This window comes from Nocardioides sp. NBC_00850, assembly GCF_045207335.1.
Classification (GTDB): Bacteria; Actinomycetota; Actinomycetes; order Propionibacteriales; family Nocardioidaceae; genus Nocardioides.
The window spans coordinates 1178072-1404833 of the sequence record NZ_CP108845.1; the positions used below are offsets into that span (position 1 = coordinate 1178072).

222 protein-coding genes, 1 tRNA gene, 1 pseudogene and 1 riboswitch (2 of these 225 cut by a window edge) are annotated in these 226762 nt (G+C 69.1%); of the genes and pseudogenes, 140 read left to right on the top strand and 84 right to left on the bottom strand.

Annotation, left to right across the window (positions count from 1 at the left end):
• Both OH802_RS05780 and OH802_RS05785 read right to left on the bottom strand, forming a co-directional pair.
• Positions 1 to 446 carry the 5' portion of a DUF2064 domain-containing protein gene (locus tag OH802_RS05780; RefSeq protein WP_406025963.1) on the bottom strand. 214 nt of this gene lie to the left of the window's left edge, so 446 of the gene's 660 nt are visible here — the first part of the coding sequence; its start codon is at positions 444 to 446; its stop codon lies off the left edge, out of view.
• Complete coding sequence (locus OH802_RS05785) at positions 443 to 1111, bottom strand: glycosyltransferase family 2 protein (RefSeq protein ID WP_406025965.1); 669 nt, start codon at positions 1109 to 1111, stop codon at positions 443 to 445. Before OH802_RS05785 ends, OH802_RS05780 begins: the two co-directional genes overlap by 4 nt.
• Before the next feature lie 113 nt (positions 1112 to 1224).
• Here OH802_RS05785 and OH802_RS05790 point away from each other — a divergent pair, with 113 nt between their 5' ends.
• Entirely contained in the window at positions 1225 to 2556 is a 1332-nt protein-coding gene (locus OH802_RS05790) for a hypothetical protein (protein ID WP_406025967.1), read from the top strand.
• A 74-nt stretch (positions 2557 to 2630) separates the two neighbouring features.
• Here the strand turns inward: OH802_RS05790 and OH802_RS05795 are convergent, their stop codons facing one another.
• The 3 genes from OH802_RS05795 to OH802_RS05805 all read right to left on the bottom strand — a co-directional run bounded on the left by OH802_RS05795 (position 2631) and on the right by OH802_RS05805 (position 4961).
• Positions 2631 to 3134, bottom strand: a complete 504-nt coding sequence (locus OH802_RS05795; protein WP_406025969.1) for a hypothetical protein — start codon at positions 3132 to 3134, stop codon at positions 2631 to 2633.
• 136 nt (positions 3135 to 3270) lie between these two features.
• The gene (locus OH802_RS05800) at positions 3271 to 3645 is read right to left on the bottom strand and encodes a hypothetical protein (RefSeq protein ID WP_406025971.1); all 375 of its coding nucleotides are present in this window, start codon (positions 3643 to 3645) and stop codon (positions 3271 to 3273) included.
• Between the two features lie 5 nt (positions 3646 to 3650).
• A complete protein-coding gene (locus OH802_RS05805) occupies positions 3651 to 4961 on the bottom strand; it encodes a helix-turn-helix domain-containing protein (protein WP_406025973.1) in 1311 nt (436 codons plus the stop codon).
• Between the two features lie 365 nt (positions 4962 to 5326).
• Between OH802_RS05805 and OH802_RS05810 the strand changes: the two genes are divergently transcribed.
• Positions 5327 to 5920, top strand: a complete 594-nt coding sequence (locus tag OH802_RS05810; RefSeq protein ID WP_406025975.1) for a TetR/AcrR family transcriptional regulator — start codon at positions 5327 to 5329, stop codon at positions 5918 to 5920.
• Between the two features lie 14 nt (positions 5921 to 5934).
• Here OH802_RS05810 and OH802_RS05815 read toward each other — a convergent pair whose 3' ends face one another.
• On the bottom strand, positions 5935 to 6687 hold the full coding sequence (locus tag OH802_RS05815) for a hypothetical protein (protein ID WP_406025977.1): 753 nt from the start codon (positions 6685 to 6687) through the stop codon (positions 5935 to 5937).
• A 124-nt stretch (positions 6688 to 6811) separates the two neighbouring features.
• Here OH802_RS05815 and OH802_RS05820 point away from each other — a divergent pair, with 124 nt between their 5' ends.
• The gene (locus OH802_RS05820) at positions 6812 to 7069 is read left to right on the top strand and encodes a hypothetical protein (RefSeq protein ID WP_406025979.1); all 258 of its coding nucleotides are present in this window, start codon (positions 6812 to 6814) and stop codon (positions 7067 to 7069) included.
• Between the two features lie 119 nt (positions 7070 to 7188).
• Here OH802_RS05820 and OH802_RS05825 read toward each other — a convergent pair whose 3' ends face one another.
• A complete protein-coding gene (locus tag OH802_RS05825) occupies positions 7189 to 8235 on the bottom strand; it encodes an NAD-dependent epimerase/dehydratase family protein (protein ID WP_406025981.1) in 1047 nt (348 codons plus the stop codon).
• Positions 8232 to 9047: an S-methyl-5'-thioadenosine phosphorylase gene (locus tag OH802_RS05830; RefSeq protein ID WP_406025984.1), complete on the bottom strand. Its 816-nt coding sequence runs from the start codon at positions 9045 to 9047 to the stop codon at positions 8232 to 8234. The genes OH802_RS05825 and OH802_RS05830 overlap by 4 nt, the downstream gene beginning before the upstream one ends.
• 117 nt (positions 9048 to 9164) lie before the next feature.
• Between OH802_RS05830 and OH802_RS05835 the strand changes: the two genes are divergently transcribed.
• Positions 9165 to 9878, top strand: coding sequence for an HNH endonuclease family protein (locus OH802_RS05835; RefSeq protein ID WP_406025986.1), 714 nt, complete (start codon positions 9165 to 9167; stop codon positions 9876 to 9878).
• 12 nt (positions 9879 to 9890) lie between these two features.
• Here the strand turns inward: OH802_RS05835 and OH802_RS05840 are convergent, their stop codons facing one another.
• On the bottom strand, positions 9891 to 10919 hold the full coding sequence (locus tag OH802_RS05840) for a hypothetical protein (RefSeq protein ID WP_406025988.1): 1029 nt from the start codon (positions 10917 to 10919) through the stop codon (positions 9891 to 9893).
• A gap of 171 nt (positions 10920 to 11090) precedes the next feature.
• Here OH802_RS05840 and OH802_RS05845 point away from each other — a divergent pair, with 171 nt between their 5' ends.
• Complete coding sequence (locus OH802_RS05845; protein WP_355017436.1) at positions 11091 to 11468, top strand: hypothetical protein; 378 nt, start codon at positions 11091 to 11093, stop codon at positions 11466 to 11468.
• On the opposite strand, the gene OH802_RS05850 is transcribed toward OH802_RS05845, so the two are convergent.
• The gene (locus OH802_RS05850; RefSeq protein ID WP_406025991.1) at positions 11465 to 12073 is read right to left on the bottom strand and encodes a TetR/AcrR family transcriptional regulator; all 609 of its coding nucleotides are present in this window, start codon (positions 12071 to 12073) and stop codon (positions 11465 to 11467) included. The two genes, OH802_RS05845 and OH802_RS05850, sit on opposite strands and share 4 nt — an antisense overlap.
• Positions 12074 to 12409: 336 nt before the next feature.
• Here OH802_RS05850 and OH802_RS05855 point away from each other — a divergent pair, with 336 nt between their 5' ends.
• From OH802_RS05855 to OH802_RS05865, 3 genes are all read left to right on the top strand, one after another.
• The gene (locus OH802_RS05855; protein ID WP_406025993.1) at positions 12410 to 13066 is read left to right on the top strand and encodes a helix-turn-helix transcriptional regulator; all 657 of its coding nucleotides are present in this window, start codon (positions 12410 to 12412) and stop codon (positions 13064 to 13066) included.
• 102 nt (positions 13067 to 13168) lie between these two features.
• A complete protein-coding gene (locus OH802_RS05860) occupies positions 13169 to 13573 on the top strand; it encodes a hypothetical protein (protein WP_406025995.1) in 405 nt (134 codons plus the stop codon).
• 251 nt (positions 13574 to 13824) lie between these two features.
• The gene (locus OH802_RS05865; RefSeq protein ID WP_406025997.1) at positions 13825 to 14091 is read left to right on the top strand and encodes a hypothetical protein; all 267 of its coding nucleotides are present in this window, start codon (positions 13825 to 13827) and stop codon (positions 14089 to 14091) included.
• A gap of 18 nt (positions 14092 to 14109) precedes the next feature.
• Here the strand turns inward: OH802_RS05865 and OH802_RS05870 are convergent, their stop codons facing one another.
• Entirely contained in the window at positions 14110 to 15372 is a 1263-nt protein-coding gene (locus tag OH802_RS05870) for an MFS transporter (RefSeq protein ID WP_406025999.1), read from the bottom strand.
• Between the two features lie 3 nt (positions 15373 to 15375).
• Complete coding sequence (locus OH802_RS05875) at positions 15376 to 15948, bottom strand: ArsR/SmtB family transcription factor (RefSeq protein ID WP_406026002.1); 573 nt, start codon at positions 15946 to 15948, stop codon at positions 15376 to 15378.
• Positions 15949 to 16057: 109 nt separating this feature from the next.
• Here OH802_RS05875 and OH802_RS05880 point away from each other — a divergent pair, with 109 nt between their 5' ends.
• Complete coding sequence (locus tag OH802_RS05880; protein WP_406026004.1) at positions 16058 to 17410, top strand: FAD/NAD(P)-binding protein; 1353 nt, start codon at positions 16058 to 16060, stop codon at positions 17408 to 17410.
• Between the two features lie 80 nt (positions 17411 to 17490).
• On the opposite strand, the gene mqo is transcribed toward OH802_RS05880, so the two are convergent.
• Entirely contained in the window at positions 17491 to 18954 is a 1464-nt protein-coding gene (gene mqo, locus OH802_RS05885; protein WP_406026006.1) for a malate dehydrogenase (quinone), read from the bottom strand.
• A gap of 162 nt (positions 18955 to 19116) precedes the next feature.
• Here mqo and OH802_RS05890 point away from each other — a divergent pair, with 162 nt between their 5' ends.
• Positions 19117 to 20217 carry a PLP-dependent cysteine synthase family protein gene (locus OH802_RS05890; protein WP_406026008.1) on the top strand — a complete coding sequence of 367 codons (1101 nt, stop codon included), beginning with the start codon at positions 19117 to 19119 and terminating at the stop codon, positions 20215 to 20217.
• Here OH802_RS05890 and OH802_RS05895 read toward each other — a convergent pair.
• Positions 20181 to 20879: a TIGR02206 family membrane protein gene (locus OH802_RS05895; RefSeq protein ID WP_406026010.1), complete on the bottom strand. Its 699-nt coding sequence runs from the start codon at positions 20877 to 20879 to the stop codon at positions 20181 to 20183. The two genes, OH802_RS05890 and OH802_RS05895, sit on opposite strands and share 37 nt — an antisense overlap.
• 189 nt (positions 20880 to 21068) lie before the next feature.
• Positions 21069 to 21857, bottom strand: a complete 789-nt coding sequence (locus tag OH802_RS05900; protein ID WP_406026013.1) for a putative protein N(5)-glutamine methyltransferase — start codon at positions 21855 to 21857, stop codon at positions 21069 to 21071.
• 16 nt (positions 21858 to 21873) lie between these two features.
• Between OH802_RS05900 and OH802_RS05905 the strand changes: the two genes are divergently transcribed.
• Genes OH802_RS05905 through OH802_RS05915 form a run of 3 tightly spaced genes read left to right on the top strand, consistent with a single transcriptional unit; the run spans position 21874 to position 23701 of the window.
• Complete coding sequence (locus OH802_RS05905; RefSeq protein WP_357354587.1) at positions 21874 to 22230, top strand: hypothetical protein; 357 nt, start codon at positions 21874 to 21876, stop codon at positions 22228 to 22230.
• Positions 22227 to 22652 (top strand): hypothetical protein, encoded by a 426-nt coding sequence (locus tag OH802_RS05910; RefSeq protein ID WP_406026015.1) that lies wholly within the window; start codon positions 22227 to 22229, stop codon positions 22650 to 22652. The genes OH802_RS05905 and OH802_RS05910 overlap by 4 nt, the downstream gene beginning before the upstream one ends.
• Complete coding sequence (locus tag OH802_RS05915) at positions 22649 to 23701, top strand: MBL fold metallo-hydrolase (RefSeq protein WP_406026017.1); 1053 nt, start codon at positions 22649 to 22651, stop codon at positions 23699 to 23701. The genes OH802_RS05910 and OH802_RS05915 overlap by 4 nt, the downstream gene beginning before the upstream one ends.
• On the opposite strand, the gene OH802_RS05920 is transcribed toward OH802_RS05915, so the two are convergent.
• Positions 23691 to 24122 (bottom strand): GNAT family N-acetyltransferase, encoded by a 432-nt coding sequence (locus OH802_RS05920; protein ID WP_406026019.1) that lies wholly within the window; start codon positions 24120 to 24122, stop codon positions 23691 to 23693. The genes OH802_RS05915 and OH802_RS05920 overlap by 11 nt on opposite strands.
• Positions 24123 to 24152: 30 nt before the next feature.
• Positions 24153 to 24261: riboswitch (TPP riboswitch) on the top strand.
• Here OH802_RS05920 and OH802_RS05925 point away from each other — a divergent pair.
• From OH802_RS05925 to OH802_RS05955, 7 genes are all read left to right on the top strand, one after another.
• The gene (locus OH802_RS05925) at positions 24258 to 25319 is read left to right on the top strand and encodes a thiamine ABC transporter substrate binding subunit (protein ID WP_406026022.1); all 1062 of its coding nucleotides are present in this window, start codon (positions 24258 to 24260) and stop codon (positions 25317 to 25319) included. Its footprint overlaps the riboswitch before it by 4 nt.
• On the top strand, positions 25316 to 26974 hold the full coding sequence (locus OH802_RS05930) for an ABC transporter permease (RefSeq protein WP_406026024.1): 1659 nt from the start codon (positions 25316 to 25318) through the stop codon (positions 26972 to 26974). Before OH802_RS05925 ends, OH802_RS05930 begins: the two co-directional genes overlap by 4 nt.
• 18 nt (positions 26975 to 26992) lie before the next feature.
• Positions 26993 to 28021, top strand: coding sequence for an ABC transporter ATP-binding protein (locus OH802_RS05935; protein ID WP_406026026.1), 1029 nt, complete (start codon positions 26993 to 26995; stop codon positions 28019 to 28021).
• 11 nt (positions 28022 to 28032) lie between these two features.
• The gene (locus OH802_RS05940) at positions 28033 to 29100 is read left to right on the top strand and encodes a phosphatase PAP2 family protein (RefSeq protein ID WP_406026028.1); all 1068 of its coding nucleotides are present in this window, start codon (positions 28033 to 28035) and stop codon (positions 29098 to 29100) included.
• Between the two features lie 31 nt (positions 29101 to 29131).
• Positions 29132 to 31045 (top strand): acyl-CoA dehydrogenase, encoded by a 1914-nt coding sequence (locus OH802_RS05945; protein WP_406026030.1) that lies wholly within the window; start codon positions 29132 to 29134, stop codon positions 31043 to 31045.
• 220 nt (positions 31046 to 31265) lie between these two features.
• Positions 31266 to 32207: a type IV toxin-antitoxin system AbiEi family antitoxin domain-containing protein gene (locus OH802_RS05950; protein ID WP_406026032.1), complete on the top strand. Its 942-nt coding sequence runs from the start codon at positions 31266 to 31268 to the stop codon at positions 32205 to 32207.
• Between the two features lie 26 nt (positions 32208 to 32233).
• Positions 32234 to 32785: an AAA family ATPase gene (locus tag OH802_RS05955; RefSeq protein ID WP_406026034.1), complete on the top strand. Its 552-nt coding sequence runs from the start codon at positions 32234 to 32236 to the stop codon at positions 32783 to 32785.
• Between the two features lie 92 nt (positions 32786 to 32877).
• Here the strand turns inward: OH802_RS05955 and OH802_RS05960 are convergent, their stop codons facing one another.
• Positions 32878 to 33369 carry an inorganic diphosphatase gene (locus tag OH802_RS05960; RefSeq protein ID WP_350660226.1) on the bottom strand — a complete coding sequence of 164 codons (492 nt, stop codon included), beginning with the start codon at positions 33367 to 33369 and terminating at the stop codon, positions 32878 to 32880.
• 86 nt (positions 33370 to 33455) lie between these two features.
• Between OH802_RS05960 and dacB the strand changes: the two genes are divergently transcribed.
• From dacB to folE, 6 genes are all read left to right on the top strand, one after another.
• Positions 33456 to 34835, top strand: coding sequence for a D-alanyl-D-alanine carboxypeptidase/D-alanyl-D-alanine-endopeptidase (gene dacB, locus OH802_RS05965; protein ID WP_406026036.1), 1380 nt, complete (start codon positions 33456 to 33458; stop codon positions 34833 to 34835).
• 24 nt (positions 34836 to 34859) lie between these two features.
• Positions 34860 to 35909, top strand: coding sequence for a zinc-dependent metalloprotease (locus tag OH802_RS05970; protein WP_406026038.1), 1050 nt, complete (start codon positions 34860 to 34862; stop codon positions 35907 to 35909).
• Positions 35906 to 36883 (top strand): tRNA lysidine(34) synthetase TilS, encoded by a 978-nt coding sequence (gene tilS / locus OH802_RS05975; RefSeq protein ID WP_406026040.1) that lies wholly within the window; start codon positions 35906 to 35908, stop codon positions 36881 to 36883. The genes OH802_RS05970 and tilS overlap by 4 nt, the downstream gene beginning before the upstream one ends.
• Before the next feature lie 118 nt (positions 36884 to 37001).
• Complete coding sequence (hpt, locus tag OH802_RS05980) at positions 37002 to 37553, top strand: hypoxanthine phosphoribosyltransferase (RefSeq protein WP_141801736.1); 552 nt, start codon at positions 37002 to 37004, stop codon at positions 37551 to 37553.
• Between the two features lie 151 nt (positions 37554 to 37704).
• The gene (ftsH, locus tag OH802_RS05985) at positions 37705 to 39768 is read left to right on the top strand and encodes an ATP-dependent zinc metalloprotease FtsH (RefSeq protein WP_406026043.1); all 2064 of its coding nucleotides are present in this window, start codon (positions 37705 to 37707) and stop codon (positions 39766 to 39768) included.
• Between the two features lie 10 nt (positions 39769 to 39778).
• Positions 39779 to 40417, top strand: coding sequence for a GTP cyclohydrolase I FolE (gene folE / locus OH802_RS05990; RefSeq protein WP_378817749.1), 639 nt, complete (start codon positions 39779 to 39781; stop codon positions 40415 to 40417).
• Here the strand turns inward: folE and OH802_RS05995 are convergent.
• Positions 40414 to 41934 carry a polysaccharide pyruvyl transferase family protein gene (locus tag OH802_RS05995; protein WP_406026046.1) on the bottom strand — a complete coding sequence of 507 codons (1521 nt, stop codon included), beginning with the start codon at positions 41932 to 41934 and terminating at the stop codon, positions 40414 to 40416. The genes folE and OH802_RS05995 overlap by 4 nt on opposite strands.
• 105 nt (positions 41935 to 42039) lie before the next feature.
• On the opposite strand from OH802_RS05995, the gene folP reads away from it, so the two are divergent.
• From folP to OH802_RS06035, 8 genes are all read left to right on the top strand, one after another.
• Positions 42040 to 42846 carry a dihydropteroate synthase gene (gene folP, locus OH802_RS06000; protein ID WP_406029237.1) on the top strand — a complete coding sequence of 269 codons (807 nt, stop codon included), beginning with the start codon at positions 42040 to 42042 and terminating at the stop codon, positions 42844 to 42846.
• Positions 42847 to 42919: 73 nt separating this feature from the next.
• Positions 42920 to 43312: a dihydroneopterin aldolase gene (gene folB / locus OH802_RS06005; RefSeq protein ID WP_406026048.1), complete on the top strand. Its 393-nt coding sequence runs from the start codon at positions 42920 to 42922 to the stop codon at positions 43310 to 43312.
• Complete coding sequence (gene folK, locus OH802_RS06010) at positions 43309 to 43875, top strand: 2-amino-4-hydroxy-6-hydroxymethyldihydropteridine diphosphokinase (RefSeq protein WP_378817758.1); 567 nt, start codon at positions 43309 to 43311, stop codon at positions 43873 to 43875. Before folB ends, folK begins: the two co-directional genes overlap by 4 nt.
• 82 nt (positions 43876 to 43957) lie before the next feature.
• Complete coding sequence (locus tag OH802_RS06015) at positions 43958 to 44395, top strand: DUF3180 domain-containing protein (protein ID WP_355223826.1); 438 nt, start codon at positions 43958 to 43960, stop codon at positions 44393 to 44395.
• A 15-nt stretch (positions 44396 to 44410) separates the two neighbouring features.
• Positions 44411 to 45004, top strand: coding sequence for a hypothetical protein (locus OH802_RS06020; RefSeq protein WP_357354552.1), 594 nt, complete (start codon positions 44411 to 44413; stop codon positions 45002 to 45004).
• Between the two features lie 225 nt (positions 45005 to 45229).
• Entirely contained in the window at positions 45230 to 45910 is a 681-nt protein-coding gene (locus tag OH802_RS06025) for a hypothetical protein (protein ID WP_406026051.1), read from the top strand.
• Positions 45901 to 46269: a hypothetical protein gene (locus OH802_RS06030; RefSeq protein WP_406026053.1), complete on the top strand. Its 369-nt coding sequence runs from the start codon at positions 45901 to 45903 to the stop codon at positions 46267 to 46269. The genes OH802_RS06025 and OH802_RS06030 overlap by 10 nt, the downstream gene beginning before the upstream one ends.
• Before the next feature lie 9 nt (positions 46270 to 46278).
• Entirely contained in the window at positions 46279 to 48573 is a 2295-nt protein-coding gene (locus OH802_RS06035) for a glycosyltransferase (RefSeq protein ID WP_406026055.1), read from the top strand.
• A gap of 14 nt (positions 48574 to 48587) precedes the next feature.
• Here the strand turns inward: OH802_RS06035 and OH802_RS06040 are convergent, their stop codons facing one another.
• The 5 genes from OH802_RS06040 to OH802_RS06060 are packed head-to-tail and all read right to left on the bottom strand — an operon-like array spanning position 48588 to position 53951.
• Positions 48588 to 50300, bottom strand: coding sequence for a hypothetical protein (locus OH802_RS06040; protein ID WP_406026057.1), 1713 nt, complete (start codon positions 50298 to 50300; stop codon positions 48588 to 48590).
• Positions 50297 to 51136 carry a hypothetical protein gene (locus tag OH802_RS06045; protein WP_406026060.1) on the bottom strand — a complete coding sequence of 280 codons (840 nt, stop codon included), beginning with the start codon at positions 51134 to 51136 and terminating at the stop codon, positions 50297 to 50299. The genes OH802_RS06040 and OH802_RS06045 overlap by 4 nt, the downstream gene beginning before the upstream one ends.
• A gap of 60 nt (positions 51137 to 51196) precedes the next feature.
• On the bottom strand, positions 51197 to 51955 hold the full coding sequence (locus tag OH802_RS06050; RefSeq protein ID WP_406026062.1) for a class I SAM-dependent methyltransferase: 759 nt from the start codon (positions 51953 to 51955) through the stop codon (positions 51197 to 51199).
• Positions 51952 to 52956, bottom strand: coding sequence for an NAD-dependent epimerase/dehydratase family protein (locus OH802_RS06055; RefSeq protein WP_406026064.1), 1005 nt, complete (start codon positions 52954 to 52956; stop codon positions 51952 to 51954). The genes OH802_RS06050 and OH802_RS06055 overlap by 4 nt, the downstream gene beginning before the upstream one ends.
• Positions 52953 to 53951, bottom strand: coding sequence for a glycosyltransferase (locus OH802_RS06060; protein WP_406026066.1), 999 nt, complete (start codon positions 53949 to 53951; stop codon positions 52953 to 52955). The genes OH802_RS06055 and OH802_RS06060 overlap by 4 nt, the downstream gene beginning before the upstream one ends.
• 172 nt (positions 53952 to 54123) lie before the next feature.
• Here OH802_RS06060 and OH802_RS06065 point away from each other — a divergent pair, with 172 nt between their 5' ends.
• Complete coding sequence (locus OH802_RS06065) at positions 54124 to 56322, top strand: hypothetical protein (RefSeq protein ID WP_406026068.1); 2199 nt, start codon at positions 54124 to 54126, stop codon at positions 56320 to 56322.
• 24 nt (positions 56323 to 56346) lie between these two features.
• Here the strand turns inward: OH802_RS06065 and OH802_RS06070 are convergent, their stop codons facing one another.
• The 4 genes from OH802_RS06070 to pseB form a co-directional block, all read right to left on the bottom strand.
• Positions 56347 to 57492 (bottom strand): hypothetical protein, encoded by a 1146-nt coding sequence (locus OH802_RS06070; protein WP_406026070.1) that lies wholly within the window; start codon positions 57490 to 57492, stop codon positions 56347 to 56349.
• 76 nt (positions 57493 to 57568) lie between these two features.
• The gene (locus OH802_RS06075) at positions 57569 to 58261 is read right to left on the bottom strand and encodes a cytidylyltransferase domain-containing protein (protein WP_406026072.1); all 693 of its coding nucleotides are present in this window, start codon (positions 58259 to 58261) and stop codon (positions 57569 to 57571) included.
• A gap of 26 nt (positions 58262 to 58287) precedes the next feature.
• Positions 58288 to 59409, bottom strand: a complete 1122-nt coding sequence (locus tag OH802_RS06080; protein ID WP_406026074.1) for a DegT/DnrJ/EryC1/StrS family aminotransferase — start codon at positions 59407 to 59409, stop codon at positions 58288 to 58290.
• 2 nt (positions 59410 to 59411) lie between these two features.
• Positions 59412 to 60446, bottom strand: coding sequence for a UDP-N-acetylglucosamine 4,6-dehydratase (inverting) (gene pseB, locus OH802_RS06085; RefSeq protein ID WP_406026076.1), 1035 nt, complete (start codon positions 60444 to 60446; stop codon positions 59412 to 59414).
• A 111-nt stretch (positions 60447 to 60557) separates the two neighbouring features.
• Between pseB and OH802_RS06090 the strand changes: the two genes are divergently transcribed.
• Positions 60558 to 61613 (top strand): PseG/SpsG family protein, encoded by a 1056-nt coding sequence (locus tag OH802_RS06090; RefSeq protein WP_406026078.1) that lies wholly within the window; start codon positions 60558 to 60560, stop codon positions 61611 to 61613.
• Here the strand turns inward: OH802_RS06090 and pseI are convergent.
• Complete coding sequence (pseI, locus tag OH802_RS06095; protein ID WP_406026080.1) at positions 61610 to 62665, bottom strand: pseudaminic acid synthase; 1056 nt, start codon at positions 62663 to 62665, stop codon at positions 61610 to 61612. The genes OH802_RS06090 and pseI overlap by 4 nt on opposite strands.
• On the bottom strand, positions 62662 to 63201 hold the full coding sequence (locus tag OH802_RS06100; RefSeq protein WP_406026082.1) for a GNAT family N-acetyltransferase: 540 nt from the start codon (positions 63199 to 63201) through the stop codon (positions 62662 to 62664). Before OH802_RS06100 ends, pseI begins: the two co-directional genes overlap by 4 nt.
• Before the next feature lie 52 nt (positions 63202 to 63253).
• Here OH802_RS06100 and OH802_RS06105 point away from each other — a divergent pair, with 52 nt between their 5' ends.
• Genes OH802_RS06105 through OH802_RS06125 form a run of 5 tightly spaced genes read left to right on the top strand, consistent with a single transcriptional unit; the run spans position 63254 to position 69521 of the window.
• Positions 63254 to 63505: a phosphopantetheine-binding protein gene (locus OH802_RS06105; protein ID WP_406026084.1), complete on the top strand. Its 252-nt coding sequence runs from the start codon at positions 63254 to 63256 to the stop codon at positions 63503 to 63505.
• Entirely contained in the window at positions 63502 to 64728 is a 1227-nt protein-coding gene (locus OH802_RS06110) for an AMP-binding protein (protein ID WP_406026086.1), read from the top strand. Before OH802_RS06105 ends, OH802_RS06110 begins: the two co-directional genes overlap by 4 nt.
• Entirely contained in the window at positions 64721 to 65467 is a 747-nt protein-coding gene (locus OH802_RS06115) for an SDR family NAD(P)-dependent oxidoreductase (protein WP_406026089.1), read from the top strand. The genes OH802_RS06110 and OH802_RS06115 overlap by 8 nt, the downstream gene beginning before the upstream one ends.
• Positions 65467 to 65892, top strand: coding sequence for a hypothetical protein (locus OH802_RS06120; protein ID WP_406026091.1), 426 nt, complete (start codon positions 65467 to 65469; stop codon positions 65890 to 65892). Before OH802_RS06115 ends, OH802_RS06120 begins: the two co-directional genes overlap by 1 nt.
• A 59-nt stretch (positions 65893 to 65951) precedes the next feature.
• The gene (locus OH802_RS06125) at positions 65952 to 69521 is read left to right on the top strand and encodes a CDP-glycerol glycerophosphotransferase family protein (RefSeq protein ID WP_406026093.1); all 3570 of its coding nucleotides are present in this window, start codon (positions 65952 to 65954) and stop codon (positions 69519 to 69521) included.
• Between the two features lie 73 nt (positions 69522 to 69594).
• Here OH802_RS06125 and OH802_RS06130 read toward each other — a convergent pair whose 3' ends face one another.
• Positions 69595 to 71940, bottom strand: coding sequence for a hypothetical protein (locus tag OH802_RS06130; RefSeq protein ID WP_406026095.1), 2346 nt, complete (start codon positions 71938 to 71940; stop codon positions 69595 to 69597).
• 147 nt (positions 71941 to 72087) lie between these two features.
• Between OH802_RS06130 and OH802_RS06135 the strand changes: the two genes are divergently transcribed.
• Positions 72088 to 74025: a glycosyltransferase gene (locus tag OH802_RS06135; RefSeq protein ID WP_406026097.1), complete on the top strand. Its 1938-nt coding sequence runs from the start codon at positions 72088 to 72090 to the stop codon at positions 74023 to 74025.
• 10 nt (positions 74026 to 74035) lie between these two features.
• Here OH802_RS06135 and OH802_RS06140 read toward each other — a convergent pair whose 3' ends face one another.
• The 3 genes from OH802_RS06140 to OH802_RS06150 all read right to left on the bottom strand — a co-directional run bounded on the left by OH802_RS06140 (position 74036) and on the right by OH802_RS06150 (position 78170).
• Positions 74036 to 75523 (bottom strand): class I SAM-dependent methyltransferase, encoded by a 1488-nt coding sequence (locus tag OH802_RS06140; protein WP_406026099.1) that lies wholly within the window; start codon positions 75521 to 75523, stop codon positions 74036 to 74038.
• Positions 75524 to 75616: 93 nt separating this feature from the next.
• Entirely contained in the window at positions 75617 to 76750 is a 1134-nt protein-coding gene (locus OH802_RS06145) for an acyltransferase family protein (RefSeq protein ID WP_406026101.1), read from the bottom strand.
• 4 nt (positions 76751 to 76754) lie between these two features.
• Positions 76755 to 78170, bottom strand: a complete 1416-nt coding sequence (locus OH802_RS06150) for an SDR family NAD(P)-dependent oxidoreductase (protein WP_406026103.1) — start codon at positions 78168 to 78170, stop codon at positions 76755 to 76757.
• 301 nt (positions 78171 to 78471) lie between these two features.
• On the opposite strand from OH802_RS06150, the gene OH802_RS06155 reads away from it, so the two are divergent.
• The 8 genes from OH802_RS06155 to OH802_RS06190 all read left to right on the top strand — a co-directional run bounded on the left by OH802_RS06155 (position 78472) and on the right by OH802_RS06190 (position 87451).
• Complete coding sequence (locus OH802_RS06155; protein WP_406026105.1) at positions 78472 to 79392, top strand: Rossmann-like and DUF2520 domain-containing protein; 921 nt, start codon at positions 78472 to 78474, stop codon at positions 79390 to 79392.
• Positions 79392 to 80273 carry a pantoate--beta-alanine ligase gene (gene panC, locus OH802_RS06160; protein ID WP_406026107.1) on the top strand — a complete coding sequence of 294 codons (882 nt, stop codon included), beginning with the start codon at positions 79392 to 79394 and terminating at the stop codon, positions 80271 to 80273. The genes OH802_RS06155 and panC overlap by 1 nt, the downstream gene beginning before the upstream one ends.
• Positions 80270 to 80695, top strand: coding sequence for an aspartate 1-decarboxylase (gene panD / locus OH802_RS06165; RefSeq protein WP_292650997.1), 426 nt, complete (start codon positions 80270 to 80272; stop codon positions 80693 to 80695). Before panC ends, panD begins: the two co-directional genes overlap by 4 nt.
• A gap of 92 nt (positions 80696 to 80787) precedes the next feature.
• On the top strand, positions 80788 to 82479 hold the full coding sequence (locus OH802_RS06170; protein ID WP_406026110.1) for an L-aspartate oxidase: 1692 nt from the start codon (positions 80788 to 80790) through the stop codon (positions 82477 to 82479).
• The gene (gene nadC, locus OH802_RS06175) at positions 82479 to 83408 is read left to right on the top strand and encodes a carboxylating nicotinate-nucleotide diphosphorylase (RefSeq protein ID WP_406026112.1); all 930 of its coding nucleotides are present in this window, start codon (positions 82479 to 82481) and stop codon (positions 83406 to 83408) included. The genes OH802_RS06170 and nadC overlap by 1 nt, the downstream gene beginning before the upstream one ends.
• Positions 83409 to 83419: 11 nt before the next feature.
• Positions 83420 to 84202, top strand: a complete 783-nt coding sequence (locus OH802_RS06180) for a type III pantothenate kinase (RefSeq protein ID WP_406026114.1) — start codon at positions 83420 to 83422, stop codon at positions 84200 to 84202.
• 123 nt (positions 84203 to 84325) lie between these two features.
• Positions 84326 to 84649 carry an Lsr2 family protein gene (locus tag OH802_RS06185; RefSeq protein ID WP_141801691.1) on the top strand — a complete coding sequence of 108 codons (324 nt, stop codon included), beginning with the start codon at positions 84326 to 84328 and terminating at the stop codon, positions 84647 to 84649.
• Positions 84650 to 84865: 216 nt separating this feature from the next.
• A complete protein-coding gene (locus OH802_RS06190) occupies positions 84866 to 87451 on the top strand; it encodes an ATP-dependent Clp protease ATP-binding subunit (RefSeq protein ID WP_406026117.1) in 2586 nt (861 codons plus the stop codon).
• Positions 87452 to 87590: 139 nt separating this feature from the next.
• On the opposite strand, the gene OH802_RS06195 is transcribed toward OH802_RS06190, so the two are convergent.
• Positions 87591 to 88463, bottom strand: a complete 873-nt coding sequence (locus OH802_RS06195) for an A/G-specific adenine glycosylase (protein ID WP_406029239.1) — start codon at positions 88461 to 88463, stop codon at positions 87591 to 87593.
• A 74-nt stretch (positions 88464 to 88537) separates the two neighbouring features.
• Here OH802_RS06195 and OH802_RS06200 point away from each other — a divergent pair, with 74 nt between their 5' ends.
• Entirely contained in the window at positions 88538 to 89257 is a 720-nt protein-coding gene (locus tag OH802_RS06200; RefSeq protein ID WP_406026119.1) for a hypothetical protein, read from the top strand.
• 105 nt (positions 89258 to 89362) lie between these two features.
• Here the strand turns inward: OH802_RS06200 and disA are convergent, their stop codons facing one another.
• Entirely contained in the window at positions 89363 to 90445 is a 1083-nt protein-coding gene (gene disA, locus OH802_RS06205) for a DNA integrity scanning diadenylate cyclase DisA (RefSeq protein WP_141801687.1), read from the bottom strand.
• An 88-nt stretch (positions 90446 to 90533) separates the two neighbouring features.
• Positions 90534 to 91919, bottom strand: coding sequence for a DNA repair protein RadA (gene radA / locus OH802_RS06210; RefSeq protein ID WP_406026121.1), 1386 nt, complete (start codon positions 91917 to 91919; stop codon positions 90534 to 90536).
• A 122-nt stretch (positions 91920 to 92041) separates the two neighbouring features.
• Here radA and OH802_RS06215 point away from each other — a divergent pair, with 122 nt between their 5' ends.
• Both OH802_RS06215 and OH802_RS06220 read left to right on the top strand, forming a co-directional pair.
• Positions 92042 to 93079 carry a LacI family DNA-binding transcriptional regulator gene (locus OH802_RS06215; protein WP_084100324.1) on the top strand — a complete coding sequence of 346 codons (1038 nt, stop codon included), beginning with the start codon at positions 92042 to 92044 and terminating at the stop codon, positions 93077 to 93079.
• Between the two features lie 28 nt (positions 93080 to 93107).
• A complete protein-coding gene (locus OH802_RS06220; protein ID WP_406026124.1) occupies positions 93108 to 94268 on the top strand; it encodes an NAD(P)/FAD-dependent oxidoreductase in 1161 nt (386 codons plus the stop codon).
• Between the two features lie 5 nt (positions 94269 to 94273).
• Here the strand turns inward: OH802_RS06220 and OH802_RS06225 are convergent, their stop codons facing one another.
• Both OH802_RS06225 and OH802_RS06230 read right to left on the bottom strand, forming a co-directional pair.
• The gene (locus tag OH802_RS06225) at positions 94274 to 95029 is read right to left on the bottom strand and encodes a D-Ala-D-Ala carboxypeptidase family metallohydrolase (protein WP_406026126.1); all 756 of its coding nucleotides are present in this window, start codon (positions 95027 to 95029) and stop codon (positions 94274 to 94276) included.
• Between the two features lie 100 nt (positions 95030 to 95129).
• Positions 95130 to 95858, bottom strand: coding sequence for an SDR family oxidoreductase (locus OH802_RS06230; RefSeq protein ID WP_406026128.1), 729 nt, complete (start codon positions 95856 to 95858; stop codon positions 95130 to 95132).
• A 100-nt stretch (positions 95859 to 95958) separates the two neighbouring features.
• Between OH802_RS06230 and OH802_RS06235 the strand changes: the two genes are divergently transcribed.
• Positions 95959 to 96804, top strand: a complete 846-nt coding sequence (locus tag OH802_RS06235) for a LysR family transcriptional regulator (RefSeq protein WP_406026130.1) — start codon at positions 95959 to 95961, stop codon at positions 96802 to 96804.
• A gap of 9 nt (positions 96805 to 96813) precedes the next feature.
• Here the strand turns inward: OH802_RS06235 and OH802_RS06240 are convergent, their stop codons facing one another.
• The 4 genes from OH802_RS06240 to sigJ all read right to left on the bottom strand — a co-directional run bounded on the left by OH802_RS06240 (position 96814) and on the right by sigJ (position 99957).
• Entirely contained in the window at positions 96814 to 97404 is a 591-nt protein-coding gene (locus tag OH802_RS06240; protein ID WP_406026133.1) for a class I SAM-dependent methyltransferase, read from the bottom strand.
• A gap of 119 nt (positions 97405 to 97523) precedes the next feature.
• Positions 97524 to 98180: a VOC family protein gene (locus OH802_RS06245; RefSeq protein ID WP_160026421.1), complete on the bottom strand. Its 657-nt coding sequence runs from the start codon at positions 98178 to 98180 to the stop codon at positions 97524 to 97526.
• Positions 98181 to 98268: 88 nt separating this feature from the next.
• Positions 98269 to 99030 carry a hypothetical protein gene (locus OH802_RS06250; protein WP_406026135.1) on the bottom strand — a complete coding sequence of 254 codons (762 nt, stop codon included), beginning with the start codon at positions 99028 to 99030 and terminating at the stop codon, positions 98269 to 98271.
• 36 nt (positions 99031 to 99066) lie between these two features.
• On the bottom strand, positions 99067 to 99957 hold the full coding sequence (gene sigJ / locus OH802_RS06255) for an RNA polymerase sigma factor SigJ (protein WP_406026137.1): 891 nt from the start codon (positions 99955 to 99957) through the stop codon (positions 99067 to 99069).
• Positions 99958 to 100091: 134 nt separating this feature from the next.
• On the opposite strand from sigJ, the gene OH802_RS06260 reads away from it, so the two are divergent.
• The 5 genes from OH802_RS06260 (at position 100092) to OH802_RS06280 (ending at position 104332) form a co-directional block, all read left to right on the top strand.
• Positions 100092 to 100682, top strand: coding sequence for an NADPH-dependent FMN reductase (locus OH802_RS06260; protein WP_406026139.1), 591 nt, complete (start codon positions 100092 to 100094; stop codon positions 100680 to 100682).
• Positions 100679 to 101110 (top strand): YybH family protein, encoded by a 432-nt coding sequence (locus OH802_RS06265; protein WP_406026141.1) that lies wholly within the window; start codon positions 100679 to 100681, stop codon positions 101108 to 101110. Before OH802_RS06260 ends, OH802_RS06265 begins: the two co-directional genes overlap by 4 nt.
• Before the next feature lie 162 nt (positions 101111 to 101272).
• On the top strand, positions 101273 to 102535 hold the full coding sequence (locus tag OH802_RS06270) for an MFS transporter (RefSeq protein ID WP_406026143.1): 1263 nt from the start codon (positions 101273 to 101275) through the stop codon (positions 102533 to 102535).
• A gap of 59 nt (positions 102536 to 102594) precedes the next feature.
• Entirely contained in the window at positions 102595 to 103551 is a 957-nt protein-coding gene (locus OH802_RS06275; protein WP_406026145.1) for a Ppx/GppA family phosphatase, read from the top strand.
• Between the two features lie 10 nt (positions 103552 to 103561).
• Positions 103562 to 104332, top strand: a complete 771-nt coding sequence (locus tag OH802_RS06280) for a sugar phosphate isomerase/epimerase family protein (protein ID WP_406026147.1) — start codon at positions 103562 to 103564, stop codon at positions 104330 to 104332.
• Between the two features lie 21 nt (positions 104333 to 104353).
• Here OH802_RS06280 and OH802_RS06285 read toward each other — a convergent pair whose 3' ends face one another.
• Positions 104354 to 105559, bottom strand: a complete 1206-nt coding sequence (locus OH802_RS06285) for an MFS transporter (RefSeq protein ID WP_406026149.1) — start codon at positions 105557 to 105559, stop codon at positions 104354 to 104356.
• Between the two features lie 74 nt (positions 105560 to 105633).
• Between OH802_RS06285 and OH802_RS06290 the strand changes: the two genes are divergently transcribed.
• From OH802_RS06290 to OH802_RS06335, 10 genes are all read left to right on the top strand, one after another.
• Entirely contained in the window at positions 105634 to 106836 is a 1203-nt protein-coding gene (locus OH802_RS06290; protein WP_406026151.1) for a heparan-alpha-glucosaminide N-acetyltransferase domain-containing protein, read from the top strand.
• A 9-nt stretch (positions 106837 to 106845) separates the two neighbouring features.
• Positions 106846 to 107442, top strand: a complete 597-nt coding sequence (locus tag OH802_RS06295) for a TetR family transcriptional regulator (protein ID WP_406026153.1) — start codon at positions 106846 to 106848, stop codon at positions 107440 to 107442.
• A 43-nt stretch (positions 107443 to 107485) separates the two neighbouring features.
• Positions 107486 to 108199, top strand: a complete 714-nt coding sequence (gene ccmA / locus OH802_RS06300) for a heme ABC exporter ATP-binding protein CcmA (RefSeq protein ID WP_406026155.1) — start codon at positions 107486 to 107488, stop codon at positions 108197 to 108199.
• Positions 108196 to 108933: an ABC transporter permease gene (locus OH802_RS06305; RefSeq protein ID WP_406026157.1), complete on the top strand. Its 738-nt coding sequence runs from the start codon at positions 108196 to 108198 to the stop codon at positions 108931 to 108933. The genes ccmA and OH802_RS06305 overlap by 4 nt, the downstream gene beginning before the upstream one ends.
• 213 nt (positions 108934 to 109146) lie before the next feature.
• Positions 109147 to 111186 carry a molybdopterin oxidoreductase family protein gene (locus tag OH802_RS06310; protein WP_406026159.1) on the top strand — a complete coding sequence of 680 codons (2040 nt, stop codon included), beginning with the start codon at positions 109147 to 109149 and terminating at the stop codon, positions 111184 to 111186.
• Between the two features lie 8 nt (positions 111187 to 111194).
• Complete coding sequence (locus OH802_RS06315; RefSeq protein ID WP_406026161.1) at positions 111195 to 112655, top strand: FAD-dependent oxidoreductase; 1461 nt, start codon at positions 111195 to 111197, stop codon at positions 112653 to 112655.
• The gene (gene nirB, locus OH802_RS06320; RefSeq protein WP_406026163.1) at positions 112652 to 115279 is read left to right on the top strand and encodes a nitrite reductase large subunit NirB; all 2628 of its coding nucleotides are present in this window, start codon (positions 112652 to 112654) and stop codon (positions 115277 to 115279) included. Before OH802_RS06315 ends, nirB begins: the two co-directional genes overlap by 4 nt.
• A complete protein-coding gene (gene nirD / locus OH802_RS06325) occupies positions 115276 to 115632 on the top strand; it encodes a nitrite reductase small subunit NirD (RefSeq protein WP_406026165.1) in 357 nt (118 codons plus the stop codon). The genes nirB and nirD overlap by 4 nt, the downstream gene beginning before the upstream one ends.
• A 56-nt stretch (positions 115633 to 115688) precedes the next feature.
• Positions 115689 to 116789, top strand: a complete 1101-nt coding sequence (locus OH802_RS06330; protein WP_406026167.1) for a uroporphyrinogen-III synthase — start codon at positions 115689 to 115691, stop codon at positions 116787 to 116789.
• Entirely contained in the window at positions 116786 to 117466 is a 681-nt protein-coding gene (locus tag OH802_RS06335) for a sirohydrochlorin chelatase (protein WP_406026169.1), read from the top strand. Before OH802_RS06330 ends, OH802_RS06335 begins: the two co-directional genes overlap by 4 nt.
• Positions 117467 to 117603: 137 nt before the next feature.
• Here OH802_RS06335 and argJ read toward each other — a convergent pair whose 3' ends face one another.
• Together argJ and OH802_RS06345 are read right to left on the bottom strand one after the other, a co-directional pair.
• The gene (argJ, locus tag OH802_RS06340; protein ID WP_406026171.1) at positions 117604 to 118752 is read right to left on the bottom strand and encodes a bifunctional glutamate N-acetyltransferase/amino-acid acetyltransferase ArgJ; all 1149 of its coding nucleotides are present in this window, start codon (positions 118750 to 118752) and stop codon (positions 117604 to 117606) included.
• A 49-nt stretch (positions 118753 to 118801) separates the two neighbouring features.
• Positions 118802 to 119263 (bottom strand): hypothetical protein, encoded by a 462-nt coding sequence (locus tag OH802_RS06345; RefSeq protein ID WP_378822099.1) that lies wholly within the window; start codon positions 119261 to 119263, stop codon positions 118802 to 118804.
• A gap of 332 nt (positions 119264 to 119595) precedes the next feature.
• Here OH802_RS06345 and OH802_RS06350 point away from each other — a divergent pair, with 332 nt between their 5' ends.
• The 3 genes from OH802_RS06350 (at position 119596) to OH802_RS06360 (ending at position 122533) form a co-directional block, all read left to right on the top strand.
• On the top strand, positions 119596 to 121437 hold the full coding sequence (locus OH802_RS06350) for a phosphoenolpyruvate carboxykinase (GTP) (protein ID WP_406026174.1): 1842 nt from the start codon (positions 119596 to 119598) through the stop codon (positions 121435 to 121437).
• Between the two features lie 167 nt (positions 121438 to 121604).
• Entirely contained in the window at positions 121605 to 121979 is a 375-nt protein-coding gene (locus tag OH802_RS06355) for a DUF805 domain-containing protein (RefSeq protein WP_160026448.1), read from the top strand.
• 56 nt (positions 121980 to 122035) lie between these two features.
• Entirely contained in the window at positions 122036 to 122533 is a 498-nt protein-coding gene (locus OH802_RS06360) for a PGPGW domain-containing protein (protein WP_406026176.1), read from the top strand.
• Positions 122534 to 122539: 6 nt separating this feature from the next.
• Here OH802_RS06360 and OH802_RS06365 read toward each other — a convergent pair whose 3' ends face one another.
• The 4 genes from OH802_RS06365 to OH802_RS06380 form a co-directional block, all read right to left on the bottom strand.
• On the bottom strand, positions 122540 to 124438 hold the full coding sequence (locus OH802_RS06365; RefSeq protein ID WP_406026178.1) for a DUF5107 domain-containing protein: 1899 nt from the start codon (positions 124436 to 124438) through the stop codon (positions 122540 to 122542).
• Between the two features lie 132 nt (positions 124439 to 124570).
• Positions 124571 to 125530, bottom strand: coding sequence for an IS481 family transposase (locus OH802_RS06370; protein WP_406020345.1), 960 nt, complete (start codon positions 125528 to 125530; stop codon positions 124571 to 124573).
• A 104-nt stretch (positions 125531 to 125634) separates the two neighbouring features.
• On the bottom strand, positions 125635 to 127026 hold the full coding sequence (locus tag OH802_RS06375; protein WP_406026180.1) for a hypothetical protein: 1392 nt from the start codon (positions 127024 to 127026) through the stop codon (positions 125635 to 125637).
• The gene (locus tag OH802_RS06380) at positions 127023 to 127490 is read right to left on the bottom strand and encodes a hypothetical protein (RefSeq protein WP_406026182.1); all 468 of its coding nucleotides are present in this window, start codon (positions 127488 to 127490) and stop codon (positions 127023 to 127025) included. The genes OH802_RS06375 and OH802_RS06380 overlap by 4 nt, the downstream gene beginning before the upstream one ends.
• Before the next feature lie 161 nt (positions 127491 to 127651).
• Between OH802_RS06380 and OH802_RS06385 the strand changes: the two genes are divergently transcribed.
• The 4 genes from OH802_RS06385 (at position 127652) to recD (ending at position 136735) form a co-directional block, all read left to right on the top strand.
• A complete protein-coding gene (locus OH802_RS06385) occupies positions 127652 to 128200 on the top strand; it encodes a hypothetical protein (RefSeq protein WP_406026184.1) in 549 nt (182 codons plus the stop codon).
• An 89-nt stretch (positions 128201 to 128289) separates the two neighbouring features.
• On the top strand, positions 128290 to 131697 hold the full coding sequence (gene recC / locus OH802_RS06390; RefSeq protein WP_406026186.1) for an exodeoxyribonuclease V subunit gamma: 3408 nt from the start codon (positions 128290 to 128292) through the stop codon (positions 131695 to 131697).
• Positions 131697 to 134984 carry a UvrD-helicase domain-containing protein gene (locus OH802_RS06395; protein ID WP_406026188.1) on the top strand — a complete coding sequence of 1096 codons (3288 nt, stop codon included), beginning with the start codon at positions 131697 to 131699 and terminating at the stop codon, positions 134982 to 134984. The genes recC and OH802_RS06395 overlap by 1 nt, the downstream gene beginning before the upstream one ends.
• Positions 134981 to 136735, top strand: coding sequence for an exodeoxyribonuclease V subunit alpha (recD, locus tag OH802_RS06400; RefSeq protein WP_406026190.1), 1755 nt, complete (start codon positions 134981 to 134983; stop codon positions 136733 to 136735). The genes OH802_RS06395 and recD overlap by 4 nt, the downstream gene beginning before the upstream one ends.
• 6 nt (positions 136736 to 136741) lie before the next feature.
• Here the strand turns inward: recD and OH802_RS06405 are convergent, their stop codons facing one another.
• Both OH802_RS06405 and OH802_RS06410 read right to left on the bottom strand, forming a co-directional pair.
• On the bottom strand, positions 136742 to 137344 hold the full coding sequence (locus OH802_RS06405) for an amino acid-binding protein (RefSeq protein ID WP_406029240.1): 603 nt from the start codon (positions 137342 to 137344) through the stop codon (positions 136742 to 136744).
• Between the two features lie 90 nt (positions 137345 to 137434).
• Positions 137435 to 137884: a nitroreductase family deazaflavin-dependent oxidoreductase gene (locus OH802_RS06410; protein WP_406026193.1), complete on the bottom strand. Its 450-nt coding sequence runs from the start codon at positions 137882 to 137884 to the stop codon at positions 137435 to 137437.
• Between the two features lie 56 nt (positions 137885 to 137940).
• Here OH802_RS06410 and OH802_RS06415 point away from each other — a divergent pair, with 56 nt between their 5' ends.
• The 4 genes from OH802_RS06415 to OH802_RS06430 all read left to right on the top strand — a co-directional run bounded on the left by OH802_RS06415 (position 137941) and on the right by OH802_RS06430 (position 140605).
• A complete protein-coding gene (locus tag OH802_RS06415; RefSeq protein WP_406026195.1) occupies positions 137941 to 138888 on the top strand; it encodes a 1,4-dihydroxy-2-naphthoyl-CoA synthase in 948 nt (315 codons plus the stop codon).
• A 126-nt stretch (positions 138889 to 139014) separates the two neighbouring features.
• Positions 139015 to 139569: a hypothetical protein gene (locus OH802_RS06420; RefSeq protein ID WP_406026197.1), complete on the top strand. Its 555-nt coding sequence runs from the start codon at positions 139015 to 139017 to the stop codon at positions 139567 to 139569.
• 54 nt (positions 139570 to 139623) lie between these two features.
• On the top strand, positions 139624 to 140085 hold the full coding sequence (locus OH802_RS06425; protein ID WP_406026199.1) for a hypothetical protein: 462 nt from the start codon (positions 139624 to 139626) through the stop codon (positions 140083 to 140085).
• 91 nt (positions 140086 to 140176) lie between these two features.
• Positions 140177 to 140605, top strand: coding sequence for a hypothetical protein (locus tag OH802_RS06430; protein WP_406026201.1), 429 nt, complete (start codon positions 140177 to 140179; stop codon positions 140603 to 140605).
• Between the two features lie 53 nt (positions 140606 to 140658).
• Here OH802_RS06430 and OH802_RS06435 read toward each other — a convergent pair whose 3' ends face one another.
• Positions 140659 to 141027, bottom strand: a complete 369-nt coding sequence (locus OH802_RS06435; RefSeq protein ID WP_406026203.1) for a tyrosine-type recombinase/integrase — start codon at positions 141025 to 141027, stop codon at positions 140659 to 140661.
• Positions 141028 to 141197: 170 nt separating this feature from the next.
• Here OH802_RS06435 and OH802_RS06440 point away from each other — a divergent pair, with 170 nt between their 5' ends.
• On the top strand, positions 141198 to 142964 hold the full coding sequence (locus OH802_RS06440; protein WP_406026205.1) for an ATP-binding protein: 1767 nt from the start codon (positions 141198 to 141200) through the stop codon (positions 142962 to 142964).
• Positions 142965 to 143208: 244 nt separating this feature from the next.
• Here the strand turns inward: OH802_RS06440 and OH802_RS06445 are convergent, their stop codons facing one another.
• From OH802_RS06445 to OH802_RS06460, 4 genes are read right to left on the bottom strand one after another with little or no spacing between them, the layout of a single operon-like run.
• Positions 143209 to 143613 carry a hypothetical protein gene (locus OH802_RS06445; protein ID WP_406026208.1) on the bottom strand — a complete coding sequence of 135 codons (405 nt, stop codon included), beginning with the start codon at positions 143611 to 143613 and terminating at the stop codon, positions 143209 to 143211.
• Between the two features lie 35 nt (positions 143614 to 143648).
• Positions 143649 to 143831 carry a hypothetical protein gene (locus OH802_RS06450; RefSeq protein WP_406026210.1) on the bottom strand — a complete coding sequence of 61 codons (183 nt, stop codon included), beginning with the start codon at positions 143829 to 143831 and terminating at the stop codon, positions 143649 to 143651.
• A 28-nt stretch (positions 143832 to 143859) separates the two neighbouring features.
• Entirely contained in the window at positions 143860 to 144399 is a 540-nt protein-coding gene (locus tag OH802_RS06455) for a hypothetical protein (protein ID WP_406026212.1), read from the bottom strand.
• 4 nt (positions 144400 to 144403) lie between these two features.
• The gene (locus OH802_RS06460) at positions 144404 to 144916 is read right to left on the bottom strand and encodes a hypothetical protein (protein WP_406026214.1); all 513 of its coding nucleotides are present in this window, start codon (positions 144914 to 144916) and stop codon (positions 144404 to 144406) included.
• 257 nt (positions 144917 to 145173) lie between these two features.
• On the opposite strand from OH802_RS06460, the gene OH802_RS06465 reads away from it, so the two are divergent.
• From OH802_RS06465 to OH802_RS06475, 3 genes are all read left to right on the top strand, one after another.
• Complete coding sequence (locus tag OH802_RS06465; RefSeq protein WP_406026216.1) at positions 145174 to 145959, top strand: hypothetical protein; 786 nt, start codon at positions 145174 to 145176, stop codon at positions 145957 to 145959.
• A 261-nt stretch (positions 145960 to 146220) separates the two neighbouring features.
• A complete protein-coding gene (locus OH802_RS06470; RefSeq protein WP_406026218.1) occupies positions 146221 to 146385 on the top strand; it encodes a hypothetical protein in 165 nt (54 codons plus the stop codon).
• Positions 146385 to 147314, top strand: a complete 930-nt coding sequence (locus OH802_RS06475) for an SDH family Clp fold serine proteinase (RefSeq protein WP_406026221.1) — start codon at positions 146385 to 146387, stop codon at positions 147312 to 147314. The genes OH802_RS06470 and OH802_RS06475 overlap by 1 nt, the downstream gene beginning before the upstream one ends.
• Before the next feature lie 161 nt (positions 147315 to 147475).
• Here OH802_RS06475 and OH802_RS06480 read toward each other — a convergent pair whose 3' ends face one another.
• Positions 147476 to 148162 (bottom strand): TetR/AcrR family transcriptional regulator, encoded by a 687-nt coding sequence (locus tag OH802_RS06480; protein WP_406026223.1) that lies wholly within the window; start codon positions 148160 to 148162, stop codon positions 147476 to 147478.
• Positions 148163 to 148262: 100 nt separating this feature from the next.
• Here OH802_RS06480 and OH802_RS06485 point away from each other — a divergent pair, with 100 nt between their 5' ends.
• Positions 148263 to 148793, top strand: coding sequence for a hypothetical protein (locus tag OH802_RS06485; protein WP_406026225.1), 531 nt, complete (start codon positions 148263 to 148265; stop codon positions 148791 to 148793).
• Positions 148794 to 148878: 85 nt separating this feature from the next.
• A complete protein-coding gene (locus tag OH802_RS06490; protein WP_406026227.1) occupies positions 148879 to 150297 on the top strand; it encodes a DUF2252 domain-containing protein in 1419 nt (472 codons plus the stop codon).
• A gap of 8 nt (positions 150298 to 150305) precedes the next feature.
• Here OH802_RS06490 and OH802_RS06495 read toward each other — a convergent pair whose 3' ends face one another.
• Genes OH802_RS06495 through OH802_RS06505 form a run of 3 tightly spaced genes read right to left on the bottom strand, consistent with a single transcriptional unit; the run spans position 150306 to position 152677 of the window.
• Entirely contained in the window at positions 150306 to 151217 is a 912-nt protein-coding gene (locus OH802_RS06495) for a YihY/virulence factor BrkB family protein (protein ID WP_406026229.1), read from the bottom strand.
• Positions 151218 to 151224: 7 nt separating this feature from the next.
• Entirely contained in the window at positions 151225 to 152346 is a 1122-nt protein-coding gene (locus OH802_RS06500) for an AI-2E family transporter (protein ID WP_406026231.1), read from the bottom strand.
• Positions 152318 to 152677 (bottom strand): carboxymuconolactone decarboxylase family protein, encoded by a 360-nt coding sequence (locus OH802_RS06505; protein ID WP_406026234.1) that lies wholly within the window; start codon positions 152675 to 152677, stop codon positions 152318 to 152320. The genes OH802_RS06500 and OH802_RS06505 overlap by 29 nt, the downstream gene beginning before the upstream one ends.
• Before the next feature lie 290 nt (positions 152678 to 152967).
• On the opposite strand from OH802_RS06505, the gene OH802_RS06510 reads away from it, so the two are divergent.
• Positions 152968 to 153366, top strand: coding sequence for a hypothetical protein (locus OH802_RS06510; protein ID WP_406026236.1), 399 nt, complete (start codon positions 152968 to 152970; stop codon positions 153364 to 153366).
• Positions 153367 to 153451: 85 nt separating this feature from the next.
• Entirely contained in the window at positions 153452 to 154885 is a 1434-nt protein-coding gene (cls, locus tag OH802_RS06515; protein WP_406026238.1) for a cardiolipin synthase, read from the top strand.
• A 41-nt stretch (positions 154886 to 154926) separates the two neighbouring features.
• Here cls and OH802_RS06520 read toward each other — a convergent pair whose 3' ends face one another.
• From OH802_RS06520 to OH802_RS06530, 3 genes are all read right to left on the bottom strand, one after another.
• Positions 154927 to 155145 (bottom strand): amphi-Trp domain-containing protein, encoded by a 219-nt coding sequence (locus OH802_RS06520; protein ID WP_406026240.1) that lies wholly within the window; start codon positions 155143 to 155145, stop codon positions 154927 to 154929.
• Between the two features lie 181 nt (positions 155146 to 155326).
• On the bottom strand, positions 155327 to 155950 hold the full coding sequence (locus OH802_RS06525) for an NAD(P)H-binding protein (RefSeq protein ID WP_406026242.1): 624 nt from the start codon (positions 155948 to 155950) through the stop codon (positions 155327 to 155329).
• Positions 155947 to 156750: an MBL fold metallo-hydrolase gene (locus OH802_RS06530; protein ID WP_406026244.1), complete on the bottom strand. Its 804-nt coding sequence runs from the start codon at positions 156748 to 156750 to the stop codon at positions 155947 to 155949. Before OH802_RS06530 ends, OH802_RS06525 begins: the two co-directional genes overlap by 4 nt.
• 88 nt (positions 156751 to 156838) lie before the next feature.
• Between OH802_RS06530 and OH802_RS06535 the strand changes: the two genes are divergently transcribed.
• Positions 156839 to 157978, top strand: coding sequence for a LuxR C-terminal-related transcriptional regulator (locus tag OH802_RS06535; protein WP_406026247.1), 1140 nt, complete (start codon positions 156839 to 156841; stop codon positions 157976 to 157978).
• A gap of 10 nt (positions 157979 to 157988) precedes the next feature.
• Here the strand turns inward: OH802_RS06535 and OH802_RS06540 are convergent, their stop codons facing one another.
• Positions 157989 to 158714, bottom strand: coding sequence for a PaaX domain-containing protein, C- domain protein (locus tag OH802_RS06540; RefSeq protein WP_406026249.1), 726 nt, complete (start codon positions 158712 to 158714; stop codon positions 157989 to 157991).
• 63 nt (positions 158715 to 158777) lie between these two features.
• On the opposite strand from OH802_RS06540, the gene OH802_RS06545 reads away from it, so the two are divergent.
• Together OH802_RS06545 and OH802_RS06550 are read left to right on the top strand one after the other, a co-directional pair.
• Positions 158778 to 160421: an acyl-CoA dehydrogenase family protein gene (locus OH802_RS06545; RefSeq protein ID WP_406026251.1), complete on the top strand. Its 1644-nt coding sequence runs from the start codon at positions 158778 to 158780 to the stop codon at positions 160419 to 160421.
• The gene (locus tag OH802_RS06550) at positions 160418 to 161185 is read left to right on the top strand and encodes a crotonase/enoyl-CoA hydratase family protein (RefSeq protein ID WP_406026253.1); all 768 of its coding nucleotides are present in this window, start codon (positions 160418 to 160420) and stop codon (positions 161183 to 161185) included. The genes OH802_RS06545 and OH802_RS06550 overlap by 4 nt, the downstream gene beginning before the upstream one ends.
• On the opposite strand, the gene OH802_RS06555 is transcribed toward OH802_RS06550, so the two are convergent.
• Complete coding sequence (locus tag OH802_RS06555; RefSeq protein ID WP_406026255.1) at positions 161161 to 161823, bottom strand: TetR/AcrR family transcriptional regulator; 663 nt, start codon at positions 161821 to 161823, stop codon at positions 161161 to 161163. The genes OH802_RS06550 and OH802_RS06555 overlap by 25 nt on opposite strands.
• A 140-nt stretch (positions 161824 to 161963) precedes the next feature.
• Here OH802_RS06555 and OH802_RS06560 point away from each other — a divergent pair, with 140 nt between their 5' ends.
• Positions 161964 to 162371 (top strand): hypothetical protein, encoded by a 408-nt coding sequence (locus tag OH802_RS06560; RefSeq protein WP_406026257.1) that lies wholly within the window; start codon positions 161964 to 161966, stop codon positions 162369 to 162371.
• A gap of 10 nt (positions 162372 to 162381) precedes the next feature.
• On the opposite strand, the gene OH802_RS06565 is transcribed toward OH802_RS06560, so the two are convergent.
• Positions 162382 to 162846, bottom strand: coding sequence for an Lrp/AsnC family transcriptional regulator (locus OH802_RS06565; protein ID WP_406026259.1), 465 nt, complete (start codon positions 162844 to 162846; stop codon positions 162382 to 162384).
• Positions 162847 to 163305: 459 nt separating this feature from the next.
• Here OH802_RS06565 and OH802_RS06570 point away from each other — a divergent pair.
• Positions 163306 to 163743 (top strand): annotated as a pseudogene (locus OH802_RS06570) (EamA/RhaT family transporter); the annotation flags it as partial.
• Positions 163744 to 163833: 90 nt separating this feature from the next.
• Here the strand turns inward: OH802_RS06570 and OH802_RS06575 are convergent.
• Genes OH802_RS06575 through OH802_RS06595 form a run of 5 tightly spaced genes read right to left on the bottom strand, consistent with a single transcriptional unit; the run spans position 163834 to position 168231 of the window.
• Entirely contained in the window at positions 163834 to 164652 is an 819-nt protein-coding gene (locus OH802_RS06575) for an ABC transporter ATP-binding protein (RefSeq protein ID WP_406026261.1), read from the bottom strand.
• Positions 164649 to 165683 (bottom strand): FecCD family ABC transporter permease, encoded by a 1035-nt coding sequence (locus OH802_RS06580; protein ID WP_406026263.1) that lies wholly within the window; start codon positions 165681 to 165683, stop codon positions 164649 to 164651. The genes OH802_RS06575 and OH802_RS06580 overlap by 4 nt, the downstream gene beginning before the upstream one ends.
• Before the next feature lie 5 nt (positions 165684 to 165688).
• Positions 165689 to 166735 (bottom strand): FecCD family ABC transporter permease, encoded by a 1047-nt coding sequence (locus tag OH802_RS06585; protein WP_406026265.1) that lies wholly within the window; start codon positions 166733 to 166735, stop codon positions 165689 to 165691.
• Between the two features lie 8 nt (positions 166736 to 166743).
• Complete coding sequence (locus tag OH802_RS06590; RefSeq protein WP_406026267.1) at positions 166744 to 167763, bottom strand: ABC transporter substrate-binding protein; 1020 nt, start codon at positions 167761 to 167763, stop codon at positions 166744 to 166746.
• A 48-nt stretch (positions 167764 to 167811) separates the two neighbouring features.
• Positions 167812 to 168231 (bottom strand): MarR family transcriptional regulator, encoded by a 420-nt coding sequence (locus tag OH802_RS06595; RefSeq protein ID WP_350660113.1) that lies wholly within the window; start codon positions 168229 to 168231, stop codon positions 167812 to 167814.
• Between the two features lie 84 nt (positions 168232 to 168315).
• On the opposite strand from OH802_RS06595, the gene OH802_RS06600 reads away from it, so the two are divergent.
• The 8 genes from OH802_RS06600 (at position 168316) to OH802_RS06635 (ending at position 178657) form a co-directional block, all read left to right on the top strand.
• Positions 168316 to 169101, top strand: a complete 786-nt coding sequence (locus OH802_RS06600) for a crotonase/enoyl-CoA hydratase family protein (protein ID WP_406026270.1) — start codon at positions 168316 to 168318, stop codon at positions 169099 to 169101.
• The gene (locus OH802_RS06605; RefSeq protein WP_406026272.1) at positions 169098 to 171092 is read left to right on the top strand and encodes an acetoacetate--CoA ligase; all 1995 of its coding nucleotides are present in this window, start codon (positions 169098 to 169100) and stop codon (positions 171090 to 171092) included. The genes OH802_RS06600 and OH802_RS06605 overlap by 4 nt, the downstream gene beginning before the upstream one ends.
• Complete coding sequence (locus OH802_RS06610; RefSeq protein WP_406026274.1) at positions 171089 to 172003, top strand: 3-hydroxyacyl-CoA dehydrogenase NAD-binding domain-containing protein; 915 nt, start codon at positions 171089 to 171091, stop codon at positions 172001 to 172003. The genes OH802_RS06605 and OH802_RS06610 overlap by 4 nt, the downstream gene beginning before the upstream one ends.
• Positions 172004 to 172028: 25 nt before the next feature.
• Entirely contained in the window at positions 172029 to 173555 is a 1527-nt protein-coding gene (locus tag OH802_RS06615) for an acyl-CoA synthetase (protein ID WP_406026277.1), read from the top strand.
• Positions 173552 to 174439, top strand: a complete 888-nt coding sequence (gene couO, locus OH802_RS06620) for a 4-hydroxyphenyl-beta-ketoacyl-CoA hydrolase (protein WP_406026279.1) — start codon at positions 173552 to 173554, stop codon at positions 174437 to 174439. Before OH802_RS06615 ends, couO begins: the two co-directional genes overlap by 4 nt.
• A 238-nt stretch (positions 174440 to 174677) precedes the next feature.
• Entirely contained in the window at positions 174678 to 176162 is a 1485-nt protein-coding gene (locus OH802_RS06625) for an aldehyde dehydrogenase family protein (protein WP_406026281.1), read from the top strand.
• Positions 176159 to 177265, top strand: a complete 1107-nt coding sequence (locus OH802_RS06630) for an NAD(P)-dependent alcohol dehydrogenase (RefSeq protein WP_406026284.1) — start codon at positions 176159 to 176161, stop codon at positions 177263 to 177265. The genes OH802_RS06625 and OH802_RS06630 overlap by 4 nt, the downstream gene beginning before the upstream one ends.
• 90 nt (positions 177266 to 177355) lie before the next feature.
• Positions 177356 to 178657 carry an MFS transporter gene (locus tag OH802_RS06635; protein WP_406026286.1) on the top strand — a complete coding sequence of 434 codons (1302 nt, stop codon included), beginning with the start codon at positions 177356 to 177358 and terminating at the stop codon, positions 178655 to 178657.
• 70 nt (positions 178658 to 178727) lie between these two features.
• Here OH802_RS06635 and OH802_RS06640 read toward each other — a convergent pair whose 3' ends face one another.
• Entirely contained in the window at positions 178728 to 179198 is a 471-nt protein-coding gene (locus OH802_RS06640) for a winged helix-turn-helix transcriptional regulator (RefSeq protein WP_406026288.1), read from the bottom strand.
• 96 nt (positions 179199 to 179294) lie between these two features.
• On the opposite strand from OH802_RS06640, the gene OH802_RS06645 reads away from it, so the two are divergent.
• Complete coding sequence (locus OH802_RS06645) at positions 179295 to 179759, top strand: SRPBCC domain-containing protein (protein WP_406026290.1); 465 nt, start codon at positions 179295 to 179297, stop codon at positions 179757 to 179759.
• A gap of 8 nt (positions 179760 to 179767) precedes the next feature.
• On the opposite strand, the gene OH802_RS06650 is transcribed toward OH802_RS06645, so the two are convergent.
• The gene (locus tag OH802_RS06650; protein WP_406026292.1) at positions 179768 to 180214 is read right to left on the bottom strand and encodes a hypothetical protein; all 447 of its coding nucleotides are present in this window, start codon (positions 180212 to 180214) and stop codon (positions 179768 to 179770) included.
• 140 nt (positions 180215 to 180354) lie between these two features.
• Here OH802_RS06650 and OH802_RS06655 point away from each other — a divergent pair, with 140 nt between their 5' ends.
• The 7 genes from OH802_RS06655 to OH802_RS06685 all read left to right on the top strand — a co-directional run bounded on the left by OH802_RS06655 (position 180355) and on the right by OH802_RS06685 (position 187082).
• A complete protein-coding gene (locus OH802_RS06655; RefSeq protein WP_406026294.1) occupies positions 180355 to 181554 on the top strand; it encodes a sensor histidine kinase in 1200 nt (399 codons plus the stop codon).
• Positions 181551 to 182213 carry a response regulator gene (locus OH802_RS06660; RefSeq protein ID WP_406026297.1) on the top strand — a complete coding sequence of 221 codons (663 nt, stop codon included), beginning with the start codon at positions 181551 to 181553 and terminating at the stop codon, positions 182211 to 182213. The genes OH802_RS06655 and OH802_RS06660 overlap by 4 nt, the downstream gene beginning before the upstream one ends.
• Before the next feature lie 86 nt (positions 182214 to 182299).
• Positions 182300 to 183121, top strand: a complete 822-nt coding sequence (locus OH802_RS06665) for an alpha/beta hydrolase (protein ID WP_406026299.1) — start codon at positions 182300 to 182302, stop codon at positions 183119 to 183121.
• The gene (locus OH802_RS06670; RefSeq protein ID WP_355017586.1) at positions 183118 to 183858 is read left to right on the top strand and encodes an ATP-binding cassette domain-containing protein; all 741 of its coding nucleotides are present in this window, start codon (positions 183118 to 183120) and stop codon (positions 183856 to 183858) included. The genes OH802_RS06665 and OH802_RS06670 overlap by 4 nt, the downstream gene beginning before the upstream one ends.
• A gap of 1 nt (position 183859) precedes the next feature.
• Positions 183860 to 184693 carry an ABC transporter permease gene (locus OH802_RS06675; protein ID WP_406026301.1) on the top strand — a complete coding sequence of 278 codons (834 nt, stop codon included), beginning with the start codon at positions 183860 to 183862 and terminating at the stop codon, positions 184691 to 184693.
• Between the two features lie 5 nt (positions 184694 to 184698).
• Positions 184699 to 185760 carry a fatty acid desaturase family protein gene (locus tag OH802_RS06680; RefSeq protein ID WP_406026303.1) on the top strand — a complete coding sequence of 354 codons (1062 nt, stop codon included), beginning with the start codon at positions 184699 to 184701 and terminating at the stop codon, positions 185758 to 185760.
• A 149-nt stretch (positions 185761 to 185909) separates the two neighbouring features.
• Positions 185910 to 187082: a cation:proton antiporter gene (locus OH802_RS06685; RefSeq protein ID WP_406026306.1), complete on the top strand. Its 1173-nt coding sequence runs from the start codon at positions 185910 to 185912 to the stop codon at positions 187080 to 187082.
• 42 nt (positions 187083 to 187124) lie between these two features.
• On the opposite strand, the gene OH802_RS06690 is transcribed toward OH802_RS06685, so the two are convergent.
• The 3 genes from OH802_RS06690 to OH802_RS06700 form a co-directional block, all read right to left on the bottom strand.
• Positions 187125 to 187682, bottom strand: coding sequence for a hypothetical protein (locus OH802_RS06690; RefSeq protein WP_406026308.1), 558 nt, complete (start codon positions 187680 to 187682; stop codon positions 187125 to 187127).
• 45 nt (positions 187683 to 187727) lie between these two features.
• Complete coding sequence (locus OH802_RS06695; RefSeq protein WP_406026310.1) at positions 187728 to 188138, bottom strand: hypothetical protein; 411 nt, start codon at positions 188136 to 188138, stop codon at positions 187728 to 187730.
• Between the two features lie 86 nt (positions 188139 to 188224).
• Entirely contained in the window at positions 188225 to 189388 is a 1164-nt protein-coding gene (locus OH802_RS06700; RefSeq protein ID WP_406026312.1) for a beta-1,3-glucanase family protein, read from the bottom strand.
• Positions 189389 to 189572: 184 nt separating this feature from the next.
• On the opposite strand from OH802_RS06700, the gene OH802_RS06705 reads away from it, so the two are divergent.
• The 13 genes from OH802_RS06705 (at position 189573) to OH802_RS06765 (ending at position 202406) form a co-directional block, all read left to right on the top strand.
• Positions 189573 to 190268: an NAD-dependent deacylase gene (locus OH802_RS06705; RefSeq protein ID WP_406026314.1), complete on the top strand. Its 696-nt coding sequence runs from the start codon at positions 189573 to 189575 to the stop codon at positions 190266 to 190268.
• A gap of 31 nt (positions 190269 to 190299) precedes the next feature.
• Positions 190300 to 191016 carry a hypothetical protein gene (locus tag OH802_RS06710; RefSeq protein ID WP_406026316.1) on the top strand — a complete coding sequence of 239 codons (717 nt, stop codon included), beginning with the start codon at positions 190300 to 190302 and terminating at the stop codon, positions 191014 to 191016.
• 63 nt (positions 191017 to 191079) lie between these two features.
• The gene (locus OH802_RS06715; RefSeq protein ID WP_406026318.1) at positions 191080 to 192273 is read left to right on the top strand and encodes a Fic family protein; all 1194 of its coding nucleotides are present in this window, start codon (positions 191080 to 191082) and stop codon (positions 192271 to 192273) included.
• A gap of 132 nt (positions 192274 to 192405) precedes the next feature.
• On the top strand, positions 192406 to 193773 hold the full coding sequence (locus OH802_RS06720; RefSeq protein ID WP_406029242.1) for an MDR family MFS transporter: 1368 nt from the start codon (positions 192406 to 192408) through the stop codon (positions 193771 to 193773).
• Positions 193774 to 193833: 60 nt separating this feature from the next.
• Positions 193834 to 194982 (top strand): acyl-CoA dehydrogenase family protein, encoded by a 1149-nt coding sequence (locus OH802_RS06725; protein WP_406026319.1) that lies wholly within the window; start codon positions 193834 to 193836, stop codon positions 194980 to 194982.
• A gap of 170 nt (positions 194983 to 195152) precedes the next feature.
• Positions 195153 to 196334, top strand: coding sequence for a M24 family metallopeptidase (locus tag OH802_RS06730; protein WP_406026321.1), 1182 nt, complete (start codon positions 195153 to 195155; stop codon positions 196332 to 196334).
• Positions 196335 to 196356: 22 nt separating this feature from the next.
• Complete coding sequence (locus tag OH802_RS06735) at positions 196357 to 197565, top strand: PLP-dependent aminotransferase family protein (RefSeq protein ID WP_406026323.1); 1209 nt, start codon at positions 196357 to 196359, stop codon at positions 197563 to 197565.
• Positions 197562 to 198722 (top strand): M20 family metallopeptidase, encoded by a 1161-nt coding sequence (locus OH802_RS06740; protein WP_406026325.1) that lies wholly within the window; start codon positions 197562 to 197564, stop codon positions 198720 to 198722. The genes OH802_RS06735 and OH802_RS06740 overlap by 4 nt, the downstream gene beginning before the upstream one ends.
• 8 nt (positions 198723 to 198730) lie before the next feature.
• Positions 198731 to 199969, top strand: a complete 1239-nt coding sequence (locus OH802_RS06745) for an amidohydrolase (protein ID WP_406026327.1) — start codon at positions 198731 to 198733, stop codon at positions 199967 to 199969.
• Positions 199970 to 200010: 41 nt separating this feature from the next.
• Positions 200011 to 200478 (top strand): hypothetical protein, encoded by a 468-nt coding sequence (locus tag OH802_RS06750; protein ID WP_406026329.1) that lies wholly within the window; start codon positions 200011 to 200013, stop codon positions 200476 to 200478.
• Positions 200462 to 201196, top strand: a complete 735-nt coding sequence (locus tag OH802_RS06755; RefSeq protein WP_406026331.1) for a VIT family protein — start codon at positions 200462 to 200464, stop codon at positions 201194 to 201196. Before OH802_RS06750 ends, OH802_RS06755 begins: the two co-directional genes overlap by 17 nt.
• 33 nt (positions 201197 to 201229) lie before the next feature.
• The gene (thpR, locus tag OH802_RS06760) at positions 201230 to 201790 is read left to right on the top strand and encodes an RNA 2',3'-cyclic phosphodiesterase (protein ID WP_406026333.1); all 561 of its coding nucleotides are present in this window, start codon (positions 201230 to 201232) and stop codon (positions 201788 to 201790) included.
• 85 nt (positions 201791 to 201875) lie between these two features.
• On the top strand, positions 201876 to 202406 hold the full coding sequence (locus OH802_RS06765; RefSeq protein ID WP_406026335.1) for a DoxX family protein: 531 nt from the start codon (positions 201876 to 201878) through the stop codon (positions 202404 to 202406).
• Between the two features lie 96 nt (positions 202407 to 202502).
• On the opposite strand, the gene upp is transcribed toward OH802_RS06765, so the two are convergent.
• The gene (gene upp, locus OH802_RS06770; RefSeq protein ID WP_355017600.1) at positions 202503 to 203144 is read right to left on the bottom strand and encodes a uracil phosphoribosyltransferase; all 642 of its coding nucleotides are present in this window, start codon (positions 203142 to 203144) and stop codon (positions 202503 to 202505) included.
• 81 nt (positions 203145 to 203225) lie between these two features.
• On the opposite strand from upp, the gene OH802_RS06775 reads away from it, so the two are divergent.
• From OH802_RS06775 to OH802_RS06785, 3 genes are all read left to right on the top strand, one after another.
• Positions 203226 to 203738 carry a tRNA adenosine deaminase-associated protein gene (locus OH802_RS06775; protein ID WP_160026513.1) on the top strand — a complete coding sequence of 171 codons (513 nt, stop codon included), beginning with the start codon at positions 203226 to 203228 and terminating at the stop codon, positions 203736 to 203738.
• A 26-nt stretch (positions 203739 to 203764) separates the two neighbouring features.
• The gene (locus OH802_RS06780) at positions 203765 to 204232 is read left to right on the top strand and encodes a nucleoside deaminase (protein ID WP_406029244.1); all 468 of its coding nucleotides are present in this window, start codon (positions 203765 to 203767) and stop codon (positions 204230 to 204232) included.
• A gap of 10 nt (positions 204233 to 204242) precedes the next feature.
• Positions 204243 to 204330, top strand: a tRNA-Ser gene (locus OH802_RS06785).
• 46 nt (positions 204331 to 204376) lie between these two features.
• Here OH802_RS06785 and OH802_RS06790 read toward each other — a convergent pair.
• The 4 genes from OH802_RS06790 to OH802_RS06805 all read right to left on the bottom strand — a co-directional run bounded on the left by OH802_RS06790 (position 204377) and on the right by OH802_RS06805 (position 206887).
• Complete coding sequence (locus OH802_RS06790) at positions 204377 to 205234, bottom strand: fructosamine kinase family protein (protein ID WP_406026338.1); 858 nt, start codon at positions 205232 to 205234, stop codon at positions 204377 to 204379.
• On the bottom strand, positions 205231 to 205692 hold the full coding sequence (locus OH802_RS06795) for a low molecular weight protein-tyrosine-phosphatase (protein ID WP_406026340.1): 462 nt from the start codon (positions 205690 to 205692) through the stop codon (positions 205231 to 205233). The genes OH802_RS06790 and OH802_RS06795 overlap by 4 nt, the downstream gene beginning before the upstream one ends.
• A 54-nt stretch (positions 205693 to 205746) precedes the next feature.
• The gene (locus tag OH802_RS06800; protein WP_355224044.1) at positions 205747 to 206139 is read right to left on the bottom strand and encodes a phage holin family protein; all 393 of its coding nucleotides are present in this window, start codon (positions 206137 to 206139) and stop codon (positions 205747 to 205749) included.
• 76 nt (positions 206140 to 206215) lie between these two features.
• Entirely contained in the window at positions 206216 to 206887 is a 672-nt protein-coding gene (locus OH802_RS06805; protein ID WP_406026343.1) for a GntR family transcriptional regulator, read from the bottom strand.
• A 219-nt stretch (positions 206888 to 207106) separates the two neighbouring features.
• Here OH802_RS06805 and OH802_RS06810 point away from each other — a divergent pair, with 219 nt between their 5' ends.
• Together OH802_RS06810 and hisC are read left to right on the top strand one after the other, a co-directional pair.
• Entirely contained in the window at positions 207107 to 207997 is an 891-nt protein-coding gene (locus tag OH802_RS06810) for a dimethylarginine dimethylaminohydrolase family protein (RefSeq protein WP_406026345.1), read from the top strand.
• Between the two features lie 11 nt (positions 207998 to 208008).
• Positions 208009 to 209088 (top strand): histidinol-phosphate transaminase, encoded by a 1080-nt coding sequence (gene hisC, locus OH802_RS06815; RefSeq protein WP_406026347.1) that lies wholly within the window; start codon positions 208009 to 208011, stop codon positions 209086 to 209088.
• An 87-nt stretch (positions 209089 to 209175) separates the two neighbouring features.
• Here hisC and OH802_RS06820 read toward each other — a convergent pair whose 3' ends face one another.
• A complete protein-coding gene (locus OH802_RS06820) occupies positions 209176 to 209877 on the bottom strand; it encodes a hypothetical protein (protein ID WP_406026349.1) in 702 nt (233 codons plus the stop codon).
• A 440-nt stretch (positions 209878 to 210317) separates the two neighbouring features.
• Here OH802_RS06820 and OH802_RS06825 point away from each other — a divergent pair, with 440 nt between their 5' ends.
• The 10 genes from OH802_RS06825 to OH802_RS06870 all read left to right on the top strand — a co-directional run bounded on the left by OH802_RS06825 (position 210318) and on the right by OH802_RS06870 (position 221940).
• Positions 210318 to 213572, top strand: a complete 3255-nt coding sequence (locus tag OH802_RS06825) for a DUF2126 domain-containing protein (RefSeq protein ID WP_406026351.1) — start codon at positions 210318 to 210320, stop codon at positions 213570 to 213572.
• Complete coding sequence (locus tag OH802_RS06830) at positions 213569 to 216037, top strand: circularly permuted type 2 ATP-grasp protein (RefSeq protein ID WP_406026353.1); 2469 nt, start codon at positions 213569 to 213571, stop codon at positions 216035 to 216037. Before OH802_RS06825 ends, OH802_RS06830 begins: the two co-directional genes overlap by 4 nt.
• Positions 216038 to 216570: 533 nt before the next feature.
• A complete protein-coding gene (locus OH802_RS06835; protein WP_406026355.1) occupies positions 216571 to 216795 on the top strand; it encodes a hypothetical protein in 225 nt (74 codons plus the stop codon).
• A gap of 135 nt (positions 216796 to 216930) precedes the next feature.
• Positions 216931 to 217380 carry a hypothetical protein gene (locus OH802_RS06840; protein WP_406026357.1) on the top strand — a complete coding sequence of 150 codons (450 nt, stop codon included), beginning with the start codon at positions 216931 to 216933 and terminating at the stop codon, positions 217378 to 217380.
• Between the two features lie 10 nt (positions 217381 to 217390).
• Entirely contained in the window at positions 217391 to 218302 is a 912-nt protein-coding gene (locus OH802_RS06845; protein ID WP_406026359.1) for a transglutaminase N-terminal domain-containing protein, read from the top strand.
• 16 nt (positions 218303 to 218318) lie between these two features.
• The gene (locus tag OH802_RS06850; protein WP_355224059.1) at positions 218319 to 218789 is read left to right on the top strand and encodes a hypothetical protein; all 471 of its coding nucleotides are present in this window, start codon (positions 218319 to 218321) and stop codon (positions 218787 to 218789) included.
• A 20-nt stretch (positions 218790 to 218809) separates the two neighbouring features.
• Positions 218810 to 219811: a putative zinc-binding metallopeptidase gene (locus tag OH802_RS06855; protein WP_406026361.1), complete on the top strand. Its 1002-nt coding sequence runs from the start codon at positions 218810 to 218812 to the stop codon at positions 219809 to 219811.
• Between the two features lie 55 nt (positions 219812 to 219866).
• A complete protein-coding gene (locus OH802_RS06860) occupies positions 219867 to 220478 on the top strand; it encodes a CDP-alcohol phosphatidyltransferase family protein (protein ID WP_406026363.1) in 612 nt (203 codons plus the stop codon).
• Positions 220475 to 220936, top strand: coding sequence for a hypothetical protein (locus OH802_RS06865; protein WP_406026365.1), 462 nt, complete (start codon positions 220475 to 220477; stop codon positions 220934 to 220936). Before OH802_RS06860 ends, OH802_RS06865 begins: the two co-directional genes overlap by 4 nt.
• Positions 220937 to 220974: 38 nt before the next feature.
• Positions 220975 to 221940, top strand: a complete 966-nt coding sequence (locus OH802_RS06870) for a glutathione S-transferase family protein (protein WP_406026367.1) — start codon at positions 220975 to 220977, stop codon at positions 221938 to 221940.
• Between the two features lie 14 nt (positions 221941 to 221954).
• On the opposite strand, the gene OH802_RS06875 is transcribed toward OH802_RS06870, so the two are convergent.
• Together OH802_RS06875 and OH802_RS06880 are read right to left on the bottom strand one after the other, a co-directional pair.
• Positions 221955 to 222527: a hypothetical protein gene (locus OH802_RS06875; protein ID WP_406026369.1), complete on the bottom strand. Its 573-nt coding sequence runs from the start codon at positions 222525 to 222527 to the stop codon at positions 221955 to 221957.
• Positions 222528 to 222597: 70 nt separating this feature from the next.
• The gene (locus tag OH802_RS06880) at positions 222598 to 223692 is read right to left on the bottom strand and encodes a DUF2855 family protein (protein WP_406026371.1); all 1095 of its coding nucleotides are present in this window, start codon (positions 223690 to 223692) and stop codon (positions 222598 to 222600) included.
• A gap of 203 nt (positions 223693 to 223895) precedes the next feature.
• Between OH802_RS06880 and pdhA the strand changes: the two genes are divergently transcribed.
• The 3 genes in view from pdhA to OH802_RS06895 are tightly spaced (each overlapping or abutting the next) and all read left to right on the top strand, a layout consistent with a single transcriptional unit that may run on beyond the window.
• Positions 223896 to 225032: a pyruvate dehydrogenase (acetyl-transferring) E1 component subunit alpha gene (gene pdhA, locus OH802_RS06885; protein WP_406026373.1), complete on the top strand. Its 1137-nt coding sequence runs from the start codon at positions 223896 to 223898 to the stop codon at positions 225030 to 225032.
• Positions 225029 to 226006, top strand: a complete 978-nt coding sequence (locus OH802_RS06890; RefSeq protein WP_406026375.1) for an alpha-ketoacid dehydrogenase subunit beta — start codon at positions 225029 to 225031, stop codon at positions 226004 to 226006. The genes pdhA and OH802_RS06890 overlap by 4 nt, the downstream gene beginning before the upstream one ends.
• Positions 226000 to 226762, top strand: the 5' portion of a protein-coding gene (locus OH802_RS06895) for a dihydrolipoamide acetyltransferase family protein (protein WP_406026377.1). It continues 524 nt past the right edge of the window; 763 of the gene's 1287 nt are visible here — the first part of the coding sequence; it begins with the start codon at positions 226000 to 226002; the stop codon falls past the right edge of the window. The genes OH802_RS06890 and OH802_RS06895 overlap by 7 nt, the downstream gene beginning before the upstream one ends.

Consider the following 226762-nt stretch of genomic DNA (forward strand, 5'->3'; position numbering starts at 1 on the left):
GGGTCGTGGAGCGCCAGGGCCCACCAGCCGCCGTCCTCGGCCGGAGCGAGCACGGCATCGGCCGCATCCACGCCGTCGGCCACGGCCAGCAGCCCGGCCGGGGTCACCTGCGGGGTGTCCATGCCGATCTGCACGACCGGTCCGGTGACCTCGGCGTGGGCGTTCGCGAGCCGCTCGCCGAGTCCGTTCCCGCGCTGCGGGGCGATGGTCCACCCGGTGAGCGCGGTCCGGATCTCGTCCGCCCGGACCCCGTCGGCGAGGTCACCGGAGAGGGCGAGTCGGCACCTGTCCGGCCCCACCGCGAGTGTGCACGTCTCGATCGTGTCGAGCAGCGCGGCCGCCGCGACAGCCGTGGCGGTCGCCTCCCCGACGTCGGCCGCCAGCCGGGTCTTCACCAGACCAGGCACCGGTGCCTTGGCGACGAGCAGGAGCGTCGGCCCCGTCACGAAAGCACCCGCCAGAAGTCGTACGCCGCCCGCAGACTGCCCCGCACGGAGCCGGAGACCTTCGAGCGGGTCCCTGCGGTCCGAGGGTGGTAGTCGACGTCGATCTCGTGGACCCGCCAGCCGGCGCGGGCCGCGCGATCGAGGAGCTCGACCGGATAGCCCGAGCGACGGTCCTCCACGCCGATGCTGAGCAGCGCCTCCCGGCGGGCCGCGCGTAGCGGGGCGATGTCACGTACCCGCAGACCGGTTCGACGCCGCAGCGCGGCCAGGACCAGCCGGTTGCCGACTCTGGCGTGCCAGGGCTGGGCGCCGGGGGTCACTGGCCTGCGGCAGCCCAGGGCCAGGTCGGCCTCGTCACGCCTGATCGTCTCGACCAGAGGCAGCGCGGCCGCGGGATCGAAGGAGCCGTCGCCGTCCATCACCACGACATAGGGCGCGGTCGCAGCCAGCAGCCCGGCGTGCACCGCCGCGCCGTATCCCGGTCGCGACTCCGACACCACCCGCGCCCCCTGCGCGCGGGCGACGTCGGCAGTGCCGTCGGTCGAGCCGTTGTCGACGACGATCACGGAGAGTCCCGCCGGTACGCGCGGCAGCAACTCGCGCAGAGCTGCAGCCTCGTCGCGGCAGGGCAGCACAAGGTCTATATCTGGACTGGTCTCGGCCATGCGATCGACTCTAGGAACGCGCCACCGCCGATGGGGCCCGCAGATCTTACGGTCCGGTGACGGGGCCCGTGCGTCGGCGACCATCGAGTCGTCGCGGACCTACGCTCGCAGTCGTGAACTCCTCAGCTCACCGCGCCGCCATGGTGGGGCTCGTCATCACGGTCGTGCTCATCGTGACGGCCGTCGTCGTGCCGCCGCTGCTCGACTGGCGGGTGTGGCCGCGCGTGCACCTCGATGACGGCACGTTCCCTCCGCTCCACGGATATCCGCAGGTCAAGGTGGGTATCGGCACGCTCCCCGCGGTCCTGCTCGCGCTCGCGTCGCTGCGCTGGGCAGACCCGATGGCGAGGCGGCTGCCCTGGCGGCGCCTGCTCCTGGTCGCTTACGCCGCGGGCCTGGTGTGGCTGCTGGCGCTGGCGCTGGTGGACGGTCCCGAGGGCATCTCGCGGGTGCTGGGGAACCCGACGGAGTACCTCGAGACGGCCAGGGCGGTCGACGACGTCCCGGGGCTGCTGCGCGAGTACGTCTCCCGGATCCCCTACGACGCCCCGGAGGGGAACTGGCCGGTGCACATCGCCGGCCACCCGCCCGGGATGGTGCTCTTCTTCGTGCTCCTGGTGAAGGTCGGTCTCGGTGGAGACCTCGCCGCGGGCCTGGTCGTCATCGCGCTCGCCGCGACCTTGCCGCTGGCGGTCATGACGACGGTCCGGGTCCTCGGCGCCGAGGATGCGGCTCGGGCGGCGGCGCCGTACCTGGTCCTGTCTCCGAGCGCGGTGTTCCTGGCGATCTCGGCCGATGCGGTGATGGCGGTCGCGGTCGCCTGGGGGATGTGCTGCCTGGCCCTCGCCTGCCGGGCCGGGGTCGGCCGGGGCTGGCCGTGGGCGGTCCTGGCCGGCCTGCTCCTGGGCTACGTCGTGATGATGTCGTACGGCCTCCCGCTCACCGGCGTGCTCGCCCTGGCGGTGCTCTGGCTCGGGAGAGGCTGGTGGGTGCTGCCGGTCGCGGCGGCATCGGCGCTCGCGGTGGTGCTCACCTTCGCCGCCGGCGGTTTCGCCTGGTGGGAGGCGTATCCGGTGCTGGTCGATCGCTACTGGGACGGGTTGGCCGACAAGCGTCCGGGCGCCTACTGGACCTGGGGGAACCTGGCGGCGCTCGCGATCAGCGCCGGGCCGCTCGTCGGCGCCGGGCTCGGTGCCACCTGGGCCGCCCGCCGCGAACAGGTCGACCGGGTGGTCGTCGTCCTGGTCGCGGCCGCGGTGGTCATGGTCGCCCTCGCCGACGCCTCCCAGATGAGCCGGGCTGAGGTGGAACGGATCTGGCTGCCGTTCATGCCCTGGCTCACCCTCGGCTGCGCCCTGCTGCCGGAGCGCTGGCGACGGCCTGGCCTGGCCCTGCAGCTCCTCACCGCGCTGCTCGTCCAGCACCTGCTCTACACGAGCTGGTGAGACCCCGCCGAGTCGGCTCGTCATAACGAGCCGAGGATCAGGACTGGGACGGCGGGCCTGAACCGGCACTCGACCTAGATCTTGGACAGCTCGTAGGAATCCTTCGTCATGACCGCTCGCCCATGAGCGGTGATGATTCTCATCCGTACCCGGGTCACGGTTGGGACGGTGGTGGAGGTCTGATCACGAACCTGTTCTAGTGGCACCCACCAGGTTGCAGAGTCACCTGCGTTGATCGCATGTGGAAGGTCGGGCCCGTATCGCCAGCCACTCCACCCCATCTTGAACTTGAATCGCTTAAGCAGGCTTCGCTCGGGCGGAAACTCGGGAACCACGCCGTAGTACCTCACCACCAACGGCGCGCGGCCGATGTTGTGAACCTCGACGCCGATGAACGACGAGTGCCCCTCTGGGTCGACCCCGAGCACCCCTGGTAAGACCTCCTCGGTGCCGAAAGCGCGAACCAGAAAACACCGCGCACGCCCCACGGCCAAGAACCATTGAGCGACCTGCCAGATGAGGCTGACCGTGGCCAAGGCGAACCCGAGGACTCCGATGATGTCGGCGGTGTCATCCACGCCCGGCAGGCTGCCAGGGACCTTTGCCTCGGGCGGGCCACCCAACGGCGAGCGTCATCAATTTCAAGGACGGACGATCCAACCCAAGAGCCCCGAGATCAGATGACCTCGGGGCTCTCCTACGTGCTGCGTACGGCTACCCCGCTTGCTCGATGTGCTCGAAGATGTCCGCGTCGGTCTCACGCTGCCACTCCGACATGTCCGCCCAGTCGGCGACGTAGGACGGCTTGGGGTCGGGGAAGTGCTTGAAGATCTGAGCGATCCAGCACAGAGCGACGAAGCGGCCCTTCTGCTCACGGGTGAGCTTGGCCGTCGCGCCGTCTGAGGTCTGGACGAAGGCCCGAACCTGCTCGTACACCGCCGCCGCGCTCGCGCGCTCCCAGTCAGGCGTCTCCTCCCACGGGGCTACGTAGCCCGCTTTGGGCTCTCCTGGGTAGTGCTTCCGTACTCCGGCAATCCATGCCTCACGAAAGACACGTCCCTGGTCGACCGACAAAGTCTTCTCCTTCATTGTTGTCATGGTGCCGCTGTGAACGACGCCAACTTCTGGCTGAGCTGGTTCACTCTCGGCTCACCCATCAGCGGGATGAGCTGCTTGTTCAGGCCGGTGAGTTTGCGTTCCACCCATCCTGAGCCTGTGTTTTGGGCGACCTCGACCGCGGCGTCTGCGTGAACGATGAGTTGATCGATGTCGCCTTGCTGAAGCCCGAGAGACGCGAGGTCGGTCAGAACGCCGCCGCGTCTACGGGCCGAGATGTCCATGCTCAGGGCTGTGTCGAGGGCCTGTTCGGCGAGGTCGGCACGCTGCAGCGTGACGTAGCAGGCGCCCCGCTCTTCTGGGAGGCGTGAGCCGTCGAACCGCAACCATCCATCGGTGTGGATCTGGCCGGTCAGGTGGTGAACGTCGGCGGCATGGTCGAGGGCGCGCTGACATGCGCCGAGGTCACCGAGCCCGGCATGAACCTGCGCCTGAACGGTGCTCACCCAGAAGCGCGTCGACAGCCCGGGGTCACCCTTGGAGGCGACTCCGGCGGCCAGGTCAAGCATGGGCCGGGCCTCGGCGTGCTGGTGCTCGTAGACCCCGATGAAGGCATGGCGGGTCAGCGCGGTCGCCCACAGGTCATTTGCGCCGGCTTCCTTCCCTGCCGAGGCGGCCAGGGTGTAGCAGTGCGCAGCGTCGGTGTAGCGGTTGCTGTCGAAGAAAATTTCCCCGGCCAACTGGAAGAGGTCAGCGATCAAGGCGCACACCTCCCGATGAACCTCTTCGCTGTGCGTGCGCTGCAGAGCCGCGACAAGCACGCCGAGGTGCTCGCGCACGATCGGATAGGTGTGGCGTTTCGTTTTCGCCAGGGCGAAGACTCGCCACAAGTGGCCGTTGAGAGCGGCGTACTCGCTGATGGTCTCGGGATCGACTCGGCCAATGTGCTCGACGCGGTCCCAGTCGATGCCGTCTTCGAGTCCGGTCATCGCGATGAGCGTTCCGGCCATCGTCATCAGCCGCAGCAACTCGCGCCGGCTCATGTCGTCAAACTCCAGACCCCGGGCCTGATCCAGGACGACGTCCACCGCGGGCGCAGGGTGTACGAGTGCGACCTGACGCTCTGCAATGGCTGCCTCGAACCGGATCCGGGCAGCAGGGTCGGCGCGTTCTAGAACAGTGTCGAGCATGGCTTGCATATGCGGCCGTGGCACGCGGGACGCACCGCCCTGCTCCCACTTCGAGACCGTGCGCGACGGGATGCCCAGGTGGTCGGCGAAGTCACGCAGGCTCAGACGCAGCGCCACCTTACGCAGCAGCCGCGCTTCTGCCCCCGTCCACGTCTCCACCCCCGGCATTGAATCAGGTTTGAGCACCGAAGGGCAGGCCAAGGGCAGCGGAAGGGCAGCATTCGAACGTTCCGACGGTCCCGCAGCCTGAGCAGGCTTGAGAACGACACCCGGCACCGACCGAACGACGAACCCCGAGGCAGGCGATCGAGTCTCCCGCGAGATCCTCCCCAACGGATTCTGACGAGTCACCGGTGCCGGGGGTCAGCAAACCAGCAGCCGTCCCCACCCTGACAGCACGGAGCACCGGCGTGAGTTCAGCATCAGCCAGCGGTAAACGAGGCGGAGGGCCCGGACGGCCTCGCCTCCTGCCCCAAAAGCACACAGGCACACCGCGTGAGCAGATCCTCGACGCGGCGGCACAGTTGTTCACCAGCAGGGGCTACGCCGCCACCTCGACGCGAGAGATCGCCGAGGCGGTCGGGATTCGGCAGGCCTCCCTCTACTACCACTTCGCCGGCAAGGACGAGATCCTCTCCGAGCTTCTGAGCCAGACCATCCGGCCAACGGTGGACAGCCTGGCCCGGATCGAGTCGCTCACCGACGACCCCGACACGGTTTTCTATCTCGTGGCGCTGACCGACGTACGTACGCTGGCCGGGGCCCCTCACAACATCGGCTACCTCGCCCCCGACGTCGCCCAGGTCGAGGGCTTCGAAGAGTTCACCGCCGCCCGCGACCATCTAGCCGCGACCTATGCCCGCCTGGCCGAGCCGATCACCTCACCCGACGTACTAGGCCGACTCGGCACAGCACGGCTCGGAGAGCAGTTGGTCCACACCGTCGAGGAGGTCATCGGCCTCCGCAACGCCGGCCGCCGCATCGGCCTCGACGACGCCGTCTGGATCGCGTCATCATGCCTGCGTCTGTGCGGCGTAGCGCCGGCCCGCATAGAGCTGGCCCAGAAGACCGCGGAGACCCTCCTGGACCTGCTGGACGTCCCAGAGGGCGGAGACTGAGTCAGCACTAGCGCCTATTCAACGGTGAGGTTCTGGCGATGGTCGCGGAGTTCCTCGGCGATCGTCTTCCACGCCGCGGCGGCATCACGCAGGACCCGGCCATGACGCTGGCGTGGGATCGTGCTCAGCGCCAGCACCGTCCTCAGGGCCCCATCAACAGTCTCGGTCGCGTTTTCCAGCCGATAGACGTGCACCGGGCGTGGCACGCCTGCCCGAAGTGCCGGATGCGGAAGCGGGTCGTGGAAGCCGGCGTCGGAGTGGACCGCCTCGTTACGCGCACGAAAGAGACCCTTGATGCCGGCCCGCCAATTGTTGAACTCGCTCTGAGGTATGGCGAAGCACTGCTTGAGGACCTCAGCGACGCGAGCTCCGGTGCCCGAGTTGCTGCCGATGCCAGCAGTCGACAGCCCCGCCTTGGATGCGGCCGACAGAGCAAGCGCTTCAAAAGTGAACGCACCTGCCGTGACAGCCACCATGCCTGCTCGTGTCTCCTCCCCGACAAGGAGTGGGCGGCGCCGGTCATTCTCGGGCCCGTCCGCAGTCAGCAGCTCGGCTCGAAACCGACGAGCAGCCGCCTCGTGATCAATCGCGACTCGAAGCCAAAGCGGCCAGATGTCCCACGAGAGCATCGGGCGCATGGACCCACCGGCAGGGCTTCCGTCAACGCTCAGCGTGAGCACCAGATCTCGGATCTGAAACGACGCCCCGCGAATGACGAGAATGCCCTCAGGACCAACAGGCGACGGCGGCGGGAGCGAGTCAGTCACCCGCCGAGTCTGCTTAGACGACGGCGCTCGCCAAGCCCTGCGTCGACCTTCGATACCAGATCTGCGGTATCCCACCCACGGCGAGAAGCCACGCGCCGACATCACCCAACGGCACGCTCAGGGCATGTCGCAATCGTTCATGACGTTCGGAATCATGCCGGGGCCCACGCGAGCCACGCTCACCGCCTCGCTCACCGCCGCCGGATTCAAGGTCACCAACTCCCCACGGATGGTGCCCAGCATCCAGGTTCGCGTTCGAGAGGGAACCGGCGACGAGGCCGAGGTCAACAGGCTGGTAGCCCTCCACGCGCCCAACGCCGAGGTGATGCCCCCTGGCGCGCCAGTCATGCACATCGAGGGCTACCGTGAGGGGCGGCCGTAGTCGGAACCGCTGGAGGGTCAGTCGAGGACATTGCGACCCACAGCGCTTCCGGCGGCGAAGTCATCTACGTTCAAGAGCACAGCGCTCAGGCGGCCGTAATGCGCGACTCGACGCTGCGTCTAGGTCCGCAGCGGCGCGGTGGCGAAGGCCGGAAGACCGACCTCCGGCAGGACCTCGGCACGGAAGCCGAGCTCCTTCTCCGCGAGCTCCGGGGAGGCGACGACATGGCGTACGTCGCCGATCCGGTAGCGCCCGGTGACCACCGGCTCCACCTCCGTCCGAGTCCCGCGTGCGACCAGCGAGGCCACCTCGCTGATCGTGACCGGGTGCCCGGACGCGATGTTGTAGGCCGCCAGCTCGCCACGTGACCGCTCGGCGGTCGCCTCCAGCGCCGCCAGGTTGGCGCGGGCCACGTCGTCGACGTGGACGAAGTCGCGCTGCTGGCCGCCGTCCTCGAACACCTGCGGCGCCTCGCCCCGCTCCAGGGAGGACCGGAAGATGGCGGCGACCCCGGAGTAGGGCGTGTCCGCGGGCATGTGCGGCCCGTAGACGTTGTGGTAGCGCAGCGCGATCGCCGTCGCGTCGGCCTGACGGGCCCAGGCGGAGGCGTAGTGCTCCTGGGCGACCTTGCTGGCTGCGTACGAGCTGCGCGGGTCGAGCCGGGCCGACTCGGCCACCGCCGCCCAGGTCAGTGCGCCGCCGCAGAGGTCGCAGTGGTTCTCGAAGTCGCCGGAGTCGAGCGCGGCCCGCGAGCGTGGCGGCGGGACCCGGTCGCCGTGGGTCGCGCAGACGTAGCGGCCCTCGCCGTAGACGACCATCGAGGAGGCGAGCACCAGCCGGGAGACCCCGTGTGCGCTCATCGCGGCCAGGAGCGCGGCGGTGCCGAGGTCGTTGTGCGCGGCGTACAGCGGGAGATCGGCCACGGTCACCCCGGCACCGACGACCGCGGCCTGGTGGCACACCGCGTCGATGCCGTCCAGCAGGTCGCCCCAGCCACCGGCGTCGCGGACATCGAGGAGGTTCGTCCCGGGCGGCGCCTCGGCCGCCTCGCCGTGAGCCATCGGCAACAGCACGTCGACGCGTACGACCTCGTGGCCGGCATCCTCCAGCACCCGGCCGATCGCGGTGCCGATGAACCCGGCGGACCCGGTCAGCAGAACCCTCATGGGATCTCGTAGGCCAGGGTCTTGCCCTCGGCCCAGGTCGAGCAGGAGCAGCCGGCCGGGTCGGGCAGGCCCTCGATCGTGTCGGCCAGGATGGTCCGCATCCGCTCCAGGTTGGCCGCGAAGAGCGCGTAGACGTCGTCCTCGTCGACGCCCTCGCCCTCGGCCGCGCCCGCGTCCATGTCGGTGACCAGGCACAACGGCGCGTAACACATCCGCAGCTCGCGGGCGAGCGCCGCCTCCGGGGCGCCGGTCATCCCGACCAGCGTCCAGCCCTGAGCGGCATGGTGGATCGACTCCGCGCGGGTCGAGAACCGCGGACCCTCGATCACGATGAGCGTGCCGCCGACCTTCACCGTCGGATCGGCGGCCATGTACGCCTTGGCGATCCGCGCGCAATAGGGGTCGGCGAGAGGTACGTGGGTGGCGCCGCTCTCGACATAGCTGGGGATCCGGCGCCAGGTGCGGTCGACGAGTTGGTCGGGGGTGACCAGGTCACCGGTCGCGACGGCATCGGCCCGGAGGCCGCCGACGGCGCTCGGGGAGAGCACCTGGGTCACGCCGAGCGACCTCAGTGCCCAGAGGTTGGCGCGGTAGGGGATCGCGTGCGGCGGGTACTCGTGCGAACGGCCGTGGCGAGGCACGAAGGCCACCGACCGGCCGGCGACGGTGCCCACCGTGACCGGCGCGGAGGGATCGCCGTAGGGGGTCTCGACCGCCACCTCCTCGGCATCGGTCAAGAACTCGTAGAGCCCGGTCCCGCCGATGACCCCGACCTCGGCGCGGGGTGCCTGTCCCATGTCCAGCCCAGTCATGCCTTCACTGTGCCAGCGCTGACCCCTCGGTGACAGGGTTCGGCACATCCGTCATCGTTCGGTAATACCTGCCGGAAGGCGGATCGATGTCGGTGGTCGCGGGCACAATGCGACGGCGTGGGGAGACGTACGTCGCTGGGAGTGCTGGTCGTCCTGCTGGCGATCGCCGGCTGGGCGGTCTCGTTGTGGCTTCCCGAGGACGCGCCGGCGACGCGACGTACGCCGCCGGTGGCGACCGCGGAGCCTTCATCGGGGCCGGTCGACGTGCCCGCGGCTCGCGGTGATCTCGCGGATCTGGCGACGGTCGCGAGGCGACCCGGCGGGCTGGTCGCCTACGCACGCTCGTCGTTCGGCGGGGATTGGGCGGACAGCGACGGCAACGGGTGCGACCAGCGCGACGACGTGCTCCTGCGCGACGCCGTCGAGGTGAGGACCCGGCCGCAGGGGCGATGCGACCACGACGTGCTCGCCGGGACGTGGGTCGATCCCTACACCGGCAGACGTCTGGTCTTCACCGACCTGAAGGAGACCCGGCAGGCCCAGGCGATCCAGATCGACCACGTCGTGCCGCTCTCGGAGGCCTGGCGCTCCGGCGCGAGCGGCTGGTCCCCGGACCGGCGCCGAGCCTTCGCCAACGACCTGGGCAACCTGCTCGCCGTCGACGGCCCGACCAACATGAGCAAGAGCGACGACGACCCGGCGGGCTGGCGTCCGCGGAAGGGGTTCCAGTGTGCGTACGCAGCCCGCTGGATCGAGACCAAGACCCGCTGGTCGCTGGCCGCCGACGACAGCGAGCGGCGGGCGCTCGGGGAGATGCTCGGCTACTGCTGAGCAGCCTGAGACTCAGACCGCCCGGCGATAGATGGCCATCGCGCGGTCGTACGCTTCCCACGCCCGCCAGGACTCCAGCGCCCGCTCGCCTTGCGGCTTGAGGCCGTCGACCTTGTGATAGGACTCGCCGCTCTCGTACTGCGACTCCCGGCCCGTCACCAGCGAGAGCAGCATCGGCAGCACGCTCTCGTCGGTGACCGTGATCGTGCCGACCTGGAAGGTCTGCCGCACCCACTCGACCCGCCGGTCCGAGCCCAGGACGAGCACCACGGGCAGCTGCGACGCCCGGACGATCGCGTCGAGGATCGGCCCGAGCCCGTCGGGGACCCAGCGCTCACCGGTCGGTGGGGTGGGCGCTTTCGGGATGCTCATGGTCGAAGGGGAGGCCGGGACGATGTAGCTGGTGGTGTACGCCGGGATCTGGCCGGTCAAAGGGCCGGCGATCTTCTCGACGGTCGGTGCCGTCGCGTCCGGAGCTATACCCGGTGCGATGTCCGGGGTGATCTGGTCGGCTGGCTTCTCCGCTGCCCTCCGGCGCGGCCTGATCGCGGGGATCTTCGAGGTGAAGTTGAAGCTGCCGGTGCGGGTGGAGTCGATGTGTCGGCCGGGGGCCGGCTCGGGCGCCCGGCCGAGGCTCGAGGTCGGGGCCGGTGCCGTGGCGGTGGTGACCAGCTCGGCCGCGTGCTTGCCGTGCGTCCGGATCGAGCCGTCGGCGGCGAACTCGAACAGCGCGACCCGGACCCGGTCGGCCCACTCGACCGCGTCCACGGTGTAGCCCGCGCGGCTGAACAGTGCGACCGTCCGGGCGTCGTAGGCGTAGCCCGCGCCGCGTACGGCACAGACGCTGCGCGCCTGTGTCGGTGAGCGGGTGAGCACCACCTGGGCGACGACGACGTTGTCCGGTCGGCCGCCGATGATGTCGATGTCGGCGGCCGCGGTGCTGCCTGACGGGGCAGCGTCGGGCCAGCCGAGGGTGTGCAGATGCTCCGCGGCGTACTTCTCGGCTTCTTCGCCCGTTCTGGGCTGCCTCGGGGGTGCCAACGTAGGGTCCTTCCTCGATCCTCCACTCGGGCCTCCCTGCCCGATCGAGATTGGGAGGGATGATAGGCCCGCTGCGTACGTCTTGTCCGGCGGGGTGGCGAATCGGGTTGCGCTGTTCGCTCCTGGCGGATCCAGCCACGTTTGTCGGTGCTCGCCGCTAGCGTGATGTTCATGAGGCGCCCGCATGAGAACGTCGCTACGGTCCTGGTGGACCCGCGCGTTCTGGGCGACATCGAGATCGAGCTGATGTCGCTCGACATGCCGTTGTGGCGGGTGTGCGCTGCGCCGATCGTGAAGGACGGGCAGCGGCTCGCGTTCCAGGTCCGCCACCGGCTGCTGATGTCCAAGCGGGGCGAGTGGGACTGCGCCAAGGACTGGGTCCCGGTCTGGATCGGCTTCGGTTCGAGCTGGGCGTTCCCCGGCGAGGCCATCCCGTGGCCGGCCCACAAGGCGCTGTGGACGCTCCTCGAGGGCTACTCCGACAACGTCCGCTACAACAAGCGGCTCGGCGGCATCCCTAGGATTCCGCGGCTGCGGGAAGCCTGCTAGACCTCGCCGTTGGACACGTCTTCGTAGTGGAACTCCTCGAGGAGGTTGGCTGCCGTCGAGACTGCGGTGGCGACGGCCTCATTGGGCACGTCACACATCCTCAGCGCCGCTGCCGCGATGCGGTCTGCCCGCTGAGGGGTCACTGCCGCCCCAGCGTTGCGGATGTCGGTGACGACCTCGATCGAGTGCATCAGCATCTCGCCGAGTTCCCGAGCGTCGGTATCGGCAGCGACGCTGGGTGACGCAGACTGGAGGCCGAAGCGGCCGTAGGCGTCGACCAGTTCTTGGCGGGCGTGGTGGAACTCGGCGTAGACCTCGCTGCTGGTCACGTCGGATTGTCCGTAGAGAATGCCGACGTTGTGGGGTGCCTCGGTCAGGGTACGGATGTCGATGAGCGCGAGGAGGTAGAGCGCGGTCGCACGGGTCTGGGGTGGGACCAAGGCCTCGATCTTGGCGACCTTGTCCACGGTGGGACGTACGGAACGCTGCAAGAGTTCGGCGAGGATCTCGTCCTTCCCTGCGAAGTGATAGTAGAGACTCGCTTGGCGGATGCCGACCCGCTCCGCGATCTCCCGGGTCGAGGTGGCCGCAAACCCACGAGTCACGAACAGTTCTGCCGCCGCGTTGAGCACCTGGTCACGCGGTGATGCGGCGCTGCTGCTGGGGACGTGCCGTGGGCGTCCTGGGCTCGGTCGCCGGGTTGTCATCGGCTGGCCCCTGAGGTAATCGCCTGCTGGGTCACGTCCACGTCCTCATCCTCCGATCACGACCATCACTTGGATCGGCCAAGGCGGCGGGGCATGAGAGTCGCACCTACCCGGTGCACACTCAAGGGCTCCCGCCGCCTCGGCCGTGCTCCCAACCTGCCGCCCTGATGAAGCAGGCACTAGATGCCTGGTGTCGCCCCACGTGTAGGCCACGTGTAGGCCACAATCAAGGACATGGAGATCGGGGAACGGATTCGCCAGCACAGGCAGGAACTCGGCTGGAGCCAGGACAGGTTGGCTGCCGAGGCATGTCGTGCGGCCGGAGTCACCGTCGGCACATTGGGTCGTCAGGAGATCTATCGCTGGGAAAAGGGCAAGCGCACGCCGCGTGAGTGGCTCTCGTTCATCGCCAAGGCTCTCGGCACAACCCAGGACGTGCTGACGTCACCGGAGCCGGACATAGCGTACGGACCCTCCCTCGGCGGCATATGGCACAGTCACTACGCCTACGAGAGCACCGCGCGGGGCACCATCTCGCGCCACCACCATGTAGTCATTCTCCAAAGCGGCAACCGGCTGTCGGCTGAGAGCCTTCCGAACTCCAACGATTCGCCGGTGTCATTGGCGCTGACCATGCGAGGCCCTATCGGAACAGGCACGTGGACCGAGCAGACAGCCGTCGACGGCTACTACCAAGGAGCGGTGTATCACGGGGCGATCCAGGTGATCGTGGATCCCACTGGACGCAGCATGGCAGGCCGGTGGGTCGGGTTCGACAAGGAGTTCCGCGTGGACTCCGGGCCTTGGAACCTCGACCTGGTCGACACCGCCACTGATGCCGCGACACGTCAGCGATACGACATCAGCCCAACGGGGTCAAGGGTCGATTGACGGACACGGCGCACGTCGTACGCTGCCGAAGCGGCCACCGTGTGCGGCGCAGTCGGATAGCGTGCAACGGTCCGGGAACGCCCTGCGTTGAAGGAGTCGGCGATGGCATCGAGCGAAGGCGTACGCAGCTTTGAAGGGATCTGGCTTTCGCGGTATGTGATTCACCGCTCTGGCCACTCCATGGACGAGGTCTACGAACACTCGATCGTAGTTCGCGAGCAGGGTGATCACCTGTTCGCCACCAGTCTCCCGCACCCGTCGGGCTCGACCGTGAGCCTGGATCTCGCAATTGAGCCGCCGACGGCCACCGGTACTTGGCGCGAGGCTACTGCCTCGGACGGCCCCTACGAAGGGGCCACCTACCATGGCGCGCTTCAGTTGATCATCGCCCCAGACGGGCTCAGCATGAACGGCCTATGGATCGGCTTCGGGCGTCGCCTGGACATGAATACGGGCGAATGGACACTGACCCTGCAAAGTAGGTCGACACACACGGATGCTCGGTAGGTCGTGCGATCGAGATACGTCAGTTGCATACTCCGCGAGACCGCGAACCGAAGCGACGGGTTCAACGGCAGATGCTCCTCGCCTCGGATCACCCCGACCGATCCGAACCCGAAGTAGGCCCCCACTGCGGCAGTCGCCCTGATGTGATTCGAATACGCCCCACCAAACGTCAGCAGATTCTCGAACCCCAACTCCCGGGCAGTCGCAATGTTGTACTTCAACTTGCGCCACTTGTTCCCAGGAACCTCCGGATGAATCAGATCATCCCGTTTCAGCAGGACCCGCACGCCCGCCGCCGCGCATCGGTCATCGTCGATCTCGACAACCGGCGACGGCAACTGAAGCTCCGTAACCAGCCCATCCTCCACCCGGCCAGCATGACAGGTCAGCACGCGACAACCTCTCCGTGCGCGAACGAAAATTCGTTCGCCCGGCAATCAGTTCCAACTGCTGAGCACGTCGTGGCGTGCCATGCCGATGGCGTACGTGCCATCGCTGGTCATGACTGGGTCACCTAGTGGCGGCTGAGCTTCGAGTCACCGCAGAACGTGTTCGCGGGCTGCCGGATCGGGCCGCCGCTCGATCTGCTTCCAGGTCGGGTCGATCACGGGGAACATCGTGACCACGAAGTACGCGATCCCGCAGGCCACCAGCGCGGTGGTGAGGCCGAACGCCGAGACCAGGCTGCCGCCGAGCAGCCCGCCGAGCGGCATCAGCCCCCAGGCGAAGGCCGATATCAGCGACATCACCCGGCCGAGCACGTGGGCCGGGATCCGCTCGAACTGGATCGCTCCGAGGATCGGGTTGATGAACCCGCTGCTGGTCCCGCCGATCGCGAACACCACGAACACCACCCACAGCGGCGCCCCGAAGGCGATCACCAGGAACCGTGGGATGCCGGTGATGAGGAAGCAGGCCAGGTACGTCGGGTAGCGGCGCATCCGGTCGCCGAGCGCCGCGGCCACGGCCGACCCCACCGCGGAGAAGCCGGAGAAGGTGGCGAACAGCAGGCCGATCGTCTCGGGGCCGGCGTGCTGCTGGCCCCATACCGGCATCAGCACGCTGCTCCAGGCCAGGTCGATCAGGTTGGTCAGCGCGACCATGAACGCGATCCCGAGGAGCACCCGGTCGCGGCGGAGGAAGTGCCAGCCCTCGGCGAGCTGAGCCCGGTAGGGGGTGGGCCGTGCGGGGAGCTCCGCGGCGGGCTCCTCGGGCTCCGGGCCTCGGGCCCTCGTCAGCCCGGCGGTCGTCACGGCGAGCACCAGAGCGCCGAGGGCGAACGAGGCGGCGTCGATGATGATCGCGTCGGTCGCGCCGACCAGGCCGATCAGCAGCCCCGCCGCGGCGGCGCCGAGCATCGAGGCGGTGCGCTCGACGAACGAGTGGAGCCCGGTGGCCCGCTCCGTCGGCACACCGGCCGCTTCGACCAGCTGCGGGATCATCGACGACTTCGCGGAGTCACCGGGGCCGCGCAGCGCGCCGGCAAGGGCGACGAGCGCGAGCAGGATCGGGAAGTGCAGCAGGCCGGCTACGTACAGCAGTGGGATGAGGCCGACCACGACGGCCGAGCCGAGGTCGCAGGCGATCGCGACGCGGCGTGGGCCGATCCGGTCGATGATCGGGCCGCCGAAGATCTTGCTGAGCACCAGCGGTGTCATCTCGAAGAGCGCGATCAGGCCGGCCTTGGCGGGACTGCCGGTCGTCTCGAGCACGAACCAGGGCAGCGCCAGCATCGAGATGCGGGTGCCGACCAGCGAGATGGTCTCGGCGGCGAGCCAGCCGTAGAGGGGGAGCTTCATGGCCTATCTCTCCTGGTCTGTTCCGACGTGACCCGGCAGCGGGAAGACGTGGAACTGGAACATCACTGCCTCGCCGTCGGGCTCCTCCTCGAGGTCGTCGATGATCTTGTTGACCTGCTCCTCCACCCGGGATGCCTGGCTCGGGGTGAGGCGTACGACCCGGTCGTTGAGGCCGAAGGCCTCGCGCCACTCCTGGGGGAGGAGCGCCCGCTCCTCGATCGCCTCCTGGAGGCGCTGGGCGTAGATGGTGACGACCGTCTGCAGGTAGGCGTCGAGGGTCTCGCGGCCCTCGGGGGTGTCCGGTACGTCGCTGTCGCCGGTCACGGTCGCCTGGTGGGCGGCCCTCCACCAGCGCTCCCGGGCGTTGCCGCGGGTCTCGTCGTCCTCGATGAACCCGTGCTGCGCGAGCTGCCGGAGGTGGTAGGACGTCGCGCCGGAGTTGATGCCGAGCCGGGCGGCCAACGTGGTCGCCGTCGCCGGGCCGTCGACACGGAGGATCCCGAGCATGCGTACGCGCACGGGGTGGGTGAGGGCCTTGAGCTGGTCGACTCCGGGGACGATCTCGCGTGCTGCCATGGGACCACGGTAGACCGCAAAGAGATCTTTGCAAATAGATTTATGCGGTTCGGCTGAAAATCGAGTAACCAGGTGAACAAAGCCTGGATAGCGCGGTTACCCTGTCCGGGTGACGACAGACGCCGCGCCGCCCACGCCGACCTCCACCCCGACGGTGGCGATCATCGGAGGAGGAGCAAGCGGCACGTTGACCGCGATCAACCTGCTCCGCCGCGGTGCTTCGGTGACGTTGTTCGAGTCGCGCGGAGAGGCGGGCTACGGAGTGGCCTACTCGACCACCGACGGCCGCCATCTCCTCAACGTCCGGGCCAACAACATGTCGGGCTTCCCCGACGACCGTGACGACCTGCTCGACTGGGCGGCCGAGGCCGGCATCGAGCTCGGCCCGATCGACTTCCTGCCCCGGCGCGACTACGCGCGCTACCTGCGCGACCGGCTCGCGCACGCGGCCGCGGCTGGTGCCGGAACGCTGGAGACGGTCGGCGAGACGGTCATCGATGTCGAGCCGGTCGGTGCTGGCTTCCGGGTGCTGACCGGCGACGACGAAGGGCATGTCGCGGACGCCGTCGTCCTCGCCTACGGCAACCCGCCGCCCCAGCCCCTGGCCGGCCTCCCCGAGGCGCCGTGGAACCTATCGGACCCCTGGGACGTCGCCCGGATCAGCGCGCTGCCCGTCGATGCGACCGTGCTCGTTGTCGGCACCGGCCTGACCGCCGTCGACACGACCGTCACGCTCCTCGACGACTCCCCGGAGCGCAGGGTGATCATGGTGAGCCGTCACGGCCTGGTCCCCAACCCCCATGTCGATGACCAGTTCACCTCCTGGGTGACCCCGATCCCCGACGGCCCGCTGACCGCCGACGGCATCGCCGGCCTCGTACGCGACCAGATCGAGCACGCGGCCGGCCTCGGCGTCGACTGGCGTGCCGTCATCGACGGCCTCCGTGGCCCGACCCAGTCGATCTGGCGCCGCCTGCCCGAGCCGGAGCGCCGTCGCTTCCGCGAGGTCTACGCCCGCGAGTGGGAGGTACGCCGCCACCGCATGGCTCCACGCATCGCCGCCCTCCTCGACGCCTACCGGGCCGAGGGACGCCTGGAGATCTTCGGCGGCGGAGTGCTCGGCTGCCGGGTGGACGCTGCCGACCAGCCGGTCGTCTCCCTGGCCGACGGCGACCGCGAGGTCACCGCGGTGATCAACTGCACCGGCCCCTCACCCGACATCGCCCGCACCGACAACCCGCTCCTGCTCGCGCTCCAGAAGCGCGGCCTGATCGCCCCCGACCCCCTCCGCCTCGGCATCGACGTCACCGAGGACGGCCACGTCATCGGAGCAGACGGCAGCGTCGTACCCAATCTTCTGACCGTCGGCCCGCCCTGCAAGGGCGCGCTCTACGAGGCCACCGCCATCCCCGAGATCCGGGGCCAAGCGGCAGCAGTCGCAGCCCACCTCACCGCCGAATAGGCAGTTCTGGCGGCCGAGAAATCAGTTGTGGGCGACGAAACTGTCGTCTCGTCGCCCACAACTGCAGATTCGGCTGGCGCTCAGCCCAGGTGGAGCTGGCGGTCGGTGCGCGCGAAGGTCTCGGCGGCGAGCTCGGGGTCGGCGCTGAGCTCGGCACCGGTGGCCGGGATCATCGTCTTGAGCTGGGGCTGCCAGCCGTCCCAGCGGTCGGGGAAGCAGCGGCGCAGGACGTTGAGCATGATCGCCGGTGCGGTCGAGGCACCGGGGGAGGCGCCGAGCAGGCCGGCGATGGTGCCGTCCTCGGCGGTGATGACCTCGGTGCCGAACTGGAGTACGCCGTCGGGGCGGATGACCTGCACCCGCTGGCCGGCGATGACCCGGTCCCAGTCCTTGCGGTCGGCGGCGGGGAAGAAGTCGAGAAGGTCGTCGAACTTCTTGCGCGGCGAGCGCAGCAGCTCCTTGACCAGGTAGACGGTGAGATCCATGTTGGTCAGCCCGGCCCGCAGCATCGGCACCAGGTTGTGGGGCCGCACCGAGAGGAACAGGTCGGTGAGCGAGCCGGTCTTGAGGAAGCGCGGGCTCCAGCCGGCGTACGGCCCGAACATCAGGTGCGTCTTGCCCTCGACATAACGCGTGTCGAGGTGGGGCACCGACATCGGCGGAGCGCCGACGGCGGCCTTGCCGTAGGCCTTGGCGCGGTGCTCGGTGACGAGCTCCGGCTTGGACGTACGCAGGAACTCACCCGAGACGGGGAAGCCGCCGAAGCCGCGGATCTCCCGGATGGCGGCCTTCTGCAGCAGCGGCAGCGCGTAGCCGCCGGCGCCGACGAAGACGAAGCGGGAACGCAGGTGGTACTTCCCGGTCTCGTTGCGGCCGTAGATGTGCCAGAAGCCGTCCATGGTCTGGTGCAGGTCGGTGACCTCGGAGCCCGTCTCCAGGTCGGCGCCCTTGTCCACCAGGGTGCGGGTCAGGATCGAGGTGAGCGAACCGAAGTCGACGTCGGTGCCGGCGTTGGTCCAGGTGGCCGCGATCGGCTCGTCGGCGAGCGACTTGGCCGAGCGGCCCTCGAGCAGCAGCGGCGCCCAGCCCTTGATGATCTCGGGGTCCTCGCTGAACTCCATCCCGCTGAAGAGCGGGTGGACCGAGAGTGCCTCGTAGCGCTTGCGCAGGTAGTCGACGTTCTCGGCGCCCCACACGAAGGACATGTGCGGCACGGTGTGGATGAACTTGTCCGGGTCCGGGATGCGGCCGTTCTCGACCAGGAAGGACCACAGCTGACGGGAGAGCTGGAACTGCTCGTTGACGTTGATCGCCTTGGAGATGTCGACCGAGCCGTCGGCGTTCTGCGGGCTGTAGTTGAGCTCGCACAGCGCGGAGTGACCGGTGCCGGCGTTGTTCCACGGGCCGGAGGACTCGGCGGCGGGTGAGTCGAGCCGCTCGATCAGCTTGATGGACCAGCTGGGCTCGAGCTCCTGGAGGAGCACGCCCAGGGTGGCGCTCATGATGCCGCCGCCGATCAGCACTACGTCAAGAGGTTCGTCCACAGGTCTTTTGTCTCGCTTTTGGGGCCGCAATGGTTAATCGGGGTCCTTAGATCGGTCTAACTTGTGGGCAACTTCACTGCCCGGACCCGATCGTGTTTCAGTCTGTCATTGTGGCTCACCGCACATGCCGGGGACAGATCAGGGTGGAGTTACGCTCGGCCGGTGCCCCGCCTCTCTGACTCTCATCGCGCCTGGATCGACGAAGCCGTACGCCGCGTCGAGGCCGACGCGCAGCGCTCGGCCGACACCCATCTGCACGTCGTTCCGCTCCCCGTCCGCGGCGGTACGAGCGGCGGTGTCGACCTCTATCTGAAGGACGAGTCGGTTCATCCCACCGGCTCGTTGAAGCACCGTCTGGCCCGGTCGCTGTTCCTCTACGCGGTCTGCAACGGCTGGCTCCACGAGGGCTCGACGGTCGTCGAGGCCTCCTCCGGATCCACCGCGGTCTCGGAGGCCTACTTCGCCGGCCTCCTCGGGCTGCCGTTCGTCGCGGTCATGCCGCGTTCGACCTCGGAGGAGAAGGTGCGCCTGATCGAGTGGCACGGCGGTCGCTGCCACTTCGTCGACCGCGCACCCGACATGTACGCAGAGGCCGAGCGCCTCGCCCGCGAGTGCGGCGGCCACTACATGGACCAGTTCACCTACGCCGAGCGGGCGACCGACTGGCGCGGCAACAACAACATCGCCGAATCGATCTTCGACCAGATGTCGCAGGAGCGACACCCGGTGCCGACCTGGATCGTCGTCTCGGCCGGCACCGGCGGCACCTCGGCGACGATCGGCCGCTACCTCCACTACCGCCGCCACCCCACCAGGCTGATGGTCGCCGACCCGGAGAACTCCGCCTTCTACGGCGGCTGGGAGACGGACACCTCCGACTACGCCACCGGGATGCCGTCGCGTATCGAGGGGATCGGCCGGCCGCGGGTCGAGCCGTCCTTCGTCGGCGGGGTCGTCGACGACATGGTCCAGGTCCCCGACGCGGCGTCGATCGCGACGATGCGCTGGCTCTCGGCCCGGATGGGCCGCTCGGTCGGCCCCTCGACGGGCACCAACGTGTGGGCATCGCTGGGTGTCGTACGCGAGATGTCCGAGGCCGGCACCGAGGGCAGCGTCGTCTCGCTGCTGTGCGACTCCGGGGAGCGCTACCGCTCGTCCTACTACGACGACGGCTGGGTGAGCGAGAAGGGCATCGACCTGGCTCCGTACGCCTCGGCCCTCGCCGACTACGAGCGCACCGGCGTCCTCGTCGACCCGTCCTGACGCGCCCAGATCCGCAGTCCCAGCGTGATCAGCGCCCACACCCCGGCGACGATCAGGATCTCGTTGAGGACGTAGACCGGCCACGGCCCGAGCAGGTCGAGCATCGAGCCCGACTCCGGCTTGTAGCGCAGGTAGCCGTAGTTGGCGTCGAGGACGAGGTTGAGGACGTACGCCACGGCGGCCCACGCCGCCGTGGTCGCGACCGTCCAGCCGTAGTCGCGCCACCGGGGTAGCAGCTTGAGCCCGAAGACCAGGTAGACCGCGGCGGTCACGATCATCAGATGCTGGCCCCAGAAGGTGAAGTAGCTGACGTCCGGGAAGTCCATCACGTCCGGGGTGAAGACGCCCTGCGTGGTCAGCGTGAGACCCCAGAAGCAGGTCAGCGCGGTCGGGTAGGGATGGTGGGTCCACAGCGCGACCGCCGCCGCGACCCACGCCAGGTCGCACAGGTGCATCGGCAGATCGATGAAGAGATCGAAGTCGGTGACCCACTCGTGGGCCTGCAGCGGGATCGTCGTCAGCGGGATCGCGAGCGCGAATCCTCGTGAGAATCTCGACGGCTTCGTGTCGGCCCGCTGCTGTCTGCCCAGCCAGACGACAGCCACTATCCCTGCCGTGAGCAGGGACAACGGCACCAGGTGGGACAGACCGTAAGCCTGCATGACGGAAGTCTGACCGGAATCTCGAAAAAATTCTTCCCAACTCGCGTCATGGGTCCGCGGGTGGCCCGTTTCATCGGCGAGAAGGTCGCCCACCGGTGGGGGGTGGACGAACTTCCAGGTGGCGGTCCCTCTGAATGCGCACTGCGGGGGTGGTGTGCAATCAGAGGGACGCCTCGCTTTTAGGTGCTCTCAGCGGGCCGTGCCGGTCACCGCAGTCGCGTAGAGGTCCTCGTCGTGATGGATCTCCGCGACGAGCCCCTGCTCTCGCATCAGGCTCGCGGTGATCGGTGCCTGCTCCTGGCCGGCCTCGATCACGAGTACGCCGCCGGGGGCCAGGTGCTTCGGCGCCTGCTCGATCACCCGGCGCTGGACGTCGAGCCCGTCCGCGCCGCCGTCGAGAGCGACGTGGTGCTCGTGGTCGCGCGCCTCGGGCGGCATGTTCCGGATCTGGTCGCTCGGCACATAGGGAGCGTTGGCCACGATCACGTCGAGCTCGAGGTCGTGGGGGAGCGGGTCGTACAGGTCGCCGAGGAGCACCCGCCGGGTCCGGTGATCGAGCTTGTCGAGATTCCACCGAGCGCACTCGGCCGCCGCCGGGTCGATGTCGGTGGCCCAGACCTCCGCCTCTGGAAGACGTGCCGCGATGGCGGCACCCAGCGCTCCGGTCCCGCAGCCGAGATCGAGCACCTTCCGGGCCGTGCCTCGCTCGGCCGTCCGGCAGGCGAGCTCGACCATCAGCGCCGAGCGCTGCCGGGGCACGAACACGCCTGGCGCGACCCGGATCCGGAGCCCGCAGAACTCGGCCCAGCCCAGGATGAGCTCCAGCGGCTCGCCGGCCACGCGGCGTACGACCATCTCCTCCCGCTCCGGGGCGGAGACCGGGGCGGACTCGAGCAGGGCCGCCTCGTCCTCGGCGAAGACACAGCCGGCGGCGCGGAGCCGGGCGACGAGCCCCGGATCGGGAGATGTGGAGGTCATTGGAGAAGATTGGCACGTGGACGCCGTGACCCTGATCGGATTTATCGTGGCCGGATATGCCGCGTTCGTGACGATCGCGGCCGTGCTCGGCGTGGTGCTGAAGGCGCCCCGGCCGAAGTGGCTCGACCAGGTCGCGTGGATGCTGGAGATCCTGGCGGTCGTGCTGGCTATCGGGGCGCTGGCGGCCTGGTCGGGCGGACGCAAGCCGGAGTCGCTGTCGACCTTCCTGGGCTACCTCGGCGCGCTGGTGTGCCTGATGCCGCTGGCGCTGCAGACGATGCGTACGGACCGCTCGACCTGGTCCTCGGGCGTGATCGCGGCGGCGGCCCTGGCGACAGGTGTCGTGGCCGTACGCGTCATGATGGTCCGGTGACCGTGACCTCGCCCAGCAAGACTCGTTCCGGTCCGCACCTGGTGCTGCTGACCGTCTACGCGATCTTCGTGCTCGCCGCGGGCGCACGGTCGCTGGTGCAGGTCTTCACCGACTTCGACGAGGCCCCGATCGCCTACTCGCTCTCGGTCGTCGCCGCGGCGACGTACGTCGCGGGCTGGTTCGCGATCCGCCGGGCGGCCGCCGGGTCGGCGGGCTTCGCGAAGATCATGCTGTGGATCGAGCTGGCCGGCGTGATCGTCGTCGGTGTCCTGTCCCTGGCCGTGCCGTCATGGTTCCCGGATGACTCGGTATGGTCGAAGTTCGGGAGCGGATATGGATTCGTTCCTGCCCTGTTGCCGATCCTGGGTCTGCTCTGGCTCTGGCAGCGCCCGATTTTGGGTCAACCCGAAGGAGACCGATGAGTCAGTCGACAGCCACCGCCATCTCGCCTGACTCGGGGGAGCACTGGTCCGCTCCGGGAGCGTGGACGGTCGCCGAGGGCGTACACCGGATCCCGCTGCCGCTGCCGATGGACGGGCTCAAGGCGGTCAACATCTACGTTCTCGAGGGCGACGACGGGCTCTCGCTGGTCGATGGTGGCTGGGCGATCACCGAGGGACGTACGGCGCTCGAGTCCGGCCTGAAGAAGCTCGGTTTCGAGTTCGGCGACATCCGCCGGTTCCTGGTCACCCACGTACATCGCGACCACTACACGCTCGCCTCGGTGCTCGGTCAGGAGTTCGGTGCCGACGTGCTGCTCGGCGCCGGTGACCGGCCCACCCTCGAGCTCACCAACGGCGACCTCGACGGCTGGGTCTCGACCGACCGGCTGCTCGCCCACGCCGGTGCGCACGAGCTGGCCGAGCTCTGGGCTGCCAACCCGCCGCCCGCACCCGAGCTGTCCCACTGGCGGATGCCCGACCGGTGGCTCGAGGGAGACGTACGCCTCGACGTTGCCGGCCGCGACCTCGATGCCGTGCACACCCCCGGACACACCCAGGGCCACTACGTCTATGCCGATCTGGCCGGCTCGGTCCTGTTCGCCGGCGACCACGTGCTGCCCACGATCACGCCGTCGATCGGCTTCGAGCCGGTGCCGGTCATCGACCCGCTAGGCGACTTCATGGCGTCGCTGACCAAGGTCAGGACCCTGCCCGACCTGCGCCTTCTCCCCGCTCACGGCCCGGTCGCCCCGTCCTCGCACGCCCGCGTCGACGAGCTCCTGGCCCATCACGAGTCGCGGCTCGCCCAGTCGCTCGCGTCGCTGAAGGCCGGTCGGCGCTCCGCGCTCGAGGTCGCCAACGACCTCGGCTGGACCCGCCACGAGCGCGCCTTCGCCGAGCTGGACTACTTCAACGCCGGCCTCGCGGTCATGGAGACCAAGGCCCACCTCGAGCTGTTGGCCGCCCGCGGTCAGGCCACCCGCGAGGAGACCGAGACCAGCGTCCTGTTCGCCCCCGTCAGCGAGTGAGCCGCATGGGGGTGTGCGGGATGCCGTCCTCGAGGAACTCCTCGCCGTCCTTCACGAACCCGAACTTGGCGTACCAGCCGGCCAGCGGCGTCTGAGCGTCGAGGACGACGTCGCGGTCGGTGACGGCCTCGACGGCGGCCGTCATGATCGCGTCGGCCAGGCCCTTGCCGCGGTGCGTGGGGGCGAGGACGACGCGGCCGATCCGCCACACGTCGCCGTCGTCGAGGATGCGGGCGGTGCCGGCGAGCTGGTCGCCGTCGCTCAGCACCACGTGACGCGTCCCGGGCTCGAGGTCGCGGCCGTCCAGATCGAGGTAGGGGCAGTCCTGCTCGACGATGAAGACGTCCTGGCGCAGCCGCCACAGGGCGTACGCGGTCTTCGGGGAAAGGTCGTCGAAGGACGAGATGGCGACGTCGGTCATGGGTGGATTCTCGCAACCAGTAGTGTTGGCGGGAACAGACAGGGGAGGCCGGAAGGCCTGAGAGTGCGGCGAACAGCGCCGCAGACCCTCCGAACCTGCTCCGGTTGATACCGGCGAAGGGAGTCAGAAATGCGCATGCGTACGCCTGCCATCGCTGCCACTGCTATCTCGGCGCTCCTCCTGTCCGCGTGCGGGGGCAATTCCGCCGAGCCGAACGCCGAGCCGTCGAGCGGTTCCGACGACAAGTCGGTCGTGCTGCTGACCCACGACAGCTTCACGCTGCCGAAGGAGGTGCTGGCCGAGTTCACCGAGAAGACGGGCTACACCGCCGAGATCCGGCACGCGGGCGACGGTGGCGAGCTGACCACGAAGATCGCCATGGACACCGGCAACCCCGACGGTGACGCGGTCTTCGGCGTCGACAACACCTTCGCCAGCCGCGCGATCGACCAGGGCGCGCTGGAGGCCTACACGCCGGAGACGGTCCCGGCCGGCGTCGACGAGTTCAACCTCCCGGGCGACGAGAAGCACTTCCTCACCCCGGTCGACAACGGCAGCGTGTGCGTCAACATCGACACCGAGTGGTTCGCGGCCAAGAAGCTGGCGCCGCCGGAGTCGCTCGACGACCTGGCCGAGCCTGCGTACAAGGATCTCTTCGTGACCCCCGGCGCGGCCACGTCGACGCCGGGGATGGCGTTCCTGCTGGCGACCGTCGCCGAGTACGGCGAGGACGGCTGGGCCGACTACTGGGGCAAGCTGATGGACAACGGCACCAAGGTCGTCGACGGCTGGGACCAGGCCTACTACTCCGACTTCACCCAGGGCGGCGGCAAGGGGACGCGACCGATCGTCGTGTCGTACGACTCCTCGCCGGCCTTCACCGTCAAGGACGGCAAGACGACGACCAAGGCGCTGCTGGACACCTGCTTCCGACAGGTCGAGTACGCCGGCGTGCTCGAGGGCGCCGACCACCCCGAGGGCGCCAAGGCGCTGATCGACTTCATGCTCTCCGACAGCGTGCAGGGGGCGCTGCCGGAGAGCATGTACGTGTTCCCCGTCTCCTCCGGCGTCGAGCTGCCCGCCGACTGGGCGAAGTTCGCGCAGCAGCCGACCTCGCCGCTCTCGGTGGAGCCGGAGGAGATCGACGAGAACCGGGAAGCGTGGCTGGCGACCTGGAGTGACACGATCGCGCAGTGAGCTCCACCCGTCGTGCTGTGACCCGGCGAATCGGGACCCTGGTCGCGCTCGCCGCCCTCCCGGTGGCCGTGCTGGCGGTCTTCTTCGTCCTGCCGGTCATCGGGATGGTGCAGCGCGGCCTGTTCTTCGAGGGATCCTTCGATCCGTCGGTCGTGACCAGGATCCTGGGGCGCCCGGAGATCCAGCGGGCGCTCTGGTTCACGCTGTGGTCCTCTGGGCTGGCGACGGTGCTGAGCGTCGCGCTCGGGCTGCCGGCCGCGTTCGCGCTCCATCGGCTGAGCTTTCCGATGCAGCGGGTCATCCGGGCGGGACTGCTGGTGCCGTTCGTGCTCCCCACCGTCGTCGTCGGGGTCGCCTTCCGCGAGCTCATCGGCGAGGCCGGGCTGCTGGCAGGGTTGGGGCTCGACGGGACGCCGACCGCGATCATCCTCGGGCTGGTGTTCTTCAACGCCTCGGTGGTGATCCGCGCGGTCGGCGCGGCCTGGGAGTCGCTCGACCCGCGTCCCGGGGAGGCCGCTGCCGCGCTGGGCGCCTCGCCGGCGCGGGTCCTCCTGACGATCACGCTGCCGGCGCTGCGTCCCGCGATCGTCTCCGCGGCGTCGGTGGTCTTCCTCTTCTGCGCGACCGCGTTCGGGATCGTGCTCACCCTCGGCGGGGTGCGCTACAACAGCATCGAGACCGAGATCTACAAGCTGACCTTCACCCTGTTCGACCTTCCCGGTGCCGCGGTGCTGTCGGTGCTCCAGCTGGTGGTCGTCATCGGGCTGCTGGTCGTGGCCGGCCGGCTGCGCTCGGTGCCGGATCCCGCGCAGTCCCGGGTCGTCGTACGCCGCCGGCGGGTCTCGCTGCGAGACATCCCGGCCCTGTTGTCGACGTCGGTGCTGGTCCTGCTGGTCGCCGGGCCGCTGCTCGCCCTGCTGCTCGGATCGCTGCGAGACGATGACCGGTGGAGTCTCGGGAACTACACGGCCCTGCAGACTCCCGGATTCGACCCGCCGCTTCCGGTTCCGGCCACGACCGCGCTGATGACCTCGTTGGCGGTCGCGGTGCAGGCCACGTTGGTCGCGCTGACCCTCGGTCTGCTGGTGGCGTTCGCGGTGACGCGCCGGTCCCGTTCGGTGACCGAGCGGCGGGTACGTTCCGTCCTGGACGGGCTGTTCATGGTGCCGCTCGGGGTCAGCGCCGTCACCCTGGGGCTCGGGCTCTACCTGACCCTCGGGTCGGCGCCCCTCGACTTCCGCGACGAGCCGTGGCTGGTGCCGCTGGCGCAGGCTCTGGTGGCGTTGCCCCTGGTCGTACGCACCCTGGTGCCCGTCCTGGGATCGGTCGACGACCGTCTCCGTCAGGCCGCCGCCGGGCTCGGGGCCGGGCCGTTGCGCGCGGTCATGACCGTGGACGTACCTGCCATCTGGAAGCCCCTCCTCGCGTCCTCCGGGTTCGCCTTCGCGGCGTCGCTGGGGGAGTTCGGCGCGACGTCCTTCCTCGTCCGCGAGGAGCGCCCCACCCTCCCCGTCGTCATCCTGCGGTTGCTGTCCCGCCCGGGGTCCGACAACTACGGCATGGCCCTCGCCGCCGCCTGTGTCCTCGCCGCCGCCACCGCCGTCGTGATGCTCCTCGTCGAGCGTCTCCGCGTACCTTCGATCGGAGCACTGTGAACCAGGATCGAGGTTGCGATGCTGTCGCTGAGTGAGGTGTCGGTGGCGTACGACGGGAAGGCGGCCGTCTCGGACGTCAGCCTGGAGCTGGCGGACGGCGAGGTGCTCGCGCTGCTCGGGCCGTCGGGGTCGGGGAAGTCGACGCTGCTGCGGGCCGTGGCCGGGCTGGAGCCGGCGACGGGCGAGATCAGCTGGGACGGGCGGGAGCTGCGCGGGGTGCCGACGCACAAGCGTGGCTTCGCGCTGATGTTCCAGGACGGGCAGCTGTTCTCGCACCTCAGCGTCGCGAACAACGTCGCGTACGCGATGCGGTTGCGCCGGATCCCGGCCGCCGACCGTACGAGGAAGGTCGCCGACCTGCTGGAGCTCGTCGGCCTGGGCGGCTACCAGGACCGCCTCCCGGGCACGCTGAGCGGTGGCGAGCGGCAGCGGGTCGCACTGGCGCGGGCGCTCGCGGTCGAGCCGAGGCTGCTGCTCCTCGACGAGCCGCTCTCCGCGCTCGACGCCGGGCTGCGGGAAAGGCTCGCGGGCGACCTGCGACGGATCCTGCACGAGGCGGGCACCACCGCACTGATGGTCACCCACGACCAGGAGGAGGCCTTCGCGGTCGCCGACCGGATCGCGCTCCTGCGCGACGGTCACCTGGTGCAGGCGGGGACCCTGCGGGAGGTGTGGGCGAGGCCGACGGACACCTGGGCTGCCCTGTTCCTGGGCTACGCCCGCGTGCTCGAGGGGCCGGCGGCGTACACGGTCCTGAAGGCCGCCGGGATGGCACCGGCCGGCGCGGTCGCGCTCCGCCGCTCGGCCTTCGTCGCCGACCCGGCCGGCCCGCTCACCGGCACCGTGGTCTCGGCCAGGGCCACGCCGGAGCAGCACCGGCTCGTCGTACGTCTCGACGATGTCGGTGAGGTCGACGCCGTCGCCGACTCGGCGCCGGCCCCGGGGGAGTCGGTCGCGCTGAGGGTCGAGCCGAATCGGCTGGCGATCCCCGCATCGGCCCAGGGATCAGGCACCCAGGAATCGGCAGAGCAACCACCGGCCACTTAGAATTAGCGGCTATGTATCGCCGCGCTCAGATCTTCCTCGTCAGCAGCGCGCTGATCTTCGGCCTGATCGCAGTCGTGACCGCGCAGATCGTCGACAAGCGCATGCTCGACCCGGAGGGCTTCCTCGGACCGTCCTGGCTCCGCCTTCCCCTCCTCGTCGGAGCTGCGCTCCTCGTCGACCTCGTGCCACGCACGCTGTGGTTGGCGAAGTTCAAGTGGAAGGACATGGGCCCGATCTTCAAGGAGCGGCTCCGCACCCACTGGACCCGTGAGCGGCTGACGCTGGTGGCGTTGGGCATCGTCTGCTTCTACCTGGTCTACGTCTGCTACCGGAACCTCAAGTCGTTCCTGCCGTTCGTGGTGCCGGAGACCTATGAGTTCGACCACGAGCTGCACCTGATCGACAAGGCGGTGCTCTTCGGCGCCGACCCGGCGATCCTGCTCCACGACGTCCTCGGCACCGGCTGGGTCGCCTGGTTCCTCTCCTACATCTACATGTGGTTCTTGCCGCTGGTGCCGTTCGCCGTCGCCGGCTGGCTGGTGTGGTCGCGCAACCTCGCCTACGGCTACTGGTTCGTGAGCTCGCAGTGCATCGCCTGGATCCTCGGCACGGTCTCCTACTACTGCCTGCCGACGGTCGGGCCGGGCCTGCAGTACCCCTACCTCTACGCGGACCTGCCCGAGACGCCGGCGAGCACACTGATGGAATCGCTGGTCTTCACCCGACAACACGTCCTCTTCGACGTGGACGCCAACGTCGTGCAGTCGGTCGGTGGCTTCGCCTCGCTGCACTGCGGCATCACCCTGCTGGTGGCGCTGATGATCCACGCCACGATCAACAACAAGATCGCCCGCTGGGCCGGCTGGATCAACTTCGGGATCACCGTCGTGGCGACCGTCTACTTCGGCTGGCACTACCTCGCCGACGACATCGCGGGCTGCATGATCGCGCTCGTCGCCTACTACTTCGGTGGCCTCGCGGCCGGCCAGAAGTTCCGGCGCAAGGGCGTGCGGCGACTCGTCGCGGAGTCCGACGAGATCGCCGACCGCGAGTCGAAGGTCGCCCACGAGCTGACCTGATCCGGGACCCGTCTCGGCTTAAGGTGGCGGTGTGACCGCCATCGATGCAGCCTCACTGACCGCACTTCTCGACGGGCGATACGCGGGAGTCCGGGAGGACGTACGCAAGTCCCTGATCGAGCGCGCCGACTTCCTCGACGAGGTCGAGGAACTGCCCCGGCCGGAGTATCGCGAACGCGTACGGGAGGTGCTCCTCGACGTCTCCGCGACCGGTCTGACCGGGCTCGGGTTCCCGAAGGAGTACGGCGGGGGCGGTGACGTCGGCGCCTCCATCGCCGCCTTCGAGGAGATGGCCGGTGGTGACCTGTCGCTGCTGGTGAAGTCGGGCGTGCAGTTCGGGCTCTTCGGCGGCGCGATCCTGCAGCTCGGGACCGCGCGTCACCACGATCGGTATCTCGCCGACATCGTCTCCGGGCGCCTGCTCGGCTGCTTCGCGATGACCGAGCACGGCCACGGGTCCAACGTGGCTGCCGTGGGGACCGTGGCCACCTACGACCCGGGTGCGCGGGAGTTCGTCATCGAGACGACCCGGGAGGATGCGTACAAGGACTACATCGGCAACGCCGCGGCCCACGGTGAGCTCGCGGTCGTCTTCGCCCAGCTCGTGGTCGGCGGCGAGGAGCGCGGCGTCCATGCTCTCGTGGTGCCGATCCGGGTGGACGGTGCGCCCGCTCCCGGTGTCCGGATCGAGGACGACGGACCCAAGATGGGGCTCAACGGCGTCGACAACGGACGACTGTGGTTCACGGGCGTGCGGGTGCCGCGTACGTCTCTCCTGAACCGCTTCGCCGACGTCACCTCGTCCGGTGAGTATGTGTCCGAGATCGAGTCCGCCGGGCGGCGCTTCTTCACCATGCTCGGCACGCTCGTGCAGGGACGCGTCTCGGTCGGCGGCGCCGGGATCCGGGCATCGGAGGTCGCGCTGACGATCGCGGTCCGCTACGCGCTGCGGCGCCGGCAGTTCGAGGCGTCGTCGGACGCCGAGGAGTCGCTGCTCCTCGACTACGGCCAGCACCAGCGGCGGCTGCTGCCGCTGGTCGCGCGGACCTATGCGCTGCGCTTCGCGCAGGAGGTCGTACGCGACGACCTGCACGACGTCTTCTCCGGCGTCGCGACCTCCGAGCACGCCCGGCGCGAGCTCGAGTCCCGAGCGGCCGGCACCAAGGCCCTGGCGACCTGGCACGCGACCCGGACGATCCAGGAGTGCCGCGAGGCGTGCGGCGGGGCCGGCTACCTGGCCGCCAACCGGTTCGCGGCCCTGAAGGCCGACACCGACGTCTTCACGACCTTCGAGGGCGACAACACGGTGCTGCTGCAGCTGGTCGCCAAGGGGCTGCTCACCGGCTACTCCAGCGAGTTCGAGGAGATGGACCAGCTGGACCTGGTGCGGTTCGTGGCCGGTCTCGCCGTCGAGACGGTCTTGGAGCGGACCGCCGTGCACAAGCTGCTCGAGCGGGTCCGCGACGTGGTCCCGGTCGCCGGGGAGCGGGAGCCTGACATCCTCGACTCCGACTACCACCTGGCGATGCTGCGCTTCCGCGAGGAGCACATGCTCGCCGGCGTCGCCCGGCGCCTCCAGTCGGGGGTCAAGGCCGGGCGCGAGCCGGGCGCGGTCTTCTCGACCGTGCAGGACCACGTCATCGGGGTCGCTCACGCGCACGTCGAGCGGCTGATCCACGAGGCGTTCCGGGAGAAGGTCCGCGTGCTCCCCGAGGGTCCCGTACGCGACCTGATGGACCTCCTCTGCGACCTCAGCGCCCTCTCTGTCATCGAGGCCGACCGCGCCTGGTTCATGGAGCACGGCCGCCTCTCCTCCGAGCGTTCCAAGGCCATCACCGCCGAGGTCAACCGCCTATGCCGCCAGCTGCGCCCGGACGCGCGGCTGCTCGTCGACGGCTTCGGTGTGCCGGAGGAGCTGCTGCGGTCGAAGGACCTGCTCGGCTGAGGGGGCGGATGTTCACCGAGGTAACTCGGTCGGCTGTCACTTACTTCGTGGAGTTCCACGAGGTAAGCGAGCGGCTACTGAGTTACCTCGGTGAGCATCCACCGGCGCATCGTGCGATAACGGGCCGCTGACTATCCACAGGTGACGTTCGGGCCCGGGTTATCCACAGCCAGCCGATATCTGGTCGGAAACATCGGCGTCGGGACGAACCCTGGATCGCATGGACCCACTACGAATCATCACCGACACCGAAGGCTTCTTCACCCGCCGTGAAGCCAAGAACGCAGGCTACGCAGATCGCGAGATCACCGGGGTCGTCCGTCAAGGCGCATGGCATCGGATCAGGCGCGGGGCATACGTGTTCGCCGACGAATGGGCAGCGCTCGACCCGGTTGGACGCCACCGAGTGCGTGCCCGGGCCGTGCAGCGTTCGCTGGGCAGCAAGATCGTGTTGAGTCATGCGTCCGGCATGGTCGCTCACGGGATCGACCTCTGGGGTGTGGACCTCGCCAAGGTGCATGTGACCAGGCTCGATGGTGCAGGAAGACCGCTCGAGGGAGACGTCGTCCATCACCTGGGCGCTGTCAGGGAGGACGAGATCGAGATGCGCGACGGGCTGCGTACGCTGCCTGCGGTGCGATGCGCCTTGGAGACGAGTCTCCAGGCCAACGACGAGGTGACTCAGTGCCTGCTCGATGCCGGCCTTCGAGCGAAGGCATTCACGAAGGAGGAGCTGATCGCCGAATACAAGCGGATGAACCAGTGGCCCTTCAGCCATCCGCTCGGAGCCGCTGTCGCACACGCCGATCCACTGTCGGGATCGATCGGGGAGTCGCGATGCCTGTGGCTCTTCCGCGTCGGAGGTCTGCCGCGCCCGGAGCTGCAGGTGCCGGTCTACCGCGCTGACGGTTCGCTGGTGGGCATCGTCGACTGGGCCTGGCCCCAGTTCCGGTTGTTCGGCGAGTTCGACGGCAAGGTCAAGTACGGAAAGCTGCTCAGGCCCGGCCAGTCACCCAGCGACGCGCTGTTCGAGGAGAAGCGGCGCGAGGACGAGATCCGAGAGATCACCGACTACCGTTTCGTGCGCTTCACCTGGGACGACCTGGACAGTCCCCGGCAAACGTTGGCTCGGGTCGAGTCCCGGATGCGGGTCGCCAGCTGAACAACGACGGGTGGTTGACTTGCCATGTGGCCAGGCTGATCCTCATCAACGGAATGCCCGGGGTAGGGAAGTCGACGCTCGCCAGGCGCTTCGCGGCCGACCATCCCGGCACGCTGGTGTGTGACATCGATCTGCTGCGCACGTTCATCAGCGGGTGGAGAGACGACTTCATCGGCGCCGGCGCACGGATCCGGCCCGCGGCGCTGGGGCTGATCCGCGGCTACCTCAGCGAGTCCGGCGACGTCGTGCTTCCACAGCTGTTCGCCAGAGTCAGCGAGCTCCGACGTTTCGAGAGGGCGGCGCACGACGTCGGCGCCGAGTTCGTCGAGGTCATGCTCGAGACCGTCGAGGACGACGCGCTACGCCGTTTCCACGGACGCGATGACGGCAGCGACCCCTGGCATCCGATCGTGAGGGAGATCGTGGCGGAGTCCGGTGGCGACGAGCACCTCCGTGCGTACGCCGCCAAGCTCGCCGACCTGGTGGCCCAACGCCCCGCGACCAAGGTCGTCCCGACCGTCGCGGGCGAGGTGGACGCGACCTACGACTCCTTGCGCGCCGCGCTGGGTGAATGCTGACCGAGTTACCTCGGTAAACGAACACTTCCCTCGTGGAACTCCACGAAGGAAGTGCGACTCGACCGAGTTACCTCGGTCAACATCCAACCGTCTCAGTGAGCGGTGTTCTTGAACCGGTCGATGGACGCAGCGATCTCCGACTCCGCGGCGGCCTTGCCGACCCAGTCGGAGCCCTTGACGGACTTGCCGGGCTCGAGGTCCTTGTAGTGCTCGAAGAAGTGCTTGATCTCGTTGAGCGTCCACTCGTCGACATCCGCGAGGTCCTGGATGTGGTCGAAGCGGGGGTCGCAGGGGACGCAGAGGACCTTCTCGTCCTGGCCCTGCTCGTCCTCCATGACGTACATCGCAACCGGGCGGGCCTCGACCAGCACACCCGGGAAGAGCGGGTAGGGGGTGAGCACCAGCGCGTCGAGCGGGTCACCATCCCCACCGAGGGTGTCCTCGATGTAGCCGTAGTCTGCGGGGTACATCATGGAGGTGAACAGCACGCGGTCGAGTCGAAGCCGGTTCGACTCGTGGTCCACCTCGTACTTGTTGCGGGATCCCTTGGGGACCTCGATCAGTACGTCGAACTCCTGCGTCACTTCTCTGCCTCCAGACAAACCCAAAAACGGAATGCCGGACAGTCTGACACCGATCAGCGTCAGATCCGGCATCGAGGAGGATATCCGTGGAGCCCCAAAGCGCGCCGAAGTGGCCTTCCGAGGAGCCGGAGGAGGGCCGCGGAAAGCTCGTGGTCGTGCTGCCGCTGGTGCTCGCGCTGCTGGTGGGAGTCGCGGCTGCTGCGTACGCCTTGGGGTGGGTCCGCTATGCCCGCGGCAACGTCGCGCCGACCCCTCCGCCGGCCCCGCTGAGCATCGCCGCCGTCAGCCCCGCGGCGGTCGCGGGCGAGCAGACCAGAGCCCCGGGAAAGCCTGATCAGGCCGCGCTGGAGCAGGTGATGCGGGAGATGGTCGGTGACAAGCGGCTCGGCAAGCACCTCAAGGCGGCGATCGCGCCGCTCGAGGGCGCTCCGCTGGTGAGCCACGGCACCGGGGCCGCGACCCCGGCGAGCGTCACGAAGGTGCTGACCAGCGTGGCGGTACTGGAGGCGTACGGCCCGGAGCGCCGGTTCGAGACCAGCACCACGCTCCAGGGGAGCACCGTCACCCTCGTCGGAGGAGGTGACGCATCTCTCAGCACCAGCGACCTCGACGACCTCGCCGCGGAGACGGCCCGGGAGCTCGGCAACACCAAGTCGGTGACTCTCGCCTACGACGACAGTCTCTTCGCCGGCCCGACGCTGAGTCCGACCTGGCGACGTACCTACCTGGGTGAGGAGGTCGGCGGGATCACCGCGCTGCTGGTCGACCACGGCGGCTCCCAGTCGTCGGGCTACAGCCGGGACCCGTCGATGCAGGCCGCCGAGCAGTTCAAGAAGGCCCTGGTCAAGCACGGGATCAAGGTCAACGGGAAGCCCGCGAGGGGGACGAAGGCAGGCACCCAGCTCGCCGTACGCCAGGGCGACACCCTGCGCGAGATCGTCGAATACACCCTGCAGCACAGCGACAACCAGCTCGCCGAGGTGCTCGCTCGCCAGGTCGGGCTCGCGGCGGGCACGCCGACGTTCGACGGGTCCACCGCGGCGATCACGGCCACCCTGAAGGACCTCGGCATCGACACCACCGGCCTGGTCCTCCTCGACGGCTCCGGCCTCTCCCGGCAGAACCGGATCCCGCCGACGCTGCTGGTGAGCACGCTCCAGACCGCCGCCAGCCCCAACCGCCCCGAGCTCGCGCCGGCGATGACGGGCCTCCCGGTCGCCGGCTGGGTCGGATCGCTCTCGCGGCGGTTCAACTTCGACGCCGAGCCGGGTCGCGGCCGCGTCCGGGCGAAGACCGGCACCCTCACCGGCGTCTCCGGGCTCTCCGGAATCGCGATCGACACCCGCGGCACGCCGTTCGTCGTCGTACTCATGGCCGACGGGTTCAAACCCGAGCAGACCCTGGACGTACGAGACGCCCTCGATGACGCGATCACGGCGGTCGCGACGTGTCGATGCTCGGCATAGGTCCGGTCGGCTACGGTCGTACGCATGACCCATCGTGCTGAGGACCCCGCCCCGTCCGGAGCGACCATGGTCGACTGGGACCTGGCCGTACGCCTCGGTGCGACGGTCGGCGGAGATGGCCCGATCGTCTCGCGCAGCGAGGCCCAGCACGCCGTCGAGGAGCTGCGCGCGGACGCCGCCAAGGCGACCGAGTTCGTACGCGCCTTCACCGGTCTGGACGCGCCCCGCGACACCGCGCCGGTCCTGGTGGTGGACAGAAGGGGCTGGATCCAGGCCAACGCCGACACCTTCGCCCACGTGATCTCGCCGGTGGTCGACCGGATCACCGCGAAGCGCACCCCGGGAGCCCTCACCCAGGCGGTCGGCTCCAAGATCAGCGCGGCCGAGGTCGGCGGCCTGCTCGGCTTCATGTCCTCGAAGATCCTCGGCCAGTTCGACCCGTTCTACGGGCCGTCGGGGCGGCTGCTGCTGGTAGCACCCAACGCCGTCCACGTCGAACGTGAGCTCGGCCTGGACCCGACCGACTTCCGGCTGTGGGTCTGCCTCCACGAGGAGACCCACCGGGTCCAGTTCACCGCCAGCCCGTGGATGCGCGACCACCTCTTCGCCCAGATCGAGGGCCTCTCCGAAGCGATGGACCCGGCCTCGATCTTCGACGGTGGACTGCAGCGCGTCACCGAGGCGCTCAAGGGCAACGGCAGCATCGTGGACGCGTTCGCCAAGCCCGAGCAGAAGGAGATCATCGACCGGGTCACCGGGATGATGTCGCTGCTCGAGGGCCACGCCGACGTGGTCATGGATGATGTCGGCCCCGGCGTGATCCCGAGCGTCACCACGATCCGCAAGGCCTTCAACAAGCGCCGCCAGGGCATCGGCGTACTCGACCGCCTGCTGCGCCGCCTGCTCGGGCTGGAGGCCAAGATGGCGCAGTACCGCGACGGCGCGAAGTTCGTGCGCCACGTGGTCGACCGGGTCGGCATGGAGGAGTTCAACGCCGTCTTCGCCGGCCCCGAGAACCTCCCGACCAAGGCCGAGATCGTCGAGCCGGACGCCTGGGTGACCCGGGTCCTGTGAGTCTGCACCCCTCCATCGCAGCCGTACGCCGCCCCGTCCGCGCGACGCTCGAGCGCCTCGAGCCGGGCGAGAAGGTGATCGTGGCCTGCTCCGGGGGAGCGGACTCCCTGGCGCTCGCGTCCGCCGCGATCTTCGAGGGCCACAAGCTCGGGCTGCACATCATCGGCGCGACCGTCGACCACGGGCTGCAGGACGGCAGCCAGGCACAGGCGGCGAAGGTCGTCGGACAGCTCGCCCAGATGGGCGTCGACGAGACCGTGACCGCGACGGTGGAGGTCAAGGCCGACGGTGAGGGGCCCGAGGCCGCGGCGCGCCAGGCCCGTTACGCGGTCCTCGACCAGCTCGCCGAGCGCCTCGACGCGAGCGTGATCCTGCTCGGCCACACCCGCGACGACCAGGCCGAGACCGTGCTGCTCGGCCTGACCAGGGGCTCGGGCGCGCGCAGCCTCTCCGGGATGCGAGCCGGCTTCGACCGCTATCGCCGTCCGCTCCTGGCTACGACCAGGATCGACACCGAGACCGCCTGTCAGGTCGAGGGCCTCGACGTCTGGCAGGACCCGCACAACCGCGACTTCGCCTACACCCGCGCGCGCATCCGCCACCGCGTCCTGCCCACGCTCGAGGAGGACCTCGGCCCAGGGGTCGCCGACGCGCTGGCCCGCACCGCCGAGCAGCTCCGCGAGGACGCGGACTTCATCGACGACATCGCCGAGGCGATGCACCGCGAGCTCGGCGGATCCCTCCCGGTCGAGACCCTCGCCGGGTATCCGTCCGCCGTCCGCACCCGGGTCCTCCGGATCGCTGCGATCGAAGCCGGCTGCCCACCGGCGGAGCTCACCCGTGAGCACGTGTTGGCGATCGACGGGTTGGTCACTGGCTGGCGCGGCCAGCGCTGGATCGACCTTCCCGGACACCGTCAGGCCGTACGTCGCGACGGCTCGATCCACATCCGACCTGCGTCGAGCGGGTCGTAAGCCGGACTTCTCAGGGTATTCCTGCACTTCTCTGGCATTGCAACGCCTGAGAAGTGCAGGGATACCCGGTGAACCGGGTATTCCGCCGCATGCGTCACCACCATCTAGAGTGACGGACATGGACACCGAGTACGTCGGCGACGACCTCGTGAAGACCCTGTTCACCCACGACGAGATCCAGGCGAAGGTCGAAGAGCTGGCCCGCCGGATCGAGAAGGACTACGAGGGTCAGGAGCTGCTGATCGTCGGCGTCCTGCGCGGCGCGGTGATGATCATGGCCGACCTCGCGCGCGCCCTGAACCGCCATGTCGAGATGGACTGGATGGCCGTCTCCTCCTACGGCTCCGGCACCAAGTCGTCCGGTGTGGTGAGGATCCTGAAGGACCTCGACACCGACGTCACCGGCAAGCACGTGCTGGTCGTGGACGAGATCATCGACTCCGGCCTGACCCTGACCTGGCTGACCTCCAACCTCACCAGCCGCGGCCCGGCGAGCATCGAGATCGCCACCCTGCTCCGCAAGCCCGAGGCAGTCAGCATGCCGGTCGACGTGAAGTACGTCGGGTGGGACATCCCCGACGAGTTCGTGGTCGGCTACGGCCTCGACTTCAACGAGAAGTACCGCAACCTGCGCGACATCTCGACCCTCGCGCCGCACATCTACAGCTGAGGCTGGAACTGAGTCGGCGAGCGCCTGCTGTTACGCCAACAGCGGAACCGCACAGATGGGGCGGGCACGATTTGGCGTGTACCGTCGTTCTAAATGACGTGCGCGCTGCCCTGCGTGCGTGTCTGACCCCGTAAACGGTTGAAAGAAGCCTGTGAAGCGCATATTCAAAGGTCCCTGGCTGTGGATCATCGTGGCAGTGCTCGGTGTGATCCTGGCGCTGCAGTATCTGGCCCCCCGCAACGGCGGCGACGAGATCACCACCAGCGAGCTGACCGAATACATCCAGGACGACAAGGTCAAGGAGATCACGTTCGTCGACGGCGACCAGGAGATCAAGGCGACCTTGGTCAAGGGCACCCGTGATGGCGGCTCCGAGGTCACGACCTCCTGGGTCGACGGTGACCAGGAAGCGCTCATCCAGATGGTGCGCAAGACCCAGGCCGAGGGCGACAACCTCAAGGAGTTCAACTCCGAGGTGGCCAAGCCCTCCGTGCTCGGCTCGATCCTGAGCTTCCTGCTTCCGTTCGTGCTGATCATCGTGCTGTTCCTGTTCCTGATGAACTCGGTCCAGGGCGGTGGGGGTCGCGGGGTCATGCAGTTCGCCAAGTCCAAGGCGAAGCTGATCACCAAGGACATGCCGAAGACGACGTTCGCCGACGTCGCCGGTGCTGACGAGGCGGTCGAGGAGCTCCAGGAGATCAAGGAGTTCCTGCAGGAGCCCGCGAAGTTCCAGGCCGTCGGCGCCAAGATCCCCAAGGGCGTGCTGCTCTACGGCCAGCCAGGCACCGGTAAGACCCTGCTCGCGCGCGCCGTCGCGGGCGAGGCCGGTGTGCCGTTCTACTCGATCTCCGGTTCGGACTTCGTCGAGATGTTCGTCGGTGTCGGTGCGAGCCGTGTCCGCGACCTGTTCGAGCAGGCCAAGGAGAACGCTCCCGCCATCGTCTTCATCGACGAGATCGACGCGGTCGGCCGTCACCGTGGTGCAGGCATGGGCGGTGGCCACGACGAGCGTGAGCAGACGCTCAACCAGCTCCTCGTGGAGATGGACGGCTTCGACGTACGCGGCGGGGTCATCCTGATCGCGGCGACCAACCGTCCCGACGTGCTCGACCCGGCGCTGCTGCGCCCGGGCCGCTTCGACCGCCAGATCCAGGTGGACGCTCCCGACCTCGCCGGTCGCGAGAAGATCCTGCAGGTCCACGCCCGCGGCAAGCCGCTCGCCGGCGACATCGACCTCGACTCGGTCGCCCGCCGGACCCCCGGGTTCTCCGGTGCCGACCTGGCCAACGTGCTCAACGAGGCCGCGCTGCTGACCGCCCGCGGCGACCAGAAGCTGATCACCAACAAGGCGCTCGACGAGGCCATCGACCGGGTCATCGCCGGCCCGCAGAAGCGCACGCGTCTGATGAGCGAGCAGGAGAAGCTCATCACGGCCTACCACGAGGGTGGCCACGCGCTGGTCGCCGCGGCCCTTCCGGGCCCGGACGTGGTCCAGAAGATCACGATCCTGCCGCGCGGCAAGGCGCTGGGCTACAACCTGGTCATGCCCGACGACGACCAGTACTCGCAGACCCGGTCCTCGATGCTCAACAAGCTCTCCTACATGCTCGGTGGCCGTGCCGCGGAGGAGCTCATCTTCCACGACCCGACCACGGGTGCCGGCAACGACATCGAGAAGGCGACCAACCTCGCCCGCGCGATGGTCACCCAGTTCGGTATGACCGAGCGCCTCGGTGCGATCAAGCTGGGTGAGTCCAACGGGGAGCCGTTCCTGGGCCGCGACATCGGTCACCAGCGCAACTACTCCGAAGAGGTCGCCGCCGTCGTCGACGACGAGACCAAGAAGCTCCTCGCCACCGCCCACCAGGAGGCCTTCGACATCCTCGAGGAGAACCGGGACGTCCTCGACAACCTGGTGCTGCAGCTCCTCGAGAAGGAGACGCTCTCCAAGCACGAGGTCGCCGAGATCTTCGAGCCGCTGCGTCGCCGCGACCCGCGTCCGGCCTGGACCGGCTCCGACACCCGCCGCCCCTCCGACCGCCCGGCGGTCGAGATCCCGAGGTGGATCGTCGAGCGCGACAAGGAGAACCTCGCCAAGGCGATCCGCGCGGCTGGGAAGCAGTCCGGCGTCCAGTCCGGCACCCAGTCCGCCAACGGTGTCGACGTCGCCAAGCCGACCGAGGCCGGCTCGCCCGAGGGCACCCCGCCCGCCTGATACTGAAGACATGTCCGACAACTTCGATGACGTAGCGCCCGTCCATGTCCCCGAGCGGGACGTGGCGGACGTACCGGTGTTCGACCAGAAGCGGGCCGAGGCGGCCGTGCGCGAGCTGCTCTACGCGATCGGGGAGGATCCCGATCGCGAAGGGCTGCTCGAGACTCCGGCCCGGGTCGCCCGGGCCTACCAGGAGGTGACCCGCGGGCTGCACCAGACGCCCGAGGAAGTGCTCACCACGACGTTCGACCTCGGCCACGACGAGATGGTCCTGGTCCGTGACATCGAGCTGTGGTCGATGTGCGAGCACCACCTGGTGCCGTTCACAGGTGTCGCCCATGTCGGCTACATCCCGGCGTCCTCCGGCAAGATCACCGGCCTGTCCAAGCTCGCCCGGCTGGTCGACGTCTACGCCAAGCGACCGCAGGTGCAGGAGCGGCTCACCACCCAGGTGGCCGACGCGCTCATGGCGCTCCTCGAGGCGCGCGGCGTCATCGTGGTGGTCGAGGCCGAGCACCTGTGCATGACGATGCGCGGCGTCAAGAAGGCCGGCGCCCGCACGATCACCAGTGCCGTACGCGGCACGATGCGCTCCAACGCCACCACCCGGGCCGAGGCGATGGCCCTGATCCGGGGCGGAACCCGCTAGCTCGCGGAGCGACGCAGCCGGCGGCGAACCCGTCGGACGAAGCCGCGCAGGCCCGCTCGTTCCTGGTGACGAGCGAGGTCTGTGCGCAGCTCGTCGATCAGGGCTCGCTGGCGGTCCAGGCGGCCGGCCTGCCGTTCGATCCGGGTCTGCTGCTTGCGCGTGGTCGCCTCGAGACCTGCGATCCGCTTGGCCTGGCTCTTCACCGACGCCGTGAGCTTCTTCTCGAGCTCCCGCTCGCGACGTTTGGCGGCGGTGTCGGCGTGCTCGGAGGCGAGCTTGAGCGCGTGGATCCGGTCCTCGATGCGCCGGAGGGCGTCATCGCCCGATCCGCGGAGCGTGGCGACAGGTGCCGCGGGCTCCAGCGCGGTGAGCTCGGCGTCGTACGCCGCACTCGTCTGGCCGGGCTGCGCGACGTTCGCCAGACCGGCGTCGTCCAGGAACGCGGTCAGCCGCTTCCAGCCGTCGGCGAGGCGGTTGTGGAAGCTGGTGAATTCGGCTGCCTGGTACAGCTCGTCGACCGTGGTCTCGAGCGTGATCGAGTCGAGCATCGTGTAGGGCAGGCCGTGGTAGTCGCACAGCTCCAGCACGCGTGAGTCGTGAGCGACGACCATGGCTGGGGTCCCGGCGAGCACCGCGGCCACGTTGCCGTGGATGCGCGTGCCGAAGGCGAACCGCTGGGTTGCCAGGAACCGCATCCATGAGCCGGCGTCGAGGAACATCCGGGTCCGGTCCTCGGCGTAGAGCCGGTGGTCGCGGTCGATACCGATCTCGGGCTGACGGTGTCGTCCCCACTGGAGCATCGCGAAGTCGTGGTGGGTCTGGCCGACGTACGTCATGCGCGGGTGTCGGTCGGCGAAGGCGTCGACGTACGTCTCGAACCAGGGCGCGGTCAGCGGGCTCATCGAGACGGCGATCGGGTCATCGTCGGCGATCGGGGTGGAGCGCTCGTCGCGGACGGTGAGGTCGGGGCCGTTGAGGTAGATCGACGGACAGCCGATGATCTCGACGTGCTCGTCGCCGTAGCCGAGCCGCCGCAGGTAGGCGGCGGTGATCTCGCCGCGTACGCCGACCTTCGAGGACCGTTCGAGGACGCTGTTCACGAATCGGCGATGGAGGGCGGCGAGCTCGTCGTCGGGAGCGGTGTCGAGGTCGTCGAGGGAGAGCTGTGCGCCGATGCCGACGATGGTGGTCGGGATCGTGAGCTGTTCGATGAAGGCGGTCAGCCGGGTCAACGGGCGGGTGAACTCCGGCCGGAGGGCGTTGGCCAGCGGTACCACGAAGTGGTCGTACTCGTCGTTGGTCGCCGCGACTTCGTCGGCGGTGAACGCGCGCCGCTCATGGACGAAGCGGTTCGCCACGATCTCAGTTCCGGGCACGCTGAGGAGCCGGTGTGTCGAGTCGGCGAAGAGGAGGTTGCCGACGTTCGTGCCGTAGAACCCGATGCCCCACGCTCGCGGGTCGCCCGCCTCGATCACCTCGAACGGGTCCCTCGCTGAGCGGAGCAGGATCTTGGCCACGATGCCTCCCTGGGTAAATGAGATGCCGGGCAGCCTGGCTGAGCGGGCCCGCCTGGTCAAGTCTGCCCTTCCGGCGTCGCCGGATAGGGTCGTGGCGTGCAGGTCATGGGAATCGTCAACGTCACGCCCGACTCGTTCAGCGACGGCGGACGTTTCTTGGCGACCGATGACGCGGTGGCTCACGGTCACGCGCTCCTGGAGCAGGGGGCCGACCTGCTCGACATCGGCGGTGAGTCGACCCGCCCAGGGGCGACCAGGCCGCTGGTGGCCGACGAGCTGGCCCGGGTGGTGCCGGTCATCGAGACGCTGGCCGAGGAGGGCGCGACCCTCTCGGTCGACACGATGCGTCCCGAGGTCGCCGAGGCGGCCCTGAAGGCCGGAGCGAAGATCATCAACGACGTCTCGGGCGGCCTGGCTGACCCGGGGATCCTCGAGGTCGCGGCCGACCACGGTGCGACGTACGTCGTGATGCACTGGCGCGCCCACGGCGCGGAGATGCAGCACCAGGACCATCTCGTCTACGCCGACGGCGTGGTCGCCACGGTCAAGGAGGAGCTGGAGCAGCGGATCGAGGCGGCGCGAGCCGCCGGGATCCAGGACGACAACATCGTGGTCGACCCCGGGCTCGGCTTCTCCAAGACGGCCGACGACAACTGGCGGCTCCTGGCGGGCGTGGAGGAGTTCCACAAGCTCGGCTTCCCCGTGCTCATCGGGGCCAGCCGCAAGACCTTCCTCGGCCGCCTGCTGGCCGCCCCCGACGGCACGCTGCGTCCGGTGACCGAGCGTGAGAATGCCCACGATGCGATCACCGTCTTTCTCGCGCAACGCGGCGTGTGGGCCACACGTGTTCATGACGTACGTGCCGCCAGGGACACCCTCGCGGCGGCAGCGAAACTGGAGACGACCGAGTGAGGTCGAGCGGCGAGCTTGCTCGTCCGCTCGCGCCGAGCGAGGGAGTAACCGAGCGCAGCGAGGAGACAATCGGATGAACCACTCGATGAACATTGTGGAACCCGCGGACGAAATCCAGATCCTCGGTCTGGAGTGCTACGGCCATCACGGAGTGTTCGACTTCGAGCGCCGTGAGGGGCAGAAGTTCATCATCGACCTGGTCATCGGCACCGACTCCCGCAAGGCCGCTGAAACGGACGACTTGCATGACACCGTCGATTACGGAAGTCTCGCAATGGCGGTCAAAACCAATGTTGAGCGCGACCCGGTGGACCTCATCGAAACGCTTGCCCAGCGGATCGCGGACATTTGCCTTGCAGACATCCGCGCACTTTGGGTACGTGTTACGGTTCACAAACCGGGGGCGCCTATCGAAGCGACGTTCAAAGACGTCACCCTGACGATCACCCGGAGGCAGAGCACGTGACAGAGGTACCCAACCCGTACATCATCGACGCCGACACGCTCACTGGGGAGATGCGGCCGATCCGGCGGGCGGTGCTGTCGTTGGGCTCCAATCTCGGGGACCGGTTGGCAAATCTGCAGGACGCGTTGAACACACTCGCCGAGACCCCGGATGTCTGGGTGACCACGATCTCGCCGGTCTACGAGACCGAGCCGGTCGACTCGCCCGAGGATTCCGAGCTCTACCTCAACGCGATCGTCCTTGCCGACACGACGCTCACCCCGACGCGACTGCTCGAGCGTGCGCTCACCATCGAGGATGCCTACGGACGCTCGCGCAGCGGCATCTTCAACGAGCCGCGCACGCTCGACATCGACGTCATCTCGGTCGGCGACAAGATCCTCGAGGAGGAGTCGCTGACGCTGCCGCACCCGCGTGCGCACCAGCGCGCCTTCGTGCTCAAGCCGTGGCTCGACCTGGAGCCGAGCGCCGATCTTCCCGGCGTGGGTCCGATCGCCGAGCTGCTGGAGCAGTCCGACCAGTCCGGCATCACCCGCCGCGACGACCTCACCCTCGAGCTCTGAGCCGGATCTGAGCACAGAACCCGAGGACCCCGACCAGGGTCCTGAGAAGGATCCCGCCGACGACGAGCGCCGGCTCCACCCGATGTCGGGCGGAGCAATCACGGCGTGGGCCGTCATCGGGATCGTCGGTGGCTGGCTGGCCCACCCCGTGCTGGAGTCCTGGCGCGGGGTGGCCCCGGTGGTCACCTGGGCGCAGCCGGTGGTGCTGCTGCTGATCGCGGCGGCACTGGGTGTGACCGCCTGGATCACCCACCGCCAGCTGCAGGTACGCGGCGAGCGCATCGAGGCTCATCAGGCGGTCAACCGGCTGGTGCTCGCCCGCGCCTGCACCCTGGTCGGCGCGCTCCTCGCCGGCGGCTATCTGGGTTACGCGGTGAGCTGGCTGGGCTATGACGCCAACACCGCGGCAGGGGAGCGGCTGGTCCGTTCGGCCCTCGCGGCCGTGGCCGGAACCGCGATCCTCATCGCCGCTCGACTCCTCGAACACGCGTGCCGGGTCCGCAAACGCGATGAAAACTAGCCGTACCGTGGAAGCATGCCTTCCCCATCCGCAACTCCAGTCACACGCAGGCGTCAGCGCAGCACACGCCTGACGGTTGCTGTAGGCCTGCTGGCGCTGGCCGCCATCACGATCACCGCCGCGGTGGCCTCCGGGTCCTGGCTGGTTGTCGTGCTCGCAGCCGTTCTCGGGCTCGCCTGTGGCGCTGCCGCAACCAAGATCACTCACTCCGAGCTTCTCCAGACCCGCCGCGACTGGGCGCGTGACCGGGCCGAGCAGGCCCAGGCCTACCGCGTCGAGTCCGAGAAGCGGGCCGAGGAGAACGCCGAGTTCCGCGAGCACATGGATGCCAAGCTCGCCGAACGCGTCCAGGCCGTCGAGGAGCTCGAGTCCGCTCTGGCCGCCGCTCACCAGCGTGCCGCCGAGGCCGTCCGCCGCCGTGGCGAGGAGGCCCGCCGGGCCGCCCAGGCCGAGATGCGCGGCGAGCAGCTCGAGGCGAGGCTCCAGGCTGTCGAAGCCGACGCCGCCGAGGCGGCCATCCGGGTCGCCGAGCTGGAGTCCGAGCTGGACGCCGTACGTGCCGAGCTCGAGGCCGAGCGTACGAGCTGGACCGGGGCTCAGTCCGCCTGACCAGCGGACGACGCACAGATGTATGGATGGTGACGGGGCGCCAACAGCGTCATGGCACTTTGCGTCGGCACGCGTGAAAACGCGCCGCAACGCTCAAATCGATACTCGGGTGGGTAACTGTCGGAGGTCTGGCTCGTTATGATTTTTCCGAACGGGTAACGCGCCTGCCGCGTCCCTGCGATCTGTGACGACGCTGCGACAAGGGTCGTTGGAAAGGGGAAGCCGGTGACGTTGATCGCCGAACGGGCAGTCACGATCACTGAAGGCTTCGCCTACCTACGCGACCTGATGACCACGTACGCCAGAAGGGCGCCGGTGAGGTCGGTCGCGGTGCTCGGGAATGCTCCGCTGGGGCCCAGCGACGATCGAGCGCAGGCCATCGACGACTCGGATCTGGTGATCCGGGTCAACAGCTTCGTGCTGGATGTCCCGGGTGAGCCCCGCGCCCAGGGATCACGGGCCGACGTGGTGATCTGGAACCGGATCACCCGCCCGACGCGGTTCACCTTCGACCGCTACCGCGAGCGCCTCTACCTCCTCGCCGAACCGATGCGCTTCCATGGCCGCCTCGAGGTGTGGCCGATGTCCTGGCCGCCCGACCTGGGCTTCGTACCCATCCCGAACGGGGAACTGCTCACCGGCACCGGGAACGACCTCGACATCCCCTGGCGCGCCGAGAAGCTGGCGCCGACGACGGGCTTCACCGCCGCGTGGCTGGCGGTCAACCTGTTCCCGGAGTCCGACATCCTGCTGTCCGGCTTCTCGTTCGTCGACAACCCCGGGCAGACGGAGTGGACCTATCAGGCCGGCGGATCCTCGCCCGTGGCGCCGGAGCATCGGATCGAGGCGGAGGCACGCGTCATGACCGACTGGCTCGAGGAGGAGCGCGTAACCCTATGGCGATGAACCGACTGCGCGGCAAGGTCATCAGAAAGGCCGGCTCCGCAGCCGACCTGGACGAGGCTCGAGCCACCATCGAGGAGCTGCGTGCCATCACGGACCGGCAGCGCGTCCGTATCGGCGACCTCGAGCGCGAGCTCGCTCGGGTCAGCCCGCAGGTCGCCGCCCTCGAGGCGCGTCTGGAGACCCTGCGTGACACCGTCGAGCGCGGCAACCTCGCAGCCGGAGCGCCGTCGGACGGCCACGTCGACGCCTCCTCGATCTGGGCCGAGATCCAGCGTCAGCAGGAGCAGGTGCGCGCTCGCATCACCGCGGCCACGCGTTTCGAGGAGCGGTTGCGAAGGCTCGAGGACGGAGCGACTTAAGGTGAGAATGTGCCGCATCCCGCTCTGAGCATCGTCATCCCGTTTCACAACGTGGAGCCCTTCCTGCAGACGTGCCTGGAGTCGCTTCGCGCCCAGACCTTCTCGGATTTCGAGGTGGTCATGGTCGACGACGCGTCCACCGACGGGTCCGCGAGCGTCGCCGACCGGTTCGCGTCGAGCGACTCGCGATTCCGGGTGGTCTCCTCGGAGAAGGTCGGTGTCGGGGTGGCCCGAAACATCGGGATCGAAGCGAGCAGGGGTGACCTGCTCGCGTTCGTCGACGCCGACGACTACGTCCCGGAGTACGCCTACCAGCTCATGACGGACACGTTGGCGCGCTCGGGCTCCGACTTCGTGGCCGGCAACGCCCGCCGTTTCGACTCGGTGTCGGTCTGGCAGTCGTGGTCCCACCGGCGCCCGTTCGTCACCACCCGCATCGCCACGCACTGCAGCCGGACCCACATCCTGGGCATCGATCGCTACATCTGGAACAAGGTCTACCGGCGCGACTTCTGGGACTCCGCCGGCCTCAGCTACCCGGACATGCTTTACGAGGACTACCCGGTCGCCCTTGCCGCGCACATCCGCGCCCGCCAGGTCGACGTTCTCGCCGAGCCGATCTACTACTGGCGGCACCGCGACGGTGGCGAGGCCTCGATCACGCAGAGCCACTGGAATCTCGACAACCTCAGCGACCGCGTACGTTCGGCCGAGATGCTGTTCGACATGGTCGAGGAGCAGGCTCCCTACCTGTCCGACCTGGTCAAGTCCCATCTCGCGGCGACGGACGTCCAGGTGCTCGCCCGGTCGATCGAGGACCATCCGGCCGAAGAGTCGGGACGCATCTTCGATCTGGCGGAGCGCTACCTGGCGCGCGTCGACGACGCGATCCTCAACCGTCAGGGACCGTTCGAGCGACTTGTGTTCGATCTGCTGAAGCGTCGTAAGCATGACGCGCTCACGACGCTGACCCGCTATCGGGCCGAATACGGGACCCAGGCGCCGCTGGCCCATCGAAGGGACGGCTGGTACGCCAAGCTCCCCTCCTTCGAGGACGCCGCGGTCGGCGTCCCCGACTCGGTGTTTCGCCTGGCCCCGGCGTACATGAAGGCCAAGGCAGTGGCGACAGAGGCCTGGTGGGACGGATCCCGGGTCGCGGTCCGGGTCAACATCGGCATCAACACCCTCGCGCTGGCGCCACGGACACGCTTCAAGGTGTGGCTGGAGAGCCCCGCCGGCGGCAGGGTTCCGGTGGATCATGTCGCTCGTCCGCGGGCGATCCCGTTCGGCCAGGTGGACAGGTCCACGCTCGAGCTGAGCATCGACCCGTCGCGACTGGCGGGCGATCGCCAATGGCGCCTCATGATCAGCATCCGCAACCGCGATGTGCGCGACGTGATCCAGGTGACGACGTCGGGAGACGGACGCGAGCGGTGGCAGGGCTGGCGCCGCATCGGAAACCGCTGGTGCCGCCCAGGACGCCTCCCCGGGGGCTTCGGGGTCACCGTCCGCGACCTTCCGGACGCCTGGGTGGATCACACCACCGACCTCGGCGACGAGATCGAGATCCGGGGCGCGTTCCGGGGCGCTCCTCCCGAGCATGCGGAGCTGACGCTCACCGACCGCAGCGGTTCGGTCGTGACTCACCCGTTGACGATCGGCGAGCGGGGCGAGCGAGGCATCACCCCGTGGCGGTTGACGGTGCCGGTCGAGGCTGTCCTCGAGAAGTCCGGCCTGGACATGCCCATGGAGGAGATCGTGCCGACCCGGGTGAAGCTGTCCCGGAAGGGACGTACGTCTCCGCTGCCGGTGCACCCGGACTTTCTCGGGTCTCGATCGCTGATGAAGGGGCGCGCGGTGAACGCCACCCGCGACCCGAACGGTTCCTTCGTCATCACCGCGACGCCCGACCGTCCCGTCGTTCACGACGCCTGGTGGCAGGGTGAGGACCTGATCCTGCGTGGTCCGGACGGTCCCCGGCTGGAGTCCACGGGAGCGGTGCTCCGGACCTGGCCGACCCCGGAGAAGCCCCTCGACGTCTCCCTGGACGTGGCCGACCGTGACGGGGTCTTCCTGATCACCGTGCCTGTGGGTGCGCTGCGCAGCACCGCGATCGAGCACGATGCCTGTGAGACGTCGCAGTGGTCGTTGCTGGACGGCCGCGAGCACAAGCCGATCGTCGTGGCTCGCGAGCTCTCTGAACGGGTGCCTCAGCCGACCGCTGCCGAGGCGGCGAAGCTCGAGTTCGGCTGGTCTGACGAGATCCACCTGCGGCTCGCGCCGGCCACGCCCACCGACGCGTGACCGGCTGAAGCTCGCTAGCGCCTGGCCACGCGTCGGAGCGCGCGGAGAACCCTTCTGAGCAGGCGGGCCGCGCGCCGGGCCCCGGGTACGCGTCCGAAGCCGGAACGCGCCCGCCCGGGGACGGATGACGCCCGTTTGGCGACTCGGTTGACGGTCGGGGCCTGCCGAGCGCTCAGCTGGTCCTCCAGCTCCTTGATGCGATCGTTCAGTGCCGCAACGTCGCGTCGGGCCGCCGTGCGTACCTCGTGGGTCATCGTCTGACGCTGACGCATCTGCTGCTTGAACCAGGTCACCTGGCCGCGCAGCGCCTCGTTCTCGTCCATCAGCTTCCGGAGCTCGCTCGGATCGGCCTCCTGCGGCGCCTGCCGTCCTGCGACCACGGGTGTCATGCCGGTCGAGGAGAGCGCGGACTCGCGCCGTCGGCGTACCTGGAATACGTCCGCGGGAGTGACCGCGACGTCGATGGTCGCCGCGAGCAGGACGGTGAGCTCGTCCCTGCCCCGACCGGCGGGCCAGGGGTGGCGCCACCCCGCCGCGCAGAGGTACGCGGCGAGCTCGTCCAGCAGCCCGAGGAGGATCTCGTCCGCGGACTCGCCGAGCTTCACTGTCGACTCGTGGACAGGGACGACCAGGCCGGCGTCGAGGCCGATCTCGTCGACCTGGAGACCGCACCACCGTTCAGGAGCGTCAGCGATCGCGTCGCGCAGCCGGCGTACGTGGTGGCGAAGGCCCGAGGCGTCGCGGCGTGCCGAGTCGTGCATGGCTTCGATCAGCCAGGACCGCTCGGCAGCGGTCCAGGACGTCTCGTCACCGGTCCGATCGACACCGACGACCGACGAGATCGGGTCCGCGCTTCGCGCGGTTGCTCCCTCGCTCGGCGCGAGCGGACGAGCAAGCTCGCCGCTCGACCTCGCTCCGGTCGCCTCGAGGCCTCGGGTGACCAGCCAACCGCCGGCGGCTCCCGCGGCTCCCAACGTGTCCAGCGCCTGGCCCAGCGCAGGCTGGACCTCGCGCAGCGTGGGGGTGTCGGTGGGGCGACCGTGAGCGACCGCGAGCGCCACCGAGCAGGCTTCGGGAGCTGCGGCCAGGGTCGGAGAGCCGACGTCGGGCCACAGCGTGTAGCCGCGACCGCCGAACCGTGCGCTCGCCTCCGCGAGGCTTCGCGGGTTCGCACGATCATGGACGGGGAACGACCAGTCAGCGTTCTCGTTGGATGCTTCCGGGTTGACGGCCCTGAGCTGTGCGAGCGGGGATCCCGGGTTGGGAACGACCAGCGCGAGCCGAGTGTCGCCGCTCGCGAGGCCGGCGAGGTGCTCGGCGATCGCGTGCCAGTCCGCCGGGTCCGCGTCGATCGATGCGACCCGTCCGAACCCGTCCAGCGCGAGCACGGCGTCGGCCGGCCGATCGGGGGTCCAGGCACGCAGATCGCCGCAGACGACGTCGACAGCCCTGTGGGCGTACCGCTCGGAGACGAGCTCGGCGTCGGAGTGGGTGCGGAGGACGATGGTCGTCGTCGCGGCGCGGTCGACGACCGCATCGAGCAGGTCGAGGTCGTGCGGACCGACGACGATCAGGTGGGAGGCACCGGTTGCCGCCGCAACGGCGAATCGGGTCAGGACCTGGCCGCCAGGGAGCGCCCGGCCGTCGGCCATGTCGGACCAGTCGTACATGTCGCCCGGGACGACGCTGTAGGCGGCGACCTTCGAAGGCGTGTCGGTGTCGTTCATGCGGTGATCTCCCATCCGAAGAGCGCGCGCAGCTCAGCAGGCGACGCCATGGCATCCAGCCCGAGCTCGCGCACGGTCGTGGCGCGTACTTCCTCTGCGTCGGTCTCCACCCCGTGGAACTCGGGGAACAACCGTTTGGCCTGCTCGTTCCCGTCCCTCACGCTGGCGTCCCTGACGTCGGCGAAGGTCATCGGGTCGCCGTAGACCGCGACCTCGGAGCCGACCGAGGCGCCGTAGAAGATCGCCGTGGTCAGCCGGTTCGAGGCGACCCGACGGTGGCGGATCTGCTCCGCGTACTGCTTGTGGAGGAAGCGGATGTCGGTGCCCTGGCGCAAGGTGCCTCGCTTGCCGTGGCAGATGACCCGGAAGCCGGCGTCCTCATAGCGGCGACGGACCTCCGGCATGTCGTACTCGATCCAGTAGAGGCAGACGGTCACCGGACCCTCCTCGGTGTCCCGGATCTCCGCGATCAGCCGGTCGTGATCGCCACTGACCTCGCCGTGGTCCCAGGTGTGGAACGGGTAGAAGATCGTTCCCTCGCGCTCATCAGCCGGGGGTACGGGCTCGACGTCCTTCTTGAGCTCGAGCAGGTAGTTCCACGGAGCGCCGATCACGGCATAGTCGCGCCAGCCGACCGCCTGGCCGCGGCGCAGGTTCGCGTGGGACCAGACGAACTTGGGGAAGCCGTACGGCGGCTCGTGGCCCGGGCCGAAACCGTGAAGAAGGTTCCAGCCGTGCTGGAGCACGCCCCAGATCGGGCGCGGCTGCTCGAACGGGAGTCCGCAATACTCCGAGAGGATGTGGGCGTGTCCGTACCAGTGATTGCTCGTGTCCAAGTCTTTAGTCTCCACGGTCTGGTGAACGGCGACCGTCCCGCCATTGAAGTGTAAGCATTTTTAGCTGGTCTTGACCGCGGCGACCAGCACCGAGGACCCGAACGGCAGATCGAGTCGGGTCAGCAGCCGCTCGTCGATGCGGGTGGCGCCGAGCAGTATCTTCTCGATCGCAGGCGAGACCTCGGGGAGCGGTGCGACGCCGCCGTCGGGAAGCTGCTGCGCACGCGCCGGACCGCGCTCCTTGACCCGGGTGACCAGGCGCTGAGCGGCGAACATCGGAAACGTCCCCGTGAAGCCGTACGTCGCTCGCACGGGCGAGAGCCCGGCTGCCCTGATCGACTCCACCGCCCGCCGAAGGGTGTAGCGCCGGTAGTGGTGGTTGTGGTCGTCGTGGCGGGTCCAGGCCCAGTTGTACGCCGGAACCGACATGAGGAAGCGGCCGCCGGGGGCGAGGACGCGCTCGATCTCGGCGAGGGCAGCGGCCTCGGGCTCGCAGTGCTCGATGACGTCGAAGGCCGCGACAACGTCGAAGGAGCCGTCGGCGAACGGAAGCCTGATCGCGGAGCCGCACACGCCGCCGTCGGCGAGGCCACGCGGGTCGACGTCCAGCGAGACGTGATGCTCGGCGGTGCCCTCGAGCCAGGTGACGCTGGGGCCGTCGGCGCTGCCGACGTCGAGGAGGCGGCGTGGCGTCCCGACGTACGGCTTCATGACGGTCTCGAGGATCCGGGTGCGCGCTCGGTACCACCAGTAGTCGCTCTGGGCGATCGAGGGAGAGCCGCCCGTCGTGGTGCCCAGCAGCATGCCCGTTTCGGTCATCGGATGGAGATCTCGCTCACGTGCGTCGGAAGTGCGGAGGTACCAGCAGCGTAGGCCAGTGCGATCTCATCGGCGATGCGACGCACGCCAACGGAGAAAGGCGTTTGTGTCCGTTTGTCGAGCTCCGGCCAGACGACGCTGCGGACCCGCAGGTCGCGTGCCTGGCCGGGCGTGCCGGCTCCCGGGATGCGCAGCCTGGTCCGCCGCCTGAAGACGCGGTTGGTCTCTCCGATGACGGCCGAGAGGGTCGCCCCGGTGCCGGTGGCCAGGATCTTGACGACGGCGTTCGATCCGGCACCGCGGACGTGCTCGTGGAGCCCGTCGAGGGCGTCGACGACCATCTCGGCGCAGTCGCCGACGTAGAGATAGTCCCGGATGGTGTCGAAGGAGACCCAGACCGGCAGCGGCGTGCCGCGCAGCTGGGCCAGACACAGCTGAGAGACGAGGCCCTGGGGCTTGGAGAGCTTCTGGCCGGGCCCGTAGAGATTGGTGATGCGGCCGATGAGCGCCACGGATCCGGTCTCGGAGCAGAATGCGGTGACCGCTTCCTCCATGGCCAGCTTGGCCCTGCCGTACGCCACCAGCGGACGAGGCTCGGAGCGCTCGGTGAACGGGGGATCGGCCGAACCGGCGTAGACGCCACCGACGGAGGATGCGAAGAAGAACGCGAGCCGGGTGGTGGGCCGCAGTGCTGCACGCAGCTCATCGAGTACGTCGCGGAAGAGCGACACCTCGGTCTCGAGCTCGTCTGCCGGGGTGGAGACCACGCCCGCGCCGGCGCACCAGGCGATGTTGACGCGGCCGTCCGGCGACGAGTCGACGAAGGAGGTGAGCTCGGACCTCAGGACGGAGCGGGCGGCGACCGGGTCGTGCCAGGGCACGCTCACTCTCCGCACTGAGGCCCCGGAGCGCTCGAACGCGCTGCTCACATGGCGGCCGAGCAGACCGCCACTACCGACGACGAAGGTGGGCGGTCGGGATGGGCGCTGCGCGCCGGTCACTCGGGATGACCCGGCGGGGGTGCCTCGCGAAGCGGGCCGTTCGCGGGGTCGCTGACGATGACGTAGAGCGGCTTGCCCATGGCCATGTTGACGGAGACGCCGAGGTATTCGGCGATCACTCCGAGGGTGAGCATGATGGAGCCGGAGCAGACCAGCACGGCCGCCATCAACGAGGTCCAGCCCTGGACCGGGACCCCGCCGGCGAGACGGGCGACGACCAGCACGACCGCGAGGACTATGCCGGAAGCGGCGAGCAGGGCTCCGCAGATGCTGACCGCACGCAGCAGGCGGGTGCCGCCGGTGAGCACCATGCGCCAGAAGTGCGACATCAAGGAGCGGTAGTTGTAGCCGGAGGGCCGCTCCCCCTCCTCACGCAGCTCCACCGGGCACGTCGCCACATCCGAGATCACCCAGCTCAGCGCGACGTCGAGGTAGACGCCGTTGGCGGCGTAGGCGGACACGCTCCGGCCGTACTCACCCAGGATCAGGCGGAAGCTGTTGAACTGCCGGGCGCTGCCACCGGGCATGAGGCGGTCGATGACGACCTTCGAACCGCGCGACGTCAGGTTGCGCAGCGGACCGTGCGGCGCCGCGTTGGTGGGGCGGGCGTAGACGAGGGCGGCCCGCTCCCTGAGTGCGGTGTCGAGCATCGGCAGGATGTACGCCGGGTCGTGCTGGCCGTCCTCGTCCATCGTGACGATCCAGTCCGACCCCGACGAGGCCAGGCCGGCAAGGGTCGCGGCGTGCTGGCCGAAGTTGCGGCTCAGCCAGATCGGGCGAACGATGTCGTACTTCTCGGCGAGTTGTCGCATGGCGACATCAGAGGTGTCCGGGCCGTGGTCGTGGACCAGAAGGATCTCGGTGACACGTCCCTGGTGCCCGTTCGGGGTGGCGAACGGTTCGGCGAGGTCGACGACCTCGCTCACCACGTCCGGAAGCGTCTCGGCACCGCGGTAGACCGGGATGACGACGGAGACGGTGTGGGTGGGGGACATTGCTAGGAAAATAGCGCATTCGGAGGGGCTTCGGAGTACTCCGTGTAGGCGTTTTGTTGGCATGATCTCCCGGGTGACTGCAGACCCGGCAACCGTGGGCGTCGCACCCGACGCGAAGCCTTCCTCGGACCGCATGGGTTCGGGAAGGTCGTGGTCCGGACCTCTACCGGGTGTGCTGGTTGTCGTCACGACGCTCGTTCTCGCGATGCGCGTCGCCGGAGTCGGCCTCGGCGACGCGCTGCTCTTCACCGGGTACGTCCTGGCGTTCCTCACCTTTCCGGGCACCGTGGTGTGGCGAGCGGTCGCCAAGCCGGGACCGAGTCTCGGCAACGACCTGATCCTCGGCACCATCCTCGGGCTCGTCCTCGAGGCCCCGCTCTACGTGCTGCTGCGGCTGTTCGATCTCACCGAGCTGATCTACGGCTATCCGGTCGCTGTGCTCGCCGTCGCGCTGGTCGTCATCTGGCGCCGACGACGGGTCGGTCCGGTGGTGATCGGTCGAGCGAGCCTGTGGTCGTGGGCAGGTGCGGCGGTGGCGCTCGTACAGATTCTTCTGGTCACGAACCAGATGTGGTCATACCGACCGATCGACGCCTTGCGGGCGCCGTACGTCGACGAGCCCTTCCACCTCGCGATCGCCGGCGATCTGCTGCACCACTTTCCCGCCCAGATGCCCTGGGTGGACGGCACCCCGCTCTTCTACCACTGGCTGGTCTACGCCCACCTGGCGTCGGCAGCGACGGTCACTCACATCGAGCTCATCGTGCTGATGCGCAGCCTGTCGATCGCGCTGCTCGTCCTGCTCGCGGTCGGCGGGGCGTACGCGGCGACCACACGTCTCACCGGACGGAAGTGGCCAGGGTTCGTCGCCGCTCTCGTCTTCGCCATGGGTGCCACTCCGGACTTCTTCGGCTGGACGAGCCTGGTCAGCCCTGCGCAGCTGGCCTTCGACTCCGTCACCCGTGCGTTCTACAGCCCGACGCACGCTTTCGTGATGCCGCTCCAGATGGTCCTGATGGTGCTGGTCGTCGAGATGATCCGGCGGGAGCGGTGGCAGTGGCGACCGTGGTTGCTGACAGTGGTCGTCATGGTCGCCGTGGCCGGTGCGAAGTCTTCCGCCCTGCCGACGATCATCGCCGGCCTGTTCCTCGCGCTCGTGGTCGCGGCCGTGCTGCGCCGCAAGCGGATGGCCGGCATCCTCGGCGCCCTGCTCGGTTCGGCTGTCGCGGTCTTTCTGGTCGCGCAGCAGCTGTTCTACGGCGGTGGCACCCGGGCGACTGGGATCGACCTCAACGGGAGCACGGTCCAACGGCTCGGGATCCTGATGCTGCCGGAGGGGGAGACCCTTCCCGGTTCCGCGCCGTTGTCGATCTGGGTCACCTTCACGGTTGGGTTCGTCCTCGTCGCCGTGCCGGTGATCATCGGCTTGGTGCGTGGCGGCTGGCGACGACCCGAGCTGCTGTTCTTGGCGGGCACCGGGGCTGCCGGTGCCGGCGCGATGATGGTCCTGAGCCATCCGGCCCTGAGCCAGGCGTACTTCCTCCTGGGCGCCAGCGGGTTCATCGCCGTCGTCATGGCTGTCTCGCTGTCGGACCTCATCCCCGTCGACCTGTCGTGGCGCGACGGCCTCCGGATCGCCGGCTGCGCCGCTCTCGGCTGCCTCGCCCTCGTGGCCGTGAGGTTGTTGGTGGGCGACGACATGCCGGAAGACGGCTCGGCGTTCACGCCGACGTTGCTGACCCAGCTCGTCATCGGGCTGCTGGTGCTCGCTGTCGCACTCGCCGTCGTGCTCGTGTACGCCAAGCGCTCGACGATCGCGGCGCTTCCGGCTGTCGTGGCGCTGATGCTGGGGGTCGTGCTCGCCGGGGCGCCGCAGACCATCGCTCTGGCGACGGTCGGCCCCGCGCTTCCCCGGGCTCCTGACACAGACATCATCGGCCCAGGTGGGGTCGCCGCCGCACGGTTCGTCCGCGAGCACTCACAGACCGATGATCGGATCGCGACCAACGCCCATTGCATCGGGCTGCCCGTGCCCGACTGCGATCGGCGGAACTTCTGGATCGCGGCGTACGCCGAGCGCCGGGTCCTGGTCGAAGGATGGGCCTACATCGACCCGCTCGTGGTCGGGCTGCCGTCCACGGATCTCAACAACTCGGCCTACCTGCCCTTCTGGGATCCAGAGCTGCTCGAGGCCAACGATGCGGCGATCACGCGCCCGTCTCCGGCGACGATCGCCACGCTGCGCGACGAGCACGGAGTCGACTGGCTCGTCGTCGACCGTCGCTATCGCGCCGACCTCCGCGGCCTGCGCCGCGAGCTCGGCCAGCCGCGCTTCAAGCAGGGGATGTACTCCGTGTTCGACCTGCGCTGACCCCGCCGACCGATCACGCTCCGGTCAACGGCGCAGGAGACGACGGAGCCGGCCCCGCTGTGAGGCCTCCGCTTCCCTTCGACGGGCGCGGGCGTCCTCGACCTCTTGCTGGATCTCCTCCGGAATCGTGTGCAGGCCCTGCATGACCAGCTTCACGACCGCCATCACCTCGTCGCCGGGGATCGTGGCGTAGTCGCCGATGTTGTATTCGGGGAAGCTGCTCTGCTCGATCATGTCGGTGAACGAGAAGCCGCCGAGCTTGCCGATGAGGAGGTTGTCGTCGCGATAGTCGTCGAGCAGCTCCTGGCGGAACTCGGAGGTCATGTAGACCGCGCTGGAGTCGTTCCAGCCGAGCTGGGTGGCCTTGGTGACGAGCTCGCCGCGGAGGATCTGGATCCACTTCAGCCGAGTGGCCTTCCAGGAGTCGACGCCTCGGAGCCGACCACGCATCGGTGCGGCGGCCACGATCGGAGCCAGGTGTCGCGCGGTCTCGACGGTCCGCCAGCCGGATCCGACGTTGCTCGATGCCGCCCCCTCGCCCTGGATCGGGAGCTCGCACGTGCTGAGGAAGTCCGCGACGGCGTTCCCGTGGCGCAGCTCCTTGCGGATGAAGGGGCGAAGCCGCAGGTCGACGTCGGGGATGGCAGTGGTGATCGTGTCTGCGAACTCTCCGTAGCGCAGGAAGCTCATGTCGAGCGGTGACCACTCGCGGAACTCCTCGAAGGGGAGATCGACAAGCTCGGCGTGCTCGGGCCGCATCACCATCAGCCGCTCGACGTAGAAGGCGTTGTAGAACGTGGCTTGATCGCGAACGTAATGGACCCAGCGGACCTTCGCGCCTGCCTGGCGCGCGTAGTCGCCGATCGCGCTGATGTGCTCGGGCTTGAGCAACGAGAACGACTCGCACGAGATCACCGTGGTCTCGGCGCTGCCCGAGGCGATCGACTCGACGAGCTGCTCCCAGGTGCCGAGGGCGGGCGTGAAGAGCACCTCGCCGAGGAGCTGGGAGTAGAGGTTCTGGTGCTGGACGCTGTGCGTGCCTCGGCCGATCGTCGGGTAGGCGACCTCGGGAGGGAGGTTTCCCTCGCGGCTTGCGCGGGCAAGGAAGGTCTGGATCGCCGTGCTCCCGGTCTTGAAAGTGCCGGAATGGACGATCAGAGTCTTCTGCATGCAACGCTCCAAGTGTCGCTGCTGGGATGGGGTGCGGCGCGACGTCCCGCGTGGCACGGATCTTACCCGCCGGGGCTTATTGGCCGAGCTTCTTCTGCTCGATCTGAGCGTTGATCTCGACCAGCTCGGGGTGGGTCTCCAGGAGTGACACGAGGCCACTGGTGTCGAGACGGTGGGCGTCGTGGTCCTCGATGAGGATCTGCAGGAGCCGCATGTCCTCCGGGGTGTCGAGCGTGATCCGGTACGCCGATGCGTCCCGCTCCCACGGCAGATTGAGCTTGGGTCGGGTCTCGTCGGTGTAGAGCCACGGGGTGACGTGCTCGCGGTGGGGCGCCTCGGTGGCGAGCCGGTCGGCCTCCAGCAGCGCCGCCGCGGAGAAGACCTCGAAGTCGAGCCCTCGCGGGTAGGTGCGCTCCAGGGCGTTGCTGGCATAGAGCGCCGGATCACCGGCGGCTGCCCAGGCGTCGATGCCGCGGCGTACGACCTCCCCGTCGATCAGGGGGCAGTCGCTGGTCACCCGGACGACGACGTCGGGCTCGAACTCCCGCACCGCCAGCGCGAAGCGCGACAGTACGTCGGGCTCGCTGCCACGGACCACCCCGGCGCCGAGCTTGTCGGCCAGGACGGCGACCGGATCGTCGTCGACGTTGGTGGTCGTCGCCACGATCACCGGGAGCCCGGCAGCGGTGAGTCGGGAGAGGTGGTGCTCGAGCATGGTTATGCCCGCCGCCTCCCGAAGCACCTTGCCGGGGAGGCGGGTGCTGGTCATGCGCGCCTGGGTGATGACCGCGGTCTTCACAGGGTTCCGATCAGCGTCTCGACGACCTGGTCGACCTGGTCGTCGGTCAGGTCGGGGTACAGCGGCAGGGAGAGCTCCTCGGCGTAGAACGCCTCTGCGTTCGGGCACATCCCGCGCTGGTAGCCCAGGTCCGCGTAGACCGGGTGCCAGTAGACCGGGATGTAGTTGACCTGTACGCCGATGCCGGCCGCCCGCATCTTCTCGAACACCTCGCGCCGACGGTCCTCGAGGATGCGCACCGGATAGAGGTGCCACGCCGGGTCGACGCCCTCGCGCTGGACCGGCAGCCGCAGCCCGTCGACGCCGGCGAGCGCGGCGTTGTAGCGGGCGGTGATCTCCGCGCGCCGCTGCTTGAACCCGGCCAGCCGGGCGAGCTGGGAGAGCCCGAAGGCGCACTGCAGGTCGGTGAGCCGGTAGTTGAGCCCGAACTCATGGACCTCCTGGTGCCACGGCCCCTCGTCCTTGATCCGGAACCGGTCGGCGTCACGCATCAGCCCCACGAAGTGGAACTCGTGGGCCCGCTGCGCGATGGCGGCGTCCTTGGCGACGACAGCGCCGCCCTCGGCGGTGGTGAGGTTCTTGGTCGGGAAGAACGAGAGCGTGGTCAGGTCGGCGAGGTCTCCGACCGGGCGCCCGCCGGAGAAACCACCGATCGAATGGGCGGCGTCCCCGAGGGTGAGCGCGCCGACCCGGTCGGCGATGGACTGCAGCGCGGCGTAGTCGGCCGGATGGCCCGCGTAGTCGACGGCGGCGATCACCTTGGTGCGGTCGGTGACGAGGGCGTCGACGGCGGCCGGGTCGAGGAGCGCGGTGTCCTCCTCGACGTCGGCGAAGACGACCTTCGCGCCGAGCAGCGATGCTCCAGACGCGGTCGCGACGAACGTCATCGGCGTGGTGATGACCTCGTCGCCGGCACCCACACCGGCGGCGGCGTAGGCGATGTGGAGGGCAGCGGTGCCGGAGGTGCACGAGACCGCCCGGTGCCCGCCGACCAGGTCGGAGAGCGCCTGCTCGAACGCGGCGACGGTCGGCCCGGTGGTGAGCCAGTCGCCTCGCAGGATCGCCGTGACTGCCTCGATGTCCTGCTCGGAGACCGACTGGCGGCCGTAGGGCAGCATGCTCAGATCCCCGACTCCAGAACCTTGCGGAGGTCCTCGGCGTCGTACCAGATGTCGTTCTTGTCCGAGGCGCAGTGGAAGCCGTCGGGGACCGGCACGGCGTCCATGATCGGCTTGTAGCCCCACTGCGGGTTCTCGGGCTCGATCACGTAGTACTTCCCGTCGCGGATGCTCACCGCGCGGCGGCCCTCCTCCGGGCTGATCATCTCTTCGTGGAGCTTCTCGCCGGGGCGGAGCCCGATGTCGACGAACTTCGCCCCCGGTGCGACCGCCTCCGCCAGATCGACGACCTTGTGGGAGGGGATGTGCGGGACGAGCAGCTCGCCGCCCTGCATGATCTCGAAGGTGTCGAGCACCATCTGCACCGCCTGCGGCAGCGTGATCAGGAACCGGGTGCAGCGCATGTCGGTGATACCGAGCGCCTCGCCGCGCTCGGCCATCGCCTTCCACTTCGGGATGATCGAACCGCGCGAGCCGGTCACGTTGCCGTAGCGCACCACGGAGAACCGGGTCTCGTAGGAGGAGGCGTAGTTGTTGCCGAGGATGAAGATCTTGTCGGCCGTCAGCTTGGTCGCGCCGTAGAGGTTGATCGGCGAGGAGGCCTTGTCCGTCGAGAGGGCGACGACCTTCTTGACGCCGGCGTCGATGGAGGCCTCGACGACGTTCTGCGAACCCAGGACGTTGGTCTTGATGAACTCGAAGGGGTTGTACTCCCCGGTGTCGACCTGCTTGAGCGCGGCGGCGTGGACGACGTAGTCGACGCCGTGGAGGGCCCGGTGGAGCCGGTCGCGATCGCGGATGTCGCCGATGAACCAGCGGAGCCGTGGGTCGTTGCCGAACAGCTGGCGGCACTCGTACTGCTTCAGCTCGTCGCGCGAGAAGACGATCACGCGCCTCGGGTTGAGGTTGTCCAGTACGTGGCGGATGAACGCCTTGCCGAACGACCCCGTCCCACCGGTGACCAGGATGCTGGCGCCATCAAGAGGATGATCGATCGGGGCGGCGGACTCACGAACGTCCGAATTGGGCACGGTCACAGGGATGCTCTCTACTCTGGGCCTCACTGGTGCGCCAACGACACGGCGCTCAAAAGGTGACACATGCCGTGCCGTCCGCCGAAACGGACGAATCCGAGAGGTTGCGCATACATGTCCGTGGGATCGGTCGAGGCCGAAGGTCTTTGCGTGGCGATGGTGTGCGATGCCGGTCCCGATGTCGGGATCGGGCACGTCATGCGCTGCCTGGCCCTCGGGGAGGAGCTCGCCGCCCGAGGCGTACGTGTCGTGATGGTCGCGGACCTGGAGCGGGTGCAGTGGGCAGCGGAGCAGGTGCGGCGCCGGGGGATCGAGATCGCGTCGCCGGGACCGGGCGACGTCCGCGACGTCCTCACCCGTCTCGAGCCGACGTCGGTGGTCGTGGACTCCTATCTCCTCCCGGCCCCGGTCTACGCCGACCTGAGGGAGCGCTGGCCGCTGCTGGCGCTCACCGACGGCGACCCGCGCGAACGGGACGCCGACCTCTACCTGGACCAGAACCTCGGCGCGGAGGCCTCAACCTGGGCACTCCCCGAGGGATCCAGGCATCTCGGTGGTCTCGACTACGCCCAGCAGCGACGTGAGATCGTCCGGCAGCGCCCGAGCGCGCCCAAGGCCGCGGCCGACGAGCACACGCCCCTGCGAGTGCTGGCGTTCTTCGGCGGAACCGACGCCTTCGGGGTCTCGCCACGGGTCGCGCGCCTGGTCGCGCGGGCGGGGATCGCCGTGGAGCTGACCGCCATCGCCGCCACCCCGGAGCTGGCCGAGGAGATCGCCGGCATCGAGCCGGCGCCGGGCCAGGCCATCCACGTGATCGGGCCGACCGACACCCTGGCCGAGCTCGTCGCCGACGCGGACGTGGTGCTCAGCGCCGCCGGCACCTCGGCCTGGGAGCTCTTCTGCCTCGGCGCCGCGGTCGGGTTCGTCTGCGTCGCCGACAACCAGCAGGACGCGTACGTCCGGATGGACCGGGACCGGCTGGCCGTCGGGATCGCCACCCTGGCCGAGCTCGACGGCGACTCCGCGGACGCTGTGGCCAGAATGCGTGAGCTCCTGGGTGACGTACGTCTGCGGGAGAGGCTGCGCGCCGCCTGCTGGGCCATGGTCGACGGCCGAGGGCCGGCGCGCGTCGCCGACGCGCTCCTCGCCCTCGACCGCGATCAGGTCTAAACCAGGTCCCAGCTGAGCGGTGTGCCGGCCGGGGCGTCCTTGGTGAAGGTACGGCCGAAGACGATGTCGACGTCGCCCGGCGGCAGCCCGTCGGCGGGGCGGACGGAGCGTACGTTGTCCGGCCCGACCTTCTCCCCGGCACGTACGTCGCGGGTGACGAAGAGCGAACGACGGAACCGCAGGCCCTCGCGCTCGGCCGACTTCGGGCCGATCCGGGCCTCGCCGAGCGCCTGCCAGGCGATCCTCGTCTCGCTGACCAGCGAGGCGAACTCGTGCGGCTCCAGGGAGAAGTCGGAGTCGACGGCGCCGTCCTCACGCGAGAGCGTGATGTGTTTCTCGATCACGCAGGCGCCGAGGGCGACGGCCGCGACCGAGGCGCCGATGCCGAGCGTGTGGTCGGAGAGACCCACGGCGACGTCGAGGCCGTCGCGCAGCACCGGGATCCCGCGGAGGTTGGAGGCCTCCGGGGGAGCCGGGTAGGACGCGGTGCAGGCCAGCACGACGAGGTCGTCGTTGCCGGTCGCTCGTGCCGTACGCACCGCCGCGTCGATCTCGGCGAGCGTCGCGGTGCCGGTGGAGATGATCGTCGGCAAGCCGGTCTCGGCGATCGCGCGGACCAGCGGTAGGTCGGTGATCTCGGAGGAAGCCGACTTCAGCATCGGGACCCCGAGCCCGACCAGGAAGTCGACCGCGGTCGGGTCGAACGCGGCGCTGAACGGCACCATCCCGAGCTCGCTGGCCAGGGAGAAGATCGGCTCGTGCCACTCCCACGGCGTGTGCGCCTCCTCGTAGAGCTCGTGGAGGCGGCGGTTGGGCCACAGCGGGTGGTCCGCGGAGAGCCGGAAGGCGGGGGTGTCGACGTCGAGGGTGATGGTGTCGGCGGTGTAGGTCTGGATCTTGAGAGCGTGCGCACCGGCCTCGCCCGCGGCGCGCACGATGTCGAGCGCCCGCTCCAGGTCACCAGCGTGGTTGCCGGACATCTCCGCGATCACGAACGGCTCGTGGCCGGGACCGATCGTGCGGTCCCCGACGGTGATCTCGTGGTGGGTCATCTCTGCTCCTTGGCGGAACGTCGGGTCGGTCGGTCGTCGCGGTGCAGGCTGACCGGGATGGCGGTCACCACGCCGTCGTCAGTGGTCTGCTCGTAGGGCTCGCCCTCGGTGAATCCGAGCCGGCGGTTCATGGCGCGTACGGATTCGTTGTGGGGGAGCACCTCGCCCTCGAGGAGGTCGATGTCGAGTCCGTCGGGCTCGGGGGCGAAGGCGTACGCCACGGCCTCGCGCATCACCTTGGTCCACGCCAGCAGAGCGGTGCCGTCGGCGGTGGTGCCGTCGTGGTCGAGATAGAACCCCCAGGAGGCCGACCTGGCGACGGGATCATGGTCGAAGAAGCTCACCACGCCGAGCGGGCGGCCGGCGTACTCGAACATGAGCACCCGGCGGGTCGGGTCCTGGCTGACCCGGGACCACCAGGCGGCGTGCTCCTCGGCGGTGATCACATGCTGGTTGATGCTCACCGAGCGGTTTGCCTCTTGGTTGCGCCACGCCAGCATGCTCGGCAGGTCGGCGTCGGTCGCCCGTCGTAACATCGGTCTCCTCAGACATCAGGGGATGCGCCGTCACGTTATATGGTCCGAGGCCATGGAGACTCTTGACCGACCGGCGGTCCGCAAGCTCATGGGCGAGGTGCTGGCCGTGCAGGGGAAGACCCTGCCTGCTGACGACACCGCGAAGCTGACTGACATCGGCTTCCGTTCCCTCGACTTCTCCGAGCTCGCGCTCCGGGTCGAGGACGAGATCGGCGACGAGCTCAACTTCGAGGCGGCGGGACTTCGCTCGATCGAGACGATCGGAGACGTGCTCGACCTGCTCGTGGAGATCCAGGGGCAGTGATCGCCGACAACCTCGTCGTCGACGCCCGGACGGGGAGGCGAGCGACCTGGGGTGAGCTCGTCCAGCAGCATGTCGCCTCGCGGCCGGCGCCGACGGCCCACGTGGTGGAGCACAGCGTCGATGCGCTGCCGGCGGTCGCCGGCCTGAAGGACGGCGGCGAGCTGCTCGTCGTCGCCGCCGGACGGCTCGACGGGGCCCTTGCGACCGAGCTGCGCGGAGCCGGGTTCGACCTCGTCGAGCCGTCCGGCGGCGTGCAGGAGACCACCAACCCCCGTGCGGCCGAGGACGGCCGGGTCTGGTTGCTCACCTCCGGGTCGACAGGCCGGCCCAAGCGGGTCGGCCACACCCTGGCGTCGCTCTCGACCGTGACCGGGGTGGCGCCACACACCTGGCTGTGCCCCTACTCGCCCGGCACCTACGCGTGGTGGCAGGTGATCACCCTCGGGCTGGGCGTGCCCGGTCAGGACCTGGTCCTCGTCGACCCGGCCGACCTGGACGACTGGGTGGCGCCCGCCCTGGAGCACGGCGTGACCGCCGTGTCCGGGACCCCGACGTTCTGGCGGCGTACGTTGATGCGCCACGGCGCCGAGCTGCAGAAGCTGCCGCTCGAGCAGGTCACGCTCGGCGGTGAACCGGTCGACCAGGCCGTGCTGACGCAGCTCGGCGAGGCCTTCCCGGACGCACGCGTCTCCTGGATCTACGCCTCCTCCGAGGTCGGCGCCTCGATCGTCGTCCACGACGGTCGCGCGGGATTCCCGATCGAGTGGCTGGACCGCGACCTCCCCGGTCGCCCGCGGCTGTCGGTGGTCGACGGCGAGCTGGTGATCACCTCGCCGCACCACGGCACCGACGCCTCGGGCGCGGAGCTGGCCGGGGCGGTACGCACCGGCGATGCCGCCCACATCGAGGACGGCCGGGTCCTGGTCACCGGTCGCCTGGACCGCGACGAGCTCAACGTCGGCGGCTCGAAGGTGTCGGCCGGTGCCGTACGCGACCTGCTGCAGTCCCACCCGGCGGTCGCCTGGGCGGCCGTGCGCGGCCGGAAGGCGCCGCTGGTCGGCACCATGGTCGTCGCCGACGTGGTCGCAGACCAGGACTCGGGCGTGACCGCCGACGACCTGACCCGTTGGGCTGCCGAACGCCTGCCCGAGTACGCCGTGCCGCGGCGCATCAAGATGCTTGCCGAGATCCCGGCCAAGGAGACACTGAAGAGCGATGTCTGACTTTCAACCCTTCCCGCCCGCTTCTGTCGTGCTGGTCTCCGGCGCCTCGCGCGGCCTCGGTCTCGCCATCGTCACCGACCTGCTCGAGCGTGGCGTGAAGGTCGCCGCCTTCGCGCGCACGGTGACCCCCGAGCTCGAGTCGCTGGCCTCGAAGTACCCCGAGGACACCCACTTCGGCTCGGTCGACGTGACCGACGAGAAGGCGGCCCAGGCGTTCGTCAAGGAGGTCGAGGCGAGCCTCGGCGTCATCGACGGCCTGGTCAACAACGCCGCGATCGGCCAGGACTCGCTGCACGTGCACACCTCGTCGGACCGGATCGCGCAGATCATCGAGACCAACCTGACCGCGCCCCTGGTGCTGACCCGGTTCGTGCTGCGGCGCCTGATCGGCAAGGGTCTGAAGGGCCGGGTCGTCAACGTGACCTCGATCTGTGGCCAGCGCGGCTACCAAGGCCTGGTGGCCTACTCGGCCACCAAGGGAGGTCTCGACGCGGCGACCCGCTCGCTGGCCCGGGAGCTCGGTGGCCGGGTGCTGGTCAACTCTGTCGCTCCCGGGTTCTTCGCCTCGGAGATGTCCGCGGTGCTGGGTGCGAACCAGCTCGAGTCGATCGCGCGGCGTACGCCCTCAGGTGCGATGACCACGCCCGAGGACGTCGTGCCGACCGTGCGGATGCTGCTGCTCGAGCAGACCAACATCAACGGTCAGTCGATCGTCATCGACGGCGGCGGCTCGATCTGATGTCCCCTGGCCGGCTCCGCGTCGGCAGCGATGCCGAGCTCGCCGGCTACCGCGCCCGCAGCCACCTCCACGACGGCCGGGTGGTCGCCTGGGCGGGCTCCTACGATGTCCCGGTGGCGGTCGACGCCGAGGTGGAGCGTACGGTCCCGGCGGCCCTCGCCAGGCGGTTCGGCACCGACGGGTTCTGGGAACGATGGACCCGGGCGGAATGCGTCGTGAAGCTCACCGGACGCGGCGTCGCCGACATCGTGGGCCTGATGGCCGACGACTCTGCTGGGGGCGACGGACCTGGCGCGGCGGTTTCCCTGAGCACCGTACGTCTGCCGGGCGACATCGTGGTGTCGATCGGCACACTCCACCGCGAAGGTTCCCCGAGGGGTATCGGCCGGAGTGCGGGAGACCGTTCGTTCGCCTGTAACCTCTGAGTTCGATCAGATTCGCGGGCGCGTCATCCGAGACGCCCTCGGACCGAGAGGGAATGTGCATGGGTCAGGGAATCGTCGACGTCTTGCGTCGCGCCGAACGAAGGATGCCTCAGGGTGTCCGTCGACTGGCTCGTGACGCCGGGCATCGCGTTCTCGGCCACGAGCGCGGCCCGCTCGTCTCGGTCGTGGTGACGGTGACCGACCAGGACAAGCAGTATCTGGCCGAGTCGCTGCTCTCCGTGCGCGAGCAGACCCACACCACCCTCGAGATCCTGATCGCGCCCTATGGCGAGGCCAGCGTGGTGAGCGACCAGATCCTCGCCGACCTCCCCGACGACTACCGCCTGCGGCTGCTGGACAGCTCCGCGACCCAGGCCGAGGCCCGCGACCGTGGTGGTCGCGCGGCGCGCGGATCCTACGTCTGCTTCCTGCTCGCCGCCGACCTCCTCACCCAGAACGCGATGCGTACGCTGGTGACCTCCCTGGAGGAGAGCGGGTCCGATCTCGCGGTCGGTCGCATCGAGAGCCGCCAGCGGCTGTCCCCGCCGGTGGTGCCGACCTACGACCTCGTGCACGCCGAGAACCGTTCCGGCCTCACCCTCGACGAGTTCCCGGTGGCGCTGAGCGATGTCGGGGTGAGCAACCGGCTCTTCCGCACCTCGTTCTGGCGTCGGCACGGCTTCAGCTTCGGCGGCCGCGGCGGTTCCGACGCGGTCGGCTTCGACGGCTACCTGAAGGCCAACCGCTTCGACGTGGTCACGGCGCCGGTGTGCGTCGACATGGACCGCGCCGACGGCACCCCGGTCGAGCAACTCCACGACCAGACCCTCGGGATGGAGGAGTGGATCGCGCAGACCCGCTCGACCTGGGTCGCGATCGGCGAGCTGGCCTCCGACCTGCGCGACCACTGGGCGCTCGGCGGGCTCGCCGGTCGCGCCAACACCATCCTCGGTGACGTCGAGCGGATGAGCGCCGAGCAGTGGACCGCCCTGCGCGACCTCGTCGTCGAGATCGAGCGCGACGTCTCTCCGGAGGTGTGGCTCAAGCTCCCGGTCGAGGTGCGGGCCCGGCTGACCTACCTCATCGCCGGTCAGCGCGAGGAGCTGACCGCGTTCGTCGCGTCGCGCTGGTTCGAGCGCGGCAACCTGCGCACCCGGGTCGTCGGTGGCCAGGTGCGCGGGATCTTCCCCGACGCGGACCTGCCCGAGGCCGTGACCACGCTCAACGAGCACGAGACGCCGGCGCGGGTGCTCGTGCGGGACGTACGTCCGCTCGACTCCGACCGGGTCGTGGTCGACCTGGTGGCACGGATCGAGCTCGTCGACCTCGCCGAGACGACCCCGTTCTTCACCGCGCGCCTGGTGCCTGACTTCGTCAGCGTCGACGACGAGGACGGCGTCGCGAGCGATCCTGACACGGCGCTGCCCGACCCGATCGACCTCACCGTGACGCCGCGGCGCGACGCGCAGGCCAACATGACCATCGGCCACAAGTACCAGGACTACCGCGCCGGCGGGTGCCGCACCGAGATCGACCTCACCCGGCTCACCGCCGGGCGCTGGCACCTCGAGGTCACCATCGGCGTCGACGGCGTCGTCCGCACCACCAGCGAGGTCCAGATCGACACCCGCGGCCCGGCGGGCAACCTGGCGACGCGCTACCGGCCGCGGGTCCACACCTCCACCGGCCTGTCGGTGGCCTGTGACCGCTACCTCGACCAGCTCAGCTTCCGCGCTGTCCCGACGACGGCGACCTCCCTGGAGAAGGCGGAGGTCGACGGCCGCACCGTCTCCCTGACCCTCGCCGGCGAGCTGCCGCAGGCCGTGCGGGCGATCGGTGGCGGCGTACGCATCGAGGCGCCCGTCAAGGACGGCAAGGTCACCCTCAGCCTCCCCGCCCACGGTGCCGTCGAGCCCGGGGCACCGGCCGCCTGGCGGCTGGACACTCTCCAGGACGGGACCTCTGGCCGGATCGTCTGGACCGACCCGATCGGTTCGCCGTGGACCGGCGAACGCGGAGGCAGCGTGCTGGCTTCGCGAGACGGCCGGGGCTACGCCCAGATCATCGAGGTGGCCGACACCGTCGCGATCGACCGCGTCGAGCTCGGCGACGGGCAGATCACGGTGCGGGGCGAGTGGCTCAGCTCGATCCCGAAGCACGCCCGACTCACCCTCTCCGGATCCCGCCACAGCGAGACCGTCAAGATCGACACCGCTGCCGCCGAGTTCGAGGTCGTCTTCACGCTGCGCTGGGACGAGTGGGGCCTGGGCGATTCCGTCCTGCCCAGCGGCGTCTACCAGTTCCAGCTCACCTGCGGAGCCAAGCGCAGCGGCAACGTACGCCACACCACCGCGTTCCTCGAGCACCAGGCCGAGTTCCAGACCAGTGACGAGGTCCGGCTGCGTCCGGTCAACGGCAACGGCCCGGGAGTCACCCTGCAGCCGCCGATCCCCGTCGACCACGCCGGCAGCTACGCCCACAACCTCGCCCGCGAGCGCGTGCTTGCGGCCGAGGAGCCGCTCGACGAGTCCGCGGTCTATCTCTCGACCTACGCCGGCTCGACCGCCACCGACTCCCAGCTCGCGATCCACGAGCACCTGCGTCGCACGCGGCCCGACCTCACCCTCTACTGGGGCGTCGCCGACCACGCCTCCCGGGTCCCCGAGGGCGGCATCCCGGTCGTGCTGCAGAGCCCGGAGTGGTACCGGGTCATCGGCACCGCGAAGTACCTCGTCCAGAACATCGACTTCGACCGCTGGTGGCGCAAGCGGGAGGGGCAGCGGTTCCTGCAGACCTTCCACGGCTACCCCGCCAAGTCGATGGGCCTGCGGATGTGGCGCGCGAAGATGTTCTCGCCGCTGCGCTGCGAGGCCGAGCTCGACCGTACGACCGCCGGGTGGGATCTGATCCTGACCCCGACGCCGGAGATGGACCGCTACTACCGCGAGGAGTACGCCTACGACGGCCCGATCCACAGCGAGGGCTACCCGCGCGACGACGCGCTGGTCCTCCCGTCGGCGGCGGAGGACCGCGAGCGTACGCGCAACCTGCTCGGCATCGGCTCCCACCAGAAGGTGGTCCTCTACGCCCCGACCTGGCGCGACCACCTGGCGCTCAACTACCGCTCGGCGAAGATGGTCGAGCACCTCGACGTGGTCGCGGCCAGCGAGGCCCTCGGTGACGAGTACGTCATCCTGCTGCGCGGTCACCGGTTCAACTCCAAGGGGAGCGAACGCAGCGAGCGCACCGCCCGGATCATCGACGTCACCGACTACCCGGAGATCAACGACCTGATCCTGGCCTCCGACGCGGCGGTGCTCGACTACTCCAGCCTGCGCTTCGACTTCGCCCTCACCGGGCGGCCGATGGTGTTCCTGGTGCCCGACCTGTCCGACTACACCGGCGGCATCCGCGGCTTCCTCTACGACTACGCCGACACCGCCCCCGGCCCGATGCTCGACACCGCCGAGGAGGTCGTCGCGGCCCTGTCCGACCTGGAGCGGCTCGAGGCCGAGCACCGCAACCAGATCGCCGCGTTCAACGCCAAGTACCAGTACACCCAGGACGGCAAGGCGACCGAGCGGGTCGTCGAGGCCTTCTTCGACAAGCCCAGCTTCGACAAGCCCTGACGGTCACAAAAGCAGCGATGGCGCGTCCCGTTGCGGGGCGCGCCATCGCTGCTTTTCGGGGGTCAGCCCAGGATCACGGCAGCCGGGCGAGAGCCGGCTTGGCCACCGAGGTCTTGCCGGGGATCGCGTTCCAGCGCTCCGGCAGGACCGCGCGGTGCGGGCCGACCTCGAGGAGGAGCACGTTGCGGTAGGTCATCCCGTACGTCTCGACATAGGGCGCCAGCGAGGTGAGCAGGTCCTGAGTGCGCCACTGGGCGGCGTCGAGCACGAGCACGTCGATGTCGAAGGCGTCGAAGTCGAAGGCGTGCCGCTGGTGGCCGTCCCGACGCAGCTCGGCCGCCTCGGTGGTGCGCTCGGCCTGCTTGTTGGCGGCGGCGTGGATCTGCTGGAAACCGCTGACCGCGCGCGTGCCGACGACGTCGGCGGCAGCCACCAGGTTGCCCTCCAGGTCGGTGTCGGCGAGCCCGGCGATGTCCTCGGTCAGCACGGCGGAGACCGGGAGGATGACGAGCTTGTCGACGTCGGGGAGCAGGTCGGCGACCACGAGCCGCTCGACCTGGCCGATCGGGAGCGTGCTGCCGTCGGGCTGCTTGATGCCGTCGAAGCCGGACACGTCCAGCGCACTGAGCGTGATCCCCGGCCGGGCGAGCTCGTCGAGCCGCAGGTCGGTGCCACCGGTCTGGACCCACAGGTGGACCGGACGGGACGAGTGGGCGGCGATGGACTTGATCAGCCGGCGCAGCTTCGGGCGCTGCTTCGGACGGGCCGAGACGGCGACGTGGATCGCGTCGGCCGGGACCTGTTCCGGGGTGCTGACCGAGTTGCTGCGTACGTCCTCGGCGATCGAGCTGACCAGCTCGCCCACCTTGCGGGCGCCGGCCCGGCGCTCACGAGCGATCTCGACCTCGGCGGCGTTCATCTCGCGCCACTGCGTGTAGACCTCCTCGACGCTGGCGCCGGAGAAGATCTTGGTGAGGATCGTCTCGAGCCGGTCGTTCATGCTCTCCCGGATGCCGTCGAACTCGGCGGGGGTGAGCGGGTTGAGGCCGGCGAAGCGCGGGTCGGAGAGGTTCTTCGGGCGGAAGTCGATGTCGATGCCGATGCTGCGACCGGGCAGGTAGCAGTGCAGGCGGCTGGTGACCAGCTTGCGGTGGTCGCGACGGTAGCCCTCGAGCATCGTGATCGCGTCGTCGATGTTGCGCACGAACGGGCGGAAGCGGACCTCGTCGAGGCCGCCCTGGGCGTAGGTCGGGGCACCCTCGGGGATGCTGCCGTCGAAGACGTCGACGTAGCCGACCGGCGCGTCCGGGCCGGGCAGCTCGGTGGCGTCGGGGAAGACGGTCGAGACCGTGGTGGTGAGGCAGCCGGAGAAGAAGGCGGGCACACCGACGGAGAGCAGGATGTCGACGGTCGTCCAGTCGCGGCAGCCGATCGGGGCATACTTCCTCAGGTACTCGATCGTCTCGTCGGTCATCATGGCGCGGGTGCTGCAGTGGAACGAGACGAAGATCGGGCGCAGGTTCTTGTGGAACGGCATCCCGTAGCGCATCTCGAAGATCGGGTGCATGTACCACCCGAAGCCGAGCATCCAGGTGTCCTTCGGGACGGGCTGGTACATCGACGCGTCACGCTGGAGGGTCATCAGCTGGACCTTGGCGGACAGGCCCTCACGGACGCGCTCGGGGCGGACCCGCTCGCGCAGCCGGTTGGCCAGCTCGTCGAGCTCGGACTCGCCGGTGAACTCGAGGTCGCGGTGGCGCACCACGTGACCGAGCGAGGCGACGGTCTGGACGTGGTCGCCGATGTTGGCCGAGGCGCGGGAGCGGCCGGGGTGGCCGTAGTCGACGACGGCGTAGGAGACGGTGCCCTCCGGCGCGGCCGGGGCGTCGGGCTCGTCGTTGTCTGCGGCGACCCACGGGCGCAGCCAGTCACGGCTCTCGACGACCCACTTGGTGTCGCCGTTGGTGCCGTCGCCGACGGCCTCGTCGAGGCGGGCGTAGAGGCTGCGGGCCAGCTCCTGGTCGCCGAAGCCGAAGACGCGGCTGGTCATCGCGAGCCACGCGCGCCCCGGGACGTACGAAGCGCCGGACTCGGCGAGCTCGCGCAGCGTCGCGCGGGTCGCGTCGGGGTCGACGTGGAGGCCGGACATGACGTACTCGTCGGCGGCCTTGGCGGCCCACTCCTCGACCGGGATGCCCTGGAAGAGGGCCCAGGCGCGCTCGTAGAAGCCGCCGCCGGCGGCGTTGACCGCACCGTCGAGATCAGCGGCGACGACGAGCGGCTCGACCTCGATGGAGATCGGCGCCGGCTTGGAGTCCTGCGGCGCACCCTCCGAGATGGACGGGACGCGAGCGGTCAGGCTCTGACGCAGGCGCTCGGGAAGCAGCTGGCGAGCGAGTCGTCGAGCTGGGCTGGCCATGGGACTCCTTCATTGATGGTTCGACGCAGTGTCGTCGGGCGGGGCCGCGATGTTCGCGGTCCGTTCACACGTTTCCCCCTATGATCCAGGCCGGATATCCTGCCCGAAGAATCGGCAATCCCCAAAGACGCCGACTAATCTCTGCGCATGCCGATCCCCAACCCCCACGAGCAGGTCGCGTTCCCCGAGGGCCGCTACCTCACGATGTGCAACGAGATCGCGACCAAGTTCGGCGGACAGACGCGGGCGATGATCATGCGCAACCGCCTGATCACGCAGCACACCGGGATCCCGACCACGCTGCTGACGACCGAGTCGAAGCCCGTCTACGACGAGGTGCGCGAGGTGCTGCGCGACTCCGGCCAGCTGGTCGAGGGCATGGACCTCCTCAATCTCTACGAGTGGTACCGGCTGAACACCCCGACCGACGCGCCGGACGAGTCCGTGGCCGCGCTCGGTGGCCAGCTGGGTGAGGTGGCCGGCACGACCACCTCGGACGTACTGCACCCCGACGGCACGGTCTACTACACCGCCCACTCGCAGTCGGGGAAGGACCTGGCGCGTGACTACCGTCGCGCCGACGGGTCGATCTACCTGCGGGCGCCGGGTCCGGGTGCCCCGGCCGCGTCCCGGGTGCCCTACATCCTCACCGACGCCGAGGGGCGTCCGATCCGGTCGTGGGAGACCGTCGGCGGCTGGCTGTGGCACTGGCTCGAGCTGCTCGCCGGTGACGCCGAGCGGGTCTTCTTCGTGACCGACTCCCGGTTCGCGCTGCGTGATGTCATGCCCCGCCAGGACGACCGCTTCTACTTCCTCCACCTCATGCACAACAACCATGTCGTGAAGGAGCGCCGCTGGAACTCCCAGCTCTCGGGCAAGTACGCCCCGCTGCTCGACAACATCCACGAGTACGACGCGCTGGTGAACCTGACCCATCGTCAGTCCGAGCACCTCGCGATGCGCTACGGCTCGACCTCGCACCGGTTCGTCGTGCCCAACCCGGTCGAGCTGCCGGAGCTGCCCGAGACGATGCCTCAGCGGGAGCCGGCGACGTTCGTCACCGTCGCTCGGCTCGAGCCGCAGAAGCGCCTCGAGCACGCCATCAAGGCCTTCGCGAAGGTGATCGAGAAGCGGCCGGAGGCCAAGTTCCAGATCTACGGTGACGGCAAGCTCTACAAGCCGCTCGCCGACCTGATCGAGACCCTCGACGTCGGCAAGAACGTCCAGCTCATGGGCCACGACCCGCGAGCCAAGGAGGCGCTGCTGCACGCCACCGGCTTCATCATGACCAGCGTCAACGAGGGCTACCCGCTGGCGACCCTCGAGTCGCTCTCCTTCGGCTGCCCGGTGATCAGCTACGACATCAACTACGGTCCGCGCGAGCAGATCAGCGACGGTGTCGACGGCTACATCGTCGAGGCCGAGGACATGGACGCGGTCGCCGAGCGCTGCATCCAGATGATCGACGACCCCGAGAAGGTCGCCGAGATGTCCCGCAAGGCCCTGGAGAAGGCGAGCAAGCACGACTGGCGCGCCTTCCTCGAGGACTGGCGGGTCGCCTTCGAGGGCGCCGTCGCGCAGCGACCGGGCCGGATCGAGAAGGCACGCGCCCGGCTCGACGTCCACGCCCTCGGCTGGGCGCGCCCGATGCCCGAGGGCGTCGCGACCCGGCTGCCGGGTCCGGCCAGCCGGCTGGGTCGCACTCAGGCCAGCTCGGCCGCCTTCCGCGACTCTCGTACGCTCCGCTTCGACGCCATGCTCACCGTGATGGGCGAGTGGCCGAAGGGCGTGATGGCGGACCGCATCGTCACCCTCGACGCGGTCTGCAACGAGACCGGCGAGGTGGCCGCGCTGCCGCTCGAGGTCTCGCCCGAGGGCCGCGGCGAGTTCCGGCTCGCCTCCAGGTTCGACCTCGCGGAGGTCTTCGAGGAGTTCTCGGAGAAGGCGCGCAACCTCGACCTACGGCTCCGGTTCACGGTCCACAACTGGAACTGGGAGACCAAGCTCGGCCGGCCCCGCGAGGTGCGCCCGAACTTCGAGGTGTCGTTCGGTCCGAACGACGTCCTTCACCTGCAGCGACGCTGACCGGCGGGCGTCAGGCTCCGGCCGTGCGTACGACGTGCAGCTTCGTACGCCGCTCCAGCCGGAAGCCGGGACGGTCCTTGAAGTACTCGTCGACAGCGTCGCGGCACCCGCTGTAGTGGAAGTAGTCGTCGAGCACGATCCGTCCCCCCACGACCAGGTGGGGGACGATCCGCTCCAGGCACGTCATCGTCGACTCGTACCAGTCACCGTCGAGGTGGGCGAAGGCGACCGGCTCGTCGACCTTCAGCGTGTCCTGGAACAGGCCCTGCACCAGCTCGACGTTGTGCTGCGCCGGATCGATCCCGTGCCTGGTGAATGAGTCGCCCACCTCGTCGTAGAGGTTGTCGCGATAGCCGTAGTAGGTCTCCCCGCCGATCCCCTTCGACGTGCCGCTGACGATCTTCTGGTAGCGCTTGTGCACGTCGTCGCCGTCGCGCTCGGACGGCTCCGGGATCATCCCGAAGACGTCGTAGACCCTCATCGGCCGCTTCGGGTCCTTCGCCGCAGCCATCACGATCGCGGAGCCACCGAGCGCCGCCCCGGTCTCGATGATCAGGCCGGGCCGGTCCTGGATATCGGCGTCCAGCACCTGGCGGGCGAGCACCTGCAGGTTCTCGGGCTTGAGGTAGGTCAGGTGCTCGGCGCGGACCCCGTCGAGGACGGTGCGGACCTCGGCCGGAAGCGCGAGGTCGGCCAGCGGGTCGCGTACGGACTCCCGGGTGCGTACGGTCTCCGTCCTCAGCCTCTCGACCTCGGCCTGGAGCTCGGCCATGGTCGGGGCGGCCTTCGTCTGGGTCTTCGTCTCGACCTCGGGCTGCTTCGATGCGGATGGCGTCCCCTCGACGGGCCTGCGCGCGACGACGACGTAGTTCTTCGGCATCCCGCGCTCGAAGCGGCGACCGGAGACCTCCAGCCGCGCGTAGAGACGGCTGAGCCGGACCGCGAGCTTCCGGTTGAGGAGCACGATCGGGGCGACGTAGGCGAGCTTCCAGCGCAGACCGCGCCCGCGGAGCTCGCCGACGCTCGCGGGGAGGTTCTTCGCCATCATCTGATAGCTGTAGGCGACCGTCCCGAAATACCCCTCGAGCCAGTTCATCCTGGCGATCTCGAAGCCTGCCTCCTCGAACATCTTCCGCAGCGAGAACTGGGTGTAGCGGAAGAAGTCGTAGGGCTTCTGGTGCTCGGCGAAGAAGAGGGGCGCGGAGAGGAAGATCCGCCCGCCCGGCTTGAGCACGCGGAAGAGCTCCGCGATGGCCTTCTCCGGCTCGGGCACGTGCTCGAGGACCTGGTTGCAGATCACCCGGTCGAAGCGCCCGTCATCGACCGGGATGTCGGTGATGTCGCAGACGTAGTCCAGCGGTGCGTACGCCGAGCTCAGCTGAGCGAAGTCAGCAGCCTCGTACTGGGCGTGCTTGAACAGCTTCCGGTAGGGCGAGCGGCCCGCCCCGGCGTCCAGGACACGCATGCCACGCTTGGTGCCTTTGGCGAAGCGTGCCATCTCCTGGCGGAGACGCACTCGGGAGGGATTGATGTGTCGGGGCTGAACCGCAGCGCCGCGATTCTGCCGGCCTCGGGTCAGCATGGAGCGACATTAGCGCTGTTGCTGCGGAGTCTCCCGTAAACCACGCAAGACGGCGTCGCGGACCGGATCGTGGAGGCGGCGCTCGATGAGGTAGTGGAGCGCGATGGCCAGGACGAGGGCGGTCGAGACGGCAGCGGCCAGGACGACGTACTCGTCGTAGCGGCCGTGGAACTCGTCGATGATCCAGAACGCGAACTGCGCGTGGATCAGGTAGAGCGGGTAGGTCAGCGCCCCGAGCGTTGTCAGGAAGCGCGCCTCGACCCGGCCCAGTGGGCCGGCCGAGACCAGCCAGACGAGCGCCGCGAACCCCACGATCGCCCAACCGGTGACCACGGGCGAGACGGTGGCACCGACGAGCTCGGTGGCCCGATCGGCGTACTCCGTCGCCTGACGGATGCCCAGGATCACGTTGTAGGCCACCGCGAGCCAGGCGATGAACGAGTTGCCGAACCGGTAGATGAGGAACAGCGCCATGCCCATCGCGAAGAACGGGGCGTACTCGGCGAACAGGAGTGAGTTGAGCATGCCGGAGTCGGTCGCGCGGGCGATCTGGGCCAGCAGCGGCCACAGGAACACGACCGCGATCACCCGCTGCTTGGTGATCCCGACGATCAGGAAGACGCCGATCAGCAGGTAGAACTTGAGCTCGATCCAGAGCGTCCAGAAGGCACCCTGGGCACTGAGTACGTCCCAGGCGTCCTGGGTCATCGTCATGTTGATCAGGCCGCCGACGAACCCCTGGTCGCGGCCGCCCTTCCAGTAGGCCTGGAGGATCAGCGTGATGATGACGGCGACCCAGTAGGCCGGGAACAGCCGGGCGACGCGGGAGGAGACGAACCGGGGCAGGTCACGACCCCACGCGGTCATCAGGATCACGAAGCCGCTGATGATGAAGAAGAGCTCCACGCCGAGGTAGCCGTAGCGAGTGACGTGGTTGAGGGTCGGGAAGACCTCCCGGGGGTCGACACCCCAGTAAGGGGTCGCGATGCCGGTGAGGTGGTAGCCGACGACGACGGCCGCCGCGATGAACCGGAGCGCGTCGAGCGCGCCGAGCCGGGAGCGGCGTACGGCCTTCTTCTTGGGCTCGGGGGCGGGTGCGGAGGCCGGGGCCGTGTCCGCGGGCGCGGTCGGGGTGCTGGTCATCGGGTCAGTTCCCCGCCGCAGCGTCCAGGGCCTCCTGGATCGGGTCGATGCGGCGCAGGTCGATGACGTGGCCGGTGCTCGACGCGATCAGGGTGTCCAGCGACGCCCGGGCGACGGCCTTCGACTCCAGGAGCGTGTGGGACGGCTCCTGGCCGAACGCCTTGGTGCGCATCGGGGTGCCGGTGCGCTCGGGGTTGATCGCGTTGACGCGTACGCCCTGGTCGGCCCATTCGTCGGCGAGGGCCTGGGTCAGGTTGACCGTGGCTGCCTTCGCGGAGGAGTAGAGCGCGTAGCCGCGGCGACCGCGGGTGTAGGAGCTCGAGGTGAAGAAGAGGAGCGAGCCCTTCGCCCGGGCGAGGTAGGGGAAGAACTCCTGCGCGATCAGGACCGGCGCGATGTAGTTGATCTCGGTCGCGTTGTAGATCGTCTCCTCCGAGACGGTGGCGAGCTCGCCGCGCGGCAGCACACCGGCGGTGTTGACCACGAAGTCGATCGAGCCGAAGCGCTTGCCGGCGTCAGCGGCCGCGGCGACGATGTCGGCGCGCTTGGCGACGTCGGTGCTGGTGGCCGAGCGGCTGTAGGAGGCGACGTTGGCGCCGTAGGACTCGGCCAGCTCCGCGATGTCGGCGCCGATGCCGTAGCTGCCACCGAAGACGACCATGTTCTTGCCCTCGAGGGCCCCCCGGTAGTCGGCCTCGTCCTTCTGCGGGAACTGCTGGTGAGCGGTGAGCTGGAAGAGCTTGTCGGCGATGTAGACGTCGATCGGCTCGGTGACCTTCATGTTCTGCTCGTGACCGTCGACCACCCAGATCTTGGTGTCGGGCAGGTACTTCAGCACGACGCTGCAGTCGTCGGTCGCCCGGAACTCAGGGTCCTGGTCGGCGATCTCGTAGGCCCGTTTCAGCGTCGAGGCGAGGAAGGCCTGCGGGGTCTGGCCGCGGCGCAGCCGCGAGCGGTCCGGGATCTGCGAGATGGTGTTGTCGTCGTTGAGCTCGATGATCGTGTCCGCGGACGGGATGGCGACGTCGACGGCCTGGTAGGTCACCAGCGCCTTGAAGCAGTCGGTGATCACGTCCTCGCTGAGCAGCGGGCGCACGGCGTCGTGGAGGAGTACGTTGCAGTCCTCGCCCTCAGGGAGGGCGGCCAGGGCGAGCTTGGTCGTCTCGTTGCGGGTGTCGGCGCCCTCGAGGATCTTGGAGACCTTCGGGTAGCGGCCGTCGCGGGTCATCGCGTGCACGGCGTCGAGGTGGCCGGGGGCCATCAGGATGATGATCTCGTCGATCTGCGGGTGGCGGTCGAGCACGCCGAGGGTGTGCTCCATGATCGGCATGCCTGCGATCTTGATGAGCTGCTTCGGGATGTCGAGACCCACGCGGGAGCCCACACCGCCGGCAAGCAGCACGGCAACGTTACGAAGCACTGAACTCTGACCCTTTGGTAGATGACGAGGAGCCGTGGATTCTTCCACGATGCCCGCGAATGACTCCAATGCTGGGGGAGAGGTGATACCCAGCCGTTGGTTCACCGTGTGATCCGCGGCGGCCGTACGCCGGTGTGATGGCAGTCACGGCATCGTGGTGTTTCGGATGAGTGTCGGGCGGCGTACCTTTGTTTCGTCTCGGTCACGGTGGCCGAGGAGGCAGGCACAACGTCTGGTACCCATCCCGGCTCCGCTCACAAGGGGGAGTGGTCGGAGGGACTGGAACGAAAGGTCTACAACCATGAACCCACTCAGGGTGGGCGTCGTCGGCGCGGGTCGCGTCGGGGCCGTCCTAGCAGCCGCGCTGCAGTCCGCAGGTCACGAGATCGTGGCGGTGGCCGGAGAGTCCGATGCCTCCCGTGCGCGGATCGCCGCTCTTCTCCCGGGGGTCCCGGTCGAGAAGCCGACCGCTGTCGCTCGCGCGTGCGACCTCCTACTTCTCACCGTCCCCGACGACATGCTCGGCAACGTCGTCAAGACGATGACGGATGCCGGTGCCATCCGGCCCGGGATGTACGTCGCGCACACCTCCGGCCGCCACGGCCTGGCGATCCTCGAGCCGGCCGCCGCGATCGGCGCCCACGTGATGGCCGTCCACCCGGCGATGACCTTCTCCGGCACCTCGGTCGACCTCGCCCGCCTCACCGGCTGCGTCTTCGGCCTGACCGCTGCCACTCCCGCCGACCGGGCCTTCGCCGAGGCACTGGTCCAGGACCTCGGCGGCAAGCCGATGTGGGTGCCCGAGGAGATGCGGACGCTCTACCACGCCGGGCTCGCCCACGGCGCGAACCACCTGGTCACCCTGGTCACCGAGGCGATGGAGATCCTCGCCGCCGCCGGCGCCACCGACCCCGCGGGTACGCTGCGGCCGCTGCTGACGGCGGCCCTCGACAACGCCCTGGACCACGGCGACGCCGCGCTGACCGGCCCGATCGTCCGCGGCGACGCCGGCACGGTGGCAGCCCACCTCGACGACATCCGCACCAACGCTCCGCAGACCCTGGCGTCGTACGTCTCCATGGCGCGGGCCACGCTCGACCGGGCCGTCTCCGACGGGCGGCTGCTGCCCATCCGGGCGCTCAAGATCAAGAACCTGCTCGACGAGGCGGATCGTGCAGCCGTGCAGCCCCTGCCGCGTCCGATCCACACCTGGAACCAGTGATGAGCGAGATCGCATCCACCCGCGAGGAGCTCGCGAAGCTCCTCGACCCCGCCCGCCGCGAGGGCACTCTCGTGGGGTTCGTGCCCACCATGGGCGCCCTCCACGAGGGCCATGCGTCGCTGATGCGCGTCGCCCGCGAGCGGGTCGGCGGCGGCCCCGTCGTCGTGTCGATCTTCGTCAACCCGCTGCAGTTCGGTGCGGGGGAGGACCTCGACCGCTACCCCCGCACGCTCGAGGCCGACCTCGAGGTCTGCGAGCGTGAGGGCGTCGACGTCGTCTTCGCGCCGTCGGTGGACGACGTCTATCCCGGAGGGCTGCCGCAGGTGACCGTGGCCCCCGGTGAGCTCGGTGACGTGCTCGAGGGCAAGACCCGGCCGGGTCACTTCGGCGGTGTGCTCACCGTCGTCGCGAAGCTGTTCGGGCTGGTGAAGCCCGATGTCGCCGTCTTCGGTCAGAAGGACTACCAGCAGCTCGCGCTGATCCGCCGGATGTCGGCCGACCTCTGCCTCGGCGTCGACGTCGTCGGCGCGCCGACACAGCGCGAGCCCGACGGCCTGGCCCTCTCCTCGCGCAACCGCTACCTCTCGCCCGAGCAGCGGGAGGAGGCGACGACGCTGTCGCGGGCGCTCTACGCCGCGCAGCGCGAGGCCGCCCACGGAGTCGAGGCCGCGCTCCAGGCGGCCCGTGCCGAGCTGCGCCGGGCGAAGGGGGTCGACCTGGACTACCTCGTGGTCACCGACCCCGCGCTCGCGCCGCTACCCGACAACCCAGCGCCCGCCAACCCGGAGCCGGCCACCGAAGCCCGGATCCTCGTCGCCGCCCGCGTCGGCACCACTCGACTCATCGACAACATGAGCCTCACGATCGGAGCATCCCGATGACTCGTCTGCGCACCATGATGACCGGCAAGATCCACCGCGCCACGGTCACCCAGGCAGACCTCCACTACGTCGGCTCGGTCACCGTCGACGCCGACCTCCTCGACGCCGCGGACATCCTCCCCGGCGAGCTGGTCTCCATCGTCGACATCACCAACGGTGCCCGCCTCGAGACCTACACGATCGCGGGCGAGCGCGGCAGCGGCGTACTCGGTATCAACGGCGCCGCCGCCCACCTGGTCCACCCCGGCGACCTGGTCATCCTCATCGCGTACGCACAGATGACCACCGAGGAGGCAAAGGCTTTCGAGCCGCACGTCGTCCACGTCGACGAGGCCAACCACATCATCGCGCTCGGCTCCGACAGGAGCGAGCCGGTTCCAGGGACCGACCAGATGCGTGGGCCGCTCGTTCTCACGCAGTAGCGTGCGGCTATGAGCGAGCGCCAGCGAGCGACAGACGAGATCATCATGCTGTCGCCTCCGTATGCTTTCCCCTCCTCGACGGAGGGGGCAGCATGAACATTGAGCTGCTCTCCGCCCGCGACCCGGGCTGGACCGAGTGGGCAGACGTGATCGTGGTGGGCTCGGGGATCGCCGGGCTGACCGCGGCGCTGCGGCTCAAGGACCAGGTCGAGCGGGTCGCCGTCGTCACCAAGGACGAGCTCAAAGCCGGCTCGACGCAGTGGGCCCAGGGCGGCATCGCGGCGGCTCTCGGCGAGGGCGACACCCCTGCTCAGCACGAGGTCGACACACTCGTGGCAGGCGCCGGGGCGTGCGACCTGGAGGCCGTACGCGTCCTGGTCGGTGAGGGCGCCGAAGCGGTCCGTGAGCTGATCGAGTGGGGCGCCGAGTTCGACAAGGACCCCTCCGGCAACCTCTCGCTCACCCGTGAGGGCGGTCATCGGCGGGACCGGATCGCGCACGCCGACGGCGACGCGACCGGTGCCGAGATCCAGCGTGCGCTGATGGAGGCCGTCCGCCGCGCTCCCGAGATCCTGGTCTTCGAGCACGCGATGGTCGTCGACCTGCTGACGGCCGCCGACGGCGGAGTCGCCGGCCTGACCATCCACGTGATGGGCGAGGGCGACGCCGACGGCGTCGGGATCGTGCGTACCCGGGCCGTCGTGCTCGCCTCCGGCGGCCTCGGCCAGGTCTTCTCGCAGACGACCAACCCGGCCGTCGCCACCGCGGACGGGATGGCGATCGCGCTGCGGGCCGGTGCGACCCTGCGCGACCTCGAGTTCGTCCAGTTCCACCCCACGGTGATGTACCTGGGTGAGGACTCCCGCGGTCAGCAGCCGCTGATCTCCGAGGCCGTACGCGGCGAGGGCGCCTTCCTGGTCGACTGGGACGGCAACCGGCTGATGGAGGGGGTTCACGAGCTCGGCGACCTGGCTCCGCGCGACATCGTCTCCAAGGCGATCATGAAGCGGATGCTCGAGACCGGACACCCCAACATGTGGCTCGACGCCCGTCACCTCGGTCGTGAGTTCTGGGAGAGGCGGTTCCCCAACATCCTCGCCTCGTGTGAGCAGCACGGCGTCGACCCGTCCGTCGACCTGATCCCCGTCGCTCCGGCGTGCCACTACGCCTCGGGCGGCGTACGCACCGACCTGTGGGGGCGTTCGGACGTGCCCGGGCTCTACGCCACCGGCGAGGTCGCCTGCAGCGGTGTCCACGGTGCCAACCGGCTCGCCTCCAACTCGCTGCTCGAGGGGCTGGTCTTCTCGCGCCGGATCGCCGAGGTCCTGCCCGGCGAGCTGCGGCAGCTGGAGGATCCGGCCCCGGGTGCCGGCACCGGGCGCGCGCTCGTTCCCGGCACCGCGCTCAAGCAGCTGCAGGAGACGATGACGACCAAGGTCGGAGTCCTCCGCAACGCGACCGGCCTCGCCGAGGCGATCGACGAGCTCGAGCAGCTCGGGAGCACCCCGGCCACCGAGATCGACCCGGCCGCCTGGGAGGCGACCAACCTGCTGACCGTCTCGCGCGCGCTGGCGACGTCCGCGCTGCTGCGCGAGGAGACCCGCGGGTCCCACTGGCGCGAGGACTTCGCCGAGCGCGACGACGCCCAGTTCGCCGGCCACTTCGACCTGAGACTCCGGGACGGCGAGACTGTCGCCATCTTCACCCCGGCCCCAGCGACCGACCCGTCCCAGACCCCGTCCCAAACAACCCAGTCAACCCAGTCAAACCTGGCAGGAGCCTGATGACCATCCGACGCGTGCCCTTCGACGAGATCCCGCAGTCGCTGCGCGACGAGCTGACCAACGCCGGCCTGGACGCCGGCGAGGTCTACGACGCCGTAGAGCTGGCTCTCGACGAGGACCTGCCCACGTCTGCTCCCGGTGAGATGCCCAGCGAGGACGTCACCTCGGTGGCCACCATCGCCCCCGACTCGACCGGGATCGGCGTCTTCGCCGCTCGTGAGGAGGGCGTCGTGGCCGGCCTCGGCGTGGCCGAGCTGGTCTTCGCGTACGTCATGGGTGACTCGGTCACGGTCACCGACCGCGTCAAGGACGGCTCCAAGGTGAAGGCCGGAGACGTCATCATGCGGATCGCAGGGCCGACCCGCGGACTGCTGACCGCGGAGCGTACGGCGCTCAACTACGCCTCCCACCTCTCCGGCGTCGCCACCGGCGTCGCCGCCTGGACCGAGGCGCTGGAAGGGACCGGCGCGCAGGTCCTCGACACCCGCAAGACGCTGCCGGGCTTCCGGGCGCTGGAGAAATACGCCGTACGTTGTGGCGGCGGCGCCAACCACCGGATGTCGCTCTCCGACATGGCGCTGGTCAAGGACAACCACATCGTCGCCGCGGGTGGCGCGGTGCAGGCCTACGAGGCCGTGAAGTTCGCCTACCCGGACGTGCCGATCGAGGTCGAGGTGACCACGCTCGAGGAGCTCGAGGCGCTCCTCGACGCCGGTTGCGGCCGGATCATGCTCGACAACATGTCGACCGCGACGATGAAGGAAGCCGTCGAGATCACCGCCGGGCGTGCGGTGCTCGAGGCCTCCGGCGGGCTGACCCTGGACCGGGCCCGCGAGGTCGCCGAGACCGGTGTCGACTATCTCTCCGTCGGTGCGTTGACCCACTCGGTGAAGGTCTTCGACATCGGCTTCGACCTGTCCGAGGGCTGAGGCGTCCCGCCATGTCTTTGCTCGCCGTCAACATAGGCAACAGCCACACGGTCATCGGGCTGATCGCCGACGGCGTCGTGTCCGCGGACTGGCGGGTCTCCACGCTCGAGCACCGCACCGCCGACGAGTGGTGGGCGCTGTTGCGGGGAATTCTCGGCGATGCGTTGGTGGCGAGCGTGGACGGCGTGGTCGTGTGCGCGACGGTTCCCTCGGTCCTGCACGAGTGGCGCGAGATGATCGCCCGCCATCTCGCCTCGGTCGAGAGCGTGGTGGTCGAGCCCGGCGTACGCTCCGGCATCCCGATCCTGATGGACAACCCGCGCGAGGTCGGCACCGACCGGATCGCCAACGCGGTCGCGGCGGTCGCTCTCCACGGCGGCCCCGCGATCGTGGTCGACTTCCGCGGCACGGCGACGACCTTCGACGTGGTAAACGCCGCGGGACAGTACGTCGGAGGCGCGATCCTGCCCGGGATCGAGCTGTCGCTGGAGGCGCTGGGGCGGCGCGGTGCGCAGCTGCGCAAGGTCGAGCTCGCCCGCCCGCGGTCGGTGATCGCCAAGAACACGGTCGAGGCGCTGCAGTCCGGAATGGTCTTCGGGGTCGCCGCGCAGGTCGAAGGTCTGGTCGCTCGGATCATCGCCGAGCTGGGTGTCTCCGCCGAGGAAGTGACCGTGATTGCGACCGGCTATCTGGCGGAGTTCGTTCTCGACGAGAGTAAATGCTTCTCGTTGCATTCTCCGTGGCTGACGATGCAAGGACTGGAACTCATATTCCAGCGAAATGCCGTTCGTTAGTCTTTTCAGTATGCCGACCTGTTGATTCATCCGGATCGTATGTAATGCTATGGGCATCTCGCTTAACGGCGATGGCGATATTCGGCCCGTTTCCGGGTGAAGAAGAGCAGTGAAGGTAGGAACATGGCTAAGAAGGTTCAGATCATCCTCGAGGATGACATCGATGGCTCGGAAGCTGCAGAGACGGTGTCTTTCGCCCTGGACGGCACGTCCTACGAGATTGATCTCAGCGATGCCAATGCGGCAAAGCTTCGTGATTCTCTCGCGCTCTTCGTCGGCCACGCCCAGAAGGTGAGCGGCCGTCGCGGCAGCGCCAAGAAGGCGCCCGCCGCTGGTGGCTCGACCCCGAAGGTCATGCGCGAGTGGGGGAAGGCCAACGGTTACACCGTTCCCGACCGTGGTCGCATTCCGGCCGACGTCCGAGCGGCTTTCGAAGCGGCTCACTGACAAACTGGTCTCACCGCACCGAACGTCCGGCTGTCGCGCCCTCCGGGGCGCGGCAGCCGCCTTTGTGTGAGGTCGGCTGTGACCCGGCGTCTGTCCGGCGTACGGAACGCGTGTTCGCTCTCAGCGCACGGATCGCGTTGTGTTGTCGGGAACGCGTAGGCTGTCTGCGGGGTTGAATCTTGGTGACGCCCCAGAATTCTTAGGAGAGATGCGTACATGTTCGAGCGGTTCACTGACCGAGCCCGCCGGGTGGTCGTGCTGGCCCAGGAAGAGGCCCGCATGCTCTCCCACAACTACATCGGGACCGAGCACATCCTGCTCGGCCTGATCCACGAGGGAGAAGGCGTCGCTGCCAAGGCCCTCGAGTCCCTCGACATCTCGCTCGAGGCGGTGCGCAACCAGGTCGAGGAGATCATCGGCCAGGGCCAGCAGGCACCGTCCGGGCACATCCCGTTCACGCCGCGTGCCAAGAAGGTGCTCGAGCTGTCCCTGCGCGAGGCGCTGCAGCTCGGCCACTCCTACATCGGCACCGAGCACATCCTGCTCGGCCTCATCCGTGAGGGCGAGGGCGTCGCTGCCCAGGTGCTGCAGAAGCTCGGCGCCGACCTCAACCGGGTCCGCCAGCAGGTCATCCAGCTGCTCTCGGGCTTCCAGGGCAAGGAGGGCCAGGCCGGCACCTCCGGCGCGACCGCGTCGACCGGCACCACCTCGACCGAGGCGCCTTCCTCCAGCCTCGTGCTCGACCAGTTCGGCCGCAACCTGACCCAGGACGCCCGCGAGGGCAAGCTCGACCCGATCATCGGTCGCGAAGGCCAGATCGAGCGCGTGATGCAGGTGCTGTCGCGGCGTACGAAGAACAACCCGGTCCTCATCGGCGAGCCCGGCGTCGGCAAGACGTCGATCGTCGAGGGCCTTGCCCAGGACATCGTCAAGGGCAACGTTCCCGAGACGCTCAAGGACAAGCAGATCTACACGCTCGACCTGGGCGCGCTCGTGGCCGGTTCGCGTTACCGCGGTGACTTCGAGGAGCGCCTCAAGAAGGTGCTCAAGGAGATCAAGACCCGCGGCGACATCGTGCTGTTCATCGACGAGATCCACACGCTCGTCGGTGCCGGTGCGGCCGAGGGCGCGATCGACGCGGCGAGCATCCTGAAGCCGATGCTGGCTCGTGGTGAGCTGCAGACCATCGGTGCGACGACGCTGGACGAATACCGGAAGTACCTGGAGAAGGACGCCGCTCTCGAGCGTCGTTTCCAGCCGATCCAGGTGCCGGAGCCGACGATCGCGGTCGCGATCGAGATGCTCAAGGGCATCCGCGACCGCTACGAGGCCCACCACCGCGTCACGATCACCGACGAGGCCCTGGTCGCTGCGGTCACCATGGCCGACCGCTACATCTCCGACCGGTTCCTGCCGGACAAGGCGATCGACCTGATCGACGAGGCCGGCTCGCGCCTGCGCATCCGCCGGATGACGGCCCCCGCCGACCTGCGGGAGTACGACGACAAGATCGCCGACGTGCGCCAGCGCAAGGAAGCCGCGATCGACGGCCAGGACTTCGAGGCCGCGGCCCGTCTGCGCGATGAGGAGAAGCAGCTCATCGCCAAGAAGGCCGAGCGTGAGAAGGCCTGGCGTGCTGGCGACATGGACGAGGTCGCCGAGGTGGATGAGGAGCTCATCGCCGAGGTTCTCGCCGTCGCGACCGGCATCCCGATCGTGCAGGTCAACGAGGAGGAGTCCGCGCGACTGCTGCGCATGGAGGACGAGCTCCACAAGCGCGTCATCGGCCAGGACGAGGCGGTCAAGGCCCTGTCCCGTGCCATCCGACGCACCCGTGCCGGTCTGAAGGACCCGAAGCGCCCCGGCGGTTCGTTCATCTTCGCCGGTCCGTCCGGTGTCGGTAAGACCTGGCTGTCCAAGACGCTCGCCGAGTTCCTCTTCGGCGACGAGGACGCGCTGATCCAGCTCGACATGTCGGAGTTCGGCGAGAAGCACACCGTCTCGCGGCTCTTCGGTTCGCCTCCGGGCTACGTCGGCTACGAGGAGGGCGGCCAGCTCACCGAGAAGGTGCGCCGCAAGCCGTTCTCCGTGGTCCTCTTCGACGAGGTCGAGAAGGCTCACCCGGACATCTTCAACTCGCTGCTGCAGATCCTGGAGGAAGGTCGCCTGACCGACTCCCAGGGCCGCGTGGTCGACTTCAAGAACACCGTCATCATCATGACGACCAACCTCGGCACGAGGGACATCGCGAAGTCGGTCAACCTGGGCTTCTCCCAGGCCAGCGACGTCGCGGGCTCCTACGACCGGATGAAGTCCAAGGTCAAGGACGAGCTCAAGCAGCACTTCCGTCCCGAGTTCCTCAACCGTGTCGACGAGGTCATCGTGTTCCCGCCGCTGTCGCAGGAGCAGATCATCGCGATGGTCGACAACATGATCGCGGCCGTCGAGATCCGTCTCAAGGACCGCGACATGGGCATCGAGCTCACCACGGCCGCGAAGAAGGTGCTCGCCGAGCGCGGCTTCGACCCGGTCCTGGGTGCTCGACCGCTGCGCCGCACGGTCCAGCGCGAGCTCGAGGACGTGCTCGCCGAGAAGATGCTCTACGGCGACATCGGCCCCGGCGAGATCGTACTGGTCGACGTCGACGGTGAGGGTCCTGCCGCGCAGTTCACCTTCAAGGGCCAGAAGCGCTCCGTCGTCCCGGACGTACCGCCGCTGGAGGGTGCGACCGTCTCCGATATCGAGCTCCCCGACCAGGACGAGCCGACGAACATCGAGAAGCCCAAGCCGGATTCCGAGTAGTCCGACAAAAGGCAACGCCCCGGCCGCTATGGCCGGGGCGTTGCCTTTTCTCCGAGTAGGGGGAAATGGCGGCCGAGTCGTTAGTTGTGGCGGACGAAAGTAGAGTTTCGTCCGCCATTTCTGCGGTTTCGGCGGTTGGTTAGGGGAGAGCGAAGAAGTCTGGTTCCACCTCGGTGGCCAGGTTGTCTTTCAGGAGGCCTTCCAGAGCCCGTTGCCGTTGGGTTTCGTCGGACCAGACGACATCGAGACGGCTGCGGTGGACGGGGGAGTCGGCGTCGCGGAGAACGGCCATCAGGCGGCCGCGGCACTGGCGGTCGGTGCCGGCCCAGGTCTGGACCTTGCGAGGCGGTCCGTCGTACGCCGGGTGGCCTGCCGCGCGCCAGGCGCACTGGTCGGCGATGGGGCAGCGGGCGCAGGACGGGTTGGCCGCTGTGCAGACGAGGGCGCCGAGCTCCATGACCGCGACCGACCAGGTGGCGGCGGTCGGCTCGTCCTGCGGGAGCACACCGGCGGCGAGCTCGCGCTCGGCCTTGTTGACCGACTGCGCGGGAAACTCGACGCCGCTCAGGGTCCGGGCGAAGACGCGGCGTACGTTCGTGTCGAGGACCACGTGGCGCTTGCCGTAGGCGAAGGTGGCGATCGCCGCCGCGGTGTAGTCGCCGACGCCCGGGAGCGCGATCAGCTCGTCGTACGTGGCCGGCACCTCACCGCCGTGCTGCTCGACGATCGCGGTGGCGGCCGCGTGCAGCCGCAGCGCCCGACGGGGGTAGCCGAGGCGGCCCCAGGCGCGTACCGCCTCACCGGTCGGTTCTGCGGCCAGGTCGGCCGGGGTCGGCCAGCGATCCATCCAGGCTTCGTGGACCGGGAGCACCCGGGAGACCGGGGTCTGCTGGAGCATGAACTCGCTGACCATCACCGACCACGGTGTCGCGGTCGCGGAGCGCCACGGGAGATCGCGGGCGTTGGCGTCGTACCAGTCCAGGACGGCGTCGTGGAGAACTGTCACACCCAGATTGTGCCGTGCGACAGGTATTGCCACGGAGTGGCACCCCGAAACCCGGGCACGGGATCATTACGGTGTCGCCTATGGCCCGCTCGAGAAGGACTGGAGGACGGCTGCCGGCCTCGGTCTATTGGCGCCGGCGGCTGGCGGTGCTCAGCATCGTCCTGCTCCTGATCGTCGGGATCTCGCGGTTCTTCCTCAGCGGTTCCGACGGCGCGGACGACACCGCGACCCCGGTGGCCGACGAGCCCACGGCGACCGTGACGGTCACGCCGACGCCCAGCGCGAAGCCGTCGAAGGAGGCGGGCAACGCGGGCGGCAACAACAAGCCCAAGAAGCCGAAGAGCAGCGCGCCGCCGGAGCCGACCGGCGAGTGCTCGCCCTCCGACATCGTCGTCGAGCCGGCCGTCACCGACGCCTACTCCTACGACAACGTCACGATCCCGCTGCAGCTGCGCACCGTGAAGGCGTCTGCGTGCACCTGGAAGCTGTCCGCGGACGCGCTCCAGGTGCGGATCTCGCAGAAGGGCGGCGACCTGGTCTGGTCGACGGTCGACTGCGCCAAGGCGGTGCCGACCAAGGAGATCGTCGTACGTCGCGACGTCGTCACCACGCTGCCCCTGACCTGGACCGGCCGCCGTGTCGTCGCTGGCGAGTGCACCGGCCACGGCCCGTGGGTCAAGCCGAACTTCTTCGTGATCGTCGCCTCCGCCCTCGGTGGCGAGCCGTCATCGGCCACCTTCGGCCTCTACAAGCCGGGCACCGCCCTGTCGCGTACGGAACCCGACTCCCCGGTCCACTGACCGCCGAGGCGTCACTCCCGTCGGCCGAGATGGCACGGGCGTGCCGACTCGGCCGACGTAGCTGACGCTTCGGCCGACGCGGGTGACGCCTCGGCGAAGGCTTCGTCAGACGTAGCGCTCGAGGATGGTGGACTCGGCGAGGCGGGAGAGGCCCTCGCGTACGGAGCGGGCGCGGAGCTCGCCGACGCCCTCGACGGCCTGGAGGTCGTCGACGCTGGCGGAGAGGAGCTTCTGCAGGGTGCCGAAGTGGTCGACGAGGCGGTCGACGACGGCGGGTGGGAGGCGCGGGACCTTCGCGAGGAGGCGGTAGCCGCGCGGGGCGACGGCGCCGTCGAGAGCGTCGGAGGTGGTGAGGCCCAGGACCCGGGCGGTGGCGGCGGGGTCGACGAGCTCGGCGGAGTTGAGCGCCTCGAGCTCGGCCAGCAGCTCCTCGGGGCTGCGGGCGCGGCGGCCGCGGGGGAGGTAGTCACGGATGACCATCTCGCGCTCAGCGTCGACGCCGGTGATGAGCTCCTCCAGCTGGAGAGACAGCAGCCGGCCGTCGGTGCCGAGCTCGAGCACGTAGTCCTCGATCTCGCGGGCGATGCGGGTGACCATCTCCAGGCGCTGGGCCACGACGGCCACGTCGCGCACCGTCACCAGGTCCTCGATCTCGAGCGCCGACAGGGTGGAGGCCACCTCGTCGAGGCGCAGCTTGTAGCGCTCCAGGGTCGCCAGTGCCTGGTTGGCGCGGGAGAGGATCTGGCCGGAGTCCTCCAGGACGTGGCGGGTCTCCCCGACGTACGCAGCGATGATCTGCATCGACTGGGACACCGAGATCACCGGGTGACCGGTCTGCTTCGCGACCCGGTCGGCGGTGCGGTGCCGGGTGCCGGTCTCGGTCGAGGGGATGGTGTGGTCGGGCATCAGGTGGACTGCGGCCTGCACGATGCGGCTCAGCGAGTCGTCGACGATGATCGCCCCATCCATCTTGGCGAGCTCACGCAGGCCGGTGGAGGTGAACGGAACGTCGAGCGTGAAGCCACCGGTCGATATCCCATCGACCATCTTGTCGTAGCCGAGCACGATCAGTGCGCCGGTGCGGCCGCGGAGGATGCGCTCGAGCCCGTCACGCAGCGGTGTCCCGGGCGCGATCAGAGCAAGCGTCTCGCGCAGTCGGATGGAGTCCGCGGTGCGGTCGGCGGGCACGAGATTCCTTTCGGAGTGGGATGGGGTGATTCTAACCGTGGATCCAACCGTAATGCCGAGAACGTTCGGCCACGAGTCACCAAGCCGATCACACCAAGCGGAGGAATTCCAGCGCAGCACCGATGCTGTGCACCTCAAAGACACGCATCCCGTCGACTTCGCGCTCATTGGGACGGTTGGGCACCGGGGTTCCAGGATCGGCTGGAACGACGGCCACGGTGAACCCGAGTCGTGCCGCTTCCGAGAGCCGCTGGTCGAGATCGCGCACCCGGCGCAGCTCGCCGGCGAGGCCGATCTCGCCGAGCGCGACCACCCCACGCGGCGTCGGCGTGCCGGTATGGCTCGACGCGACCGCGAGCGCCAGCGCCAGGTCGGCGGCCGGGTCACTGATCCGGGCCCCGCCGACGGTCGAGGCGAACACGTCGCGACCGGAGAGACCGACCCGCGCGTGGCGCTGCAGCACGGCGAGGATCATCGCGAGCCGAGAGCCGTCCAGCCCCGAGGTCGTACGCTTCGCCCGCTCCTCCGCGCCCAGCACGGTCAGCGCCTGGATCTCGGCGAGCAGCGGCCGGCGACCCTCCATCGTCACGGTGACGCACGTGCCGGGGACCGAGACGTGATGGGTCTCCACGAAGAGACCCGACGGGTCGGTGACCGCGACGATGCCCTCCGCGGACAGATCGAAGCAACCCACCTCGTCGACCGGGCCGAAGCGGTTCTTCATCGCCCGCACCATCCGGAACCGGGAGTCGCGCGCGCCCTCGAAGTGGAGGACGACGTCCACCAGGTGCTCCAGCACCCTCGGCCCGGCGATCGCTCCGTCCTTCGTCACGTGGCCGACCACGACGGTCGTGATGTTGCGGGTCTTGGCCACCCGGATCAGGGCCGCCGCCACCTCGCGCACCTGGGTCACCCCACCGGGAACGCCCTCGACCCCGGAGGCGCCGATGGTCTGCACCGAGTCGACCACGATCAGCTCGGGCCGGCTCTCCTCGATGTGGGTCAGCACGGCGCCGAGATCGGTCTCGGCGGCGAGATAGAGCTCGTCCTGGATCGCGTTGGTCCGGTCGGCCCGCAGCCGCACCTGCGAGGCGGACTCCTCACCCGTCACGTACAGCGCCCGGCGTCCGTAGCGCGCCGTCTGCGCCGCCACCTCGAGCAGCAGCGTCGACTTCCCGACGCCCGGCTCGCCGGCCAGCAGGATCGCGGCTCCCGGCACCAGCCCGCCGCCGAGGACCCGGTCGAGCTCCGGCACTCCCGACGTACGCCGCTCCGACTCGGTCACCGACACGGTCCCGATCGGCACCGCCGCGGTGGAGACCGGAGCCGCCTGCGTACGTCCGATCGGGGCCGCCGCCTCGGCGACCGACCCCCACGCCTGGCACTCGCCGCAGCGGCCGACCCACTTCGCGGTCTCCCAGCCGCACTCGGAGCAGCGGTAGGTGGCGCGTTTGGACGAGCGAGCGGTAGCCATGCCCAGCAACTTAGAGCACGGCACCGACAGTTCTGGGGCCGAAGGCATCGTGGGGGGCCCGCCTTCGTTACCATGGCTTGGAACGATCCAGAGTTCCACATCGGCATCAAGGGAGGCAGAGCGTGGCGGTGCCGCGTTCCGGCGGTCATATCTCGGCCGCTCCGCCGACCCTGGCGGACGTCGCGGAGCTGGCTGGCGTGTCCCGGCAGACGGTCTCGAACGCGGTCAACAACCCCGATCTGCTGCGTGCCGACACGCTGGCCAGGGTGCAGGACGCGATCGACAAGCTCGGCTACCAGCCCAACCGCGCCGCGCGCAGCCTGCGGACGCGAGCGAGCCACCTGATCGGACTCAGGATGCCCGCCCTCCAGGAGGGCACGGCCAACGCGATGATGGACCGGTTCGTGCACTCCTTCGTCGAGGCCGCGGCCGAGACCGGCTACCACGTGCTCCTCTTCTACGGTGACCCCGCCGACCCGCTCGACGGCTACGACGAGCTGCTCAGGTCGACCGCGGTCGACGCGTTCGTCGTCACCGACACCCACCTCGGCGGGCAGCAGACGACCTGGCTGCAGTCGCGGCGGGCGCGGTTCGTCTCCTTCGGGCGGCCGTGGACCCAGCCCGACGCCAAGCACCCCTGGGTCGACGTCGACCTCGCCTACGGTGCCGAGATCGCCACCGAGCACCTGATCGAGCGCGGTCACTCCAAGATCGCCTGGATCGGCTGGCACAAGGACTCGCTCCTGGGTGAGGAGAGACGAAGCGGCTGGATCCACGCGATGCACACCCACGGCCTCTCGACGACCGGCCTGGCCTCGCGCACCGAGGACTCGATCAGCTCGGGCAAGGCCGCCGCCGACGCGATCCTCGACGAGACCGAGCCCACCGCGCTCGTCTGTGCCTCCGACACGCTCGCGATGGGTGTGCTCCACGCGCTCTTCGAGCGGCGGCTGCGGCTCGGTGAGGACATCGCGGTCGTCGGCTTCGACGACTCCCAGGTCGCCCAGACGGTGCCGCCGGGCATCACCTCCGTACGCCCTCCGCTGGAGGAGGCCGCGCGCGAGCTGGTCAAGGCGCTCGAGGAACTGCTCGCCACCCCGTCCTACGCCGCGCCCGGCGTGATGCTGAAACCCGCCCTGACCGTTCGAGGGTCTTCTTAGTTCACGGCTTCCGAGCGACGATGGCGTCATGGGAACTGAGCAGATCGTCGTCATCGGTGCTGGTCTCGCCGCGGTCAGCGCCATCGAAACCCTTCGCGACGAGGGGTACGCCGGCCGTCTGACCCTGGTCGGGAAGGAACCGGAGCTGCCCTACGAGCGACCGCAGCTCTCCAAGGACTTCCTGGCCGGCGCCAAGGAGTTCAAGCTCTCCCACGACGAGGCGTGGTACGCCGAGAAGGACGTCACCGTCCTCACCGGCACCACCGCGACCGCCGTCAATCTGGACAACGGGACCGTCACGCTCGACAGCGGCGACGAGCTGCCGTTCGGCACTCTGCTCCTGGCCACCGGCGCCGAGCCGAAGACGCCGCCGATCCCCGGCATCGAGCACGCGACGACCCTCCGCACCGTCGAGGACGCCCGCCGCCTCAAGGCCGCGATCAAGCCCGGCACCCGGGTCGTCACGGTCGGCGGCGGCTGGATCGGGCTCGAGGTCGCGGCGTCGGTGACCGCGCTCGGAGGGAAGGCGGTCGTGCTCGAGGCGGCCGCGCAGCCGCTCCTCAACGTCCTCGGCCCGGTGCTCGCCGAGCATGTCGCCGACCTCCACACCCGCCACGGCGTCGAGATCCACACCGGGACGACCGTCGAGGCGATCGAGCCGGGAGCCGTACGCACCAGCGCGGGCACGATCCCCGCCGACATCGTCCTCGTCGCCGTCGGTGCGGCACCGGCCACGGCGCTGGCCGCCGACGCCGGCCTCGAGGTCGGCGACGGCATCGTGGTCGACGAGGGGCTGCGTACGTCTGATCCGAGGGTCTTCGCCGCAGGCGATGCCGCGCTCGCGAAGCACACCGTGCACGGCCCATTGCGGGTCGAGCACTGGGACAACGCGATCCGGCAGGGCCGGCTGGCGGCCCGGTCGATGCTGGGCAAGGGCGGCGCCTACGACTGGCAGCCCTACTTCTTCACCGACCAGTTCGAGTTCTCGATGGAGTACGTCGGCCGCTCCGCGCCCGAGGACGAGGTGCTGCTCCGCGGCGACACCGACGGTGACGAGTTCATCGCCTACTGGCGGCGCGGTACGACGGTCACCGCCGGGATGAACGTCGGGATCTGGGATGTCAACGACAAGCTCCGCGAGCTGGTCGGGACCGATGCCGATCCCGACCAGCTCACCGAGTCACCCTGAGAGGGTCAGAAGCACTGCGAGGCGCTGTGGAAGACGCTCGACTGGATGCCGAGGTGGATGTGGTCGCTGTGGTCGGGGTAGCCCGGCCCGAGCACCTGCGGGAACGACTGGCGTGAGGCTCGCGCAATGCCGCACATGGTCGTCGCGCTGCTGCCGGGCACCAGATCCATGGCCCGGCCGTAGAGGTGGTTGCTGTTGGAGGCGCCGCCGACGGCGTCGTTGCACGCCTTCGAGCGGTAGGCCGAGGTCACCCGCAGCGGGTTGTCGCCGAGCCGGTGCCGGATCGCCTCGGCGCGCCACATCGCCTGCATCAGGTTGGCCTTGACCTGCGCGACCGTCACTCCGGAGATCGGCGTCGGCCAGCCTCCGTAGCAGACGTCGTCGACCTCGCTCCAGGCGAAGTGGACCGGGGTGCAGTCGTCGTCCTGGAGCGCGTAGATCTTGTTGAACGTGTTGGACCCGGCGACGCCGTCGGCGGAGAGCCCGTAGGCGGCCTGGAAGTTGCGGACCGCGGTCGTCGTCGCCGGGCCGTAGGACCCATCGATCGAGAAGACCGTGCCGGAGGCTGCCCATCCGGCGACCCGGATCTGCAGCTGGGTGACCGCGCTGCCCGAGGACCCCTGCTGCAGGGTGCCGCTCCAGGTGTAGCAGGCATCGGCGTGGGCGGGGGCAGCCGTGGAGGTGATGGCGACCAGGCTGGTCGCCAACGTGACGAGGAGAGAACCGATGACCGTGCCGAGGCGGCGTGGAATGAGGCGCATCTGTGGAGCTCCTATCTTGCCGAGAGGTCCGAGAGGACCCGAGTCGCTCCCTAGAGTGACGGCATTCCGCGTCGTGTACTTGGATTTCGGGTGAATGTAATCACCAGGGAATGACGCCGGCGTCCTCGAAGTAACCGCCGGTCGGCCCGTCGTCGGGCAAGCTCGCCAGACTGATCGCGATCCGGGCGCCCTCCTCGGGCGTGCGTACGCCACTGAAGCCGTTCAGGTCGGTGGCCACGTATCCGGGGCAGCCAAGGTTGATCAGGATGTTCGTGTCGCGCAGCTCCTTGGCGAACTGGATCGTGACGGCGTTGAGGTAGGTCTTCGTCGGGCTGTACGCCACCGAGATCGGCCCCACGGCCAGCGGGTCGTCCGTTGCGGTCTGCCGGGCGAGGGAGCCCACGCTGCTGGACATGTTGACGATCCGCGGTGCGGCGGAGCGTCGCAGCAGCGGCAGCATCGCGTTGGTGACCCGGACGACGCCGAAGACGTTGGTCTCGACCGCGACTCGCATCTGGTCGATCGAGACCTCGGTCGGGTTCTGCGGCATGCCGCCGGTGACGCCGGCGTTGTTGACGAGTACGTCCAGTCCGCCCTGCTCCTCCAGGAGCTGGGTCGCGGCGGCGACGCTGGCGTCGTCAGTCACGTCCAGCGGCACCCCGAAGGCGTCGACCCCGTTCGCGCGCAGCTTCTCCACCGCGGTCTCCCGGCGGGCGTCGTCGCGGGCGCCGACACCGACCTTCCAGCCGCGCGCACCGAGGCCCGCGGCGATCTCGTAGCCGATTCCCTTGTTTGCGCCGGTGACCAGCGCGATCGTGTTCTCGCTCATGTCATCCAGCCTGGTCAGGGGCCGGGAAACACTCCAATATCACCTCGGTCGCCACCTATACCGCTCAGGTATGTTCCCAGGTCGGAGTAGGGTTGAGTCCATGGAGACCCGGGAGCTTCGCTACTTCGTCGCGGTCGCCGAGGAGCTTCACTTCAGCCGCGCGGCCGTTCGCCTCGGGATCGCCCAGCCGCCGTTGTCGCGTGCGATCAGCCGGCTCGAGCGGCGGCTGGGTGGCGCGCTGCTCGAGCGCAACAGCCGGGGTGTCTCGCTGACCGACGCCGGCCGGGTCCTCCTCGCCGAGGCCCGTGCCGCTCTCGACGCGATCGAAGCCGCCGAGCGCCGCACCCGCCGCGCGACCGGCGACGGCGCCGAGCCGGCCCTGGTCCTGGTCGCCAAGGCCGGGGCCTCGACGGAGCTCCTGACCAAGCTGCTCGACGCCTACGCCGCGGAGCCGGGGTCGGTGAGGATCGAGGTCGACCTGTGCGGCATCGGGGAGCAGGGGCCTAGGCTGCGCGACGGCCGGGCCGACGTTGCGCTGCTGCACCTTCCGTTCGACTCCGTCGACGGGCTCGACTCGGAGGCCCTGCTCACCGAGGGCCAGGTCGCGGTCGTGCCCTCCAGCCACCCGTGGTCCACCCGGTCAGAGCTGAGGGTGGCCGACCTCGACGACATCCCCGGTCTCCCGCCGATGCGCTGGCCGTCGGCCGGCGGTGCCTTCCGCGACGGTCCCGGACCGGAGATCCGCGACTCGGCGCAGCTCTATCAGCTGATCGGGCTCGGCCGGGCGTACGCGCTCCTTCCGGAGTCCGCGCGCGCCGAGCAGTATCACGGCGTCGCCACCATCCCGGTCCTGGACGCCCCCGAGGTCACCACGGTCATCGCCTGGCCGCAGCACAGCCGTTCCCTCGCCCTGGCCACGCTGGTGCAGACCGCGACCCGCCTCTAGCTCTGCTGATCAGAAGCGCTTCCACCAGAGGTTCACCGCGTAGTCGACATACGTCCCCTGGTGTTCGTCCAGGATCGCGGCCGCGGTGGCGGCGTCGAACTCGATGCGTACGACCGCCTCCAGGTCGGCGCGTGAGCCGAAGGACCAGTCCATGTCGACGGGGAGGCGCGTCCAGCCATGCATGGACCAGAACCGCTCCTGCTCCTCGGGCGGCGCAACCTTCGGGTAGCCACGACGGAACCACTCACCGAAGCTCGACCGGGAGCCGTCGTTGTCGATCACCATCGCCACGCCGCCGCGGCGCATCACCCGGTCGAGCTCGCCGAGCCCCGGCTCCGAGCCCGGGCCGAAGAAGTAGGCCCAGCGGGCGTGCATGACGTCGACGGATGCCGGAGGAAGTGGCAGCCGTTGCGCGATCCCGTTGTGGACGGTGACGTTCGGGAGTCGTTTCGTACGCCGCCGGGCCAAGGTCACGAGATCCGCATGGGGCTCGATGCCGGTGACGGTGCGGGCGGTCTCGGCGAACTTGGGCAGGTAGAACCCGGTCCCGCAGCCCAGGTCGAGGACGTCGCGCCCGGCCCAGGGTCCGGTCTCGGCCATGGCGGCCCAGAGCCGTCCGTGCGGGTCGAGCGCACGGTTCTCGATCTCGTACGTCGCGGTGTGGTTCCAGATGTTCGGGCTCGGGATCGCTCCCGTCGCCCCCGGCAGGTCGAGCCTCGTCAGATCCGGACCTCGCCGCGGGGCGTGACGAACTGTGCGGCCAGGAGACCGGGGGTGCCGTGCTCGGCGACCCAGTCGATGTGGACGTTCTCGGCGGGCTTGCCGGTCCAGGGATCGACGCGTTCCTTCAGCTCGTCGCCGAGATAGTCCTTGACCCGCTCGGGGTCGCCGGAGATCTCCAGGCACGTGAGGGTGATGTCGGAACCGGCGTTGCCGGGGTGGAGGTCGGGGGTCTCCCACTTGATGAAGTACGGCAGCTGCGGGTCGGCGATCAGGCCGTTGATGCCGATCTGCTGCCAGTGGAGCTCGCGGCCGTCGGGCAGGTGACGGTTGCCGGGGACCGCCTTGCGGCCGAGCCGCTCCTCGATCGGGGTCATGTCGTCGACGCCGATCACGAAGCCGATCCAGCCGCCACCGAGGGCGGAGCGGGCCTTGACGGCCTGCCCGAACGGGGCCTTGTCGCTGGCCGGGTGCTCGAGTGCCTCGACGACCTCGAGGTACAGGCCGCCGCGCATCGGGAGGATGTAGTTGCGGGTGCCGAAGCGGGGGTGGACGCCGCCGTCGACGAACTCCTGGCCGAGCAGCTCACCGAGCTGCTTGGCGGTCTGTACCAAGCCATCGGGTCCTGCAGCGTACGAAACATGGTCCAGGCGCATGTAACGATTCTGAACTCTCGCTGAGAGAGAGACCAATCCAGGGTCACTATCTCTTGATGTCGAGATACACCCGGGGGTTCAGTGCCGGTCAGCGCGGGCTGGCGGGATGGAGCGCCAGCGCGGACCTCGACCGGACGTGCGCCTCGCAGTGACGGACGAGCTCGGCGTACGCCGCCTTGCCCATCAGCTCGGTCAGCTCGGCCTGGTTGGTGAGGTAGACGGGCTCGACGGCGACGTGTGCCTCGGTGTTGCCGGAGCAGTACCAGTCGAGGTCGTGGCCGCCCGGACCCCAGCCGCGCCGGTCGTACTCGGTGATCGTCACCTCGGTGTAGGTGGTCCCGTCGGTCAGCTCGACGTCGCGGAACGTACGCCGGATCGGCAGCTGCCAGCACACGTCCGGCTTCGTCTCGAAGTGCTCCCGACCCTCGGCCGCGGCCAGGATGTGGAGCGCGCACCCCGATCCGCCGGCGAAGTCCGGCCGGTTGGCCAGGACGCACGACTCCTGGCCGCGAAACTCCGTTACGCGGGTCTTCCGCTCACCTTCGTCATCGAGCTCGACCCAGTCGTCGGTCGCCACCTCGCGCCCCGGGTGCTGCTCCCACAGCTCAGGGGTCAGCTTCTGTACGAACCCCGCCGTCCGGGCCTCGTCCTCCTCGTCGGCGAAGTGCGCGCCCAGCGTGCAGCACCCCACGTCCGGCGAGCTCTTGAACATCCCCGGGCAGCCGTTGCCGAAGATGCAGGAGTACGCCGACGTCAACCAGGTCAGGTCGCAGCGCATCCGCTCGTCCGGGTCGTCGGGGTTCACGAACTCCACCCACGCACGCGGGAAATCCAGGGGTACCTCAGGCACCTGCCAAGCCTACGCGGTCGATCGACGTCCGACGGTTCACCGAGCGCTCCACGGACGCAGCTTCTCGGGGTTGCGTACGGCCCAGATGCGGCTGATGCGGCCGTCGGCGACGTCGAAGGCGTAGACGGAGACGATGGCGCCGTCCAGCTCTCCGACCAGGCCGGGCTGGCCGTTGACCGAGCATTCGCGTAGGGTCACCGCCGGGCCGCGGGCGGCGATCTCCATCCAGGCACCGGCGATATCCTCGGCGCCGCTGATCGGTTCGAGGAAGGCCAGGGCCAGGCCGCCGCCGTCGGCGGTGGCGATCGCTTGGGGGTCGAGGAGCCCGACGAGGGCCTCGATGTCGCGGGACTCCCAGGCCTGCTTGAAGCCCCGGACGAGGTCGGCGCGCTCGGCGATCGACGGGTCCCGGGACGTGTCGATGCGGCGGCGGGCGCTGGAGGCGAGCTGGCGGCAGGCCGCTGGGGTGCGGCCGACGACGTCGGCGATCTCGGCGAAGGTGTAGCGGAAGATGTCGTGCAGGACGAAGGAGACCCGCTCGGCGGGGGTCATCGAGTCCAGCACCACCAGGAAGGCCATGCTGATCGACTCGTCGAGGGTGACCCGGTCGGCGGGGTCGGCCGGGGCAGATCCGGTGCCGTCGAGCCAGCCGCCGGGCACCGGCTCCGGGATCCAGTCGCCGACATAGTGCTCCCGCCTGGCCCGTGCGGAGCCGAGCAGATCCAGACAGATCCGGCTGGCGACCGTCGTCATCCAGGCGCCGGGAGAGGCGATCGCCTCCCGTTGCTGCTCGGACAGGGCGTACCAGCGGGTGTAGGTCTCCTGTGCCACGTCCTCGGCCTCGGCGAGCGAGCCGAGCAGGCGGTAGGCGAGATTGATCAGCTGGCGGCGCTCGCTGATCACCTCGGCGAGGTGTGGGTCGGTCATGGCGGCTCCTTCGTCTGCAGGTCTACAACCGATCCGACGAAACAGCGACCCGATCTGTGAGACCGCCTGACATTCCGGACGTCTCCTTCGTCGGAGGAGCAGCACACCCACCACGAAACACAAGGAGTCCGGACGTGATCAGCATCGGCATCATCCTCGGCAGCACCCGCCCCAACCGCAACGGCCCACAGGTCGCCCGGTGGGTCCACGACCTGGCGTCGCATCGCGACGACGCGACCTTCGAGCTGGTGGACCTGGTCGACCACCCGCTCCCGCACCTGGACGAGCCCGTGCCACCGATGTTCGGCCCGTCGGCCAACCAGCACACCCGCGACTGGGCCGCGCGGATCGCCCCGTTCGACGGGTTCGTGATCGTGACGCCGGAGTACAACGGCGGTATGCCCGGGGTCTTGAAGAACGCCATCGACCACGCCTGTGCGGAGTGGACGAACAAGGCGGTCGGATTCGTCTCGTACGGAGTCAGCGGAGGCGCTCGGGCGGTCGCCCAGCTGCGTACGGTCTGCGGCGCGTTGGGGATGGCCGACGTGAGCCGGCCGGTGGAGCTCTCGCTCTTCACCGACTTCGAGAACCACGCCACCTTCGTGCCGGCGGACCGTCACGCGGCCGCGCTGGCCAGCATGCTGGATCAGGTCGTCTCGTGGAGCACCGCGCTCGCGCCGCTGCGCGAGGGCAGCCTGGTCGGGGCCGAGGCAGGTCGGTCTTGAGTGCGCACGAGGAGGCCGCGATTCGCGGCCAGATCGAGAAGGTCATCGACGGGCTTCGAGCCAAGGACCTCGACACCCTACGAGAGCCGTACGCCCCCGATGTCGTCTCCTTCGACGTCGAACCGCCGCTCCAGCACGTCGGGATCGAGGCGAAGCTCGCGAACTGGGAGCGGGTGTTCCAGGTCTTCGAGACCGTGGACTACGAGCTGCGGGACCTGACGCTCAGCGTCGGCGACGACGTGGCGTTCGGGTACGCCTTCGGCCGGCTCAGCGGGACGATGAAGAACGGGATCGCCAACGACGGTATGTGGGTCCGGGTCACCTACGGGCTGCGCAAGATCGGCGGCACGTGGGTTATCGCTCACGACCAGGTGTCGGTGCCGCTCGACATCCTCAGCGGCAACGGGATGGTCGATCTCGAGCCCTGACCGGAGCCCACCTCGGCGATTCCGGGTGGCCGGGGTGGGCGGCGTATTCTTGTAGGGACGGAGCGACTGCTCCGTATCCATTGTGTGTATCACCTCGCGCTGGCCCCGCCGGCGGACCAAGGCGGCACAGAGCCGCGGTTCGCAGCGGGAGGTTCGAAAGAGATGTCAGTGCAGGGCGAGCAGAGTCTGGTGCGCGCCGTCGGAGGGACGTACTTCCCACTCGCGCTGGTCGCGCGGATGCCGTACGCGATGATGGTCGTCGGTGTGCTGACGTTGGTCGTCGCCGGCCGCGACTCGCTGGCGCTCGGTGGTCTGAACTCTGCGATGGTGGGGATCGGAGCCGCGTCGTGCGGTCCGCTCCTCGGCGCCGCGGTCGACCGGTTCGGTCAGCGGCGCGTGCTGCTGGTGGTCGGCGCCGCGAGCAGCGCGATGCTGGCCGCGATGGCCTGGGTCGTCTACAGCCCGCTGCCCGACGCGGCCGTGCTGGCGGTGGCGTTCCTGGTAGGTGCGACCGCCCCGCAGATCGCACCGTTGTCGCGGTCGCGGCTGATGGCGATCATCTCCGCATGCATCGTCCCGGGACGTCGCGTGCGGGTGATCAACTCGACCATGGCCTACGAGTCGGCGGCCGACGAGATCGTCTTCATCGTCGGCCCCGTCGTCGCGGGCGTCCTCGCCGTCACGATCGACCCGTGGGCGCCGGTCGTCGCCGCCGCGGTGCTCACCCTGATCTTCGTCTCCGCCTTCGCCCTCCACCCGAGCGCCGCGACCGCACAGGCCTCGTCCGGCCGTACGCCGGCTGCCGGCTCCGTGCGTGAGCTCGCCCGTCCGCGCGTGGTTGTCATCGTGGTCGGCATCCTCGGCGTCGGGCTCTTCTTCGGATCGATGCTCACCTCGCTGACCGCGTTCATGGCCGACCATGGGCGCCCCGAGGAGGCCGGCCTGGTCTACGCCGCGATGGGCGTCGGCTCGGCCGCGCTGGCGCTGGGTGTCGCCGTCTTCCCGGTCGGCTTCACCTCGGCCGCGCGCTGGCTGGTCTTCGGCGGGCTGATGCTCGCCGGCGCCCTCGCGCTGCCGGGGGTGTCGTCGGTGACCGGGATGGTCGTCGCTCTGCTCGTCATCGGTCTCGGGATCGGGCCGACGCTGGTCACCCAGTACGGCCTCGGTGCCCGCCGCAGCCCGGTCGGCCGGTCGGCCACCGTGATGACCATGCTCGGCTCCGCGGTGATCCTCGGACAGTCCCTCGCCTCCGCCGTCACCGGCGGCGTCGCCGAACGCTGGGGCACCGAGGCGGCCCTGGCCCTGCCTGCCGCCGCCGCGCTCGTGGTCGTCCTCGCCGGGCTGGTCAACGCCCGGATCGGGGAGCAGGCTGTGCCCGCTGCGGCTCCCAGCCCCGAGCGCGCGGTGGCCACCGCCGACCGCTGATTTCGGTCGGAGGGCAACCTTTGGAACACCGCGTGGGCGCGGCGAAGTAGCGTAGACCCATGCGTCTGGGCGTACTCGACATCGGATCGAACACGGGACACCTGCTCGTGGTCGACGCCCACGGCGGGGCGGCCCCGTCACCGGCGTACTCGTTCAAGCAGCCGTTGCGGCTGGCCGAGCACCTCGACGAGGCCGGTGATGTGACCGAGGACGGGATCGAGGCGCTGACCGCCTTCACCCGTGAGTCGGTGGCGGTGGGGGAGGAGAAGGGCGTCTCGGAGATGCTGGCGTTCGCGACCTCGGCGGTGCGCGATGCGGGCAACTCGCAGCAGGTGCTCGACCGCGTACATGCCGAGACCGGGGTCGAGATCGAGGTCCTTCCCGGCGACGACGAGGCGCGGCTGACCTTCCTGGCTGTACGCCGCTGGTTCGGCTGGTCGGCCGGCCGGCTCGCCGTCTTCGACATCGGCGGCGGTTCGCTGGAGATCGCGGCTGGACTGGACGAGCAGCCGAACGTCGCCTGGTCGCTGCCGCTGGGTGCCGGCCGGCTCGCGCGCAGCTACTTCGGTGACCGCCCGACGGAGGAGGAGCTGCGGGAGCTGCGCCGGTCGATCCGCGCCTCGATCGCCGACGACGCGGGCAAGATACTGCGCGACGGCCACCCGGACATGGCGGTGGCGACCTCGAAGACGTTCCGCTCGCTGGCACGCATCTGCGGTGCCGCGCCGAGCGGTGAGGGGCTGCGCGTGCGCCGCGAGCTGCGGCTGGCCGAGCTGCGCGACTGGATCCCGAAGCTGTTGGAGATGTCGCTCGAGGAGCTCTCCGAGCTGCCCGGGGTCAGCCCGTCGCGGGCCCACCAGATCGTGCCTGGCGCGCTGGTCGCCGAGGCGTGCCTCGACATCTTCGACGTGCCCGCCTTCGAGATCTGTCCGTGGGCTCTCCGGGAGGGTCTGATCCTCGACCGTCTCGACCACCTGTCCTTCATCGGAAGTTCCGATTCTGGAAGGTCCGACTAGGAGGCCCGCGATGATCTCGTTGTCGACGTCCTCGACCTACCCCGAGTCGACCGCCCGCGGCTTCGCCTATGCGGCCGAGGTGGGATACGACGGGGTCGAAGTGATGGTCGGCATCGACGCGCTCTCCCAGCAGACCCATGCGGTCAAGCAGCTCGCCGAGCACCACGGCCTACCCATCGTCGCGATCCACGCGCCGACCCTGCTGTTCACCCAGCAGGTCTGGGGCTTCGAGCCCTGGGGCAAGCTCGAGCGGTCGGCCGAGATGGCCGTCGAGGTCGGTGCGGGAGTGGTGGTCGTACATCCGCCGTTCCGCTGGCAGCGCGAGTACGCGGCCGGGTTCGTGGACGGGATCGCCACGTTGGAGCGCTCGACCGGGCTGCGGTTCGCGGTGGAGAACATGTACCCGTGGCGGGCGGCCAAGCGCGCCACGCAGATGTACCTGCCCCACTGGGACCCCTCGACCGAGGACTACGCCAACACCACCATCGATCTCTCCCACGCCGCGATCGCCGGCGACGACGTGATCGAGATGGCGAAGCGGCTCGGGTCGCGGCTGCGGCACATCCACCTCACCGACGGCACCGGCTCGGCGAAGGACGAGCATCTCGTGCCCGGGCGGGGCCACATGGGCGCCGACCGCTTCCTGCACCATCTGGCTGCCACGGGGTTCGACGGCGAGATCGTCCTCGAGATCAGCACCCGACGCGCCCACTCCCGCGCCGAGCGTGTCGCCGCCCTCCGCGAGTCGCTCGAGTTCGCGCGCAAGCACTTCCAGGTCTGACCTCGCCGGTCGAGCCACCCGTCAGTCGTGGGCGGCGAACCAGGACCAGGTGAGCGAGGTCAGGGCGAGGAGGAGGACGGCGGTGGCGACGCCCCACCAGCCGACGACGTACGCATAGCCGAGCAGCCAGCCGAAGAGGCTCGAGCCGCCGTAGTAGAAGAGGTTGTAGAGGGCGCTGGCCTGGGCCTTTCCGACCCGCGCGCGGGCGCCGACCCAGCCCGAAGCGACGCCGTGGGCGCCGAAGAAGCCGGTGGTGAGGACGAACAGGCCGGTCAGGACCATCGCGAGGTTGTCGGGGAAGGTCATCACGACGCCGACGATCGTGATGACGACGCAGGTCAGCATGACCTTTCGCCGCCCGTGGGTGGCGGCCAGGCGGCCCGCGACCGACGAGGAGACGGTGCCGCCGAGATAGGCGAAGAAGATCTGGCTCGAGATCGCCACCGGCAGCCCGAAGGGCTCGCGCTCGAGACGGAAACCCAGATAGTTGTACGTCGCCACGAACCCGCCCATCAGCAGCGCTGCCTGCCCATAGAGGACGAGCATGCCCGGGTCGCGGAGGTTGGCGAGCACCCCTTCGCGTACGGACGTGGTCGGCCTGCCGACCGGGCGGACCCAGCCCTGGGCGCGTGGGATCAGGGTGATCGCGATGATCGCGGCGATCGCCGAGAGGACGCCGCCGGCGGTGACGCCCAGGCGCCAGCCGCCGAGGTCGGCGAACGGCCCGGTGATGACCCGGCCGAGGAGGCCGCCGACGGTGGTGCCTGAGATGTAGATGGCCGCGGCGAGGCTGACGTGGCGTACGTGGATCTCCTCGGCCAGATAGGCGACCGCGAGGGCGGGTACGCCGCCGAGCGCGAGACCCTCGAGGCTGCGCAGGACGAGGAGCGTGGTGAAGCCGGGCGCGAGCGGGGTGAGCAGGCCGAGGACGAGCGAGATCGAGAGCGCGATCTTCATCGCCGGTGCCCGGCCGATGCGGTCGGCGACCCACGACCAGCCGAGCACGCTGACCGCGAGGCCGAGGGTCGCGGTGGAGACGGTGAGCGCCGCCGAGGCCTCGTTGACCTCGAGCGCGTGCGCGACGGTGGGGAGGATGCCCTGGGTGGAGTACATCTGCCCGAAGGTCGCGATCCCGGCGGCGAAGAGGCCGATCAGGATCCGGCGGTAGCCGCTGCTGCCGGCATCGTGCCCGACCCATGGGCGGGTCAGGGAGGCATCGACGGACATCGTTCTCACGGTAAAGCAGGTGTTGTGGGTGGGTGAAGCCGCGGCGTACGTGAGATATCTCTACTCTGGGGGCGATGTCAGTGCTGACGGATCGGCTCTCCGATCGACTCTCGACGCGTCTCGTCGGTGTCGACGTGGCGCGGTGCCTGGCGTTGCTGGGGATGATGGCGACGCACGTGCTCGACCCGGTCGATGCCTCCGGGGAGCTGACCAGGATCCAGGCCGTCGCCGGTGGCCGGTCCGCGGCGCTCTTCGCGGTGCTCGCCGGGGTCAGCCTGGCGCTGATGACCGGACGTCAGGAGCCGGTGCGGGGTCAGGTGCTCGCGTCCCGGTCGCTGGGGCTGGTCGCGCGGGCCGTGCTGATCGCCGCGCTCGGGCTGGTGCTCGGGTCGCTCGGCACCAACATCGCGATCATCCTGACCTACTACGGGGTGCTGTTCCTGCTCGCCATCCCGTTCCTCGGGCTGCGGGCACGGTGGCTGTGGCTGCTCGGTGTGCTCTGGATCGTCGTCGGTCCGCTGTTGTCGCAGGTCATCCGGCCGATGCTGCCGCCGCGGCAGTTCTCCAGCCCGGATCCGAGCCAGCTGCTGGAGCCGGGCCGGCTGCTCGCCGAGCTGCTCTTCACCGGCTACTACCCGGCCGTCCCGTGGCTGGCCTACGTGCTGATCGGGATGGCCATCGGCCGCCTCGACCTGCGCAACCGGCTCGTGGTCGACATGATCTGGACCGGCGGCATCATCATCTCGGTCTCGGCCACCTGGCTGTCGGGGCGGCTGACCCGGCTGCCGTCGGTGGCCGAGGTGCTGCTGCGTACCTATCCGGAGCTGGACATCGACGGGGCGCTGACCGCGATGAGCCACGGCCTCTACGGGCAGACGCCGGTCGACGGTGGCTGGCAGTGGCTGCTGGTCGTCGCGCCGCACTCGTCCACGCCGTTCGACCTGGCGCAGACGATCGGCACCTCGATGTTCGTCATCGGCGCCTGCCAGATGATCGCGCTGCGGCTGCCGGACCGGTGGCGCGCCGGGATGGCGGTGCTGTTCGGCGCCGGCACGATGACCCTCACCCTCTACACGCTGCACGTGGTGATGAAGACCGGTGCCGTCTGGCCGCCGGAGACGCCCGACACGTACGTCTTCCACGTGCTCGTCGTGATGACGATCGGCGCGCTCGTCACCGCGTGGGGTCGCCCGGGTCCGCTCGAATGGCTCGTCGGCCGTCCCGCGGCCTGGTTGCGCCGAACAGAGCCTCGCCCCGAGCTGCCGTCGTCGGGTTAGCGTGCTCCCATGAGCTCCACGGCACCGCGGCGAGGGCGCAGGCCCGGTTCGCCGGACACACGGGCGGCGATCCTGACGGCGGCTCGGCAGCGCTTCGCGCAGCAGGGGTACGCCGCGACCTCCGTCCGTGGGATCGCGACCGCCGCCGGAGTCGACTCCGCGCTGGTGCACCACTACTTCGGCACCAAGGAGGACCTCTTCGTCGCCTCGTTGGAGCTGCGGGTCGATCCACGAGATGTCGTGCCCGTGGTCGCCGCCGGGGGCCGCGACGGTGTGGGGGAGCGGCTCGTACGTCTCCTCCTGAGCGTCTGGGACGACGAGGAGTCCCGGCTCCCGCTGATGGCGTTGATGCGCAGCGCGTTCGAGCCGGAGGGAAAGGCTCTGGTGCCGGATGCCTTCGGCCGGCTGATCCTGGCTCCGGTCAGCGAGGCACTCGAGCTCGATGAACCCGAGCGGCGGATCACGTTGGTGGCCTCGCAGCTGGTCGGGCTCGTCGCGCTGCGCTACATCGCCCGGATCGAGCCGCTCGCGTCGGCTCCGGTGGACACGCTGGTGGCGACGTACGCGCCGGTGGTCCAGGGCTATCTGACCGGGCCTTTGCCGTAGCCCCTTGCGCGGGGGCCGTGCTCGTGCCACATTTCATCATGTGATGAATAACGTGGTGGAGGCATCCGGTCTCCGAGTCGTGCGCGGGAAGCGTGAGGTCCTCCATGGCCTCGACTTCTCCATCCGGTCAGGTGAGGTCACCGGGCTGCTCGGGCCGTCGGGGTGCGGCAAGACGACCCTGATGCGGGCCCTGGTCGGTGTGCAGGCGAAGGTCACCGGGACCCTCACCGTCCTCGGCCGTCCGGCCGGATCGGCCGCGCTGCGCCCGCGGATCGGGTACGTCACGCAGGCGTCCAGCGTCTACGAGGACCTGACGGTCACGGAGAACCTGAGGTTCTTCACCCGGGTGCTCGGTGCGCCGATGTCGTCGGTCTCCGAAGCCATCGAGACGGTCGACCTCGTCGACCACAAGGACCAGGTCGTACGCGATCTCTCCGGTGGTCAGCGCTCGCGGGTCGGGCTCGCCGCCGCACTGCTCGGATCGCCGGACCTGCTGGTGCTCGACGAGCCGACCGTCGGGCTCGACCCGGTGCTCCGCGAGCAGCTGTGGGGCACCTTCCGGGACCTGGCCGCCGCAGGTGCGGCGGTCATCGTCTCCAGCCACGTGATGGACGAGGCCGATCGCTGCGACCGGCTGCTGCTGATGCGCGACGGTGCCTTCCTCGCCGACGGCAGCCCTGCCGAGATCAAGCAGAAGGCGAGCGCCGACGACATCGAGCACGCCTTCTTGACCCTCGTGAAGGGAGCGGCACGATGAGCCTTCGACGAACCCTGGCGGTGACCGGGCGGGTCCTCGCCCAGATCCGGCGCGATCACCGCACCCTGGTGATGCTGGTGATCCTCCCGACCCTGCTGATGACCCTGCTGTGGTGGATGTACGAGGACTCGCCCGCGCCCATCTTCGACCGGATCGGTCCGGCGTTGCTGGCGATCTTCCCGTTCATCGTGATGTTCCTGGTCACCTCGGTGACCACGCTGCGCGAACGCTCCTCGGGGACGCTCGAACGACTGCTGGCGATGCCGCTGGGCAAGGGCGACTTCCTGCTCGGCTATGCGTTCGCGTTCGGGCTGCTCGCCGCCGTCCAGTCGGGTGTCGCTGTCGGGGTCAGCGTGGGTCTGCTCGGGCTGGAGATCAGCGGCTCGGTCGCTCTGCTCGTGGTCGTCGCGATCGTCGACGCCGTACTCGGCACCGCGCTCGGGCTGCTCGTCTCGGCCTTCGCCACCACCGAGTTCCAGGCCGTGCAGTTCATGCCGGCGATCGTGGTCCCGCAGATCCTGCTCTGCGGCCTGCTCGTGCCGCGCGAGTCGTTGCCGGCGGTCCTGGAGGCCATCTCCGACGTCCTCCCGCTCTCCTACGCCGTCGACGCGATGACCCACCTCGTCACCTCCAGCGAGACCGGTGACGTCTGGACCGATCTGGCTGTCGTCGCCGGGTTCGTCGTCGCCGGCCTCGCCCTCGGCTCGGCGACGCTTCGGCGGCGTACCCCCTGACCGCCGAGACGTCACTTCTGCACACCGAGACGTCACTTCCGTCGGTCGAATTGGCACCGAGATGCCAGCTCGGGCGACGCGGGTGACGCCTCGGCGGTTTGTGAGGTGGTGAGCGGAAGTTGACGGAAGGGGTACGGAGGGCGGATCGGCGCGAAACCTTGACACCGGAGAGTAGAGGTCGCCAGTCCCCGACCCGAAACGGTGTGAGTACGCGTGACCGACACCCACTGTCCTTACTGCAGCTTGCAGTGCGGGATGACCCTTTCACGCAAGGGGCCCCGTCTGGAGGTCAGTGAGAGATCGTTCCCGGTGAACGAGGGTGCACTGTGCCGCAAGGGGTGGACGGCGGCGGGGCTGCGCGGGAGCCGTGAGCGGCTCACCACGCCGATGGTGCGCGACCGGGCGACGGGGGAGTGGAGCGCGGCGACCTGGGACGAGGCCCTCGACCTGGTCGCCTCGAAGCTCGCCGACCTGCGGAAGACCCACGGCGCCGACGCCAACGCCGTCTTCGGTGGCGGCGGGCTGACCAACGAGAAGGCGTACCAGCTCGGGAAGTTCGCCCGGGTCGCCCTCGGCACCTCCCAGATCGACTACAACGGCCGCTGGTGCATGTCCTCGGCGGCCTCGGCCGGCAACCAGGCCTTCGGTGTCGACCGCGGCCTGCCGTTCCCGCTGGCCGACATCGAGAAGACCGACGTCTGTGTGCTCGTCGGCTCCAACCTCGCCGAGACGATGCCGCCGGCGGCCCGCCACCTCGACCGGCTCCGCGAGAACGGCGGCAAGGTCGTCGTCATCGACCCGCGGCTGACCCCGACCGGTGAGCGCGCCGACCTCTTCCTCCAGCCGGTCCCCGGCACCGACCTGCCCCTCGCGCTCGGCGTCCTGCACCTCCTCGACGCCGTCGGCGCGGTGGACGAGGACTACATCGCCGAGCGGACCACGGGCTTCGAGGACGTACGCCGCTCCGTGGCCGCCTGGTGGCCGGAGATGGTCGAGCGGGTCAGTGGGGTCGAGGCCGCGCAGCTGCGCGAGCTCGCCGACCTGCTTGCCGGCGCCGGGAAGGTGATGGTCCTGACCGCGCGCGGCGCCGAGCAGCACGCCCAGGGCACCGCCACCGTTCTGGCCTGGCTCAACGTGGCACTCGCGCTCGGCATGCCCGGAAAGGCGTACGCCGGCTACGGCTGCCTGACCGGACAGGGCAACGGCCAGGGTGGCCGCGAGCACGGCCAGAAGGCCGACCAGCTTCCCGGCTACCGGATGATCGACGACCCCGCCGCCCGGGCGCACGTCGCCGCGGTCTGGGGCGTCGACCCCGAGACCATCCCCGGCAAGGGCCGCTCCGCCTACGAGCTCCTCGACGCGCTCGGCACCCCCGAGGGCCCCAAGAGCCTGCTCGTCTTCGGCTCCAACATCGTCGTCTCCGCCCCCAACGCCACCCGCATCACGTCGCGACTGGCAGACCTGGACCTGCTGGTCGTCGCCGACATGGTGATGAGCGAGACCGCCGCGCTGGCGGACGTGGTCCTGCCGGTGACCCAGTGGGCCGAGGAGACCGGCACCATGACCAACCTCGAGGGCCGGGTGATCCTGCGCAACCAGGCGATCAGCGCCCCCGACGGGGTCAAGAACGACCTCGACATCATCACCGGCCTCGCCACCCGCCTCGGTGCCGCCTCGACCTGGTCGACCGATCCCGAGGAGATCTTCACCGAGCTCCGCGCGGCCTCGAAGGGCGGCAAGGCCGACTACAGCGGCATCACCTACGACCGCATCCGCGAGGAGGACGGCGTCTTCTGGCCGTGCCCGGAGAAGAGCGAGGGCACCCCGCGCCTCTTCGCCGACTCCTTCTTTCACGCCGACGGTCGTGCCCGGTTCATCGACGTCGCCCACCGTGGCCCGGCCGAGCAGCCGAGCGCCGACTACCCGCTCCACCTGACCACCGGTCGGGTGCTCGCGCAGTACCAGTCCGGTGCCCAGACCCGGCGGATCAAGGACCTTCCCGACGAGGGCGCCTTCGTCGAGCTCCACCCGCTGCTGGCCGACCGGGTCGGCGCCCACGACGGCGACCCGGTCCTCGTACGCACTCCGCGCGGCGAGATGAAGGCGCCCGCGAGGGTCGTGACCACGATCCGCCCGGACACGGTCTTCGTACCGTTCCACTGGGTCGGCGCCAACAAGCTCACCAACGACGCCCTCGACCCCTCGAGCCGGATGCCGGAGTTCAAGGTCTGCGCCGCGGCGGTGACGGCATGAGCGAGCCCATGAGTGAGCCCGTGAGCGAGAAGCGGATCGTCGTCATCGGTGGCGGCATGGCCGCGGCGCGGCTGGTCGAGGGACTGGTCACGCGCGGCCTGGGCCCGCAGACGACCGTGCTCGCGGAGGAGCAGCACGCTCCGTACAACCGGATCCTTCTCTCCGCTGTGCTCGAGGGCACCCACCGTCCCGGGGCGCTCGCGCTGCGCGAGAAGCAGTGGTACGCCGACAGGGGAGTCGACCTCCGCCTGAACAGCCTCGTCGTGGACATCCACCGTGACCGCCACGAGGTCGAGCTCGCCGACCGGACGACGGTTCCCTACGACGCCGTCGTGCTGGCCACCGGGGCCATCCCGACCCTGCCGCCGATCCGCGGCGTGGTGCGGATGGACGGCTCGCTGGACCCGCGGGTGCAGGCGTTCCGCAGCCTCGACGACTGCGCGCGGCTGCTGGACACTCTCCACGACCACCCGCGCAGCGCGGTGATCGTCGGGGGCGGCCTGCTCGGTCTCCAGGTCGCCCGCGCCCTCGCGGTCCGCGGCATCGAGACCGAGATCGTCGAGGGCCGCGACCACCTGCTCAGCAGCCAGGTCGACGCTTCGGCGGGCAAGGTGCTCAAGCGGTCGATGGCCAAGCTCGGCACCCAGGTCTATCTCGGCGCCCGCGCGACCAGGCTGACGGATGAGGGGCTCAAGCTCGACAACGGCTACACCCTCGAGACCGACCTGGTGGTGCTCACCGCCGGCGGCCGGCCGCGCGCCAACCTCGCCCGCCGCGCCGAGCTCACGGTCAACCGGGGCATCGTCGTCGACGACCAGCTGCGCAGCGTCGACGACCCGGACGTGTACGCGATCGGCGACTGTGCCGAGCACAACGAGACCGTGACCGGCTTCGTCTCGCCGGCGTGGGAGCAGGCCGGGGTCCTCGCCGACGTCCTGGCCGGCGGCCCCGCGACCTATCAGGGACACCGCGTCGTCGCCCGGCTGCGCGCCACCGACCTCGACGTCTGCGTCCTCGGCGAGCCCGAGAACGAGACGGGCGAGGTCGTCGAGATCGCCAACCCGGTCAAGGGCACCCACCGCAAGCTGGTCGTACGCGACGGCCGCATCGTCGCGGGAGCCCTCGTCGGTGACCTGAGCCGGGTCGGCCTGATCACCCAGGCATTCGACCGGCAGACGGTGCTCGGCGAGCACGAGGCCGGCCAGCTGCTGCTGCCCGAGCCCTCCAACAGTCCGCGTCCGGAGCTCCCCGACGACGCGGAGGTGTGCGCCTGCGCTGGTGTCAGCGCCGGCCGGATCCGGGCGTGCCGGTCCCTCGAGGACGTACGCGACACCACCCGCGCCACCACCGGATGCGGTGGCTGCGCGCCGACCGTACGTCAGCTCCTGGCCACTCGGCCCAGCGGCACTCAGCTCAGCGCTAGCCCGATCAACAACGGGAAGCTCAGTATGGAAGGAACTACGTCATGAGCCCTCACCTCCGCAAGAAGGTCGTCGTCGTCGGCCACGGCATGGTCGGTCACCGCTTCGTGACCGCCGCGATCGAGCGCGGTCTCACCGAGACCCACGACATCGTGGTCTTCGGTGAGGAGCCGCGTCCGGCGTACGACCGGGTCGCCCTCACCAGCTTCTTCGAGGTCGGCGCCGAGGCACTCTCCTTCCTGCCCTCCGGCGTCTACGAGGACCCGCGGGTCACCCTGCGCACCAGCACGAGCGTCGTCGAGATCGACACCGCCGCCCAGACGGTGATGCTCGCCGACGGCGAGGAGATGGCGTACGACGAGCTGGTGCTCGCCACCGGAGCGGCGCCGTTCGTGCCGCCGGTGCCGGGTTCGGAGCTCGGGAACGTCTTCGTCTACCGCACGATCGAGGACCTCGAGGCGATCCGCGAGGCCGCGAAGACCGCGAAGACCGGGGCCGTGATCGGCGGGGGCCTGCTCGGGCTCGAGGCCGCCAACGCGCTGCACCAGCTCGGGGTCGAGACCCACGTGGTCGAGCTGGCGCCGCGGCTGATGGCTGTGCAGGTCGACGACGCCGGCGGCAACACGCTCAAGCGTCACATCCAGAAGCTCGGCCTCACTGTGCACACCGGCGTGATGACGGAGTCGATCTCGCCGGACTCCGCGGCCGAGATCTCGGTCGTGGACGAGGACGAGAGCGGCGTGCTCGACGGCAAGGTCAGCGCCCTGAAGTTCAAGGACGTCGACGAGCCGCTGCCGATCGACATGCTCGTCTTCTCGGCCGGCATCCGGCCGCGCGACGCGCTCGCCCGCGGCGCCGGCCTGGACCTGGCCGAGCGCGGCGGCGTACTGGTCGACGAGCAGTGCCGCTCCTCCGACCCGCACGTGTGGGCGGTCGGCGAGTGCGCCGCGCCCGGCGGCAGGATGTACGGCCTGGTGGCTCCCGGCTACGACATGGCCGAGGTCGTCGCCGACGCGCTGCTCGGTGGTGCCGGCACGTTCACCGGTGCCGACATGTCGACCAAGCTCAAGCTGCTCGGTGTCGACGTCGCTAGCTTCGGTGACGCGCACGGCACCACCGACGAGTGCCTCGAGCTGACCTACTCCGACGCCGTGGCCGGTGTCTACAAGAAGCTGGTGATCAGCGAGGACGGCACCCGCCTGCTCGGCGGTGTGCTGGTCGGCGACGCCTCCGCGTACGGCCTGCTGCGGCCCATGGTCGCGTCAGGCATGGTCCTTCCGGAGAACCCGGAAGAGCTGATCCTCCCCCAGTCCAGTGGCGGTGGGGGAGGAATTCAGCTTCCTCCCGAGGCGCAGATCTGTTCTTGCAACAACGTCACCCGCGGTGAGATCGAGGCGGCCGTCGACAACGGCTGCGAGAGCGCGGCGGACGTCACCAAGGAGACCAAGGCCGGCTCGACCTGTGGATCCTGCAAGGTGCAGGTGAAGAAGATCGTCGAGGACTACTTCACCGCCCAGGGCAAGACCGTCGACACGAGCCTGTGCGAGCACTTCAAGATGACCCGCGCCGAGCTCTTCGACGTGGTCCTGATCCACGGCTACAAGACCTTCGACCAGATCATCGAGGCCCACGGCACCGGCCGCGGCTGCGACCTGTGCAAGCCCGCCGTCGCGAGCATCCTGGCGAGCCAGCTCAACGGGCACGTGCTGGCCAAGGAGAACCGCAAGCTCCAGGACACCAACGACGCCTACCTGGCCAACCTCCAGAAGAACGGCTCCTACTCGGTCGTCCCGCGCATCCCCGGCGGCGAGATCACGCCCGAGGGCCTGATCGTGATCGGCGAGGTGGCCAAGGACTTCGGGCTCTACACCAAGATCACGGGCGGCCAGCGCATCGACATGTTCGGCGCCCGGATGGAGGACCTTCCCGCCATCTGGAAGCGCCTGGTCGACGCCGGGTTCGAGTCGGGCCACGCGTACGGGAAGTCCCTGCGGACCGTGAAGTCCTGCGTCGGCTCGACCTGGTGCCGCTACGGCGTCCAGGACTCGGTCGGCCTCGCGATCATGCTGGAGACCCGCTACCGCGGGCTGCGCTCGCCGCACAAGCTCAAGGGTGGCGTCTCCGGGTGCGCCCGCGAGTGCGCCGAGGCCCGCGGCAAGGACTTCGGTGTCATCGCCACCGAGAAGGGCTGGAACCTGTACGTCGGGGGCAACGGTGGCGCCATCCCGGCCCATGCCCAGCTGCTCGCCGGTGACCTGAGCACCGAGGAGCTGGTCAGCTACCTCGACCGCTTCCTCATGTACTACGTACGCACCGCCGACCGCCTCCAGCGCACCTCGACCTGGATCGACTCCCTCGACGGCGGTCTGGACCGGGTCCGCGAGGTCGTGGTCGACGACGTCCTCGGCCTGGGCACCGAGCTCGAGGCGGCGATGGCCGCGCACGTCGACGGCTACTTCGACGAGTGGAAGGCGACGATCGAGGACCCGGAGAAGCTGAAGCGGTTCGTCTCCTTCGTCAACGCCCCGGACATCCCGGACCCCAACATCTCCTTCGGATCCACGCGCGGCCAGATCGTCCCGGAGGTCGGCGAGGAGCCGGCCGCTGTCGGCCCTGTCTCGCTCGGTTCCTCGATCCCTGTCGGAATGCCCACCCTGGAGGAGACGCGATGACCGAGACCCAGACTCAGACCCACCCCGTGACGTACATCGCCGTCTGTCGCCTCGACGACATCGACCCGGAGACGGGCATCGCCGCGCTGGTGCGTGGAGAGGCCGTCGCCGTCTTCCGGACCCTCGACGACCGGGTCTTCGCGCTGTCGAACTTCGACCCGTACGGTCACGCCTCGGTGCTCGCTCGCGGGATCGTCGGGACGCGTGGTGAGGTGCCGTTCGTGGCCTCGCCGCTGCTCAAGCAGCCGTTCTCGCTGGAGAGCGGTCAGTGCCTCGACGATCCGTCGGTGTCGGTCGCGACCTACGAGGTCGACGTCGTCGACGGAGAGATCCGGGTCGGCGCCCGGCGATGACGAACGCGGCACAAATGATCCAGGGGACCTACGATTCCGATGTGGACAGTGGCGCGTTGAGCGGCTTCCGCGTCGGCGTGACCGCGGCGCGGAAGGCCGAGGAGCAGATCAACCTGCTCGAGAGGCGGGGAGCACACGTGGTGTGGGCCCCCGCGCTCTCCGTCGACCCCAACCGGGTCGACGCCGGCGCGCTGCGTGCCGTGACCGAGCAGATCATCGGCCAGAAGATCGACATGTTCCTGGCGACGACCGGTATCGGGACCCGCACGTGGTTCGACGCCGCGGAGGATTGGGGACTGCTCGACCGGCTCCTCGAGACGCTCGGCGGCGCCGAGATCCTGGCCCGCGGACCGAAGTCGGTCGGTGCGATCCGGCGGCGCGGGCTGCGGGAGCTGTGGGCGCCGGAGTCGGAGGAGTTCGATGACGTACTGGAGCACCTGCGCGGCCGCGACCTGACCGGCAAGCGGATCGTGGTGCAGGAGCACGGGCAGTCGCTGTCGATGGTCGTGCACGCGCTGACCCGGCAGGGCGCCGAGGTCATCAACGTGGTCGTCTACCGGGTCGAGTCGGCCGCCGACCCCGAGCCGATGTTCCGGCTGGTCGAGGCGTTGGGCGACGGCGAGCTGGACGCGGTCACCTTCACCTCCGCTCCCGCCGTGGCCGCGTTCATGCAGGCAGCCGGGTCGGTGGGCCTGCGCGACGAGGTCGTGGCGGCGTTCCAGGCCGATGTGGTCGCGGCCTGCGTCGGTCCGGTGACCGCCGCAGCCTTCGAGATGTGGGGCGTACCCACCATGATCCCCGACCGCTCCCGCACCGCGGCCATGGTCAAGATGCTCGAGACCGAGCTGCCGCTGCGGCGCGAGGGCCTGCTCATCGAGCTCGCCGGCGGTCATCAGCTGCTGCTCCACGGCGACGCGGTGATCCTCGACGGCGCCGAGGTGAAGCTCTCGCCGGCGCCCGCCGCCGTCCTGGGCGCTCTCGTCGCCAACCCCGGCATAGTCGTCTCCCGGCAAGCCCTGCTCGCCATGCTCCCCTCCGGCACCGCCGGCTCCGAGCATGCGGTCGAGATGGCGGTCGCCCGGCTCCGCTCGGCGCTCGGCACCAAGACCATCCAGACCGTCGTGAAGCGCGGCTACCGGCTGGCGGTGGGCTCATGAGGCTCGTCGTCGTCGCCCACGGCACCCGGCAGCTGCTCGGCAACGCGGTCGCCTCGATCATCGCCAAGCGCGCCGGTCGCGTGCTGGGGATGGAGTCGAAGGCTGCGTACGTCGAGCTCTGCGAGCCGCTGCTCACCGACGTCCTGGCCGACGGCCAGCCGTCGGTCGTGGTCCCGCTGCTGCTCTCGACCGGCTACCACATCAAGGTCGACCTGCCGCAGGCCGCCGAAGGGCTGCCGGTGGCGATGGGCCGTGCGCTCGGACCGGACCCACTGCTCGCCTCCGCGCAGGTCTCCCGGCTGGTCGCCGCCGGCGCGGTTCCCGGCCAGCCAGTTGTCCTGGTCGCCGCCGGCTCCAACGACCCCTCGGCCCGCGCCGACATCGCGGCGGCCGGCCTCCTCCTGGCGAAGGCCTGGGGTGGCCAGGTCAGGGTCGCCACCGTCTCCGGCTCCGGCGCTCCGCCCATCGACCAGGTCGTACGCCCCGGCGACGCCGTCTCGCCCTACCTTCTCGCTCCCGGTTTCTTCTCCGACCTGGTCCGCTCGCGCTCCGAAGCCGCCGGCGCCGAGGTCGTCGCCGACGTCATCGGTCCGCATCCCGACGTGATCGAGCTGGTCGTACGCCGCGCCGCGGTGCTCCTCGCGGCCGACGGTCGCGCCGATGCCCAGGTCGGGTAGCCGTCGTCACCCGCTGGTCGAGCCGCCGGAGCCGCTAGGCGGAGGCGTGTCGAGACCAACACGGTCACATCGGCGCTCGAGGGGACCGTGTTGGTCTCGACATGCTCGCTGGCGCTCGCAGCTCGACCGACGAAGGCTCAGGTGGTGTAGTCGGCGTTGATGCGGATGTAACCGTCGGTGAGATCGCAGCCGTAGACCGTGAACTCACCGCCGGCGATGCCGAGGTCGACTTCGATGGAGACTTCATCGCCAGACAGATAAGTCGACAAATCTGCCAATAGATTTGCAGAGACCTGAGCTGGGTAGGTCTCGGTGCCGCCGAAGGCGATGCGTACGTTCTCGGGGGAGATGTCGGTCTCCTCGCGGAGCTTGCCGATGGCCATCGCGACGCGGCCCCAGTTGGGGTCGGCGCCGTGGACGGCGGTCTTGACCAGCGGTGAGTTGACGATGGCCTTGCCGACCCGCTTGGCCTGGGCGTCGTCGCGGGCGCCGCTGACCGAGACCGTGATCAGCTTGGAGGCACCCTCCCCGTCGGAGGCGATCTTCTTCACCAGCGCGAGCGCGGCGTCGTAGAGCGCGGCCTCGAACTCACCCAGGTCGACCGCCCCGGCCGTGCCGGAGGCGAAGATCGCGGCCGTGTCGGAGGTCGAGGTGTCGGTGTCGATCGAGACGGCGTTGTAGGTGCGGTCGACGACCCGGCGGAAGGCCGCGTCGAGCTCGGCGGCGGGCACCGCGGCGTCGGTGAAGAAGTAGGTCAGCATCGTGGCCATGTCGGGCTCGAGCATCCCGACGCCCTTCGCGATCCCGGTGATCGTCGCGTCGCCGACGGTCCGGGTCTCGATCTTGGCGATCGTGTCGGTCGTCATGATCGCCGCCGCGGCGGCGTCGAAGTCGGCGTCGCCGGCGGTCCCGGCGAGCTTCTCGAGTGCGGGCGTGAGGACGTCCATCGGGTACTGCACGCCGATCACGCCAGTCGAGGCGACCAGCAGCTCCTCGGGGCGGACGCCGACGACCTCGGCCGCCAGGCGGCGTACCTCCAGGGCGTTGGCCTCGCCCGTCGGCCCGGTCGCGACGTTGGCGTTCTTCGAGATGGTGACCATCCCGCGGAACGCGGAGAGGTCGGAGGCTCGGGAGAGCAGCACCGAGGCGCCTGCGAAGCGGGATCGGGTGAAGACCGCTGCGCTCGTGACCGGGCCCGAGGGGGCGGCGACGACGGCGAAGTCGTCAGCGCCCTCCTTGAGACCGAGGTTGGCGGTGACTCCGACGAATCCGGCTGGTTGAGGCATGCGGACAGCCTAGGCTCTGCCCGATCTCCGGGTCAGCGCGTCTCGGGTCCTATGTCCGCAACCACGCGAACGCGGCGGCTTCCAGGATCATCCAGGACCGAAGTACGCGGCCCACGAACGTGATCGCGACGAAGAGCATCAGGTTGGCCTTGAGCGTGCCGTAGACCACCGCCAGGATCGCCAGCGGCGGAAGCCCGCTGAGTGCGGCCACCGCGAGCAGCCCGCCGGCGTAGGCGGGCCTGCCCTGCGTACGCCGCTCCCACTTCTCCATCCGCTTCTGCCACTTCTCGCACGACATCTTCTTGCGGACGAAGGGGAGAGCGGTGGTGCCGTGGCCGGCGTAGTACCAGACGACCTTGGAGCTGGTCTGGCCGATTCCCGCCACCAGGGCGAGCACCAGGGCGGAGAAGGTCAGGTTCGAGGCGGCCACCGCGAGGTAGGTCTCGAAGTTGATGACGGGGAAGAGTCCTCCGGCGAAGGAGGCGGCGAAGGTCCCGAGAATGAGGTCCATCAGGCGACCTCTGGACCGCTCAGGAATTGAAACAATTCAACGTCTTTGTGTTGGGGGATCACTCGCGAAACCTTAGATGTAATCCGTGTCACCATGCGACATCGGCGTCACATCCACATTACGGACCGCTCGCCGAAATGAGGCGTTTCTCACTTAAACATGGGGGTCGCAAGGGTCTCAGGACCGGCTATCGGAACATCGCCTGCAGTTGGATCGATCAATTGTCCAGGCCCGTGATCGATGACCCACTCTGGTGCACGGTACCCCGGTTGGAGGCCTCTTCAACTGGGGTAACGTGCCTGCAATCGGCGAAACTTTTGAAGGGTGTCGGAATGGTTGACGTGGACAAGGTCCTCGATGAGGCGGGGCTGACGAATCCTCATGTGCGGGAGTATGTCTCCTACTGGGCAGGGGTGACCGGAGCCGAGCAGATCGAGGTTGTCAGCGCAGCCGACGACGAGCGGCTCCTCCAGGAGTCCCTGGCAGCGGGCGAGCTTCTCCCGGTGACGGGCGGCCGCTACTACAGCCGTTCCTACAGCAAGGACACCGCGCGTTCCGAGGAGCGCACCGTGGTCGCCACCTCCAACCCGGAGGACAAGGGCGTCTACAACAACTGGAAGCCGGCTGACGAGACCGTCAAGACGCTCACCGAGCGGATGACCGGCGCCTCGGCGGGCAAGACGATGTACGTCATCCCCTACCTGATGGCTCCGGCCGGCTCGCCGCTCGAGGCGTACGCCGCGGGTGTCGAGCTCACCGACAGCCGCCCGGTCGTGCAGCAGATGATCCGGATGGCCCGCGTCGGCATCGACTACATCAACAACCTCGCGGACCCGAACTCCTTCGTCCGTGCGGTGCACGTGACCGGCGACCTGCCCAACCTCGGGCAGGGGACCGACAAGGACCAGCGCCTCTTCGCGACGGTCGCCGACCAGCGTACGATCCTCCACTTCGGCTCCTCCTACGGCGGCAACGCGCTGCTGGGCAAGATCGCCCACGGCCTGCGCCAGGCCTGCTACGACGGCCGCGCCTCCGGCAAGTTCCTGGCCGAGCAGTTCCTGCTGCTGGGCATCAAGGACAAGGAGACCGGCGAGGAGTTCCACGTCGTCGGTGGCTTCCCGTCCGCCTCCGGCAAGACCAACCTCTCGATGACGCTCTCGCCCGACGCCCTCGGTGAGCGTTACGAGGTCACCTTCTACGGCGACGACATCGCCTGGATCTGGGTCGGCGAGGACGGCAAGCTCTACGCCTTCAACCCGGAGAACGGCGTCTTCGGCGTCGCCAAGGACACCAACGAGAAGACCAACCCGGGCGCCGTCCAGGCGGTCCTGCCGGGCTCGGGCGCGATCTTCACCAACGTCGCCTACAACGAGAAGACCCAGGAGGTCTGGTGGGAGGGGCTCACCAAGCACCACCCGGACGACCTCGACGGCTGGATCGACTGGAAGGGCGAGCGCATCGCCAACCGGATCGACGACGAGCTGGGCGAGCCCTGGGCCCACCCCAACTCCCGCTTCACCACGCCGATCTCGCAGGTGCCCAACGCGGCCCCCGACTTCGACAGCCCGGCCGGCGTGCCGGTCGACGCGATCATCTTCGGTGGCCGCACCCGTGACCGCGAGCCGCTGATCCGCGCGATCACCGACGTCGCCGAGGGCGTCTACGACGGCCTCACCCTCGGTGCCGAGGCGACCGCCGCGGCCGACGGCCTCGAGGGCGTGCTGCGCTACGACCCGATGTCGATGCGTCCGTTCCTCGCCTACGAGGAGGGCGACTACGCCCGCCACTGGCTGAAGATCATCGGCGAGGCCACCGACAAGCCGGTCTTCGCCCACGTCAACTGGTTCCAGCGTGACTCCGAGGACGGTCACTTCCTGTGGCCCGGCTACCGCGAGAACGTGCGCGCGCTGCTGTGGCTGCTGCAGTTCAAGAAGGGTGAGGTCAAGGGCCAGCAGAGCCCCGTCGGCGTCATCCCGACCGAGGACGAGCTCGACCTGCGCGGCCTCGACCTGCCGCAGAAGGACCTCGACCGGATCCTCTCCCTCGACCTGAACCGCTGGAAGCAGGAGATGGGATTCCGCGAGGAGCACCTCAAGCAGTTCAAGCTGCCGGAGGAGATCTGGGAGGCGCACAAGCGCGTCGCTGCTGCCATCGACGAGGCCGCTCAGGCCTGATCGAGACCACAGCCGGGGGCGGCGTACGGAATTCTCTTTCCGTACGCCGCCCCTGTTGTTTCTGTCTGCGTTCGTTTCCTACGGGAAGATGAACTTTGTTCGTATCTGGAACAGATGCCCGGCCAGACATTTACGTAGCCGATGTCCCCCACCTAAGGTTCCTGCCCGTGACGATCCCCTTGAGCCAGCCGCTTCGTGCGGCCTCGATCACCGAGGCGTACGCGCGGTTCTGGAAGAAGTACGCGACATTCTCGGGTCGCGCCAGCCGCACCGAGCTGCTCTGGCCGATGCTCGTGAACCTTCTGATGCTCATCGTCCTCGTACTGGCGCGAGACGAGGTGGTGAGCCTCGTGATCGGTCTCTACGGGCTGGTGGCGTTCGTGCCGACCATCGCGCTCGGTGCGCGGCGGCTGCACGACATCAACCGCTCCGGGTGGTGGCAGCTGATCCTGGTCGTACCTGTGATCGGTGACATCGTCCTCGCAGTGCTCTGGTTGACCTTCCCGAGCCCCGAGGGTGTCAAGTACGACCTGGCCGCATGAGGCGTAAAATTCCCTTAGTGGTTCTCGGGGTTGTCCCGGAATGGCAGGCTATTGGCATGAAGTCCCTCGCAGGAGCCGCAGCGAAGCGGCTCGCCTACGAGACCGTTGGGTGGCTGCTCGTGGTCGCCGGTATCGCCGCGATGGTGTTGCCGGGTCCAGGGCTGCTGATGCTCTTCGGTGGGCTGGCTGTGCTCTCCCGCCAGTACGCCTGGGCTCGTCGCTATGTCGAGCCGGTGCGCCTCCGCGCCATGCGTGGTGTCGCCGAGGGCGTCGAGACCTGGCCGCGCATCGTGGCCTCGACCCTCGGGGCGCTCTCCATCGGTGCCGTCGGCGTCATCTTCCTGATCAACCCACCTGCGCCCCACTGGTGGCCCCTCGAGGCGTCCTTCTGGCTCCTCGGCGGCGACTGGACCGGTGTCACGCTGTTGGGGTCGTGCATCATCGCCCTCGTCATCCTGGGCTACTCCTACCACCGCTTCCACGGCCACCCCGATGCTCGTCACCAGCTCGACGAGGACATCGAGCACACCGGTGAGATGAACAAGGTCGCCTGACGGTCGTCAGTCGGAACTCATCCGGAAGTCGTACGCAGGCGGCACCGGCTCGCCGGGATGGACGGCGAGCCAGAGCGTGTCCAGGGCGGTCTCGCCCTCGCGGAGGTTGTCGACCGTGATGCCCGCGTCGAGGAGCCGGCGGACCCGGTCGAGGTCGCCCACGGCGAGCGCGGCTTGCGCGGTGCACAGTCGGATCCGACCGTGGTCACGCTCCCGATCGGCAAGGGCGGCGATCACCTCGAGCGCTTCGGAGGGGCGGTCGGAGGCGATCAGCGCCTGGAGCAGCTCGATGGTGAGCTCGCGCAGGTCGGGACGGAGGCGGTGGGCCTCGAGCAGGAGATCCGCAGCAGGCGAGTCCGCGAGGTCTGCTGAGTCTGCGAGATGCGCGAGCGCGTGCAGTGCCCATGGGTTGGGGTGGTCGGCGATCGACCGCTCCAGGACTCTGTGCGCTCCGAGGCGGTCGTCGTCGGCCAGCAGGAGCAGCCCGAGGTGATACCACGCGTGCCAGTCGTCGGCCGAGGCCTCCAGCAGCTCTCGCCAGTGTGCACCAAGGACCGGAACTGCGGGCGGGTCGCTGATCGGCAGCCGGCCGTGCTGCAACAGATCGAGCCAGGGCTTCTGGTCCTCGCTGCACGCTCCGAACGGTCGCAGCGGGTCCGCCGGCACGGCGCCGGCCGCGACCTCGAGCGCGCCCCACCCGGACCCGCGGGCGAGCAGGTCTGCAGGCCCCGCGAATTGTCCCGCCACGCTGAGCGCGTCTTCCAGCTCGGCCCGTGGCACGAGCATCTCGAGCCCCTCGTCCACGGCCGCCCGGGCCGAGTCCCACGAGCCGTGGACCCGCTCGGGGTCGACTTCGAGCAGACCGAACGCCTCGGCCCACTCCCAGGTCTCGCCTGCGGGCAGCGCGAGGTGCTCGAACTGCGTACGCGCCAAGCCCGCCTGGATCTCGATGTACGCAGCGCCCGGTCCGGACAGCCACTCCTGCCACCGCTGTCCGCCCGCACCGGTGCCCCACTGGAAGAGCTTGCGGCCGACGAGTCGGTCGGTGGATGCCTGGACGAGCCCACGGCCGTCGCCGTCGAGCGCGGCGATCCAACGGCGCTCGCCGTCGGGGATGTCCATGAAGAAGTCGGCCGCCCGGGCGAACCTCGTCGGATAGCTCTGGTCGCCGCCCGACGTATCCGGAAAGTCGATCAGTCTCAGCTGCTCCGCGTAGTCGAAGTGGAAGGCCCGCTCGGCCGGCGCGACGACGCGTACGTCCGGGCCCTGGGGCACCGCGATGTTCGTCCACCAGTAGACCGGCGTCGGCTTCGGTGCAGGGTTCTGGAGCGACACATGCACCAGCAGCACCGGGGATCCGGCGGGCAACCAGGCGTCGATCGTGACAACGACCCGCCGCATCCGCTCCAGCTCGTACATCCGCAGGACCGGTGTCCCGTCCTGCGCGGTCAGCCTCACCGCGTGCAGCGGGGAGCAGGTGAGTGGCCAGTGCCCCGTGGCACCGAGGTTCCACTCCACCCCGCCGGCCACCCAGGCGTCGCGCAGCGCCAGGTTGGCGGGCTGCAGGACGGGGTTGCGGTGCAGCAGCTCCCGGCCCGACGGCCGGTGCACCAACGACCACAGCCGCCCACCGTAGCCGGGCAGGAACGTGGCGGAGAGCAGTTCGTTCTCCAGCACCAGGCTCGGCAGATCGCGCACCTCGCGTCGGCGCGTGTAGGAGTCCTGAGCCGTGTACGGCAGCAGCGTGCTCGGCCGGCCGTACTCGAGGTTGGCCGCCATGTCCGGATAGGGCGCGGCTCCGGACTCAAACGCCGGCCGCGGCACGTCGTGCAGCAACGGCAGCGGCCCATCAATCGGGTCCTCAGCGCCCTCGATCGAGAGCCGGTCCATCCTCAGCGTGCTCATCGCGACCATCAAACCAGGCTGAGGACGCTGCCACCCGGACAATGCGAACCGCCGACCTCATCCACGGTTGTGGGCGCGGATGAGGCCGGCGATTCAAGTGCGAGCGCTGGTCCTACTAGGTGTATCCGGCCATCAGGTTGGTAGCAGGCGGCTGATCGGTGGTTTTCCTCCGAGTGCGCTGTGGCGGCGTTCAGTGTTGTAGTGCTGGATCCAGGGTGCAAGGGCGGCGGCTCGGGCGTCGTTGCTGGTGAAGGCCTGGCGGTAGGCCCACTCGGTTTGCAGGGTGCGGTTGAGGCGTTCGACCTTGCCGTTCTGCCAGGGGCAGTGGGGGCGGATGAACTTGTGTTTGGCGCCGAGTGCCGTGATGGCGTCGGCGACGTCGCGGGATCGTCGGTAGCTGAGGTGGTTGTCGGTGATGACCCGTTCGATCCGGCCGATCCCGTGTTCGGCGAAGTAGGCGGCTGCTCGGATCAGGAACGCTGCGCAGGTGGGGCCCTTCTCATCGGGAAGGATCTCGGAGTAGGCCAGCCGGGAGTGGTCATCGACTAGTGAGTGGATGTAGTCGTAGCCGTTGCCCCGGCCGCGGACCTCTTCGCTGCGGCCGTGGGCGCGCCAGCCGCCACCGTTGGGGATCTTGCCGAGTTTCTTGACGTCCATGTGGACCAGCTCGCCCGGCTTGTCACGTTCGTAACGCCTGCTGGTTGCTTGTGAGGCGCGGATGACCTTGCCGGTGATCGGGTCGCACTGGGCCAGGTAGGGCACCTGATTGCGGCGCAGGATCCGCGACACCGTGCGGGGTGGGATGCCGAGCTCAGGTCCGATCCAGTCCTGCCCGCGACGCTGGCGACGGCGTAGCTCCAGCACCTGCTGCTCGACCTCGTGGCTGGTCCGAGTCGGGCTGGTACGGGGACGCGAGGACCTGGTTTGAAGGCCCCGATCGCCTTCGGTGGCGTAGCGGTCGATCCAGGTCTTCACGCACTTGCGTGAGACACCCATCGCGGCAGCGATGTGGGCCTGTTTCCAGCCTGCCTGATGACGCTGGACGATGAGTCGCCGACCATGAACGGTCAGCCGGGCACTACCGTGGAACACGAGAACCTCCGGGTGGAAGTGGGCCTTAGACAAGCCACATCCCAACCGGAGGTTCTCCTTGGTTCAACCAGGCACGCCGCTACCAACGTCCTGGCCGAATACAACTAGGGCTTGCGGCCGTTCTTGTCGGCGCCGGAGGCGTCGTCCTGTGGCGCGTTCGGGGTCCAGCCGCGGGCCGCGTCGGGATCCAGGACGTCGCTTGCGGTCTCGGTCCAGTCGTCGGTGTAGTCGGCCTGCCAGTCCTGGTCCTGGCCGTTCCTCTTGTCGTCCTTCTTGCCGCCGCGGCCACCGGCACCGCCGGCTCCGCCGCGTCCGCCCCGGCTGCCCGCTCCGGTCGGACCGCCTCGGGCGCCGCGTCCACCAGCGCCGCGGGCACCTGCCCCGGCGCCGGCGCCACGTGCGCCGGCTCCAGCTCCGCGAGCGCCAGCTCCGCCACCCGCGCGGGCACCGGCAGCGCCCGCCCTCGCGGCTGCAGACCTAGACGTGGCACTGGCCGTCGCTGCCTTCGCAGACGCTCCGGACGCGAACTTGTTGGCAAGCGCCTTGGCCACACCAGCACCGAGCAGAGCCCCGCCGCCGCCGATCGCGAGCGCGGTCATGCCGCTCGTGCCGCCGCCAAGCGGTGCCAGCCCGTCAGCCGTCTCGACCATCGCGTACGACGTCGAGGGCGCCGGAGTGCCGTCGGCGTTGACCCACTGGGTGCCGTTCCACTCAGGCTTGTTCTCCGCCTGGTGCGCCTCGATGTTCGCCTTCTCCTGGGCGATCAGCTCGTGCCCCCAGCCGTCGGGGTAGAGGGTGCCGGAGTTGTACTTCGCCATACGGGCTCGAGATGCTGCGATCTCGCTGTAGGAACCGGGGGACGACGGAGCTGACGGAGCCTTACTGGGGCCGTCGGGGTCTGGTGCGTCGGTGATCTCGCGGACCGGAGGTTGGGCCGAGTAGTTGCTTTCGTCGATCTGTTGGATGAGTTTGGCGGCGGCCTCTTCTGCTGCGGCGATCTTCGCCTCCTCGGCTGCCCACGCTGCCTGGTCCGATTTCAATTGGTTGGCATTCGACTTGGCGGTCGCGGTGTCTACGCCAGAGCCGGACTGCGCGTACTGCGCGGCTGAAGCATCCGGCCGGGGTCCGTGGTTCGTCGGGAGGTTGCCCTCCAACTGGTCGTGGGCACTCTTTGCCGATTTCGTTGCGTCCTGTGCCGTTGTCAGGGCCTTCATCGCGGCGTCTAGCTGATCGACCTTGGTATTCAACTTGTCGGCTGCCTCACGGAACGCGCGCGTGGCGGCGTCGGTGGTGAGGGATGTCTCTTCAAAGGCTTTGGGCAATTGGCCGCTGGCCAACTCCAAGTTCCTCGCTACCGTCGCCAGCGCTTCGCGCGCTTGCTTCCAGTCGTCGAGCCGTGCCTTGACGTCGTCGGGCTTTGCGGCGGCGACATACTGCTTGAGGATCACCATCATGCCGCCCTTGCTGACCCCGCCGCCTGCGGCGAGCGCGTTCACTTGTTCGCCTCCTGATCTTGGCCGAGCTCAGCGCGTGATGCCGCCGTCTCTAGCGCCTCCGAGGACGGGAAGAACGGGATCGGGACGTCTGGCAGGTTCAGCCGACCGTCCTTGCCCAGGTTCTCGAAGAAGGGTCTGTTGATCTGGTCGACGGCCGATGTCAACTGCGTGCGGAATGCGGCCTCAGCCTCTTCGTCGGCGTTCTTGACCGCACGCACGGCATTGTCCAGGCCATCGATGAAGTCGATCAGCGCAGTGTTCGTCTGCGAGAGTGTTGAGTTGATGCGCTCGGTGGCCAGGTTCATGAGCTTTTCGAGCGCTCCAGCAGTCGCGCTGCCGCCGAGGTCCCCTGACCCTGGCTTGTCGACATGAGCTTTGTATACGTCGTCCTTGGCCTCCGTGAGAACCTGCTTGATCTTGTTGACCAGGGCCTCATCGACTCCGGATGAGTGTGAACCTGCCACGTCGGCCTCCCCGAGTATGTGCTTACGGTAAGCAAAGTCTAAGCATGAGACCGTCGGATCGTCACTGCCAATGTGATCGAGGGCGACGCACTATTCTCTCCAGCATGACTGGACCTCGGACTCTCCCGTCCCGACGCTTCGCCATAACCATCGTGGCGACCATGACTTCGTTCGCGCTGTGCTCTTGTGGTGGAGGAAGTGATGAGCCATCAGGGCCTGAGTCCACTGCCACCGCGTCGAGCGGGTCCTCGGCTGGTACAGAGTCCCCAAGCGCTCCGGCTGCCGAGGGCGAGACGGCAGAACTCGACGGGGCGCAGTTCACGGCGCCGAACGGCTGGTACGTCAAACCCGAGGATGGGAGCTACGTCATCGGTGCGCCAGACGATGCAGATGGCTTCTCGCCTGGGTCCGGGATCTTTAATGTTGGGACCACCCTTGCTTCTGACGTCGACGAGCTTGCAGAGGCGGCGCTTTCGCGCGTCGAGACGGCCTACCCGGATGGCAAGCGTCTTCCCGACGTGAAGTACGGCGGCAGCACTTTCTTTCACCTCCGCGGCACAAACGACACTGAAAGATTCGATCACTACGGCACTGTGGTGGGCGGATCAGAGGTTCTGGTTGCTTGGTCGTTCAACCCCGAGTGGGTCACGAGAGACGAAACTGACGAGCTCATCAACCAGGTGATGCCGTCGTTCGAGTTCGAGGGCTGATCGATAGCAGCCCTCGAAGCGACGGCGTCAAGGCGGGCGACTGAACGGCCTCGGTAGGTAGCGCCGAGTCCAAGGATCTGATGTCGGCGGTGACCGATAGGTTGCGGTCTGTGGTCGTACATCTGCACCGCGCGCCGCGGACCGATCTGCTCGCCGACTCGCTCGGTGAGCTGTTGTCGGTGCCGTTGGGGGATCCGTTCGCGACGGAGGTCGTGGTGGTGCCGGCGCGGGGGGTGGAGCGGTGGTTGTCGCAGCGGCTCTCGCATCGCCTGGGGGCTGCTGACGGGCGTGCGGACGGGATCTGTGCGGGGGTCGACTTCCGGTCTCCCTGGTCGCTGTTCGCTGAGGTTGCGGGCACGGGGGATGAGGATCCCTGGGCGCCGGAGTCGCTGACCTGGCCGGTGCTGGCGGCGATCGACGCATCGCTGGACGAGCCCTGGGCCAGGCCGCTCGCGCAGCACCTTGGGCACGGGGATACGACGGAGGAAGGTGTACGCCGGCGGGGGCGGCGGCTGGCGCTGGCCCGTCGGTTGGCGCGGTTGTTCGCTGCGTACGCGGACCAGCGGCCGGCGGTGGTCGCCGACTGGAGTGCGGGGCTGGACACGGACGGGCTCGGGGCGAAGATCGCCGAGGATCTGGCGTGGCAGCCGCCGTTGTGGCGAGCCGTTGCCGCGCTGGTCGGTGGGCCGACGCCGGTGGAGCGGCAGGCGGCGACGGTCGCTCGGCTGAAGGAGAAGCCCCGGGAGTTCGAGCTGCCGGAGCGGGTCTCGTTGTTCGGGCACACCCGGCTCTCGGCGACCGACATCGAGCTCGTCGCGGCGCTGGGGGAGCACCGGGAGGTGCACCTGTGGCTGCCGCACCCCTCCGAAGCCCTGTGGCAGGCGCTCGCCGGGCTGGACGGGACGGTCGCGCGGACGGCGGACCGGTCGCACGACGAGGTCGGGCATCCGTTGCTGGCGACGCTGGGGCGGGATACGCGGGAGCTGCAGCGGGGGCTCGTTGAGCTGGCCGCGGTTGACGACTGTGTTGGTTTCGACACGCTCGCTGGCGCTCACGGCTCAACCAGCGGGGGGCTGCTCACGTGGCTTCAGGAGGACATCCGAGGCAACACGGTCGGGGAGAGTGCCGACCGGGTGCTCGAGCCCGGGGACCGTTCGATCCAGGTGCATGCCTGCCACGGCGAGGCGCGGCAGGTGGAGGTGCTGCGCGAGGTGCTGCTGGGGCTGCTCGAGGACGACCCGACGCTGGAGCCGCGGGACGTCCTGGTGATGTGCCCCGACATCGAGACCTTCGCGCCGCTGATCGAGGCCGGGTTCGGGCTGGGGGAGATGACCGGCGAGACCGGACACCCCGCTCACCGGCTGCGAGTGAAGCTGGCGGACCGGTCGTTGACGCGTACGAACCCGCTTCTGGACGTGGCCACCAGGCTGCTCGACCTGGCCGGCGGCCGGGCGGGGGTGAGCGACGTACTCGATCTTGCTCATCTCGATCCGGTGCGACGCCGGTTCGGGCTCAACGACGATGCTCTGGAGCAGCTCGAGGACTGGGCCAAGGACGCCGGGATCAGATGGGGCTTCGACGCGGAGCACCGCGAGCCCTTCGGCCTGGAGACGTACGTCGCCAACACCTGGCGCTTCGGGATGGACCGGATCCTCACCGGGGTCGCGATGTCCGAGGACTCGGCGACCTGGCTGGATACGACCCTGCCGCTCGACGATGTCGGGAGCGGGTCGGTCGAGCTGGCCGGGAAGTTCGCCGAGCTCGTCGATCGACTGCAAGACGTGACCGACGAGCTGGCCGGGGTGCACCCGCTGAAGCACTGGCTGAAGGTGATCGAGGAGGGCGTCGCGGCGCTGACGTCGGTCTCGACCAACGACGAATGGCAATCGGGCCAGGTGACACGGGAGCTGTCCCGGGTGCGGGACGCCGCCGCGGGGCAGGAGGTCGACGAGCTGCGACTGCCTGATGTGCGGGCGCTGTTGGGGGCGCGGCTGGCCGGTCGGGCGACGCGCGCCAACTTCCGCACCGGCACGCTGACCGTCTCCACGCTGGTGCCGATGCGGTCGGTGCCCCATCGCGTCGTCTGTCTGCTCGGCATGGACGACGGGGTGTTCCCGAGGGTCGGGATCACCGATGGCGACGACCTGCTGGCCCGCGACCCGCAGACCGGGGAGCGCGACCTGCGCAGCGAGGACCGGCAGCTGTTCCTCGACGCGCTGCTGGCGGCGACCGAGACGTTGGTGGTGACCTACACGGGCGCCAACGAGTACTCGGGCCAGCCACGGCCACCCGCGGTGCCGCTGGGGGAGCTGCTGGACACTCTGGACGCGACCGCCGTCTCCGCGGACGGCAGGCCGGTCAAGGAGGTCGTGACGACCAGGCACCCGCTGCAGCCGTTCGACCCGCGCAACCTGACGCCCGGGGCGCTGGTGGCCGGACACTCCTTCTCATTCGACAAGGCAGCCGAGGCCGGCGCTCTCGCCGCGGTGGCCGACCGCGTCGCGCCGCCGGAGTTCCTGCCCGCCCCGCTGGCGCCGACCGCTGCCGGAGACCTGACGCTCGAGGAGCTGCTGGCCTTCTACCGCGCTCCGGTGCGCGCGTTCTTCCGCGACCGGCTGGACCTCGCGCTGCCGCGTGATGACGATCCGCTCTCCGACGGTCTGCCGGTCGAGCTCGACGGCCTGGGGCAGTGGTCGGTGGGCGACCGGCTGCTCCACGACCTGCTCTCCGGGATGTCGGAGGAGCAGGCGACCCAGCAGGAGTGGCGCCGCGGCGTACTGCCTCCGAAGTGGCTGGGCTGGCGCATCCTCACCGACGTGATCACCAAGGCGAAGCCGATCGCGGCCGAGGCGCTGCGGGTGCGGCAGGCGGGCATCTCCACCGGGCAGGCGCGGGCAGTCGACGTCGAGGTCGACCTCGGTGACGGTCGGCGCCTGACCGGCACCGTCCCACAGGTCTACGGCGACCGGCTCGCTCCGGTGACGTACTCGCGCCTGGGCGCCAGGCAGCGGATCGAGTCGTGGGTGCAGCTGGTCGCGCTGGCCGCCTCCGACGAGGACCGGGCCTGGAGCGCTTGGACGCTGGGCCGGCCGGGCAACTCCCGTTCGCGTACGCCGTTCGGGCTCTCCCAGCTCGGGCCGCTCGACCACACCGCGGTCGATGTGCTGCGTGACCTGGTGCGGTTGCGCGACCGGGGGCTCTCCGCGCCGGTGCCGCTGCCGCTGAAGACCTCGCTCACCTACGCGCGCCAGCGGCGGACCCAGGCCGGGATCGACGACGCGCTCTACAAGGCCGGCTGGGACTGGAACGACGGACGGTTCGAGGGCGAGGAGTCCGATGTGGAGCAGGTGAGGGCCTGGGGCAAGGGGTCCGGGATCCCTGGTCTGGGTGACCCGCCGGAGGCCGGCGAGGAGTTCGACGGGGAGACGACCCGCTTCGGCACGCTCGCGATGCGAGTCTGGTCGCCGTTGCTCACCGCCGAGCAGGGGAGCTGGTGATGGACGGATTCAAACTGACCGGTCCCCTCCCGACCGGCACCACCCTGATCGAGGCCTCGGCCGGCACCGGGAAGACCTTCACCATCGGCGCCCTGGTCACCCGCTATGTCGTCGAGGGCGAGGCGACCCTCGACGAGATCCTGGCGATCACCTTCGGCCGCGCCGCCTCCCAGGAGCTGCGTGACCGGGTGCGCTCCCACCTGGTCGAGGCCGAGCGAGCCTTCGCGGCCGCGGCCGCCGGGCAGCGTCCGACCCCGCTCGACGCCCACCTCGAGCTGCTGCTGGACGTGTCAGACGAAGAGATCCGGGTACGCCACGAGCGCGTGCGCGACGCGCTCGCCTCCTTCGACGGGGCGACGATCGCGACGACCCACCAGTTCTGCCAGCTAGTGCTGCGCTCGCTGGGGGTGGCCGGTGACACCGACGCTGGTGCCGAGCTGGTCGAGTCGCTCGACGAACTGGTCGTCGAGGTCGTCGACGACCTCTACCTGAAGTGGTTCGGCGAGGCCAAGGAGCGGCCACCGTTCGACCGCGACGACGCGCTCGGACTGGCCCGCACCGCGGTCGAGGACCCGCAGTCGGTGCTGGCCCCGGCACCGGCCGAGGACCCGGTCGCGGGTGCGCGGGTGCGGTTCGCCGAAGCGGTCCGGGACGAGGTCGACCGGCGCAAGCAGATGCGCGGCGTCCTGTCCTACGACGACCTGCTCTCCCGGCTCGCGGTCGCGCTCGAGGACCCGTCGGCGCCGGCGCGGGCGCGGATGCGACAGCGGTGGCGGATCGTCCTGGTCGACGAGTTCCAGGACACCGACCCGGTGCAGTGGCAGGTGGTCTCCCGGGCCTTCGAGGGCCACGCCACGCTCGTGCTCATCGGTGACCCGAAGCAGGCGATCTACGCCTTCCGCGGCGGCGACGTCTTCACCTACCTGACCGCCGCCCGAGCGGCCGAGACGCAGGCGACGCTCGACACCAACTGGCGCAGCGACGCCCCGCTGGTCGAGCGGCTCCAGGTGGTCCTGCGAGGCGCGGCGTTGGGCTCCCCGGAGATCGTCGTCCACGACGTGAAGGCCCATCACGCCGGCTCCCGGCTGGCCGGTGCCCCGCATCCGGCGCCGTTCCGGATCCGCCGGGTCGCCCGCCGCGGGTTCAAGCTCACCCGCGGCAAGATGATCACCGCCGGCGACGCGCGCACCCACATCGCCCGGGACCTCGCCGGAGACATCGCCGAGCTGCTCGGCTCCGGGGCCGCGTGGTGCGATGCCCCGGTCCAGGCCGGGGACGTCGCGGTCATCGTCGCGGTGCGCTCCCACGGGCTGCTGGTCCAGCGCGTGCTGCAGGAGCACGGCATCCCGGCGGTGATGGCTGGCGGCGGTGACGTGTTCCTGACTCCCGCCGGCGAGGACTGGCTCGCTCTGCTGCAGGCGCTCGACTCGCCCCACCGGACGCCGCTGGTGAGGGCGGCCGGGCTGAGCGTGTTCTTCGGTTACACCGCGACCGAGCTCGACGCGGGCGGCGAAGCGCTGACCTCGCGCATCGCCGACACGCTGCGCGGCTGGGCGCTGCTGCTGCGCGGCCGAGGCGTCGCCGCCCTGATCGAAGCGGCGGAGGAGCGCGGTCTCACCGCGCGCGTGCTGCGGCGCACCGACGGCGACCGGCTGCTCACCGACGTACGTCATCTGGGGCAGCTGCTCCACGACATCTCGGTGCGCGACTCGCTCGGACTGCCGGCGCTGCTCGCCTGGTTCCGTGACGAGCGGCGGCGTTCTGCCGCCGCCGAGCGGCCGCGGCGGCTCGACTCGGACGCCGCGGCGGTGCAGATCGTCACGGTGCACGGGTCCAAGGGGCTGCAGTACCCGATCGTCTACCTGCCCTTCGCCTACGACTTCTTCGTGCGCGACCCGGAGGTCGCCCGGTTCCACGACGCCTCGGGGCAGCGGACGATCGACGTCACCCGGACCGGCGCGCAGTGGGCCCAGCACCTGGCCAGACACCAGGCCGAGGAGCTGGGGGAGGAGCTTCGAGATCTGTACGTCGCGCTGACCCGGGCGCAGTCCCAGGTCGTCGCATGGTGGGCACCGACGGCCAACACGGCCACCGGCGGACTGCACCGGCTGCTGTTTGGGCGAGGTCCTGGCCAAGCGGCGGTTCCTGACAGCGTCGCTGTGCCGAGCGACGAGGACGCGGCAAGTCTGCTGAGCAATGTCGCGCGCCACGGCGGTCCGGTGGCCGAGGAGGCGGTGCCGGTCACGGCAGCGCCGACGGTGCGAGAAGCTCCGCCCGGCATGCTCGCCGCCCGGCCGTTCACCCGTGAGGTCGACGCCGAGTGGCGGCGTACGTCCTACTCGGGGCTCATCCGGGTCGACGAGGGCGTCGCGGCGACCTCCGAGCCGGAGGTCGAGGGCAAGGACGACGAGCCCATCGCCGAGGACGTCGATGTCGTCGAAACCCCCGCGGAGGAGGAGCACGTCTCGCCGATGGCCGAGCTGCCCAAGGGCGCCGGCTTCGGCTCGCTGGTCCACGCGGTCCTGGAGCACACCGACCCGGACGCCCCTGACCTGGGCGAAGAGGTGCTGACCAGGACCCGTGAGCAGCTGCGCTGGTGGCCGGTGCCGGCCTCGGCCGAGGATCTCGCGACCGGGATCCTGCCGCTCAACCTGACCTCGCTCGGCCCGCTGGCCGACGGGCTGACGTTGGCCGAGATCCCGCTGCGCGACCGGCTGCGCGAGCTCGACTTCGAGATCCCGCTCGGGGGCGGCGACACCCGCCCGCTAGAGGCTCCCGACGTATGCCTCCGTGACCTCGCGCCGCTCCTGCGTGCGCACCTTCCGGCGGACGACCCGATGGTGACGTACGCAGACCGGCTCGAGGCTCCACCGCTGGGAGACCAGTCGCTGCGGGGCTACCTGACCGGCTCGGTGGACGTGGTGCTGCGGCTGCCGAGCGGACGGTTCGTGGTGGTCGACTACAAGACCAACTTCCTGGGCGTGGAGGCGATGGACTACACCCAGCCGAAGCTCGCCGAGGCGATGCTGCACTCTCACTACCCGCTGCAGGCGCTGCTCTACTCCGCGGTGGTGCACCGCTTCCTGCGCTGGCGCCTGCCCGGATACGACCCCGAGGTGCATCTCGGTGGCGTGCTCTATCTCTACGTGCGCGGGATGCTCGGCCCGGACACGCCCGTCGTCGACGGCATCCCGACCGGCGTCTTCACCTGGCAGCCGCCCGCGTCCCTCGCGGTCGCGCTGTCCGACCTGCTGGACGGAACTCTTCCGGATGGAGTGGCCTCATGATCGAGCGCTGGGAGTCCGAGGACCCCTTCGACGCACGCCTGGCCCGGTCAGCGACGGGCCTGCTCGCGTCGTTCAACCGTGAGGGCGTGCTGACCGCGGCCGACGTACACGTCGCTACCCGAGCCGCCGCGCTCGCCGGAGAGGAGCGCGACGAGGTGCGACTGGCGGTGGCGCTCGCGGTCCGCGCGGTCCGGCACGGATCGGTGTGCGTCGACCTGGCCACGCTGCGGGAGACCGAGGAGGCGTTGCCGTGGCCGGCTGCTGCCGGCTGGCTGGAGGCCGTCGCCGACAGTCCGCTGGCGGCACAGTCCCTGGTGCAGGTCGACGACGGCCTGCTCTACCTGGACCGCTATCACCGCGAAGAGGGACAGGTACGCGACGACCTGCTCGCCCGACTGGCCTCGCCGCGCCCCGTGGCCGACGAGGTCCTGCTCGAGGCGACCGCGGCCCGGCTCTTCCCGGGCGAGGGTTACGCCGAGCAACGTGCCGCCGCGCTCGCCGCCGCCCGGCAGTCGACGACGGTGCTCACCGGCGGACCCGGCACCGGCAAGACGACGACCGTGGCCGGGCTGCTGGCGCTGCTCACCGAGCAGTCCTCGACCCCGCTGCGGGTCGCGCTGACCGCCCCGACGGGCAAGGCCGCCGCGCGGCTTCAGGAAGCCGTCGAGGGTGCCCAGCGGGCGCCGCAGTTCACCGCCGACGACCGCGGCCGTCTCGCAGGTCTCACCGCGTCGACGCTCCACCGGCTGCTCGGCTGGCGACCCGGCTCGTCGACCCGGTTCAAGCACCATCGCACCAACCGGCTGCCGCACGACGTGATCGTCGTCGACGAGACGAGCATGGTCTCGCTGACGATGATGGCCCGGCTCCTCGAAGCGGTACGCCCCGAGGCGCGGCTGATCCTCGTCGGCGATCCCGACCAGCTCGCGAGCGTCGAGGCCGGGGCGGTGCTCTCCGACCTCGTCGCCGGACTCGCCGTTCGCTCGCCCGACGCCGTCGCCGCACTCCGCATCACCCATCGCTTCGGTGGCGCGATCGGCGCCCTCGCCGAGGCGCTGCGGGTCGGCGACGCCGACGCGGCACTCGACGTGCTGAAGTCCGGCGACCCCGCGGTCGAGCTCGTCGACCCCGCCGACGAGACTCGGGTGGCCGAGGTCGAGCGCGGCCTGGTCGCTCACGCCGCGGCTCTTCACGAGGCTGCGCTCGCGGGCGACGCGGAGCGCTGCGTACGGATGCTCGATGAATCGCGCCTCCTCTGCGCGCATCGCGACGGCCCCTGGGGCGTCGCCCACTGGAACCGGCAGATCGAACGCGGCCTCGCCGAGACCACCGGTGAGCCGCTCGGCATCGGCTGGGGCCACGAGTGGTATCCGGGCCGGCCGGTCCTCGTCACCGCCAACGACTACGGCCTCGGCCTCTTCAACGGCGATACCGGGGTCACCTACACCGACGCCGGCGGCGACCTCCGCGTCGCGATCGCGGGCGGTGCGACGTACGCGCCCTCACGGCTCGGTGACATCGAGACCCTGCACGCGATGACGGTCCACAAGTCCCAGGGCAGCCAGGCCAGGTCCGTCACCGTCCTGCTCCCGCCCGACGACTCGCCCCTGCTCACCCGCGAGCTCTTCTACACCGCGGTGACGAGGGCGCAGGAGCGCGTGCGCATCGTCGGCACCCCCGACGCCGTCACCGCCGCGATCACCCGCCGGGCCCAGCGCGCCTCCGGCCTGCGCCAGCGCCTCGGCCACTGAGCTGGGTCAGGACCGCGCGATGGAGGTGGCGAGGGAGGCGAGGTGGCCGAGGCGGGCGAGCTCGGAGTCGAGGAAGTCGGGACCGCCGCGGCGGCCGATGATGACGATCTCGTTGCCGTCGATGCGGGCGCCGGCGAACATGTTCTCGTCCTCACCCTCGACCTCGATCCGCTCGGGGCGGTCGAGCTCGATGAAGGGGACGTTCTCGGGTGAGCCGTCGGTGGCGCGGCTGATGCCCTTGACGCGGTGGACGCGGATTGCCCAGTCGGCCCGGAAGGTCAGGGGAAGCACGTCCACGAGCCGGTCGAGCGCCTCGAGGGCGTTCTCGGTGAGGTCCTCGACGGCCTCGAGGTCGAGGAAGAGGTTGCCACCGGCGGCGTAGCGGGAGATCCAGACGACGTGCACGCCGTCGAGCTCGTTGCACGCCGACACGATGGAGTCCGGCATCGTCCCCGGTTGGGTCTCGAGCAGCACATCGTCGACAGCTCTTCCGTCGACCTTGTTCTTCTCGACGATCTCGATCGCCTCGATGTCGCCACCGGCTTCACCGATGGCGGAGGCGAGGCGACCGAGGGAACCCGGGATATCAGGCAGCTCGACGCGTAGCAGGAACGGCATGGCCACGACCCTAGCGTCGCGAACCGACAGCCGTGGCACTGTCCCGGTTACGCACCGGTCAACTGGCGGGCCGTTCGCCGGCTATTCGCCGGCCGGCTCCAGCAGGAAGAGCGGGAAGATCCGGGACGTGTTGGGCTGGTATTCGCCGTACGTCGGCCAGGTCTTCACGGCGTAGTCCCACCACTCGTCGCGCTCGGCACCGGAGAGTTCGCGCGCGACGTACGCCTTCTTGGTGCCGCCGTCCTGGAGCGCGACATCCGGATACGCCCGGAAGTTGGCCACCCAGGCGGGGTTCTTGTCGCTGCCGCCCAGCGACGCGACCGCGAGGTAGCGGCCGTCGCGCTCGACGCGCATCAGCGGAGTCTTGCGGATCGCGCCGGTCTTGGCGCCGCGGTTGGTGATCAGGATGATCGGCTTGCCATCGCGCTCGAGGACGTTGGCCTCGGCGCCGTCGGAGGCCTCGAACGCGGCAACCTGCTCGCGCACCCAGTCGGCCGTGCTCGGGACATATTCACCTTGCAGTTCGGTCATGCTCACTACAACAGCCGGGGACGCGGGCTATTCCGACCCCGGATAGCCTCACCCTCATGAGCGCCATCGAAGGAGTCTCCGACACGTTCGACCCGAGCCGCTGGGACGAGGTCCCCGGCTTCGAGGATCTGACCGACCTGACCTATCACCGGGCCAAGGAGCACGGCACCGTACGCATCGCCTTCGACCGCCCCGACGTACTCAACGCCTTCCGCCCGCACACCGTCGACGAGCTCCTCCGCGTGCTGGAGCACGCCCGGATCTCCGCCGATGTCGGCTGCGTCCTGCTCACCGGCAACGGCCCCTCGGTCAAGAACGGCAAGCACTCCTTCTGCACCGGCGGCGACCAGCGCATCCGCGGCAAGGCCGGTTATCAGTACGAGGAGACCGAGGCGTACGCCGCCGGCCGGACCGGCGCGGAGGAGCCCACCCCGATCGACAAGGCCAAGCTCGCCCGGCTGCACATCCTCGAGTGCCAGCGACTGATCCGCTTCATGCCCAAGGTCGTCATCTGCGTCGTCCCCGGCTGGACCGCCGGCGGCGGCCACTCCCTCCACGTGGTGTGCGACCTGACGCTCGCGAGCGCCGAGCACGGCCGTTTCAAGCAGACCGACGCCGACGTCGGCTCCTTCGACGGCGGCTACGGCTCCGCCTACCTCGCCCGCCAGGTCGGCCAGAAGTTCGCCCGCGAGATCTTCTTCCTCGCCGAGGAGTACTCGGCCGAGGACGGCGTACGCATGGGCACCGTCAACCGCGCCGTCCCGCACGCCGAGCTCGAGGACGTCGCGCTCGAGTGGGGCCGCAAGATCAACGGGAAGTCGCCCACGGCCCAGCGGATGCTGAAGTACGCCTTCAACCTCCTCGACGACGGCCTCGTCGGCCAGCAGATGTTCGCCGGTGAGACCACCCGTCTGGCCTACATGACCGACGAGGCCCAGGAGGGCCGCGACCAGTTCCTGGAGAAGCGCGAGCCCGACTGGTCGCCCTACCCCTGGTACTACTGATCTGGTGCGTTTCCGCAGTTCAGGGGCCCGTTAGAGCCTCGTGCGTGGCAGATGCGTGGCAAGAACTGCAATCGAGGTCCCACGCTCGCCGAACGCCGCGGCACCCCTCGGGCGGATAATCGCTGTGTGGATGCATCGGACGGTGCCGCGATGATCTTGATCGGGTACTGGCGCGAGACGTTGCCCGAGGGCGGAAATCCCGGGATGCCGGCCCAGCGCGCTGCCGACTACGAGCGCCTTCGCCAGCAGGGCCTTCGCTGGCCAGACCCCGTCAAGTTCGTCGATGGTGCCGGGGACGAGGAAGCGCGTCGACGAACCACCAGGCACCTTGAGGTCGGAACACTCGTCAACCAGTACCGGGGAATCAGCAGGTGCCGGTTATGCGAGAAGGACAACGGATCTGCGGAGATGACCGACGGCACCTACTGTTGGCCCGAGGGACTCGCGCATTACGTGCGGCAGCACGATGTGCGTCTCCCAGAAGCGTTCCTGCGCCACGTCGAGGCTGCCGCTGGCGCGACTCGCGGCCTGCCTACGCCGATGTTCGATGAGTTCGGAATGCGTGACCGCAACTGGCCCGGGCCTGAGTTCGCCGACCAGTTATGGAAGCCGGCGTCCCTTGATCACGGGCAAGCGTACGTCGAGGTGGACGCCGACTGGTGGTCGCTACACGCAGACTGAGGCGACTCAACAAACTATGTGCGTGTGCAGACCGTCGACCGCCAGACTGCCTCCATGAGAGTCGACATCGATTCGTCCTTGGAGGGCGACTGGCGGACCGTGCGAGTGCGGATCCTTGCCAGCAGTTGGGGACTCGTGGCCGATCTGACTGCCCGCCTGCGGACCGATGTGATCGGAGACGGACGGGCTGAGGCGACGGTTCAGATCCGACAGTGGCGGCTCGCGTTGGACGTCAGCGGATGCGAGACCGTGCTCGTGCCATCGGATATCGATGCCCTGGTCCGGGGCTTCGAGCTAATGGCAGCTGCGGTGCCTGTTGCTGGTGGTCCCCAAATACTCGTGATCGAGGTGCAGAAGCTCTGGTATCCCCTCACGGACTACCAGCCCGAAGCAGCGATGATCGCCATGGCCCACTGGATTGCTGCACATCTGGATCTCGATGACCCCGAGTTCGACATCGAGTTCGATCGTGCCGACAACCGCTATCTGGTGATTCCGCAGAATGGCGCCACGTGATGAGCGGTGAGCGCCCTGCCGCGTGCACTTTGCCTCGCCGTCGGCGAGGCTGACGACGTGACCTACTGCAACGCCGTTCGGGAACTCGCACATGTGGGTGCTTGATCCCTCGAACAGCCGTGACCTGTTCGACCTGCTCCGTCCGCACTCGTCCAGCGGTGAGCTCGAGGTCGTTTGGTGCGGCGAAGGCTGGAGGTCCTTGGTCAGGGAATGCCACGACGAACTCGTGGCGGCGTTTCCGGACTATCGGTTCACCGGCATCAAGCAGAAGTGGGGAGTGCTGATGTTCTCGGCGCGCCCTCGTGCCGGGGCGGCCATGCCACAGGAAGAGTTGCGCGTCGACACGATCACTGAGCGCTACTCGCGGGCTTCAGCAACCATATGCGAATGGTGCGGCGGCCCTGGCTCACTCCGCGAGGACGTGCTCGTAAGCGGCAGACGTGAGGATCTGACCCTGTGTGACTCGTGCCTTGCAGACATGGCGGGGTCTTCCTACCCCTCGGTGAGTCCGCCGAACTAGTTCCTCGAGGATCAGCCGGCGAACTCCGGCGGTTCAGAGATCCAGCGGACGTTCTAACTCGACGACTCCCTCCCAGATTGTGTGGCCAGAACCTGGGCGGCCATTGCAGCTGCCGCAGCTCGCGTCTTGTCCTCGGCGGTCGGCCAGAGATGCGCGTACGTGTTAAGCGTCGTCGTTGCCGACGAGTGCCCCATCGCTCGCTGCACGGTGACGACGTCACACCCGGCGGCGATGAGGCCGCTGGCGAAGTAGTGGCGCAGGTCGTGCAGTTTGTGCGCCAACCCAGCGTCGGCGCGGGTCGAGCGCCAGCGGTAGTCGACGAGATTGTCGTGCCACGGCTTGCCGCCCTGGTCGAACAGCCAGTGGGTCGGCTCGCCGTCAGGGGGGTGTTGACGAACATGCTCGGAGAGGATCGCGATCATCGAGGAGCCTCGCGAGACGTGACTCATGTGTGACGCCGACGTGGGCGGACCTCCTAACAATTTGGAACTTAGGATGATGGATTAGGAGGATCGGCGACATCCTCGGATTCGGCCGTGTCATCCTCGATAGTTGGAGTATCCTCCTAATAAGTTCGTACTTAGGAGGAGCCATGCCGGCAGATGTCGATGTCCTTGTAGCGGAGCTACGCAAGTTCGGTGCGGAGGCGACCGCGGTCGAGGTCAAGCGCGCGGCCGGCGGACTGCCGAAAAGCGCGCGAGAGACTCTGTCGAGTTTCTCAAACACCCCGGGCGGCGGCACGTTGGTGCTCGGGCTGGACGAAGCCTCCGGCTTCGCCGCGATCGGTCTCGAGGATCCTGCGAAGATGATGGCCGACTTGGCGTCGATGTGCCGCGAAGACATGGTTCCTCCGCTGATGCCGGAGATCGAGATCGCCGAGGTCGACGGTCGGCCGATCCTTGTTGCCGACATCCCGGAGCTCGCGAAGGAACAGAAGCCCTGCTACGTCCGATCCTTGGGGAAGGAACGCGGCAGCTACATCCGGGTCGGCGAGAGCGACCGACGCCTCACCTCCGAAGAGGTCCAACAGGTCGTCGCCGATCGGGGCCAGCCTCAGTTCGACCACGAGATTGTCTCGGACGCGACACTAGACGACCTCGATCGAGCCGCCGTCGACGCTTACATCAGTCGGATGCGCGAGAACAACCCTCGCATCTTCGCTGACGAGCCGGCTGAGGTAGTACTGCGAATGACGAAGGTGATTGTGCGCGGTGCGAAGGGCGAGGAGCACCCAACGATGGCAGGAGTACTCGCCCTCGGTCGTTACCCGCAGCAGTTTTTTCCGCAGCTGAACGTCACCTTCGTGCACTATCCGACCGCGACAGGCGAGAGTACCCAGGCCGGCGTTCGCTTCCTCGACAACGTGAGCCTAGACGGTCCGATTCCGGCCATGGTGGCCGAGGCGATGACCGTCATCCGCCGAAATATGAGCCGCCGTGCTCTCATCACAGGGGAGGGACGCCGCGACATGTGGGAGTACCCGCCTGAGGCACTTCGTGAAGCGGTTGTCAACGCGTTGGTGCACCGAGACCTGAGCCCAGGATCGCGCGGGATCCAGGTGCAGATCGAGATGTATCCCGACCGGCTGCGCATCATGAATCCAGGCGGACTCTTCGGCGCTGTGAACATCGATCGGCTGGGCGAGGAGGGACGATCCTCTGCGCGGAACAGTCTTCTCATGAAGCTTCTGGAGGACGTGCAGGTTCCCGACGAAGACCGGACGGTTTGCGAGAACCGCGGCTCCGGCATCCGCGCGATGATCTCAGTTCTGCGGCAGGCCGGTATGAGCCCGCCCCGGTTCAAGGACTCCACGACAGCGTTCGAGGTGATGCTGCCCAACCACACCTTGCTTGACGACGAAACCGTCGCATGGTTGCAGCTCCTGGGTCGCGAAGGTCTTCGAGATTCGCAGTGCACGGGCCTCGCGTTGATGCGGCGAGGCGAGGTGATGGACAACGCAAAGTACCGCGCCGCCACCGGTATCACTGATAGCCGCGTGGCCACTTTTGAGTTGCAGGATCTGGTTGCGCGCGAATTGGTGGCCCAAACCGGAACGCGTGGCGGCGCGCGTTACACGCTGTCTGAGTACGCCGAGACGGCCCACGTGCGCGGTCGACGCGCGCGACCCAATCGGCGCCGCCAGGTCCTTGACCTGCTCGCGCTTCATCGTGAGCTGTCGAAGTCAGAGATCAGTGAACTCCTGGGTCTCAACCCAAAGACCGCCGAGCATTGGCTGCGCACCTTGAAGGGAGAAGGCAGCGTCGAACCGACGCAGCCCGGCCGCGGCAGCAAGCACACGAAGTATCGTCTCAGCGCCAAGGCGATGCAGGAGTCCCTCTTCGGTGACCCGGATCTCTGATCAAACGCTCGTTGCGGTCGACTGAACTAACGGCGGGCGTTCGATAGGCGGCTGGCGATAGGCTATCGGTGTGGCACTTGGGCGTAGCGAGACGTGGCGGAGAGTCGTCGGAGCCCGTCGACCGCCATTGCCCGACAGTCACGTCTCCGCAGTTCAGTCGCACCGTTCCCTCGGTGGCCTGTTGGCATCTCGTGCGTGGCAGATGCGTGGCAAGAATCGTCGGCGAGGTCGGCCGCGACTGCCGCTATCGCCAGGACAGGTCGCCTGATCGACCGGCTGTCGCGACAAGAAGTGCACCCATGCCGTATCGGTGCACGAACTCGTAGACCAAGCCGGAGTCTGCGACGAGAGCAGCAAATCGCTCGTCCTCACGACAGGCCATCTCAAGAATCTGGCGAGCTGCCTGGAGGTCTTGCTGCGCCAGGGACGAGAGCCGTTCATTTTGCGCCCTGCCGACTTGCGAGGGGTCAAAGGGGCATTCGAATTCGATGTGCATCCGGCGACCGGTCTTGGCAGTTGCCAGATCAACACGCAAGACCAGGCCACGCAGGTTCACAGCGCCGTCGCCCGTCTCAAGCAGTTGCAGTGCGAGTTCCCAACGCGGACCGTCCAGCCGGTCGATCGAGAGGTCTTGAGGAGGGCCTACCACGTTACTAATCTTGACACCGATGCTGGACGAGGACGTCAGCCGAGGTTCGCGAGGTCAGCACCGGGCTTGAGGGTTACGTCGAAGAAGTCCAGCACCGTGTCTGCGACGAACGTAGGCATCTGCTCGATGGGACGCTTGACGCCGACCTGCGCCTCGATCTCCCACGCGATGACTCGACTGAGTTGTTCGAACGCCTCGGCTCGCTGCTGTTGTGTCACAGCCCCAGTCTGTCGGAGGCGGCGTCAGCTACTTGGTGAACACTCGGGCGGTCAACTCGCCGCTATTGGAGTAGGTTTCGCGCCAGCCGCTCCATGTCGCGGCGCTGAAACCACTCTGCTCAATCTCGAAAGAGACCCAGTGGTCACCCGAGTCCTGAGGGCTGACGTGAGCGCCGCTAGGTAGACGGACTGCATTCAGGTAGCGCTCGGAGTCCCGGAGCAAGGCGGCGCACTCGTCGGCCTCGGGCCATTCATCGACGGCGTCGTCGTAGAAGACGCATTCCAGGTTCGCGAGGTATCCGTCCTCGTCGAGGAAGCAGATCACCGTGCGCTCGAGGCCGTTCGGCCGCTCGAGCTCCTGAAGTTCAACAGGCAAGATCCGCGGACCGTCGGCCGGCGGTGCCAGCGACCGATCGATCGTCGGGGTGATCGAGGGGCAGCCGCACGTGCAGTTGGGCTCGACACCGGAGATGTGGGTCGCTTGCGCGCGCAGCTCCTGAACTCCGTCGAACTCGACCGAAAGGAGACGGCTGAGGATGCGCTGCTCAGCCTCGGAGAATGGGCGCATCGTGTCACCAGATCCAGGGCGCGTGAGGGATCCCGAGTTCGTCGTGACCTCGACGGAAGAGGCGGATTGACTCGGGGCCCTTGGCCGACGGACCACCGATTGGAAATGCCAGCCGGTTCTCGCCGGAGTCGATTGCCACGAATTCACCCTCGACGACCGAGAGCTGCTCGACGGTCTTGCCGATCAGCTGCGTGATCGAGGAAGGCCCCACACCCTGGCAGCCGATGATGCCGAACGGGTCCGTGTAGCCCGTCAGGGTGACGTCGTCCATATGCACCTCGATGAAATCGTGCACGAAGAAGACGCCAGTGATCTTCAATCCCCGGACAGCAGCATCAGCACCGCAATGCTCGTACGTTTCGCCGTCCATCGAGCCCGCGTGCTCGACGCCCTCGGGTGTGGCGGTCAAGCGCTCGGAGACGCCGGTTCCCTCGCCGAGGTAGTAGTCATCGGCCCGCGATCGATCGCGCTCGACGTAGGCGCGGGCAGCCTTCGACGCACCGCGGTAGAACTTCACCCCGCCGTGCACCCGAACCACCCCGATCAAGCGTTCGTCGATTACCGTCAGTAACCAGATATCCGCAGTTCACAGGCCATTCTCGGCCTCGATCTCTACGGACCTTCGTAGCATGAGTGCCGACTGAAATGGGGGTGTGAAGGGGAGCAGAAGAGGAGAGGTGCGAGGAGATTCTGGGGACCGTGAAGAGTCAATGATTGCCAATGATGAGAACGGAATCAGGAGAGGATGGGAAGTCAGGAGAGGTAGGAGCCGCTTTGATCGAGATTGACGTGCCTACGGATCTGGCGGCCGTCGAGCGCGACGGCTTGGTCCGCGGTCGCATGCGGCGCGATCGTGCACTGCTCAAGCCAGGAGATGTCATCATCGCAGGCAGGCCCGCCCGCTGGTCATGGGCTCGGGTTCGCGGGATAGACAAGATGACGGTCACGTTGGAACTCATCACTGAGCAGGAAGCCGCGTCAGCGGCAACCCTCGTCGCTGCGCCCTCGCCGAGCACGGACTGGCCTTGGCCGCGCCTGCCCTGGCTGAGACTCGAGCAGCACACGTTCACGTCGTTGGACACGAACACCTTCATGTGGGTGGACCACTTCGTGTTCTCGATCGACTCGACGCTGCCCGACGAAGAGCTCCTGACCGGGCTCTTGTCCTCCGCTGACTACGCGCACGATTTCGCGTCGCCGTACCGCTACGGCGCGGATGTTGGCTTCGAAGATCGACCGATTCACGCGCGGTGGTTCGCCGACCTGCTTACCGTGCAGATGTTCAGCCGGGTCGACGCCGTCTATGCCCGGCGATCGATTCACTTGTGGATCGTTGACGAGATTCTTGAGCCGCCGCAGACCCCAAGAACCCACGCGCGGGTCGACGCGGTCCTCGATCGAGCGCTGGGGAGTGGTGAGATCTATCGACTCGACGTGCCGGAAGGTGACGACCTCGTGCACGAGTACGGCTTCGTGGTCGGTGCGACGGGATTCCAGGAGTACGTCGCGATCGATTGGGCCTCAGAGACTATGCACCTCCTCGTCGCGTCGGATGACTAGCCGGACTGTGTTCCTTCGGCCGCGACTGTTCGTCGTCTCGGGCTAGGGTCCCGCCATGGGATCTTGGCGTCGGGATCTTCAGCAACGACGCTGCGGCAGACATGTGGGTCAACGGGTTCGTGCAGCGGATTGTCGACGAACTGCGGTGAGCTGGGGTCGCGGTTCGCATCACCGTGAGAGTGATGCGAGCCGCCCGACTCGGCCATGAGGCGATTTTCTCAAAATGGGTCGCGGCGCTCTCGGCTGCGGCATACTGGCGCCATGACGTCGCCTGACCCCCTGGTCGAAGCCGCTCGCCTATATGACGAGTACGTCGACGTGGCGCAGATTTCTACGCTCACGGAGCTGGCGCGCGCTACCGAAGCCGTTCCAGCAGAGCCGCGCTGGTACGGCGCGCCGCCGGCCGGGCTCGTTCTGTGTGACTGATGCCTTCGTGGAATGACCTGCTGGCAGAGTTCAGCAGTACCCCCGATCCGCAAAAGAGCCAGTGGATCGAAGATCGCCGGGCTGAGTTCTTCGGAGGAGTCAGCCGGCACCAGGGCGGGCGCAACGTCATCTTCTACGGTGCCGCCTTCCTGCAGAAGCAAGCTCCGGCACCGATGGTGTCCATCACGCATGAAGACATCAACGGGTTCATGAGCGTGATCTACGGGATGGACTGGTCCAAGGGGCTAACGCTCCTACTGCATACGCCCGGCGGTAACCCCAACGCGGCGCAGACCATCGTTGAGTACCTGCGTTCGAAGTTTGCCAGCGTCGAGGTGATCGTCCCGGCGCTGGCAATGTCGGCTGGCACAATGATCAGTCTTGCGTCGGACAAGATCACGATGGGGCGGCAGAGTCAGCTGGGACCGATCGATCCACAATTGACCGTTGGTGGTCGAACGATGTCTGCGCGAGGGGTGGTCGATCAGTTCACGCGTGCATCCGCGGAGATCCTGAAGAATCCGGCAGCTGCCCACGTCTGGGCACCGATCACGCAGAGTCTCGGCCCGGCTCTCCTCGCGGACGCGCAAGCGGCACTCGACTATTCGGAGACGATGGTGGCCGAATGGTTGTCGCGGTGGATGTTCAGCGGCGGCGCCGACGCAGTCGCCAAGGGCAAGGCCGTCGCGAAGCACTTCAACGATGCCTCCACCCACAAGAGCCATGGGCGTCGTATCGACCTAGCGGAAGCAGTTGCTCAGGGGCTCACTGTCGAGAGGCTTGAGGATGATCAGCCGCTCCAGGAGCTGGTGCTGAGCGTCTACCACCTGATGACGATCCTGTTTGAGCACAGTCCGGCGACGAAGTTGATCATGGGATCTAACGGCCACAACTGGATGAAGAACCTGGCGCCTGGGGCTGCGGCCTAGTTCACTTCGTGCTGGGCAAGGTCCTGCGTGGCAAAAACGTGGCAGGAGAGTCGTCAGCGGCCGTCGAGCACCAACGCCGTCAAGCACGTTTGCGCAGTTCAGCGGCACATGGCCGTCATCTACCACCAACAGCCGCTGAGCGTGCCGCGCTTCCCCTGGTACTACTGACCCCTTGCCGTCGTGGCGAACGAGGCGAGTCCGGCGCCGATGAGCTGGGCAGCTCTTCGGGTGTCCGCCAGGACGGCGGCGCGGGCTCCGGACGGGCTGCCGGCGTTGGACGCTTCGCGCCGGAGGGCGCGCATCGACACCGACCAGATGCCGATGAGCGCACTGGCTGCCGCTTGAGGTTCCGGGTCCAACGGGTCCAGTCCCGCACGGTGCCCCATGGCTGATGCAGCGACTTGTGCAAGGTGGTCCATGAGGTCACGTTGCGCGGTTCGCAGAGAAGGGGACTCCTCGATCATGTCGAGGAAGCGTGAGACGCGCTGGAAGTCGCTGTCGTCCCCTTCTCGCTGCGCAAACAGGAGTTCGATCTCCTTGCCGATCACCTCGACGATCGCTTCCACCGGGGTCGTCCCCATGCGGTCCGGGCCGAGCGCTTCGCGGATCAGCGCGGCCATCGCGGGTTCGCGGTCGAACACCAGCGACTCCTTGTTCGCGAAGTAGTTGTAGACCGTCTTCTCCGACACGTCGCACGCAGCGGCTACGTCCGCCACCCTCACCTGGTCGAACCCATGCTCCAGGAAAAGGGCCGTCGCGGTGTTCGAGATGTGCTGGCGCGTCTCCCGCTTCTTGCGCTCTCGTAGCCCAGGCGGACCCGGAGCCTCTGCGGGTGCGTGCTCAACCATGGATCAAGCATACAAGCGTCCAGTTGCCGTAAAATTACAGTCGGTGTAAATTTATCGCAAGGGCCGACGCCGTCTGGCCCCGGACGAAGGGACCTGCGCCATGGAATCGATCTACCTCTCCACGCGAGCTCGCGCATTTGCGGCGGTCTCGGCCCTGGGCTGGGTCGGCATGTTCGTCCTGACGGGGGCTGGGCAGACCTATGCGGGCGACCTCTCAGGCGTCGTCTACCACCTGGCTCTTGTGCCTCTGGTCGTCGCGCTGCCGGCGCCGGACTGGGCGAAGACCGCGGGATACGTCTGGATCTTCTGTGACACCGCGCTCAACGTCGCTGGCATCAACGGCCTGGATGACGACATCGTGTGGGCGTTCCGCCTGGGCGTGCACATCGCGGCCGCAATCTGGATCGTCAACGCTTCTAGTGGGTTGCGACCTGCTGCGCGGGTGACGGGGACCCTGCTCGGCGCCAGCCTTGCAGTTCACGCGGTCACTGCGCCAGTGGTTGGCGAGGCTCCGTTGGCTATCACCGCGTTCCCCCTGATGGTGGTCTGGCTCGGCCTCATCGCGGCTGGTCGAGCGGTTGACTCGTCCGCACTCCAGACGGAGGCGTCGCGGCGCGTCGAACTGCCCTAGGCGCGTCATCGGCATCACGGCAGCCTCCGAGGCGTCACACAGGCTGCGTGATGCCAATGGCGGGCGCGTGAGGTCACATGGACTGATGAGCTCGATCGAGACCCAGGCACGTAGGCCCCACCACCTCACCCTGGCGGAGCGGGCTTCGGCAGGCCGAGGGGCGCGAGCGAAGGTCCCGCGTTCGGTGCACGGCGAGTGGCAACCGGCGCCCGACCGGGCCGACCCTGTCGATCTCCTCGAGGAGCAGGGAAGCAGTCGGCTGCAAGAGCTCGTGCCGCTCCGCTACGGCCGGATGCTGGTGGACCCGTTCACGTTCTACCGTGGTTCCGCCTACCTGATGGCGGCAGATCTGGCGAGGGCGCCGCGCACGGACCTGACGGTCCAGCTGTGCGGCGACGCGCACCTGTCGAACTTCGGGGCGTTCGCAGCACCGGACCGGCGCCTGGTCTTCGACCTCAACGACTTCGACGAGACCTTGCCTGGCCCCTTCGAGTGGGACGTCAAGCGAATGGTGGCGAGCTTTGCGATCGCGGGGCGTGACCGTGAGTTCGACGACGCCGAGCGCAGGGCCGTCAACCTGGCTGCCGCATCGTCCTACCGACTGGCGATGCAGGATCTGGCGCAGATGCGCAAGCTCGACGTGTGGTACGCCCGCTTGGACGTGGACGAGCTGGACGCCCTGCTGAGCTCGCAGTTCACGGCCAAGCAGGTCAAGCGCTTCCGCAAGAACATGGCCAAGGCCCGGTCGACGAACAGCTTGAAGGCCTTCTCCAAGCTCGTGGAGATCGTGGATGGACGTCCGCGCCTGATCAACGATCCTCCGATGATCGCCAGGATGCAGGAGCTGATGCCCGACAAGGAGTTTCATGAGGTCGAAGACACGCTCCATGCCATCCTGCACATCTACCGCCGGACCCTGCAGGGGGACCACCGGCACCTGCTCGAGGGGTTTCGCTTCACCGACGCCGCACGCAAGGTGGTCGGGGTGGGCAGCGTAGGCACCCGCTCCTGGATCGTGCTGCTGGTCGGCAACGACGACAAGGATCCGCTGTTCCTCCAGGCCAAGGAGGCCCAGGCATCCGTCTTGGAGCCCTTCCTCGGCAAGAGCGCGTACACCAGTCACGGTCAGCGGGTCGTCGAGGGGCAGCGACTGATGCAGTCCGCGAGCGACGTGATGCTCGGCTGGGTGACGGCGAGCGGGGCCGACGGCGTCGAGCGAGACTTCTTCGTCCGGCAGCTGTGGGACGGCAAGGGTTCGGCGATCGTGGAGGCGATGAATCCCGCTGCCATGACCGGGTACGCCCGGATGTGTGGGTGGACGCTGGCAAGGGCCCACGCCCGCTCCGGTGACCCGGTCGCCATCGCGAGCTACCTCGGCTCTGGTGATCGGTTCGATCGGGCGGTCTCGACGTTCGCCGAGGCCTACGCCGACCAGAACGAGCGGGACTACGCAGCGCTGCGGCGTGCGGTCGACGACGGGCGGATCGTGGCTCAGCGGGGCTGAGGGCCTCATCACCGCCGGACGCGTCGACCGAGCATTCCGGGTTCGGTCGCGAACACCTGGCCCACCAGCGCGGTCGTGAGGAAGCAGAAGGAGGCGACGTAGAGCCAGGTCAGGTAGGTGAAGGCGACGCCGATGGATCCGTACCGGTCGGCGCTCGCCTCGAGCGCCCCGGGGAGCCATGCCTGGGTGGCGGGGCGAACTGTGATCATCAGGAGAGCGAACAGCAGCGCACCCGGCATCAGCATCCGGGCGCGAACGGCGCCGGCGAGCAGCGCCCAGGGGATGAACGCTGCGACCGCGACGTCCCACGCGAACGAGACCACCCGTGGCCACAGCTCCCGAGGGGGGAGGGAGCCGAGGGGCTCGCCGGCCGCACGGACGACGACCAGGGAGAGCGCGAAGACCAGGACGACGGCCAGCCACCGCCAGGCTGACCTCAATCTGGTCGGTGGGCGCGGAAGTCCCCAGATCGCAGCGAAGGCGCGGGTCAGCGCGCGAGACAGGCTGGTCGCCGAGACGAGCACGAAGATGGCCCCGACGATGCCGAACGCTGCGCCACCGCTGTCGACGGCGCCCTCGAGCACCTGCCGGGACTGCTCCGGCATCTCGATCGCGTCGGTGAACCTGTCGCTGTTCGAGCCCAGGGTGGCGATCAGGATGAGTACCGGGAGGACGGAGGTGAAGAACTGGGCCGCGATGGTCATCGACCGGTCGAACACCTCGATCCGACGGAGCCCCGCGGCCGCCCGCAGGAAAATCCGTCCCGGCCGCCTGTCGAGCAGCCATCCCAGCCGCCGCTGCAACCCGAACGGCAGACGCCCCAGGGCGGCTTCGGCGCGGGCCCGGGCCGGATCGTCCGCCGGCTCGGCGGCTGGGCCGGTCTGGCTCTCCGATGACGGGGTCCCGTCGTTCGAGTCCATGCCGATCTCATTCTGGCGTTCCCTCAGGCTGAAGCTCGGCCGGGCCGGGCTTCTCCGGCCCCGGCTCTGTGTCCGGCTTCCCTGAGATCAGGGGCAGGGCCCACCTGCCGCGCGGGTCGGCCTCCACCAAGAGGGCTTTGGTGAGCAGAGTGCACGGGACGGCGAGCAGTGCGCCAACCGGTCCGATCACCCAGGTCCAGAACACCAGCGAGAGGAACGTCAACGTTGGCGAGAGACCGACCGAGTCGCCCACCACACGAGGCTGGATGATGGATTGGATCACGAAGTTGATGACGCAGTAGACGACGATGACGGTGACCATCAGGCCCAGCCCGCCGTCGAGCAACGCGATGAGGGCCGGCGGGATGACGCCGATGATGAAGCCGATGTTCGGGATGAAGTTGGTGACGAATGCAAGCACCGCCCACACGAAGGCTCCGGGGACGTCCAGCAGGTACAGGGCGACCCCGTCGATGACGGCGACGACCAGCCCGAAGCTTGCCGAGACACCCATGTAGTTGCGGGTGCCGTGGGCGAAGTTGTCCAGTGCGGCGACCGGCTCGGGAAACCGATCACCCAAGCCCTTCAGGCTACGGCGCGTGGAGTCGGTGTCGAAGGCCATGAACAGCAGCACCGTGATCAGGAAGAACAGATCGGTGACCAGGCCGAGGGTGCCGGAGAGCACCGACATGGCCACGTCGATGATCTGGCCCGGGTCGAACGCGTTCACCACCGCGTCGATCTGCTCCTGCTTGACCCCCGCGTCCCGCAAGGTGTTCCCCACGTTCGCGACACCGTCGGCGATCTGGTCGGCGTAGGTGGGCACCAGGGCGGCCAGCTGGGCGACCGACACCATCAGGGCCACCGCGAAGACCGAGAGCAGAAGGACTGCCGCGGCCAGCATGAGCACTGAGATCGCCCACCCGGGAAGTCGGCCTCGTTCCAGCCACCGGCGGATCGGGTGCAACGTGATCGTGATGACCACAGCCATGAGGACCGGCCCGACGATGTCGGCGACGGATCTCACCCCGGCCAGCGCGATCGTCAGCGCGGCGACCCCCATCAGCAGGGTCCAGGCGAACGATCGGGCCCGAAGCTCGCTAGGGGCGGTGGTCGAGGCGTGCTTCATGGGGATCTCCTGTCCCGGCCGGATGCTCCTGCTCGAGCGCGTCGGTGTCATATCCGAGCGCCATCGCCAGCCGGGGAGCGGCTGCGACCACGCGTGCCGTACCGATGACGGGAAGGACACCGATCAGTACGTCGACGACCTCAGCAGCGCTCGCGCCGGCATCGACGGCTGCATCTGCGGCGGCACCGTAGGAGGGGACCTCACCCCCGACCGCAACCAGTGCGGCCAGTCGGACCAGGGCCAGAGTGCGGGCATCCAGCATGGGTTCGAGCCACGCTTCGTCGGCCGCGTAGGTGGGGTCTTCGGACCAGTCCGTCTGGTTGATGGCCAAGCGGTGGAGTCGATCGGCGTAGTGCACTCCGGACCGTCCTTCCGGCTCGCTCTGAGTTGACCGCGACCCTTCGATTCGCCGTCCGTACGCCTCATTCACCCCCACCACGGTTCAGTCCGCATCATGCAGATCTGGTGAAGCGCGCTCGCCGGGAGACCGAGGCTCCGGTCGACGATGTTCACGTCTTCTGTGTGACGAAAGTGGACCCGTTCCCGCGAATGATGGGCCCCACCTCGTTCGGGGGCGGCGCCCAGATCCCCGGCGGGCGGCAACCCATCGAAGGAGCCACCATGAAGCTCATCCCCGTCGCTGTCCTGACACTGGCGTTGGCCACACCGCTGACCGGGTGCGGCGAAGACCAGCCCGCTGTGTGCAGCTCCGTCGACGACCTCCAGACGTCGGTCGACGAGGTGCGGGACATCGAGGTGTCCTCCTCGGGCGCGTTGGGCGACTTGGAGAGCGGACTCGAGGCTGTCGGGTCGGATCTGTCCGACGTCAAGTCCGACGCGAAGGCCGAGTTCTCCAGCCAGATCGACACCGTCCAGGCCAGCTACGACGCGCTCGCCGCGAGCATCGACACGGCCAAGGAGAGTGCTTCCGCGGCCACTCTGAGTGCCGCCGCGACTGCGCTCTCCACGTTTGGCAGCGACGTACGGACTCTCGTCACGGACGTCCAGGAAACCTGCTGAGCATCGGCCCCGGTCTGGCCGCAGCGCCGGTCTTCACGCATGTTGGGTGAGGACGCGCGGCCTGGTGGCCACCAGACTTCCGAGCATGGCCACATGGATCGCCGTTTCCCTCTACCTGATCGACCTTGCGTTGAAGATCGTCGCGTTGGGCGTGGTGCCCAAGAACCGGCGACCGTCCAGCGGCATGGCCTGGCTGCTCCTGATCCTGGTCCTGCCGCTCTTCGGGTGGGTGATCTTCCTCGTCCTGGGGCGAACCAAGCTCGGGCGACGTCGCAACGAACAGCAGGCTGAGGTCAACGCGCTCGTGGCGGCGCGAGCGGCGCACGTGCCCACACTCGAGAGCGACTTCCCTGGACCGACGTACGTTCGTTCGGTGGCAACGCTGAGCCGCAACCTGGGAGCGCAGCCGGTGACGCCCGGCAATCGGATCGACCTGTTCCCGGTCTATGCCGAGTCCATCGCGGCGATGACCGCCGAGATCGAGAAGGCCTCCACCTGGGTGCACGTCGAGTTCTACATCACCGCGTGGGATGACGTGACCGGCCCCTTCTACGAGGCGCTGGCGCGGGCCGTCGATCGCGGGGTGAAGGTCCGCCTGCTCTTCGACCACCTCGGATCCAAGGGCATCCCGGGGTACAAGGAGTTCACCGCCCGGCTGGACGCGTCCGGCATCGAGTGGCACCCGATGCTGCCGATCGCACCGTTCAAGCGCCGGCCGGACCTGCGCAACCACCGCAAGATCCTGGTGATCGACGGGATGGTGGCGTTCGCGGGCTCGCAGAACCTGATCGAGCCTGGCTACAACAAGCCCGCGAACCACAAGCTGGGCCGTGAGTGGATGGAGTTGGTGGCCCGCGTCGAAGGACCGGCGGTCAGCGCGCTCAACCTGCTCTTCTGCACCGACTGGTACAGCGAGACGGAGGTCAAGCTGACCGACGAGCTCGGCACGGTACCGGCCCCGGCCGGCGAGATCGAGGCGCAGGTGATCCCGAGCGGGCCCGGCTTCTCGACGGAGAACAACCTGCGCGTGTTCACGCTGTTGCTGTACTCGGCACAACGCCGGCTGTCGATCACCAGTCCCTACTTCGTGCCGGACGAGTCGCTGCTGTACGCCATCACCACGGCCGCACAGCGAGGCGTCGAGGTCGAGCTGTTCGTGAGCGAGGCCGGAGACCAGTTCATGGTCTACCACGCTCAGTGCTCCTACTACGAGGCGCTGCTGCGCGCGGGGGTGCGGATCTACCTGTATCCGGCGCCGGCGATCCTGCACTCGAAGTTCTTCAGCGTCGACGACGATGTCGCGGTTCTGGGATCGAGCAACATGGACATGCGCTCCTTCGGGCTGAACTATGAGGTCTCGTTGATGCTTCTCGGACCCGAGGTCGTCGCCGAGATGCGCAAGGTCGAGGACCACTACCGGTCGATCTCCAAGGAGATGCGCCTCGAGGACTGGCTGACTCGTTCCCGCGGCGCGGCGTACTTGGACAACGTGATGAGGCTGACCGCGGCGCTGCAGTAGATCTCGCCGATCGAGCGCGCCCCTTCAGCTGGGCGAGCCTGTCACCACTTCAGCTCGATCTCGAGCTCGCGCTCGTCGTCCCCGATCTCGACCTCCAGCTTGAAGTCGACCTCGTCGGGGACGTGCACCTTGAAGCGCAGTCCTCCTCTTTCGAACTCGACCTCGTTGTTGCTGGCGAGCGCGTCGGCCAGGGCGCGCAGGCGAGCCGCGGCGTCCTCACGACGCAACCTCGCCCGTTCAGTGACTTCCATCAGGTCCATCTCGATCTCCTTGCTGTGAGGTTGAGGGGTGCTGATCTCGGCCGAGCGCGATTCGTGCCAGCTCGACAGATGGCACCCTCGCAACCTATCCAACGACGTGAAGACCCGGCGTCATACGGAACGCGTGATTCCCGCTCGCCCCATGAAAGCCGGCGGAGTCGTGGCTGTGCACCGAGGTGGTTCAGACCGAGCGGACCATGGGGGCTGCGCGCAGGTGCCGACCGTCCTGCACGGCGTCGAGCAGCGCCTCGGCCAGATCGCCGGTCGTGATATGGCTTCGTGGACCCATCCTGAGGGTGCCGATCTCGGTCCGACCGGTCCAGTCCCCGGCACGGACGATCGGGGTTCGCACCATCGTCCAGTCGAGGTCGTCGCACGCCTGCAGCATGAGTCCCAGACGCCGCTGGCTCCGCACGTGGCGGGGGCTGCGCAGACGTACGACCGTGTCGATGAAGATCGCGCCGGCGTTGCGTGGGTCTCCGGGGAAGGGGATGTTGAAGCCCTCCATGAAGACGATCCGCGTGATCCCCTCGTCACGCATGGCGGCGAGCACGTTACGGGCGCCGAGGTCGATCGAATCGTTGTCACCCCACCCGCCGAGGGTCGACACGACGGCTTCGCAGCCGGCCACCGTCCGGGCGACCGCCTCCGGGTCGAGTACGTCGCCCACCACGACGTCGACGCCCGCAGGTACGTCTCGGTTCGAGGACCTCATCAGTGCCCGGACGTCGTGTCCGCGCTCGGCAGCCAGGGCGAGCGCCGGGGCGCCGACGAACCCGCTGCCCCCGAACATCGCGAGCTTCATGACGGCACCCCCGGGGCGAAGGTCGCGAGGAGCTCCTCGAGAGCCCGCTGATCGGGCATGGCGAAGGACGGTGCACTGGGCGCCTGGCTGATGGTGTCGAACATGGTGTCCGTGTGCGCCAGCACCGGAGGCAGGTGAGTACAGAAGATGGCAGACGGTTCAGGAGATCGAAGTGGCTCGATCGTCCGGCGATAGCGAGCCTCGTCGACGTTGGCGACCCACGGACTGTCCATCGTCGCCCAGAGCAGCTGCCCCTCGCGTACGTCTCCGACATCGCGTACGTCTGCGCAGGTGGCCAGCTCGGCGCTCGGCACCGGTGAGCCGAAGCAGTCGGAGGTGAAGATCGCGCCGGTGCTCTCGTCGACGAATCCGGTCGTGACCGGGCTGTCGAACAGGGGAGGGCGGAAGGCTTGGATGGTCCGGTCGCCCAACTCGATCGCCTGACCCGGGTTGAGTAGGTACACGCGGTCGAGCGGGACCTCCCACTCGCAGCCGAGGATCCCGACGCCGCCGAAGGTGGTGATGAGGCGCGCGTTCGGAGCCGCGTCGAGCAACGCCCGTACGCCTCCGGTGTGGTCGCGGTCGGGGTGGGTGATCCAGATCCACCGCACGTCGGCGGGATCGATGACCATGGCGAGGTCGTCCAGGAAATGCTTGTCCGGAGTGCTGAGCCCGGTGTCGACGACGACCGGTTCCTGCGCATGCAGCACGAACGCGTTCACGGGCAGGAATCCCAGCCCCGGAACCATGGCGCAGTCGGCCAGCTGGCTCACGTCGTGTGAGATCTTGTGAATGTCCATGCTGTCGACGCTAGGCACCGCTGTGACCGCGCGATATACCAGCAATCTGGCATTCAGCTGACCCTTCGCGGGGAGTAGTTTCGATCAGGTGAACCAGCGCACCCGTCAGCGGTCGCAGGACAAGATCGAGCGCCTGAGCAGACAGGGGCTCGATCTGGTGGCGCTGTGGCGGGAGTGCCGCGAGCCGATCGCCGACGCGATCCCGCACTACTGGGCGCCGTGCTTCTACACGCTGGACCCCGCGTCGCTGTTGATCACCAGCCACTTCGACGAGCTGCTGCCGGTGCTCCCGGCCGACTTCCTCGACAACGAGTACCGCGCCGACGGGGTGCACAAGCTCAGCGATGTCGCGAAGTCGGACCAAGGCGTCTCGACGCTCTACGAGATCACCGATGGCGACCCGTCGTCGACGTCGCGGTGGAAGTCGAACATGGAGCTCGGCGGCGACCAGGAGATCATCGTCTCGCTGCGGACCCGCGCGGGCGTCGTCTGGGGTTCGTTGGCCCTCTACCGCGAACCCGACCGGCCGATGTTCGGCGGCGCCGACAAGGAGTTCCTGCGGGCGATAGCTCCCAGCCTCGCGGAGGCGGCGCGCAACGCGCTCCTGCTGGGCGAGGCCTCCGACCCCGACTCCACCGGGGCTCCTGGCCTGGTCGTGCTGAACTCGTCGCTCGGTATCGACTCGGCGACCGAAGGGGTCGAGCGATGGCTCGCGGATCTCCCTCGCCCCGCCCCAGGCGCCGTGCCGGTCGCGGTCGCCGCCGTCGCGGCGCGGGCGTTGCGTTCGGTCGACTCACCCGGAGAGTCGGGTGAGGTCGCGACCTCGCGCGTCCTCAGCGAGTCGGGCACCTGGATCGTGCTGCACGGCGCCGTTCTCGCGACGCGACCGGACCCACAGGTGGCCGTCATCGTCGAGCCTGCTCACCCCGCGCGGATCGCGACACTCCTGATGTCTGCGTACGGGATGACGGACCGCGAGAAGGAGCTCACCCAGCTGGTGCTGAAGGGGCTGTCGACGGTCGAGATCGCCCAGGCGCTGGTCATCTCGCCGCACACCGTCCAGCAGCACCTCAAGCACGTCTTCGAGAAGACAGGCGTACGCAGCCGCCGCGACCTGGTCGCCAAGGTGTTCTTCAGCCACTACGAGGGGCGGCTGCGTGACAACGAGCAGCGCGCCGCGTCCCGGCTCCCGCTGCGCGGCGGTCCGATGCCGGGACCGAACGCCTGATCTGAGTCGCTCAGCGGGGCAGCGCGGCGAGCTCGCTCAGCTCACGCTGGTAGGCGCTGTAGGTCTCTCGTAGGTCCGCTGCCGGCCAGTCCGCCGGGCGGAGCTCGACGGGGAGGAGCGGGTCTTCGCTGAGGTGGCGCACGATCGCGGCGGCCGTGGCGAGACGGAGCGCGGGCTGGGGCGTGGCTGAGAGGAGCTCGAGCAGGCGCTCGCCTTCGCGCGCCCAACCGCCGAGATCCCACAACGAGGCGGCGAGCTCGGCCGGATCCTGCTCGGGTGTCGCCGTGAAGGCCTGGAGGACCGGGTCCGAGAAGCGCGGACGCTGGAGGTTGGCCGGTCGGGTCCAGACCCCTTCGCGAAGCTCGGCGAGTCGGTGCGCCTTCAGCGCATCGCGGAGCACGGCGCGTTCGGGGCCGGGGCGGCCGGCGGTGACGACGATGGCCATCTCCCAGGAGCCGTCCCACGGTCTGTCCGCCGTGTGAACCGCTTCGTCCTGATGAGCCTGGCGCTGGACGAGCCGCTCGCCGAGCCGGTAGCCGGCCTCCGTCCTGCGCAGGTCGCCGTCGCTGACGGCGCGGGTGGCCGCGACCCGCACGGTCGCCGGCGCGATGCCGAAGAACTGGCCGGCGCGGGCGAGGTCGGCTGGGGTCAGCGGGTTCGGGTGGGCGCCGAGCATGAGGCTGAGGATGGTGGAGCGGGCGGAGAGTGGAGCCAGTTCATCGCGCGCGGTAGCCACGCGGCCATCCTCTCATGCAACATTTATGGACACGGTTGTCGGGATTTATGTAACATCGTGATCATGACCAATACGCACGAGGCCCACTCCACCCATGTGGTCAGTAACCAGGTCCCGCCGTTGGTGGGACACAACACGGCCGGTGACCCGGTCCTGCGGGAGGGTCTCGAGCGCGAGGGCGCCGCGTGGGCGCTCCCGGAGGTCGACGAGCTGGGCCGCCTCGCCGGCACTGCCGAGGCGCAGGACTGGGGCCGCCTCGCCGAGCGGGTGCCCCCGCGTCTGCACACCCATGATCGCTACGGTCACCGCGTCGACGAGGTCGAGTACGTCCCGGCGTACCACCAGCTGATGGGCGTCGCGGTCGAGAACGGTCTGCATGCTGCCCCCTGGGCCGACGACCGGCCCGGTGCCCACGTCGCCCGGGCCGCTAAGTTCTACGCTTGGAACGTCGACGCCGGTCACGGCTGTCCGATCTCGATGACCTACGCGGTCGTCCCGGCGCTGCGGACCAACCCGGAGCTCGCGGCTCGGTTCGAGCCGCTGCTGACCAGCCGGGAGTACGACTTCGGGCTGCGCGATCCCGAGACCAAGCGCGGTCTGATCGCCGGGATGTCGATGACCGAGAAGCAGGGCGGCTCCGACGTACGCGCGAACACGACGACCGCGACTCCACAGACCGACGGCACCTACGTCCTGCGCGGGCACAAGTGGTTCACCAGTGCCCCGATGAGCGACCTGTTCCTCACCCTCGCCCAGACGCCTGCCGGCGTCTCCTGCTTCCTCGTCCCGCGCGTACTGCCCGGTGGCGAGCGCAACGCGATGCGGTTCATGCGGCTCAAGGACAAGCTCGGCAACCGGTCGAACGCCTCCTCCGAGATCGAGTACGACGCGGCGACCGGCTGGCTCGTGGGCGAGGAGGGCCGCGGGGTCCGCACGATCGTCGAGATGGTCAACATGACGCGCCTCGACTGCGTGATCGGCTCCTCGGCCGGCATGCGCACCGCGCTGACCATGGCAGCGCACCACGCCCGGCATCGCTCGGCCTTCGGCAAGCCGCTGATCGAGCAGCCGGCGATGCGCAACGTACTGGCTGACCTGCAGGTCGAGTCCGAGGCCGCGACGACGGCGATGCTGCGGCTGGCAGGTGCCAACGACCGGGCGATCCGCGGGGACGAGGGTGAGGCCGCGCTGCGCCGGATCGCGCTCGCGGTCACCAAGTACTACGTCTGCAAGCGGGCGCCGTTCATGGTCAACGAGGCCCTGGAGTGCCTGGGCGGCAACGGCTACATCGAGGACTTCGACGTCGCGCGCATCTACCGCGAGATGCCGCTCCTCTCGATCTGGGAGGGATCGGGCAACGTGGCGGCGCTCGACGCACTGCGAGCGCTGGCGAAGGAGCCGCACACTCTGGACGCGTTCGTGGCCGAGGCGGAGCTCGCCTCCGGTGCCGACGCCCGCTACGACGCCGCGCTGGACCGGTTGAAGAAGGAGTTCACCTCCTTCGACGACCTCGAGTTCCGTGCCCGGCGGATCGTCGAGCAGATGGCCCTGGTCTTCCAGGGCTCGCAGCTCGTCCGGCACGCACCGGCTCAGGTCGCCGACGCGTTCTGCTCCTCGCGCCTCGGCCGGGACTGGGGAGGCGCGTTCGGCACGCTGTCGCCACGCGGCGACGTGACCGCGATCCTCGAGCGCGCGCTTCCGGCATGACGGTCGAGGTCGCCAAGGACGGTCCGGTCACCACGGTCCGGATCAACCGTCCCGAGGTACGCAACGCAGTCGACCGGGCGACGGCGGATGCCCTGGTGGCCGCCTTCGAGGAGTTCGACGCCGATCCCGGTGCCGCCGTCGCGGTGCTGCACGGTGAAGGCGGCACCTTCTGCGCGGGCGCCGACCTGAAGGCGGTCGCCGGTGGCGACCCCAACCGGTTCGAGCCCGACGGGGACGGCCCGATGGGTCCCACGCGGATGCGGCTGGGCAAGCCCGTCATCGCTGCCGTCGCCGGTCATGCCGTCGCCGGGGGCTTGGAGCTGGCGATCTGGGCCGACCTGCGGGTCATGGAGGAGGACGCGGTCTTCGGCGTCTTCTGCCGGCGCTGGGGCGTACCGCTGATCGACGGTGGCACGGTCCGGCTACCTCGGCTGATCGGCGCGAGCAACGCCATGGACCTGATCCTCACCGGCCGTCCCGTCGGGGCGGAGGAGGCCCTGCGGATGGGATTGGCCAACCGTGTCGTCCCGCCCGGCCAGGCCCTCGCGGCCGCGCAGGACCTGGCCCGCCAGCTCGCCGCCTTCCCGCAGACCTGCATGCGCCACGACCGGCTCTCCCTGCTGGAGCAGGAGGGTCTCAGCGAGCAGGACGCCCTGGCCGTTGAGTACGCCCATGGTGTCGTCTCGATCACCACCGACACCGTCGCAGGAGCGACCCGGTTCGCCGATGGAGCCGGACGTCACGGCTCCTTCGTGACCGACTGACAGACGTACTGGCCCATCAGCACCTCGATCATCCTGCGACCGACGGATATCGCGTGGGTGCGGTCGGAGCCGGCGAGGCCGAGGAGCGGGTCCAGGCCGCGTACGTGAGGGCCGAGGGCGATGTGCGGAAGCAGCATGATGATGGCGGCGACGAGGGCATCGCGGTCGGTGTCCTCGCGGAGTGCGCCGATGGCGATGCCGAGATCGATCATGCCGCCGATGACCTCGAGGTAGTCGACATAGACGGCCTCGCGGACGGCGGCGAGCGCGTTGGGGTTGTGCTCGAGGTTGGCCGAGACCAGCATCTGCCGGTGGCGTGGATGGTCGTAGAAGTAGTCGATCCACGCATCCATGAGCATGTTCACCGAGCCGATGTAGTCGGTCATCCACGGGAAGTCGGCGCTGGCCGCCTCCATCGCCGCTCGGATGTCGTGGCTGGCCCGGGCGATCAGGTGAACAAAGAGGTCGGCCTTGTCGGTGAAGTACTGGAACAGGCTGCCCTTGGAGATCCCGGCCTCACGACAGATGGTGTTGAGGCTGGCGGCGTTGTAGCCCCGGACCCCGAACTCCTCCTCCGCAGCCCGGCGCACGGCATCGCGTTTGGCCTCCGGGAGACGCTCCCAGGTCGGCGTAGGCACTGGCGCCACCCGCCCCCTCTCATGGCTGGACGCTCGCATCGTAGCGTGCCGCCGACATGGTCCTTGACCGTCCAGCGGCGGCGCCCCTAATCTGTGACCGGTGGTCACATGACCACTGGTCACGTTCGGGCGGAGGCGCAGTGTTCACCACTGGCAACGACATCCTGATGCGCCGATCCCAGGCGGTTGCCGAGTCGGTCGCGGCTCGCTTCGTGCCGACGTCCTACTCGCAGGTGGACCGGATGGGCGGCACCGTGGTCCGGCTGGTCCTGCCGCCCTACCTCGTCGAGTTCGACCTGGACTGGATGGACAACGTGGTCGAGGTCTTCGTCCAGCCCCTGCAGCCGGATCGGCCCGTGTCGAACAGGACCCGGCGACGGCTGGTGGCGATGCTCCCCGCGTATGACCGGGCGTTGTTCGAGAGCGAGACCATGCGAGCGGTCGGGCGCGGTGGGCTGCGTGGCATGGCAGCCCAGATCGACGCCGCCGCCCGTGCGTTCGAGAGGTTCTGCGACGACACCCCGGCGCGCAGGGAAGCCGGCTTCTGACGCCGCGAGGTCAGTCCAGCGGGAGCGGGGAGCTCTCTTTCGTGTTGCCGAAGGCGAAGGTGGTCTCGATCGAGGCGAGCGCCGGCATGGTGCGGAGGTTGTCGCGCAGGAACCTCTCGTAGGTCTCGAACGACGGGGTGACGACCTTCAGCAGGTAGTCGTGGTCGCCGGCCAGGACGTACGCCTCGGTGACCTCGGGGATGTCGCGAAGGTGCTCCTCGACGGTCTCGACCGCTGCGGTCGTGTGGGTGGCCATCTTGATGCGTACGAACGCGGTGATGTTCATACCGACGGTGTGCGGGTCGACGACGGCGCGGTAGCCGCTGATCACTCCGGCCTCCTCCAGGGCTCGTACGCGGCGCAGGCATGGGGAGGGGGAGAGGCCGACGCGGTCGGCGAGCTCCTGGTTGGTCAGGCGGCCGTTCTGCTGCAGCTCCCAGAGGATGTGCTTGTCGGTCTCATCGATCGCACGCATGTTGGCAGATTCTGCCACCGAGCCGCGTGAACGTGGCAGATCAGGCAATCATGTGCGCCTTCGTTTTTCCTATCGTGGCGCGCTATGGGGATGCAACCGGGTGGTGGGAATCGGGCGCTGGCGGGATGGTCGGCGCTGGGGATGACGGTGGTGCTGTGGTCGTCGTTCGCGCTGAGCACGCGCGGCATCGGCGGGTCGAGCCTGACCGTCGCCGATGCGGCGTTCCTCCGGTTCGCGACGCCGGTGGTGCTGTTGGCTCCGCTGCTGCCGAGCACGATCAGGGCCGTACGCCGCGAGCGGCCGTACGTCCTCGCGCTGCTGCTCGTGGGTGGGCTCCCGCACTTCCTCGTGTTCGCGTTCGGCGCCCAGCTGACCAGTGCCGCGCTCACCGGGATGCTGGTCCCGGGCACGGTCCCGCTCTTCGTCACGCTGCTCGCGCTGGCGCATGGCCGGGCTTCGATGTCGCCGCGGCGGGTGGTCGCGCTGGGACTCATCACGGCAGGTGTGGCAGTGAGTGGGTTCCTGGTCGGTGGCGGCGCGTCCCTGGGCGGGGTCGGGCTGCTGCTCGTCGGCGGCTTCGCCTGGGCGGTGTTCACGTCGGGCCTGCAGCGTACGAGCCTGACGCTCCTGCAGATGGTGCTGACCGTCTGCATCGTCTCGAGCCTGACCGCGCTCGTCCTGACCTCGTTCGGCGCGATGCCGTCGCACCTGCTCGCGGGCACCGCCGAGCTCGACGACGTGCTGCTCCTCACCGTCCTCCAGGGCATCGGGACCGGTCTGATGTCGACGCTCTGCTACGCCTTCTCCGTCAAGGCGCTCGGTAGCGGCCGGGCCTCCGTGGGCGGCGCGGTGAGCCCGGTGCTGACCGCCGTCGTCGCCGTGCCGATATTCGGTGAGCGCATCGGTGTCGGCCTCGCCGTCGCGCTGGCCCTCATCGTGGCCGGCGTCGCCACGTTCAACCGGGTCTCCACCGGCGAGGTAGCCGGTTCAGTCGCCCGCCGGAACCACCATCGGCGAACCGGCGACCGGGTCGGGCACGACGACGCACGGCAGCCCGAACGCCTTCTCGACGACCTCCGCGGTGACCACCTCGGCCGGGGGCCCCTCGGCGAGGATCCGGCCGTCGGCCATGACCACGAGGTGATCGCTGTAGCGGCAGGCCAGGTTGAGGTCGTGCAGCACCGTGACGATGGTGCGTCCGGTCTCCCGGTTGAGCGTACGCAGCAGTCTGAGCAGGTCGACCTGATGACTGATGTCGAGGTAGGTCGTCGGCTCGTCGAGCAGTAATAGGTCGGTCTGCTGGGCGAGCGCCATCGCGATCCAGACCCGCTGGCGCTGGCCCCCGGACAGCGCGCGCAGCGGGCGGTCGACGAGCTCGCCGGTGTCGGTGGCGGCGAGCGCCTCGGCGACCGCCTCCTCGTCGCGCGCGCTCCAGTGGCGGAACCAGCCCTGGTGCGGATGGCGTCCGCGCGAGACCAGATCGCCGACCGTGATGGCGTCCGGGGCGACCGGGGTCTGGGGGAGCAGCCCGAGGACCCGGGCGACCTCGCGGGAGCCACGGTCGAGGATCGGGGTCCCGTCGAGCAGCACCTCGCCGGCGGACGGACGCAGCAGCCGGGCGAGGCCCCGCATCAGCGTCGACTTGCCGCAGGCGTTGGCGCCGACGATCGCGGTCACCCGCCCGTCGAGGACGTCGAGATCGAGCCGGTCGACGACCACCCGGTCGTCGTAGCCCAGCGTCAGCTCGCGCGCCGCGAGCCGCGGCGGCTGGGTCGTTTCCGGCTGGGTCGTTTCCGGCTGGGTCATCCGCCCATCCCTCTCCGGTTGGTGGTGGCGATGAGCCACAGCAGGTACGGCGCGCCGACGGCGCCGGTGACGACACCGGTCGGGACCTCGACCGGCAGCAGGTTCATGGCGACGTAGTCCGCGATCAGGCACACGATCGCCCCGACCGCACCGGCGGCGACGATGCCGCCGCGGGCGCTGCCGAGCATCCGGTCGGCGATCGGTCCGGCCACGAGGGCGACGAACGCGATCGGCCCGGCGACCGCGGTCGCCAGTGAGGTCAGCAGGACGCCGGTCGCGATCAGGGCGAGTCGGGTGGCCTCGATGCGTACGCCCAGACCGCGGGCGGTGTCGTCGCCCAGCTCGACGGCGCGGAGCAGCCGCTGGAGCAGCGGTACCAGCGGGGCGAGCACGATGATGGCGACCAGCAGCGCGTTGTTCTCCGCGTCGCCGGCCTGCCCGATCGATCCGGTCAGCCAGTGCAGCGCGGCCCGGGCCTCGGTGAGCGAGGTGCGGGTGAGGAGATAGCCGGTGACCCCGGTGCAGAACGCCGCCGTCCCGATCCCGATCAGCACGAAGCGATAGCCGGTGATGCCGTCGCGCCAGGCCAGGACGTACATCACGGCGGCCGTGACCAGACCGCCGCCGAAGGCCAGCAGCGGAATGCTCACCCCGCCGAGGGCGGGCACCGCGATGCCGGCGACGGCCGCGACGCTCGCGCCAGCGGAGATGCCGACGAAGTCGGGGGAGGCGAGCGGGTTGCGCAGCAGCTGCTGGAAGATCGTGCCGGCGGCGCCGAGGGCCAGCCCGACGCACACGGCCGCCTTGACCTGTGGCCCGGTCAGGTCGCGCACGATGAAGTCGACGGCGGCGTGGTCGCGCAGATGCAGCAGCGAGGCCAGCACCTGGTCCAGGCTGAGCTGGACCGAGCCGAAGCAGAGCGTGAGCAGGGCCAGGACGGCAGCGACGACGAGCAGGACGACAGGTACGACGCCCGCGCGGACCCGACGGCTGCGCCGCGTGCGCCGCAGAGCTGTGACGGTCTGGGGCATGAGGCTCATAGGTCCGCCAGCCGGGCGTAGCGGACGAGGAGCACGAAGAACGGGGCGCCGATGATGCCGAGGACCACGCCGACCTGGAGCTCCCCGGTGCCGCCCAGGACGCGACCGAGGATGTCCGCGCCGAGCAGCAGCAGGGCACCCAGCACCATCGAGTAGGGCAGCACCCAGCGATAGTCGGGACCACACAGGAACCGCGCCACGTGCGGCACCACCAGACCGACGAAGACGATGGGACCGCACGCCGCGGTCGCGGCACCGCAGAGCAGCCCGACCACGAGGAACGACAGGATGCGCGTACGCGTCAGGGAGACGCCCAGCCCGCGAGCGGCATCGTCGCCCAGGGCCAGCGCGTTGAGCCAGCGGCCGCACAGCAGCGCCAGGACGACGCCGACCAGCAGGAACGGAGCCACGCCCGTCACGATCGGGGCGTAGCGGCCGGCCAGCGAGCCGACCTGCCAGAAGCGGTACTGCTGCTGGGCGTCGAGGTCGGTGAGCAGCAGCCCGGTCGTCACCGCGGTCAGCCCGGCGGTGATCGCGGCCCCGGCGAGGGCCATCTTCACCGGCGTCGCGCCGTCGCGTCCCAGCGAGCCCACCGAGTAGACGAGGACGGTCGCCGCGAGCGCCCCGGCGAACGCCGCGACGACATGGAACCCGAGCGAGCCGATGCCGAGCAGGGTGATCGAGCCGACCACGGCGAAGGCGGCCCCGGCGTTGACGCCCATGATCCCCGGATCGGCGATGGCGTTGCGGGTCAGGCCCTGCAGCAGGGTGCCGGCGAGCCCGAGGGCTGCGCCCGCGAGGAGTCCGAGCACGGTCCGGGGCACCCGCAGACGTACGGTCACGGTGTCCTCGACCGACGAGGAGCTGCTGAAGTGGCGGAAGGCGTCGAGGACCTGGCTCAGTGCGATGTCGCGCGACCCGAGGGTCACGCTGAAGAAGGCGAGGACGGGCACCAGTGCGACGAGCAGCAGCAGGCCGACGGCGAGCCCGGAGGCTCGCCGTCGTACCGGTGCGGGTGCCGCGGTGGCGACAGAGGTGCTCACCGCCGGGGTCAGTCGCCGATGGTGTCGTCGACGTCGGCCAGGTCGGCGGTCAGCTTGGTCAGGGCCTCGGCGTAGTCGGCGTAGGTGTGCAGCCAGAAGGCGGGCCACTCGATGACCTGGCCGGCCTCGGCCGCTCGGATCGACGTCCAGGTCGGCTGGCCCTCGGCCGTCTTCGTGGCGTCCACGAAGGTGCGGCTGTCGATCAGCAGGACGTCGGGCTGGTACTTGTCGGCGTTCTCCCAGCTCAGGTTCTCCCAATAGGGGAAGTCCGGGTCCGGCGAGTCCGGCGCGACCACCTGCAGGCCCCACTCGGTGAAGTCCAGCAGCTCCGGGGCGTACTCCGGGTTGGCGGCGTAGAGCAGATCGTCGGCGGGGGAGACCGCGAGCGCGGTCAGGTCCTTGTCCTTCATCTCCGCGATGAAGCCGTCGCGCGCCTTCTCGAAGGCCGCCTTGTCCTTGGCCCCCTGGGAGTTCTCGACGTCGGCGCCGAGGCTTTCGGCGAGATCCTCGTAACCCTCGGCAAGGTTGAGGATCGAGCCACCCTGGGACGGGCCGACGACCGGAGCCAGCTCGGCGAGCTTCTTGCTCTTCGCCTTGGTGCCGTTCTCCAGCCCCGAGTGGGCCTTCTCTGCCGGCCACCAGTCGGCGACGATCAGGTCCGGGCTCAGCGTGGACGCCTTGGCGACGTCGATCGAGCCCCACTCCTCACCGAGCACCTCGATGTCGGTCAGGTCGACGCCGTCCAGGTTGGGGTCGGTCTCGACCGGCTCGTCGCCGTAGATGCCGACCGGCCGGATGCCGTACGAGATCAGCGCGGCGGCCGCCGGGGCGTGCGCGATGATCCGGGTCGGTGCCTCGTCGATCTTCACGACCTCGCCCGAGCCGTCGGTGAAGCTCCACGGACCGTCGGGAACCGAGGACGCACCCGATGCCGGCTTCGCGCCGTCGTCGTCGGCGATGTCGGAGGAGCAGGCGGACAGCGCCAGGGCCAGGGCAGCGACCGTGGTGATCACGAGGTGGGGTCTCATGAGGTGAGGCTAACCTAATTTTGCCCCGGGCGGGATGTGATCGGTTGACTAGGAAAGCGCCCGGCGAGCGGTGTCGAGGAACGTACGGAACGACTCTCGGTCCTCGGGTCCGAGCTCGGCCAGCATCTGCTCCTCGAGCTCTTCGACGCGCGGGTCGTACGCGTCGAGGAAGGCGCGGCCCTCGGTGGTGAGGCTGATCAGCATGCGGCGCCGGTTGTCGGGGTCGATGCTGCGCTCGATGAGACCGCGGCGCTCGAGGGCGCCGATGAGATCGGCGGCGGACTGGGCGCGTACGAACGAGGCGCGGGCCAGGTCGGCGGCGCTCATCGTGGGGCGGCGCTCGAGCACCGAGAGCGCGGTGTACTGCAGGGCCGTGACCCCTGATTCCTTCAGGACGGCGTCGAGGCGGGCTCGGGTCGCGAGCTCGAGCTGCTTGACGACGTAGAGCAGCAGGGGTGCGTCGGTCATGCGGTCATTCAAGCATCGCTTCGCTTGCGGGAGGCGCCTACTTCTGAGATTATCAGGATTCCTGTCAATCACGAGGAGTTCATCATGCTCGGAACCCCCCTGCCCGATGCCCTGCGGGCAGAGCGCGTCGACGACATCGCGGTACTGACGCTCGCCCGGCCCGCGAAGCGGAACGCGCTCAGCGACGAGGCGGTGCTCGGGATCGAGCGGTTCTTCGATGGCCTCGAGCCAGACGTACGCGCCGTCGTCATCGACGCGGACGGCGACCACTTCTGCGCCGGGCTCGACCTGTCCGAGATGACCGAGCGGGACACCCTCGCCGGGGTCAGCCACTCGCGGATGTGGCACCGGGTCTTCGAGAAGATCGAGTTCGGGCCGGTCCCGGTCGTGGCGGCGCTCAAGGGGGCCGTGGTCGGGGGCGGGCTGGAGCTCGCCGCCGCCGCGCACATCCGGGTCGCGGAGGAGTGCACCTTCTACGCCCTGCCCGAGGGGCAGCGCGGGCTCTTCGTCGGCGGCGGCGCGTCGGTGCGCGTACCCCGGCTCATCGGGGTCTCCCGGATGGCCGACATGATGCTGACCGGCCGTCGCTACGACGCGCAGGAGGGGCTGGGACTCGGCCTGAGCCAGTACGCCGTGGCCGACGGCACCGGCCGCAAGACCGCCCTCGAGCTGGCCGCCCGGATCGCCCAGAACGCGCCGCAGACCAACTTCGCCGTCGTGCAGGCGCTGCCGCGTATCGCCGAGGCCAACCCTCGAGACGGCTTCCTGATGGAGTCGCTGATGGCCGCGATCGCCCAGGGGACCAACGATGCGAAGGGCCGGATGCAGGACTTCCTCGACGGCCGGGCCAGGAAGGTGACGGACCAGTGAGCGCGACCCAGCAACAGATCGAGCAGGGCGACATCGTCTGGACCCCGCCCGCCGACGTGCTCGCCACCTCCCGCGTCGGTGAGTTCCTGGCCTGGCTCGCCCGCGAGCGCGACCTGGAGATGACCACCCACGAGGAGCTGTGGCGCTGGTCGGTGACCGACCTGGACGGCTTCTGGTCGGCGGTGTGGGAGTTCTTCGGGGTGCAGGCGCACGCTCCGTACGACTCCGTCCTCGCCTCGCGCGAGATGCCCGGAGCGCGCTGGTTCCCGGGGGCGCTGCTCAACTATGCCGAGCACGCGCTCGGCACCGACGAGGATCTCGACCGGGTCGCCGTGCTCGGCCGTTCGCAGACGCGTGACGACGTCGAGCTCACCTTCGGCGACCTGCGCGACCAGGTGGCCCGGGCGCGGGCGGCGCTGGAGAAGCTGGGCGTACGTCGCGGCGACCGCGTCGCCGGCTACCTGCCCAACATCCCCGAGGCCCTGGTCGCCTACCTCGCCACCGCCAGCCTGGGTGCGACCTGGGCGAGCTGCGCCAGCGAGTTCGGGCCGCGCAGCGTCATCGACCGCTTCGCCCAGATCGAGCCGGTCGTGCTGCTGGTCGCCGGCGGCTACCGCTACGGCGCCAAGGACATCGACCGGCGTTCCCAGGTGGCCGAGATCCGGGCCGAGCTGCCGTCGGTGCGCCATGTGGTCGATGTCGAGTACGGCCCGCACCGCGTCGAGGACGCGCTCTCCTGGACCGCCCTGCTCGACTCGGAGCGCGGGGCGGAGCTCGTCTTCGAGCCGGTGCCCTTCGACCACCCGCTGGTGGTGCTCTTCTCCTCCGGTACGACCGGCCGGCCGAAGGCGATCGTCCACGGCCACGGCGGCATCCTGCTCGAGCACCTCAAGAACCACGCGCTCTCGTGGGACATGGGGCCCGAGGACCGGATGCTCTGGTTCTCCACGACCGCCTGGATGATGTGGAACGCCCTGGTCTCCTCGCTCCTGGTCCGCTCCTCGATCGTCATGGTCGACGGCAACCCGATGCACCCCGACCTGACCTGGCAGTGGCGGCTCGCGGCGTCGACGGGGGCAACGGTGATGGGTGCCAGTCCTGGGTTCGTGATGGCCTGCCGCAAGGATGGCGTCGACCTGAAGGACCTCGGTGACCTGCGGGTTCGCGTCCTCGGCTCGGCCGGAGCCCCGCTCCCGCCCGAGGGCTACGCCTGGCTGCGGGACCAGCTTCCGGGGGCGCAGATCAACGTCGGCAGCGGCGGCACCGACGTCTGCTCCGGCATCGTGCAGAACAACCCGCTGCTCCCGGTCTACGCCGGCGAGATCTCCGGCCGCTGCCTCGGCGTCGACGCCCACGCCTACGACGAGGCCGGCCGCCCGGTCACAGGCGTGCTCGGCGAGCTCGTCATCACCTCGCCGATGCCCTCGATGCCGGTCGGGTTCTGGGGCGACGAGGACGGCAGCCGCTATCGCGCGGCCTACTTCGACCACTATCCCGGCGTATGGCGCCACGGCGACTGGATCCTCTTCCACGACAACGGCAGCTGCCACGTCGCCGGCCGTTCCGACGCGACCCTCAACCGAGGAGGCGTACGCCTCGGCACCGCCGAGTTCTACCGCGTCGCCGAGGAGGTGGACGGTGTCGCCGACTCACTGGTCGTCCACCTCGAGGACCCCGATGGAGGCAACGGGGAGCTGCTGCTCTTCGTGGTCACCGACGAGGGCACCCGGCTCGATGACTCGCTCCGGGCCCGACTGGTCCGCGCGCTGCGGTCGGCGCTCTCCCCGCGGCACATCCCCGACCAGGTGATCGAGGTGCCCGCGGTGCCGCGCAACCTCACCGGCAAGAAGCTCGAGCTGCCGGCCAAACGCATCCTGCAGGGCGTACGTCCTGAGGACGTCGCCAGCCGGGACGCACTCGCCGACCCGGCGTCCCTGGACCCGTTCGTCGCGCTGGCGACCTCGGGCGCGCTGAGCAGGAGGACCGTATGAGAAGCGGAGAGACCGTTCGTACGCTCGGGGTCGTCGGCACCGGCGCGATCGGGGTCAGCTGGGTGGTGCTCGGGCTCGAGCACGGGCTCGACGTGGTCGCCTGGGACCCGGCCGAGGGCGCCGAGGAGCGGTTGCGTGCGCAGGTTTCCGTGCCAAGCGGAGCGGCTGGCTCCTTGCGATTCGCAGACAGTCTCGAGGAGGTCGGCGCGGCCGCCGACCTGGTGCTCGAGAGCGGACCCGAGCGGCTCGAGGTCAAGCGCGAGATCTTCGCCGCGCTCGACGCGGCCGCCGCGGGCGACGTACTGCTGACCAGCAGCTCCTCGGGCCTGATGCCGAGCACGTTCCAGGACGCCTGCACGCATCATCCGGAGCGGGTGCTCGTGGCGCACCCGTTCAACCCACCGCACCTGGTGCCGCTGGTCGAGGTCGTGGGCGGGTCGGCGACGTCGGTGGAGGCCGTCGAGGCAGCCCTGGAGACCCTGCGCCACCTGGGCAAACGTCCCATCCACATCCGCCGCGAGGTCCCCGGGCACGTGGCCAACCGGCTCCAGGCGGCGCTGTGGCGCGAGGCCTACCACCTCGTCGACCAGGGCATCGTCTCGGTCGCCGACATCGACACCGCTATCGCCGACGGCCCCGGGCTGCGCTGGTCCCTGCTCGGCCCCTTCGCGACCCAGCACCTCTCCGGCGGCCCGGGCGGGCTCGGGCACGTGCTCGAGCATCTCGGCCCGCCGATGGTCGAATGGTGGGACGACCTCGGTCACCCGGAGCTCACAGCGGGGCTGGTCGAGAAGCTGGTCGACGGGGTCGACGAGGAGCTCGACGGCACCTCTGCCGAGGACCTCGTCGGGCGCCGTGACCAGGCGCTGCGGCGATTGCTGGAGATCAAGACCGACCTCGGGCTCGGCTGAGCCCACGAGACGAACGAGGATCGACATGTTGGACAGCGGCATCGGATCGTGGCCCGCCCGCCGGGCCCGGATGACCCCTGACGCTCGGGCGTTCGTGCAGGACGACGAGGTGGTGACGTACGCCGAGGCCGACCGCCTCGTCGAGGGGGTCGCCCACGGGCTGCGCGCCCGCGGAGTCGCGGCCGGCGACCGGGTCGCCTTCCTCGGCCTGAACTCGATCGAGCTCGCGGTCACGCTCTTCGCCACCGCGCGGCTGGGGGCGGTCTTCCTGCCGCTCAACACCCGGCTGGCGCCGCCCGAGCTGGCCTGGATCCTCACCGACGCCGAGCCGGCGCTGCTGGTCCACGCCGACGACTTCGACGAGGCGGTCTCCTCCGAGGCGGTCGCGGCCCTCGGGCTGCCGAGCCATCGGTTCACCGCCGCCGGCGGTCACGGGCTCGACACCCTCGCGGCCCCGACCGGCGAGCGGATCGACGTCGAGGTCGGGCTGGACGACGTCTTCATGATCCAGTACACCTCCGGCACCAGCGGCCGCCCCAAGGGCGTCATGTTGACGCACGGAAACATCGCCTGGAACGCCTTCAACCTGCTCGTCGACGTCGACGTCCGCTCCGACGAGATCGCCCTGGTCACCGCCCCGCTGTTCCACACCGCCGCGCTCAACCAGGTGCTGCTCCCGACCTTCCTCAAGGGCGGTACGTCCCTCATCGCGGCCCGCTTCGACCCGGCCGCCGCGATCGCCACCATCGAGCGGGAGCGGGTCACCCTGCTCTTCGGCGTCACCTCGATGTACCAGGCGCTCGCCCAGGAGCCGACCTGGGCGACCGCCGACCTCGACAGTCTCCGCTCGGCCCTGAGCGGTGGTGCGCCGATCCCGCGCACGCTCCTCGACACCTGGCAGAGCCGCGGACTGCACATCATCCAGGGCTACGGCCTGACCGAAGCCTCCCCGGGGACGACCATGCTGCGCGCCGGCGACGGCCTCGACAAGCTCGGCTCGGCCGGCACCCCCTGCTTCTTCACCGACATACGCGTCGTGGCGCCCGGCAACGAGGAGGCGGCCCCCGGACAGGCCGGTGAGGTGCACGTCAGTGGTCCGAACGTGACCCCCGGCTACTGGCACAACGGAGCGGCGACGGAGGCTGCCTTCGACGGACCCTGGCTGCGTACGGGTGATGTCGCGATGCTCGACGACGACGGCTTCCTCTACGTGGTCGACCGGGTGAAGGACATGTTCATCAGTGGGGGCGAGAACGTCTATCCGGCAGAGGTCGAGCAGGCGATCTACACCCATCCTGGCGTCGCCGAGGCCGCCGTCATCGGCGTCCCCGACGAGCGCTGGGGCGAGGTCGGCCGCGCCGTCGTCGTACGCCGCCCCGGCTCCGCCCTCACCGAGTCCGACCTGCTGAAACACCTCGACGGACGGCTCGCCCGCTACAAGATCCCCAAGGCCGTCATCTTCGTCGACGAGATCCCGCACAACGCCTCCGGGAAGCTGCTGAAGTCCCGGGTCCGCGAGCTGTACGGCACCCCGGAAGGAACCACCCGATGACCCGCTACGAGCCACGTATCGACACCGCCTCGATCCGAGCCCTCGACATGCACACCCACGTCGAGGCCGACCATCACGGCCACTTCTCGCTCGACCAGGAGCTGATGGACGCCTCGGCGGCCTACTTCCGTGGCGACCACCCGCGCACCCCGACCGTCGACGACCTCGCCGCCTACTACCGCGAGCGCGACATGGCCGCGGTGATCTTCACCGTCGACGCCTCGACCGGCCTCGACCATCCGCCGCTGTCGAGCGAGGAGATCGCCGAGCGCGCGACCGAGCACGCCGACGTACTGATCCCGTTCGGCTCCGTCGACCCCCGCAAGGGCGAGGCCGCCGTGAAGCAGGCCCGCCGTCTCGCCGAGGACTACGGCGTACGCGGCTTCAAGTTCCATCCCGGTCTGCAGGCCTTCTCGCCGGCCGACCCCGACTTCCGTCCGCTGTGGGCGTTGCTGGAGGAGCTCGGCGTGGTCGCGCTCTTCCACACCGGCCAGACCGGGATCGGCGCCGGCCTCCCCGGTGGACGCGGCATCCGGCTGCGCTACTCCGACCCGCTGCTCCTCGACGACGTCGCCGCCGACTTCCCGGATCTCCAGATCGTGATGGCGCACCCCGCCGTCCCCTGGGTCGACGTGCAGATCTCGATCGCCACCCACAAGGCCAACGTCCACATCGACCTCTCCGGCTGGTCGCCGAAATACTTCCCGCCGCAGCTGGTCAAGCAGCTCAACGGCCCGCTGCGCCGCAAGGTTCTCTTCGGCTCCGATTTCCCGGTGATCACGCCGGACCGCTGGTTCAGCGACCTTGAGAAGCTCGAGATCAAGGACGAGGTCCGGCCGCTGTTGCTGAAGGAGAACGCGATCCGCCTGCTCGGGCTGGCCTGACCAGCGTTTTGACCATCGCACCTATTGACGGAGTGACGGGCATCACGCAGCATTGACAGGAATCCTGATAAACAGGAATCCTGAACGGAGCCCGCAATGACCCTGACCCCCGACGGCAGATGCCCGGCCGGCCCACGGACGCACATGGGCCGGATCCTCGCCAGCGCCCCCACCGGCCGCCCCAGACCGGTCCATGACCCTCGGCCGGTCGGGACGCACCGCGCGAAGGGCAACTGACATGCCCGCCACGTACGAGGACCAGCAGCTCTTCATCGGCGGCCGTCCGACCGAGTCGGTGAGCGGCCGCAGGATGGACGTCACGGATCCCAGCACCGGCAAGGTGCTGACGAGCGTGCCTGCGGGCGACGCCGCCGACGTAGCCGCCGCGGTGGCCGCCGCCCGGGAGGCCTTCGACGCCGGGCCGTGGCCACGGATGAGCGGCCGCGACCGCGCCCGCATCCTGCACCGTGTCGCCGACCTGATCCGCGAGCGGGCCGACGAGCTGGTCGAGGTCGAGAGCCGAGACGTCGGGAAGCCCGTGACCCTGGCCCGACACGTCGACGTCGAGACCGCCGCCCAGCAGTACGAGTACTGCTCCGCGCTGGCGCAGACCCTCGACGGGTCCGTGCGGGACACGCCCATCCCGGCCCTCGCCTACACCCGCCGCGAGCCCCTGGGCGTGGTCGGAGCCATCACCCCGTTCAACTTCCCGTTGATCCTGTCCAGCACGAAGATCGCGGCCGCCCTGGCGGCCGGCAACACCGTCGTCCACAAGCCGGCCGACGACACCCCGCTCAGCGCGCTGTTCATGGCCCGGCTCCTTTCCGATGCCGGGGTGCCCGACGGCGTACTCAACGTCGTGACCGGGACCGGCCCGGAGGCCGGCGACGCACTGCTACGTCACCCCGGGGTCGACAAGATCGCGTTCACCGGGTCGACGGCCGTCGGTCGCCGGGCTGCGAGTGTCGCGGGCGAGCACCTGAAGCCCGTCACCATGGAGCTCGGCGGCAACGGCGCGCACCTGGTCTTCGCCGACGCCGATATCGAGATCGCCGTGGGCGCCATCATCAAGGCCTTCGTGTTCAACACCGGCCAGTTCTGCATGGCCGGACCGCGGCTGCTCGTCGCCGCGGAGATCCACGACACGGTGGTCGACATCCTCCGGCACGCCGTCCCGGGCGTACCCCTCGGCGATCCGCGAGACCCGGCGACGATCATCGGCCCGATGGCCGGCGACCAGCACCGCAAGAAGGTCGAGGAGTACGTCGCCCTGGCCCGCCAGGAGGGCGGCCAGATCGTCACCGGCGGCGAACGTCCGGAGCTCGGAGGTGACCTCGCCGATGGGTTCTACTACGCGCCGACGGTGATCACCGGGCTGCCCGCGGACTCACGCGTCGTCAACGAGGAGGTCTTCGGGCCCGTCCTCACGGTGCAGCCGTTCGCGGACGAGGACGAGGCCGTGGCGCTCGCCAACTCCACGGCGTACGGGCTGGCGGCTGGGCTGCACACCCGCGACCTCGCCCGGGCGCACCGGGTCGCGGGCAGGCTCGACGCCGGCATCGTCTGGGTCAACGACTGGGCGATGCTCGACCCCGCGGTGCCGTTCGGCGGTGTCAAGCAGTCCGGTTTCGGCCGCGAGTACGGCCCGGAGGCGCTCGAGGCGTACACGAAGGTCCGATCCGTCGTCATCTCCCTTCCGCCGACCCCTCAGGAGGAGTCATGAGCACCACGACCCAGGCGGCGGTGGTCGAGTCTGCCGGCGCCCCGTTCACCATCGGAGACGTCGAGCTCGACGCGCTCCGTCCTGACGAGATCCTGGTGCGGATGGTCGCCGCCGGGCTGTGCCACACCGACCTCGGGGTGGCGAGCGGCGGACTGCCGTTCCCGCTCCCGGGCGTGCTCGGGCACGAGGGCGCCGGTGTGGTCCTGGAGGTCGGATCCGGAGTACGCAGCCTCGCGCCCGGCGACCAGGTGCTGCTGTCGTTCAGCTCCTGCGGGAGCTGCGCCCAGTGCCGTGACGGCCACCCGGCCTATTGCGACGTCTGGCTTCCCGCCAACCTCATCGGCGGCGCCCGGATGGACGGGACCCCGCCGGTGCGGAGGGAGGGGGAGCCGATCGGGGGCCACTTCTTCGGCCAGTCCTCCTTCTCCCGCCTCGCCGTCGTCGACGAGCGCAGCGCCGTACGCGTCGACCCGGAGGCCGACCTGTCCCTGCTCGCGCCGCTCGGGTGTGGAGTGCAGACCGGGGTCGGTGCGGTCTGGAACGTGCTCGCCCCGCGCCCAGGATCCTCGGTGGTGGTCCTCGGCGCGGGTGCCGTCGGCCTGTCCGCGGTGATGGCCGCACGTCTCACCCCGGCCACCCGGATCATCGCGGTGGACCGGGTGGCCGAGCGGCTCGAGCTGGCGCGCGAGCTGGGGGCGACCGACGTCATCGACGCCGGTCAGGTCGACGCCCTGGCCTCGGCGCTGACGGACCTGACAGGCGGTGGCGCGGACGGCGTCGTGGAGACGACCGGCAACACCGGCGTACTCCGCCACGGCATCGACGCCCTCCGCGCGCGGGGCACCGCGGTCATCGTCGGGGCGCCGCCTTTCGGCACCGAGGTGGGGATCGACGTGAACGCGATGCTGCCCGGCAAGCGGGTGACGGGGCTGACCCTCGGTGACGCCGAGACCCGCACCCTCATCCCGGCACTCGCGCGCCTGGTCGCCGACGGGCGGATGCCGCTGGACCGGTTGGTCCGGCGCTACCCGTTCGAGGACATCCAGACGGCCGTCGCCGACATGGTCTCGGGCGTCACGGTGAAACCTGTGCTCACCTTCTAACCGGTCATGGGGGCTCCTTGACAGGCGTGACGTGCATCACCCAGAATTGACAGGAATCCTGATAAACAGGAATCCTGAATGGAGCCCCCAATGACCCTCACCTCCGGCGGCAGCACGACCGGTCCACGTACGCAGATGGGCCGGATCGTGGCCAGCAGCTTCACGGGCAGCTTGATCGAGTACTACGACTTCCTGCTCTACTCCACCGCCTCGGCCGTGGTCTTCAACCAGGTCTTCTTCTCCAACCTCGACCCGGTGACCGGCACGATCGCGTCCTTCGGCACCTTCGCCGCCGGCTACCTGGCGCGCCCGCTCGGCGGCGTGATCTTCGGCCACTTCGGTGACCGGCTCGGCCGGAAGAAGATGCTGGTCCTGACCATGCTGATCATGGGTGTGGTCAGCTTCCTGATCGGCTGCCTGCCGACGTACGGCCAGATCGGTGCGGCCGCGCCGGTTCTCCTCGTCCTGCTCCGGGTCATCCAGGGCGTCGCGATCGGCGGCGAGTGGGGCGGCGCGGTGCTGATCACCGCCGAGCACGCCACCTCCCGGCGCGGGCTGTGGGCCTCGTTCACCAACGCCGGCGCCCCGGCGGGCATGGTCCTCTCGACCGCGGTGATGGCGGTGATGGCCTCGGTCACCACGCCCGAGCAGTTCACCGCGTGGGGCTGGCGCGTGCCTTTCCTGCTGAGCATCGTCCTGCTCGCGGTCGGCCTGTGGATCCGCCTCAGTGTGACCGAGTCGCCCGCCTTCGAGGCGATGAAGGAGAAGAAGGCAGAGGCGCGTACGCCGCTGCTCGACGTCCTCCGCAACCACCCGCGTACGCTCCTGCTGGCCGTCGGCGTCGGGCTCGGTGCCTTCGTCGTGCAGGGGACGCTGACCACCTTCCTGATCAGCTACGCCCTCGGGGCCGGCTTCGAGCGCCCGACGGTGCTCAATGCGCTGACCGTCTCCTCGGCCGGCGCTGTCATCGGCATCATCGGCTGGTCGGCGCTCACCGACCGGGTCGGCCGCCGGCCGGTGGTCCTCACTGCCGCCGTCGCGACCGCGGTCTTCGCGTACCTGCTCTTCCCGATGCTCGACAGCGGCAGTGTCGCGCTGCTGGTGCTCGCGGTCGTCCTGGGGCAGTCGGTCATCCATGCCGCCTTCTATGGCCCGCTCGCCGCGCTGATGAGCGAGGTCTTCAAGACCTCGTCGCGCTACACGGGTGCCTCGCTCGGCTACCAGCTCGCCGGCATGGGCGCGGGTCTCTCACCGCTCCTCTTCGCCTCGCTCCAGAAGGCCGGTGCCAGCACCGTCATGCTCTCCACGGTCATCGCGGCGTTCTGCCTGCTGAGCGTGTTCTCCCTGGTCCGGCTCGGCGAGACCAGCGACCGGGAGCTCGTCGACGCCTGACCCCATGGCACACCGCGCCCGCCGCGTGAACCGCGGCGGGCACGGTGAGTCGACGTGGGTCGCCGAGACGTCATCGGTCTCGAACCGGCCGCCGAGCCGCGAGGTATTCCGCGGGCATGCCCGGGCCGGGTCGCACCACGACCTGATCAGGGGGAATCTGCCCGTGCTGCTCGCACCGGGTCTCGATGTGGACCGGATCGCCGCAGTCGGCGTGCAGGTAGTCGATCGGTCGCCCGTCGAGAGCGAACCAGGTGTCTCCCCACTCCGTGAGCGCGATCAGCGCCGGCCGCAGGCCCTGGGCCATCGCGGTGGGCCGATAGTCACCGGCGTCATCGCGCGTCATCAGGCCGGACTCGACGAGCGTGGCGAGGCGCGTCTTCAGGATGTTCGTGGAGATGCCGAGGTTGTGCTGGAAGTCGCCGTACCGCGTGACGCCGGCGAAGATCGCGTCCCGCAGGATCAGCAGCGTCCAGCGCTCGCCCACGATCTCCAGGGAGCGGGCGATAGAGCAGATCTGGCCGTCGTACGTCTTTCCGAGCACGGGGCGACTCTAGCAAATCACTTGCATGATGAAAGTGCGTGTGTCTACGGTGGTGCTTGCATGATGCAAGTCACATCCGATTCCAAGGGGACAGCCATGAGCGACCTGACCGCATCCTTCACCGTCGACGCCACCCCTCAGGAGGCGTACGAAGCCATCAACGACGTACGTTCCTGGTGGGGGCACCACATCGCCGGGCCCACCGACCAGGTCGGTGCCGAGTGGTTCTATCTGGTGCCCGACATCCACTACTCCAAGCAGCTCGTCAAGGAGCTGGTCCCGGAGGAGCGCGTCGTGTGGGAGTTCACCGACGGCTACCTCGACTTCATCGCGGACAAGAAGGAGTGGATCGGCACGACCGGACGCTTCGACATCGCCCGCGACGGCGGACAGACCCGCGTGACCTTCACCCACGAGGGCCTCGCGCGCGGCGACGAGTGCTTCGACGTCTGCTACGACGCGTGGACCCACTACATCACCGTCAGCCTCAAGGGCCGGATCGAGTCCGGTGAGGGCACGATCCGGACGCAGGACGAGGACAAGGCCGCGGTGGGCCGGTGACGCGACGCTCAGCCGAGTAGGCCCCGGATCTCGTCGATCGTCTGAACGAGCAGCGCGCCGGTGTGCGGCTTCGCGACACCCATGGTCGGCTCCGGCCAGAGGGTGAGAGGGACGCTCTGGCCGTCGGCGGAGGTGATGACGAAACCCTCGACGACCCTCGCGGCGTTGATCCTGACCTCAGCCGCCCCAACGGTCGCGCCCCGACTGGGAAGCGCGAGCAGTCGCGTCGGCTGCCCCGGGCCGCTCTTCCAGACGGAGACCTCGTCCGGGCTCACCACGAGGATCGTCGCCGAGAGCTTCCACATCCCCATCTGCGGCCGGGTGAAGTAGGCATGCGCAGTCGCCCGGAACGCCGCGAGCGCCCGACGCTGCCCGCGGACGGTGAGGGCGCCGTACGCAACGAAGCTCACCGGGACGGCGAGCAGGGCGATCACGATCAGGATCAGGAACAACACGGCGGGTAGTCCACCACATCCGCCGGTGAGGAGTGGTCACTTTGGGCCCGCCGGAGCCGCTCGGGTGGGCCCAAAGCGACCACTCCTCGCGCGGTCGATGGCCCGCCAGTCCTGCTCTCGTGCCTGGTATTACTTGAAACATGCTGAAGACCTGGCCCGGCCGCGGTCGGCTGGCGTTGTACGTCGCCGCGACTGTGCTCGCGATCGTGGAGGCCGCGGTCCTGACCACCGACCCCTACGAGGTCGCGGGCGGGGTCGCTCTGCTGGTCGGGGCCACCCACGCCGCCTCGATTCCGTTGGCGCTCCGGCGTCCGGTGGAGGCAGCCGGTCTCTCCCTGGTCGCGGTCACGGTGGCCGCGCTGGCGGTCGCGCGGGAGAGCCCGGAAGGCTGGCCGTGGATGGTGGCGCCGCCGACGCTGACCCAGCTGCTGGTGCTGCTGGTGCTGACCCTGGTCGCGGGGTGGCGGCTGGCAGCGATCACCCTGGGCATCCAGGTCGCGGCTGGGCTGGTCCTGGCCGTGGTCGGACTGGCCTGGAACCACTTCGTCACCTCCCTCGTCGAGGTGGCCAACTTCGCCTCGCTCGCGCTGCTGCTGGGCGCCCTTGCCACAGTCGCCAGACGGCTGGCCGAGAGCCGCAGCGCCTTGCGCGAGGAGCACGAGCGTCGCTCGGTCGTCGAGGAGAAGGCCCGCATCGCCCGCGAGTTGCACGACGTGATCGCCCACAACATGTCGCTGATCACCGTGCAGGCCAGGTCGGCACCGCACCGGGTCGACGACGTCAGCCCGGCGGCCGAGGCGGAGTTCGCCGAGATCGCCGACCTGGCGGCCTCGGCGCTGCGGCAGATGCGCGGGGTGCTCGACGTGCTGCGTACGGAGGAGGGGCAGTCGGGCCGCGTCCCGGTGCCGGGCATCGACGGACTGGCCGAGCTCTTCGAGTCGGCCCGCGGAACCGGGCAGCGGGTCGAGGTGCGGGGTGAGCTTCCGGAGCTCACCGACGTGGCCCCGGAGGTGGGCACCGCGGCCTACCGGATCGTGCAGGAGGCACTCAGCAACGCCCGCCGCCACGCTCCCAGCGAGCCGGTCGGAGTCGATCTGGCGATGGGGGAGAAGGACCTCGAGATCCGGGTCGCCAACGCTCTCGATGGCGCCACCGCAGCGTCCGACAAAGAAGCGGCCGGCGGGGGTCATGGGCTGATCGGGATGCGGGAGCGAGCCAACGCGGTCGGCGGGAGCGTCACCGCCGGTGCCCGCGACGGGAACGAGTTCGTCGTCGAGGCGCTGCTCCCGATCCAAACCGCGGTGCGCACACCGGCCAAACGCGGTAGGAAGACCCCGTGACGGTGAAGATCGTGGTCGTCGACGACCAGGAGATGGTGCGCTCCGGCTTCGTGGCGCTGCTCAGCACCCAACCGGACCTCGAGGTGGTCGGCACGGCCGCCGACGGTTCCGAGGCGTTGCAGGTGGTGCGGCGTACGCATCCCGACGTGGTGCTGATGGACGTCCGGATGCCGGTGATGGACGGGATCGAGGCGCTCCGGCAGCTCTCCGAGAACCCGGCCACCGCACAGACCAAGGTGGTCATGCTGACCACCTTCGACGCCGACGAGTACGTCCACGAGTCGCTGCGCCTCGGCGCCAGCGGGTTCCTGCTCAAGGACGCCTCGCCCGACGAGCTCGCCTCCGCGATCCGGGTGGTCCATGCCGGCGAGGCGCTGCTCTCGCCGTCGGTGACCCGACAGGTGATCGCCCAGTTCGCCCGTGCGCCCAGGAGGAGGCGCGCCGACCCGCGTCTCAAGCAGCTCACCGAGCGTGAGCGCGAGGTGCTCGAGCACATCGCCCGCGGCAGCTCCAACAGCGAGATCGCCGCCGAGCTCTTCCTCGCCGAGCAGACCGTGAAGACCCACGTCAGCCGCATCCTCGGCAAGCTCGGCCTGCGGGATCGCGCTCAGGCCGTGGTGTTCGCCTACGAGAGCGGCCTGGTCGCGCCGCACGTCTAGGGGACATCCCGCACTACCCCGGTAGGGGGTCGAATGGCTCCCGGGAGTGACGCGCGGCGGGAGACCTGATTCCTACCGTCACGGCCATGACAGTTGTGACGCCGCTCAGATACGGCCTCAACGAGGCCGATGGAACCATCGGACCCAACCTCCTCGCCTGCGACCCTCCCGGGGGAGCACGTGTGGTGGAGGCCTTCGGGGACGTCGTGACCGCCGACCACATCGCGGTCGTGGTGCCCGGCAACGGCCACCACCTCGGCAACTACTTCACCAGCACCGAGGCTCACAGTCCGCGCTCACGGGGGCAGCTGCTGCTGCGTACGATGCAGGCGATCGCACCCGAGAGCCGGTCGGCCGTCGTGGTCTGGCTGGGCTACCACTCGCCGCCGGAGTGGTACAACGCGATCACCAACGGGCCCGCCTACGCCGGTGCACAGGATCTGGCGCACCTCACCCACTACCTGCCGCGCGCCGCCCACCTCACCCTGGTCGGCCACAGCTACGGCTCGACGGTGGCCGGCCTCGCCCTGGCCAGCGCTCGTGCCGAGGACTGCGTCGCCCTGGGCAGCCCGGGGATGGGCGTCGTGCACCGCTCGGAGCTCGGGTCGCGCACCCGGCTCTGGGCCGCGTACGGCGAGACCGACCGGATCCGGCTGGTCCCGCAGGTGCGGGTCGGCCGACTCGGTCTGGGACGCGGCCCCCTTCATCCCGAGCTCGGCGCGACCCGATTCGGGACCGGCGACATCCCCGGCCACTGCGGCTACTACGCCGAGGGCAGCGAGTCGCTGCTCAACATCGCCCGGATCGCTCTGGGCCGCTACGACGAGGTGACCCCGGCCGGCCTCACCACCACCCCGCGCACACCCCGACCCGCACGATCCATCGCAGCCATGGAGGCAGCAGCATGATCACCGACGAACCCGCCATCTGGACCCAGGCACTCCGCAAGAGCTACCCCGGCCGCGGCGCCGCCCTGGACGGCATCGACCTCGCCGTCCCCGCCGGTACCGTCCACGGCCTGCTCGGCCCCAACGGCGCCGGCAAGACCACGACCGTACGCATCCTGGCCACGCTCGCCTCGTTCGACTCGGGCCAGGCCTGGGTCGCCGGCCGCAACGTCGCCCGTGACCGGGCGGGCGTGCGAGCGCGCATCGGCATCGCCGGACAGTACGCCGCCGTGGATGGCATCCTGAGCGGCCGTCAGAACCTGGAGATGTTCGCCCGTCTGCACCGGATGCGGGCCCGGGAGGCACGAGCCCGCGCGGACGAGTTGCTCGAGCGTTTCGACCTCGTCGAGGCCGCAGGCCGCCCGGTGAAGGGTTACTCCGGAGGCATGCGCAGGCGGCTCGACCTCGCGGTCAGCCTCATCCGCAGCCCGCGGGTGCTCTTCCTCGACGAGCCCACCACCGGCCTCGACCCGCGCAGCCGGCTCGAGGTCTGGGACGCGGTCCGCGAGCTGGCCGACTCCGGCACGACCGTGCTGCTGACCACCCAGTACCTGGAGGAGGCCGACCGGTTGTGTTCACGCATCACGATGGTCGACCGCGGTCGTGTCGTCGCCGAGGGGTCGCCCGCCGAGCTGAAGTCCAGCGTCGGCGGCCGTGACCTCGACGAGGCGTTCCTGCTCTTGACCGAGGGGGCCTGAGATGAGCACCCTGACCGACGTCGCCGACACCCACGGATCACGCATCACGTGGGCGGCGGTCGACACCTGGGTCGTGGCCAAGCGCCACCTCCTCCATCTCGTACGCCGCCCCGACGAGCTTCTCGGCACTCTGATGATCCCGGTGATGGCCGTGGCCATGTTCGGCTTCGTCTTCGGCGAGGCCTTCGGAGTCGCGATGGACGTGCCGGGCGCGGAGTACCGCGAGTTCTTGCTCCCCGGCCTCTTCGCGCTCACCATGGCGTTCGGCATCGGCAACACGACGATCTCGGTCGCCGAGGACGTACGCGGCGGGGTGCTGGACCGGATGAGATCCCTCCCCATGTCGCCGGTGGCGGTGCTCGCCGGGCGAGCAATGGCCGACATGATCCTGGCCGTGGTCGAGCTGACCATCCTGCTGGCGCTCGGCACGCTGTTCGGCTGGCAGGCCCATCTCGGGCTCGGCGCGGTGATCGCCGCGCTCGGGCTCCTGGTCCTCCTCAGGCTGGCCTTCTCCTGGGTCGGCATCCTGCTCGGCCTGCTGGTCAGCGGTCCCGAGGCGGCGATGAAGTACTTCGCGCTCGTCTTCCCGCTCGCCATGGTCGCCGACACGATCGTGCCGACCGACCTGATGCCGGGCTGGCTCGCCCTCCCCGCCGAGTGGAACCCGCTCTCCTCCACCGTCATCGCCACCCGCGAGCTCTTCGGCAACATGGCCGCCCCCGCCACCACCTGGGTCGGCGAGCACGCCCTGACCATGGCCGTCCTCTGGCCGGTCGCCATCATCGCGGTCTGCCTCCCGCTGGCCATGGCGCGGTTGCGCCGCCTGGGGCGGTGACCACGATGACCACGCTCCCGAGCCAGGCGCACCGTCAGGTCAACGCCTACACCGAGCTGATGAGTCGGGTCAGGCAGGAGGGTCTCCTGGCGCGGTCGCCGAGGACGTACGTCCGGCGTGCGGCGCTCCTCGGCACTGGCTTCGCGCTCGCGCTGATCGCCCTGCTCGCCCTCGGACAGACCTGGTGGCAGCTGCTGGTCGCGGCGGCCTTCGGGCTCCTGTTCACCCAGACGGCGTTCCTCTCCCATGACGGCGCCCACCGTCAGATCTTCGCCTCGGGCCCGAAGAACGAATGGGCCTCTCGCATCCTCGGCAACCTGGTCGTCGGGCTGAGCTACGGCTGGTGGATGCGCAAGCACACGCGCCATCACGCCAATCCGAACAAGGTCGACGCGGACGAGGACATCCGCCCCTCGGTCCTGCTGTTCACACCCGAGGACGTCGAGCGGCGTACAGGTCTCAAGCGGTGGCTCACCGCCCGCCAGGGATGGCTGTTCTTCCCGCTGCTGACCCTCGAAGGCATCAACCTCCACGTCGGCGCCGTCCGCACCGTGATCGGCGACCGAGACCTCAAGCATCGGCGTACGGAGGCAGCGCTCCTAGCGGTGCGGCTGATCGGCTGGCCGGTGCTGGTCTGCTCGGTTCTTGGTCTCGGGCTCGGCGCGGCGTTCCTGGGCGTGCAGCTGGCGGTCTTCGGCGTCTACATGGGCGCCAGCTTCGCCCCCAACCACAAGGGCATGCCGCTCGTCCCGCGCGACACCAGGATCGACTTCCTCTCCCGCCAGGTCCTCACCTCCCGCAACATCCGCGGCGGGCGCTGGGTTGACTGGCTCATGGGCGGCCTGAACCTGCAGATCGAGCACCACCTCTTCCCCAGCATGCCGAGCAGCAGCCTTCGCCGCGCCCAGCCCCTGGTCCGTGCCTACTGCGCCGAGCAGGGCGTCCCCTACACCGAGGCCGGTCTCCTGGAGTCGTACGCCATCGTCGTACGCCACCTCAACCGCGTCGGCCTCGGCGACCGCGACCCCTTCGCCTGCCCGTTCGTCGTGGTCAACAGGACGGGCTGACCGGGTGGCCGGACATCGCCCATCGTGGGTGAGGGGGCGGTCCCGGCGTCCAACTACCGTGCTGACGGAGTCCAGGGCCGAATCCCGGGGAGAGGAATCGCATGCCTTCCGTTGCCGAGTCACTGCTCTGGATCTCGATCGTCGCCGTCGTGGCTCCCATCGTCGCTGGCTTGATCCCACGCCGCCTGGTCCCGGAGGTCGTCCTTCTCCTCGGACTCGGAATGCTGATCGGGCCGTTCGGGCTCACATTGGCCGTCGAAGGCCCGCCCATCGAGCTGCTGAGCGAGCTCGGCCTGGGCATGCTGTTCCTTCTGGCCGGCTTCGAGATCAAACCTGCGGAGCTTATCGGGCGGGCCGGGCGACGCGCGGGTCTGACCTGGTTGACGTGTCTCGGCCTGGCGTTCGCCCTCACGGCCTTGCTGGCTGCAGCGGGGGTGGTTGATGCAGAAGTGGCCCTGGCCATCGCCCTGACGTCGACCGCCCTGGGAACCCTGCTGCCGATCCTCAAGGACTCTGGCATGACCACAGGACGTGTGGGCGAGTCTGTGCTGCGCCACGGTGCGTACGGTGAGCTCGGGCCCGTCGTGGCCATGGCACTGCTTCTGGGCACCCGCGGCGCGACGACATCGCTCCTGATCCTGCTGCTCTTCGCCGCGGTGGCTCTCCTGCTGACGATCCCGTCGCTTCGGCTGCGCGGTGGCAGCTCGTGGTTGCTCGTCCACATTCGTCATGGGGCGGAGTCGACCAGTCAAACCCCACTGCGGCTGACTCTCCTGCTGCTGGTCACCCTCAGCTTCGTCGCGCACGAACTCGACCTGGACATCGTGCTCGCTGCGTTCGCAGCCGGCTTCATCCTCCGGCTGGCCCTCCCAGACGGCGACGAGAGGTTCGAGGCGCGGCTCGAGGGCATCGCCTTCGGACTGCTCGTGCCCGTGTTCTTCGTGACCTCGGGAATGGCCATCGATCCACGAGCCATCGGGCGCAACCCCGGCGCCTTCGCGGCCGTGCTCGCGCTCATCCTGATCGCCCGCGCCCTTCCCGTGTTCATCGCCAGCCGTTTTCTCGGGCCACCCCAGGACCGCTTCGACACCCGCGACGGCGCGGCGGTGGCGCTCTTCGCCGCCACCGGGCTGCCCATCATCGTCGCGGTGACCTCGGTCTCGGTGTCATCGGGTGAGATGTCGACCGAGAGCGCCTCGGTGCTCGTGGGCGCCGGCGCTACCACCGTGCTCTTGTTGCCCATGCTTGCGACTGTGCTGTTGGGCAGGTCGCGGCCTCGCGATGAGTCCCGGTCCGGAGCGGACACGCCGACTGGCTCTTGACCCGCCCCTGAAGCGCCTACCGTCCAGTCGAGACGGCATGCCCTACGAGGTCGGATCGGCGAGCACCGCCGCCCGGACCCGCCCGTGGTCGGAGTAGTCCGGCTCGACGTCGACGGTGCCGGAGCCGTCCAGCTCGGCCTCCCAGGTGGCGCCGAGGGTCTCGGCCTCGCCCTCGTCGCGCGCTCGCCGGTCGAAGGTGACCCGGGTGACGTACCCGTCGTCGGACCAGATCAGCACCCCGTCGACCTCGGCCTCGAAGCGCTCGCCGTCGGGCAGCACCAGGTCGATCCGGTCGCTGTTGTAGTCGCGCATCCCCGGGAACTCCTCGTTGTCCTCGGGCAGGCTGGAGAGCCGGATCGGCTCGCGCAGGTCGAGCTCGATGGTGTCGGGGTCGCGGGTGAGCTGGGACCACACGACCAGCGTGGCGACGAACAGCACCGGCACCGCGAGCACGCCGACCCCGGACCAGGCCAGCGGCTTGGGGTTCTTCCCCGACAACCGCACCACTCCGGCAGCCACGAGCAGGACCAGCGCGACCGCCACGAAGAACAGCAGGACCGCCCCGACGACGATGATCAGAACCGCCCCACCCGCACCCATGGCCCCAGTATCCCGGCCGCGCGGTGCCTCGCACGGCCGAACGGGCTAGGAGACGGTTGCTACGACGCAGACGGCCAGGGTGGAGAAGTAGACGACGCCGGCGAACAGGGCGTGGAAGCCGACCCGGAGCGGCAGCCTGCGTTTGAAGATCGAGCGGAGCGCGACCTTGTAGGCGTTGACCGTCGAGAGGTGGCTGCCGCCCATCCGCCGCGTACGCCACAGCAGCATGTTGTCGCCGAACCCGTTGCCGATGGTGATGAGCAGGAGGGCGGCCCATGCCCAGAGGACCTGGTCGACCAGGACGTACGTCGTCCAGCAGGCGAGCCCGAGGACGGAGAGGCCGACGTGAGTGAGCACCACCGGTGAACGGACGCGGCCATGCCGGAACCAGCCCGTCAGCAGCAGGACTCCGACCGCTGCCTGGACGAGCCACGCCACGAGGACGACGTACGACATGGTGTGACCGTACGGGCCCTCGTGGCGCGGCGGGCGAGCCGAGCGGGCGATCCCCGATAGAGGGGATCGCCCGCCCGGACCCGGCCTCAGAACGGGGTCAGCGTCACCGCCATCTCGGAGGCGTTGTCCTCGACGTACGAAGCGAAGCCGCCGACGTCGTCGAAGGCGAACCCGTAGGCCTTCCCGTCGACCGTGTTGTCATGCATCGCCTTGCAGTACGCATGGACCGGATCGCCCTGGTAGAAGCCGCCGGGGTCGCTGGTGGGCTGGTCGGCGGAGGCCAGGAGGGTGGTCCGGTTGAAGCCCGCGCCGAGCACGGCCGCGACCGGGCCGGTGATCCCGTCGTTGGGAGCGGCCAGTGCGCCGTCGCAGAAGAGCACGTCCCGGGTCGAGGGCCGGCTGAACGCCTTGACTCCGCCGTCGAAGACGAACTGGTCGCCGCTGACCCGGCCGGTGAAGGTGGCGTTGTTGGCCTTCACGACGAGGTCCTCGGCGGCGTACTTCGACCACACCTGGTCGATGTAGGAGTCGAAGTAGGTGGCGGAGAACCGCCCCGCGTCCAGCCCGTGTCCCGGCGCGATGATGCGCCGGTCGTCGACGACGAGGGAGCCGAAGTCGGGGGAGGCCGAGACGGCGGAGAAGATCTTCGCGCGGCCGCCCTCGACGAGGGTGCCGGTGGTCGGGGACTCCTCGCCGGTCAGCGCGATCGAGAGCGGGACGCTGAACATGTCGACCATGGTGGTGTTGCAGTAGATCCGGCCGCTCTTGTAGGTGAACTCGACGCAGTCGTGCAGGACGCCGTAGCTGGGGTCGGACTCGACCCACGCTGCCGGATAGGCGAGCGCGTTGCCCTCGTTGACCTTGAACTTCAGCTTGTCGCCGAGCGAGAAGTAGATCCGGCCCGACATGTCGGCGGGGATCTGGGAGAGCGTGTCGCCGCTGCCCGAGAACGGGATCGCGTAGTCGGCGTAGCCGTCGGCGCCGTTGTCGGCGAGCGAGACGGGCACGAGCGTGCCCTCGGGCGTGACCCGGGACTGCTCGCCCGTCGCCAGGTTGGTGCCGACGATGTAGAAGTGGATGGAGGCGTTGTCGTACGCGCCGGTCCGGTTGGCGAAGCGGAGCTGGATGGTGGCCTGGGCTCCGATTCGTTGCGGGCGCATCGCTTGTGCGGCCTGCCAGCTGGTCCCGCCGAGGAGCGGCACGGCGAAGGCGGCAGAGGTGGCGGCGAGTACAGATCGTCTGGTCAGCATGGGACCTCCCGAGTGGGGAACTGTAGGAACCCGAATTACAGTAAGGGGCCTTTACAGTAAAAGTCCATACCTTCGCCGGGTGGCGTCGGGACGGCGTCGGTTCGATCACAAATACCGATCGAGTGACCAAAACGGCGGCTCGGGGGCAGCGGATGTTTCGTCAACGTCGCTAGCCTGAATCCTTGTGAAAGTTGTCGTGCTCACCGGAGCCGGGATCTCCGCCGAGAGCGGTCTCGCGACCTTCCGGGATGCCGATGGGCTCTGGCAGGGTCACCACGTCGACAACGTGGCGACACCCGAGGCGTTCCATCGTGATCCCGCGACGGTCCATCGGTTCTACGACGACCGCCGCCGGGAGCTGCGCGCGGTGGTGCCCAACCCGGCCCATATCGCGCTGGCCAGGCTCGAGCAGGTCCTCGGCGACGAGCTGCTGGTGGTCACTCAGAACGTCGATGACCTGCACGAACGCGCCGGCTCCCGCCGGGTGGTGCACATGCACGGCGAGCTGCTCTCGGCCCTCTGCGACTCATGTCAGGGCCGGTTCGCCTGGGACGACGACCTCGCCGACGCCCCCGCCTGCCCGGGCTGCGGCAACGACACGCTGAGGCCCGACGTGGTGTGGTTCGGCGAGATGCCCTACGACCTCGACCTGGTCGAGCGGGCGCTCGCCCAGGCCGATCTCTTCGTCGCGATCGGCACCAGCGGCGCGGTCTACCCGGCCGCCGGTTTCGTACGCATGGCCGCCCGCGCCGGCGCCAAGACCCTCGAGCTCAACCTGGACTCGTCCGAGACCTCGCACCTCTTCGACGACGCCCGTCAGGGTCCGGCCGGCAAGCTGGTGCCCGAGTGGGTTGCGGACGTTCAGGCCCTCGCGCGTTGACCCCTTCGTAATTTCTGTCACGATAGGCCGCGTGTTTCGCCATGCCGTGCTCACGACCGCCCTTATTGTCGCGCTGACCAGCGCTCTCGCCGGCTGTGGTGGCGAGGAGGGATCGCTGTCCCAGGCGCGTGACTACGCGAAGGAGCCCGGCAACCAGATCGCCGAGGACGCCCGCACCGCGATGCACGACATCAAGACCGTGCATGTCGAGGGTGACGTGCTCGACTCGGAGAGCACCAAGATCACCGTCGACCTCGACGTCTCCGCCGACGACGCCTGCGTCGGCAAGGTCAGCATCGGCGACGGCCAGATCTCGCTGCGCTCCATCGACGGCTCGGCCTGGTATCAGGGTGACGAGGAGTTCTGGAAGTCGATCGCGCCGGCCAAGGGCGAGGGCGAGCGCATCGCCAAGAGGGTCGGGAAGAAGTGGGTGAAGCTCGAGGGCGAGCTGGCCAGCCTGCGCGCCTTCTGCAGCATCGACAGCCTCACCGCCCAGATGGTCCCGGCCGAGGCCGAGGCCCAAGCGATCGGTCCGGCGATGGCCGCCGACGGCCCCGCCGTCCGTCTCGACGTCACCCACGGCGAGACCGAGAGCCGGACGTACGTCCTGGCCTCCGAGCCCCACCGGATCGTGAAGTGGACCCAGGGCAGCTCCGGCGAGCTCACCTTCTCCGACTTCGACAAGGAGTTCCAGGTCGAGGAGCCGCCTGCCGACGAGGTCTTCGACCTCGCCGAGCTGGAGAAGTGAGAACAATCCCGCCGCTATTCTCACTTTTCAGGGAAAAGTGAGAATAGCGCGTACGCTCTTCTCATGACCGAGCATGGCGCGGCGTTGATTCCAGCGGCGGAGCGTGTCGTCGTACCGTGGCGCCAGAGCGTCAAAGGCGGCACCATCGATGACCGTCGGTTGGCAGAGGTGACGGTCAGCATCCCCGCGCGCCTCGCCGGCGTCAGCCTGAGCGTCCCGCCCGGAGTGGCCGCCGAGTGCGATGAGGCCGTACGAGCGATCGCGTCGCTGGACGCCACCCATGGCCCTCAACTTCGCCCATTGGCGACGATGCTCCTGCGTGCCGAGTCGATCGCGTCGTCAAAGATCGAGCACGAGATCGCCTCGGTCGAGGACTATGTCCGTGCTCTGCATGGCGCCAAGTCGAACTCATCTGCGCTCTCGATGGTCCGTGCCACCGGGGCTCTGGACCGGCTCGTCTCCGGCCCGCTCGATCTCGAGACGCTACTGGACGCGCATCGACGACTCATGCGTGACGACCCCATCGACGGGCCGTACGCCGGGCGTTGGCGTGACATGCAGAACTGGATCGGAGGCAGTAACCACTCGCCCCGGGGCGCGATCTACGTGCCTCCGCCACCGGACCGTGTCCCCGACCTGATGGATGATCTGGTCGACTTCGCGACCCGCGACGACATCGCGGTGATTCCGCAGGCCGCGATCGCGCACGCGCAGATGGAGGCGATTCATCCATTCACCGACGGCAACGGCCGCATCGGTCGGGCGCTTGCCGCGGCAGTCGTGCGTCGTCGCGGCATTTCGCGTGTGGTGACGGTTCCGGTTGCTTCCGCACTGGCGGCTCGTCGTGGCGCCTACTTCCAGGCGCTGAACGACTTCCATGCGGGCGACACCGTGCCCATCATCAGCCTCATCGCGACCGCATCGACGGTCGCCGCTGAGGAGTCGAAGGTGACGGCTTCCCGGCTGGCTGAGTTGCCGGACGACTGGCGTGAGCGGGTGAAGCCGAGCAGGGCCAGTGCGGCCGAGTCGCTGTTGGACAAGTTGGCGGCGGAGCCGGTGGTCACAACCGAGGACGTCGAGGACGATCTGGGCCTCTCCGTTGCGACGACACATCGGGTCATCGACCGGCTCCGTGGTGCAGGAATCATCCGCCCGCTCACCAACCGCACCCGCAACCAGGTGTGGGGCGCTGGCGACATCCTCGATGAGCTCGCCGACCTGGACGTACGCATCGCGGCCCGCGCGCGGGAGGAATGACTCCCTGGGAATGACTCCCCAGGAATGAATGGGCAGTCGTGAGGCTTGCTAACGAATGTGTCCACTTCGATCAGGCCCACCCGTAGCTCGGTAGGACTTCGTAGCGAACGCGGGCCGATCCTGCTCGCCGTGATGGTGTCGCTCAGCCTGGTGGCGATCGACATGACGATCCTGGCGACGGCGGTGCCGAGCGTGGTGAAGGACCTCGGCGGCTTCGAGCAGTTCCCGTGGCTCTTCTCGATCTACGTGCTGGCCACCGCGGTGACGACGCCGCTGTACGCCAAGGTCGCCGACCGGCTCGGGCGCAAGCCGGTGATGATCGCCGGGATCGTGGCGTTCCTGCTCGGGTCGCTGCTGTGCGGGCTGGCGTGGTCGCTGACCGCGCTGATCGTGTTCCGGGCGATCCAGGGGATCGGCGCCGGGGCGATCCAGCCGATGGCGATGACGATCGTCTCCGACATCTACACTCTGGAGGAGCGCGCGGTCGCGACGTCGTACGTCGCCTCGGTCTGGGCCACCGCCGCCATCGTCGGGCCGACGCTCGGCGGCCTCTTCGCCGACTACCTCGACTGGCGGCTGATCTTCCTGATCAACCTGCCGGTCGGTGCGGTCGCGCTGTGGCTGCTGCGGCACTTCCGCGAGGACCGTCGGGCTGTCGCCGACGATCGGGCCATCGACTGGACGGGTGCGGGACTGTTGACGGTCGGCGGGATCGCGCTGCTGCTCGGCCTGCTCGAGGGCGGGCACGCCTGGGCGTGGGCCTCCTGGCCGTCCTACCTGATCTTTGCGGTCGGCATCGCAGCCCTCGTGGCCTTCGGGTTCGTCGAGCGCCGCGCCGCCGACCCGGTGCTGCCGCCGTGGGTCCTCAGTCATCGCGTCCTCGCCCCGGCCAACGCCGCCAGCCTGATCGTCGGCGTGGTGATGCTCGGGCTGACGACGTACGTCCCGCTCTATGCCCAGAGCGTGCTCGGTCACTCGGCGCTGGTGGCCGGGTTCGCGCTCGCCGGGATGAGCATCGGCTGGCCGATCGCCGCGGCTACGGCTGGCCGGATCTACCTCTCGAAGGGGTTCCGGACCGCGGTCGCCCTCGGTGCGCTGCTGGTCATCGTCGGCGGGCTGGTGCTGGTCACGGTCGGCGAGAGCTCGTCGATCTGGCACCTGGCGATCCCGTGCTTCGTGCTCGGCCTCGGCTTCGGCTGGTCGGTCAACCCGGGCGTCGTCGCCGCCGGGTCGGCGGTCGACTGGGAGGTGCGCGGGGTGGCGACCGGGTCCAACATGTTCGCCCGCTCGGTCGGCTCGGCGCTGGGCGTCGCGCTCTTCGGGGCGGTCGCGAACGGCCTGGTCAGGCGTGAGTACGCCGGGGGAGAGGTGCCCCCGCTCGAAGCCCTGCCTGCCGATGTCCTCGCGCCGGCGCTGCACGTCGTCTTCGTCGTCGGCCTGGTCGTCTCGGTTCCGCTGCTGGTGGTGGCCTGGCGTACGCCGGTCCGGATCACCAGGTGACTCTGCCCATTTTGAAACGGTGGTTACCACTGAGTAACCACTGCGCGTAGACTCCGATGCATGCTGAAGCGCGACCACTATGAGGAAGACCACGAGGACTTCCGAGCCTCCGTCCAGCAGTGGCTGGAGCGTTCGGTCAAGCCCCACACCGACAAGCACATCGCCGACAAGGCGCTGCCCCGCGAGTTCTGGCTCGAAGCCGGTGAGAACGGCTTCCTCGGTCTCGCCATCCCGGAGGAGTACGGCGGCGCCGGCGCCGACGACTTCCGCTTCAACGCGGTCCTCGCCGAGGAGCTCGCCAAGATCGGCGCGGCCTACCCGACCTGCGTCGGCATCCACTCCGACATCACCGCTCCCTACCTGGTCCGTCTCGGCACCGAGGAGCAGAAGCAGCGCTGGCTCCCGGGTGTGGCCTCCGGTGAGATCCTGCTCGCCATCGGCATGACCGAGCCGTCCGGCGGCTCCGACCTGGCCGCGCTGAAGACCACCGCGGTCCGCGACGGCGACGAGTGGGTCATCAACGGCTCCAAGACCTTCATCACCAACGGCTACTCCTGCGACCTGGTCATCACCGCGGTCCGCACCGACCCGGAGAAGGGCGCCAAGGGCATCACCCTCTTCGCGATCGAGGCGACCAAGGAGGGCTTCTCGCGTGGCCGCAAGCTCGACAAGGTCGGCATGGAGGAGTCCGACACCGCCGAGCTCTTCTTCGAGAACGTACGCGTCACCGACGCCGAGGTCATCGGCGAGCTCAACCGCGGCTTCATCCACATGATGGAGGAGCTCCCGCAGGAGCGTGTCTCGTGCGCCGTCGCCAACGTCGCGCAGGCCAAGCAGATCCTGCTCGAGACCGTGCAGTACGCCAAGGACCGCAAGGCCTTCGGCCAGTCCATCGGTGCCTTCCAGCACAACAAGTTCCTGCTCGCCGAGCTGGTCACCCAGATCGAGGTCGCCGAGGCGTACGTCGACAAGTGCGTCGCCGCGCACGCCCGCGGTGAGCTCACCCCGGTCGAGGCGTCCAAGGCCAAGTGGTGGTCCTCGCAGGCGCAGTCCGAGGTCCTCGACCACTGCGTTCAGATCCACGGCGGCTACGGCTTCATGAACGAGTACCGCGTCGCTCGCGCCTGGCGCGACGCCCGCGTCACGAAGATCTGGGCCGGTTCCAACGAGATCATGAAGGAGCTCATCGGCCGCGAGCTCGGCTTCTGAGTTCTCTACTCGCACGTTCCTGACGGGCGTCCACCTCCGGGTGGGCGCCCGTCGGCGTATTTCCCGGTGTTTCGGCGACGCTACGACCGTTCGAAATCTTCGGGTTGTCTATTGTCAACAATCAGCGGGCTCCGTCACGATGATCGAGTGGCGGGAACGGTGTTGGTGTGGTGAGCGTCTTCGGCCCCGAGGAGTACGCTGAGCGGCTGGGCAAGGTCCAGCAGCGGATGGCGGAGCGGGGCTGGGTGGCGCTGGTGGTCGCGGACCCGGCGAACCTCTATTACCTGACCGGCTACAACGCCTGGTCGTTCTATGTTCCGCAGTGTGCGGTGGTGCCGGCCGAGGGAGAGCCGCACCTGTTCCTGCGGGCGATGGACGCGCACGGCGCCACGCACACGGCGGTGCTGCCGGAGGAGCGGATCCACGCCTATCCGGAGGAGCTCGTCCACCGGCCCGACGTCCATCCCTACGACCACATCGCCGCGCAGGCACGGGAGCTAAATCTATTTGTCGACAGTCCCGATGCGATCGTCGCGATGGAGCTCGACGCCCACTATCTGCCGGTGCGCGGGTTCCTGGCAGTGCAGCGGGCCATCCCGCGTACGCGGATCGTCGACAGCGGCGAGCTGGTCAACTGGGTACGCCTGGTGAAGTCGGCCGCCGAGCAGGGCGAGATGCGGGCCGCGGGCGAGGTCGCCCAGCGAGCGATGACCGCAGCGCTGGACGGGGTGCGGTCGGGGCGGCGCGAGTGCGACGTCGTCGCCGACATCCAGGCGGCGCAGACGGTCAGCGTCGGCGGAGCCGGCGGTGACTACCCGGCGCTGGTGCCGCTGCTGCCTACCGGCGTCAGCGCCGACACACCCCACCTGACCTGGACAGACAGGGTCCTGCGGCGGGGTGAGGCGACCACGATCGAGCTCGCCGGCGTACGCAACCGCTACCACGCCCCGCTCGCCCGGACCGTCTGCCTCGGGCCGCCGTCGGCCAAGCTCCTCGACTGCGCCACCGCGACCGCCGAGGGCATGGAGGCCGCGCTCGGCTCGATGAAGCCGGGGGCGGCCGGTGCCGACGTACATGCCGCCTTCATCCGGGTGCTCGCCGCCCACGGGCTCACCAAGGACTCCCGGATCGGCTACTCGATCGGCATCGGCTTCCCACCCGACTGGGGCGAGCGCACGGTCAGCCTCCGGGCCGGTGAGGAGACGGTTCTCGAGCCCGGGATGGCCTTCCATGTGATCCTCGGGATGTGGATGGACGGCTGGGCCTATGAGCTCTCCGAGTCGGTCCTGGTCACCGAGCACCTGCCCGAGCCGCTGACCTCGATGCCGCGTCAGCTGATCGTCAACGAGTAGTCCACCAAGGAGGAGATGTCGAATGTCGACAATCCGCACGGACGTCCGGCTGCCCCTGGCAGCACGCACCGAGCACCTCGTGGGTTCGGTGATCGACTCCAGTACGTCGCTGCTGGCCGAGCAGACCCACGACATCGTCCGCCTCGCCATGGGCAGCCCGGCCCAGGACGCGATCCCGGCCGCCGCGCTCGCCGCGGTGCCGCTGGAGTCGCACGCCTTCGACTACGCCGCCACCGAGGGCGATCCGGCGCTGCGTGAGGCGCTGCTGGCCCAGCTGGCCGGCACCAGCGACGAGACCACCTCCGACCGGCTCACGATCACCTCCGGTGGGATGCAGGGCCTCGACCTCGTCCACAAGCTCTTCACCGACCCCGGCGACCTGGTCGTCGTCGAGGCGCCGACCTACACCAACGGCAGCGCGACCGCCCTCTCCTACTCGGCCGACCTCCTCGAGATCCCGGTCGACGAGGAGGGCCTCGACGTCGAGCGGCTGGAAGCAGAGGTACGCCGCACCGGCCGCCGTCCGAAGTCGATCTACGCCATCCCGACCTTCCAGAACCCGTCGGGGGCGACGCTGTCGCTGGAGCGCCGGATCCGGCTCATCGAGCTCGCCCGCGAGTGGGGATCGATCCTGATCGACGACGACCCCTACGGGCTGCTGCGGTTCGCCGGTGACCCGCTGCCGACGCTGCACGAGCTGGCCGACGGAGACCCGCTGATCTTCTCGGTGCGCACCTTCTCCAAGACCGTCGCGCCGGGGCTGCGGGTCGGCTGGGTCGATGCCGACCCGTCACTGCGGCAGCTGCTGATCAACGCCAAGCAGGCGATGGACACCTGCACCAACCTGCCGGCGCAGCGTCAGCTCGCCGGCTTCCTCGACTCCGGCGGGTTTGACGCCCATGTCGCCGATCAGAGGATTGTCTACAAGGAGCGGAAGGAGGCGATGCGCGCGGCGCTGACCGAGCACTTCGAGGGTCGTGCGACGTGGACCGATCCCGACGGCGGCTTCTTCCTCTGGGTCACGTTCGACCCGCCGGTCGACACCACCGCACTGTTCGAGGTCGCCCTCGCCGAGGGCGTCGCCCTGATCCCGGGCAACGCGTTCTCGCCCGGCGGGCTCTTCCCGCACGCGATGCGCCTCTGCTTCGCCTCCACCCCACCCGAGCGGATCGCCGAGGGCATCGCCCGGCTCCGGCGAGCGGTCGACCGTCTCGTCCAGGAGGGCCGGTGACCTCAGTCGATGCCGACGAGGTCGTCGCGCTCGCCCAGCGGCTGGTACGCGCCCGTGGTCAGAATCCACCGGGGGAGGAGGCGGCGACCGTCTCGGTGCTCGCCGAGGAGTGTCGTCGGCGTGGGTTCGAGGTCACCCTCGACGAGGTCGAACCCGGCCGCGCGAACCTGATCGCGCGGGTCGGTGGCGGTCCCGGGCCCGGTCTCCTGATCGTGACCCACTCCGACGTGGTGCCGCCCGGCGACGGCTGGAGCGCCGACCCGTTCTCCGGTGACGTACGCGACGGCCGGCTGCACGGGCGTGGCAGCGCGGACACCAAGGGCGGCCTGGCGGCAGCGATCGTCGCATTGTCCACAGTCGACAACACCCTCGATCAGCCCCCGATCACGCTCGCCGTCCTCGTCGACGAGGAGGAGCTCGGCCTCGGCATCCGCCGCTTCGTCCGCGGACTCTCGGCGGACGACCACACGGCTTGCCTGGTGATCGAGCCGACCAGCCTGCAGCCGGTGATCGCAGCCCGCGGTGACGCCTACCTGGAGATCACCCTCACCGGCAGGGCCGCCCACTCGGGCAACCCGTCCGACGGCCGCAACGCGATCCACGGCATGGCCCAGGTGATCGCCGAGATCGAGCGCTGGCACGACGAGCTGGCCGCGAGCCCGCACCCGCTGTGCGGCCCGCCGACCTGGAGCGTCGGCACCGTCGAAGGCGGCCAGGCGACCTCGACGGTCGCCGCACACTGCCGGATCACCGCGGACCGCCGACTGCTCCCGGGCGAGTCCGCGAGTGACGTACGGAAGGACGTCGAGAGCAGGCTGGACGCTCTCGACCTCGCCGGCCGCGGCCTCGTCGTCGACGTCCGGATGACCATGGACATGCCCGGCTTCGAGACCCCGGTCGACGATCCGATTGTCGACGACGTCGCCGCCGCGCTGGCCACAGCCGATGCACCCTCAGCCGTCCCGACCGGCTGGACCGCCGCCTGCGACGGCGGCTTCGTCGCGAGCACGGGCATCCCGGTCGTCGTGCTCGGCCCCGGCTCCGTCGCCGAGCAGGCCCACCGACCCGACGAGAGCGTCGCGGTCACGGAGCTGGTGACCGCCGCCCGCACCTACGCTTCTCTCTTCCGGCGCGTCGGCCACCCGAGCCCGGCATGATGACAGCCATGACTCAGCGTTCCTCTGTCGCCATCACCCATGCGTACGTGGTCCCGGTCTCGACCGAGCCGATCGAGAACGGCACCGTCGTGATCGAGGACGGCGTGATCACCGCCGTGGGTGCCGACGTCGCCATCCCCGATGGCATCGAGACCATCGACGCGGAAGGCAAGTGGCTGCTCCCGGGATTCGTCGAGGGGCACGGCCACATCGGCACCCACGAGGAGGGCGAGGGCTGGGCCGGCGACGACACCAACGAGATGACCGACCCCGACGGCGCGGGCCTGCGGGCGATCGACGCGATCAACATCGAGGACGAGGGCTTCCGAGACGCTCTCGCCGGCGGGGTGACCACGGCGGTGATCAAGCCCGGGTCCGGCAACCCGATCGGCGGTCAGACGGTCGCGATCAAGACCTGGGGCGGTCGGACCATCGACGAGCAGGTCGTCTCCGACTCGGTCTCGGTCAAGAGCGCCCTCGGGGAGAACCCCAAGCGCGTCTACGGCGACCAGAAGAAGACTCCCTCGACCCGCCTCGGCGTCGCCAACATCATCCGGAAGGCCTTCGTCGAGGCCCAGAACTACGCCGCCAGGAGGGCAGCCGCCGAGGAGAAGGGCGAGCCGTTCGACCGCGACCTCGGCAAGGAGACCCTCGCCCGCGTCCTCGCTGGCGAGCTCGCCTGGGACCAGCACACCCACCGCGCCGACGACATCGCCACCGCCATCCGGCTGAGCGAGGAGTTCGGCTACCGGCTCGTGGTCAACCACGGCACCGAGGGCCACCTTCTCGCCGATGTGCTGGCCGAGAAGGACATCCCGGTCATCTACGGCCCGATGTTCGTGAGCCGCTCGAAGGTGGAGGTACGCAACCGGGCCAACCGCAACATCGCCGCGATGGCCGCCGCGGGCGTGCGGGTCGCGATCACCACCGACCACCCGGTCATCCCGATCAACTTCCTGGTCCACCAGGCGTCCTTCGCCGTACGCGACGGCCTGCCGCGCGACACGGCCCTGGCCGCGATCACCACGAACCCGGCGAGCTTCCTCGGCCTCGACGACCGCGTCGGCGCGATCGCGCCCGGGCTCGACGGCGACGTGGTCATCTGGTCCGGAGACCCCCTCGACACCGACCACCGCGCAGAGCGCGTCTTCATCACCGGAACCGAGGTCTACGCCTGGGACAGCGAGGCCGACGCGGGGCGCGGAGGCGGGCGCACGCGAGAGCGTGTGACGCGGTTCGGGATCTGACCGTGCGCAACGAACCGCGAACCGCTGACGTACCCATGGGTATGACCCCCACCGAGATCAGCACCGACAAGAGCAAGCGCAAGATCCGCCCCGCGGCGTACCTGCTGCCCGTTCTGGCGCTGACGCTGGCACCGACGTTGGCCGGATGTGGCTCCGAGGCGACCGACCCAGGCGCTAACGTGTCTGACGTGCCCACATCGTCCAGCCCGACGCCCGCCGAGGACCCGAAGGTCGCAGCCGCGATCGCCGACCTGGTCAAGCGTCAGGGGGTGAAGAGCGAAGAGATCACCGTCGTCTCCAACGACAGGGTGACCTGGCGCGACGGCAGCCTCGGCTGCCCCGAGCCCGGGAAGATGTACACGATGGTCCTGACCGACGGCGTACGCGTGGTGCTCGAGACCGCGGGGAAGACCTACGAGTATCACGGCGGCGAGAGCGGCCCGGTCCGTTTCTGCGAGAACCCACAGGAGCCCGTCCCCGGCGAGGCGAGCAGTGACGCTCCCCAGTGAGGGTGCCCACGCGGGCCACGGGGACGCCGAGGAGCGGGCCGACGGCCTGAAGAATCGGCTCAACTGGCTGCGTGCGGGCGTCCTCGGAGCCAACGACGGCATCGTCTCCACCGCCGGTGTCGTGATGGGTGTCGCCGGCGCGACCACCGACGACACCTCGATCCTCATCGCCGGCGTCGCCGCCCTGGTGGCGGGGGCGATCAGCATGGCGGCGGGGGAGTACGTCTCCGTCTCGACCCAGCGCGACACCGAGGAGTCGCTGATCGCCAAGGAGCGCCGCGAGCTGCGGGAGATGCCCGAGGAGGAGCTGCGCGAACTGGAGGGGTTCCTGCGCGAGCGGGGGCTGGAGCCCGAGACCGCCGCCGAGGTCGCGGAGCAGCTCACCGATCGCGACGCGCTGCGCGCCCACGCCGTCCTCGAGCTCGGTATCGACGTCGACGATCTCACCTCGCCGTGGTCCGCGGCCTGGGCGTCGATGCTGTCGTTCACCCTCGGTGCGCTGCTACCCCTGCTGTCGATCATGCTCCTCCCGGACAGCGCACGCATCTGGGGGACCGTCCTCACCGTCACCGCCGCGCTCGCCGTCACCGGCTGGACCAGCGCGCGCCTCGGATACGCACCACCCGCCCGCGCTGCGCTGCGCAACGTCGCCGGCGGCCTGCTCGCGATGCTGGTGACCTACGTCGTCGGCGACCTCCTCGGCACACAACTCGGGTGACCCGGCCTCCGCCGCCGGGCACAATGGGCATCGATGAATCGAATGTTCGTGGCGGTGATCCCGCCGGAGTCGGTGATCGAGGATCTCGACGAGTTCTTGTCCGTACGCCGCGACGCGGCCGCCTTCCGCTGGTCGACGCCCGACCAGCTCCATCTGACGCTCGCCTTCGCCGAGCACGTCCCTGACAGGTCCCTCGATGACGCGATCGAGCGGCTGGAGACGGCCGCGGGACGGCGTACGCCCTTCGACCTGACCGTCACCGGAGGCGGCGCCTTCCCCAACGTGGCCGAGGGCAAGGTCCTCTACGCCGGCGTCGCGACCGATGCCGTCGAGGAGCTCGACCGGGTCGCCGCCGGAAGCCGGAACGCCCTGGTCAAGGCCGGGGCCGAGGTCGACGGCGGCCGCTTCCGGCCCCATCTGACAGTCGCCCGGACCGGGACGCCGGTGGAGCTCAGCAACTGGGTGCGGCTGCTCGATGCGTACCGTGGCCCGACCTGGACCGTCTCGTCGTTCGCGTTGGTGCACTCGCGGCTCGGCGAAGGGCCGAGGAAGCGTCCGGTCTACGAGGTCATAGCAGAGCTCCCTTTCGGATGAGAGGAAGCCCCGGGCGGTACCGGTCGGGGCACCACATCGCTACCGTGTGCGGCCTGTTTCTGACCTGACCAGAGGAGAACCGGACATGAGTCGTCGAGTGGGGCGCAACGCCTACACCGGACTTTTCAACGACGTCGTGCTGCTTGCCGCCCGTGTGGTGGTCGGCGGGATCTTCGTCGCGCACGGCTGGCAGAAGTACGACCAGGGCTTCGCCGGCACCGAGCAGTTCTTGGGCGGCCTGGGGGTCCCGGAGCCCGCGATCGCCGCTCAGGTGGCGACCTACGTCGAGCTCGTCGGCGGCGCCCTGCTCGCGGTCGGCCTGTTCGCCCCGATCGCGGGCGTGCTGCTGGCGGGTCAGATGGCCGGAGCGATCTGGTACGCCCACCGCACCACCGAGGTGTTCGTCGACCAGGGCGGCTGGGAGCTCCCCGCGGCGCTCGGCGTCGCCGCCCTCGTGCTCGGTCTGGTGGCCCCCGGCCGGATCACCGTCGACCAGCTCCTCACCTGGCCCTTCAAGGCCGTCGCCGCCAAGCGCAGGGCCCGCGCCGCGGCAGCCGAAGCCGAGACCGCCGAGGCCGAGCCGTACGTCGAGGAGAAGGTGACCATCAAGGCCTGAGTCTCCGCCGCACGTGTAACACGTTGTTCGTAGGACTACTCGCCCTATGGGAACGACCGGATAGTCCTACGAACGACGTGTTACAGGGCCGCGAGATCAGCCTGCGACGCCGTAGAGCCGGTCGCCGGCGTCACCGAGGCCAGGGACGATGTAGCCCTTCTCGTTGAGCTTCTCGTCCATCGCGGCGGTGACGACGCGGACGGGGGCATCGATGCCCTCGAGACCCTTCTCCAGAGCGGCGACACCCTCCGGGGCGGCGAGAAGTACGACGGCGGTGATGTCGTCGGCGCCGCGCGAGACCAGGAAGTCGATGGCCGCGGCGAGGGTGCCGCCGGTGGCGAGCATCGGGTCGACCACGTAGCACTGCCGGCCGGAGAGGTCGGCGGGGAGACGCTCGGCGTACGTCGTCGCCTCCAGCGTCTCCTCGTTGCGGACCATGCCGAGGAAGCCGACCTCCGCGGTCGGCAGCAGCCGGATCATCCCGTCGAGCATCCCGAGACCGGCCCGGAGGATGGGAACGATCAGCGGCTGCGGGTCGGTGAGGCGTACGCCCTGGGTCGGAGCGACCGGAGTGACGATGTCGACCGGGGCGACCCTCACCCCGCGGGTCGCCTCGTAGGCGAGCAGCGTGACGAGCTCGTCGGCGAGACGACGGAACGTCGATGAGTCGGTCTCTTTGTTGCGCAGGGTGGTGAGCTTGTGGGCGACGAGAGGGTGGTCCACAACGAGGGTCTCCATGGGCTGAACCCTACGATCGCTTCGTCCTAAGGTCATCAATTCCCCCTAGACCCACGGCGGTTTCGGTGTCACTCTGGTCGTGTGTCTGATCAGCTGGAGCAGATCGAGGGTGTTGACTTCGCCGTCGCGATGTATCGCGAGGACGGCGCCTGGGTTGTGCGCGAACTCGCTCACGACCTCCTGACCGATGTCGAGACTCTGACGCACGCGCTCCACCGCTTCCCAGGCGATGGCGGTGCGATCGCGATGGCGGCGATCGACGAGGACTTCTTCGTGATCGTCCGGGTCCACGGGGCAGCGACCAAGGTGCTGCTCTCCGACGTGACCGCTGCCGACGAGTGGGAGCTGGCGGCGTCGGCTCTCGACGTGCTCGGGCTTCCGCTGCCCGAGGAGGTCGAGGACGAGGAGGAGCCCGATCCCGCCGGTGACCTCGGCATCCTCGCCGACTTCGGGATGAGCGCGGTCGAGATGGGCATGCTGCTCGACGACATGTTCGAGGACGACCTATACCCCGACGAGACGCTCTCCGAGATCGCCCGGGCGATCGGCTGCGGCGAGGCCTTCGACGACGCCGTCGGCCTCATGCCGGCGTGACCCCAGCCAACCGCTGGGAGGCCCCGATGCGGGCCGCTCTCGATGAGGGTCGTGCTGCGCTGGCGACCGGTGACGTGCCGATCGGCGCGGTCGTCGTCGACCCGTCCGGCGTGGTGATCGGGAGGGGCCGCAACGTACGCGAGGCCGAGGCCGACCCCACTGGGCATGCCGAGGTGGTCGCGCTGCGCGAGGCGGCCAAGGCACGTGGCGAATGGCGCCTGGAGGGCTGCACGCTCGTGGTGACGCTGGAGCCGTGCACGATGTGCGCCGGCGCCGCGGTCCTGGCCAGGGTCGAGCGGATCGTCTTCGGCGCCTTCGACGACAAGGCCGGTGCGGTCGGCTCGCTGTGGGACGTCGTACGCGACCGCCGGCTCAACCACCGGCCCGAGGTCGTCGCCGGGCTGATGGCCGAGGAACAGCGCGCGCTGCTGGAGGACTTCTTCGGATCCCAGCGAAGCGGCCCCGATTTCGGCGAAGACCCCCCGAGGTTGTAACTTATTCGGCGGTGACGTGTCCGAGCGGCCGATGGTGCAACACTCGAAATGTTGTGTAGGGCGACCTACCGTGGGTTCAAATCCCACCGTCACCGCCATCTGAAAACCCCTGGGTAACCAGGGGTTTTCTGGTTTCCCAGGGAATCAGAGGTACCGAGCGGCCACCGTGGCGGCCCGGGCGCCGTAGCCGCCGCCGAACATGGCAGCGTGCACGAGCAGCGGGAACAGCTGGTGGAGACCCTGGCGGTCCTCCCAGCCCTCGGCGAGGGGCGTCGCATCCTCGTAGGCCGACATCATCCGCTCCAGGTGGGGCAGGCCGAAGAGCGCGAGCATGGCGAGGTCGACCTCACGGTGACCGGCGTACGCCGCGGGGTCGATCAGCCAGGCCTCGCTGCTCCGGTCCCAGAGCACGTTGCCGTTCCAGAGATCGCCGTGGAGCAGGGCAGGCGGCTCCTCCGGGATCAGCGAGGGCAGCTTCCCGACGACCTGCTCGACGCGCTCGGCGCCGGCGGCGTCGATGGCGCCGCGGTCACGCGCTGCCCTGAGATAGGGGAGCAGGCGGCGTACGGCATAGAACTCGGCCCAGGTGTCCGCGGGCTTGTTGGGCATCGGCAGCCGGCCGATGAACCCGTCCCTGTCGGCACCGAAACCCGAGACCGGGGTGCTGTGGAGACGCGCGAGCGCGCGGCCGAGCTCCTCGGCGGTCTCGGCGTTGGGCCGGCCGGGCTCGATCCAGCGCAGGACCAGGCAGTCGGGCTCGGCGGCGAGGACCTCGGGGACGTTCACGGCCCCCGACTCCTCCAGCCAGCGGAGCCCGCGGGCCTCGGCGGCGACGAAGTCGTCACGCGGCGGGGAGAGAGCCTTCATCAGCACCAGCGAGCCGTCACTGAGCCGGATCTTGGTGGCGGTCGAGATGTCACCGCCCGCGACCGGAGATGTGCTCACCACCGCCGCCCCGAGCAGCTGCTCGGCGCGACGGGCGACCGCGGGCTGACGGGTCACGAACCGGGCCTCGCCGAGGCGACCGATGCAACGATCGCATCACTCGTACGCTCCACCATCGCCAGCACCTCCCGGAATCCCTCGGCACCACCGTAATAGGGATCGGGCACGTCACCGGGGCCTTCGGGATCGAAATCACGGAACATCCGCAGCCCGCTCTCCGGTGCCTGACCAGCCAGATCGGCCAGATTGTCGGCATCCATCGCGAGCACGAGGTCGTACGTCTCGGGGTCCCCGATCGGCCACTGCTGGGCCCGGTGACGATCGGGGTCGTAGCCCGCCTCGAGCAGCGTCGCAGCCGCCCGGCGGTCCATCTTCTCGCCCGCGTGCCAGCCGCCGGTGCCGGCGGAGACGAGCTCGACGTCGTCGAGCTTTGCGGCGTCGAGACGGTCCCGCAGTACCACCTCCGCCATCGGAGAACGGCAGATGTTGCCCAGGCAGACGACCGCGATCTTCATGGCCCGAGTTTTACATTTCCGCCAAGAACGCGTGGCGGATGTGGAATCTGGGCCTCACTCGTCGCTCTCCGGCCAGACGCGGTCGAGGCCCCAGCCGACGATCGAGATGATGATGCCGCCGAGGACCGCCGCCCAGAATCCGTCGACGTGGAAGCCCACCCCGGTCGGGCCGAGGATCCACGCTGTCAGACCGAGCATCGCCGCGTTGATCACCAGCAGGAGCAGGCCCAGGGTGAGCAGGATGAACGGGAACGCGAAGAACGTCACGATCGGCTTGACGAAGGAGGACACGAGGCCGAGCACGAGGGCGACGATCAGCAGCGGGAGCAGCTTCTGCTTGACCTCGTCCATGCCGCTGGTCGGGCCGTCGAAGTAGATCCCGCCGACGAGCCAGGTCGCCACGGCCAGAGCGACGGCGTTGGTGATGAGCCAGGTCACGATGCGCATGTTGGTGAGTGTGGCAGGCTCCGCGGGACGTACATAAGGGGCGCGCGCGAGGTGTGGCGACTGTGTTACCCCGGGGTCACCGCTCCAGGCCGAGCGCCTTACAGATGGCGTGGGCGGCGTCGGAGAGGTGCTTCTCCAGGAACTGCTCGGCGTCTTCGATGCGGTCGGCGTCGAGGAGGCGGACGAGGGCGGCGTGGTCCTCGGCCTGGTCATGGGCGTTGCGGCGGATGCGGTCGACCTGGGCGAGCGAGAGCTTGAGCTCGAGCACCAGATGCTCCTGCATCGCGACCAGCCGCGGTGACCCGGTGAGGGCTACCAGCGAGAGATGGAAGGCGAGGTGGCGCTCGTTGAGCTCGCGGTAGGTCGCGCGCTCCGAGTGAACCGCCGAGATGTACGCATCGAGCGACTCGTGCACGGCCCGGCGCGCCTCTGCGGAGGCGCTCCGCCAGTTGCGCACCCCGGCCCCTTCGAGCACCCAGCGGGCGGCGCAGACGTCACGGACCGAAGCCGCCTCGGGGGTGGCGACGGCGACGCCCTTGTTGGGTGCGCGGGTGGCCAGGCCCTCGGCGACCAGGATGGTCAGCGCCTCGCGGACCGTGGAGCGGCCGACGCCCAGCGAGTCGGCGAGACCGTGCTCGCGCAGTGGAGTGCCCGACTCCAGCTCACCCTCGAACACCGCCCGGCGGAGCTCGTCGGCGACGCGGTCGACCGTCGATGCGGGTTCGTCCAGGGTGAGCGACTCGAACATGGGCCCCATTGTCCTACCTGCGCCGTCTTCCGGTGATGACCGTTCGTGCTCTAACCTAGCGGCACAGGATTGTCTGACAATCAGTCAATCAGGCAATCGGACGATCTGAAATCAATCAGACCTGAGAGGGGTACGAGTGAGCGAGCGCCAGCGAGTGAACCGTCCAAACAACACGCGACCGCGTCCGTATTCTCGCGCCTGCGCTACGGAGGTGGTCGCGTGAGCACATCGCTGAGCTGGGGCCGTCACTACCTGATGACCGAGCCGACGCACTACCGCATCGACTACGCCATCAACCCGTTCATGGACACCGAGATCCAGCCGGATCCGGTCCGTGCTCGCGCGCAGTGGGACACCCTGAAGGCCACCATCGAGGAGCTCGGCGGCCGCGTCGACGTCATCGCGCCGCGCGAGGACAGCCCCGACATGGTCTACGCGATGAACCTCGGCTTCGCGGCCACCCTCGCGGACGGCCGACGCCACGTGCTCCTCTCCCACATGCGCTTCCCCGAGCGCCGCAACGAGACGAACTCCGCGGTCGAGTGGTTCGCCGCGAACGGCTGGGGGACGGCGTACGTCGGCAAGGACGGGGTCGGACCGACCTTCGAGGCGGGCGACGTCTTCCCGTACGCCGGCCACTTGGTCGCCGGCACCGGGCCGCGCACCGACGAGATGGCGCTGAAGACGCTGGCGACCGAGATGAACGTGCGCGTCCTGGGTGTACGGACGGCCCACTCGGGGATGTACCACCTCGACCTGGCCTTCTGCCCGCTCGACGAGCGCCGCGCGATCATCTGCCCGGACGCGCTCGCTCCCGAGTCGGCGCAGGCGCTCCTCGACCTCGTCCCGGAGTCGCTGGTCATCACCGAGGAGGAGGCGCTCAGCACCTTCGCTGCCAACTCGATCGTGATCGGCCGCACCATCGTGATGCCGTCCTGCCCGGACCGCGTCCGCACCGTCCTCGAGGGCTGGGGCTTCACGATCCGGATCGTCGAGATGAGCGAGCTCCACCTCGGTGGCGGGTCCGTGCGCTGCGTCACCAACCCGCTCGACATCGTGGTCGGCCGCGACGTCCCCGTGGTTTACGGGGGCGAGGTCATCCCGACCTAGGATCTCACGATATGAGCACCCCACAGCCCCGCCCCAGTGTCGCCGCGATGCCTGCGTACGTCGCGGGCAAGCCGCCGGTCGAGCGGCCCGGTCTGGTGACCTACAAGCTCTCGTCCAACGAGAACCCCTACCCGCCGCTGGACGGCGTGGTGGAGGTCGCCGCCGAGGCGGCGGGGCGGGTCAACCGTTACCCCGACGCGGGCAACACCGAGCTCTACGAGGCGCTCGCGACGGCCTACAAGGTGCCGGCCGAGGAGCTCGCTCTCTCGACCGGCGCCGTGGCGCTGATCTTCCAGCTGGTCTCGGCCTACTGCGGTCCCGAGGACGAGGTCGTCTTCGCCTGGCGCAGCTTCGAGGCCTACCCGATCGCGGTGCTCGCGGCCGGCGCGACAGCGGTGAAGGTGCCGGTCACCGATCACGGCCATCACGACCTGGACGCGATGGCGGCGGCGATCACGGAGCGCACGAAGGTCGTCTTCGTCTGCAGCCCCAACAACCCCACCGGCACCTCGGTCACCCAGACCGAGCTCGACGCCTTCCTCGCGAAGGTGCCCGAGCACGTGCTGGTCGTCGTCGACGAGGCCTACGCCGAGTTCGTACGCATGGACGACGCCGTCGACGGTGTGGCGACCTATCGCGCGCGGGCCAACGTGGTGGTGCTGCGTACGTTCTCCAAGGCCTACGGGCTGGCCGGCTTCCGGGTCGGCTATGCCTTCGCGCCGGCCCCGATCGCCTCCACCCTGCGGGCGATGGCGCTGCCCTTCGGCGTCAACGTGGTCGCCCAGGCCGCCGGGGTCGCCTCGCTCGAGCGTCAGACCGAGCTGCTGGAGCGCGTCGACGACGTGGTGGCCGAGCGGACCCGGGTGGTCGAGGGCGTCCGCGCCGCCGGCTGGGACATCCCCGACGCGCAGGGCAACTTCGTCTGGTTCGCCTTCGGCTCTCCCGAGCGCTGCGCCGAGTTCGCCGCGGCTGCCGACGAGGTCGGTCTGATGGTCCGTCCCTACCCGCCCGAGGGCGTACGCGTCTCGATCGGCGAGGCCGAGGCCAACACCCGCCTCATCGAGCTCGCGGGTTCGTTCCCCAAGGGCTGAGATTCGGCCCTACTCGACGAAATAGCAGAGGTCCAACAGCATCGATGCTGCTGGACCTCTGCTGGTTGAGTGTGAAGGTGTATGCCTCTACGGCAGCGGGAGCTTCCCGAGGATCGAGCTGAGCAGGTCCGTCAGGACCGGGCCGACGACCGGGAGGCTGTTGACGATGCCGAGCAGGCTGTCGGTGACGCCAGGGAGCTCGGGAACGCCGGGAACTCCGGGAACGCCGGGAACGGGGACGTCCGGGATCGGGACGTCCGGGACCGGAACGTCCGGGACCGGGACCTCCGGGACGGGAACGTCTGCGGCAGGAACGTCAGCGGCAGGGCTGTCCGGAACGGGAACGTCCGGAGTCTCCGGGATCCCGGGGCCGTCCGGGACGTCCGGGATCGGTGCGTCGGGAACGTCCGGGGTGTCGGGAACGTCCGGTGTCTCCGGAACGTCCGGGGTGCCGGGTACGTCCGGGGTTTCCGGGGTGTCGGGTACGTCCGGTGTCTCCGGAGTGCCGGGGACATCCGGTGTCTCCGGAGTGCCGGGAACGTCCGGTGTCTCCGGAGTGCCGGGAACGTCCGGGGTCTCCGGGACGTCCGGCGTTTCCGGAGTGTCCGGGACGTCCGGCGTTTCCGGAGTGTCCGGGACGTCGGGCGTGTCCGGAATCGGTGGGCCCGGAGTGCCGGGGACCGGCGGGTCAGGAAGTGGAGGCGGGACGGGGCTGGCCATTGCTGGTGAAGCGACCGTGGCCAGTGCGAGTCCAGCGACGACAGCGGCGATTCGAGTCCGAGAATTCACGAAATCTCCTTAACTTGCTGTTTTGTCATGCCCGATGAATCCTGAAGCGATTTGAAGCATAAAGTCAAGAACAATCTTTAATTGATGATTTCCCATACCAAAGCGGGTTTGCTTGCCGTAAACTCACCGGATCGCATTTGAACTGACGCTGACGTCCATGTCTTGTTCCAGGTGAGCCCCCGGGTGAGCGGTGGGCGATATCGCCTCGCTGCGGGCCACTTCTCGGGTACCTACCGGGGTAATAGATCCCGTTCGAACTGGCGATTGGGTAATTCCCTTGGGTCAAGACCCGGCATTTAGTCGGGGTGAAACGCGTTTACCAATCAGCTGATTCGGATCCTGCCGGTTCGCCTTCGTGATGGTTCGAATTCGAGAGCGCCGGCGGCACGAACCCGGCGGTTCGTTACCCCTGTGCAACCTGCATCGGTCACCCTTGACCCATGTCGATCAAGGTTGCGCTCGAACATCGGACCACCTACGAGTTCGCGCAGCCGGTCCGGGTGAGTCCGCACGTCGTACGCCTGCGCCCAGCGCCACACACCCGGACCCCGATCGAGGCCTACTCACTGTCGGTGACGCCGTCGGCGCACTTCATCAACTGGCAGCAGGACCCGTTCGGCAACTGGCTCGCGCGGCTGGTCTTCCCGGAGAAGACCGACAAGCTCGAGGTCACCGTGGGACTGGTCGCCGACATGGTGGTGATCAACCCGTTCGACTTCTTCGTGGAGGAGTACGCCGAGACCTTCCCCTTCGACTACGAGCCGCAGCTGAAGGCCGATCTGGCGCCCTACCTCCGCGACGTGGAGTCGGCGACGGCGGCCGATGCCTGGCGGCAGCAACTGCCGGCCCTGCCCGAGGATGGCCTCCGCACCGTCGACTTCCTGGCGAGCGTCAACCAGGCGGTCAACTCGGACGTCGCCTACTCGGTACGGATGGAGCCAGGCGTACAGACTCCCGACGAGACCCTGCGCCTGGGCATCGGCTCGTGCCGCGACTCGGCGTGGCTGCTGGTGTCCCTGCTGCGTCAGTACGGCCTCGCGGCGCGGTTCGTCTCCGGCTATCTGGTGCAGCTGGCCGCCGATCAGGAGTCGCTCGACGGTCCCTCCGGCCCGACCGAGGACTTCACCGACCTGCACGCGTGGTGCGAGGTGTTCGTCCCGGGAGCCGGCTGGATCGGGCTCGACCCGACCTCGGCCCTGTTCGCGGGGGAGGGCCACATCCCGCTCTCGGCGACGCCGCACCCGTCCTCCGCGGCCCCGATCGAGGGGGCCACCGACCCGGTCGAGGTCACCTTCTCCTTCGCCAACGAGGTCACCCGCATCCACGAGGACCCGCGGGTGACGCTGCCCTACGCCGGCCAGGAGTGGGCCCGGATCGACGCCCTGGGCGAGGCGGTCGACCAGCGTCTCCAGGCGGCCGGCGTCGAGCTGACCGTGGGCGGCGAGCCGACCTTCGTGTCGCTGGACGACCAGACTTCGGCGCAGTGGAACACGGACGCAGATGGTCCGCACAAGCGCGAGCTCGCGACTGACCTGGCCGAACGCCTGCGCAAGGTCTACGGCACGGGCGGGATCGTCCACCGAGGCCAGGGCAAGTGGTACCCCGGCGAGCCGCTCCCGCGCTGGAACATCGACCTGCAGTGGCGTACGGACGGCCAGCCGCTGTGGAGCGACCAGACCCTCTTCGCCGACCCCTGGGCCGCTACCGAAGCCGAGGCGGTCGAGCCCGCCGCGGCGGAGGCCGTCGCCACCAACATCCGCAGCATCCTCGGGCTCCCCGAGGAGCAGGTGTTCGCCGCGTATGAGGACCCCCTGGCCAAGATCGCCCAGGAGGTACGCCGCCCCGACGGCCCGGAGCCGGACGACGCCGCGAACCGGGGCGATCTGAACGTCACCGAGCTCGACAAGGAGGTCACTGAGCCGGTCGGGTGGGTGATCCCGATCAACACCAACGACGGGGAGTGGACGAGCCCGCAGTGGCGGTTCCGACGCGGGCGGCTGGTGCTGGCGCCGGGGACCTCGGCGGTCGGGCTGCGGCTGCCGCTCGACTCGATCTCGTGGCACGACCCGGAGTTCCCGGGCGAGCCGTCGTACCTGACCGCAGGCGAGCCGCTGGACCCCGAGATCCCACGGGTCACCGTCACCGACCCCGACGAGGCGCCGACCACCGCGCTCGCGATCGAGGAGCGCGACGGGCTGGTCCATGTCTTCCTGCCGCCGACCGACAGGCTGGAGGACTACGCCGCGCTGCTCACGGTGATCGAGAAGGCTGTCACCGAAGCCGACACCCAGGTCGTGCTCGAGGGCTACGGCCCGCCGCCGGACGCCCGCCTGGCGCGGCTGACGGTCACCCCGGACCCCGGCGTGATCGAGGTCAACGTGCAGCCGACGGCCACCTGGGCGGAGCAGCGTGAGCTGATCACGACGCTCTACGAGCAGGCTCGGCAGGCCCGCCTGTCCACCGAGAAGTTCGACCTCGACGGGCTCCACACCGGCACCGGCGGCGGCAACCACCTCACCCTCGGCGGACGTAGCCCCGAGCGCAGCCCCCTGCTCCGGCGCCCAGACCTGCTGGCCAGCCTGATCCGCTACTGGCAGCGCCACCCCTCGCTCTCCTACCTCTTCTCCGGCCGCTTCATCGGCCCGACCAGCCAGGCGCCGAGGTTCGACGAGGGCCGCCCGGAGGCGGTCTACGAGATGGAGATCGCTCTCCAGGAGGTCGCCCGGATCACCCGTGAGCACGCCGAACCCCGTCCGTGGATGATCGACCGCGCGCTGCGCCACCTGCTCACCGACCTGACCGGCAACACCCACCGCGCCGAGTTCTGCATCGACAAGCTCTACTCCCCGGACTCGTCCCGAGGACGCCTCGGCCTTCTCGAGCTCCGCGGCTTCGAGATGCCGCCACACCCGCAGATGGCCCTTCTCCAGTCGCTCCTGGTCAGGAGCCTGGTCGCGTGGTTCTGGGAGGAGCCGTACGAGGCGCCCCTGGTCCGCCACGGAAGCGCCCTCCACGAGGACTTCCTGCTCCCGCAGGGGTGCCTACGCGACATCGAGGAGGTGGTGGCCGACCTGCGCCGCCACGGGATCCCGTTCGAGTCGCAGTGGCTGGCTGCGTACGCCGAGTTCCGTTTTCCGCGGATCGGGGTCGCGCAGGTCGGAGACGTCGAGCTGGAGCTGCGGCAGGCGATCGAGCCTTGGAACGTCCTCGGCGAGGAGGCGACCGGGTCGGGGACGGCGCGCTACGTCGACTCGTCGGTCGAGCGGGTCCAGATCTCGGCGAGAGGGATCGACCTCGACCGGCAGCTGGTGACGTGTCAGGGTGTTCCGGTGCCGCTGACCCCCACCTCCGTCCCGGACAGGTTCTATGCCGGCATCCGGTTCAAGGCCTGGAGCCCGTGGTCGAGCCTCCACCCGAGCATCGACGTCCAGGCGCCGCTGCACTTCGACGTCGTCGACATCGCCTCCGAGACCAGCCTCGGCGGCGCGACGTACCACGTCGTGCACCCGGGCGGCCGCAGCTACGACCACCCGCCGGTGAACGCCAACGAGGCCGAGGCGCGCCGCGCGAGCAGGTTCGAGGCGCGGGGCCACACCTCCGGCCGCCTGGACGTCGCGGAGATGCGCGAGCGCGCGGCCCGCGGCACCACTCCCGACAACCCGCACACCCTGGATCTCCGACGGGTGGTGCGGTGACCGTCCTTCGCGAGTACGCCGACGCCCTCGGCCTCCTCGACGCGACCGACCAGCCCTACGACGAGGTCGTCGGGCCCGACGGCACTCTGCGACCCGCGTGGAAGCCGATGGCCGAGACGGCCGTCTCGATCACGCCTGCCACGCTGAGCCGGATCGGCCACGACGTCGAGCGGTTCCTCGCCGACGACGGAGTCACCTACCTGCGCCCCGGCGCCAAGCCCGAGCCCTGGCGGCTCGACCCGGTGCCGCTCGTCATCGATCCGGCGCAGTGGCGAATCCTCGAGGTCGGCCTGGCCCAGCGCGCCGAGCTGCTCAACGCGATCCTCGTCGACCTCTACGGCCCGCAGCGTCTCCTCCAGGACGGGATCGTCCCGGCCGCAGTGGTCTTCGGCCATCACGGCTTCCATCGCGTCGCCGCCAGGGCCAGCAATCACGACCCGCGGCCGCTCGTTCTGGCCGCCACCGACCTCGGCCGGACCCCCGACGGTGAGTGGCGGGTGCTCGCCGACCGCACCCAGGCGCCGAGCGGGATCGGCTACGCGATGGAGAACCGCCGGGTGATCAGCCGGGTGCTCCCCGAGCTCCACCGCGACGCCGGGCTGCACCGGATGGAGCCCTACTTCGCGGCTCTCCGCAGTGCGCTGCTGGAGTCGGCGCCCGGCGACCAGGCCGACCCCCGGGTCGTCGTCCTCTCCCCGGGAACCCACTCCGAGACCGCCTACGACCAGGCCTTTCTCGCCTCGACGCTCGGTTTCCCGCTGGTCCAGGGCGCGGACCTGACCGTACGCAACGGCGAGGTCCTGATGCGCGGCCACGGCGACCGGCTGGAGCGGGTCGACGTCATCCTGCGCCGCGTCGACGCGACCTGGTCCGACCCCCTCGAGCTCCGCGGCGACAGTCAGCTCGGCGTGGCCGGCCTGATCGAGGCCGTACGCCGCGGCAACGTGCGCGTGGTCAACGGGTTCGGGGCCGGCGTACTCGAGAATCCGGGGCTCGTCCCCTACCTCCCCGCCGCCTGCGAGGCCCTGCTCGGGGAGCCGTTGCGGCTGGCCTCGCTCGGCACCTGGTGGTGCGGCGACCCGGACCAGCGCGCGGAGGTCGAGCGCCGCCTGGCCGCGGACGACCTGGTCGTGCGGACGCTGGAAGGCACCATCGTCAACGGAACGCCCGAGGAGCTGGGAGCCAGGATCGCGGCCGATCCCTACCGCCACGTCGGGCAGGAGAGGATCACGCTCTCCCACGCCCCGACCTGGGCCGAGGGACGCGGCGCGGTCGGCCGGCCGCTGACGCTGCGTACCTTCTCGCTCCGCTACGGCTCGGCCTATCGCCCGCTGGTCGGTGGCCTGGCCTCGATCCGGGCCGACGAGACCGGGCTGCCGCCGTGCAGCAAGGACGTCTGGGTGCTCAAGGAGTCGCCGCAGGACGCCGACCAGGGCCTGGCCGACGTGCTCCCGATGACCCATTCCCGCTCGGTCACGGTGCTCGTCCCGCGTGCGCTCGAGGACATGTACTGGTCGGGCCGCTACGCGGAGCGTGCCGAGGACCTGATCCGGCTCATCCTGGCCACGCACGTGCTCGCGGAGGACTTCAGGACCAGGCCGCGTACGTCCGGCGGCATCAGCCTCGAGGTGATGCTGAGCGCGCTCGACCGGCTGGGCGGACACGGTCACGCGGATGCCGATATCGACGCCGAGTTCCGGTCCATGCTGCTGGACGCCGACCGGCCGGGGTCGGCCGCGCAGTCGCTGGCCGGTATGCGACAGGCCTTCAGTGGCGTACGCGACCAGCTCAGCCCCGACATGTGGCGGATCTTCTCCTCGACCGACCGGGCGGCCGAGGACCTCCGGGTCAACCCGCACTCGCTGCAGATCGCCGAGTCGGGTGCCGAGATGCTGCACGGCATCCTGGCGATGCAGGGGATCGTGGCGAGCATGATCCGCGACGAGGGCTACCACTCGATCCGGCTGGGACGGTTCCTCGAGCGGTCGATGCAGGTCTGTCACCTGCTCCGCGCGACGACCACGGTGCGGAGGGGGCTCGAGGTCGACCGGGCCGTGCTCAACGCGGTCCTCGCCTCCGCCGAGTCCGCGGTCACCCACCGCCGCCGCTACCGGGGCTACGTACGCACCGGGGGAGTGCTCGACCTGCTGATCATGGACCGCGAGAACCCACGCTCGCTGGCCTTCTGCCTGCACGAGCTGCGGCTGCACCTGACCAAGCTCCCCGGCTCGACCGGCTCCTCCCGCCCCGAGCGGCTCCTCGACGACATCACCGACATGCTCGACCGCACCGAGGTCGCCGGCCTCGTCGCCATCGGCGGCGTCGGCCGCCCCAACCTGGAGTCCTTCCTCGACCAGGTCCAGGCCCAGCTCGTCCGCCTCGCCGAAGCCATCAGCGACGTCCACTTCGCCACCGGCCCCGCCCCACAACCCCTCAACGCCCTCCCGGCGCAATCGCTCACTTGAGCAGAGCCACGGCCGTTACCACGAGCGGCGACTGAGAGCCGGCGATGCTCCAGAAATTGCAGTAGCGACGATTACGCGGGCTCTGCTGGCCGCAGCGCCTGTGCCAGCATGTGTGACTGCTACGTACTCGAACCCGGCTGGGCCGTACCAGAACGTCAAGGTCAAGAACGGCTGCCCGGTCAGCGTCCGGGTAAAGGTCCTCTGGGCCACAAGATCGCCGCCGGTTCGTCGTGGACCGACCGTCACCTCAACCAGACTGGTCCGGATCGCTGGGACGGGGTCGCGTCATGCTGAGGTTGATCGGGCGCGTTGCGACGGCGCTCGTCGTCACGGCGTCGATTTGGGCAGCCGAGCCCGTGCCAGCCAGCGCTCAAGCGACCGACGCAGTTTATGGGTGCGGCGCACGATCAGTCGGCAACGAGTCCGCCAACGTGCCTCCTAGGTATGTAAAGGACCGCCTCTGGACCATCCAGACTTCTGGTGATTCCATCGCCATCAGGTGCGGTAACGGTTCGACTTGGGGTGCCGTGCACGTGGAGTTGAAGCACGAGGTGCCCAACTGGCCGGACGCTCTGACGTGCATCAAGAAGACGATCAATCGCGGCACAGAACTGGACGGTGGCAACGGAAAGACCAAATACGTTCATCGTATTCGTGGCGCGACCGTCGTCGTCATTGTCGGGGACAATGGCCTGGTAACCGCGTACCCGAAAGGTACGGGTGTGGTGAGGAAGTGGCGACTTTGCTCGGCGTCGTAGGTTGGCGACATGGCTAGTGCTTCTGATCGCCAGCAGCAGGGATCTTTCCCTTCTCCGCCGCGGGGTCGCCGGGTCGTTTGGACGGGTACGTTTCCTGCTGTCGAAGGTGGCCCGCTGGTGTTGCCAGGGGTTGTCGTGGATGACCTGCCTGACGGTTGGGCCTTGGTGTCGTGGCTCGACAAGGACGGTTGGTACAGCCCTGATGCGGTCTACGAGGTGAAGAATCTTCGAGTGGTCTCAGATGCGGAGTTCGACGACCTCGTCCGGGCTGTCCGCGAAAGTCCTGGCTGGCAGGGGATCACCCACGACATCGTGGACGATTCGGAACCGTCGCCGTACGTCGTCGGTGCCCCGGTCGTGTGGTTAGGGCCGGTGCTCGGGGACAAGGATTGGGACCCGTCCAACAATGCCTGGAGGCTGGCGGTGTTCGGCAGCGCATCTGGGCCGCCGACTCGTGGCCATCGGGGTCGAATCGTCGAGGTCTCGCAGAGCGGGGCACTTCGCGTGCGGTGGATCGACGAGGATGGCGAGTTCGAAGGACGAGGCTTCGTCGACCCCGGCGACGTGGCGGTTGGATCGAGATAGCATCCCGCGAGTGAGATACCGGGTCAGCCACACGACGACCTACTCCTACGACGAGGACGTGACGAACTCGTTCGGGATCGCCAACGTGACCCCGCGGGAACTGCCTCACCAGCATGTCGAGAAGGCGGAGGTTCAGGTCACGCCGGCGCCCGCCGACCAGTCGACCGACGTCGACTTCTACGGCAACACGGTGACGTACTTCCAGGTCCTCGAGCCGCACCAGCTGCTCGAGATCACGGCTGCGTCCGAGGTCGACGTCATCACCCCGATCTATGACGAGACGAGCTTCGACCAGCCGTGGGAGCGGGCGCGGCCGCTGGTGGACCCGACTCTTCCGGGCGCCTGGCGGGCGGCCGACCTGGCGGTGGCCTCGCCGCTCGTGGAGCACACCCAGGAGGCGTACGACTTCGGTGCCGTCTCCTTGACGGAGGGGCGCGGGATCGTGGAGGCGGCGGAGGATCTGATGCACCGGATCCATGCCGGGTTCGACTACGACGACACGGCCACGACCGTCACGTCGACGATCCCGGAGATCTTCGAGGCCGAGGGTGGTGTCTGCCAGGATTTCGCTCACCTGATGTTGGCCTGTTTTCGAGCGCACGGGCTCGCGGCCCGCTATGTTTCCGGCTACCTCGCCACCACCCCTCCGCCGGGGAAGCCGCGGCTCGTCGGAGCCGATGCCTCTCATGCCTGGGTGGAGGTGTGGGTGCCCCACTACGGGGCAGACCTCAGCGGCGCGGGGACGGGCCAGTGGCTCGCCCTCGACCCGACGAACGACACCAGGGCCGACGATCGCTACGTGAGCGTCGCCTGGGGACGTGACTATGCCGATGTGCCTCCGGTGAAGGGGGTCATCTACACCGAAGCCACCACCTCGACCTTGACCGTCTCTGTCGATGTGGCCCCCGACCAGCAGGAGTGAAGTTACGGTGTTGCTCGTGGGACAGCCTCCGCAGCGGGCGAGCATCGTGACCCGCGGCAGCCGCTGGCGTCGCGGAGTACGCATCTCCGGAGTGCTGGTGGTCGCCGCGGCTCTCACCGCGCTCACGCTCTGGCTGCTGGCGCGCGGCTCGACCCCGGCCGAGGTCACCCGCGAGTTCATGGAGACCACCTCGGTCGCCACCCTCTACGAGCTGGCCTCCGACGAGGGCGACGAGCTCCTCGACGGTGGCGGTGCCCGCGCGATGATCGACGCGGCCGAGGGGAAGCGGACCTACGCCGACCCCAATCCGCGCGCGGTGAGACGGACCATGGTCTTCGGCGAGCCAGAGATGGAGGGCAACGCCGCCCAGGTCACCATCAGGGTCTCCTACACCGGCGAGGACGGACCTGTCCCGGACGAGGCGATGGTCGTCGTCCTCGTCCAGGAGGACGGCGAGTGGCGCGTCGAGAGCTGGGGGACGGCCTGAGACGGCCGATGATTGGGGACATGGAAGCGTTCAGCTGCCGGGAGTGCGGCAACCGTCTCTACTTCGAGAACTCGGCGTGCGTCTCGTGCGGCACCCGGCTCGCCTACTCCCGCGAGGAGCGCGCGATCGTCCCGGTCTCACCCGAGGGCAGGTACGTCGACAGCGACGGCTACATCTGGTGGGTCTGCGCCCACACGCTCGAGACGGGATGCACCTGGCTGGCCCGCATCGAAGGCGGGATCTGCTTCGCCTGCGAGCTGACCCGGACCCGGCCCAACGATGCCGCACCCGAGTTCGTCCAGCAGCAGTACTCCCTTGCCGAACAGGCGAAACGTCACCTCGTGGTCGAGCTCGACAACCTCGGTCTGGAGATCCGCACCAAGGTCGAGGACCCTGCCGAGGGGCTCACCTTCGACCTGCTGGCCAGCGACGGCGTCGCGTCCACCCCCGACGTGGTCATCGGACACGACGGCGGCGTGATCACGATCGACCTGGCCGAGTCCGACGACGCCTACCGCGAGCACGTCCGGGCGACGCTCGACGAGCCCTACCGCACCCTGCTCGGCCACTTCCGGCACGAGGTCGGCCACTACTACGAGTGGCAGCTGGTCCGTGGGCCCGAGCTGATGGAGCGCTGCACCGAGGTCTTCGGCGACGAGTCGGTCTCCTATGAGGAGTCGCTCCAGCGCCACTACTCCGAAGGACCGCCCGCGGGCTGGACCGAGAACTACATCTCGACCTACGCGACCATGCATCCCTTCGAGGACTTCGCCGAGACCTGGGCCCACTTCCTCCACATCCGCGACACGCTCGGGTCCGCGGCGGCGTACGGGCTCACCGACCCGGTGCCCGCCGAGATGCCGTTCCGGCAGGTGGTCACCGACATCTGGGTGCCCCTCTCGGCCGCACTGAACGTCATCAACCGATCCATGGGCCACGACGACCTGTATCCCTTCGTCATCCCGCCCGCGGTCCTGGACAAGCTCGACTTCGTGGCCTCGTTGGTGCGCGATCCGCGCTGAGCCGCGCGGCGATATTCCACCGGGCTACGCCCATCGGCACTCTATGCTCCGGACCATGACCGACACCGCTGTCATCACCGACTTCAAGGAGCGCGCACGTCCCGAGTCGGAACGGCTGTGGACGTCGGCGACGGTGATCACGTTCGTACGCACCATCGCGTCGGTGGTGCTGGCGGCGAGCGCCGCGTACCAGGGGAGCCTGAAGCTCCTGGTCATCGCGCTGGTCGTCTACTGGGTCGGTGACAGCCTCGACGGGGCGGTCGCCCGGTGGCGCGACGAGGAGACCCGGATCGGCGGGGTGCTCGACATCTTCTCCGACCGTCTCTGCGCGGCGGCGTTCTACGTCGGGCTGGCGTTCCTGCAGCCGGACCTGTCGCCGGCGATCTTCGTCTACCTCGCCGAGTTCATGGTGATCGACTGCTTCCTCTCGATCTCCTACCTGGCCTGGCCGATCAAGAGCCCGAACTACTTCTACGTCATCGACCGGACGCTGTGGCGGTGGAACTGGTCCCACCCGGGCAAGGCGGTCAACTCGGGGCTCTTCGCGATCCTGCTGCTGGTCACCGGCTGGATGTGGTTGGGTCTGGCGATCGCCACGGCCCTGCTGATCATGAAGTGCGTCTCGCTGGGACGGCTCCTCAGGATCGGCCTGCCCGTGCCTCGATGAAACTTCTGATCGGCACTCTCCTCTTCTGTCTCGGATCCGCGCTCATCCCGGTGATGAACGCCGAGGCGTACCTGTCCGTCGTCGCCCAGAACTCTGACTGGTGGCCAGCGTTGCTCGGGTTCGTCGCCGGGCTCGGCCAGACCGGCGGCAAGGTGGTGTGGTACTACGCCGGTCGCGGATCCACCAAGATCCCCTGGATCAGAAAGAAGCTCGAGTCGCCCAAGTGGCAGAGCACCTATGACCGCTGGTACGCCCGGACCTCAGGTCGCCCGGTTCTGGCCACCGCACTCCTGGCCGCGTCGGGCCTCTCCGGCTTTCCGCCGCTCGCGGTGATGTCGGTGCTCTTCGGCGCGTTGCGGTTCAACCTCCCGATCTTCACGCTCACGGTGCTCATCTCTCGTGCGCTGCGGTTCTGGTTGATCCTGGAGGCGGCGGGTCTCGCATGGACGTACCTCTGATTCGCTTCAGGATTCAACCACAACGTTAGAGTGAGCCCATGCAGGAGCAGGCGACCTACGTACAGCCCGGCAACGAGTTCAACCGGGACATGAACTACATCCCGGACCGGATCACGCGAGACGCGCGGACACCCGAGTTCGGGCCGAGCGACGTGCCGTTGTGGCCGGTCGAGCCGGGGCGCTACCGGCTGGTCGCGGCCGCCGCGTGCCCGTGGGCCAACCGGGCGATCATCGTGCGCAACCTGCTCGGGCTGCAGGACGTCATCTCCCTCGGCCTCGCCGGCCCGACGCACGACGCCCGGTCGTGGACCTTCGACCTCGACCCCGGCGGAGTCGACCCGGTGCTCGGCATCGAGCGGCTGCAGGAGGCCTACTTCAAGCGCTACCCCGACTACCCGCGCGGCATCACGGTGCCGGCGATCGTCGAGGAGGCCTCGGGCAAGGTCGTCACCAACGACTTCCCGTGGATCACCCACGACTTCTTCCACGAGTGGACCGACTTCTTCGCCGACGACGCGCCCGATCTGTGGCCGCGCGCGCTCCGCGAGGAGATGGACGAGGTCAACCGCCGGGTCTTCACCGAGGTCAACAACGGGGTCTACCGGTGTGGCTTCGCCGGCTCCCAGGAGGCGTACGACGCTGCGTACTCACGTCTCTTCGCTGCCCTCGACTGGCTCGAGGAGCGGCTCTCCGGGCGGCGCTACCTGGTCGGCGACCAGCTCACCGAGTCGGACATCCGGCTGTTCACGACGCTGGCCCGCTTCGACGCGGTCTACCACGGCCACTTCAAGTGCAACCGGCAGAAGCTCGTCGAGTTCCCCGCGCTGTGGGCCTACGCGCGCGACCTCTACCAGACCCCCGGGATCGGCGAGACGCTCGACTTCGACCAGATCAAGCAGCACTACTACGTCGTCCACACCGACCTGAACCCGACACAGATCGTCCCCGCCGGCCCCGACCTCTCCGGCTGGGACGAGCCGCACGGGCGCGAGTCGCTCGGCTGAAAGAAGCTTTTCCTTCAGCCGGCGTAGTAGCCGGTGCGCTGCCGCTGCCTTGCGGCGCCGACCGCGCTGAAGTAGGCCGACGACGGCCGCACCCACAGCAGCACCAGGATCGCGACCACCAGCAGCGGGTCGACGACCGCGAGCACGGTGCCGGCGGCCGACGTCGGCAATGCGGCGCCGCCGAGCGCCGCGTTGCCGGCGAGGTTGCCCAGGGTCGACAGGCTCCCGGCGAGGGAGAGCCCGCCGAAGACGGTGCCGGTGACGCGCGCCCAGTTGCGGCCCTTCCCGTTCATGACCGCCATCCAGATCCACAGCCCGAGGGCGATCAGCCCGAAGGCCGCGCCACCGATCTGGATGATCGGGATCATCACGTCAGCCATCTCCCTCGCGTCGAAAATCGAGGGGTCGTACGTCGGCTGCTTCTCCATCTCCGTCACCATCAGCGTCTTCATCTCGGTGGTGTCCGTGGTGAGGAGGAAGACCGTCGAGACGATGCTCAGCAGGCCGCCGAGCCACATCCCGTAGACCGCGTACGTCAACGTCTTGGGCCGTTCGACGGGCTGGTTGTAGCCGTACGGATCGGACATGGTGCGCCTCCGGTGGTCTAGGGGGCGCGACTCTAGCGGCGCCCCACGGTCGCGACCACGGAAATTCCGATCAGCCCGCGTTCGGGAGGAAGACGTGGCCGACAGCGGGGTCCGTCGACCCGTCGTGGAAGCCGGCGATGACGGCGGGGGCGTCCTCGAGACCGGCGTGTTCGAGCAGCTCGATCGATGGCTGCTCCGTTCCACCCACACGCTCGAGGAAGTCACGCTCGTCGCGTCGATAGCGCTGCATGAACGCGCGCGACTGGCCTTCGGCCTTGTAGGCGTCGAGCTGGAGGGCTGCGAAGAAGAAGACCGGAGCGGGTCCCACGAGGCTGTCGTCGTCCTCGGGGAAGCCGTCGGCTTGGGTCGACCCGATGAGGCAGTCGAAGGCGAGTTGGTCACCGAAGTGCTCGTGAACCCGCCGGCGCAGGTCACCGTCGCCTGACAGGTCGACGTAGACGGTCCTTTTGGTCCGGTCGATGGCCGTCAGGTCGGCGTACTCATGCGCCGCGGTGTAGTGGCCGAGGCCCTTCACGAACTCGATGTTGCGGGCGGAGGTGAGCGCGATCCTCTGGGCCGGTGAGTCGGCGAGGCAGTAGGCGGTGCCGTACGCCGTCTTGCTCGAGGCGCTCGAGATCACGAACTGCTCGGCGTCGAAGAAGTCGCGGTCACGGAGGTAGTCGGCGGCGGTGTAGGAGGTGATGAACAGGGCACGGAAGATGGCGGTGAGGCTGTCCAGCCGTGGATCGGATTCCCTGGGTTCGAACTCGTAGAGGTTGTAGACCTGAGGCGTCCCGGTGCGGTGTCCGGCGCCGTCGACGAAGCTGCGGGAGGTGACCGATGTCGGTCGCATCGTCAGATGGGTCGCGATGGGGAAGTAGCCGAAGATCCGCGTCCCCACGGGGAGGTCGGATGCCCTCGACTCGACGATCTCCGCGTGCCCCCACGCCGGCATGCAGCCGTACCCGGGCTGTTCGGCCGGGAACAGATTCCAATAGCCCAGAGCGTCGCCGTAGACCGCGTAGGTCATGTTGTTCGTCGTCAGAGCGAAGCGTTCGATCCGTGCCAGCACCTCACCCTCGTCGAGCTGCGGTGCCGGGAGGTCCACCAGGTCAGCCACTCCAAGGTCGCTCTTGAGCGACTCCACTCGGGCAAATCGAGTCATCGGTTCCTCATCTCCTGGGCAGGGGCGCCATCGCGTCCCGTAGAACTTACTAAGCGCTTGCTTAGTTGTCTACGTTCATGTCACTCGGGCCCCTTCTCTTCCCGAGGCCGGGTACCGTTTGGCTATGCCGATGTGCCACGGATCACAAGCCCGTGATCGGCGTAGCCAGCGGTGGCAACCCCACCCCGTGTGAAGGAAGCGTGATGACTGAATTTCTGGATCCGAGTCCCAGCCACACCGACATGGTGCAGCTGCTGAACCCCGAGGGAGAACGGGTCTCGCACCCCGACTTCGAGTTCTCACCCGACCGACCTGAGGACGAGGCCGTACGCGGCTTCTACCGCGACATGGTGCTGACCCGTCGCCTCGACGTCGAGGCCACCGCGCTGCAGCGTCACGGCGAGCTGGGCCTGTGGGCACAGCTGCTGGGCCAGGAGGCGGCGCAGATCGGCGCGGCCCGCGCCCTCGCGCCCCAGGACTTCGTCTTCCCGACCTACCGTGAGCACGGCGTGGCCTGGTGTCGCGACGTCGACCCGATGCAGCTGCTCGGACTATTCCGGGGCACCGACCAGGGTGGCTGGGACCCCGCCGAGCACAACTTCGGGCTCTACACGATCGTCATCGGCGCCCAGACGCTGCACGCGACCGGCTACGCGATGGGTGTCCAGATGGACGGCCTCGTCGGCACCGGCGACCCGACCCGCGACACCGCCGTCGTGGCCCACTTCGGCGACGGCGCCTCCTCGCAGGGCGACGTCAACGAGGCGATGGTCTTCGCCGCCTCCTACAACGCCCCGGTCGTCTTCTTCTGCCAGAACAACCAGTGGGCCATCTCCGAGCCGGTCGAGCAGATGGTCAAGGTGCCGCTCTACAAGCGCGCCCAGGGCTTCGGCTTCCCCGGCATCCGCGTGGACGGCAACGACGTGCTGGCGACGTACGAGGTGATGAAGTCGGCGCTCAAGCGGGCCCGTGAGGGTGGTGGGCCGACCATGATCGAGGCCTACACCTACCGGATGGGTGCCCACACGACCACCGACGACCCGACCCGCTACCGGGTCTCCGACGAGGTCGAGGCGTGGAAGCTCAAGGACCCGATCGCCCGGGTCGAGGCGTATCTGCGCCGCGGCGGTGGCGCCTCGACCTCCTTCTTCGCCAAGGTGGAGGCCGAGGCCGAGGAGTTCGGCGAGCGCCTGCGCGCCGGGATCCACTCCCTGCCCGAACCCGATCCCGTACGCCTCTTCGACAACGTCTACACCGAGCTGCCCGACGAGCTGCGTGAGCAGCGCGACGGCTACGCGGCGTACCTCGCGTCCTTCGAGCACGAGGGGGCTTCCCGATGACGAAAATGACTCTGGCGAAGGCCCTCAACGCCGGCCTCCGACGGGCGATGGAGGACGACGACAAGGTCGTCCTGATGGGTGAGGACATCGGCCGGCTCGGTGGTGTCTTCCGGATCACCGACGGGCTGCAGAAGGACTTCGGCGAGGCGCGGGTCATCGACACGCCGCTGGCGGAGTCGGGGATCGTCGGCACGGCGGTCGGGCTCGCGCTGCGGGGCTACCGGCCGGTGGTGGAGATCCAGTTCGACGGGTTCGTCTACCCGGCCTACGACCAGATCGTGTCGCAGGTGGCCAAGTTCCACTACCGCTCCGGCGGCCGGGTCGCGATGCCGATGGTCATCCGGATCCCGTTCGGCGGCGGCATCGGCGCGGTGGAGCACCACAGCGAGTCGCCGGAGGCGCAGTTCGCGCACACCCCTGGCCTCAAGGTGGTGGCCTGCTCGGACCCGGTCGACGCCTACTGGATGATCCAGCAGGCGATCTCCCATCCGGACCCGGTGATCTTCCTGGAGCCGAAGCGGCTCTACCACTCGACCAAGGCCGACGTCGACGTCGACGCGACCCCTGGTCCGCTGTTCGCCTCGCGGGTGACGCGCACCGGCACCGACCTGACGATGCTCGCCTACGGGCCCACCGTGAAGACCGCGCTGACCGCCGCCGAGGCGGCCGCGGGGGAGGGCAAGTCGGTCGAGGTGATCGATCTGCGCACGCTCTCGCCCCTGGACATGGCGCCGGTCTACGAGTCGGTGCGGCGTACCGGCCGTGCCGTCGTCGTCCACGAGGCCCACGTCAACCTCGGCCTCGGCGCCGAGCTCGCCGCCCGGATCACCGAGACCTGCTTCCACTCCCTGGAGGCGCCGGTCCTGCGCGTGGGCGGCTTCGACACGCCCTACCCGCCGGCCCGGGCGGAGGAGTACTTCCTCCCCGACCTCGACCGAGTCCTCGATGCCGTCGACAGGAGCCTGGCATGGTGACCTCCAACGAGTTCCGCCTTCCGGACGTGGGCGAGGGCCTCACCGAGGCCGAGATCGTCGAGTGGCACGTCGCGGTCGGCGACGTCATCAAGGTCAACGACCCCGTCTGCGACATCGAGACCGCCAAGTCCGTCGTCGAGCTCCCGAGCCCCTACGCCGGGGTAGTCCAGGAGCTCCTGGTCGAGGTCGGCACCGAGGTCCAGGTCGGCACCCCGATCATCCGCATCGGCGACGCCCCCGCCGAGACGTCAGTTTCTGAGCCCGAGACGTCAGTTCCTGAAGCCGAAGCGTCAGTTCCGGAGCACGAGGAGGCAGAGAAGCCACTGACGCTGGTCGGCTACGGCTCAAAGGAAGACGCAGTCGTACGCCGCAACCGCACCGTCTCCGCGCCAGCAGCCGCCACGGGAACCGGCGTACTCGCCAAGCCGACCGCCCGGAAGCTCGCGCGCGACCTGGGTGTGGACCTGGCGACCGTCGCCCCGGAGCGGGACGACGGCGTGATCACCACCGCCGACTTGGAAAATCTGACGGCTGCGCCGGCGCCTTCGACCGAGTCGACAGCGCCGGTCGGTGGTGAGCGTCGTGAGCCGATCAAGGGCCTGCGCAAGCAGATGGGCCAGGCGATGGTCGACTCGGCGTTCACGCTGCCGCACGTGACCATCTGGACGACGATCGACGTGACACGTACCTCCGAGCTGGTCGCCACCCTCAAGGCAAACCGAGACTTCGCCGAGGTCCGCGTGGGCCCCCTGCTGA

Excerpts from the sequence above, each read along its gene's own strand:
- OH802_RS05900 (WP_406026013.1), bottom strand. The coding sequence starts at position 21,857 with ATGACCTCCACATCTCCCGATCCGGGGCTCGTCGCCCGGCTCCGCGCC.
- OH802_RS06240 (WP_406026133.1), bottom strand. The coding sequence starts at position 97,404 with ATGGCCGAGACCGGACCCTGGGCCGGGCGCGACGTCCTCGACCTGGGC.
- OH802_RS05895 (WP_406026010.1), bottom strand. The coding sequence starts at position 20,879 with ATGCAGGCTTACGGTCTGTCCCACCTGGTGCCGTTGTCCCTGCTCACG.
- OH802_RS06360 (WP_406026176.1), top strand. The coding sequence starts at position 122,036 with ATGAAGTCCCTCGCAGGAGCCGCAGCGAAGCGGCTCGCCTACGAGACC.
- OH802_RS06020 (WP_357354552.1), top strand. The coding sequence starts at position 44,411 with ATGCCTTCCCCATCCGCAACTCCAGTCACACGCAGGCGTCAGCGCAGC.
- OH802_RS06720 (WP_406029242.1), top strand. The coding sequence starts at position 192,406 with ATGGTGTCGCTCAGCCTGGTGGCGATCGACATGACGATCCTGGCGACG.
- OH802_RS06235 (WP_406026130.1), top strand. The coding sequence starts at position 95,959 with ATGGAGACCCGGGAGCTTCGCTACTTCGTCGCGGTCGCCGAGGAGCTT.
- OH802_RS06725 (WP_406026319.1), top strand. The coding sequence starts at position 193,834 with ATGCTGAAGCGCGACCACTATGAGGAAGACCACGAGGACTTCCGAGCC.
- OH802_RS06295 (WP_406026153.1), top strand. The coding sequence starts at position 106,846 with ATGAGCTCCACGGCACCGCGGCGAGGGCGCAGGCCCGGTTCGCCGGAC.
- OH802_RS06230 (WP_406026128.1), bottom strand. The coding sequence starts at position 95,858 with ATGAGCGAGAACACGATCGCGCTGGTCACCGGCGCAAACAAGGGAATC.
- pdhA (WP_406026373.1), top strand. The coding sequence starts at position 223,896 with ATGACTGAATTTCTGGATCCGAGTCCCAGCCACACCGACATGGTGCAG.
- nadC (WP_406026112.1), top strand. The coding sequence starts at position 82,479 with ATGACCATCCGACGCGTGCCCTTCGACGAGATCCCGCAGTCGCTGCGC.
- OH802_RS06870 (WP_406026367.1), top strand. The coding sequence starts at position 220,975 with ATGCAGGAGCAGGCGACCTACGTACAGCCCGGCAACGAGTTCAACCGG.
- OH802_RS06305 (WP_406026157.1), top strand. The coding sequence starts at position 108,196 with ATGAGCCTTCGACGAACCCTGGCGGTGACCGGGCGGGTCCTCGCCCAG.
- OH802_RS05825 (WP_406025981.1), bottom strand. The coding sequence starts at position 8,235 with ATGAGGGTTCTGCTGACCGGGTCCGCCGGGTTCATCGGCACCGCGATC.
- OH802_RS06880 (WP_406026371.1), bottom strand. The coding sequence starts at position 223,692 with ATGACTCGATTTGCCCGAGTGGAGTCGCTCAAGAGCGACCTTGGAGTG.
- OH802_RS06690 (WP_406026308.1), bottom strand. The coding sequence starts at position 187,682 with ATGGGTGCGGGTGGGGCGGTTCTGATCATCGTCGTCGGGGCGGTCCTG.
- OH802_RS06050 (WP_406026062.1), bottom strand. The coding sequence starts at position 51,955 with ATGACCGAAACGGGCATGCTGCTGGGCACCACGACGGGCGGCTCTCCC.
- OH802_RS06015 (WP_355223826.1), top strand. The coding sequence starts at position 43,958 with ATGTCGGGCGGAGCAATCACGGCGTGGGCCGTCATCGGGATCGTCGGT.
- OH802_RS06180 (WP_406026114.1), top strand. The coding sequence starts at position 83,420 with ATGTCTTTGCTCGCCGTCAACATAGGCAACAGCCACACGGTCATCGGG.
- OH802_RS06665 (WP_406026299.1), top strand. The coding sequence starts at position 182,300 with ATGACAGTTGTGACGCCGCTCAGATACGGCCTCAACGAGGCCGATGGA.
- OH802_RS06495 (WP_406026229.1), bottom strand. The coding sequence starts at position 151,217 with ATGGACTCGAACGACGGGACCCCGTCATCGGAGAGCCAGACCGGCCCA.
- OH802_RS06655 (WP_406026294.1), top strand. The coding sequence starts at position 180,355 with ATGCTGAAGACCTGGCCCGGCCGCGGTCGGCTGGCGTTGTACGTCGCC.
- folE (WP_378817749.1), top strand. The coding sequence starts at position 39,779 with ATGTCCGACAACTTCGATGACGTAGCGCCCGTCCATGTCCCCGAGCGG.
- OH802_RS06245 (WP_160026421.1), bottom strand. The coding sequence starts at position 98,180 with ATGCGCCTGGACCATGTTTCGTACGCTGCAGGACCCGATGGCTTGGTA.
- OH802_RS05935 (WP_406026026.1), top strand. The coding sequence starts at position 26,993 with ATGCTGTCGCTGAGTGAGGTGTCGGTGGCGTACGACGGGAAGGCGGCC.
- OH802_RS06145 (WP_406026101.1), bottom strand. The coding sequence starts at position 76,750 with ATGACCAGCACCCCGACCGCGCCCGCGGACACGGCCCCGGCCTCCGCA.
- OH802_RS06345 (WP_378822099.1), bottom strand. The coding sequence starts at position 119,263 with ATGGACCTCATTCTCGGGACCTTCGCCGCCTCCTTCGCCGGAGGACTC.
- OH802_RS06625 (WP_406026281.1), top strand. The coding sequence starts at position 174,678 with ATGCCCGCCACGTACGAGGACCAGCAGCTCTTCATCGGCGGCCGTCCG.
- OH802_RS06470 (WP_406026218.1), top strand. The coding sequence starts at position 146,221 with ATGACGTCGCCTGACCCCCTGGTCGAAGCCGCTCGCCTATATGACGAG.
- OH802_RS05875 (WP_406026002.1), bottom strand. The coding sequence starts at position 15,948 with ATGGCAGCACGCGAGATCGTCCCCGGAGTCGACCAGCTCAAGGCCCTC.
- OH802_RS06435 (WP_406026203.1), bottom strand. The coding sequence starts at position 141,027 with ATGATCGCGATCCTCTCCGAGCATGTTCGTCAACACCCCCCTGACGGC.
- OH802_RS05845 (WP_355017436.1), top strand. The coding sequence starts at position 11,091 with ATGAGGCGCCCGCATGAGAACGTCGCTACGGTCCTGGTGGACCCGCGC.
- nirB (WP_406026163.1), top strand. The coding sequence starts at position 112,652 with ATGAGCCCTCACCTCCGCAAGAAGGTCGTCGTCGTCGGCCACGGCATG.
- OH802_RS06875 (WP_406026369.1), bottom strand. The coding sequence starts at position 222,527 with ATGTCCGATCCGTACGGCTACAACCAGCCCGTCGAACGGCCCAAGACG.
- OH802_RS06090 (WP_406026078.1), top strand. The coding sequence starts at position 60,558 with ATGTCCGTGGGATCGGTCGAGGCCGAAGGTCTTTGCGTGGCGATGGTG.
- OH802_RS05860 (WP_406025995.1), top strand. The coding sequence starts at position 13,169 with ATGGCATCGAGCGAAGGCGTACGCAGCTTTGAAGGGATCTGGCTTTCG.
- OH802_RS06635 (WP_406026286.1), top strand. The coding sequence starts at position 177,356 with ATGACCCTCACCTCCGGCGGCAGCACGACCGGTCCACGTACGCAGATG.
- OH802_RS06500 (WP_406026231.1), bottom strand. The coding sequence starts at position 152,346 with ATGAAGCACGCCTCGACCACCGCCCCTAGCGAGCTTCGGGCCCGATCG.
- OH802_RS06290 (WP_406026151.1), top strand. The coding sequence starts at position 105,634 with ATGTCAGTGCTGACGGATCGGCTCTCCGATCGACTCTCGACGCGTCTC.
- OH802_RS06100 (WP_406026082.1), bottom strand. The coding sequence starts at position 63,201 with ATGTTACGACGGGCGACCGACGCCGACCTGCCGAGCATGCTGGCGTGG.
- OH802_RS06670 (WP_355017586.1), top strand. The coding sequence starts at position 183,118 with ATGATCACCGACGAACCCGCCATCTGGACCCAGGCACTCCGCAAGAGC.
- OH802_RS06455 (WP_406026212.1), bottom strand. The coding sequence starts at position 144,399 with ATGCGCCCATTCTCCGAGGCTGAGCAGCGCATCCTCAGCCGTCTCCTT.
- OH802_RS06550 (WP_406026253.1), top strand. The coding sequence starts at position 160,418 with ATGACGGTCGAGGTCGCCAAGGACGGTCCGGTCACCACGGTCCGGATC.
- OH802_RS06190 (WP_406026117.1), top strand. The coding sequence starts at position 84,866 with ATGTTCGAGCGGTTCACTGACCGAGCCCGCCGGGTGGTCGTGCTGGCC.
- OH802_RS06475 (WP_406026221.1), top strand. The coding sequence starts at position 146,385 with ATGCCTTCGTGGAATGACCTGCTGGCAGAGTTCAGCAGTACCCCCGAT.
- panC (WP_406026107.1), top strand. The coding sequence starts at position 79,392 with ATGAGCGAGATCGCATCCACCCGCGAGGAGCTCGCGAAGCTCCTCGAC.
- folB (WP_406026048.1), top strand. The coding sequence starts at position 42,920 with ATGAACCACTCGATGAACATTGTGGAACCCGCGGACGAAATCCAGATC.
- argJ (WP_406026171.1), bottom strand. The coding sequence starts at position 118,752 with ATGCCTCAACCAGCCGGATTCGTCGGAGTCACCGCCAACCTCGGTCTC.
- OH802_RS06425 (WP_406026199.1), top strand. The coding sequence starts at position 139,624 with ATGAGAGTCGACATCGATTCGTCCTTGGAGGGCGACTGGCGGACCGTG.
- OH802_RS06825 (WP_406026351.1), top strand. The coding sequence starts at position 210,318 with ATGTCGATCAAGGTTGCGCTCGAACATCGGACCACCTACGAGTTCGCG.
- hpt (WP_141801736.1), top strand. The coding sequence starts at position 37,002 with ATGGACACCGAGTACGTCGGCGACGACCTCGTGAAGACCCTGTTCACC.
- OH802_RS06575 (WP_406026261.1), bottom strand. The coding sequence starts at position 164,652 with ATGACCCAGCCGGAAACGACCCAGCCGGAAACGACCCAGCCGCCGCGG.
- OH802_RS06200 (WP_406026119.1), top strand. The coding sequence starts at position 88,538 with ATGGCCCGCTCGAGAAGGACTGGAGGACGGCTGCCGGCCTCGGTCTAT.
- OH802_RS06490 (WP_406026227.1), top strand. The coding sequence starts at position 148,879 with ATGAGCTCGATCGAGACCCAGGCACGTAGGCCCCACCACCTCACCCTG.
- OH802_RS06700 (WP_406026312.1), bottom strand. The coding sequence starts at position 189,388 with ATGCTGACCAGACGATCTGTACTCGCCGCCACCTCTGCCGCCTTCGCC.
- OH802_RS06430 (WP_406026201.1), top strand. The coding sequence starts at position 140,177 with ATGTGGGTGCTTGATCCCTCGAACAGCCGTGACCTGTTCGACCTGCTC.
- OH802_RS06795 (WP_406026340.1), bottom strand. The coding sequence starts at position 205,692 with ATGAAGATCGCGGTCGTCTGCCTGGGCAACATCTGCCGTTCTCCGATG.
- OH802_RS06860 (WP_406026363.1), top strand. The coding sequence starts at position 219,867 with ATGACCGACACCGCTGTCATCACCGACTTCAAGGAGCGCGCACGTCCC.
- hisC (WP_406026347.1), top strand. The coding sequence starts at position 208,009 with ATGAGCACCCCACAGCCCCGCCCCAGTGTCGCCGCGATGCCTGCGTAC.
- OH802_RS05820 (WP_406025979.1), top strand. The coding sequence starts at position 6,812 with ATGTCGCAATCGTTCATGACGTTCGGAATCATGCCGGGGCCCACGCGA.
- ccmA (WP_406026155.1), top strand. The coding sequence starts at position 107,486 with ATGAATAACGTGGTGGAGGCATCCGGTCTCCGAGTCGTGCGCGGGAAG.
- OH802_RS06105 (WP_406026084.1), top strand. The coding sequence starts at position 63,254 with ATGGAGACTCTTGACCGACCGGCGGTCCGCAAGCTCATGGGCGAGGTG.
- OH802_RS06745 (WP_406026327.1), top strand. The coding sequence starts at position 198,731 with ATGACTCAGCGTTCCTCTGTCGCCATCACCCATGCGTACGTGGTCCCG.
- OH802_RS05950 (WP_406026032.1), top strand. The coding sequence starts at position 31,266 with ATGGACCCACTACGAATCATCACCGACACCGAAGGCTTCTTCACCCGC.
- OH802_RS05800 (WP_406025971.1), bottom strand. The coding sequence starts at position 3,645 with ATGAAGGAGAAGACTTTGTCGGTCGACCAGGGACGTGTCTTTCGTGAG.
- OH802_RS05870 (WP_406025999.1), bottom strand. The coding sequence starts at position 15,372 with ATGAAGCTCCCCCTCTACGGCTGGCTCGCCGCCGAGACCATCTCGCTG.
- OH802_RS06610 (WP_406026274.1), top strand. The coding sequence starts at position 171,089 with ATGAGAAGCGGAGAGACCGTTCGTACGCTCGGGGTCGTCGGCACCGGC.
- OH802_RS06140 (WP_406026099.1), bottom strand. The coding sequence starts at position 75,523 with ATGGCACGCTTCGCCAAAGGCACCAAGCGTGGCATGCGTGTCCTGGAC.
- OH802_RS06155 (WP_406026105.1), top strand. The coding sequence starts at position 78,472 with ATGAACCCACTCAGGGTGGGCGTCGTCGGCGCGGGTCGCGTCGGGGCC.
- OH802_RS06525 (WP_406026242.1), bottom strand. The coding sequence starts at position 155,950 with ATGAAGCTCGCGATGTTCGGGGGCAGCGGGTTCGTCGGCGCCCCGGCG.
- OH802_RS06040 (WP_406026057.1), bottom strand. The coding sequence starts at position 50,300 with ATGAACGACACCGACACGCCTTCGAAGGTCGCCGCCTACAGCGTCGTC.
- OH802_RS06270 (WP_406026143.1), top strand. The coding sequence starts at position 101,273 with ATGTCAGTGCAGGGCGAGCAGAGTCTGGTGCGCGCCGTCGGAGGGACG.
- OH802_RS06410 (WP_406026193.1), bottom strand. The coding sequence starts at position 137,884 with ATGACCGAACTGCAAGGTGAATATGTCCCGAGCACGGCCGACTGGGTG.
- OH802_RS05915 (WP_406026017.1), top strand. The coding sequence starts at position 22,649 with ATGAGTCAGTCGACAGCCACCGCCATCTCGCCTGACTCGGGGGAGCAC.
- thpR (WP_406026333.1), top strand. The coding sequence starts at position 201,230 with ATGAATCGAATGTTCGTGGCGGTGATCCCGCCGGAGTCGGTGATCGAG.
- OH802_RS06170 (WP_406026110.1), top strand. The coding sequence starts at position 80,788 with ATGAACATTGAGCTGCTCTCCGCCCGCGACCCGGGCTGGACCGAGTGG.
- OH802_RS05940 (WP_406026028.1), top strand. The coding sequence starts at position 28,033 with ATGTATCGCCGCGCTCAGATCTTCCTCGTCAGCAGCGCGCTGATCTTC.
- OH802_RS06395 (WP_406026188.1), top strand. The coding sequence starts at position 131,697 with ATGGACGGATTCAAACTGACCGGTCCCCTCCCGACCGGCACCACCCTG.
- OH802_RS06115 (WP_406026089.1), top strand. The coding sequence starts at position 64,721 with ATGTCTGACTTTCAACCCTTCCCGCCCGCTTCTGTCGTGCTGGTCTCC.
- OH802_RS06225 (WP_406026126.1), bottom strand. The coding sequence starts at position 95,029 with ATGCGCCTCATTCCACGCCGCCTCGGCACGGTCATCGGTTCTCTCCTC.
- OH802_RS06130 (WP_406026095.1), bottom strand. The coding sequence starts at position 71,940 with ATGGCCAGCCCAGCTCGACGACTCGCTCGCCAGCTGCTTCCCGAGCGC.
- OH802_RS06675 (WP_406026301.1), top strand. The coding sequence starts at position 183,860 with ATGAGCACCCTGACCGACGTCGCCGACACCCACGGATCACGCATCACG.
- OH802_RS06695 (WP_406026310.1), bottom strand. The coding sequence starts at position 188,138 with ATGTCGTACGTCGTCCTCGTGGCGTGGCTCGTCCAGGCAGCGGTCGGA.
- OH802_RS06520 (WP_406026240.1), bottom strand. The coding sequence starts at position 155,145 with ATGGACCTGATGGAAGTCACTGAACGGGCGAGGTTGCGTCGTGAGGAC.
- OH802_RS06565 (WP_406026259.1), bottom strand. The coding sequence starts at position 162,846 with ATGCGTGCGATCGATGAGACCGACAAGCACATCCTCTGGGAGCTGCAG.
- OH802_RS06075 (WP_406026072.1), bottom strand. The coding sequence starts at position 58,261 with ATGACCAGCACCCGCCTCCCCGGCAAGGTGCTTCGGGAGGCGGCGGGC.
- OH802_RS06865 (WP_406026365.1), top strand. The coding sequence starts at position 220,475 with ATGAAACTTCTGATCGGCACTCTCCTCTTCTGTCTCGGATCCGCGCTC.
- OH802_RS06580 (WP_406026263.1), bottom strand. The coding sequence starts at position 165,683 with ATGCCCCAGACCGTCACAGCTCTGCGGCGCACGCGGCGCAGCCGTCGG.
- OH802_RS06335 (WP_406026169.1), top strand. The coding sequence starts at position 116,786 with ATGAGGCTCGTCGTCGTCGCCCACGGCACCCGGCAGCTGCTCGGCAAC.
- pseI (WP_406026080.1), bottom strand. The coding sequence starts at position 62,665 with ATGACCCACCACGAGATCACCGTCGGGGACCGCACGATCGGTCCCGGC.
- OH802_RS06615 (WP_406026277.1), top strand. The coding sequence starts at position 172,029 with ATGTTGGACAGCGGCATCGGATCGTGGCCCGCCCGCCGGGCCCGGATG.
- OH802_RS06480 (WP_406026223.1), bottom strand. The coding sequence starts at position 148,162 with ATGGTTGAGCACGCACCCGCAGAGGCTCCGGGTCCGCCTGGGCTACGA.
- OH802_RS06750 (WP_406026329.1), top strand. The coding sequence starts at position 200,011 with ATGACCCCCACCGAGATCAGCACCGACAAGAGCAAGCGCAAGATCCGC.
- OH802_RS05920 (WP_406026019.1), bottom strand. The coding sequence starts at position 24,122 with ATGACCGACGTCGCCATCTCGTCCTTCGACGACCTTTCCCCGAAGACC.
- OH802_RS06485 (WP_406026225.1), top strand. The coding sequence starts at position 148,263 with ATGGAATCGATCTACCTCTCCACGCGAGCTCGCGCATTTGCGGCGGTC.
- radA (WP_406026121.1), bottom strand. The coding sequence starts at position 91,919 with ATGGCTACCGCTCGCTCGTCCAAACGCGCCACCTACCGCTGCTCCGAG.
- OH802_RS06680 (WP_406026303.1), top strand. The coding sequence starts at position 184,699 with ATGACCACGCTCCCGAGCCAGGCGCACCGTCAGGTCAACGCCTACACC.
- nirD (WP_406026165.1), top strand. The coding sequence starts at position 115,276 with ATGACCGAGACCCAGACTCAGACCCACCCCGTGACGTACATCGCCGTC.
- OH802_RS05865 (WP_406025997.1), top strand. The coding sequence starts at position 13,825 with ATGAATCAGATCATCCCGTTTCAGCAGGACCCGCACGCCCGCCGCCGC.
- panD (WP_292650997.1), top strand. The coding sequence starts at position 80,270 with ATGACTCGTCTGCGCACCATGATGACCGGCAAGATCCACCGCGCCACG.
- OH802_RS06600 (WP_406026270.1), top strand. The coding sequence starts at position 168,316 with ATGCTCGGAACCCCCCTGCCCGATGCCCTGCGGGCAGAGCGCGTCGAC.
- cls (WP_406026238.1), top strand. The coding sequence starts at position 153,452 with ATGGCCACATGGATCGCCGTTTCCCTCTACCTGATCGACCTTGCGTTG.
- OH802_RS06595 (WP_350660113.1), bottom strand. The coding sequence starts at position 168,231 with ATGACCGACGCACCCCTGCTGCTCTACGTCGTCAAGCAGCTCGAGCTC.
- OH802_RS05970 (WP_406026038.1), top strand. The coding sequence starts at position 34,860 with ATGACCCATCGTGCTGAGGACCCCGCCCCGTCCGGAGCGACCATGGTC.
- OH802_RS05925 (WP_406026022.1), top strand. The coding sequence starts at position 24,258 with ATGCGTACGCCTGCCATCGCTGCCACTGCTATCTCGGCGCTCCTCCTG.
- OH802_RS06440 (WP_406026205.1), top strand. The coding sequence starts at position 141,198 with ATGCCGGCAGATGTCGATGTCCTTGTAGCGGAGCTACGCAAGTTCGGT.
- OH802_RS06185 (WP_141801691.1), top strand. The coding sequence starts at position 84,326 with ATGGCTAAGAAGGTTCAGATCATCCTCGAGGATGACATCGATGGCTCG.
- OH802_RS06080 (WP_406026074.1), bottom strand. The coding sequence starts at position 59,409 with ATGCTGCCCTACGGCCGCCAGTCGGTCTCCGAGCAGGACATCGAGGCA.
- OH802_RS06350 (WP_406026174.1), top strand. The coding sequence starts at position 119,596 with ATGGTTGACGTGGACAAGGTCCTCGATGAGGCGGGGCTGACGAATCCT.
- OH802_RS06415 (WP_406026195.1), top strand. The coding sequence starts at position 137,941 with ATGAGCGCCATCGAAGGAGTCTCCGACACGTTCGACCCGAGCCGCTGG.
- OH802_RS06590 (WP_406026267.1), bottom strand. The coding sequence starts at position 167,763 with ATGAGACCCCACCTCGTGATCACCACGGTCGCTGCCCTGGCCCTGGCG.
- OH802_RS06780 (WP_406029244.1), top strand. The coding sequence starts at position 203,765 with ATGCGGGCCGCTCTCGATGAGGGTCGTGCTGCGCTGGCGACCGGTGAC.
- OH802_RS06280 (WP_406026147.1), top strand. The coding sequence starts at position 103,562 with ATGATCTCGTTGTCGACGTCCTCGACCTACCCCGAGTCGACCGCCCGC.
- OH802_RS06530 (WP_406026244.1), bottom strand. The coding sequence starts at position 156,750 with ATGGACATTCACAAGATCTCACACGACGTGAGCCAGCTGGCCGACTGC.
- upp (WP_355017600.1), bottom strand. The coding sequence starts at position 203,144 with ATGGAGACCCTCGTTGTGGACCACCCTCTCGTCGCCCACAAGCTCACC.
- OH802_RS06510 (WP_406026236.1), top strand. The coding sequence starts at position 152,968 with ATGAAGCTCATCCCCGTCGCTGTCCTGACACTGGCGTTGGCCACACCG.
- OH802_RS06765 (WP_406026335.1), top strand. The coding sequence starts at position 201,876 with ATGAGTCGTCGAGTGGGGCGCAACGCCTACACCGGACTTTTCAACGAC.
- OH802_RS06060 (WP_406026066.1), bottom strand. The coding sequence starts at position 53,951 with ATGTCCCCCACCCACACCGTCTCCGTCGTCATCCCGGTCTACCGCGGT.
- OH802_RS06805 (WP_406026343.1), bottom strand. The coding sequence starts at position 206,887 with ATGTTCGAGTCGCTCACCCTGGACGAACCCGCATCGACGGTCGACCGC.
- couO (WP_406026279.1), top strand. The coding sequence starts at position 173,552 with ATGACCCGCTACGAGCCACGTATCGACACCGCCTCGATCCGAGCCCTC.
- OH802_RS06315 (WP_406026161.1), top strand. The coding sequence starts at position 111,195 with ATGAGTGAGCCCGTGAGCGAGAAGCGGATCGTCGTCATCGGTGGCGGC.
- OH802_RS06275 (WP_406026145.1), top strand. The coding sequence starts at position 102,595 with ATGCGTCTGGGCGTACTCGACATCGGATCGAACACGGGACACCTGCTC.
- OH802_RS06545 (WP_406026251.1), top strand. The coding sequence starts at position 158,778 with ATGACCAATACGCACGAGGCCCACTCCACCCATGTGGTCAGTAACCAG.
- OH802_RS06365 (WP_406026178.1), bottom strand. The coding sequence starts at position 124,438 with ATGAGCACGCTGAGGATGGACCGGCTCTCGATCGAGGGCGCTGAGGAC.
- OH802_RS06135 (WP_406026097.1), top strand. The coding sequence starts at position 72,088 with ATGCCGATCCCCAACCCCCACGAGCAGGTCGCGTTCCCCGAGGGCCGC.
- OH802_RS06070 (WP_406026070.1), bottom strand. The coding sequence starts at position 57,492 with ATGCAGAAGACTCTGATCGTCCATTCCGGCACTTTCAAGACCGGGAGC.
- OH802_RS05830 (WP_406025984.1), bottom strand. The coding sequence starts at position 9,047 with ATGACTGGGCTGGACATGGGACAGGCACCCCGCGCCGAGGTCGGGGTC.
- OH802_RS06120 (WP_406026091.1), top strand. The coding sequence starts at position 65,467 with ATGTCCCCTGGCCGGCTCCGCGTCGGCAGCGATGCCGAGCTCGCCGGC.
- OH802_RS06715 (WP_406026318.1), top strand. The coding sequence starts at position 191,080 with ATGACCGAGCATGGCGCGGCGTTGATTCCAGCGGCGGAGCGTGTCGTC.
- sigJ (WP_406026137.1), bottom strand. The coding sequence starts at position 99,957 with ATGACCGACCCACACCTCGCCGAGGTGATCAGCGAGCGCCGCCAGCTG.
- OH802_RS06890 (WP_406026375.1), top strand. The coding sequence starts at position 225,029 with ATGACGAAAATGACTCTGGCGAAGGCCCTCAACGCCGGCCTCCGACGG.
- OH802_RS06285 (WP_406026149.1), bottom strand. The coding sequence starts at position 105,559 with ATGTCCGTCGATGCCTCCCTGACCCGCCCATGGGTCGGGCACGATGCC.
- OH802_RS06645 (WP_406026290.1), top strand. The coding sequence starts at position 179,295 with ATGAGCGACCTGACCGCATCCTTCACCGTCGACGCCACCCCTCAGGAG.
- OH802_RS06385 (WP_406026184.1), top strand. The coding sequence starts at position 127,652 with ATGACTTCGTTCGCGCTGTGCTCTTGTGGTGGAGGAAGTGATGAGCCA.
- OH802_RS06030 (WP_406026053.1), top strand. The coding sequence starts at position 45,901 with ATGGCGATGAACCGACTGCGCGGCAAGGTCATCAGAAAGGCCGGCTCC.
- recD (WP_406026190.1), top strand. The coding sequence starts at position 134,981 with ATGATCGAGCGCTGGGAGTCCGAGGACCCCTTCGACGCACGCCTGGCC.
- OH802_RS06125 (WP_406026093.1), top strand. The coding sequence starts at position 65,952 with ATGGGTCAGGGAATCGTCGACGTCTTGCGTCGCGCCGAACGAAGGATG.
- OH802_RS06800 (WP_355224044.1), bottom strand. The coding sequence starts at position 206,139 with ATGCGCATCGTGACCTGGCTCATCACCAACGCCGTCGCTCTGGCCGTG.
- OH802_RS06855 (WP_406026361.1), top strand. The coding sequence starts at position 218,810 with ATGGAAGCGTTCAGCTGCCGGGAGTGCGGCAACCGTCTCTACTTCGAG.
- OH802_RS06220 (WP_406026124.1), top strand. The coding sequence starts at position 93,108 with ATGGGAACTGAGCAGATCGTCGTCATCGGTGCTGGTCTCGCCGCGGTC.
- OH802_RS06630 (WP_406026284.1), top strand. The coding sequence starts at position 176,159 with ATGAGCACCACGACCCAGGCGGCGGTGGTCGAGTCTGCCGGCGCCCCG.
- folP (WP_406029237.1), top strand. The coding sequence starts at position 42,040 with ATGGGAATCGTCAACGTCACGCCCGACTCGTTCAGCGACGGCGGACGT.
- OH802_RS06735 (WP_406026323.1), top strand. The coding sequence starts at position 196,357 with ATGTCGACAATCCGCACGGACGTCCGGCTGCCCCTGGCAGCACGCACC.
- OH802_RS05785 (WP_406025965.1), bottom strand. The coding sequence starts at position 1,111 with ATGGCCGAGACCAGTCCAGATATAGACCTTGTGCTGCCCTGCCGCGAC.
- OH802_RS05855 (WP_406025993.1), top strand. The coding sequence starts at position 12,410 with ATGGAGATCGGGGAACGGATTCGCCAGCACAGGCAGGAACTCGGCTGG.